Genomic DNA, 230,686 nt, shown 5'->3' with positions numbered 1-230,686 from the left:
GGTCTTTGCCCCAATGTTCATCAGGCTGCTCAGTGGGGCAGCGGTGAGCTTCGTTTTGAGCGAACTCATGCCATAGCCCCTTCTGCCACCTCCAATGGCGGCAAATCGATCTCGTAACGGGCGAAGATACGGCGGTAATCGGGCGAACGGCGCAAAAGTTCCTCATGGCTGCCCTGTGCCACCACACGCCCCGCCTCAATGACGACGATCCGATCCGCCCAACGAATTTGGGAAAGGCGGTGTGTGATGAGGAGCGTCGTCCGCCCCACGCCCGCCCGCTGGATCGCTTTTTGAATATCGTCTTCGGTGGCGCTATCAATAGCGCTGGTCGAGTCGTCTAGGATCAAAATGCGCGGGTTGCTCAGAAAGGCGCGTGCTAACGCCACACGCTGCCGCTGCCCGCCGGAAAGCGTTACGCCGCGCTCACCGATCATCGTTTTATAGCCGTCCTTGAAGCCCATGATAAAGTCATGTGCCTGTGCCTCTTTTGCCGCCTGCTCAATCTGCTCTTGGGTGGCGCTGGGCATTCCATAGGCGATGTTCTCGGCAACTGTCCGGCTAAACAGAAACACGTCTTGTTCAATCTTGGAAATTTGGGAGCGCAGCGAGTCCAAGTTCCATGCTTTGACGTTGATTCCGTCAATGAGGACTTCCCCATAGGTGGTGTCATAGGTGCGGTTGATCAGGCTCGTCAGGGTGCTTTTGCCTGATCCCGTTGCCCCCACAATGGCAACCGTCTGCCCCGCCGCAAGCGAGAGGTTCACCTTTTCAAGGGCGCGGGTGTTGTCGTGGAGGAAGGTGACATTGCGAAACTCAATTGCGCCCTCGATAGTCGCTGTATGACCGCCCTGATTCTCATCAAGTTCTGTCTCGGTGGTGATGATCTCAATGATACGCCGCGCTCCAGCAACCCCGCTGCGAACAAGCGTGATCGTGAAGATTGAGGCAAAGGTGGGCCAACGCAAGACGCCAACGATCCCCATAAAGGAAATAATCTCAGGGATGGTCATTTGCCCGCGCTGGTAGAAACTGAGCGCGTGGAGGAAGCACAAGGCAAAGGTAATCGAAAAGAGCAAAACAGGCAGGTAACGCGCTTCCATATAGCCCTGCCGCACAAACAAATCGCGGAACAGCCGCGTCCCTTTGCGGAACTTGCGCAGTTCGTAACCCTCTTGCGCAGATGCCTTGACCACCTCAATCCCAGAGATCACTTCCTCTAGATCGGTGTTGATTTTGCCGTACTGTTCACGCTGGCGGCGAAGGACAGGATCAAGGCGTTCGGTATAGCGGTAGACCGAAATAACATAGACGACGACAAAGAGCAACGGAATTGCCAAGAGCGCCGGCTTCATGGAGGCAATGAAGATCAAGGGAATCACAACGCCGAGGACAGTTTCCATGGCAATGGAGACACCGGGGTTCATCATCCCGTTAAGTTGTACGACATCGTCCGTTGCCCGCGCCATGATGTCTCCCACCCGCTGACGGTTGTGGAAGGTTTGGCTTTTGCCCAGCAAACTCCGGTAAAGTTCTTCGCGGGCGTCTACCTCCAAACGTTGGGCAATCGTTTCTACCGAAAGCGACGAAAAGAGGGCGCAGAGTCCATCCGCCACCAACAAAATGAGGATCAACAAGGCAATTTGCCCAATTGCCTCTAAGGGGTTGGGTTCATAGGCGGCAGCCACCGCATACCCAATGAGAGATTGCGCCCCAGTATAGAGGGTGTACGAGCCAATCATTAAACAAATGGTCAGGGCAAAAAAGAGTCTATAGCGGGCTACATGAGATGCAATCCAGCGTGTAGCGCTGCGCGTGTCGTAACGGTATGCCCCCTTGACGGTGAACTCGCTGCGAGCCAACGAACACCTCCCTCTTGACGAACGAACGTTCGGAACACTTAATCATACCACGCCTGTTTTTCACGGGCAATGGGGAATTATGCAAAAAATTGAATAATATGGGGAAAGGTCGCCAGTTGTCGGGAAGTGACAGGTAAATCGAGAAAGCTAAAAGACTTGTCTGCAACTAGAAAAGGAACATCTGCCAAGAAGGGAAACCCTCAACCGTGACCAACTTGCTGTGGTGAAGGTTTTAGGTCAGAACCCCTATCCCCTCCGGTTACTGCGCAGCAGGCGACTTTCCCCGTCCACAGGGAAAGGGGGAGAGATTCCCTGTCGCTGTTTACGAGGTGGGGGCAAGCCGCAAAAGGGTGGTTACTCCTAGATCGCTGCATTAGCGGCGGGCGCTCACGCCCCTACGAGAATTACACTGCCAATAGAGCCTAGATACCTCGGGGCTTTGGCGACTCTCTTAGGCTCACCTAGTTACGGACAAGCCTTAAAAGATGGTGGGCTAGGGAGACCCGCTGTGGCACGTCCTTACAAGGACGTATGACCTTACCCTAGCGCATCATCCCATTTAGTCGGTATGCCAACGCGCTGTACCGTTTTGCCACCTTGTCATTCTGAATTGCCGTCCAAACCGATTTTTTTGCCCCCACCAACACCACCAGCTTTTTTGCCCGTGTCACCGCTGTGTAGAGCAAGTTCCGCTGCAACATGATGAAATGCTGCGGCATGATCGGCATCACTACGACAGGGTATTCCGACCCCTGACTGCGGTGGACGCTGACGGCAAAGGCGTGCAACAGTTCATCCGTCTCGCTGACGTGGTATTCGACAGGGCGCCCATCAAAGACGACGGTCAGCATCTCGCGGGGGGGATCGATGCTGTATAAACGCCCAATATCCCCGTTATAGACATCCTTCTCATAGTTGTTTTTCGTTTGCATCACCTTATCCCCCACGCGGAAGATCGCCCCGCCGATCTTTTTCTCGGCGTTCCGTCCGGGAGGGTTCAGCGCCGCTTGCAGCCGTTCGTTCAGAACTTGAATCCCCACACTCCCTCGGTACATGGGGGCAAGCACTTGTATATCCTCTATAGGATCAAAATCAAAGCGGTTGGGAATCCGTTGGGTGACGACATCGACAACGAGATCACCAGCAGCATCGGGCGTTTCTGCCCCAAACATGAAGAAATCCGCCGCCTGATTATCGAGATTCGGCATTCTCCCGTGATTGATGCTGTGGGCGTTAGCGATGATCAGGCTGTCATCGGCTTGGCGGAAGATCGTATCAAGGCGCGTCAGATGGGCGATCCCACCCTTAATCAGATCGCGCAGAACATCGCCCGCCCCAACGCTTGGTAACTGATCGACATCCCCCACTAACATAAGGTGCGTATCGGGAGAAAGCGCCTTCAGGACGTTGTAAAACAGGACGAGATCAAGCATCGACGCCTCGTCAATGATCAGCATGTCCGTGTTCAGCGGTTCGCCATCCATCTCGAACGTCTCGCCGGGGGTGAATCCCAACAGGCGGTGAATCGTTCGCGCCGGGCGTCCAGTTGCCTCGCTCAGGCGCTTTGAGGCACGCCCCGTTGGGCTGGCAAGCTCGTAGTTTGCCTTCATCGTCTCAAGGGCGCGGATCACCGCCCGCAGAGTCGTTGTTTTGCCCGTGCCGGGACCGCCCGTCAGAATACTGATCTTATTCGTCAGCGCGGCTTCCACTGCCCCTTGCTGCTGAAGAGTAAGGGTAATTTTGTCTTGGCGCTCCAAAATGCTGAAAAACTTCGTCCAGCCAAATGTTTTTACTTTGGGCAGGCGCGTTGTTTTCCACTGCACCATCTCGTGTAGACGCTTCGCCGTGTTCCGCTCGCTGATCAACATTCCCCGCAAATAGAGTGCCTCTACCGTGCCGCCGTTGGCTTCATCTGGCACATGTTGAATGACAATATCGGTGCGGTCTTTCAGCGATTCAATCGCCGTCTCAATCCGGGCGGCAATCGCTTTGGACGGCTCAAGGATATGGACATCAGGATCAAAGGCATCGCCATCCAGCGGCTCGTAACTGAGATCATCATCTTCAGGGGCGGTGCTGCTGGTGGCGCGGGCAACGGCAGGAAGTTCCAAAAGGTCAATCACTTTTTCGCTGACAACGGGACGCGGAGCATAGACATGCCCATCGCCCATGAGTGTTTCAAGGGCATAGACAATCCCCGCCTCAATCCGTTCGGGGGAATCGATGCTCATGCCCATGCTGCGGGCAATCCTATCGGCAATTTTGAAGCCAATCCCTTGCACATCACGGGCGAGTTGATAGGGGTTATGTTTCACCTGCGCGGGCGTCTGGTCACCATAGGTTTCAAAGATTTTCTTCGCCAGCCGCGCCCCGATTCCATAGCCCTGTAAAAAGAGCATAATATCGCGCTGTTGGAAATTTTCTGACCACGCTTGGGCAATCAATGTCGCCCGTGCTTCCCCAATGGATGGCACTTCAAAGATGCGCTGCGGGTTCGCGTTGAGGATATTCAGCGCGTCCATCCCGAAATGATCAATGATCGCCTGCGCCGTCCGCGAGCCAACCCCGCGAATCGCCCCGCTGCCCAAGTAGCGCCGCAGCCCTTCGATAGAGGTGGGCAAAATCGGGTCAGCCCGTTCCGCCTTGAACTGTTTACCATATTGGGAGTGCATTGCCCAAACGCCCGTAAAGCGGACGACCTCGCCTTCGTTCAACGGGGCAAACACGCCTACGACAGTTGCCAGCCCCTCGCGGTTTGTGCTTCCCGGCAGCGGCGTGTTTGGTTTCAGACGGAGGACGGTATAACCTGACTCCTCGCTGTAATAGGTGATCCGTTCAATGACCCCTTCGAGGGTTTCTGCACTCATGCCTGCTGTCCTAAGTTTGGTCTAGTGTTCTGTAATTGGTACGACAAGCGCCGAGGGGTGGTCGGCGTCATGGTAGATACACTGTTCGGAGGATCGCAAGGCGACCCCAAAAAGTTCGCCTGTGCCCGGGTTCCGCGCCCAATGTGGGTGCGCCCCGCTGCTGACGTGCAAACGCAGCGCGTGACCGGCGGCGAAGCGGTACGCCGTCGCCCACAGATCAATGGTGATCCGCGCTACACCATCCTCGCCACGCTGCACATTATCCGGTGTCAGACGGAACAACCCCTCACAGATATTCACCACCCGCCCGTTCGGGTGGACATCACAGACACGCCCATGAAAATCCGTATACGGGTTAGAGGACTCTACGTAGAGTTCCAAGCGAAGGTAGCCGATCATTGTGACCGCTTGCCGAAAGACGGCTGCGGTGTAACACAGGACATCCCGCCGCCGCTCCAAAGGGCGGCAATCCCGCGCCCCACCACGAAAATCAAAAGCCGCCCCGCCCCGAATTGGCGTGGGATCATTCGGATCATAGGTGTACCGTTTGGGGTCGCACGTGCCGTCTTCAGGGGATTCAGCTAGGGAGCCATCCCCACGTAGATAGTAACGACGCTCTGTGCTTGGCGGGGGAAAATCGGGCAAATCGCGCCAGCCCGCCCCTAGCACATAAATACGCACAGGGAGTTGGCGTAATCCGCTGCGTTCGCCTTTGAGATGTGCCTCTAACCAAAGAATTCCTTCCCGAAAGCCGTCAATCATGCCCATCGGGTTCGTCGGTTGAAGGTGATACCATGGACCCACTGTCAGGTATGGATGCCGCCCCGCCGCTTTCAACGCCTCGTAATCCTTCAACTGTCCCCGAAGGAAAAAATCGTACCATCCGGCGACGAGGTGAACGGGGGCGCTCACCTCAGCAAGGCGCACATCCTCGTTCATGGTCACCCATTCCGGGTCGTGTGGGTCGGCGTGGTCGATCCAATAGCGGTAGAAGTCTACCGCCGCGCCGGTACTCACGGCGTCTGCCTCGCCAATAGGGAGGTGGGCAAAGGCGCGTTTCGTAGAGCGCTCTAGGCGCGGAATAAAGCCAATCTGCATAGGGAGGGGCTTCCCCCGATAGGCATCTAAGAGGGCAAAAATCGTCAGCCAGCGCATAGCCAAGCCGAGATCAAAGGCATCGTCGGGAAAGATCGTCCCGCGCATATCCGTGCTAGTGACGATAGGAACAAGCGCGTGAATGGCGGGATCGTGGGCGGCAACCGCCCATTGGACAATCCCTAAATAGCTGGGACCCCACAAGCCGATCTTGCCGTTGTACCATCCCTGCTGCTTGATCCACGCGATGGTATCCAAGCCATCTTGTTTCTCGTGAAAATAGGGGAAAAACTCCCCCTCAGAATCAAAGCGCCCGCGTGTGTCTTGGACGATCACATGGTAGCCCCGTTCGGCAAAGCGCTGCGCAAACAAAGCAAGAAAAATGCCGAACGCGCCCGCCTTTGCCATGCGTCCATAGGGCGAACGGATCAGTATGGTCGGGTGGTTTCCGCCTGTGGCGGGGGCGTAATGATCGGTGGCGAGCGTCACCCCATCTTCCATTGCCACCCGCAGCCCGATCTCCACAGTGATCTGGTTGTGCGGCGGCGTCCACTTTAGCACGCGGGCAAAGATGCGCCAGCGACGCCGATAGCCCATGATGCCAAGCGCGATCAAACTGATGAGACTGAATAAAGAGATAGGGCGTAGTCGGCGCATAACCATACAACAAGTGTTCTCTAGAAGCGTCTATTGTAACGCAGAAGTGGGCTGCTAGGTTGTGTTGACATTGTAATCCCAGTGATCCCGCCGCTTTAGCAGCGGGCTGAAAGCAACCACCCCTTTGGGGCTTGGAAACCCTAACCTTCGCCCCGTAAACACAGAGAGAATCTCTCCCCCTTTCCCTGTGTACGGGGAAAGGCGACTGCTAAGTAGTAACCGGAGGGGATAGGGATTCTGAACAGAACACCTAGATAAAGCCTAATTGCGGTGGTTTTGCGTTGGCAAAAATTCACGTCCCTCTGATAATCCTGTGCTATCCTTCCCGTTATGCACCAACCACCTACCCTGAACACCCTTTACCGCCTTTGGGCTGCGCTGATTCCTGTTCAACTTGCCGTGATTGTGGGGGCGATTGGCTTGCTTGTTGGGGCGACGGGCGCGATCACTATCCTGCTTTTGCGCGGCGATATTCCCCTTGTGCCGCTCTCTGGGGAAGAACCCTACGACCCTTCAAAGGGGGGGATTGCCCCAACCTTCACCCCCGAAGTCCAGTTTTGGTCGCCTTACATCCTGCGTTGGTCAGCCACCTATGGAGTTGACCCCAACATCTTGGCGACGGTGATCCAGATTGAAAGCTGTGGGCATTACCTTGTCAGTTCGCCAGTTGGCGCACAGGGTTTGTTTCAGGTGATGCCCTTTCACTTTGCGGCGGGGGAAGACATGCTTGACCCAGAGACGAACGCCCGACGCGGCATTGCTTACCTCATCGGCGGCTTGGAGCGTGCCGATGGGCATATTGGTTTGGCAATGGCGGGCTACAATGGCGGGTGGGGGATGATCCCCAAAGGGTGGGGGGCGTGGGCGCAAGAGACGCGCAACTACTATGTATGGGGATCCAGCATTTACCGTGATGCCCTTGCCGGAAAACGCTTGGAGGAAAGTGAAGGACTCCAAAGCTGGCTTAACGCCGGAGGAAACCGTCTGTGTCGATGGGCGGCATCGGTGCTGCCGCTGGCAACGCCCAACGCCAACTTAACCCCGCTCCCCCCACCAACGCCTACCCCCCTCCCTACCCCAGGTTAAGGTGGGCGAGTCCCTCCCTCGCATTTGGACGAATTCACGAGAGGGATGAGCCGTTCATCCCTTCACATCCTTGTTCGTGGTGCTATAATGCCGCGAATCAAACCATCTGATCGTGCATCATTAGAGACGCCCAAAGGGTTCATCCTTGGCAACGAACACACGCTGGACAAGTTTCGATCAAATTTTCTTCGATTGTGACAGCACACTTTCCGCCATTGAGGGGGTGGATGAGCTTGCCCGCCTCAAAGGGAAGGAACTTCGCGTAGGACTGCTGACTCAAAAGGCGATGGATGGCGATCTTGACCTTGCTGAGGTCTACGGGAAGCGCCTGCGGGCGATCCGCCCCACACGCGGGCAGTTGGTCGCTATTGAGCAGTTGTATTGGGATCGCCTTGTCCCCGACGCCCAAGCGGTGATTGGCGCGCTGCTTACTTTGGGAAAACAGGTTTTCGTCATCAGCGGTGGGCTGGCAGACCCCGTGCGCGGGTTTGCCGCACGGTTGGGTGTTCCGGCAGAGCGCGTTCGGGCGGTGGAATTGGAATTCAACGAACTCTCCGGCGAGTGGTGGAAATATTATGATCCCACTGCTGACACCACGGCCTCATACCTTGCTTATGAGGAAAGTCCCTTGACAATTTCCGCCGGAAAACCGCAGATTGTCCGTGAACTTTCCGGTGGGCGCTGGGGGCGCAAACTGTTCATTGGCGATGGGGTCAGCGACATGCATACAAAGCCTGTTGTTGATCTTTTTGTCGGCTTTGGCGGTGTTGCCCGCCGCGAAAAGGTCGAACGCGGCTCGGATGTCTTTGTCATTGAGAACAGCCTTGCCGCAATCCTCCCCATAGCAGCGGGCGAGTCGGGGATCATGGCGCTGCGCGGGACACCTCACGAAGTAATCTTGGCGCAAGGAGTGGCTGCTTGCAGCGATCCGGCACGGGTTGCTTTTTACAACCCCGCCTTAAAAAGTGCCTTTGAGTCCACGATTGTTCCTGCCCTTTCCCACCCATGACCGATTCACAGGGGCGCTTTTGGGATACCGTGAGCGCCGTCGCTGCCCCCTTGAGCGAGGCGCAGACGCTCATTGAGTCGATCCTTCCCTCGCACACCATTAGAGGCGGAACGGTCTTGGATGCGGGCTGTGGGGCGGGGGATTATGCCGCCGCTTTCGTGGGGATGGGGGCGGGGCATGTCTCCGGTTGTGATGTGAGTGCCGGTAGTTTGGCAGCAGCAGGGGCGAAAAGCCCAACGGCGGCGTTCGCCCTTGCCAGCCTGACGGCGCTCCCCTACCCAGATGACTCCTTTGATGTCCTGTGGGTGTGGGGGGCGCTCCATTACGTCCCTGATCCAGCGCGTGCGCTTGAGGAAATCCGCCGCGTCCTTCGCCCTCAGGGGGTGGCGGTCATTCATACCCTTCGGCGCAGTGTTTGGGTGGGCATTGAAAACGGGGCGTCCGCCGTCCTCAGCCGTGCGCCGCGCCCGCTGCAAGAAGGGCTGATTAGGCTTGGCGCGGGGATCATCCCCCTTGTGGCGCGGCTCGTCGCCCCCCGTTCACCAAAAACCTCAAAAGCAATCCAGCAAAAGCTCCGCGAACGGTTTTTCGTCCCCGCGCGGTTGACAACCTTCACCCTTGAGACGCTCCGAGAGATGGCGGGGGTGGGGTTCACCGTTCAGGAAACACACCCGCCGGTGAGCGATCTCTTGGGGCGCAACATATCGATCACAGCTGTCATGAGGGGGACAGAAAGAGACTAAGAACCTGCCCGTGAATTCTGGTTTGGCGTGTAATCAGGGCAGTGCTGAAAACCATACCTTTGGCAAGTATGGAACGTTTCCCTCAATACGATCCATTAGGGCTTACGCAGTTGAACGTGTTTCCCCTGTATTCATCGAAAGGGGAAGTTTGAGGGGCTCCCCCTCAAAGGATGAATTCCCCCTCTCCTGCACAACGGGGGAGAGGGCAGGGGACTGCCGCAAGGTCTATTCAATAATTTACGGATAGACACTAAACAAGCTAGCGGTCTCACTGGTCAACCACTCGCCTTAAAAAGGCGCTACAACAAACCCCAGTCCCTCTGCTACAATTAGAATCTCTCACAACATCACATAGGGAGGATGACTGCATGGCATTGCGCATTTTTAACGTGCTGCACCGCGAAAAAGAAGACTTCACGCCCATTACCCCCGGACGGGTGGCGATGTATGTCTGCGGTCCCACCGTGCAAGATTACTCCCATATTGGTCACGCCAAGACCTATGCCTCATTCGATCTTGTCGTCCGTTACCTTCGTTACAGCGGCTATGATGTCCTTTACATCCAAAACCTGACTGACGTTGGGCATTTGCTCGATTCCGGGGAGGATCGAGTCATCAAAAAGGCGCGGCAGAGTTCAGCACTCCCCATGCAAATTGTGGAAACCTACACGCGCAGCTATTTTGAGGATATGGATGCGCTTGGCATTGTCCGCCCTGATATTAGCCCTCGCGCCAGCGGGCATATCCCTGAACAGATCGCCATGACGGAGACTCTCATTCAGAAGGGGTACGCTTATGTTGCTGAAGACGGTGTGTACTTCGATGTTGGCAGTTACCCAGAGTATGGGAAGCTCTCCAATCGGAAGGTGGAAGAAGGCGAGGCGGGAAGCCGCGCCCTGAAGGGCAAAGGGAAACGCAACCCAGAAGATTTTGCCCTTTGGATTCTCGCTGGCGAGGAACACATCCTTCAATGGGAATCCCCCTGGGGACGCGGCTATCCAGGTTGGCACATTGAATGCTCGGCAATGGCGACGAAATACCTCGGCGCAACCTTTGATATTCATGGCGGCGGGATCGATAACATCTTCCCCCATAACGAGTGTGAGATCGCCCAATCCGAGGCGGCAAACGGCGTCCCCTTTGCCAATTATTGGATGCTTGTAGGAAGCCTGACGAAAGACGGGCAGAAGATGTCCAAGAGCATCGGTAATGTTCTGAACATCAAAGACGCTCTGCGTGATTTCCGCCCAGAGGTAATCCGCTATTTCATCTATCAATCGCACTACAGCAACCCGATTGATTACAGTCGCGAGGCGCTGAACGCGAGCGAAAAAGGGTGGGAACGCCTGATGAGCGCGGTACGGCTCACCCGCGAAAAGCTGCGCTTCAACGAGAGCGCTGATGCCGACGCCGGAAACGGCTTTCTCAGTGTCTTAGCCGATCACAAGGTTGATTTCAATACGGCGTTGGACGACGATTTCAATGCCCCTAGCGCATTGGCAGCGCTGCAAAACCTGACGGGCGAGGTGAACAAGCTGCTCAACAGTGGGCAAAGCGTTGGCGTCAACACGCTCAGCGCGATCAATGCGTTTTACACCGAGATCGGGTGGGATGTGCTGCGCATCATTCCGCCAGTGGAAACCTCACACAGCGCTGATGCAGGGCGGGTGGACGGTCTTGTGCGGCTCTTAATCGAGATGCGCAAGCAAGCCCGCCAAGAAAGGCAGTTCGCCCGCGCCGATGGGATTCGGGATCAACTGAAAACGTTGGGGATCGCCCTTGAAGACCGTCCAGAGGGGACGATCTATCGGCTCGAATAGAGGAAGTTCCTCGCCTAGTCGTCGCTCAAGAAGGTAAGGATAGAAGCCCTCATCCCCCTAACCCCCTTCTTCCCGTGGGAGAAGGGGGAATCACGTTTTTGAGGGGGCTTTCCCCTCACCCCCTTGCCCACAGAATTTCTCCCCTTTCCCCGTACACAGGGAAAGGGGGTGGGAGATAGGGGTTCTTTTAGAAATTTTCTTGACGAACTACTAAGTACCACCACAGTGAAAAGGCGGGCTGACGTATGATCCCGCCGCTAAAGCAGCGGGCTGAAAACAGCCACCCCTTCGGGGCTTAAAAGGCATATCCGTATGGGCTTTTCCGTCGTCCCCACCCCAAAGGGCTTTTTTGTTTGTACTTAGGGGAGATGCCTACAAGCCATGCACTGCTTTCACGCGGGTGAGCAAGGGGCGAATATCTGGGTCGTTTTTTGCCTCTGCCCCTAAGGGATCAACGCCAAGCGGCAACCCAAGCAGCGCCTCCACAACGGCTAAGGCGCAGAAACTAAGCGCCTCAAGGTTATAGCCCCCCTCTTGGACAAACAGAATACGTCCCCCGCACAGTTCGTCCGCCATGCGGATCAACTCCCGCGAGAGATGCGCGTAGCCATTGACGGTGAGCTTTAGCCCGCCTAAGGGGTCGCGCCAATGAGCGTCAAATCCGGCGGAGACGAGGATCAATTCGGGCTGAAAGCGCCGCGCTGCCCCCCAGACAATCTCCTCATAGATCATGCGAAAGCCCTGATCACCGACGCCTGCCGGAAGGGGGATGTTGATCGTTTGCCCTGCCCCTGCCCCTTCGCCCGTCTCGTTGATTCCGCCGGTACCGGGGTACCATGGCGATTGGTGCGTCGAGAGGAACAACACGGAGGGATCGTCGTAAAAGATCGCTTGTGTTCCGTTGCCGTGATGAACATCGTAATCGACAATCAGAACCCGCTTTAATCCATAGACGGCTTGGGCGTGCCGAGCGGCAAGGCTGATATTCGCCAACAGGCAGAAGCCCATCGCCATATCGGGTACAGCGTGGTGTCCGGGTGGGCGGGCAGCAGCGTAGCCATTGTGCGCCTCCCCACTAAGAATAGCATCCACCCCGCGCAGTGCCGCCCCCGCTGAAAGCCGCGCAAGCTCTAGCGAGTGGGGGAGCAGATAGGTATCCGAGCCAAGCATGATTCCCCCCCGCGTGACGCCCCATTTCAAGACGGTCTCCAGATAGTCCTCCGTGTGAACGGTCAAAATCTGGGCGTCGCTGATCGGTTCGGGGCTGAACGCCTTCATCTGTGTGTCCCGCCCGTGTTCGGCAATTCGGGCGCGGATCGCTTGCAAGCGTTCGGCACATTCGGGGTGACCGGGAAGTGTGTGGGCATCGTAGCGCGTATCGGTAAGGTAAGCGGTGGTCATGAATGTCCTATGGGTTATCCTAGCAGTGCATAGGTGGCTGTGAACACCTTATTGGGCTAGGTAGATTACTACAGGTCATTTCAAAACCCCACCCCTTGTTCCTCCCCGTAAACGGATAGGGGTTTTTGAAATAAGTTCTACTCTTTCTTTCGTTGGCGGCGCTGATCAGCAAGCCGTGCGGCTAAGGCAGAGCCGCTCTTGGGTTCGTCGGGGGCTGTTTTTTCTGGTTTTGCCGCCTTTTCTGCCCTCGCTGCTTTCGGCGGAGTACGTTCTGCTGTGTCGGCGGTTGGTATCGGAGTGGGAATGGACGGCGATTCGCGCAGACTTTCTACCTCAGCCTCGCTGACGACGGGGAGTGTGCTTGTGGCACGATTTTTGGCATCCTTCAGGTTGGCAAGGCGGCTGGCGCCCGGCACGGCGAGGGCGACTTCTCGTATGCCCAATTTCGTCCGCGCCCACGCCCGCAGTTTAGCCAGATCGCTTTGGGTCACGATTAGGCGGCGAACGGCAATATCAAAGGGCAGTAAGAGCGCCGTCAAAAGCAGCAGCAGCGGGAACAGATTGGCGGCAGCGCGTTCCTCACGGATGTCGTGGCGGAAAGTCAGCGTCGGATCGTCGCCCAAGCGCTGCCCGCCCGTGAGTGCTGCCAATTCATCCAAAAGGCGCGTATTCGTCTGGCGGAGGCGGTATTCTGGGGAATAGCTCAGCACCCACCCCGTCGTTTGCGCCACACCCAACCCATCGCCCCCTGCACCAGCGACTCGGATGAAATAAGCCCCCTCCGACCCGGGTGCGAATTCTGCCTCATAACGCCCGGGTGCAACCTGCCTCAACGTAACCTCCTGACCCTGTAAGCGGGGATCGACCACAACAGCATCCAAACGCAAGCCGTTGATGAACGCGCCGTTTTCATCCCGCGCCTCGACAACGAGGATCGAACGCCCATCGCGGCGCTCCACCCGCGATTCCAATGCCTGATCAATCCCCTCCACCATCGTTGAACGGATCACTTGACTCCAAAAACGCTGAAAGCCCGTCCATCCCGTCCAATTTTGCGCCCAACGGGTGGTGGCATCGCTGGTGAAGGCAACCGCCCGCCCCAAGCCATATTGCCACGTTGCCAAAAGCGGATCATCAAAGCCGCCCACCTGCGCTGTCAGAATGACCGTCGCTGTCGGCTTTGCCGAGGTCGCCACATAGCCTAACAGGGAGGGGAGCGCGTCAATGCCACGCATGGCGGGGCTGTTTGCCGTTAGAACAGGGGTGAAGGTTTCTTCCACAATATAGGAACGGGTGGCAAGCACCGTTTCTGCGGCAAAAATCTGAGGGATTGTGGAAAGATCCGTCAGATTGTAATACTGCCCCCCCCCAACAGTGGCAATATCGCGCATGAAGCGCGGAACGCCCACGCCAATGCCAATCGAGGTCACGGTGATCCCATGTTGGTCATGCATCCGTTTGACGGTTTCAACAATGCCTGTCTCGTCTGCCCCACCGTCGGTCAGCAAGATAACGTGTTTCAGGCTGGAAGGATCGCTTGGCAAGGTGCGGGCAATCTCCACAACCGCAGAGTAAATATCCGTCCCACCGCCGGGGCGCAGCGCCCCAATTTGCTCAATAATGGGGCGGCGGTTCGCCACAAATTGTATAGGGACAAGCCATTCCGGGTTGGTATCGAACGACAAGACGCCGGCGCGATCCCGCTCAAAGAGGAAATTCACCGAACGCCGTGCGGCTTCTTTCCCTAGCTCAAGGTTGGTTACCCCACTCGTGCCGATCATCTCCATAGACCCAGAGCGATCAATGACATAGATCATCGTCAGACGCGGGATGCGTTTTTGGTCTTTGATCTGCATTTCAACAGGAAGGACTTCTTCCAAAGGTGTTTGGAAATAGCCCCCCACCCCATAGCTGTTCGGACCGCCAATGACGACCAGCCCGCCCCCAAGATCGCGGACGTAAATTTGGAGCGCCCGCATTTTTGCGTCCGTTAGCTCCGTTGCCGAGACGTTGGCAAGGATGACGGCTTTGTAGCCTGCCAACGGTGCTAAGCCAACGGGGAGTTCGGAGGGAGAGGCAACCTCAACGGTGAGTCCGGCGGTTTCCAAAACGCCCTTTAATGCCGCGCTCTCACTCTCGTTGGAGCGAATGAGAAGGATGCGCGGCGGACCGGTAACCTCTGTAAAGCCCGCCAATTCGTTGTTTTGGTAATAGGTGTCGGTGCTTGCTGCCGAGAGGGGATCGATCCGCACGCGGAAATCGGTGAACCCCTGACGGGGCGCACGCAGGGTAATCACAAAATTATTGACTCCCTCGGTCAGATTCACCGTTTGGGATTGCACTACCGCCCCCGCAGAAAGAATAGACAGGTTGGCAGTGGTGGGGATTTGGCTTTCGACGGTGACGCCCAAATCGAAAATTTCACCCTGATTTACGTTTGTGGGCAGGCGCACATCGGTGACGAGGACTTCCGGTCCCTCGGCGCGGCGCAGGGGAACGACATCAATCTGAACATTCGTCGCCGCCGCCAACCGTGCCGCATCAATGGCATTCCCCACCGTCTCCAAGCCATCCGAGAGAATCACCAAACGGCGGGCGGCGTCAGGCGGGAAAAGCGCCAACCCAAGCCGAATCGCGCTGCTAATATCGGTGTCCAATTGGACGGGCGCAGAGGTGATTCCCAAAAAATCGCCAGTGGGGGCAATGGGACGCTCGACAAGGGCGTTTTTGCCAAAGACAATGATTCCGGCGCGGTCATCAACGGTCATCCGTCCCAACGAATCGCGGATGAAGGACTCGGCATAGGCGCGGGCGTCGGCGTCGATGCTGTCCGAGGCATCGATGAGGAATACAACGGCAAGTTTGTCTGAGGCCTCAACGGTTTGCAGCCCACTGAGGGCGAAGATCAGGCAGGTGACAATGAGCAGACGTAAGGCAAGGCTGATCGTGTCGCGGTGGCGGCGGTGGGCAATGCGTGGCAGCCCCAACCAAACCACGAAGGGGATCACAACGGCGAATAAGATTAATGCCGCAGGTGTGGCAAAACGCATGATGAATAACCCTAACTTAGCACATGTCCCCTTCAGCCGATTTTACACTGAAACAGCCGCACATGAATACCCTATTGGTGAACTGTTCGTGAACATCCTGTGAGAGGGTGCTACAAGAGTATCCCAAAATGCGCTCGGTTCGCTGTAGGATGAGGGGGGTATTCCTATATCAAGCGGTTCAACCATCAAGCCGTAACATAACAGCTCGTAAGTTTTAATCCCCCACCCCCTCCGCACACAGCAAGGCGTATAGGGGGCGATCTCACCGCTGTAACGCTAGACTGCCGCGTTACTCGTTTCCCCCCAAAACCTCCAGCGGTTTCGCATTGCCAAAAACGACCTGCGGTGTGGACGGCTGTGCTGCCCACCGCACCCCATTGGCAATGACCTTTTGAACCATCGGATGATAATAGGTGGGGTACGTTTCATGACCGGGGCGGAAGTAAAAAATCCGTCCCTTGCCCCGCGTGTAACAGCATCCGCTGCGAAAAACCTCGCCCCCCTGAAACCAACTGAGCAAAACCGTCGTTTCTGGCTGCGGAATATCAAAACGTTCGCCGTACATTTCTTCCTGTTCAATGAGAAACTGTTCGGGAATCCCCGCTGCGATGGGATGCCCGGGCTCAATGACCCAAATCCGCTCACGCTCGCCCGCCTCACGCCATTTCAGGTCACAGCTTGTCCCCATCAGTACTTTGAAAATCTTAGAGAAATGCCCAGAGTGGAGGACGATCAAGCCCATCCCTTCAAGGACGCGCTTTTGAACACGGGCGACAACCTCATCTTTCACCTCGCCGTGTGCTACATGCCCCCACCACGTCAACACATCGGTGCTATCTAGCACCTCCTGAGTCAGCCCGTGTTCAGGATCATCCAGGACCACTGTACGCACGCTGAAGTCGCCCTCTGTACGCAAGCCAGCAGCAATCGCCTCGTGCATTCCCTCAGGGTACACTTCGGCAACCTTCGGATTTTTCTTCTCGTGGCGATATTCCCCCCAAACAGTGACGCGAATGGTGTTCATCGGATGTATGCTGTCCTTTTCTGTTGCCTGTAGGTGCTTTGTGAGATAAGCCTGATGTGACATTGATTTTATAGGGGCGTGCCCACTGTGTGCGCCCACCATCTTTCGATGGTCTTAACTAGGGTCTATTGCCGTTGTAATCCCCGTAGGTGCGCCATGCATTGCGCCCATCGCCGCCCGTGAGCGCCCCAGGTTAAAACGTCGGGCTATGAATAGCTACCCCTTTGGGGCTTGGAAACCCTAACCCCCACCCTGTACACAGAGAGAGGGAATCTCTCTCCTTTCCCCGTACACAGGGAAAGGGGGCGGGGGGATAGGGATTACCCTTACCCCAACGTCGCCGTAATTTCCATGGGGATTGCCGCCAGCGCTTTTGAGACGATGCAGGTCTTTTTCGTTTCCTCGGCGGCAGCGGCAAAGGCAGCCGCATCGATTCCCTCAACCTTGCCCGTCGTCGTCAGGATGATCTTGGTGATTTGCCACCCTGTACCTTCTGGTTGGGTCAATTCAATCGTCGCTTTCGTGTCGATGTGATGCACGGTGAACCCTTGCTTCCCCAACCGGGACCCCAACGCCATGCTGAAACACCCCGCATGGGCGGCGGCGATCAATTCTTCGGGGTTGGTTGCCTCGCCTTTTTCAAAGCGCGAGATGAACGTGTAGGCAAGGTCGTTCAGCTTTCCACTGTCGCTGCTCAGGCTGCCGCTTCCCTCGCGGAGTGTTCCCGTCCAAACGGCGTTGGCGCTGCGGTGCAATGAACTCATGAGGTAATCGCTCCTATAGTCTTATCGTCTTGGTTGGTTTTGAATACATGACACCGCAAGAATGTAGCGAAAAGAGGGGCATTACGGCAAGAGGATCAGCCGTCTGCCGAAGAATTCTCTCCGGCAGACACAGATTACATCGAATTTAAGGGACGTTCACCCACGCTGGCGGCGTTGTGTTTTGCACTACGTTGGTGACAACCCAATACGCATACTGCGGCGAGTAGTCTATCGTATAGGTCATGTCTACCGTATACGCTCCGCGTTCAGCAATCTTTGTCCCGTCGAAGTCCATTCCCTTTTCGCTGGCGGCGTAGAGTTCGCCAAACCACGTTTCGCGGGTGGTGACAATCATCGTCGTCTCGTTGACGAGATCGACATCCCGAAAACTGATGCTGATCAAGGTGCGTCCCTCATACTGATTTGCCTCGGCAAGCGGGGCAAGTTCCTTTAAGAGGTAGTCTCGGACGCCTTTCTCCACATACGGATCGTTCGGCAATGCCGTGTATTTTTCGACTGGATTCCACCACAGAGCAGAAATTAACGTATTCTCGTGGAACATCTTCACCGCCCACTCAGCATCGGCGGTAATTGGTTTGGAACTGATGAACGATGCCGTCCATGTGGGCAGCGCCGGGACGTTGCCTTCATCCAACATCGTCCACCATTGTCTATCCGTCAGCCGGTCTCCTATCGGGTGGGTGAATTCATAGAAGCTGTAGACAGCCCCTTTCGCCGCCCAGAGTTGATCGCCAATCGGGACAACGGCGTTCATGCTGAAGATATTCCCCGTCCCAATTTGCAAAACCACGCCGTCACGCGGATCGGTAGCAATATCGGTGATCACTGCCGAACGCGGTTCTTCTTCGGCGTAGTATGCCCCGTTCCCCTGGTTATCATCGCGGGTGTTGTTGTAGATTGACTCCAGCCAGCCGCCATAAAAGCGCAGTTCATCTTGTTCGGCGTCGGTCAGCAGTTCGCCGCGCAGTTCGCGCTCGGCGTAGCCCTGCATTTGCCGTGCTTTAGTGGCAATATCAGTCAGCAGCCGTGCCGGGCGTCCGGGGTCGCTAAGGGCTTCGTCCAGTGCCTCAAACATACCGAGGCGCTCCATGCCCGCTTGGGTCATCTCTGCCAGCGCTGCCAACCGCGCCCAGAAAAGCGGCAGCGGCTCAACATAGTTCGGCGGGAGGATCGGGTCAGGTGGGGGTGCTTTTTCGATTCCACCGCCACCGCCCATTTCGGCATATGCTTGCGCTGCATAGAGAACGGTGTTGTGCTTCAATTCGGCAAAACTACCCAAGCCAGCGTTCAACAGTCGGTCTGTATAGGCGGGGGTGAGCATGAACGAGGGATAGCCAGCGGCGATCCCGTCATTGAAGGTGTCCAGCGTGTAAAGCCACGTGTTGTAAAGTGTTGCCGTCCATTCGTCATCGTCCACACCGCCGATCTCGGTGCGCAGTTTTGTCATTTGTGCATCAAAGTTCTTGTACTTCCGATCCCCTTCGCCATCAAGGATCGCCAGCGCCCGCTCTGAACCCAACACAGCGAAAACATCGAGCGCCTTTGGCAAGCGTCGCCCATCCTCAACTGTCCCCACATTGCGGAAGATCAATTGACGGAAGGCATAGGCATCCCACACAAAGCGCTGCCCCATAAAGCGCAAGCCGAGCGTTTCGGTGCGTTCGTCATCCCGAAAATCAATGACAACGTTCAGGATTTTTGGGGAGGGAAGGCTTTGCGCAGCGGCAACAAACGGATCGATCCCTTGTGCTGTCAGGGTGTTTAGATCAAACCCCACCCCATAAACCTGTTCGGCAAGGGCGAGGTACTGATCGGGCGTTGGCGAGTCGGAATCGCCCACAAAAAACGTCGTCAGATCGTAAATGGCATTCCATATCGGGCGGATGTCTGCGTCGCGGAAGGCAAGAGTCACTAAGAGCGCCGTTTGCGTCTCGCGGGCGTCTTTCACGCGCAAGGTCAGCCGCCCATACCACATCACCGCCCGAAAATAATTCGAGAGATTGGGATCATCGGCGTAGTGACCGCGTGGCTTGTACTGTGACCAATCTTCCCCAAACGCCATGTCGGGGAAGATGGCGCTAGGAGCGATCCCTGCCGCTGCTAGCGCCGCCGCATAGTCTGCCTCCACTGCATCCTTCACATAGCTAGGGAGCGCCACATCGGGAAAGGTAAATTTCGTTGCCAAGCCAAAGTAGCCTACTGCTTGGGTGGCAGCGGCTTCCCATGCCGTCCCTTTGAGCGCCTGATAGTAGGAGTCGGCTTTTGCCAACAGCGCGGCGTTCATCGTCGTCAATTTGGGGATGAAAATGCGCTCTGAGGCACGCAAAAGGTATTTAAAACTGAGATGGAAACTATGGAGCATTGAATCGACGGTGATCAAGAGCGGCTGCCGCGCATAGCGTGCCTTTTCGTACACGGTGTAGAACAGTTTCTCGTTCGTCGGGCTGACCACGAACAAATTCTTCGCTAGGTAGGCTTTTTCGTCTGCGGAGAGGGCATCACCGAGGATAACGTTGCTGAAATCGGGCGCCGCGCTGTAGGGGGCAAGGCTGCCCGCCGTCTGCACCTGACCGAGTGTATAAGGGGCGATTCGCCGCCGCCCGCCGCCATCTTGTGCGGCTGCGGGGAACGCCGAAAGGGCGATCATCACCGTGAGTATAATCATGAACCGACGCCGGATACGCATAGGGAAAACCCTCCTCTGAAAAATGTAAAAAGGGATGCGCTCACTATACACCCATTCAGGCACAGCACCCCGCCTCGGCTAGGACTCGGCGGTCAGTCGTAGGCTGAGTGCTACGTATCTGTAGAGTCGGTCATTGTGATAATCCCATCTCAAGATTAGGTGTTTTGGGGAGTTTCGCCACACAGTAGATAAATATGTGTTATTCTATATAAGGGCGCTAGACAAATCACAGCAAAAACGAACGATCTCCCTCAGAGGTAATACGGTCTATGCCACCAGCAAATGGTCTGCCACCTGAATTTATCCGCAAAGCAAAAAAAGCCCTTAACGGCATTGTAAAAAAAGAAAATTACAAAACCCTTTTGATCAACGCCTTTGGTACTCCCCACACGATCATCGATCATGCCCCTACACCCGATCCTGAAGTGGGTATGCCTGATTTGTTAACCCAGTTGTTGGCGCATTTGCATACCCATAAGCCCACCACTCCGGGTAGTTCAGACCAATATGCCATTCTTACCTATCTGGAGGCATTGATCACCGATCAGACTGTCCCCAGTGAGAAAATCCCCGAAATAGAAAACTTAATTCGTGACTACAAGACGATTGTTGGCGTTCAAGACCCACACGAGGACGATGAGAAGATGCCCAATATCATTTTGGCAAAACTCCAAGAGAGCAAAGTCACCCACGACTTTGACACCCAAATGTACTTACGCCGAAGCGTTATTTTTCCGCTCTATGCCTATTTGCTTGCCGAGGCTCAGGGGTTTGTGGAGCGTCCCAAATTAAAAACGATGATCGGGGTTGAAGCGGGGGTGTTCAACCAGTTCCTTGCCGATTACAACCGCTATTTTGCCCCCTACCCGAACGATCGGGATAAATTCACCCTCAACGACGATGGCAAGCGCGATGTATTAGAAGCCTTTGACTGTGAGGAGTACGATTATCTGATCTCGAAAGACATTCCCGGCTTTGAACCACCCATGAGCGGGATTCGCTTTCTACAAATGATTAACGACATTCATAGTCCAAAATTAGATTTTGCCAGCGCGATTTTTGCTGCCTTCAAGCGTGTCCTTAGCGATGGAACTACCCTTCAGGTTGACTACGCACCCAACCAGACCTACCCCATCTTAGGGAAGGTGCGCTATGGCGAGGACCCCCTGTTTACAATTATGATTGCCCCCACCGCCGTTGCTCTTGATGAAACGATGTTTCAACAGTTGTTTTACAGGCTCCCTTTTGAGGTTAAAAACAACGCCCCTCTCCCCGCCCTCATCCTCGGTACATCGCTGCACGATCCTGATCTAGAGCGCAAACTGCATGCCGAGAAAAAATGGGTGAGCCATTTATGGGGGTTATCCACCATCAGTTTGTTTCGCCAGTTGGACGGACTGGTTTCCGCAAACAGCACAAAACGCGACGCGATCTGCAAAAACCTTGATGCCCTGCTTGAGACGCAAGGCGTCTTATCCATCTCCGCCACGCAAGCGGTCAAAAATCTCAAAAAGAAGACGGGAATCAGAATCTAGACCCCCCGCACCTCTGTAGGGACGCGCTACAGCGCGTCCGCCCTTTAAGGTTAGAAACCTGCCCTGCCATACTCCCTTTCCTTCTGCTATGATTGATCCCCTTGTTTCCGACCCGGAGAACACCCATGCGTGTAGGAATGGATTTCGGTACGACGAATTCGGGGATCGCCGTTTATGACGGGCAGACCGTTCGCGTCCTAACCCTCGATGAACACGCCCAGACAGAGGTCATGCGCAGCGTGATCTACATCACCCGCGATCATGCGATTCACATCGGCGGCGAAGCCATTCACCTCTACAACAGCCAAAACATCAACCGCGAACGACGCATGGGCAAACGCAAGGTGGGGCGCGTGGAGATGCTCTTTGCCGAAATTGGCGCGGTGGCAACGGATGTTCACATCCTCGTAGACGAATTTGAGCCGGGGCGCTTGCTCCGCTCTCTAAAAAGCGCCCTCGCCACAAACTACAGCGGCACGCATCTCTTTGGGCGGGAGTACACCCTTGAAGACCTGATTGCCCTGTTCCTTCGTGCCGCCCGCGAAAGGGCGGAAGGGGAACTGGGCGAACCGATCACGGCGGTTACTTTAGGGCGTCCGGTGCATTTCGTTTCCGCCGCCACCGCCGAGGACGACGCCCGCGCCGAAGCACGCCTTCGGGATGCCGCCCACCGCGCCGGATTCAGCACCATTGATTTTGAATTTGAGCCAATCGCCGCCGCTAAACATTATGCCCTCAGCGTCACTACCCCCCAAACGATCCTCGTCTATGATTTTGGCGGCGGGACACTCGATCTTACGGTGATGCGCCTTATGCCGGGCGAATCCCCTCACGTTCTTGCCATTGGCGGGGTGGGCATTGCCGGAGATCGTTTTGACCAACGGCTGGTCGAAGGGGCGCTCACCCCCCATTTTGGACGTGATGTGACCTGGGGGGATAAAGGGCTTCCCGTCCCCCGCACGATGATTGACCAGATCACCTCATGGGAAACCTTGCCCGCATTGGCAACGCTGGAAATGCGTACCTTCCTTCACCGGATGCAGGCGGCGTGCAGCGCCCCGGCACAACTCTACGCCCTTGAGTCGCTCATCTTCAATTTCTACGGCTTTGCCCTCTTTGAGGCGGTGGAAAGCACCAAGCGGAATCTCTCCGAGGCGTACTTTGCCCCCTTTCGCTTTGTGGGGAGGGATATTGATATTTGGCAGATGATCACCCGTGATCAATTTGAATCGTTGACACGGGGGGAGTGGCGTCGCATTCGCGCCGAAGTCCTAGAGACGCTGGTGCGGGCGGGGCTTCAGCCAGAGCAGATTCAGGCGGTTGTCCGCACCGGCGGATCGTCAAGCATTCCAGCAAGTTTGGCGCTTCTTGCCGAGTTGTTCGGGGCGGAAAAACTCGTTGAAGAAGATGTCTTCACGGGTGTCACCGCTGGATTAGGCATCACCGCATGGGAGCGGCGCTAACCGGAATACCCCTCTTGCCCACTTGGGGATGGAAAAAACACCACTGCCTGGCGCACCGTCTCAAAATGAATATCAACGGCATCAAGGATGTTTTTGGCGTACCCACCCGCCATGCTCACGGCGACAGGCAGCCTCGCCTCTTTGCACAAACTGAAAACGATCTGATCGCGCAGGCGCAGCCCGTGCTTGCTGACCTTCATCTTCCCAAAGCGATCCTCAGCGAAGGGGTCTGCCCCGGCAAGGTAAATGGCAAGTTCCGCCCCCGCCAAGGAGAGCGCCCGCCGAACGCCGTTTTCCAGCGCCTCTAGAAAAAAAGCGTCGTCCGCGCCGTCGGGGAGCGGTATATCAAGATCGCTGATCTGTTTGTGAAAGGGGTAATTCGTTGCCCCGTGAATGGAAAAGGTGAATACGGTGGGATCGTCTTGGAAGATTGCCGCCGTCCCATCCCCCTGATGGACATCGCAATCCAAAATGACAATGCGCTTGGCGCGGTGTTCTGCTTGCATGGCACGGGCGGCAATGGCGCTGTCGTTGAACACACAGTAGCCACCGCCGCTGTCGGCAAAGGCGTGGTGTGTTCCGCCCGCAAGGTTGATTCCCACTCCCTCGGCAAGCGCGGCGCGACAGGCTTCAATCGTTGCCCCCGAAGAACGGCGCGAACGTTCGACCATTGCCGGCGACCATGGAAAGCCTATTTTGCGCAGTTCTTTCGCGCTCAGTTCCCCTTTCACCACGCGGGTGAGGTAGTCCGGCGTGTGAACCCGAAGGATTTCCTCATCGGTGGCGGCGTGGGGAATCCACATATCGGCAAAGGGGACAATTTGCGAATCGATCACCCGCGCCCGCAGCAGGGCATATTTGGACATGGGGAAACGGTGTCCCTCTGGAAGGGGCAGCACATAGCTATCGGTGAAGAAGATTTTTGCCATACGACAACTCTAAAATTCCTGCCTCTACAGCATTTTTCAAAGAGATCGACCCGTTAATGGTTGACAGCCCCACTGATCACAATATACTTACCGATGATCTAACGATTCGATTAGGCTTATACGATGGTCAGGCTCACCCGTAAACAGCGGCGCTATCTTCTTTTCCTTGTCTGTCTTGCCCTAACCCGCTGGCTGCTGATCGCCCTCAACGAGCATCTGACGGTGACTCCACCCCGTGACAGCCTAGAGGCGTTGCTGGAAAATGCTCCGCCCATCTCTGTTTTTGAATCCCTAGTAGTGGGCGAAACAGCCGACCTTCAAGGGCGCTTGATCGTTGTTGAGCAGAGGGCGCATCCTCATTATCGGATTGCCGAACTCGCCTTTGCAACAGGGGACATCCGCACCCTGTTTGCTATCCCATCGGGGGCGCTTGTCTATCAGGTAGCGGCGGGAGGACACCGCAATACGCTCTTGCTCACCTATTCCGCTCCTACCGCAGAGGGGCAAGCATTATATGACCGCAATGGGATTTATGAGTTTGACGAAACAACCGGCGCTCTCACCCGCTTGCTTGGTGAGGACATCCCCAATGTCTATTACGCCTATCCGCAGCGAAGCGCCAACACCCTTTATTATGCGATCTACGAACGCGGTGTAGAGGCGCAGCGCATCGAAGCCTATGATCTAAACACGCGCACCGTGCGTCGCATTGCGGAAAATGCCACCCGTCCCGTTTTTGCTCTGTTTATGGCACGACAAACCGCCATCCACGCCCAGGACGACACCGCCCTGGCGGAGGCGAAACGTATTGCTACCGAGGCGGGATGGGGTAAGACCGTCACCCTTGAATTTGACGACAAGACAGGGACGATGTTTGTCAAAAGCAAAGGGCTGCCCGATCACGAGATTTTGCCTGCCTATCAAGCGTTGAGCATCATCGACAACAAAACAACCTACGTCATTACCGCTCAAGAACAATACATGAAGGTTATCATTCCGCTTTCCCAAAAAGAGTGGGTGATCGACGGAATCCCCTTCCTAGACGCCTGCAATGGTCACCCTAACCCCCTCGCTGTGCAATACCACTATCACTACCATACAACAGAAGCGCCACCCTATATTGTCTCTTGCTATGCTGGCGAGATCGACTTGGGCGAGTCGCCTTTGGAGTTGTTCACACGCGGCGTTGATCTCAGCTATCCGCCGCCGCCCGTCCCGCCCGGGGCGCTCTTGCCGCCGCGCCCAGCGCTGCCCCAGCCGCAAACAACGCCTACCGCTGGAAAATAAACCTATCTCACGTTACGAAGGGTGGTCTTGTCGGGGCGACCCCAAGGGGTTGCCCCGGAACCTCCGCGCTAAAACACACAGGCGGAGATCAGCCCCCCGCTAGGGAGTGAGGGTGTCTGTAAAATGGCTCTCATTTTGCCGCGCCCTTCTTTCCCCGCCCAAAACGCCGCCGCACGAACGCCCAACGCGCCTTCCCCCATGCCTCAGCAACCCGATCTTCTTCCTCTGGGATGGGTGGTTCGCCCGTTGGCTGCCCGTAGCGTTCCCCGATGTAGGCATCGGTAATATCAATCACGGCGCGTCCTTCATCGGGGAATTCTCGCGCCAACTGCCGACCACGCTCCAGCGGGGTGCTGCCCGGGCGAAAGGTCAGCCCTAGCCACTTGGCGTACAGCCCCAAGCGAGCATAAGCACGCCCAAAGGGGCTGAGCTTGTCCAAGCCTCGGTATTCCACCCACCACAACGCCCCCACTCCGGCAAAAGACAATCCAGCAAGCAGCAAGGCAAAGGGCAGCAGCCGACTCAGAAAATCCTGTACAGGTGGCGGAATCTGCAACAGAGAGGGTGGCGGTGGCGGCGTTGCCGAAGGGGTGGGCGTCTCACTAGGGATGGGCGAAGGTGAGGGCGGCAAGATCGCTTGTGGCGTTGGCGTCGCCGGCGGATTCTCAATCGTCCCCGCCGCGTTTGGGGTGTTCGTTGGCGGCGGCGGCGTGAAGGTTGCTGTTGGGGTGGGTGTGGGGGTGACGGTTGGCAGCGCGGCTACAGGCTCTTCGCGGACAAAGCGATCCCGTGCCGAGGTTGGCTCAAACTCCACCCAACCCGCGTTCGGAAAATAGACCTCAACCCATGTGTGGGCGTCTCGTTCCCGCACCAGATAAGCCCCGCTGGAGGGGTCATAAATCCCTTGCGAAAAGCCCGCCGCCATCCGCGCTGGAATCCCCAAGGAGCGCAGCATCATGATCATTGCCGAGGCGTAATAGGTGCAGTAGGCTTCGCGCCGCTCGAACAGCACCCAATCAACCAAATCCCGATCACGGGGCGGGACGGGGATTGTCTCTGAATAGGCGATGTTCTGTCGCAGCCACTGCTCAATTGCCCGCGCCTGATCGTAAGGGGTGACCGCCCCTGCCGCCGCCACAATCTGGCTGGCAAGGGTAATCGTGCGGGGGGTCAGGGTCGGCGGGGTTTGAAGGTAACGCGCCCGCACCCAACTAGGGTAAACTGTCCCCGCTTGGCGCAAAAATGCCCCATCCGCCGTGCTGATCGAGGACACCACCGCATAGGACTCGCCGCGCTGGATGGGCGTCAGCGGGCGAATCACACCCACATCAACCAGCCCCGATCCCGGCTCTACATAATCGACATCCACGCGCACCGGCAAACGCAGCCGCGAAGCCTGTGGTGCGCCATAGATCAAGCGGGCAGAGGGTATTACCATCGTGATCCGCTGCTCCATCTCGCGGCGCGTTGAGGGGATCACCCCCGCATCAGTGAGGATCAGCGTCCCACTGCGGCTCTCAAGAACCTCCCGACGGCTGCTCGTCCATTCGTTATTTTGGAAGGCGTCAAAGACGCGCGATTTCCAATAATATTTCCCTCCGGGCGGGGCGCTCACCGTCATGACGACGGTATCGCCCAAACGCACCGCCCCTCCTAACTGAAGCTTGTCGCCGCTGTAATAATCCGTTGAGGGCGCCGTTTGCCCCTCAAACGCGCCAAACAAGCGGTTCAAAAGTTCTGCTACGCGAGTGAACGCATCTTCGTTGAGAAACTGCTGGAAGCGTTTCGCGTTTTCCTCTGCCGATCCCGTCGGGAGCGCCCATGCCAAGAGCAAGAGCGCCACCCCCAACAAGCCCCCCAAGCGGAAGAACCAACGCCGCACACCCGCCTGAAAGCTGATCCGGTTCGTATACCAATCGAACTCCCGTGCCTCAATGTGGGAGCGGATAATCAGCAGCAGAGAGAGAAACACATAAGCGATCAGGTACGTATCAATCGGGTAGTTCGGTTCGGTGTTATAGACGGCGTTCAGGACGAGGACTATTCCCGGCGGCATGATCGCCCGCCAAACGCGATCCAGTCGGAAGGTATGCCATGCTGTGTTATGCCCCAAAAACCACACGAGGATCGACAAAAACAACACTAAGATGAACGGATCGAATCCCGATCCGGGCGCAACACCAATTTGGAGCGCCCGCGCAAACCGCCGCAAGACCGACCCCACCCGTCCGATCAAATCCCCCGGCGCCGCCACATACTGCACCAAGAGAATGCTCCCTAGAGCATAGACCGTGCTGAGGACAAGGGCGGTAAATTCCGAATAATGGCTGCGGGAGAGCAGAAAGCCAAAAATCACCGAGAGCAGCGCCACCGGCACAACCTGATGCAAGGTCACTTGCCATTCGCCGCTTTGCGTGGCGAAATCATCGGCAAAGGTCAGCGCGTGCGTCATGGCAACAACGGGGATCACCATCAGCGCACAGGTGATCAGCAGGGTGGAGACATCTCCCCGCGCAAAGAATCCGCGTAAGCCGATCTGAAAGCGCCGCCACATACGGGCGGGAAATGGTAGGGGTGTCAGTGTTGAGGGTCGATTCATGAGTTCCTGTAGATAGCCGATCAGCCATTCATCTTGGCAAGTGTAGGGCAAGGCGCGGCGCGTTGCAACTACGAATGTCCTACGAAGGGAGGACGTTCACTAAGGACTCATCCAAATGGCGCAGTGGCTAAGCAGGGATGCTGAGCAGGGAGCGCTTTGCGTTATAATGTCCCCCATACACTCCATCCCAGTGTAGAGGAGTCACGCCCATGCCCGCCGAGAAAGTCACGATCAAACCGACGAACACCGCCTTTGACCGCTACTACAGGGAGATGGACAGACTCCATGCCCAGAACGTGCGCCACGAAACCGCCCTACGCACGCCCTTCACAGCGCTCCTGACAGATTTCGGCAAAAGCGTTGGCTGGACGCTGATCACCGAAGAAAACGGCGGCAGCGATGGAAATGGCATCCGCTACGACGGCATGTTCAAAGACGCCAACACGCTCCGGCGCGGCTATTGGGAATCGAAAGACCCCAATGACAAATTGGACGCCGAAATCCTCAAAAAGACGGCGAAGGGCTACTCCCGTTCCAACATCCTCTACGAAGACAGCCTCCAAATCGTCCTCATTCAGGGCGGGGTGGAGATCATGCGGGCGAACATGCGCCAAGCGAAAGACCTCGCCGCCGTCCTCAGCCGGTTTTTCAGCTACACCGAGCCGGACATTGAGAATTTTAAGGACGCGGTGGCGGGCTTCAAGGAAGCCGTCCCCGACCTCGCCACCGATCTGATGAAGACGATCACTGACGCCCACCGCACGAACAAGGCGTTTCAGACGGAATTCGAGGCGTTCTTCACGCTCTGCCAAACCTCGCTGAACAAAGACATCACGTGGGCGGCGGTAGACGAAATGCTGATCCAACACTTGCTCACGGAGCGGCTGATTCGGGTCATTTTCAACACCCCTGAATTCGTCCTGCGCAACGTGATCGCCGGGAAAATTGAGGAGGTGATCACTGCCCTCACCAGCCAAAGTTTCAGCCGGGATGGATTCCTGAGCGGGTTAAGCCGTTATTTTGCCAGTGTGGAGGCGGCGGCGCGGACGATCACCGATTTTCAGGAGAAACAAGACCTCCTGAACACCGTCTATGAGCAGTTTTTTCAGGGCTACAGCACGAAGATCGCCGATACACATGGCATTGTTTACACCCCGCAGCCGATTGTCGATTTCATGTGCGCCAGCGTGATCGAGGTCTTGGGGACGGAATTCGGGAAGACCCTCGGCGATCCCGATGTGGTGATTCTTGACCCCTGCACGGGGACGGGGAACTTCATCGTGAATTTGATCCGCCGCGCCAACGCCCAAGACCTCCCCGGACTCTACCAAGATCGCCTTTTTGCCAACGAGATCATGCTGCTCCCCTATTACGTGGCGGCGCTGAACATCGAACACGCCTACTATGAGCGGGTGGGGCATTACGAGCCGTTTGCGGGGCTGTGCTTTGTGGACACCCTCGACATTGCCCAAGCACAGCAAATGTCGATGTTCAGCGAGCCGAACACGGCGCGGGTGGAACGGCAGAAAAAGGCGGCGATCACCGTGATCATCGGCAACCCGCCCTACAATGTGGGGCAAGCGAGCGAAAATGATAACAACAAAAACCGGAAATACCCCCTTGTGGACAGGCGGATCAAAGAAACCTATGCAAAGGACAGCAAGGCGACGAACAAGAACGCGCTAGGGGATGCCTACGTGAAGTTTTTCCGGTGGGCGGCGGATCGCTTGGGGAAACGGAATGGAATCGTCTGTTATGTGACGAACAATAGTTTTGTCGATCAGATCGCCTTTGATGGGATGCGCAAACACCTCCTGAGTGATTTTACCCAAGTCTATCACCTTGATTTGCATGGGAATGTTCGGCAAAACCCCAAACTGAGCGGCACAACGCACAATGTTTTTGGGATTCAGGTGGGGGCGGGCATTACAGTAGCGATACGGAAAGGGAGCGATACCGCGCCGCGTCTGTTTTACCACCGCGTTCCCGAAGATTGGCGAAAAGAGGAAAAATACGCCTTACTGACGAACACTGGCACAATAGGGCGTGTGACGTGGCAAGCGCTCACCCCCAATGCCAAACACACATGGCGTATTCCCACGAATGCCGACGAATTCGCGTCCTTCTTTCCCATCGGCGGCAAGGAATCGAAGGCGGGCAAGGCAGGGGCAGAGGCAACGATCTTCCAGACCTATTCTGGCGGGGTGAAATCAAATCGTGACGATGTTGTCTATGATTTCAATCGTGATCAATTGATGGTTCGGATGGGGACGTTCGTTGAAGATTACAACGCCGAGGTGGATCGCTATAAGCGTGCAGGCAAACTTAAAGATATTGATAGCTTTGTGAACTACGGGCGGATTAAGTGGGATAGTACCCTTAAAAGGCACTTGAAAGATAAAAAAGATGGTCACTTTGACACAAGCGCTTTGCGTACTGCCTTATACCGCCCGTTTACCAAACGGCATCTCTATTTTGATCGACTGTTTATCAACAGTGTTCATCGCCAGCCCTCTTTCTTTCCCACCCCCGCCACTGAACAGGAAAATCGGGTGATTCTCAGCCCCGGTTTGGGCAATCGAAAAACGTTTGGCGTGTTCATGACCAACGCTATTGTTGGCTTGGATTTCGCTTTTGAAAAAGTGCAATGCTTCCCCTTTTACACCTACGACGAGGACGGCACAAACCGCCGCGAAAACATCACCGATGGGGCGTTGGGGCGTTTCCGTGACCATTACGGCGATTCGACGATCACGAAATGGGATGTCTTCTATTATGTCTATGCGCTATTGCATCACCCCGGCTATCGTGAGAAATTCGCCGGGAATTTGAAACGGGAATTGCCGAGGATTCCGTTTGCCCCGGCGTTTCGCCCCTTTGCCGATGCCGGACGCGCCCTCGCCGATCTTCACCTCGGCTATGAATCGATCACCCCCCACGCCCTCTACCGCGTCGTGAAGAACAACGCCCCCGCCAATCCAGAGAAACTCTACCGCATCGAAAAAATGCGGCTGAACAAGGATAAAACGGCGCTCACCGTGAACGACCACCTCATGCTGACGCTGATTCCCCCGGCGGCGTTCGAGTACACATTGGGGTCACGTTCGGCGTTGGAGTGGGTGATCGATCAATATCAGGTGGGGCGGGATAAGGCGGGGAACATCACCAGCGACCCCAACCGCCCCGACGATCCCGAATACATCGTGAATCTCGTGGGGCGGGTGGTCGCTGTCTCGTTGGCAACGGTGAAGATTGTGGCGGGGTTGCCACTTTTATAAAACGGGAAGGGGAATACAGGTTCATACAACAACCTTCCTGATCAACGATTAAGGATCAAGGGGGTGTTTCTCGCGCCCCACTGGTACAATCTTATACCCTTAGCTTTACCGAGAGGGCAAAAGAAAACCCCGCATGGCGACGATACAACGTGTGGCGATCCTGACCAGTGGGGGGACGCCCCCGGCATGAACGCGGCAATCCGCGCCCTAAGGCGAGTCTCTCTGGCGCAAGGGCGAGAGGTGTTCGGCGTTCAGGAAGGCTATCGTGGTTTGGTCGAGCAGGAAGCGCGTTGCGTTATAATGTCCCTCACTTAACTGGGGAGTGTGTCCTACAGCATTTTTCAGACAGATTGACCCCTTAATGGTTGACAGCCCCACGTATCACGATATACTTGCTGATGGGCTAGGCAGTGGTGATCATGGAGTAAACGAACGACGCCCGCCCTTCTTGTAAGAAGGCTGGTTGCAGACCAACCAGTGAGGGTACTGCAATCAATCATGAGCGCCTATGACACCTACCTTGCCCGTTACCCCGTCCCTGTAGACTCCCACTATGTGGAGTCGCGTTTTGGGCGGACACATATCCTAAGCAGCGGCAACGCTGATGCGCCGCCGCTTGTCCTCATTCATGGCATGGGCGTTAACGCCCTGATGTGGGCGCGGCACATGCCCGAACTGAGCGCCCACTTTCGCGTTCATGCTATCGATATCCCCGGTCAGCCGGGGAAAAGTCATGCTGTGCGTCCAGATCGACGCGGCTCAGCCATCGCTGATTGGCTTTGCGAGGTGATCTCCGCCCTAAGCGATAGTCCAATCTACCTCGGCGCGATTTCGCTTGGTGGCTGGTTTGCGCTCAGCTATGCCAGTCATTATCCAGAACGGGTGTCCAAATTAGCGCTGCTTGCTCCGGCGGGGGTGGTGCGGGCGCGGTATTGGCACATGATCAAGCATTATGTGCCGGTCTTGCTGGAAGGCTCTCCTGCTTACAAGCGGATGATTCAGCGCATGGCGTATACAGCCCTTGACGCGGAGGCACAAGAATATCTTCTCGCTTGTTACCAAGCCTATCGCTCACATCTGACGGTTCTTCCCAAACGTTTGCGGGATGGGCAGATGCGGCGGATCACGGCGGAGGTCTTGGCGTTGGTGGGGACAACCGATTTCTTCTTTGATCCCGGACGTACACAGCGCCGATTGAAGTGCCTTCTGCCAGCAGCACACCTGAAGCAACTTCCAAACTGTGATCACTACATCCCGCTCGATCAGGGCGAACGGATGATGGCGTCTTTGTTGACCTTTTTTCTGGGAACAAAACCATGACCCTTTTTGTTGACGACTCCGCGATTCGCGCTGCGCTTTTGACGCTTGACCGCCCCTGCCATGTGGTGCGCGTTGGCACGTCGGAAGGGACGAAGATGGGCGTGATGCACGAAACGCCAACTGCGGGGCTGATCGCCTCTGCGCCAGCCATCCCGCCGGAAAACCTCGGCAGCGCTGATTTTCGCGCTGCCTACAAAACCCGTTACGCCTATGCCGCTGGCGCCATGGCGGGGGGCATTGCCTCCGAAACACTGGTGATTGCCTTAGGCAAGGCGGGCATCCTCAGCAGCTTTGGCGCTGCCGGACTTCTGCCAGCGCGGATTGAGGCGGCGATTCAAACTATCCAAGCGGCGCTGCCCACCGGGTTGTATGCCTTCAACCTGATCCACAGCCCGAACGAGGAAGCACTGGAGCGCCGTGCCGTCGATCTCTACCTGAAGCATGGGGTCACAACAGTGGAGGCATCGGCATTTCTTGACCTAACCCCCCATATTGTTCGTTATCGGGCGGCGGGGCTGCGCCCCGATGGGCAGGGCGGCGTCCACATTGGGCATCGGGTGATTGCCAAGCTCTCGCGGCGGGAAGTGGCGGCAAAGTTTATGCAGCCCCCTTCGGAACGCTTGCTGGGGGAGATGGTGACGGCGGGGCTGATCAGCGCGGAGCAGGCGGCGTTGGCGGCACGGGTCGGCGTTGCCGATGATGTCACAGCGGAAGCGGATTCCGGCGGGCATACAGATAACCGCCCACTCGTCACGCTTTTTCCCTCGATTCTCGCCTTGCGTGATGAGTTGCAGGCAAAATGGGCGTTCCCCACGCCGATTCGGGTGGGGGCGGCGGGGGGTATTGGGACGCCGGGGGCAGTCTTAGCAGCGTTCGCGATGGGCGCCGATTACGTCGTCACTGGCTCGGTGAACCAAGCGACGGTGGAAGCGGGGACATCGGCACAGGCGAAGAAAGTTCTTGCTCAAGCGGATATGGCGGATGTGATCATGGCACCGGCTGCCGATATGTTCGAGATGGGCGTGAAGGTGCAGCTTTTGAAGCGCGGAACGCTCTTCCCAATGCGGGCGCAAAAGCTCTATGATCTCTACCGCGAGTATGACTCGTGGGAAGCCGTTCCTGCGGCGGAACGGGATAAACTGGAAAAACAGGTTTTTAAACGGACATTTGAAGATATTTGGGGGGGGACAGTCGCCTACTTCACCGAACGCGATCCCGACCAGATCGCCCGTGCCGAGGGCAATCCCAAGCGCAAGATGGCGCTCGTGTTTCGTTGGTATTTAGGGCTGTCGTCACGATGGGCAAGCAGCGGGGAAAGCGGGCGGGAGATGGATTATCAGATTTGGTGTGGGGCGGCGATGGGTGCTTTCAATGATTGGGTGCGCGGCTCCTACCTTGAATCACCCGAAAACCGCCATGCGGTTGACGTTGCCTACCATCTGATGACCGGCGCCGCCTATTTCCAGCGCATCGCCACCCTGCGGATGCAGGGTGTGGCGCTGCCCGCCGCCTATGGGCGTTATGTCCCCATGCCGTTGGGGTAAGTGGGGTGAGCCATGCGGGTAATCACAACCATTGAGGAACTGCACGCCATGCGCACCGCCCTTATGGGGACGCTTGGCTTTGTACCAACAATGGGCTTTCTGCACGAGGGGCATCTAGACCTTGTGCGGCGGGCGGTGGGGGAAAATGATCAGGCGGGGGTGTCGATCTTCGTGAACCCCACCCAATTTGGCAAAAACGAAGATTTCGCCGCCTATCCGCGCAATCTGGAAAACGATCTCGCCCTCTTAGAGAAGGCGGGGGTTGGCTTCGTCTTTGCCCCCTCGGTAGAGGTGATGTACCCCACAGGCTTTCAAACCTATGTGGAGGTGATGGGCGTTTCGCAGGGGTTGGAAGGGGCAAGCCGTCCGGGGCATTTCCGGGGGGTGGCAACCGTTGTGGCGAAACTGTTTAACCTTGTCCGGCCAAGCCGCGCCTATTTTGGGCAAAAAGACGCCCAGCAGGTCGCCGTGATCCGGCGGATGGTGAGCGATCTCGCCATGCCCGTCACGATTATCATCGTGCCAACGGTGCGTGAGCCGGATGGCTTGGCAAAAAGTTCGCGGAATGTTTACCTAGCACCCACCGAACGCGCCGCCGCGCCTGTGCTTTATCAGGCGTTGAGCGCCGCCCGTCGCCGTTACGAGGAAGGGGAGCGCCACCCGGATGCCCTCCGCACTGTGATGGGTGCGGTCTTAGCTACCGAGCCGAGGGCGGAGGTGGTGTACCTAAGCGCCGCTGACGCCGAAACGCTGAGCGAACTCAGTACGCCGACGGAGCGCCCAATCTTACTCTCCCTGGCGGTGCGCATCGGACGGACGCGACTGATTGATAATCTGACGTTGGAGACAGCCGGGGGGTGACCCTGCGTGATCGCCATTCCCTGGATATGGCTGAGGGGGCGACAATCGAACCATCGCCCTGATAGAGTTACTCCCCCTGCACCTCTATTATCCCAAGAGTGACCATATCTCCCCCTCCGACAGCAGGTAGACGGGCATAGGGTGGCTCTAAATCATAGACGGCGACGATCAGCCTATACTCGTTGGGTGGGGTCCCCGGCGGGATAATCAGCCCGTGTGAGTCGGCAACCTCCACACCCGCTTGCCAAAGCGTCGTCAGCGCCATGTTGTTGCCCGGTTCGCCGTCCCGCTGCGCCAAAATGGTGCCGTCGGGGCGCAAGAGTTGTACCGTCACCCGATAGCGTTTCGTGAGAGGACTATCGGTAGTCCAGGTTAACCCCACGCCGAGGACACTTCCTCCCCGCACGGTGCGTTCACTCACCCCCGCCCGAAGCAGCCGGATCGACTCGCCAAAGCGAGCATCGACAGGCGCTTGTTCAAGGATCGTCGGCAGCGCGGCATAGCGCACAAAGCGGACATCCCCGTACCATGCCGAATCGATCTCAAAGGTTAGCGACCCAAGCATTTTTTCAACCACGCGGTTCGGATCACGCTCCCCCTCGCCCCAATAGAGGACAAACAAGCGCTGATGGGCGGCAATCACCGCCCGAACCTCACGTTCTGTCGCCGCGTCGTCCCCCCCTAACCCCACAGGGAGAGGGTAGAGCGGGAGGTCGCCCCGATAGTAGTAGGTGAACACTTCCGTTTGATTCGGCGCATCGAGAATCACCGCATCGCCGGGGCGACCTTCCGCCGCGATTAGCGCTGCCATACGGCGATAATCATCACGGGCATAGGCGGGATTCGTATACAGGTTCGTCAAGCCCACGCCATAGGCATTGGCAAGAGCCAACAGCCCGAACCCCGCCATCAGGCGTGGGATCATCTCTAAAGGGAGCGCTGGTGAGGGCGAACCGATCTCCCACAAGAGCCAAATTCCCCGCCCGATGAGCAGCGCGAAGGCAAGCTGTGCTGGCAGCAGAAACTTCAGATTTGCCTCTCGAAAAAGCCCTAACGCAAAAAAAACACTCAGGATCACGATAAGGGTCATTATCGGAAACAGACGTCGCCACCAGTGGGGCAAATGCGGGCGACGCAGCCAGTCGGGCAGCGCTCCGGCAAGGGCAAAGACGACGACCCACCCATACACCGAGGGCGTCTCACGGGGTGGGTAGGTGCTGCCAAGCGTCAGCCATTGGAGCGCCATGCCAAGCCCTCCGCCGGTATCGACGCTCCGCCCTACCTGATTCCAACCCGTGATTTGTTGAATGGCGGCGGGTGCTTGTGGGGCAAAAAGAGCAAGCGTCAGCACATTTGCCCCAATAAACATCATCAGTGGAGTAAACGCGGATACAGACCGTGCGTCCTTCCTGTTTCCCCTGCCGCTGATCCACCCCACCCACCACAGGACGAACAACATTCCTTCTGCCAGCATGACGAAAGGGTAGCTGTAATGGGTGTAAAGTCCCGCCGCATTGAGGATAGCAAAGCCAACTAGCCAGCGATCAAAGCGTCCGCCGCGCCCCACCCACACAACAAACAGCCAGAGCGCAAGCGCTGCCACTCCTTGTAAGAGCGCATACATTCGCGTCTCTTGGCTGTAATAGACGCCAAACCCGTTCAGAGCGACGATCAAACCAGCGAGAACGCCCACCCCCGGCGCATGAAGACGATGCCCAAGGGCGATCATCGCCGCGACGCTTAGGATGCCAGCGAATACCGAGAACGCCCGCAGCGCAAACTCCGTCTCTCCAGTGAAGGCGCTCCACCCCTTCAAGAGAAGATAGTACCCCGGCGGGTGAATGTCGCGGTTTGCCGCCGCGATCAGATTGGGGAGCGAGCGCTGAATCAGGCGAAGCGTGTTTCCCTCATCATTCCATAACGACTGCGCGTCAAGATGGTAAAACCGCACGACAGCGGCGACGAGCAGAACCACCAGAGGGAACAAGCGATAGCCGCGCCGCCGCAGCCATTCCCGCCATAGGAGGTTGGCGATCATCCGAGGTATGCCTCGATAATACGGGGATCGCGCTGGAGTTCGGCAGCACCTCCGCTGTGGGCGATCATCCCCCGTTCTAGAACATAGCCGCGATCCGCAAGGGCAAGCGCTTTACGGGCGTTTTGTTCCACCAGCAGAATGGGTGTCCCGCTGGCTTTGATGGCGGCGATAATCCGAAAAATCTCATTGACCAGAAGGGGCGCTAAGCCCATGCTTGGCTCATCCAACATGAGCAGTTTGGGGCGCATCATGAGCGCCCGCCCCACCGCCAACATCTGCTGTTCACCGCCGGAGAGCGACCCCGCCTTTTGGGTTCGGCGTTCCTTCAAGCGTGGAAACCGCTCGAACACCCCCTCTAGATCGTCCCGCACCGCACGCGAATCCCGCCGACGGTATGCCCCCAGAAGGAGGTTTTCGGCAACGCTCATGGGGGCGATCACCTGTCGCCCTTCAGGGACTTGGACAAGTCCTTCTGCGGCAATCTGGTCAGGACGCCATCCGGTAATATCCTGTCCATCAAAGGTGATTCGCCCTCGGCGGGGTTTCACGATCCCGCTGAGGGCGTTTAGCGTTGTGCTTTTCCCTGCGCCGTTCGCCCCAATCAGGGTTACCACCTCCCCGCGATCTACGGTCAGGGAAATGCCGTGCAGCGCCTCGATTGCCCCGTAATTGGCTGTGATCGAATCAACCTTTAAAAGCATATACTGTATATTTACACCTTAAGCGGCTCAACCGCACTCATAAGGGATCAAGGTGGGCAAGAACCCACGCCTCATAAGCTGACCGGAGGGCTAGGGTCACGGCACCGGGCTGCCCCGTGCCAATAATCTGGCTGTTGATCTGCGTGATCGGGATCACCCCCCGCGAGGCGCTGGTCAGAAAAGCCTCCTCAATTGCCCAGAGTTGATCGGCGCGGACGGGCGTCTTTTCCAGAGGGATAATTCCCGGCGCAACCTGATAGACAATCTTCTGTGCCATCCCCGGAAGAACACCCTCCCCGGCGGTATGCAAAACACCCATCGCAACGGCATAGAAATTACTGGTTGCCCCTTCCAAAAGAAAACCATCCGCGCTGGTCAGGATCATTTCATAAGGGGGGAGCGCCTCCCCGCTGCTATCCCCGCTGCTATCCCCGCTGCTAGAGAGCGCCTCGCGGCGTGCCTTCATCCATCCGGTGTGTTTGGCACGAGGGTTGTGTCGCTGAATGGCTGTTGTGGTGACGCGCACCCCCATCGCTATCACCTCTGGGGAGACGGGCAAAAGCGGCTCAACACTCAGGTAGAGATGATCGGGCATGGCGCGGGGGACGGTCAGCCGAAATCGGGATTCGCTGAACCCGCCGCGTTCGATCAATCCCAACAAGGCAGCCCGAATCGCCGCCCGATCTAAGGCGACAGTGATTCCTTCCAGCGCGGCGGATTCGCTCAGACGGGCTAAGTGATCGTCAAACAACACCGTTTGGGTGCGCTGATAGGTTCGCCCAACGGTGTACACGCCATCCGGTTCATAGATAATGGCATCGGCAAGCGAGTGGGCGGTATAAGGCGTGGGGATAACCCCCGTAGGGGTCAAAATGGCGGTGGGAATGGCGGTGGTTTTGTCCATCATAGGGTTTCCCTCAGCGAGGGTAGACGGCAACCACCGCCGGAATACCCCGTGCGCCGGTAATGTAATCCAACGTTCCCCCCGTTGAAAGGTAAAGATTCGTACTCCCACCGCCATCCAGATTGAGGGCATATTGCAAGCCAAACCCAGAGGTGCGTCCCAGCCAATTCCCCAAATCCGAGAGGAGCGTTCCCGACCCCCCCGTGATGATGAGGTACACCCGTCCGAGGGAATCTTGGGCAATGACCGAACGGGCAGCCACCACCGTCGCCACATCGGAGTTGATGGGTGCCACTTGTCCACGTGCCATGAGGATCGGATACGTCTGTACCGCCTGCTCAATCTGTTCCCCGCTGACAATTGGTTCAAGCCACAGCGAACGCACTTTCGGCAGCCCTGTTTTCACCTGAAACAAGCCGGAGTCAGAGCGCTGTGTATAGCCCGCCAAGACCCGCCCATCGCTGATGATCAAGCCAAGCGAGAGGTTTTGCGGGGTAAAAAATGTGGTGTTGATGATGGCAACGGCGTTAGGAAGGAGTTGTTTCCATTGTTGGATGGTCAGCGCTTGTCCGGGAAAGTAGTGAACACGCATCGTAAAGGTGTTGGCGTCGAAGCGGGCGGCAAGGACATTGACGGTTGCCCCCGTGCTGTTTCGGTAGGCAAAGGTACGCCAATAAGCGCCGGGGCGTGTGGCATTGATGGCTGCCCACCCCACCGTGTCAGAGGTGGCAACACCCCCGGCTGTCGGTGGGATCAACGATGTTGGTGAGGCAATCACCGCCCCGCCACCACCGCTATCAAATGTAGGCAGGGCGGTTCCCGAAATACGGGTCGGAAAGACGACCACTGGTGTCACGTTTGGATCGACGGGTCCACACGCGGCAAGGAGCAATGCAGCAAGCACAATCAAAGCATTACGACGGGGCATGGGCAATACGTCCTGCTGAACGTTTAGAAACGAATGTTATCATTATAACGTTCGTTCCATCCCTTTGGGGGAGCGCTTTTATGCCTACCCAATGCTTTGTTGGGCAACCTGTAAACATTGCCCTCTCTCACCATAGTCGGTTAAAGGCGAAGGTATCTTTTGCACGAACGCTCAGGATTTTTCGCCTGATTTCTTTACGGGCTGGGGGGCTTTTACCCCTGAAACGAGGATGAACCGTGTGGGAATTTTACCCATCTCAATAAATTCTTTGTACAACACCTTTTTTAGGGTGTTATAGATTCTTGAACGGACAGGAAGGGACTCAGCAGGTGTGGTATCCATGATGCTTCCTTTATGGTTGTTCGCTGTTCTAATGCGGACAGTTTTCATTATGCCTTAAAAAGCGATCAATGGGAGCGCGTTATCGGAATTTTTTGTGAATTTTGAGGGATAGCCGCTACTCACACATCGCCCTTGAACGACCACACCTGATCGTAAAGAACTTGCCAAATTTTGACCTCCACACCAACCATCCCCTGTTGGTTCAGCCTCGCGGCAAGGGCAGCCGCCGATTGTGTTTTGCCCGGCAGCAGGCGGGCGCTGCGCCCTTTCCGATTCGTCACTAACAAAACGCCTCCCGGACGCAGTACGCGCACCAATTCAGCGATCACGGCGTGCTGATCGGTGAGGAATTCCAATACTTCCAAACAACTGACCGCATCAAAGAGATCATCAGGAAAAGGCAGGCGCTCCGCCGGGGCGTAAATCAATTGAACAGAGGGGGGATTGCCTTCAGCGGTAAGGCGCTCTGTGGCGGCTTTGAGCATGTTCCAGCTTAAATCAACGCCAACAACTAGCCCGCTGAAATGGCTCTCTCGCAGCAGCGCAAGGGGCAGCCGCCCCGACCCCGTACCCACATCCAAAATGAGCGGCTCAAAAATATCCTCTAAAACCTCGCAAAGTGGCTCACCGAGGCGTTTCGATTCCCATTCGGGATCAAAACCTTTGATCCGGTCATAACGCTTGGCATAGCGATCATACAGCCAAATGACGACGCGCCGTCCCAAATACACACCTTCGGTGGTGATCAGCAAATACCACAGGAGTCCGGCAGAAAGGGCTAAACCAACGACAGCATAAAGAAGGGGTGAAAGCATCCGCAGAGGGTAACTTGCTCTACCCGTAAAGGGCAAGACAACGGCAAAAAAATACCAGAGAGGACGAATCCTCTCTGGTACGCAGTACCAATGAGATTATGGATGTCTGAGGGGGCTGTTACAAGCCCAACTTCCCGGCATTATCGGCAATTTCACCAGCAGCGCCGGAGATACCCCCAACGGTATCAAAAGCGGCGCCCACTGTGCCAACCATCTGCCCAATCGCACCGCCGAGCATACTGCCGAGGTTGCCCGCCAGCAGACCGCCCAAGCCAGCGCCAAGTTGTGCCGGGTTCATTCCCGTCAGTTTGGCAACGCCATCGCGGATCGCATCGCGGATTTTGCCCATCTGATCAAGGCGATTCAAGACTTCGGCGGCGGCGCCAGTCTGACCTTCGCCGCCTTTGCCGGTCAAGCCGCTGAAACCGCTACCGGACGAACCGCCGCCGCCGGACGAGCCACCCCCACTGGGTCCACCACCGCCACCTGACGAGCCGCCACCGCTGGGACCACCACCACCGGATGAGCCGCCGCCACTGGGACCACCACCACCGGATGAACCGCCACCACTAGAGCCACCACCGTTCAACTGCCCAATGATTTGGTCTGCCAGTTGGTTGAAGGGTCCCGCCCCTGCTCCGGTGGACTCACGCAGGGAGCCGATGATCCCGTTGGCAATGTCGTTGAAGCTCCCACCGGCTGAGCCGCGCAGCGAATTGATGATGTTATCCGCCATACCATTGAAGCTGTCGAAATTGCCACCCTTGAGGCTGTTCACAATGCTATCGGCAATCGAGTTGAAGTTGGCGTTGGCACCGCCCGTCCCCTTGAGAATTGCGTTGGCAATATCGTTGAAACTCGGTGCGCCACCGCCGCTCCCGCCCATCCCCAAACTGCGGAGGACGCTGTTTGCCATATCCCCGAACGAACCGCCGCCACCAGCGCCGGGTCCGCCGCCAGCAAAGTCGCTTCCAGAGCCACCCTGCCGTCCGGCGTTACCGCCAGCGCCAGCGCCGCCGCCACCGCCACTTTGGTTGCTGACCACCCCTCCGGCTTCATCTTCCGCCCCTTTAAAGGCGTCGGCAATTTTCTTCGTCGCCGAGGATGCATCCCGAAGGACTTCCATCAGTTTTTTCAGCTTTGGCATAACCAAATCATGAAATTCACGGAAAAAGGCTTCCGCGCCCTCACCCACCCAACCACCACCTTCTAAACTGTCGATGATGCGTTGAATTTGGGCGTTCATTTGCTGGGTCTGATCTGCCTCTTGTTGAAACACTTGGGCAATTTTCCCCAGACTGTCGTAATCTGCCTGAATCTTATTCGCCATAGAATTCAATTCCTTTCCCACCTGTCCGTCCTCGCCTTATGGTATCATGGTTTGGAAATCGTAGGTGCATTTTTGCTCTTAAGGTATCGGAAATGGCGTCAGTTTTGTAGCATTTTTACAGGTCTTTCATTGTCGTGACTCAACCCGCACAGGTGTTTCACGGTGTCACATAAATGGAGAGCCACCCAATGATCTATACCTTCACGCCAGTTAGCGCCCTTCTGTTTTTGACCTCTCTATTCAGTGCCTTGATTGGTACTGTTGTCTGGCGGCGAGGCGAAACGCCCGGCGCACGCCCCTTTGCTTTGGCGCTTTTTGCCGGGGCATTGTGGTCGTTTTTCGTCCCTTTCGAGAACGTTGCTCCAACCTTAGGCGAAAAGCTCACTTTTTCTAAGATTGAATACATTGGGATTCTGAGCATCACCCCCCTGTGGTTCTTGTTCTGCCTTGAATATACCGGACACGGGGCGATCCTCACGCAGCGGGTGCGGGCGCTTTTGTGGGTGATCCCCGCCCTGACCCTGACCTTCGCCTTCAGCAACGATCTGCATGGCTTAATCTGGCGGGAGGTAACCCTAGAAACTACTGCCGCCGGGCTGCCTGATGCTGTCTATCGACATGGCGGATGGTTTTGGGTCTCCGCTTTCTATAACTACCTCATGCTTTTGTTGGGATCGGTCACCCTAATCAGATCGGTGGTGCGTTTTTCATCGCTCTATCGTCAGCAAATTGTCGCTATTTTTGTGGGGACGGCGCTGCCATGGTTAGCAAATATCCTTTACCTTACCGGCGCAAGTCCGCTTCCCAATGTCGATCCGACCCCCTTTGCCCTCACCCTCACCGGGGCAATCTTTGCCTGGTCGATCTTCCGGCGGCACTTGTTCGACCTTGCCCCCGTTGCCCACGAATCGTTGTTTCAAAGCCTCTCCGATGGCGTCGTCGTCACCGATAACGACGGGCGGGTGATCGAGGCAAACCGCCGCGCCCTGACGATCTTCAACCACCCCCAACCGCCCATTGGAAGTGCCTTCAAAAGCGCTTTTCCCAGTGTTGATATAGAGCAAATACCCGCCTCTGGGCGAGCAGAAGTCCCTTTACCTAATGGTATCTATGAGGTCATCTTAAAACGCTTCTATACCCTTCAAGAGGTTGCTCAGGGGCAAATCATCACCTTCCGCGATATTTCTGAGCGAAAGTACCTAGAGCGGATGCGCGACGATCTGATGCACATGATCGTCCATGACCTGCGCAACCCCTTAGCGGCAATTGGCGGGGCGCTTGAACTACTGGAGGAAGAAACCGACCCAGAGACGAAAGAGGCGGTGGATATTGCCAACACAGGGCTGCGCCGCATGACGAATATGGTGAATACCATTCTCGATATGCAGCGCCTTGAGCAAGGGGTTATGCCGCTGGAAAAACAGATTGTTCACCTAAAGCAGATCGTCAACGACTTGGTGTCATGGGAAGTATCCGTCGCTCGGCGGAAAAACATCCGCCTTGTCGAGAGTATTCCCGATGCCCTTCCCCCGCTCAACCTTGATCCCCGCCTGATCAGCCGCGTCCTTCAAAACCTGATCGACAATGCGCTAAAGTTCACCCCAACGGGCGGTCAGGTGACCATCTCTGCTGCCCCTGATCCCGCCAAATCCGCCGTCGCTATTTCTGTGCGCGACACAGGGCGCGGCATTGCCCCTGATGTGCAAGCACGCATCTTTGATAAATTCAATACAGGGGCGGCACAAGAGGGACGCGGGAGCGGCTTGGGCTTAGCTTTTTGCCGCCTTGTCGCAGAGGCGCACAACGGTGTGATTGCCGTCGAAAGTACACTTGGCGAAGGGTCTACCTTTACGCTGCGACTGCCCGCCTAATTTTCAAAGGGGAAAGCTAAAGGCGCATGGTAAGCACCCCCTCTCTTGTGTAAGAGTTGGGGGGGCGACAGCAGCATCTACCGTCACCCCCTGCACTTACTCCTCTTTATCCCGCAGGTGGGGATAAAGCAGCACTTCACGGATCGTTCGCCGATTGGTCAGCAGCATGACGAGCCGATCAATCCCAATCCCAACCCCGCTGTTGGGGGGCATCCCATACCGCATGGCGCGAAGGTAATCTTCATCAAGAAGGGTTTCGTCATCGTCCCCGCTGGTGAAGGTCTTTGCCATATCAAGGAAACGCTGCTCCTGATCAAGCGGATCGTTCAACTCGGTAAAGCAGTTGCCAAACTCCATGCCTGCGATGTAAAACTCAAAACGCTGAACATGGAGCGGGTCACCCGGAACGCCCTTTGCAAACGGCGAAATATCGCGGGGGTAATCGCAGATGAACGTTGGTTGGATCAAGGTTGGCTCAACAAATTCACTAAGCAGATGCTCCACCAGTTTTCCCCAGGGCAGCCCTTCTTTAAACGTCATGCCCTTTGCCCGCATTGCTGCCGAGAGGGACTCCGCGTCGGGGTAATCGACATAATCGATCCCCGCCATCTCGCGGATCGCGTCGCGCATTGCCCACCGCCGCCAAGGGGGGGCAAATTGAATCAGATGATCCGCATAGGTAATTTCGGTTGTCCCCGTCACAGCTTGGGCAGCCGAGGCAAGAAGCTGCTCGACAAGGGTCATCGTATGGGTGTAATCGACATATGCTTGATACCATTCAAGCATGGTGAATTCTGTGTTGTGCTTGAAACTGATTCCCTCATTGCGAAAATCACGCCCGATTTCGTAGACCGCATCGTACATCCCCACCAAAAGACGCTTGAGGTAAAGCTCAAAGCTGATGCGTAAGAAAAGGTCTTGCTTCAACTGGTTGTGATGGGTCTTGAAGGGGCGTGCCGCTGCGCCGCCGTAAATGGGCTGAAGGACGGGCGTTTCTACTTCAAGAAAGCCCTGATCATCCAAAAAATTACGGATGGTGCGGATCACCTTTGAGCGCACCTTAAAAACCTCGCGCACCTCTGGATTCACGGCGAGATCGGCGTAGCGCTGCCGATAGCGTTCTTCGACATTGGTGAACCCGCCGTGCGAGACGCTTTGCCCATCAACCTCACTTGTTTTGACCACCGGCAAAGGGCTGATCGTTTTGACAATGATGCTCAGACGGCGCACCTCAACGCTGATCTCTCCGGCACGGGTGCGCATCATGACGCCTTCCACATTCAAAAAGTCAAACAGATCGACATCGTGGAGGAACATCTGGTAGGTGTCCTCACCAACGTAATCAATCCGAATAAAAAGCTGAACGCGCCCAGTGCCATCTTCAATATGGGCAAAGCAAACCTTGCCCCCCGTGCGGATCGACCTCAAGCGCCCGCATACCGCCACTTGAATGGGCGCAGCCAGCGATTCGGGTGTGGCGGCATGTTCGGCAGCGGTAAACGCCTTTACCGCTGCTTGAATCGTGTGGGTGCGCGTGACTGTGCCGGGGAAGGGATCAATGCCAGCCTTCCGCAGCCGTTCCAGCTTATCAAGCCGTTCTTGTTCCAGCTTGTTTGGTTCAAAAAGCATAGGATGTGCCTACTCAATCCCCTTAATCGTGTACACAATATCGCCAGCCGGAGCTTTGACAGTGATCTTCTCGCCCACTTTTTTGCCTAAAAGCGCCCGCCCCATGGGGCTTTCGTTGGAAATACGCCCTTTGCGGGGGTCTGCCTCTGCCGCGCCCACAAGGTGAAAGGTCTCCGTCTCTTTACTCCCTTTTTCGCTAACGACCACTTTATCCCCCAGGCGGACTTCGGGCTTTTTCCCCTTTTTGGGGGAGGTGTCTTTCTCAATCAATTCAGCGCGGCTAAGAATTGTCTCTAGCCGCATGATCTCCCCTTCGAGGAAAGCTTGCTCTGTTTTGGCGTCCTCGTATTCGGCGTTTTCGACCAGTTCACCGCCTTCGTCAAGGGCAAGATGGAGACGCTCGGCAACCTCTGCGCGGCGCACCGTGCGCAGGTATTCAAGACGCGCCTCAAGTTCGGCATAACCTTCTTTGGTCAGATAATTGATTGGGTCGGACATGGTGATTCTCCGTTTCGGATGGTGAAACATCCCACGACGTGGGCGGCATCGGAGGGGAAAAACAAATGACCGCCTCAACGGGCGATCTCTCTGTTTCGTATCGTCTGCGCGATGCGCCGACATATGTTGGGGCAATCCGTAAAAGCGCACCCCATAATCGTATTGTACACACAGGCGCGGGAGCGTCAAGCCCATCCGGGCAAGATCACGACAAAACCACTTGCCTTAATGCCATGCTCACCCTGTGTTTTCAGGGATTGCCTCGGCAATCGCCGCCGCCATATCAAGCGACTCCCCTTCGCCCCATACCAACCACGCGAGGAATTCTTTATTTCCGGCGGGACCGATCAGCGGGCTAGGAATCAGCCCGCGCACGGCAAACCCTTCCCCTTGCGCCGCACTCAGAATCTCAGCGACCACCCGCCGGTGGATCGCCGCATCTTTCACCACCCCATTCTTGCCCACATCCTGACGCCCCGCCTCAAATTGTGGTTTGATCAGGGTGACAATCCCCGCCCGTGCTGGCAGCCAACCGCGAATCACCGGGAGAAGCAAGCGGAGGGAGATGAACGAGGCATCGACGCAAACGAAGGTTGGGCGTTCGGGAAGCGCCTCTACATAACGAGCGTTCGTGCGCTCCATGACGACGATGCGCTCATCCGTGCGGAGGCGGTAATCCAACTGCCCATAGCCGACATCAAGGGCATAGATTTTTGCTGCCCCACGCTGAAGCAAGCAATCGGTGAATCCCCCTGTACTCGCCCCGACATCGGCGCAGATAGCCCCCTCGACAGCAATCTTGAAAGTGTCCAGCGCCGCCGCCAATTTCTCTCCTCCGCGGCTAACAAAGCGTGGCGCAGCCCGAAGGGTAATATGCGCATCGGCAGGGACTCGTGTGCCGGGTTTGTCAATCACCTGCCCATTCACGCTGACCTCACCCGCCATAATGTAACGGCGGGCAAGTTCGCGGGTGAGCGCCGCCCCGCGCTCCACCAGAAGGATATCAATCCGCTGCTTTTCGCTGGACATGAAACGATCATCCTACGTTCATCATCACTGCCCACTCTCTAGGATACACTATGCGCCGCCCTTTTGTGGATACCCTCGCTAGACTGGAGTTTATTAATGATATATCCTAAGACACGCCGCTTGATAGTCGTGTTAATCGCCCTCACTTTCGTAGCGCTCTCTCACCATCGATCACACCATGTGGCATCCGCGCAGACAACGACGCCCGACACAATTGGTTTGTACAATCCCACCGAGGCAAATTTCTACCTTCGCACCGAAAGTTCGGAAGGGGTTGCCGATATAACCGTCACGTTTGGCAGCCCACAGAGCAACTGGCTGCCCCTTGTGGGCGATTGGGATGGCGATGGGGTAGACACGCCCGGTCTTTATGACCCAGAAACGTCCGTCTTTTTTCTGCGCAACAGCAACACCACAGGCATTGCCGATCTGACGGTGGTCTTTGGATCGCCCAAGTCTGGTTGGCTGCCTATTGTGGGCGATTGGGATGGCGATGGGATGATCACAATAGGGTTAGTCGATCCAACCACTGCCACATGGTATTTGCGCAACACGAATACCGAAGGAACTGCCGATATTCAGTTTGTGCTAGGCGAAGTGGGAATGCTGCCTGTGACGGGGGATTGGGATGGTGATGGCGAGACAACCGTCGGTTGGTATAACCCACAAACCACCCTATTTTCCTTGCGAAACAGCAACACGACGGGAAAAACGTTCAATGTGCTTTATGGCAACCCAAAGTCTGGTTGGCTACCTGTAGTGGGCGATTGGGATTTGGATGGAATCACGACGGTGGGGCTTTACGATCCAGCACTCTCTCAGTTTTTCTTGCGCAACAGCAACACCACTGGCGAGGCGGACATCACCTTCGTCTATGGTCAGGGAGGTGCTGGTTGGCTGCCCGTTACTGGACAGTGGAAATAAAAAATAATGCTGCCCTGAAGATGGTCTAACTTACCAAAATGTGCTCTAGGTAGAGGGGATACCTCCCTACCAAGAGCACATGGCTACTTCCCCGCCGGAATCACGGGCAGCACAATCCGCGAGGGGTGCGCTCCACCGTCAAAAACAAGCGAGAGCAGCGGCGGCGGGCTAACCTCCGGTGTGAGATGATTATCTTTATCCGCCCCTGTGATCCGCAGCCGAATCCGGTGTCCGGCATCGATGATGTTGGAAGTCGGCAGCAAGCCGATCACCAATTCCACTGGATCGCCGCCCGCTACTAAGGGTTGAATGTCCTCGGCAAAACTGCGCTGGTAGGGCAAGCCCATCATCGTGTAGGGGGCGTCGGACATCTTCCGATGTGAGGCGCGAAGCATCCCTTCCACAAGTGGGTAAGCATGACCATTCTCATCGACCTCCTCAAGGTAGACAAAGACATCCACATCATCGGTGGAGGAACTCACCCATAGATGGGCAACCGGAAAGCCGGTGATCTCCATCGCCTCGCTTAAGGGGTCAGTGGTGAAGGTGAGCGATTTTTCCGCTTGGGCGCTCATATCAGGGTAGCCAAAGGCGCCGCCATGTCCGTTGTGCCAGCGCGTCGTCGTCCCCATCGTCGTGCTGTAATCCACCCTATACGACGCCCCAAAGGGTTCGCCCACTTGCTCGGTCAGCGATCCACCTAGCCCCAGATAAAATGGGGTGCGCACTTCGTTGGGAAGCGGAAACGCCTCTGCCGAACGCCACCCCTCACCCGCCGGAGCGCCCATCGTGTAATACCACACGGGCGGCTCATCCATGATTCCATTGTCGATTCCCTTCAGATGGTAATCGAAAAAGCGCAGGTGTTCGTTCAGTTGGAAATTGAGGGCAAAGAGATCATCAAACGTATCGTTCACCAGCGGTTTAATGAAGGCTTGCCAGCCCTTCACAAAACCTGCCCCATGCGAATAGGGCGTGAATACAATCCTCTGAGGAACGGTCAAATTGTTGTACCAAAACGCCTGCGCCCCCGCCCACATATCGTACCATCCGGCAATCTGATAGACAGCCACTGTATTTGCCGCGTTGATCCGCGCCGCCATCCGGTGGGCTGACCAATCGGCATAGGCGGGGTGGGGCGGTTCACCCCATTGGCTGTCGCGGTAGGGCTGCCCTTTGGACGATTCGTAGACGTTCAGGTTTTTGCTGTGTTCTTCCTGTGCGGCGACGTACGCCTCGCTCTCATCAACAGGGACAGGCATTTCCTCAATGTCCAAGCGGTGAACGTTCCGCGCCCATGCCTGCAAGAACTCATAGCGGTAAATCCCCCCCGGATAGACAAAATCATAGAGATCGAAAATCGTCATTTGGGGGACGATTGCCTTCAACGCCGGATGTCCCGACCCCGCCGCTAACCATTGGCTGATCCCGTTTGCCGAGACGCCCATCATCCCGACCTTGCCGCTTGACCACGACTGCCCTACCAGCCAGTCGATCAAATCGTAGGCGTCTTGCGAATCGGTGTCGGTGTGTTCGCCTGTGCGGTAGCCAAACGATGCTCCCCCTCCGCGCACATCGGCAACGACCAACACATAGCCATGCCGCACCCACACCGCCCAAAAAGGAAGGTAGTTTGCCAGCGTTACCGCTTGTCCGTTTACGATGTCTGCCCGTCCGTAACGCTCGTGGACAAACAGGATGGGAAACTGCCCCTGGGCGATCTTGCCCCCCTCTGCCGGATAGACAATATCAACGGCGAGGCGTGTCCCATCGCGCACAGGCACATACTGTGAGGTACGCACCCACGAATCGTAGATCGACTCACCGTAGCCTCGGTATTCCCCCAAACGGGAAATTTTCGTTGGGTCATCCTGAGCGCGGATGAATGACGTGGTGATGCCCATCAGGAGGGCGCTCACAATGAGGAGGATCAGAAGGCGGAAACGGGTCGTCATGCGGTGTCTTTCCTAATGAAGAACGTTCATAGGAGGATTGTAAACCGATCCGAATGATTTCGTCTCGCCTCAACGACGATTGATCGTATAATTAGAGAGATAGCCGATGTAGTTTGGTGACGAAAGTACCCTTGTTATGGAAATGCAGCCAACCCGAAAGAGCATTTTAGAAATCTTGCGCAGCCAGGGGGAGGCGACGGTTGAGGAAATTGTCACCGCACTGCGCCAGCGGATGCAGCACACCATCACCGCTGTGACCGTGCGCCATCATCTCGATATTCTGCGCGAGGAAGACCTGCTCTCCCCGCCTGTTTTGCGCCGCAGTGGGGCGCCGGGGCGACCCCAATACGTCTACAAACTGACAGAAAAAGCGCTCAGCACCTTCCCCAACAATTACCAAAACATCATGGCAGCCCTCTTAGAACAGCTTAAAACACAACTTGGCAGCCCCCATGTGAATGTGATTCTTGAAGGGGTTGCCGACCAGATGGTTACCAATTCGCGCCTCGCTCACCTGGCTGGCGTTCCCCTCCCCGAACGGCTCAATCACGTTGTCACCTACCTGAACGAGCAAGGCTACGAGGCAACATGGGAACGGTGTCCAGAGGGCTATCTATTAAAAACGCAGAACTGCCCTTACCACCAGCTTTCTTCGGCACAAAGCGACTTGTGTGTCATGGATATGCGCCTCATCTCTGGATTGGTAGGCGTTGTCCCCCGCAGCATGGGACGGATTGCCGACGATGCGGAGTCCTGTGTATACCTCATCCCCGCCTAACCCTCTCATGACTTGGTTGACAAACTGTTTCACGTTGGTTTATAGTCTCTCATAGGTTACTTAAACGTTTAATTAGCTCTATACCCAAAGTCATTTTGCCCTATGCCAACACCAACCTTGCGTGATATTGCCGAACAATGCAATGTCTCTGTGATTACCGCCTACCGTATTCTGAGCCGTCAGGATGAGGCGGATGCCGCCACCCAAAACGCCGTGTTCACGGCGGCAGAGACGCTTGGCTACCGTCTGAATGTGACCATTCATGATGTGGCTCATGCGGCGGGTGTCTCCATTGCGACGGTTTCTTACGTTCTTAATAACAGTTCGCCGGTGAGCGCCGAAACCCGTGAGCGGGTGCTGCGTGCCGCCAAACAACTGGGCTATCGCCCGAACAGCACCGCCCGTAACCTTCAAGCCAGTCGAACCCGTCTGATTGGCTATCCCTGGCACACCGTTGCCCCCGATGATACCAACCCCGTCTTGGATCGCTTTACCTATGCGATGGCGCAAACGGCTGAGGCGTATGGCTACCACGTGCTGACCTTTGTTCAGCCCGCCGATCAAGTGACCCGCCCCTTTTTAGAACTTGTCCAGACAAATCGGGTCGATGGCTTCATCATTGCCGATACCAACCGTGATGATCCGCGTGTGCGTTGGCTTATGGATATGAATGTTCCCTTTGTCGCCTTTGGACGGGCAAATGATGATTGGCAGTTTCCCTATGTCGATGTCGATGGGCGACAGGGCGTTAAGGCGGTGGTCAATCACCTTCTTGAACTAGGGCATAAACGCATTGGGGCAATGGGCTGGCCCCCCGGTTCGTTGAGTGGCGATGAGCGACTGGAAGGCTACCACCTTGCCCTTGCGGGGGCGCAGATCAGCCCCCACCCGGATTGGATTGTCCACAGTGAGAACTACACCGCAGATGCCTTTGCTGCCACACAGCACCTGCTTCGGCTTCCGCCCCCACTGCGCCCAACGGCAATTGTATGCATCAGTGACACCCTTGCCATTGGGGTGATGAAGGCAATTCAGGCAGCGGGGCTATCGGTTGGGGGCGATATTGCCGTCACAGGCTTTGACGATGATCCCAGCGGACAGCACCTCACCCCCACTTTGACGACGCTTAGCCAGCCCGTATTGGAGATTGCCTCGCTCATTGTGGAACGGCTTATCGATCACATCGAAGGGCGAACGTCCTCTCTTGTGGATGGCTTGCTCTTGCCCCCTAATCTCATTATCAGGGAATCAAGTGGGCGTCAGATTCAGAATTCATTGGTTTAGGAGGCTTTCAGCATGGCGATTTATTCGGCAGAAGAGCGGACATGGCGGATAGGGGATGCCCCTTTTAATCCCTTTAAGTTGGCGCATACGGAGACGATCTACACCATTGGCAATGGCTATATGGGGCTGCGCGGGACTTTTGAGGAAGATTACCCCGGATCCATGGTTTCCACGCTGGTGCATGGGATTTTCAACCATGCTGATGGCGATCTTGTTCCCGATCTGGTCAACTGCCCCAATCCGCTCCCCCTGCGGGTGGTCGTTGATGGCGAGGAATTCAGCCAGAAAACGAGCAAAGTTCTCGGCTACGAGCGAGCCTTGAATCTCAAGACGGCAACGCTTACGCGGGGGGTTTTGTGGCAAACGACGAAGGGGACAGTGGTGCAGCTTCTTTTTGAGCGCTTCGCTAGTTTGGAAAATCAACACCTTCTTGTGCAGCGGGTGAGCGTTCGCCCCCTGACAGGAAACGCCTTGGTGCGCGTCTGTGGCTATGTCGATCACAGCACAACGAAGGAGGGCGTCAACCACTGGGCATCCCTGACGAATACGGCTGTTAAGGGGCGCGTCGCGGCAAAGGGCATCACCACCCAAAGCGCCTACGAGGTTGCCGTCATGTCGGCGCTGCTGGGGAGCGAGGGTCAAATCACTCTGGTGGGGGGAGATCGTCCAACCCTTCAGGCGGAAGGCGACATGACGAAAAACGAGGCATTCGTTATCGTCAAATTGAGTGCCATTCATACCAGCCGTGATGCTGCCGACCCCATTGTCGCCTGCCAGACCACTCTCGCTGCGGCTGAGGGAGAGGGTTACGACGCCCTGAAAGCCGCACACGAGGCGCAGTGGGCGGCATATTGGCACGCCTCTGATATTGAGATTGAAGGCGACGAACCGCTTCAACGGGCGCTGCGCTTCACCACTTACCATATCCTCATTGCCGCCCCCCGCCACGAAGAACGCGCCAGCATCGGGGCGAAAACGCTCTCTGGTCCGGGCTACAAGGGGCATGTTTTTTGGGATACCGAACTGTTCATCATCCCACCGCTTATTTTGACCCAACCAGAACTTGCCCGAAACCTGCTCATGTACCGCTATCACAATCTGCCCGGAGCGCGAAATAAGGCAAAAAAAGCAGGCTATGCAGGGGCGATGTTCCCCTGGGAAAGTACCGATACGGGCGAGGAAACCACGCCGCAGTGGACGCACCCCCTCCCCGATGGATCGCGCATCCGCATTTGGACGGGCGATAACGAACAGCATATCAGCGCTGATGTTGCCTACGCCGTCATGATGTTCTGGGAGTGGACAGGCGATCATGCGTGGTTTGCCCGCTATGGGGCAGAGATCGTCCTTGACACGGCGGTATTCTGGGGCAGCCGCGTCGAATACAAGGCAGATAAAGACCGCTACGAACTCTCCATGCAAATCGGACCCGATGAATATCACGACAATGTGAACAACAGCGCTTTCACAAACAGCATGGTGCGGTGGCATTTACAAACGGCGATCCGCGTTGCCCGGTGGGTGCAAAGCAACTACACCAAAGCGGGTGAGGCGCTTTTAACACGGTTGAGCATTACCCCGGCACAGCTTGAAACATGGGCAACCATTGCCGAAAAGATGTATATTCCCACCCGTGCTGATGGGCTGATCGAGCAGTACGACGGCTTCTTCAATCTTGAACCGGTTGATCTCAGCCTTTGGACGCCAAAGGTGGCGAACTACGATGCAATCGTTGGGCATCACGCCATCCAAAACCAAATGGTGATCAAACAGGCAGACCTTGTTATGCTTATAGCGCTTCTTGGGGATGCTATCATGACCCCCGAAGAACAAGCCAAGCATTGGGCGTTTTACTACCCGCTTGCCGATCATGGTTCGTCGTTGAGTCCAGCCACCCATGCCCAAGTTGCCGCACGTCTGCGGAACATGGATGACGCCTACCACATGCTCAGTTATGCGGCGGCAATCGACCTTGACGACCTCAAAGGGAATGTCCATGATGGCATTCACGCGGCGGCGGCGGGTGGGCTGTGGCAAGCAGTGGTTTTTGGCTTCTGTGGCTTAAAATTGGCGGATAAAGGGGTTACTACTACCCCTCATTTTCCTCCCCATTGGCGCAAGGTTCGCTTTCGCATTCAGCACGGAGGGCGGGAGCATGAGGTTGTGTTAACCCCCTAGCGGGAACAACCCCGCTAGGACGCTGTAGATGAGGGAGGGAGTGTGATGAGTCCTGCCTTTAGCGGGGTGCTGACCCTTGTAAGTTATCTGATTTTGCTTTCGCTGATCTTAGCCGCATATCGTCTGGTGCGTGGACCCTCGCTCCCAGATCGCGCTGTCGCTGCCGATCAGGTTTCCCTCCATGTGATTGCTTTCGTGGTTGTCTTTGCCTTGCGAAGCAACCAACGGGCGCTGATTGATCTCGTCATTGTGACTGCCATTGTTGGGTTTCTCAGTGTGGTGGTGATCGGTATCTATTTGGAACGGGGGGTGAAGGGCAAAACGACCCTTGAACGCCACGATCTACGCCGAAAAACACTGGAGATTCCAAGAAGGGGGTTATTCAAATGACGTTAGGCGAATGGTTAGCGTCAGGGATGCTTTTGTTTGGCGTCAGTGTTATGCTTTTGGGAACGTGGGGATTGATCCGCTTTGGCGATGTCTACCTGAGGATGCACGCAGCGACAAAAGCAAGCACACTAGGCAGTGGATTGCTTTTGTTGGGAGTTGCCCTTGCCTTTGGTGATGGGTTACTTGCCATCAAGTTGATTACTTTAGGGGGGTTGTTTTTACTGACCTCCCCTATTGGGGCGCAAACGCTTGCCCGTGCCGCACACGCCGCAAAAATTGAAACGGTAGAAGAGATGTGGCTCGATGAAATGACAAGCGATGCATTGGAACGTTCTCAACAAGCTCCGACCCCTTCCGAAACCTACAGCATTTTTCAAGGAGATTGACCCCTTAGTGGCTGACAGCCCTGCTTATCACGATATACTTACCGATGGGCTAGGGGCTGGTGATCAAGGGGTAAACGAACGACGCCCGCTCTTCTTGTAAGAAGGCTGGTTGCAGCCCAACCAGTGAGGGTACTGCAATAACATTCCTCCCCTTTAGGGCGTGTCCGCAACTAGGCTGTGTTGGCATTTTGGTTCAGAACCCCTATCCCCCCGGTTACTGCGGAGCAGTCGCCTTTCCCTGTCTACGGCTGAGGAGAGGACATGTTTTCAAGTAAACCTTATGTCTGGGATAAAGGGTAATCCTAAACACAAGGTTTGGCGTTGAACAACTTGCACGAAGTAGCGCAAGCCTTCCCGAAACAAGCTCCAGAGCCGCCGGAACGACCCGTCGGGACGACGAACGAGCGGTTGGGCGATGCCAGCAGCAACGGCTTGGCTGCCGAGGGCGACCACCCACGTGTAGGCAATGGTCAACAGAACCAGCCGGTTGGCGAGATGCTGCTTCCAGCAGGGCGCGAATCATCTCCACCTGTCCTTCGGCAAAAAAGGCTGTTAGGTCGAGCGCTTTATTAGCGAGCCAGCGGCGAAAGCGCCGCGCCGTACTCTCTACCTGCTCCCCGCAACTCACCGCCCGCGCAATCGCTCCTTGCTGACAGCTCTCCGCTTGAATCACCCCATAGCTAAACAGGCTTACATTTTGCGGCTGCCAACTATTGAAACACGGTAGATGGGCTGACAAGTGCTGCTCTAATTGGTACAGTAGTTTGTAGTTCATCGTTCCTCACTGGGTTTCTTGATCGATTTCCAGTTTGAACGATGAACTCCCTATTTTTCAACCCGCCTTCCAAATATGTCCTCTCCTCAGAGTTGGGGGGACGAGGGGCAAAGACGACAGCCCTCGCCCCACGTGGCAGATTGCGCCGCTCTATTCTTCCTCGTCGGCGTGGGGTTTGTGGGCGTTGATGATCGGCTGCGCCACATTTGTGGGGACACTTTCGTAGCGGAGGAAGGCTGCCGTATAAATCCCCCGTCCGCCAGTCATCGAGCGCAGATCGTTGCTGTAGCGTTGAATTTCCGCCAGCGGCACTTCGGCGGTGACGATGCTCCGTCCTTTTTCAGTGTCCATCCCCTGCACCCGTCCGCGTCGGGTGCTGAGGTCGCCAATGACATCTCCCATCGATTCCTCTGGGACAATCACCCGCAGTTCCATAATCGGTTCAAGCAAAACGGGCGAGGCTTGCATAAAGGCTTCCTTAAACGCTCCCCGTCCGGCAATTTGGAAGGCAACGTCTTTGGAATCGACGGGGTGCATTTTGCCATCGGTCACGGCGACGGCAACATCGACAATCGGGTAGCCGCCGAGCAAGCCCGTCTCTAACACCTGCCGAATACCCTTTTCGATAGAGGGGATGAAACTATGAGCAATCGACCCCCCCACCGTTTCATTTTCATAGCTGAACCCTGCGCCGCTCTCTTGCGGCTGAACACGGAGAAAAACCTCGCCAAACTGCCCCGCCCCGCCCGTTTGCTTCTTGTGACGATAATGCCCATTCCCCGTTTTCATGACCGTTTCGCGGTAAGGAACTTTCGGGATGGAGGCACTCAGGTTACATCCCAAACGCTCAGCACGGCTGAGCGTGACTGCAATGTGAATATCACCCATGCCGCTGAGGACAACTTGGCGCGTATCGGCTGCCTGCCGCCATTGGAGCGTTGGATCAGCGTGCGTTAGCTGGGTGAGGATTGCTCCCATTTTCGTTCCGTCTTGCTGTGTTTTGGGTTCAAGGGCAACCGAGTAAACCGGAGCAGGGTAAATTGGCTTGCGAATACGATAGGGTTTTTCCCGCCGACAGATAGTGTCGCTGGTTTGAGTCTCAGAAAGTTTTGCCACTGCCCCAATATCACCGGCGTGCAGGACAGAAACAGGAATTTGTTCCTTGCCACGAAGAACGAGAAGCTGTGTAAAGCGTTCTTCCCGTCCGCGTTCGGCGTTGAAATAGGTTACCCCGCTCTCCATTTTCCCGCTGAAGATTCGGAAGTAGCTCAATGTCCCCACAAATTTATCATAGGCGGTTTTAAAGACAAACGCTGCCAACGGACCGTCGTCGCCCTGCGGAGGCATGAGAAAATCAACAGGATTTTCGCCCTCTTTGGTCAGGCTTACACGGCGTTGGGAGGGCGGGGAAACGTAGACGAGCATTGCCTCCAAAAGCGGGTATGTGCCACTATTTGCCGCCCCTGCCGCCACAAAGACAGGAACCGTCTTGAGATTTGCATCGCGGGCAGCAAGGCGCATCCCATCGCGGATTTCCTCAAAGGTGAGTTCTTGTGTCTCGAAATATTTGTTGATAAGTTCGTCGGTGGCTTCTGCCGCCGCCTCAACCAAATTCTTATGGGCTTCTTCAATCCCCGCAACCATGTCAGCCGGCGGATCGGTGCGATCTTTTCCGATCCCGTAATACGCCTTCTGGGTGAGGACGTTGATCACCCCCTGAAACTCTGGACCTTCGCCTATGGGGAGAATCACAGGGATAAACTTGTAGTCGGGAAAACGCACACGGAGCGCCTCGACGGTGCGTTCATAACTGGCATTTTCTCTGTTGATTTTGTTGATCACGACGATTAGCGGTTGGTTGAATTCATCGGCAAACTGCCATGCCAGTTCCGTACCCACTTGCGGACCCGATACGGCATCAACGGCAACAACCACACAGTCACAGACGCGGATAGCGTTTTTCATCTCCCCTTGAAAATCGGTGTAGCCGGGGGTGTCCATCAGATTTATTTTGTGGTTGTCAAATTCGATGGGGATAATCGAGGTGTTAAGCGATAGCTGCCGCGCTTTTTCATCATCGTCATAATCGGAAACGGTGTTTCCCTCGGTGATGCTGCCCATTCTTGTGGCTGCGCCGGTGGTGAACAACAGGGCTTCGATCAGGCTCGTCTTGCCTGATCCCTGATGTCCTGCCAGCGCAACATTCCGAATAAACTCTGTGGTGTACTCTTTCATGGTGAAAATGACCCCTTAAAGCGAGTTTTAGAACGGTCTGCGCATAGGGCGCATTAACGGGATTTTAAGTCCGCCTAGCAAGGCTGTCAAAATCCCGCCGGAGAGGGTTCTTGCGGCGCTATCCAAAATGGATAGGCTGTGTAGATGCACCCTTTTCCTACTCAAAGAATCAGGTAAGATCAGTCGCGCATGATCCTTCAGGGGATCACCCAAGATAAACCCACCAGCAAAAGGACACTAGCAGACGATGGCAACAATCAAGATTCCGACGCCTCTCCGCGTCTATACGGGCGGCAACGCTGAGGTGAATGTGAATGGCGAGACCGTCGGGGCGCTTCTGAGCGACTTAACCGCACAGTACCCCGATCTGCGCCCCCATCTTTACAACGGGAACGACCTACGCAATTTTGTGAATGTGTTTCTGGGTGAAGAAGACATTCGTTACCGTGATGGCGTGGAAACCCCCGTTGAGCCGGGCGACAAACTGCGCATCATTCCGAGCATCGCCGGAGGGCGGTAAATCCCCACCCAACAGGACAGAGCGGCTAGAGCCAGCGCTGAAACCACCCCACAATCCGCGCCGCGTAGTCGTCGGGATATTTTGTGGCGGTTTCACCGTGACGGGCATCAGGGACAATCCAAAATTCATGGGGGGCGGGGGTTTGTGCCACCAAAAGACTTGCCTCGGCGGTAGTCGTCAGCCAATCCAGCCCGCCATGAATATACAAAACTGGGATGTAGATGTGCTTTGACCAGAGGATGGGATCGACCTGATCCATGCGCCCGTGTGTTCTTACCCCTGCCACAACTAGCATCCACGCCGCAATATGCCAACCAAGCCAGTGGGGAATGCCCCAAAAGTGGATGCGCCGGGCGATTGTCCGTTTGAGGTAGACAAAACTTCCATCAGCAATAAGAGCGGCGATGGAGGATGGTTTTCCCATTTGTGCGGCAGTCAGCAGCGCCGTCGCCGCGCCCATGCTGACCCCCCAAACGCCTACCCGTGTGATACCCCGTTCAGCCAAAACATCTATCGCGCCCAATAAATCATCGCGTTCGTACATGCCAAAGGTGGTGTGCCGCCCGCCAGAGCGTCCGTGCGCCCGAAAGTCAAAGAGAAACACATTGAACCCCGCCTGATGAAGGACCCTGGCAAGGGGCAGCCAATGATCCATACTCCCTTCTGAGCCGTGACAGAGGATCACTGTGCTTGCTGTGCTTGGCATTTCATCCTGTGTGGATGGCGGGGCAAGAATCCACCACCCCACGAGGGGGGTACCATCCCGTGCGGAAAAAGTGATTGTCTCATACCCCATGCCGTGTGCGTTGGGGGTTGTCGCTTGGCGCAGCCGCCGACGCCGCAGTAGGCGCATTGCCCCGAAAGAGACAATCCCTCCCCAAACAAGAAGAAAAATCACCAACCCCAAAAGGAATGTTTCGGTTGTGGTGGTCACTCGCCCAACGCACTTTCGGTGATGATAACGCGCAGCAAGGCATCGCCGGGGGGAGGGTTGGGAAAGCGAAGGAGATCAAAGGGATTCCGTTCGCGCAGCAAACGCAGAACATCCATCCCCTTTGTGACTTGCCCAAAAATGGCGAACTCCCCGTTGTAGCCTTCGGGGGGCATAATGCCTAAGGTGATGAAGAATTGCGAACTCCCGCTGTTGCGCACCCCGCGTTGGCTTGCCATCGCCACGAGTCCCGCTCGATCAAAGGTCAAGCCATTGTCCGCTTCATCAAAAATGGTGTACCCGGCTGTCCCCTCGCCCGTCCCACTGGGATCACCCGTCTGGACGAGTTCCGGCGTCACAAGATGAAAGGTGATTCCATCGTACCAACCTTGCCGAGCAAGATAAACGAAGTTATTCACCGTCACTGGCGCGGTTTGGGTAAAGAGTTCTATCTCGACCTCCCCTTTGGCGGTGATGAGTGTCGCCCGGTAGCGCTTGTTGGGGTCAATCTCAAAAGGGGGTTGTTTCGAGAATTGGTGCTCTTTGAGAAGAATCAACTGAACGGCACTGTCCAAGCCAAATTCATCGATGCGCCCGCCATAAGGGCGATTTTGCAGCATGAGCGCCGGGCTGGAACGAAAGCCCCGCGCCCCTGCCGCCCGAATCGCTTGTTCTAAGGGCGCATCGTAGGTTTTCTTATCCAGTGCGGCGTTAAAGGCTGCCAAATCGGGGACATCGCTTTGCGCTGCATACTGCGTCAATAGTTCCCGAAAGAGTGTAGGTGTGGCGTTGAACCACTCCCCCCGTGTGGCGAGAAGGGTATCGTGCATCTCCCAAAACTTTCCCTGTGCGCCCGCCGCCTCTGCCCCGCTTGCGGCTAATAGGGAGAGCGCATCGCCCCGCGTTGGGTAATGCCGCCACACAAGGCGCACCTGATCGGGGTAGCGCTCAATGAGAATCAAGAGGTTGCGGGCAAGGGTAACCGACGCCTCGGCACGAAAATTGCCGTAGAGAGTCCATGTAATAGGCGCATCTACCTTGCCGCGCACTTTGTCCAGCACCTCCACAGAGGTGGTGGTTGGGCGCGGCGGCATGGTGACGACGATCCGTGCCGGGGTTGGGGGAAGCGGCGTTGGCGTTGGCGCGGCAGGACGACATCCGGTGATGGTCATTAGAGCAGCTAGGGTAATCAGCGCCGCAAGGATCACTCGTTTACGCCCGTCCATAAACTGGAATCGAAGCTCCGCTAATATCCCGCGCTGCCGCCGAAACGAGAAATGCGATCACATCCGCTAGGGAATCAGGGGAAACCCACTTGCTGTAGTCCTCATCGGGATTTGCCGCACGGTTTTGGGGGGTATCAATAACGCTAGGCAAGACGGCATTCACCGTGATCTGATGCCCCATAAGCTCGCCTGCCATGCTCTCGGTCAGGCGCAAGACGGCGCTCTTGCTGGCGCTGTAGGCAGCGATGCCGGGAATTCCGGTCAACCCGCCCCGTGCCGCAATATTCACAATGCGCCCGCCACGCCCACCAGCAATCATCGCCCGCGCTCCGGCGGCACTCAGGAGTACCGCCGTCTTTAGGTTCAACGTGATTAGTGAGTCCCAAACCGCCTCAGGCATATCGTGAACGGGTCCATCCGCCTTAAATCCACCGGCGATGTTGATCAGAACGTCGATCCGTCCGCGTGCTGCCATGATCTGATCGACAGCAGAGTCGGCATCGGCTTTTTTACCCAAATCCACCCCGCCGATAATTGTCATGGGGGCGGGATCGAGATTGTTTTCGGCAAGACGTTTTTCTAGCCCGGCGGCGTTCATATCAATGAGGGCGAGCACTGCGCCTTCAGCGACCAAACGGCGGACGACGGCGATCCCTAGATTGCCGCCTGCGCCGCTGATCACGGCGGTTTTCCCGTGAAGATCAGGGTAAGTGGTCATGGGTGTATCCTTGTGAATAGATAATGCTAGTCGCTTGATTGTGCTACGGACTCATCAAGGAAAACAAGACATTCGTCAGGATCGGCTCGAAGGTTGCCGTGAAGGTGTTATTGGGTGCGGCATACCACAGCAAACTGGTTGTGCTGCTTCCGGTCAACCCGCCGCCAATAATGACCAGCGCACCGGTGAACCCTTCCTCTGCTGTGCTGAAGGCATACTGGGCAATGGTCACCCCAAACGAGTTTAAGGATGCCTGCAAGGTGAGCGTCGCATTGTATTCAGTCCCGATGAGCGCCTCGAATTCGGGTAGGCGTTCGGTAGTCACCGCACCCTCTACGCGGGCAAAACCAATGGATTGCAAGTCATCTTGACTGATAAAGTAGGCAAAGGGCGATGTTGGAGTCTCTGCTTGACGGTAGCGCCAGCCTTCCGGCAGTGTGTAGCGACGCCCACTGATGGGATCGGCAAGTTCAGTAAACTTGACCAAGTACGCCCCATTGAAAATGGGTTTCACATCACGCCCCGCACAAGATGTATCCAGCGTTTTCACCTCGCTAGGGTTGGCAAGGAACACCGCTGTCAGGTTTTGGGCGCATTTACTGAACGGCAACACCCCGTGACCCTGATAGGGGAAACTGATCAGTTGGCTGTTCGTCAGTCGTTTGGCGGCATTTTCGGCAAACTGCGGCGGTGTCTGCGAATCGAACGCCCCACTGAACATGAGGATCGGAATATCTGTTTCAAGAGCAGGGATTGGCTCTAATTCGGCGCTGCGCCACGTTTGGCAGCTTTGGACGAGCAAATCAATCACCCCATCTGACGTACCGTAAAAGGCATTTTGTTTCCCTTCGGCAATTTCTGCCGGCGTGAGGAACGCCACCGTCTCGGCACAGACGATGCTGAAATACATACCATAGGAAAGTTCCGTCTCCGCGCTGGCGATTAAGATGGAGGCGGGCAGCGTATAGATACCGCTTCCGGCTTGGGTAATCACTTGAGGAATATAGCCAAGAATCGGTCCTTGGTTGATCATGGCTATCAGCGATTCGAGGAAACGCTCTTTCGTCATCGTGATTGGGTAGGATTTTCCGGTGTAGGAACTTGTCCCACTGGTGCGGATAGGCTCACCAGCAAAACGGCTGAGCGCCTTGTCCATCTTCGCCGGAAGGTCAGGGAAAATATCATTGCAAGCGGCATCTGCCTGACAGAGGGTGAATACCTTTTGGAGCGCCGTATCTCGGTAATTCGCCACCGTGATCCAAGGTTTATCCGAAGGGGCAACAACACCCTCTAAAACCGCTCCGGCGACGGTTTCCGGGTGGCGGCTTAGGTAAACCTGCGCCAGCCATGTTCCATAGGACGATCCGTAGAGGAAGATTTTCTCGTAGCCAAGCGCAGCGCGGACGGCGTTCGTGTCATCGGCAAGGGCGGCACTGGTCACTTTCGCCGGATCCATAATCGCTGAGACACGTTCTAAACAGGCGGCAAGACGTTCCCGATTGGTCGTTATATCGATGTCGGGGGTTGTTGCTTTTTCTAAATCTGCTAATGCCTGATCGCTGATTTCCTTACAATCAATCGATGTTGAGCCGCCCGTCCCGCGTTGGTCAATCAAGACAATCGCATGATCCTGATTGAGCCTTTCATAGGCGGCAAACCAGGTTTCCTGAAATTGTTTGATCGCCCCTGCACCGGGTCCGCCTTCCAAATGGAAAATGGGTGGGGCATTTGAGCCTTCCCTCTTTGCCGGAATCACAACGATTTTTAGGGTGATGTGCTTGCCCGCTGCATTTTCCCAATCTTCAGGGGCGCTAAATGTCCCACATTGGGCATCCGCATCCCGCGCCGCCTCACCAATCCCAAATTTTAGAGTACACGCCTCAAGGGGGAGCGATGGTTGGGCATGGATAGGCGCATTTTCAGAAAGAAAGAAGGTGAGGCTAAGGGCAAGTACGGCGACCAGCACGACAATCCGAATGGTGCGGAACATAGCGAAATATTCCTTCTTGGTAATATCAACGAGTGAAACGGCGAGGTGGAACGGTGATTTTGTGAATTATGAGTCCATTATCCGACACCGTTCGGGCTGCCGCCAATGACAGCCCGACGAAAACCCAAAGCATCGTAGCCGCCCCTTGAAACTCCAGATTGAAGTAGTAGTGATCCACGACACCGCTGATGAGCGCTCCGACAATGCCCGCCGTCGCCCCGAGCCAAATGGGGAGCAGATCAGGATCGGCGCGAATGGCACGCCAACGCCGCAGCCCATAGCGGAAAACCTCCGCCATCGTCAGCAAAAACAAACCGAGTCCGGTTAATCCTGTTGCGCCAGCAATCTTCAAATAGGTACTGGAGACGCCGAGATAAATATCTCGATCTGGCGAACCAGCAAAACCAACCCCGATCAGCGGATAGCGCCCGATGAGCGTAAGGGCATCTTTATATTCGCCAAAACGCATTTGGGTGGCGAGGTCTTCCCCCGCAAACCCCTCCGAGAGCCGCTCTAGGTAGCGCTGCATAAAGGGTAAGGAAAGCACGATAAGTCCGCCGATGACTCCCGCTACCAAAAGCCAGCGATAGCGCAGCACGGCGACGAAAAGTACGGCGACCCCAAGCGCCAAGAGCGCCCCGCGTGATCCGGTGAGTAAGACCGCCCCACCAACGAGAATGCATATTCCCCACGCAGCGCCCCGCCCTAGCCGACTACTTCCAGTGACGGGACGTGTGGAGAGCGCCTGTACTCCGGCGAGCGCCCCGATCATGAGCAAAAAACCACCATAGGCATTCGGGTCAACCCATGTCCCAATGGCGCGTTCCCCTTGCGAGGGGTCGTCTTCTACGTAGCGGATCACCCCTCCCTGCGGGTAGCCGAACCGTCCAAGGGCGTTGAGCGCACGCTCGGCAGTGGTGTCATTCAATGCGTAGAGTCCAACGCCAATCAGGGCTTGTGCCGCACCCATGAGGACAAGCACAAGGGTGGCACGGCGAAGGACTTGGGCATCACGCAAGACATCGATCAAGACAATCGGTAGGCAAACGGTGACGACCATTTCGGCAAATTTGCGTAAGATGTTCGCTGTGAGGGCGGCGTGACCCAACCCAGCAACAAAACTAAAGAGCATGAATCCGGCGAAAAGAAGGATCAACGCCCCCGCTGGGACGAGCCGAAAGCGTGGGCGTTTGGCGGTCATCCATTGGAATAGGTAAACAAGAAGAAACCCGGCAAGGGCAAGGTCAAGGATGGTTGGCGTCAGCGCCACACGGACGGGAAGTGTGGCAAAGGGCAAAAGCGCCACAACAGCAAAAACGGCGTATAGTCCGGCAGTCAAGTTTGTTAGGATGTACAGCCCTGCGCCCATCCCCAAGACCGCCCCGAAAGCAATCACCGGACCAGCGATCACAAGAAGCAGAGCGAGACTCACCGCGATAGCACCAATGAAGATGCCAATAGTCAGCGATTGGGCGGACTGTCCGCGCAAGGTTGTTTTTAAGAGAGAGGACAACGTATACACCACTTTAATAAGGCTAAGCTCATCCCTCAAGCGTATCGTGAATGGGTGAGTCGATCAAAGAGAACAGCAGAGAGAATACTCATTTTGGCGACTGCCCCTCTGCAACAGCGACACTTTCCACTAAAATACAGTCCCTAGTGAAGCAGGATTGTACTCTTATGCGGAAACCCTTTGTCGCCCTTGTGGGGCGTCCGAATGTTGGCAAATCAACGCTGTTCAATCGCCTTGTTGAGGAACGGAAATCCGTCACCTCGGATATTCCCGGCACGACACGGGATCGTCTTTTGGCTGATGCGAATTGGCGCGGTGTGGAATTCACCCTCATCGATACGGGCGGGATTGAAGTTTACGAGCCGCGTACAGGAAAACCGCGTCCCACCCTTCTGGAAGGGAGCGTCGATTTCGTCAAGGAGATTCGCATACAGGCGCTGATCGCCATTGAGGAAGCGGATGTCGTCGTCATGCTTGTTGATGCCATTGATGGGATCACCGGGGCGGATGAGGAGGTGGCGGAGATGCTGCGGCGGACGAACAAACCAATTCTGATCGCCGCCAACAAAGCGGATAACGAGGAACGCCGTCTTGCGGCGAACGAGTTTTATGCCCTCGGCTTGGGCGAGGAAGTGTTTCCCATCAGCGCCTTGCATGGGACGGGAACGGGTGATTTGCTGGATGCGGTTGTCGATCATCTGAAACAAGCGCCGCCCGAAACGCTGGAGGAGATGGACGAAAGTCTGAAGATCGCCATTGTGGGGCGCCCGAATGTGGGGAAATCGAGTTTGCTCAACCGCTTGCTTGGCGAGGAACGCGCCATTGTTAGTCCGATTGCGGGGACAACCCGTGATTCGATTGACACCCGCCTAACATGGGAAGGGATGCCCGTCACCTTGATCGATACAGCAGGGATTCGACGGCGGGGGAGCATTGAGCCGGGGATTGAGCAGTTCAGCGTTATTCGTGCCTTTAAAGCCCTTGAGCGGGCGGATGTTGCTTTGCTGTTGATTGATGCGGTGGAGGGCGTGACTGCCCAAGATTTGCACATTGCGGGGATGATTAAAGAGGCAAACCGAAGTGTGGTGATCATCGTCAACAAATGGGATGCATTGGAAAAAGACGACCACACCCTGAACGAATTCACAAAAACGATCCAGCAGCGCTTTGATTTCATCGCCTATGCGCCGATTCTTTTCCTTAGCGCCAAGACGGGGCAGCGTATTCACACTGTCTTGCCGATGGCGGCGCGGGTGCAAGAAGAACGCCTTGTACGCATCCCAACGGGGGCATTGAACCAACTGGTGAGGCGGGCAGTAGAACGCCACTCCCCAACGAGCAGCCCGCAGGGACGGTTGAAAATTTACTATGTCTCCCAAGTGCGTGTAGACCCCCCGACGTTCCTTTTCCATGTAAACGATAAGGAACTTCTGCACTTTACCTATGAACGTTATCTGGAAAACCAAATTCGGGAGGACTATACCTTCCTCGGCACGCCTATCCGGTTAAGTTTTCGCAACCGTCGGCGGGAGTAGCCTCTAAGAGCCTATCCGTACATTCGGGGTTGGCTTATCATCAGAACAGCAGTGATAAAAACGCCTTGCTTGGCAACGACGCCTTTTCCTGAGGGTTGCCCATAAGGGGGGAGGGGCAGCGCCCCTCAAGGTGATTATCCCCCCTCTCCCACAAGGGGAGAGGGGGCTAGGGGGTGAGGGCTTGCGTCCACCATTCATCTTTTTAATTTATGGATAGATACTAAGCTCATGAGTCAATCGAAACGAAAATTTGGATTTGAAACACGGATGCTCCATGCCGGGTATATTCCTGAACCCGTTACCGGGGCGCGTGCCGTACCTATTTTCCAGACGACATCGTATGTCTTTGAAGACAGCGACAAAGCCGCTCAGTTGTTTGAACTGAAGCAATATGGGAACATCTACACACGGATCAACAACCCCACCACCGCCGCCTTCGAGGAACGTATCGCTTCTTTGGAAAATGCGACGGGGGCGGTTGCCACCGCCAGCGGTATGGCGGCGCAGTTTGCGGTTTTTATGACATTGCTCAACCCGGGGGATGAGATCGTCGCCTCGGCACATCTTTATGGGGGGACGGTCACGCAGTTCACCCATACCTTCAAAAAGTTGGGCATCAAAACCCATTTTGTCGATCCAACGAATCTGGATCGGTGGGCAAAGGCGATCACCCCACAGACAAAAGCGCTTTACGGGGAAACGATTGGCAATCCCAAAGGGAGTATCCTTGATATTGCGCCACTGGCAGACCTTGCCCATGCCCATAACATCCCGCTCATTGTCGATAGCACGTTTGCCACACCCTACCTGTGCCGCCCGATGGATTGGGGGGCGGATTTAGTCGTTCACTCCGCGACAAAATTTATCGGCGGGCATGGAAATTCCATAGCCGGTGTGCTGCTGGACTCAGGGCGGTTCGATTTCAGCCGCTTTCCGACCATTGCCGATCCCGACCCCGCCTATCATGAGCTACGTTTCTATGAAACGTTTGGGCATTATGGATTCCTTATGAAAGCGCGTGCTGTGACGCTGCGGGATACAGGTGCGGCGCTTTCCCCGTTCAATTCATTTCTCTTGATTCAGGGTTTGGAGACGCTCTCCGTGCGGATGGATCGGCACGTTCAAAATGCGCACGCCGTCGCCGCTTTTCTGAACGATCATCCAAAGGTGGCGTGGGTTGCCTATGCCGGGCTACCGGATAGCCCCTATCACGCCCTTGCCCAAAAATACACGCCGAAAGGACCCGGCGCGGTGTTCACTTTTGGAATTAAAGGGGAGAACCCCCGACAGGCAGGCAAAACGTTTATTGAGGGGCTGCACCTCTTTTCGCACCTCGCCAATGTGGGCGACGCCCGCAGTTTGGTCATTCACCCCGCTTCGACAACACATCAACAGCTTTCTGACGCCGAATTAGAGGCGGGCGGGGTTAGTCCAGCGATGATTCGACTCTCGATTGGCTTAGAAACAACAGAGGATTTGTTATGGGACTTGGATCAGGCATTGCAGGCGACGTAAGCATGAACACAGTCTTATCTGAAGAAGACCGTGAGCGTTATCAAGACCCAGGAATCATCCGCACCATTCTGAGTACGGCTAAGACCATTGCGATGGTTGGGCTTTCGCCAAAAAGTGAACGCCCTAGCCATTTTGTGGCATCCTACCTGAAATCGGAAGGGTATCGCGTGATTCCGGTGAACCCCAAAGCAACCGAGATTTTGGGCGAGAAGGCGTATCCCGATTTGCAAAGCATCTCCTTCCCTATCGATCTGGTGAATGTCTTTCGGCAGCCAGAGGAGTGTTTCGAGATTGCCCAAGATGCCATACGGATGGGGGCAAAGGGATTGTGGCTGCAACTGCGGGTGGTGAACGTAGATGCCGCCCGTCTTGCCTATGATGCTGGACTGCGCGTTGTGATGGATCGTTGTGTGAAGATTGAGCATGGGCGTTACGGTGGCTCTCTCCATTGGGTGGGGATGAACACCGAATTGATCAGCGCCCGACGCGCTCAACGCTATTTTTAACGGACATTACGCAGGTAGGGTTGTTTTCCCTGTGTTGGGGGGAAGGGGAAGTGTGAGGGGGAAGCCCCCCAAAAGTGAATGTCCCCTTCTCTCGACGGGAGAAGGGGGATGAGGTCACTTGCGCAAGGTGAGTTGCTAACGAACGGGGAAACAGGAGTGGTCTTACGATGGGAATCATTCATAAGCGCTTTGAGGAAGGGCAAACATGGCGGTGGGAAGGGGTGGAAGTTGAACAGTACACCTCCAACCAAGCGACGAAAGAGGTTTTGGTTGGACCGAAAGACGGGGCGACTAACTTCGTCATTCGGTATTTCACCATTCCGCCGCATGGCTTTTCCAGCCTAGATAACCATGCCCATGATCATGGCGTTGTCGTCATGCGCGGACGCGCCCGCCTTCAGTTAGGGGAGCGTTTCGAGGAAGTTCGTGAGGGGGATGCCATCTACATTCCGGGTTTAGAAACCCACCAGTTCGAGAATCTGACTGACGAACCGTTTACGTTTCTGTGTGTTGTGCCACCCAAACCCTCCAGACCAGAAGAACGCTAGAGGCTGTTCAACAAAGGAAAACGGCGATCCGCAAGACATGGATCGCCGTTTTCCTTGATGTTTTTCTGTGTTTGTCGCTGAGGGAGCGACGGGGAAACGCACAGAGGTGGGTTAGGATTGACGCATCACTGAGACAGCGCTTAAACCGGATGGTTTCTGCTCAATTTCGAGTGAGACACGCTCACCGGGGCGCAAGGCACGTTCGCCTTCTCCCCGAATGACGGCGTAACGAACGGCAACCTGTTCACCCATATCAGTGACGATGATGCCGCGTCCGCTCAGTTTGTCGAAATCCTTCACCGTTCCCCATTGACGTTCCATAACCTGTGCCATTGTTTCTCCTGATGTCTGATGACCGCTATGATGATGATTCGATTGTAAATCTTTTTGGAATCGCAAGAATCTCACAATGAATTCCGATAATTTTGATAGACAATATAATAAACAATCCCATCATCACCAAAAGGGAGTGAGAGTGTAGTGCCTCGTTAATAAAACGTCAAATTCCAGCGAAGGTTACGCAAGAAATCAGCCGTCCCCGACAAGCCCACCCTTGACCGTCCTTTACACATCCTTTATAATCCCTCTCGCTGAACGACGGACGCCATCCTTGCACCAAGTCAAGGCAATAGCCTCCGAATTGATGTAGACGACTCCGGTGAGGACACAAAAGCCCTAAATGGGCATCCTGTGTCCTCCCGTCGTGCAAGGAGACGGGCGTCAGCGGCAAAGCAAGACGCCCGTCAGCATGTCTGAGAAAAGAGCGAGATAGTACGGAGAACGTATGCCGACCATCAACCAACTTGTTCGCAAGGGTCGCCGCGCTAAGAAAAGCAAAAGCAAATCGCCAGCGCTGCAATATACCTTTAACGCCTACAAGCAAACGCGCACACGCCAACCGAAGGGTGCGCCCCAAAAGCGCGGCGTCTGCACGAATGTGCGTACCATGACGCCCAAGAAGCCAAATTCGGCGCTGCGCAAGATTGCCCGTATTCGCCTGACAAACACGCTCGAAGTCACTGCTTATATCCCCGGCGAGGGTCACAGCTTGCAGGAACACAGCGTTGTCATGATTCGCGGTGGTCGTGTGAAGGATTTGCCTGGCGTTCGCTATCACATTGTTCGTGGCAAGCTCGACTGTGACGGGGTGAAAAACCGTCAGCAGGGGCGCAGCAAATACGGCGCGAAAATGCCGAAGGCTGCCCCAGCAGGCAAGGGCGGCGCTGCACCGGCGAAGAAAAAGTAATTGAGGTTTCGCAATGCCTAGACGATATACACCCCAACGCCGCCCCACGCTCCCCGATATTCGGTACAACAGCGTTCTTGTGGGGATGATCATTAACCGAATGATGCGCAACGGCAAGAAAAGTACTGCCCGCGCCGTCCTGTATGATGCGCTTGACCTCGTGGCGGATCGCACCAAGCGAGAGGCGCTCGAAGTGTTGCAAGTGGCGATGACGAATGCTGCGCCTACCGTAGAAGTAAAGCCCAAGCGCGTTGGTGGGTCTACCTACCAAGTTCCGATTGAAGTCAGTCGGGATCGTGGCGAATCGCTCGCCATGCGCTGGATTTTGATGGCGGCACGCTCGCGCAGTGGTAAGAGCATGGCGGAAAAATTAGCGTCTGAAATCTTAGACGCGGCGAACAATCAAGGCGCTGCCGTAAAGCGCAAGGACGAGACGCACCGCATGGCGGAAGCGAACCGTGCCTTTGCTCATTACCGCTGGTAGGCAGCCGATCCCAGAGGAATTCTGAACGACTATGGCGAAAACAGCACAACTCTCCCTCAATCTCGAAAAAGTCCGCAATATCGGCGTGATTGCTCATATTGACGCGGGCAAGACGACGACGACGGAGCGTATTCTCTACTACACCGGGCTTGTCCATAAGATCGGTGAGGTGCATGAGGGCGCGGCGACGACGGACTACATGGATCAAGAACGCGAACGCGGGATTACGATCACGGCGGCAGCGGTCACGTCCTCTTGGAATGGGCACCAAATCAACCTGATCGACACCCCCGGACATATCGATTTCACCGCTGAGGTGCAGCGTTCGCTGCGCGTTTTGGATGGTGGCGTCGTCGTCTTTGATGGTGTGGCGGGTGTTGAGCCGCAATCGGAAACGGTGTGGCGGCAAGCAGATCGCTACGAAGTGCCGCGCATTTGCTTTGTCAATAAAATGGATCGCACCGGCGCTAGTTTCCGTCGCTGCGTCGATATGATTGTGGATCGGTTGGCGGGCAAGCCTGTCATTCTCTACTTCCCCTACGGGGAGGGAGATCGCTTCGCCGGATTGGTGGACGTGCTGAACCAAGAACTGATCGTTTACGCTGACGACACTGGGATGAACTTGTCTCACCAGCCGCTGCCGGAAGACATCCGCGAAGAAGCGGAAGCACAACGGGCAGAGACAGTTGAGGCGATTGTCGAAAACGATGAAACCCTCATGGAGCGCTATCTGGTCGAAGAGCCAATCAGCACCGAAGAACTGAAGGTCGCTCTACGGAAGGCGTGCATTGAAGGCAAAGCACACCCCGTCCTGTGCGGGTCGGCGTTGAAGAACAAAGGCGTGCAGTTGCTCTTGGATGCGGTGATCGATTACCTCCCCTCGCCGCTGGATATTCCTCCGGTGCGTGGGACGAACCCCGATACGGGCGAGCCAATTGAACGCGCTGCCACCGACGAAGAACCGCTGGCTGCTCTTGTGTTCAAGATTCTGACTGACCCCTACGTTGGGCGGTTAGCGTTTGTGCGCGTCTATGCGGGCGTTCTGCGCTCTGGGACAACGCTGCTGAACAGCACGAAGGGAAAACGCGAACGCATTGGGCGCATGGTGCGCATGTTCGCTGACAAACGCGAGGACATCGAAGAAGTCCACGCGGGTGATATTGGTGCGATCTTGGGTTTGAAGGACTCCTTCACAGGCGAGACACTCACCGAACAGGATAAGCCAATCCTCTTGGAGAAGATCAGCTTCCCCGCACCGGTGATCAGTGTTGCCATTGAGCCGAAAACAAAGGGCGACCAAGACAAAATGGGTGAGGCGCTCCGCAAATTGTCGGAAGAAGACCCCACCTTCCATGTCCAAACAGACGATCAATTGGGGCAGACCCTCATCTACGGGATGGGTGAACTGCACCTTGAGGTTTTGGTGGAGCGGATGCGCCGTGAACACCATGTGGATGCCATTGTTGGGCGTCCGCGTGTCGCCTATCGTGAGACGATTACTCGTCCGGTGCGCATCGACTCGATCTTTAAGCGGCAATCCGGTGGGCGCGGTCAATATGCCCGTGCTGTGCTGGAACTTGAGCCTTTGCCCGACGACGCCAAAGAACCTTATGAGTTCGTCAATGAGATCGTTGGTGGCTCGATCCCGCGTGAGTACATCAAACCTGTGGATGAGGGCATTCGTGAGGCAATGGCAGGCGGTGTCTTAGCGGGCTACCCTGTCGTGGGTCTCCGTGTCAAGCTCGTTGATGGCGCGTTCCATGAGGTGGACTCATCGGAAATGGCGTTCCATATTGCCGGATCCATGGGCTTGAAGGAAGGCGTCCAAAAGGGCGGTCCTGTTCTTCTTGAACCGATGATGCGCGTGGAAGTTGTCGTTCCTGATGATTACACGGGCGGTGTTGTGGGCGATCTCTCGGCGCGGCGGGCATTGATCGAAGGGATGGAGCCACGTGCTGGCGGGGCATCCTCGATCAAGGCGATTGTGCCACTAGGCGAGATGTTCGGCTATGCCACGAACCTGCGTAATATGTCGCAAGGGCGCGGTGCGTTCACGATGGAATTCTACCGTTACAACCCCGCGCCAACGAACGTCGCGGAAACGATTATCAAGGGCAAGTAACCCGTACTCGGAGGAAAAGCAATGGCGAAGTTTGAGCGGAATAAGCCCCATGCCAATATCGGCACGATTGGGCATGTCGATCATGGGAAAACGTCGCTGACGGCGGCGATCACGAAGGTGTTGGCGATGAAGGGTCAGGCAGAATTCCGCGCCTACGACTCGATTGACAACGCGCCGGAAGAAAAGGCACGGGGGATCACGATCTCAATCACCCATGTGGAGTACGAGACGCCGAACCGCCACTATGCTCATGTGGACTGTCCTGGACACCGCGACTACATCAAGAACATGATCACGGGCGCGGCGCAGATGGACGGGGCGATCTTGGTGGTGAGTGCGCCGGATGGTCCGATGCCGCAGACGCGGGAACACGTGCTATTGGCGCGTCAGGTAGAAGTGCCAGCGATGGTCGTTTTCCTGAACAAGGTTGACCAAATGGACGACCCAGAACTGCTGGAATTGGTGGAGTTGGAACTTTCTGACCTGCTGAGCGGGTACGGCTTTCCGGCGGATACGCCGATCATTCGCGGCTCGGCGTTGAAGGCGTTGGAGCAGACCAGCACAGATGTGAACCACCCCGATTACGCGCCGATTTTGCAACTGATGGAGACGGTGGACACCTACATTCCGCAGCCGACGCGGGAGATGGACAAGCCGTTCTTGATGCCGATTGAAGACGTGTTCAGCATCAAGGGGCGCGGGACGGTGGTGACGGGGCGCGTGGAGCGCGGGCAGTTGAAGAAGGGCGAGGAAGTGGAAATCCTCGGTCTGCGCGAGGAGAAGATGAAGACGACGGTGACAGGCATTGAGATGTTCCACAAGGAACTGGATGCCGCCGTCGCCGGCGATAACGCCGGTATCCTTCTGCGCGGGACGCAGCGTGAGGAAGTCGAACGCGGGATGGTCATTGCCAAACCCGGCTCGATCACGCCGCACACAAAGTTCAAGTGCCAAGTGTACGTGCTGAAGAAGGAAGAAGGCGGGCGTCACAAGGCGTTCTTCACCGGCTACCGCCCACAGTTCTACCTGCGCACGGTGGACGTGACCGGCACGGTGGCGCTTCCCGATGGTGTTGAGATGGTCATGCCCGGCGATAACATCGTCATGACAGTGGAATTGATCATGCCCATCGCCCTCGAAAAGGGGTCGAAGTTCGCCATCCGTGAAGGCGGCTTGACCGTCGGCGCGGGCGTTATTGTCGAGATCATCGAATAACAAGGCACAGCGTGGCTTGGCGATGAGGGGGCAGCCGGTGGGTTGCCCTCTCACTGTCTAAACCGCCTGAAGACACAGAGCGAAACTATGGCAAAAAACAAAATTCGTATTCGTCTGAAAGCCTATGACCACCGCGTGATTGACCAATCGGCGCGGCGGATCGTTGAGACCGCCGAACGCACCGGGGCGCGTGTTGTAGGACCTGTTCCGCTTCCCACGCGGATCGAACGGTTTACAGTGCGTCGTTCACCGTTCATTGACAAGGAATCGCAAGAGCATTTCGAGATTCGCACACACAAGCGGCTGATTGATGTTCTTGACCCAGACAGCAAGACAATCGACGCCCTAACCCGCCTTAACCTTCCGGCGGGCGTGGACATTGAAATTAAGATTTAAGGCGGCACACACCAGATGGGCGCATTGTATGCGCCCCTACAGGCTGCCGTGTAGGGGCGCGTCATATGCGCCCGCCTAAGCAGTCCTTCGGGAGGACGACGTAATGATGAAGGGTATCATCGGCAAGAAGATCGGTATGAGCCAGATCATTGACCCAGAAAGCGGCAAAACCGTCGGGGTCACGGTCATTCAAGCCGGTCCATGCTTTGTCACACAGGTGCGTACCGCTGAGAACGATGGCTACTTAGCGGTTCAGCTTGGTTATGAAGAAATCAATCCAGAGCGTCTGAGCAATGGGGAACGTCAGCATTTGCTGAAGCGCAACCTGCCTACGCTCCGTTACCTGCGGGAATTCCGCGTGAAAGACATCACCCTCCAAGAGGGTGAGCGCCTGACCGTAGAAGTCTTTAGCAAGGGCGATCACGTGGACGTGGTTGGCACAAGCAAAGGTCACGGTACGGCAGGGACGATCAAACGTCATGGCTTTAACCGCCAGCCCACAACACATGGGGCATCTGACCGTACCCGCAGCCCTGGCTCTAGCAGTTCCGGGACAACGCCCGGACGTGTCAAGAAAGGCACGCGCCGCTCTGGGCAAATGGGTGTGGATCGCGTCACCAGCCAAAACTTGGAAGTTATGGCGATTGACACCGAACACAACCTGTTAGCAGTCAAAGGCTCTGTGCCGGGGGCAAAAGGCGGCTTGGTCATCATCAAAGAATCGGTGAAGGCACGGAAGTAGCCCGACGCACGGCGGAGAATACATGCAATGAAAGTTCCAGTACTCAACATGGCAGGCAAGGAAGTCGGTTCTACCGAGTTGCCCGCCGATATTTTCGAGGCAAAGATCAACATTGGGCTGATGCATCAGTATGTGGTGATGCAAAACGCCAATGCGCGTCTTGGCACGCACAAGACGAAACGGCGCGGTGAAATCAACCGCACTCATGCTAAATGGTACCGGCAAAAAGGGACGGGACGCGCCCGTCATGGCAGCCGCTCTGCGCCGTTGTTTGTCGGTGGTGGTCGGGCGCATGGTCCAATCCCGCACAAATACACGTTGGATATGCCGCGTAAGATGCGCCATACCGCGCTGCGTAGTGCGCTTTCGGCGCTTCTGCGGGATGGACAGATTATCGTCGTGGACTCGATCACCGTAGACGAGCCAAAGACGAAACTCATGGCAAACATCCTGAAGGCGTTGGTCGGGGATCAAAGCTCCCTGCTCCTTTTGGCTGGGCGCGATGACATCGTGGAGCGCTGCGTCCGCAACCTAGACGATGCGGCTTACCTACGGGCAAGCTATATGAACGTTCGTGACTTGCTCCAGTATGACCGGCTGATCATCCCGCTAAATGCGCTGGATGTGATCAAAGGTCTGCTCAGCCGGCAGCGCGTTCAGGAATAACCGGAGATCAGGTCATGGCAATCAGTTTGAATCTCTATAACGTGATCATCCGCCCCATCATCACCGAAGCCTCTAGCCAAGACGCGGCGACGCTTAATCAGTTCGCCTTTGAGGTTGACCTACGGGCGAATAAAATTCAGATCAAAGAAGCCGTCGAAGTTATCTTTAACGTAGACGTGCTGAGGGTGAACACAATCATCCTCCCGAAGAAGCGCGGGACACGCGGGCGTAAATCTTACGTGCGCAAGCCAGCGATGAAAAAGGCGATTGTCACGCTCCCAGAGGGGCAGACAATTCCGCTGTTCAACCTGTAGAAGCACACCCACTAACGGGATAACGCGAACGAGAGGCGTTTGACACACAATGGCTGTGAAAGTTTATAAGCCCACTTCGCCCGGGCGCCGGGGCATGACGGGCTATTCCTTCGAGGAAATCACCACCTCCCGCCCCCAAAAGGCGCTCGTCCGCGAAAAGCGGGGAAAATCGGGGCGTAACAATCAAGGGCGGGTGACGGTACGGCATCGGGGTGGCGGTCATAAGCGGGCATACCGCATCATTGACTTCAAGCGGGACAAAGTTGGCGTCCCCGCACGTGTTGCCACCATTGAATATGACCCCAACCGGACAGCACGTATCGCCCTATTGGTGTATGCCGATGGGGAAAAGCGCTACATCATCGCCCCCAACACACTCAACGTTGGCGATACGCTGATTAGCGGACCCGACGCGCCGCTGCGGGATGGAAACGCCCTCCCCCTGAACAAGATTCCGGTTGGTTCGGTCATTCACAATATCGAACTGGAAGTTGGGCGGGGCGGGCAGATGGTGCGTTCGGCGGGAACATCTGCCCAACTCATTGGGCGTGAGGAACGCTATGCCCAAATTCGCCTGCCTAGCGGCGAAATGCGCACCGTGCGCGAGGAGTGCATGGCGACGCTTGGACAAGTGGGCAACCTTGAACACACCAACATCAAGATTGGGAAGGCTGGACGTAAGCGATGGATGGGTTGGCGTCCAACGGTGCGCGGCAGTGCGATGGATCCCGATAGCCACCCACATGGCGGGGGCGAGGGGCGTTCACCCATCGGTATGCCCGGACCCAAGACGCCTTGGGGTAAGCCTGCGCTTGGCTACAAAACGCGGCGCAACAAACGCACGAATAAGTTCATCATCCGCCGTCGGGCATCCGGGCGCGGGTAAATAAAGGAGAGGTCAAATGTCTCGGTCACTCAAAAAGGGACCATTCATTGAACCGAAACTGCTGCGGCGGATCGAGACGATGAACGGGCGCAACGAGAAAAAGGTCATCAAGACTTGGAGTCGCGCTTCTACCATCTTCCCGCAGATGGTCGGTCATACAATTGCCGTCCACGACGGACGGCGCCATGTTCCGATTTATATCACAGAGAACATGGTTGGTCACAAATTGGGCGAATTCGCCCCCACCCGTACCTTCCGCGGTCATATCACCGAGAAGAAGACGAAGAAAACGGGGACGACAGGAGCGTAAATGATGGAAGTGAAAGCCTTTGCCCAGAGCCTGCCGATCAGCCCCCAAAAGATTCGTCTGGTCATCGATCAGGTACGTGGGAAAAATGCGGAACAGGCGTTGGTTATTCTCCAACACATGCCCCAAAAGGGCGCCGAGTTGGTGCGTAAGGTCATTGCCTCAGCGTTGGCGAACGCTGAGAATAACTTTGAACTGAACCGTCTCGACCTGTATGTAAAGACCATTTTCGCCGGGGATAGTTTCCGCCTAAAGCGCGTGAAGGCGGGGGCACGGGGGCGTTATAAGCCCCGTGTCAAGCGCTACGCACACCTGACCGTGATTTTGGACGAGCGGGAGGACGCATAACCTATGGGGCGTAAAATTCATCCGATTGGCTTCCGCCTCGGCATCAACCGAACATGGGAAGGGCGCTGGTACGCCGAAGGGCGTCGTTACGTGGAGATGCTCCACGAAGATTTTGAAATCCGTAAGGCGCTGATGAAAGAGGCTGCTAACGCCGCCGTCTCGAAGATCGAGATTGAGCGTTCGCCAAGCCAAGTGGAAGTGACCATCTTCACGGCGAAACCGGGCTTCATCATCGGCAAAAAAGGCGAGCAGATCAAAAAACTGAAGACAATGCTCTCCACCCTCACCGGCAAGCAAATCAAGCTGGAAGTCAGCGAGATTGACAAGCCCGACCTTGATGCCCGCCTGATTGCCGATAATATCGCACGGCAGTTGGAACGGCGTATTGGTCACAGCCGCGCCATGAAACGCGCTGTCCAACAGGCGCTTCGTCAGGGGGCATTGGGAATTAAGATCGTCGTTGCCGGGCGCTTGGCGGGGTCGGAAATGGCACGCCGCGAACAGCAGATGGAAGGGCGCGTCCCGCGTAGTACGCTGCGCTCCCTGATCGATTACGGCACGGCGGAGTCCCTCACGGGCTACGGACGGATCGGGGTCAAGGTGTGGGTTTACCTCGGCGAGAAAAAGCGCGAGGAAAAACCCGAACCCACCGATGTCTACGTGAGTCAGTAAGCGGCATACGCACCAGAGTACGCGAGAATACGAAGGATTTAGAGCTATGTTGATCCCGAAGCGGGTCAAATACCGCAAGCAAATGCGCGGACGCCGAACCGGTAAGGAAACACGCGGCATTGATGTGCAGTTCGGCGACTACGGTCTCCAAGCACTGGAACCCGCGTGGATCACCCAGCGCCAGATTGAGGCGGCACGCCGGGCGGTGGTGCGCTACATCAAGCGCCGAGGGCGTTTGTGGATTCGGATTTTCCCCGATAAGCCAGTGACGGCAAAACCTGCCGAAACGCGCATGGGGAAGGGTAAAGGGGCGGTTGACCACTACGTTGCCGTCGTCAAGCCGGGGCGCGTCCTGTTTGAGATGGGCGATGTGGACGAAGCCACCGCACGGGAGGCGCTGCGCCTCGCCGGATTCAAAATGCCGATCAAGACGAAATTTGTTGTCCGCACCGACCCCGTTACGGGGAACGCGCTGGTCAGCGGGGAGATGGGGTAGTCATGGCGAAAGCAGCAGAATTGCGGGCGCTGGAGACCTCCGACCTGCAAGAACAACTAGGAAAGAAGCGCGAAGAACTCTTTCGGGTGCGCTTAAATTGGTACGCGGGGTCGCTGGAAAACGCGAATCAGATGCGCCTTATTCGTAAGGACATCGCCCGGATTCTGATGATCCTCCGCGAGCGTGATTTGGCAGTGGCGGCAGTGCAAGCCACCGCCTCTACGGGTAAGGGAGAAAACAGCGATGTCCAATAACCGCCGTCGTTTGGTGGGGCGTGTTAGCAGCGCCAAGATGGAAAAGACGGTGGTCGTTGCTGTGGATGTTTCCAAGCGCCACCCCGTCTATGACAAAGTGATCCACGAGACGCGCAAATTCTACGCCCACGACGAAAGTGGTGCGGCGCAAGAAGGCGATCTCGTTCAGATTGTGGAAAGCCGCCCCCTCAGCAAGTTGAAGCGGTGGGTGGTCGAGACCGTCCTTGAGAAGCGTTCCTAACAAACGCTGAAAGACCTAAAGAGGCGATAGACCATGATCCAGCAAGAGACTAGGCTGAAGGTTGCCGATAACACCGGGGCGCGGGAACTTCTCGTCATCCGTGTTATGGGCGGCAGCCGCCGTCGTTATGGGTATGTCGGCGATGTTGTCATCGCCACCGTGAAAAACGCCGCGCCGCAAGGCATGGTGAAAAAGAGCGAGGTCGTGCGGGCGGTGATCGTCCGCGTGAACAAAGAATATCGTCGTGACGATGGCTCGTACATTCGTTTTGACGATAATGCTGCGGTCATTTTAGAAGCGGAGGGTGAGAACCCGCGAGGCACCCGCGTGTTCGGGCCCGTTGCGCGTGAAATCCGCGCCAAAGGCTTCACAAAGATCGCTGCGCTAGCACCGGAAACACTCTAGTATAGGACGCAAATCGTCCGGGAGTATGTGTGCCAATGCAGGGGATCAAAAAGGGCGACACCGTGAAGGTTATCGCCGGAAAAGACAAAGGGCAGCAGGGACAAGTTTTGGACGTGCTGACCAAAGACAATCGGGTCGTGGTTGAACGGGTGAATATCGTCAAGAAGGCACAACGTCGGCAGCAGGTTGGGCGGAATCAGGTTGGAGGGATCATCGAATTTGAAGCCCCGATTGACCGTTCCAATGTCATGCTGATTTGCACCAAATGTGCTGAGGCAACCCGTGTCAACTTCCGGTTCAATGAAGAAGGACAAAAAGTGCGCGTCTGCAAAAAGTGCGGACAGGATATTGACTAGAGATGGCAACCCTGAACCTGAAACAGCACTATAAAGACACCGTTGTGGCGGAACTGATGAAAGAGTTTCGCTATAGCAATGTGATGCAGGTCCCGCGCATCTTGAAAGTCTCCCTTAATATTGGTGTTGGGGAGGCGATTGATAACGCCAAGGCGCTTGATGGCGCGGTGGAAGACCTGACCAAGATCGCCGGACAAAAACCGGTGATTACGAAGGCAAAAACCAGCATTGCCACCTTCAAACTGCGCGAAGGGAAGGCAATCGGCGTCAAAGTCACCCTCCGTGGGGAGCGGATGTGGGCGTTCTTAGACCGCCTGATCAACATCGCCCTCCCCCGTACTCGTGACTTTCGTGGGATTAGTGGGAACGCCTTCGACGGGCGCGGAAACTACACCCTCGGTCTGCGGGAACAACTGATCTTCCCAGAGATCGAATATGACAAGATCGACAAGGTGCGCGGCATGGAAGTATCCATCGTCACCACCGCGACGACAGATGAAGAAGGGCGGCGGCTGCTCAAGCTGCTTGGTATGCCCTTCCGCGAGAACTAAGGGAGCGTAACCGTTATGGCAAAGAAGTCCATTGTCACGCGGGAGACACGCCGCAAATTCAAAGTGCGTGTGCGCAACCGCTGCCAACACATTGATCCGCGCTCCGGCAAGGTTTGCGGGCGTCCTCGCGGGTATATTAGCCGCTTTGGTCTGTGCCGTATCCACTTCCGGGAACTCGCTCTAGAGGGCAAGCTCCCCGGTGTGGTGAAATCAAGCTGGTAGACGGAACGGGAGCAGGAGTAACTTTTCAATGATTTCCGATCCGATTGCCGATATGTTCACGCGCATTCGTAATGCGCTTATGGTAAAGCACGCTCAGGTGTCTATGCCCACCAGCAAGCTCAAGGTGGCAATTTCCGCCATTTTGCTGCGCGAAGGCTACATCGAAGGCTTTACCGTTTCCGAAGACGCCAAGCCCGTCCTGACGATTGATTTGAAGTATGCCGGGGTGCGCCGTGAGCGCCGTCCGGTTATCTCCAGCATCAAGCGCGTTAGCACGCCGGGTCGCCGCGTTTACACCAGCAAGGGCGACATCCCCTGGGTTCTCAGCGGGATGGGCATTGCCCTCGTCAGCACCTCCAAAGGCTTAATGACGGGCGAAGAAGCCCGCCGTGCGGGGGTTGGTGGCGAAGTGATCGGCTACGTTTGGTAACCCTGATAAGAGAGGAGTAAACCCACATGTCTCGTATCGGGAAACAGCCGATCAGCCTCCCGGCAAAGGTGCAAGTCACCATCGAGGGGCAGCACATCAAGGTGAAAGGTCCGAAGGGCGAACTGAGCCGTACCATTCACGCCAATATGAAAATCGCCCAAGAGGACGGCACACTGACCGTCACGCGCCCCAATGATGAGCGCGAAAACCGCGCCCTTCATGGGCTGACGCGGGCGCTCGTCAACAATATGGTGGTGGGCGTCACCACTGGCTTCAAAAAGATGCTCAATATCGAGGGTGTTGGGTATCGTGCCGAAATGAAGGGGTCAACCCTTGTTCTCTATTTAGGCTATTCTCACCCTATTGAAGTGAAACCCATTGAGGGAATCACCTTTAGCGTTGGGGAGCGCGGTGTTGTCCTCACCATTGAGGGGATGGATAAGCAGCTTGTTGGGCAGGTTGCCTCAGACATACGCGAAATCCGTCCGCCTGAGCCGTACCTCGGCAAGGGTGTTCGTTACAGTGATGAAACCATCCGTCGCAAGGCGGGTAAGGCGGGCAAGGGTAAATAAGCTATGGATAAGGCACAAGCAAGACGGGAAGCGAAAATCCGCCGCCATATCCGCCTTCGCAAAAAGGTGAAGGGTACGGGGGAGCGCCCACGTTTGGCGGTCTTTCGCAGCCTTGAACACATCTATGCGCAGGTGATCGACGACGTGCAGGGGCATACCCTCGTTTCAGCGTCTACCGTTGACCCGGAAGTGCGCAAGCAGATTACGGGGACGAAGACCGACGAAGCGAAATTGGTTGGCAAGATTGTTGCCGAACGGGCGAAAAATGCCGGTGTGACACAAGTCGTCTTTGATCGCGGCGGGACACAATATACGGGGCGGGTGAAGGCGTTGGCAGAGGCGGCGCGTGAAGCCGGTCTCGATTTCTAAATCACGGTGTGAGTAGCGGAGCATAACAACTATGGCGAAACGGGAGCGCGAATCGCGCCGTGAACGGGAGCGCGAGGAAGACCGCGAAGAACTAGATGAGCGCGTTGTAGATATCAGCCGCGTGGCGAAGGTGGTGAAGGGTGGGCGACGCTTTGCCTTCCGCACCGTCGTGATCGTTGGCGATAACAAAGGGCGCGTTGGGATCGGCGTTGGCAAGTCACGTGGCGTGCCAGATTCGATCCGCAAAGGGACAGACTCTGCCCGCAAGAAGATGCTGCGCGTCTCCCTTGTAGGGACGACCATCCCCCATGCGGTAACGGCGAAGTTTGGCGGGGCAATCGTTATGCTCCGCCCGGCAACGCCCGGTACGGGGGTTATTGCTGGCGGGGGCGTTCGTGCCGTCCTAGAGGCGGTGGGCGTCCGCGATATTCTGAGCAAAAGTCAGGGCAGCAACAACACACTCAATGTCGCCTATGCGACCTTCATGGCGCTTCAGCAATTGCGCAGTGCCGAGGAGATCGCCCGGATGCGCGGCAAGAGTGTGGAAGAGACGAAGCCGTTTTTCCTGCGGCGCAGTAAAGACTAGAATCCAACAGCATACGGAGCGAACGCGATGGCTGAGAAGAAACTCCGCGTGACGCTGGTCAAAAGTCCTATCGGCAACCCGATGCGCCAGAAACAAACTGTGAAGGCGCTCGGTTTCCGCAAGATTAACGAGACCATCGTCCAACCGGATAACGCCTCGGTGCGAGGCATGATCTTCAAGGTGAGCCACCTGCTCAAAGTCGAGGAGATCACCGAATGAAACTCACTGATTTGAAACCCGATCCCGGGTCGCGCAAGCGCCGCCGCCGCGTTGGACGCGGGATTTCGGCGGGGCAAGGCAAGACTGCCGGACGTGGGACAAAAGGGCAAGCAGCCCGTACTGGTGGGGTGAAAGCCCCATACTTTGAAGGGGGGCAACTGCCCCTTGTGCGCCGCTTGCCCTTCAAGCGCGGCTTCACAAACATCTTCAAGATTTACTATCAGGTTGTCAATGTGGGCATCTTGAACGAGGCGTTCAGCGCTGGCGAGACGGTGACCCCTGACACCCTTGTGACGAAGGGGCTGATCAAAGATACCGACAAGCCCATTGTCATTTTGGGTGAAGGCGATCTAACGCTGAAACTTGCGGTCAGCGCCCACCGCTTCAGCGGCAGCGCTAAGGAAAAGATCGAGAAGGCGGGGGGCTCTGTGGCGGTGATTGACCTCGCCGTGCGCGGGGCGTTCGCTACGGTCAAAAAGCAGCGCAAGCCCAAGCCGACCCAAAAATCCTAAAGAAACTCACTGGGTGGGAACAGCCAACACCCCCTTTCTCCAACGTGAAAAAGGGGGTGTTTCTCCCTTCTCCATGTGGGACAAGGGGTAAATAGGTTGAGAAGGATTTTCCCCCTCACCTCTGCTCCCGCCTTACGGTAAAATAAGGTCGTTTTGACAAACTCTGACGTTAACTCGTTATCGAAAGCACGAGGATAAAACTCATGCAATTGTTGGACGCCGTGCGCAACGCGGTTCGCTTGCCCCAACTGCGGCGGAAGATTTTGTTCACCGCCTTCATCCTGCTGATCTATCAGTTCGCTACGCATATCCCCGTGCCGGGGGTCAGCCGTGCCGCGCTGAACAGCATCACCTCGGAAGGTGCGGGTGCGGGCTTTATTCAGGTATTGAACCTGCTTTCTGGCGGTGCGGTCACTTCGTTCAGCGTCTTGGCGAACGGTGTTTACCCGTTCATCACCGCCCAGATCATCCTGCAACTGCTGACGGGGGTCATTCCTCGCTTGGAGCAAATTTCCAAAGAACCGGGCGGTCAGGAAAAGTTGAATCAGCTTACCTACTATTTGGCAATCCCTATGGGGCTGCTGCAAGCGGTAGGGCAGATCAACATCATGCAGAGTTTTACCACCTCCCCGATCATCCCCGGCTACAGTACGGATTTCCTGCTGACGGTACAAGTCTTGGCAACGATGACCGCCGGGACGATGTTTGCCATTTGGATGGGCAACCTGATCACCGACGACGGCATTGGAAATGGGATTTCGATGATCATCTTCGGCGGCATCGTCGCCCAAGTGCCGCGTAGTTTCGGCATCCTTCTGAGCGACCCCGAATGGTGGCTGTTCAATATTGCTGCCTTCATTGGCATCACCCTTTTCACAGTGATTGCTATCGTCATTATTCAGGAAGGCACTCGGCGCATCCCTGTCCAGTATGGGAAGCGTGTCCGGGGAAACAAACAGTATGGCGGCGGCTCAACGCATATCCCGCTCAAAGTGAACGCCGTCGGGATGATCCCGCTCATTTTCGCCCAAGCGATTGTGACGTTTCCGGCCGTGCTGGCAGGGATTTTCATCCCGAACACCCCCTTTGGGAATTGGGTACGCGATACCTTTGGGACACGGCAAGGCGGCTGGTATTGGGTCTTGGAGTTCTTGCTGGTCGTTGCCTTCACCTACTTCTATACCGATGTGATGATCCAGCAGCAAAACCTCTCGGAGAACTTGCAGCGGCAAGGTGGCTTTATCCCCGGTATTCGTCCGGGCAAGACGACGCAGGCGTATATCAACCGCGTCACTCGACGGATCACCTTCGCCGGAGCGCTTTTCTTGGGGATTGCAGCTATCACACCGGGCATTTGGCAAGTCGTTGATCAGATTCTTACCGGACGAAGCGGCTTGGGAAGTACAAACAACCCTGCCCTCGTCATTAGCTCTGCCGGATTGATCATCGTGGTGGGGGTTGTCATTGACACCATGCGCCAACTCGAATCGCAGCTTGTCATGCGTAATTACGACAGCTTCATGAAGTAGGCACTCTATGGCGACGTATATTGCCTTCATGGGGGTACAAGGGGCGGGAAAAGGCACACAAGCGCCGCTTCTCTCGGAAAAATATGGGCTGCCCCATGTGACCACAGGCGGTTTGTTTCGGGCGATGAAAGCCCTTGATACGCCGCTTGCTCGTCAGATTCAAGACACGATGAACGCTGGACAATTGGTGTCCGATGAAATCACCATCCAAGTGGTTCGGGATCGCCTGAAACAGCCAGACGCAGCCAATGGGGTGATCTTTGATGGGTTTCCACGTACCTTGCCCCAAGCAGAGGCACTGGATAGCCTTTTGGCAGAGATGGGGGGCAAGGTCAACTTTGCTCCTTTCCTCTCGCTGGATCGGACGGAGGCAATTGAGCGGATTGCCTCGCGGTGGGAATGTACAAAAGACTCGTCGCATGTTTACAATGTTCGTACCAACCCCCCAAAGGTTGCCGGTATCTGTGACACAGACGGCGCAGCGCTGCGCCAGCGCCCCGACGACACACCGGAAGCCGCCGCAAAGCGGATCGATACCTTCTACAAAGATACCATGCCTCTGATCGATTTTTATCGAGCAAAGGGTGTCCTTGTGGAGATTGACGGCGGGCAATCGATTGAGGCAGTGACGGCAGCGCTGATTGCTGCTCTGGACAAAGTGAAGTAGTCGCCATGATCCACCTGAAAACACCGGAAGAACTCGTGACGATGCGTGAGGCGGGGCGCATTGTCGCCCGCACCCACGCCGCCCTCAAAGAGGCAATCAAGCCCGGTGTGACAACAGCTGCACTGAACAAGATTGCCGATGATCTGATCCGCCGGTATGGGGCAGTTCCCACCTTCCTCGGCTACCCGCCGGGGGGCGACCATCCTTTCCCGGGGGCAATCTGCGCCAGCATCAACAACGAGTTGGTGCATGGTATCCCTAGCGAGACTCGCATTCTGGAGGAGGGCGATCTTCTCAGTGTGGATGTGGGAGCAACCTACAAAGGGTTTGTTGGGGATGCCGCCTTCACCGTTGGGGTGGGGAAGATCAGCCCAGAGGCACAGCGCTTGATCGATGTTGCCGAAGAAGCGTTGTGGACGGGCATTCGGAAATCGCGGGTGGGGGTGGAAACCCGTGATGTCTCCATGGCAATTCAGGCAGTTGCCGAAAAACATGGGGTGGGGATTGTTCGCGAATACACAGGGCATGGTGTGGGGCATACCATGCACGAAGACCCCCAAGTCCCAAACTGGTGGCCCAGAGGGCGTAAACAGCGAAAATGGCAGAGTTACGCCCTGCGTCCCGGTATGACCTTTGCCCTAGAGCCGATGTTTTGCTTGGGCAGCCCCATAACCCGCCTTTTGAATGACCACTGGACGGTGATCATCGCTGATAAGACCTTAGCGGTGCATGTGGAGCATACGATTGCCGTCACCGAGGACGAACCGCTTGTTTTAACCTTGCCCTGACGCTTGTTTGGCACTCTGTTGTAGAATAGAGCAAAGGCAAAAGGGAACTGCATAACGACGATGGTAGGGTGTGGCTGTGATCCACACCCCTGATTGTAGGAGACTGTGAGAACGTATGGCTCGTATTGAGGGTGTTGACCTCCCCCGTGACAAGCGGATCGAAGTGGCGCTGACCTACATTTATGGGGTTGGTCGTCCGCGCAGCCGCGAAATTTTGGAAGCGACCCGCGTTGACGCCAACAAGCGCGTCCGCGAATTGTCTGAGCAGGAAGTATCCTTGCTCCGTGATGCGATCAGCAACTACCGCGTTGAAGGGGAACTTCGCCGCGAGGTGGAGCTAAACCGCAAGCGTCTGATCGACATCGGCAGCTATCGCGGTCTGCGCCACCGCCGGAATCTTCCGGTGCGTGGGCAGCGCACCAAGACGAATTCACGCACCCGCAAGGGCATCAAAAAGACCGTTGCTGGGCGTGGGCGTCGTCGTGGGGCGAAGAAGAAGTAATTTGCTGGTTGTTGTGGGGGCGTTTCCGCCTGTTTAACAACAGAGGCGACGTTCCCCTAAACAGCACTTCGGGGCAGCGGCGAGGGCGGCACAGACTCCGGTCTGTACAGTCACCTTAACCTCTGCTATCATAATTTGTCGCATTGGCGGCTGAATTCAGCCGTCTCTTTTTGCTCATAGAAACGGTTGCGAAGGAGTTATCGTAATGGGGAGACCCCAACAGCCGCAGCAGGGTGGGCGCCGTGCCTCACGCCGCGCTGCGCCGAAAAAGGTCAGGAAGAATATCCCTTACGGGCAGGCGCATATCCATGCCACCTTCAATAACACGATTGTCTCAATCACCGACCAACAGGGGAATGTGATTGCTTGGGCAAGCGCTGGCACATCGGGCTTTAAGGGCAGCCGTAAAAGCACGCCCTATGCCGCTCGTGTCGCTGCTCAACAGGCATCTGAGTCCGCTCGTGATCAGGGGATGCAAGAGATTGATGTGTTTGTGAAGGGTCCCGGACCCGGGCGGGAAGCCGCTATTCGTGCCATTCAAGCGAGTGGCGTTCGCGTTCGCTCCATCATGGATGTGACGCCCGTCCCTCATAACGGCGTGCGCCCTCCGAAGAAGCGCCGCGTCTGATTTATTCGGTTCGCTTTGGGAACGGTTTTTGCTCTGTTCCCGCATTTTAACTATAACCGCATACCAGAAATGGTGTAAACACACACTGTAACGTGTGGAGGAAGCCTTGGCTCGACAAACCGGTCCAGTCTGTAAACTTTGCCGCCGTGAAGGCGAAAAATTGTTCCTAAAGGGCGCACGCTGCATGTCCCCCAAGTGCGCTGTGGATAAGCGTGGATTCCCCCCCGGTCAGCACGGCAAGGAAACCCAATTCAAGCGCGGGCGCAGCAGTGACTACAACGCCCAACTGCGCGAAAAACAAAAAGCGCGGCGCATTTATGGCATTCTAGAACGCCAATTCCGCCGCTACTTTGCCGAGGCATCACGCCGTCCGGGTCCAACGGGCGCCAATCTTCTGATTCAATTGGAAGCCCGCCTCGACAATGTGATCTACCGCTTGGGGTTGGCTGATTCTCGCGCTCACGCCCGCCAATTGGTGCTGCACCGCCACTTCGATGTAAACGGTATTCCGGTCAATATCGCCAGCTACAGCCTGCGCTCTGGAGATGTGATCAGCGTTCACGGTAAGAGCAAAAACCTCGCCTATTTCCGCGAGATTCGCAATTATATGGAAAACCGCCCCCGCGCCCCTGAATGGCTCTCCGTGCGGACAAGTTCAGAGGGCTTCGAGGGAACAGTCATTCGCCTGCCAGAACGGGGTGATATTGAACTGCCGTTGAATGAGCAATTGATCGTTGAGTATTACTCGCGCTAAGCAATCACCCGTCGCGCAAGACAAAGGAAAAATACCCCTCAGGGGGTAAGGAAAGAGGGACTGTGACGAACAACAATCTGGTGCTGCCCAAGATCGAAAGCGACGCGATGTCGCGCAATTACGGGCGCTTCATCATCAGTCCATTGGAGAGCGGCTACGGGGTAACGCTGGGCAATGCACTGCGGCGCGTATTGCTGTCTTCGTTGACCGGTGCGGCGATCACCTCGGTGCGCGTCTCCGATGTACAGCATGAGTTTTCCGCCATTCCGCACGTCAAAGAAGACATGACCCAACTGATTCTACACATCAAAAAGCTGCGGCTTAATGTGCAGGGCGAGTCAGCACGGTTACGCTTGGAAGTGCATGGCGAGGGGACAGTCACGGCGGCAGATATTGTCTGCCCGCCAGAGGTAGAGATCGTCAATTCCGATCTCTACCTGTTTACGACGGACTCCGAGGATGCCAATCTCCAAATTGAGATGACGGTGAGTGCCGGGCGCGGCTTTAGCCCCGCCGAGGAACGTGGACGTTTGCCCATTGGCGAACTGCCCGTAGACGCTATCTTCAGCCCGATCAGCCGCGTTCACTATGATGTGGAACGGGCGCGGGTTGGGCAGCGGACAAACTATGACCGCCTGATTCTAGAAATCTGGACAGATGGCACCCTTCGCCCGGGCGAAGCGATGCGTGCTGCCTCAAAAATCCTGATCAGCCACTTAGGAATCATTGCTGGTGTCGAAGGCGAAGTGACCATTCCGGCGATCTCTGAGAGCAGCGCAGAGGATAGGTCGGCAGCTAAGCCGTGGGACGAAGAAAAATACCAGACACCCATTGAGACGCTTGATCTCAGTGTTCGTGTCTTCAACTCGCTAAAACGGACGGGTATCACCACCGTTGGCGAGGTCTTGGAAATGTTGGATCGCGGTCACGATGCGATGCTTGCCATTCGCAATTTTGGCGAGAAATCGTTGGAAGAACTGCTTGGTCGTTTGCGTGAGAAGAACTTCCTCACCGCCGAGCAAGAGGCAAGCTATGCCGCATCCTCGCACAGCAGCGAATCACAGGGATAACCACCTCCCCCCTTTTGTCAGAACAGAGGGGGAGGGAGATCGAAAGAGAGAACTATCATGCGTCATCGTGTACGTGGGAAGTTGTTAGGGCGCAGTATTGGGCAGCGCAATGCGCTCCGCCGGACATTGATCACCCAACTTCTGACACACGAACGGATCAAGACCACCCGCACCAAAGCGGATGCCATTCGTGGCGCTGCCGAGCGGATGATCACCCAGGCGAAGCGCAGTCTGAAGAAAGACGCCGCCAACCAAATCCATATTCGCCGCTTGTTGAAAGCGCGGTTGGATGATCCGAACGTCGTCAGCAAGATTTTTGATGAACTCGCACCCCGCTATGCAGAGCGTCCGGGCGGTTACACCCGCATTTCCAAACTCGGACCCCGCAAGGGCGATGGGGCGGAAATGGTGATCCTCGAATTCGTGGATCGTCCAACGGCAGGCACCGGCAGCGACCAAGCAGGGACAAATTTGGTGCGGCGGGCGGGCGGTCTTTTCAGCCGTATTCGTGGGCGGGGCGGGAATACGCCCTCCGACGGCGAGGCGAACGCCTCTTAACCCTAAACCATATCGGGGTTTATAGGGCGTAAGGGTCAGATCGTATGCCACGCTACCGGGCGCGGGTTGCCTATGATGGGCAGGGCTATCATGGCTACCAGCGTACCCCCGGCGGAAAACAGACGGTGCAAGAGGCATTGGAAACGGCGCTTAGGCAGTTGAGTGGTGAACCCATCCCAACGATTGCTGCCGGGCGAACCGATGCGGGTGTTCATGCGACAGGGCAAGTGGTTGCCTTTGACCTTTCGGAAAAGGTTTGGCGGGAAACGCCAGAGGTCTTGACCAACGCCCTGAATGCCCACCTGCCGAAAGACATTAGGGTGAAGGGGTGCGCCCTTGCTGCGCCAACCTTTCATCCGCGTTACGATGCGTTGAGCCGCATCTACGAATATCGGGTCTATGTTGATAAAACGCCCCTCCCCCTTCTGGATCAGTTAGCGTGGTGGGTGCGTCATGACCCTGACCTTGCGGCGATGAACCTTGCGGCGGCGGACTTGGTGGGGAGGCATGATTTCCTCACCTTTGGGACGCCCCCCCTCGGCAAGCGCGGCACGACGACGCGGACGGTCTTTCGGGCAGAATGGGCGGAAGAACAACCCCTCTTTGGGGCGAGACGAATTGTTTTTACCATCGAAGCAGACGCTTTTCTTTACCACATGGTACGTTCGGTGACGGCTGCTCTGGTGAAGGTGGGCGATGGGCGTTTAGGCGTGGGGGATATTGCCCACCTGCTGAATGCCAAACAACGCGGCGCGATAAAAGCGCTTGCCCCCGCACAGGGCTTAACCCTTGTGGGGGTGACATATCCGCCGGGGGATGATACTATACAGGGAACAGACGCACGGGAAGACGCCCGTAGCGAATAAGGGAAGTTTTGACCATGCATTTCAAGACCTACACACCAACCGCTGACAGCATTGAAGCTGGACGCAAGTGGTATGTGGTGGACGCGACAGATATGATTTTGGGGCGTCTTGCCTCCCGTATTGCCCATATCCTGCGCGGCAAACACAAAACCACATTCGTCCCCAATATGGATGTTGGGGATTATGTGATCGTCCTTAACGCGGGTAAAATCCGCGTCACGGGGGATCGCCTTGACACAAAGTTCTACTATCGCCATTCCCAATACCCGGGCGGTTTCCGCGAGGTGCCCCTACGGACGATGCTCGAAAAGCACCCAGAGCGCGTCATTGAAGCCGCAGTGAAGGGGATGGTGCCCCACAACCGTTTGGGGCGGAAGATGATCAAGAAATTGAAGGTCTACGCGGGCGATACACACCCTCACGGGGCGCACAAGCCTGAGAAGATCGAATTCCCGGAGGCTAAGAAGGCGTAATGGCAGAGATCGGTCAATATTTCGAGGGCATCGGGCGGCGCAAAGAAGCGTCGGCACGGGTTCGCCTTTACCCGGGCGGCACCGGTTCGGTGGTCATCAACGATAAACCAGGGGCAGAGTTTCTCCCCCGCGAAGGCGATCTGGATAAGGCGCTCTCCCCCTTGCGGTTGGTTGGCGCGGACGGTCAATACAACGTCAGCGTTCATGTCATGGGCGGCGGCATTACTGGACAAACCTCAGCGATCCTTTTGGGCATTGCACGGGCCCTCGTCAAGGTGAACCCCGAACTCCGTCCGCAACTGCGGAAGGCGGGGCTGCTCACCCGTGACCCCCGTGTGAAAGAGCGGAAAAAGCCCGGTTTGCGCCGTGCGCGTAAGGCACCTACCTATACGAAGCGTTAACCGCGTCAAGATTCACACGCCGTAGGCGTAGGACTCAGTATAGACAGGGCGCGGACAACCGCGCCCTTTTTGTTTTCTGTTTTCGTTCCTGTTTAAAGGGGATGTTCCTTCAAAGACTCGGCAATGTAGTGTAGGACGATGCTCATGCTCAACCTTGAGACGATCACTGAGGCGATTCGCGCTGCACTTGAAGCAAAACACCGCGCCCGCGAAGCCGCCCTAAATGACTCCCGCACACTCGCCCGTGCCTGTGCCAATGGTATTCGTGCCATGCACCGCCAGCAGTGGGCAGAGGCGGATAGGCTGCTCAGCGAGGCGCGAACGATCTTTGATGGCTTGCGGGAATCGCTCCAACCACATCCCGACCTTTACCACGCGGGCTATACACAAGACGCGGCGAAGGAATTTGTGGAGGCACGGCTGACCTATGCCCTGATTAGGGGGGGTGATCTGCCCACACTAGAGGCACTCCGCGCCGAACCCGCCACCTACCTCAACGGACTGTGCGAAGCCGCCAGCGAACTGCGCCGCTATGTATTGGATCGGCTGCGGGAAAACGATTATGAACAGGCAGAGGCGCTCCTCACAAAGATGGATCAGGTTTACGATGTGATTGTCACGGTGGACTACCCCGACGCGGTGAGCGGTGGGTTGCGCCATCGGACGGATGCTTTCCGCGCTGTGTTGGAGCGGACACGAGGGGATGTGACGTTGAGTGTACGGCAGCAGCGACTTATTGATGCATTGGCTAAGGCAGAAACACGGGAGGAGAAGGCATGACGACGATAGACAAACCAATTGAGGGGTATACAGAGGCAACGGGTGTTTTGCGGAACGCCCACGAAGGGGATATTCAAGCGATTCAAGGGTTAATCAAGAACAACCTCGATAAACTGCTACCGCGCACCGATGAGGAAATCCGCGAACTGCTCTCCACATGGTGGGTTGTTGAAGAAGCGGGGGTCATTGTAGGCTGCTGCTGTTTAGAAATCTATAGCCCGAAGATCGCTGAACTGCGCACGGTTGCTGTCCGTGAGGATTGTCGCGGGAAAGGCTATGGGGCGCTCTTGATCAAGCGGGCAACCCACGAGGCAGACCAGCGCAAGATTCCACAGGTGTTGGTGGTTACCTCGTCGCCAGAATACTTTCAGGCGCTGGATTTTGGGCAATGCCTGAATGAGAAATATGCGCTCTTTTGGCAGCGGACAACGAAATAAGATAGAGGTTAGGCAGTTGCCCTCATCCCCCTACCCCCCTTCTCCCATTGGGAGAAGGGGGAATCCATTTTTTGAGGGGGAAGCTCCCTCAAACGTCCCCTTTCGATGAATGATGAATACAGAGTAAACACGTTCAACTGCGTAAGTTCTATAAGAAATCGGCTCAACAACCATATAGATCACGCTATAAGTCTGATCGGGAATCATGATCATTCCCGATCAGCAACACTCACCTAGATCGTTAGGCTTTTTTGAAGAACTGCTGCAAACAGGCTAACCCCACCAAGAGCATCGCCACCGTCAAGAGAATGTTCACCAACCCCCGTGAAAGGTTTTCGGTCAGAATTCCGTAGACAGCCACCCCGAAGAAGATGATGAACCCACCGCCGGCTAAGAGCAAGCCGATTTTCTGTCCAATGAGCATCAAAACACCGCCAACAATGGCTGCCCCGCATGTGACATATGCCACCAAAGGAAACCAGCTATAGAAAGGCAAAATTGCGGCGATTAAGGAAAAATCGCCCATTGATTGGTTCGCTTCTGTGGGGATGGTCACAACGCGAAAGAGTGTGAGCGCCCCCAATAGAATCGACAAAATACCAGCTTGACGTGTATTAAAGTTACGCATGATAGAGCTTCCCTTTTGGGATAAAGTAGATGACCATCTACCATTTTAGGAAAAATTAGAGCGGGCGCAACTTTCAATCGCCTCCCTCAAATGTCTCAACTCCCCAAAGTTGGATCAGGATAAAGATGGATTCGCTTGCTACAATGATAGGGGAAAAACAATTCGTAGGATGACCCGCTTGAGGAAGGCGATAGCCCTCAGGTGGGCAAGAATTCATCAAGAGAAGGACAGAGAATGGCAGAGAATATTGTTGTGTTTACCCGCTCCACGCCGGATACTGCGGCAAAAGTGGAAGTGGACGGCGGGGGCAAAGTATCTTGGGGTGGGGCGCAGCTTGTGCTGAACCCCTGGGATGAATATTCGGTGACAGAGGTGGTGCTGCTGCGTGATGCGCATAAAACAACCAGCACCGCCATAGCCATTGGCGACGAAACCCATAACGACGCCCTCAAGCAAGCGCTGGCAATCGGCGTTGATAACGCAATCCGCCTTTGGGATGGTGGCATGGAGGGACAAGACTCCCTCGGCTATGCCAAAGCCGCCGCTGCTGCGCTCAAGAAACTGGGCGATGTCTCGTTGGTCATTTTTGGTAAGGAATTGGTTGATCTGGCGACGGATGCCCATGTCTACCAACTTGCCCGCTTGCTCGGCTGGACGGCAATCGGCGCGGTGAGCAAGGTTGTCGCCGTCGATTTTGCGGCAAAGACGATCCAAGTGGAACGAATGGTGGAAGAAGGCAAGCAGACGATCACCGCTAAACTCCCTGCTGTGATCAGCGTTTTGAAGGACATTAACGATCCGAAATCTCCCTCGTTCATTGGAATTCGGAAAGCATCGAAGGCAGTGATCCCCGTATGGGGCAGCGCCGATCTCGGTGTGACCGATGCGTCGGGCGACTCGGCAAAGGTCGTCACCACCGCGTACCGAAACCTTCCCGCCCGAACGGGTAATGTGGAGATTATCAGCGGGGCAACAGAACGTGAACGCGCCGAAAAACTTGTGGCGAAACTCTTGGAGGAAAAGGTTATATGAGCGGCGTTTTCGTCTGGATTGATCAATTCAAAGGGAAGGCGCTGCCCATCTCGTGGGAGGCGCTTGGCGCGGGGCGTGTGGTGGCGGATGCCCTCGGCGTGCCGCTGACCGCCGTTGTTTTTGGACAAGGCATTGAAAACATCGTCACCTTGGCGTTCCACTATGGCGCGGATAAGGTTGTCAAAGGGGACGATGCCACTCTTGCCGATTACCGCCTCGATCCCTATGCGGCGCTTTTGGGAAAGGTCGTTCAGGGGGCAAAGGTCGTCCTCGGTGGCGCGTCTACACGGGGGCGTGAACTGATCGCCGCCCTCAGTGCTGATTTAAACGCTGGACTGCTCTCCGATGTGATCGAGTTGACGGTAGAGGGTGGGACGATCAGCGCCACACGTCCGGTCTACGCCGGAAAAGTGCTGAGCGACGCCGCTCCGAAAGGCGAGGGGACGGTGTGCATCACGACGCGCTCGCGTGCCTTTGCCCAACCCGCCCCCGATTCAGCCCGAACGGGCGAGGTTAGCAGCGTTAGCCCTGTCCTCAGCGAAGACCAAATCACCACAAAGGTAACTGGTTTTGAGGAGACAAAGGGGACGGTAAACCTCACCGATGCAGCGATCATCGTCAGTGGGGGGCGCGGCGTTGGCGGACCGGAAGGCTTTGCCCCTGTTCGTGACCTTGCCGAAGTCCTCAATGGAGCGGTGGGCGCAAGCCGAGCAGCGGTGGATGCGGGGTGGATTCCCTATGCGCATCAGGTTGGGCAAACGGGGAAGGTTGTTGCCCCTAATCTCTACATCGCAACGGGCTTGTCGGGATCGATTCAACACCAAGCAGGGATGCGCAGTTCAAAAGTGATTGTCGCCATCAACAAAGATGCTGATGCGCCCATCTTCAAACTGGCACGCTATGGCATTGTTGGCGATTTGTTCAAGGAACTCCCCGCCATTGCTGAAGTGTTTCGCGAAAAGTTGGGGAAATAACTGGGGAACTAAGTACAAACAAAAAAGCCCTTTGGGGTGGGGACGACGGAAAAGCCCATACAGATATGCCTTTTAAGCCCCGAAGGGGTGGCTGTTTTCAGCCCGCTGCTTTAGCGGCGGGATCATACGTCAGCCCGCCTTTTCACTGTGGTGGTACTTAGTAGTCCACCACAGTGATTTCTAAAGAACCCGAATCCCCCTCTCCGTTTATGGGGAGCGGGTACACGCTGAAGGCGGGTCGCAGGGGGTGAGGGTGTTGGGTCAGTCTATCTTCTACGTATCTGTGTGGTGGACTACTCGTCCCACATCGGCGTGAATGGGCATCACTTTCTCATGCCGTAGGGTTCACCTTAGCGCAGCAAGCGTTTGAGTGAACCCTCAAGCGCACACCTCTATCCCAAGCGCCGTACAATCGCTTCAGCAAAGCGATCCGCCGCCTCTGGATGGGTGCGCAAAAAGAGCCATGGCTCAAAAAGTTCCAATTCCATCAGTTGGAACTGCTGCCCCACGAACACCCCATCGACCCGCGCATAGAGCGGTGTATCGTCCACTGCTTGAACAACGGCGGCGGCTTGTGCCACCAACCCCGTTGGCGCGTCAATTCCCTCATAGTCCCCGCCCTGTACACGGTAATCCCCTTGTTTTGCCTTTTTCAGGACAGCGTGACTGTACACACCATCAAAGAAAACGAACGACCATTCACCCTCGCTGATAATCTCAGGGCGAAATTGCTGGATGATCACATTGCGTTCGGCAATCAATGCCTCCACATCCGGCGAGAGCGGCTCATCAGCCCTCACCCGGAAGGTGCGCCATGCGCCGGCGGAAACGGTTGGCTTGATAACCGCCTCCGTCCAATTTTGCTGTCTCATTACCTCGGCAATGCTCACTGGCTGCCCCCGTTCCACCCACACGGACGGGATGATGGTGACACCTTGCTTGGCAAGGTCGCGGAGGTAATGCTTATCCATGTTCCAGCGGATCAACTGAGCGGGGTTGAAAAAACGTATCCTTTGTGCAGTACGGGCATCCAAAAAAGCGCTGAAGGTGTCCGGTGCAAGGTGGTAATCCCACACAGAGCGGACAATCACCGCATCAAAACTATCCCATGTGACACGGGAATCATTCCACACCATAGGGACAACCTCTACCCCGCGCCGCCGAAGGGCTTCCATCGCCGGCTGATCATCAACACTGCCTTCGGGATAGTCGTTATTCGTCAAAAATGCCACGATGTTCATTTAAAGGCTCGCTTGATGCCAATTCCATTCCATCTCGCCCCGCACAAGGGCTACGGCGTCTTTTCCACATAAGGATTCGACAAGGTGCAGCGCCATATCAATCCCGGCTGAAATGCCCCCAGAGGTGATGATCTTCCCACTCTGGACGTAGCGCTGATCAGTGATGATCCTTGTCGTGGGGGAAAGTGCGGCAAGGCGATCAAAGGCAGTGTGGTGGGTTGTGGCTGGTTGGTTGGTGATAAGCCCGGCGTCTGCCAAAAGCAGCGCCCCTGTACAAACAGATAGTGTCCATTCGGCGCGGGTATGTTGTGCTTGAATCCACGCTTTTAGTGGCTTATGCCCAACAAGGCGGCGCGTCCCAAACCCGCCGGGGATAATGACCAAATCGGGGGTGGGACAGGTTGCCAAACTGTGCGTTGGGGTGATGATCATCCCGCCTCGTGTGCGAATAGGCGCATCGGTGATGCCCACCGTAGACACCTGAAACGGTGAGGGAGCGATCAGTTCAGCAGCGACATTAAAAACTTCGTAGGGTCCGCAGAAATCCAATACCTCAACATCATCAAAGATCACAATGGCGACATGACGCATCATCAAAATCTCTTGTGCAAATGGGCGGGAGTCATTGTACACTAGAATACGCTCGCCAAACTGTCAAATGGGACAAACCTATTCCTATGGAAACATTTGAGTTTGGAATCACCCGCGATTTCCTTGATGAGGGGCGTATTGTTGTGTTCACCAGTGCGGGCGATATGCGACGGGCGGCGGTGGATGTGTGGTTTGAGGTTGTCAAACAAACCTACGCCTCATGGCTGCCGGGAAAACCACTCTTTGTCCTCCATGATCTCTCTGCGCCGGGCAACGCGATGACACCTTATCTCCGTCAAAAAGCCTATGCCCTTTATGAGATTGATCTTGCCCATATCCCCGCCGGACGCATTGCTGTCGCTGCGCCGGATACCCTTCTCATGCGCTTGATGGCAATCCTCTTACGCGAACGTGACAAACGCTTTAGGCGTAATGCGCAGCGCATATTCGCCAGCCGAGGGGATGCCCTTCGCTGGCTGCGCGAACAGCGCACCATTGTGGAACGCGAATTTGTTCCGGTCAACCCCTTTGCCACACTGTCTGAGGCACAGCGATGACCCTTGAGGTCTTTGATCATGGAATCAGCCGTGAGTTTCTTGCCGAGGGACGCATTGTCGTCATCGCCAGCCAGGGCGATATGCGGCGGATTGCGGTGGATCAGTGGGCAAATATCGTCACCGAGACCTATCGGGCGTGGACGCCCGGGCAGCCCATCCTTGCCCTGCTTGATCTCTCTGCACCGAGCCAAACGCTAACTCCCTATGCCCGCCAACGTGCGGATGAAGCCTATGATGCGGCTGATCCCGACACACCGGCGCGGGTTGCCCTCCTTCTGAAAGACGGATTCGCCATGCGCATCATCTCGATGTTTGTGCGAGAGCGGAAGGGACGCCATAAACAGAGCGAGGTACGGATTTTTGTGCAGCGCACAGAGGCACTGCGTTGGCTGCATGAACAAGCCGCACTCTTCAAAACGACCCCAAACAAGAGCGATCCCTTTGCCGAGATGCGTTGAATCTCCAGCAGGTTGGGCTTCGAGATCTGATAGGGGCATGGCATCATGCCTACCCCCATCAGACACACATCTACGGGTGGTTAACGCACTTACATTCCGCGTTTGTCTAGTTCCTTTACCCAGAATTTGATTCCATCCACTTGCCCGGCAAGGGGGTTTGTTGTGTCAAGGATTTGCCACGTCCCCGGCACATAGTGGTAGCCCGGTCCAACATCATGGTAGTTCTTCAGATAGCCGCCAGCATCATGCACCGCGCCATGCACATTGACCGCCATGCTGTTTTCCCCAACAAGGTAGATGGGCGTGTCACCGGGACCCGCCAATCCGCCCGTTGGATTCAAGAGCGATCCAAAGGCGGGATCAATCCCGAAGGTGTCGCCTAGAATCTTCCCATGCCGCAGTTGATCGGTTGTTCCCCAGAAACTCTCGCCTTTTTTGGCAAAGTCAAATGTTCCCTTGCCATCAGCAAGCTGAGAGATAGGTTCAAGACCTTTTCGGGCGCGGGTTGCTTCTGCCTGATTGCGTACTTCAACAAACTTGTTGTAATCAGCTTTGATCTTATCGACTGGAACACCACGAATTTCTGCCAGTTTCGTCAATGCCGCATCCAATTCCGCCCCTTTCGGGTTGCCGTTTAGGGTTTTCATCACATCGGCAAGTTCTTTGGTGTTTTGCCCTCGGATGTTTGGCTTAATGATCGCGTCTAATTGGCTGGAATTCTTGAGGTCAACAGGCCACGTTGGTTTGGGATAGGTGAATGTTTGGGCAGGTTTTTCGCCCCCGCCGGGCTTGCCCGCACCGCCCCCGCCACCTGTGCTGCCATTCCCGGCGTTTGTCCCCGCACCGCCACCCCCTCCGGGTTTGCCATTCACCCCGCCACCGCCCCCACCAAAGAGCGCTCCGGCTTCTTCTTCTGCGCCACGCAATGCCTGTGCAATTTTCTGCGAGGCTTGCCCCGCGTCTTGGAGGACGTTCACGAGCTTATTCATCGACTTCCGAATGATGTCTTCAAACTCACGTTGAAAGCGATCATTCCCTTCGCCAACCCACCCACCATTCTGTAAATCGCCCGCAATACGGTTTAATTGAGAAAAACATTGTAGGGTTTGCTGGGCTTCTTTGGCAAACGTTTGAGCTATTTTTGCCATACGGTCATAATCGCATTGAATTTTCCCCGCCATAGGTTATCCCCTCCGGTGATCCCCACACACATAGATAATTGAGTTATTGTATGATGATTTATACTTTCTTCATATCTACGCCTTCTTTCTCACCCAAAATCGAATCGGGTCTTTGCAACATTTTCACACCGTTTATAGAGGATATTAATCATGATCCTTCCAGATGTTCTCGCTGCTGATCTAAAGGTTGTTTTCTGTGGAACGGCGGCGGGCAACCATTCTGCTTCGGCGGGCGCTTACTATGCCAACCCCCGGAATCGCTTTTGGACAACACTCTACAAGGTGGGCTTGACGCCGCATCTGATCAAGCCCGCCGATTTTCGGGCGGTTTTAACCTATGGTATTGGCTTGACGGACTTGGCTAAGGAAACCTATGGTGGGGATGCCGACCTGGAAACAGGGGATTTTGATGTCGATGGCTTGCGCCAGAAGATAGCTGATCATGCTCCACACATTTTGGCGTTCAACGGAAAAACTGCCGCAAAAGTCTTTTTGCAAGCAGCACGTCTGAACTATGGTGTGGTTGCGGGGGAAACTGTTGGAGAGACAGTGATTTGGGTGCTGCCGTCAACCTCGCTGGCAGCACTGAGAATGTGGGATGAGGCGGTTTGGGCGCTTTTGGCGCGGACGATTCGAGAGGGGCAAAAGGCGGAAGGAGATAGAAACCCCTGAGCGTCTATCCCAATAAGGCATCAATACACCCATCTGGATAGGGACTACGCTGTATGTACCGCAATCCCGTTCGGTTTCAAGATGTAGTCCTCAAATGCCGCTGATGCCACTGGAGCAAGCGGCTTGACGAACTCGTAATACATTGCCTCGGCATAGGCGCGAATTTCGTATTGGGCATCGCCCGCCATGCGCAGCCGAAGAAACCCAAACAAATTGTGAAGATCAACCTTCACAATCCATGTGTAGTAGACAGCAAATGCGGGCAAAAATAGCCGCGCCATCTCCCGCGAGACGCCCGCCGCCAGCGCTTTTTCATAAAGCGAAAAGCCTTCCTTATAAAAGGCGATCAGGTCACGGGTCAGTTCCTCCCCTTCCGCCGTTTCCACCTCACCGAGGCTGGCTTGTTTGTTGCTAGGGGACTGCCGCCGCCACACAGCGGGGATGTAAAATTCATCTTCGTCAAACTCGGTATAACGCCCTGATTGGCTGTTCACGCTTTGATAGGCAAAGGTGCGGTGACGAATCCACTGCCAGTACGTAATTAAAGGGGCTTTTACGCGAAATTTGAATTCCACCATCTCGAAAGGCGAGGTGTGCGCATGTTTCATGAGGTAATGGATCAGCTTGGCGTCTTTTTCATCCCCTTTGCTCTCACCCATAAAGGACACCCGTGCCGCTGATGCGATTGCCGTATCGGGAGAAACACCCGCCGCCGGATGGGGCATGACATCTTGCAGCTCGAGGAAACCTTGATCCAGGACGGCGATACGTTTACCGATCAATGTCTCGGACACGAGGTTGATTCCTTTCTTTAATCCCTAGTTCAAAAACCCCAAGACCCTAAATTTCTGTGTACAAAGGGTGTAGGGGTGGGGTTTTAATCGGTTGCTGAAAGGGCAATGAGGTTGCCCCTTCACACATAGCGATGCAGCTTTCGCCCTATTTCACCGCTGTGCCGTTGTACCCGCGCCCAACGCCACGATAATGAAAGCCATAATCCTTCATTCGGAGTGGATCGTAGAGATTGCGCCCATCGACAAGGTTTGGCTGGCGCATGACCTCACGCAGACGCACCATATCCAACCCCTTGAACTCGTTCCAGGGGGTTGCCACAACGAGTGCATCGCACCCCTTTGCCAGATCGTAGGCATCTTCGGCAAGCTGGATGTATTTGTAGCTGTGAGCAACATTCTCATTCGCCACCGGATCATAGCCGCGCACCGTCGCCCCCAGGTTATGGAGCATATCCGCGATCTCTAAGGCAGGGGAAACGCGAATATCATCGGTGTTTTCCTTGAACGCCAGACCAAGCAGCCCGATCACCTTCCCCTGCACATCGCCAAGCATATCCTCCAGTTTGAGGACGATCTGCTTGCGCTGAATTTCGTTGATTCCCATGACCGCTTGCAACAACTGTGGGGCTGTGCCGTGAACTTGCGCCATGTAGGACAACGCTTTTACGTCTTTGGGAAAACAGTTGTGCAAGACAAGGGCGCTGTTTCCAATGAATGTGTGTGTGGTTGTCTCTAGGCTATAGACGGCGAGGGAGTCTGTGTGGCGTTCAACACGCATCACGTCAAGTGCAGCATAAGCACCTTGAGGTTTGAAGCCATGCGGTTGAATGTGGCGTTTATAGGCATTAAGAATTGACTCAATCTGTTCTCGGCGCGTTTCGCCAAACACATGAGTGAGTTTTCTCAGCTGATTATAGCCACTGACACGCAGAATATAGGCGGGGCGCTTGGATTTGTTCATCAATCGCGCACGAACTGTTGGCACAATGCCAAGGGATTGGAGGACTAATGCCAATCCATCAGCAAACTGCTTGCTGGTTGTGGCATATTCAAGCATGAGATTCTTGCCATTTTGCACAGGGGTGACAGCCCCATCACCGCTAAATGCGCCACGCAAAAGCTCATAACTTAAGGCAGGGGGCAGCCCAAAGGCAAACATAGGAAGGCGTTTGTCATTTGAGTGTGTTCCACAGCCAAGAACATCGCGAATTAGCCACGCGAAAACACGCGAAGAGACAATCGTGCTGATAGCGTTTGTGCTGGCTCTTTCGATGTATTTCAAACCATAACGATCTAAAATACGCCGTAGATCAGCGATGTATTCGTTTTCATGCGCCCCAAAGGTGAAGCCGGTTCGCTCACGCTGTGCGCCGCCACGCCCTATATCCTCACTGATAAATCCCTCGGCAAGGTAATAGCCACACAAACGGGCGAGATCAGCATCAACCTCGATGATCGCCTTGATTTTGGTTGCTGCGCCCTTTGCCGTATAGAGCAGCAATTTTTCGGCTGAAACATTCAAAACGCCTTGCGCCGTTAACTGCCGGTATATCGTGAGAGCCATGCGGTTGTGCTGTTTAATTTCATGAGGATGTTTAAGCATCTCAGGTGAAATGTGTTCCGCAAAGTCTGCATAGTGCGCTGTGAATGAGTCATCAATGGGCGAGACATACACAGCGTTTTCTAGCGCTGTTCCCTCCAATAACTCAATCAGGTTTAGCCTCTGGAGAGTAGGTATCTTAGGTAACATGGTCAAGGCGGCAAGGTGTTCGTCCGCCGTCACCTCTGAAGCGGGGATCGTTTCCAACCCATAAGGACGTGCGACAAGAATAGGGTGATCGGCTGTGACTGTGAGCGCCCGTCCCATACTCGTTGTGATTGTGACCATCTCTCCGGCATAATCACGGCGGGTCAGGGCGCTCACAGCGGCAATATCAGGACATCCCGTGTTCAGATCAAATGCCAACACGTGCATGTTTTCTGGGATGATTACCTCAGTGTGATCTCCTTTTTGTGGCGTGCCACCTTCAGCGAAAAGGGACTCAAACGTGCGAGCCGTCACTTGTCCATCGTGGATGGTAAAGACTGTTTCGCTGCCGGGAAAACAACTCCCCCCATACCCCACGCCGGGTTCTAAGAAGTGATGCCCAATACGCTTGTCATAGCCCATCCCCTGTGCCACCTCTTTCACATCTGCGCCAAGCGCCTCGCAAATGTTGGCGATCTCATTGATGAAGCTGATTCGTGTGGCAAGGAAGGCGTTCGAGGCGTATTTGATCATCTCCGCCGTGCGCAGATCGGTGATCACGATTGGGGCGCGAAGTTGGAGGTGCAGTTGGGCAACGCGGTTTGCCGCCTCGCGGTCTGTTGAGCCTAAAACCGTTCGATCTGGGCTGAAGAAATCACGCACGGCAGACCCTTCACGAAGGAATTCGGGGCAGCTTACTACCGAGACCGGAATCGGGGTGGGCTGGTGTTCGCGAATAATGGTTGCCACCCAGTCCCCCGTGCCGACGGGGACGGTGGATTTATTGATCACAATCAGCGGGTGTATGGCGTGTTTGGCAATTGATTCCGCCGCCATACGGACATATTGTAAATCCGCCTCGCCGTCTACGCCCTCTGGTGTTCCCACACAGATGAAGACGAACTCAGCATCCTTGAGCGCTGTCTGATAGTCGGTGGTGAACCGAAGGCGGTTTGCCTTGATGTTTCGCTCGACAACCTCTTTCAACCCAGGTTCATAAATGGGCATAATGCCCTGACGTAGGTTTTCGATGCGTTTTTCATTGATGTCTAGCGCCGTGATCGTGTTTCCGAGGTCAGCAAAACAAGCGCCCGTCACGAGACCGACGTAGCCCACGCCAATGACACAGATGTTGTTCATATGTTGGTGAGTAACTCCTTATACAGCCGGACTATTCTACCAAAGGAGATGCCGTGCGTTATACTCAGTTTTCCATTTTTTGAGACGATGGTTGCTTTGAATACACCGGCATCGGCTGAAATCCCCACTACCCCATTACCTACTGAAGCAGAAACCCGCCGCGTGGTACGCAACACCGCCGCCATTACTGCGGCAACCATGCTGGCGCGGGGGTTGCAATTTCTCTGGTCGATTCTCTTAGCACGTCTGCTTGGGGAGAGCGCCTACGGCACATGGGGCGTGATCGGCGGCATGATCACCATTGCCGCCACACTCCCCGAATTTGGGATGGGCTTGATTGTCCTGCGTGATGCCGCACGGGAACGAGCGCGGGCGGGGCGCTACCTGACGGCGACTCTGGCGGCACAGCCGCCCCTTGCGCTGATCGCCTATGTGGGGATGCTGCTTGCCGGGGTTGCCCTGAATTACGATTTAACCGTGCGTGGACTCCTCGCCCTCGCTGGGATCAGCGTGATCGTTGACGTGTTTGGGAATATGGCACACAACCAACTTCTTGCCGCCGAAAAAATGATCACCACCAGCGCCATTCTGATCGCCCATATCGTCGTCCTCATCGGTTTAGCTTTTCCGATCTTAGCGGCGGGCGGTGGGCTGCCCGGACTGTATATGGCAACGATCACCGCGGGGGTCTTTCGTTCCGGCATCTATTGGATCGCCTTGCGCCGAGCGGGAATAATCCCCCTGTTTCCGTTGGAACGGCACATTGTCACGCTTTTGTTTCGGGAGGGAGCGCCCCTTGCCGCAGCATCCTTCATCACCCTTGTTTATCAGCAGGTGGATCGCGTCCTCGTCTATACGCGGCTTTCTCCGGCGGCGGCGGGCAACCTGATGACCGCCTTCGTGATCGTTTTTGGCGTTGTAGAACTGCTGAACACGGCTGTTCTCACCGCGCTGTTTCCCCTTATGGCACGCCTGTCGGGGGATCGCCTTGCCTTGCAAGGGATCACAGACCGCTTAGCACACCTGACCTTAATCGTCACCCTTCCTGTTGGGGTGGGGGTGACTGTCTTAGCCTCCACGTTGGCGGGGCTGCTCTTTCCTGGGTTTCTCAACACCTCCCAAATTTTGGAAGTGCTGATCTGGTATGCTGTTGTCATGATGGTCGGCAATGCCTATGGACAACAGTTGATCATCGAAAACCGCCAACGAACGACCCTATTCGTACGTATAGGGGGCTTACTTTTGAACATTACCCTCAATTTGCTATTGCTCCCCGTTTTAGGGGTGGCGGGGGCGGCAGTCTCCATCCTCATTGCCCAATCGGCAATTTTCGCCGCTTTTTTGTGGATGCGGCGGGATCGCCCTATGTCACGCACGGTGTTCTGGGGGATGCTGCGGACAGGTGCTGCGGGCGGCATTATGCTGGCGGGGATGCTGGCGCTGCGGGAGAGCAGCCCAATTTTGGCGGGACTTGTTGGCGGGCTGCTTTATGGTGGGGGGGTGATCTTATTGCGAGCAATCACCCCTGCTGACTGGGCATTGATACGGCGGATTCTCCCCTGAGGGAGGTAAAAATTATCCTTTTACCCCCGTCGCCGCAATGCCACTGGTGATATAGCGCTGCAAGAAGGCAAAGACAAAAGTGATCGGCAGCATACTTAGCACCGTGAGCGCAATGACGAGATGCCAACGGCTGTTCAGGTCACCCTGAAAGTTATTCAAAGCAAGTTGCAGTGTGGCAAGGTCTTGCCGTCCACCGAGGACAATGAGGGGCCACAAAAAGTCGTTCCAGCGCCACATAATGGAGAAAATTGCCAGCACAGCCAGCGCCGGGGCTGTCAGCGGGAGGATGATCCGCCAATAAATCCGCCACTCGGTTGCCCCGTCCATCCGCGCCGCTTCCAGCAGTTCATCGGGAATGGTCAACATATATTGGCGGAGCAAGAACACGCCCGTTGGCGTGGCGGCGGGGGGAATGATGACCCCCAACAAGTTTTGCGACCAACCGAGGCGATCAATGACAAAAAAGACGGGGATGATGATCACCGCCAGCGGCACCATAAGCGTGGAGAGAATCACAAAGAGCATCGCCGTCCGCCCGCGAAAACGGTATTTGCTGAGGGCGAAGGCTGCCATACTGTTCACTAATAGGGTGACGAGCGTCGCCGTGAGTGTGATCACCACACTGTTGCGAAGAGCGTTGAAGAAGGGGAAATTACGAATCGCCTCGGTATAGTTGGCAAGGCTGAAATTTATGGTGCGCACAAAGGTGACAAAACGTTCCCGCCCCCGCGCCATAATCACTTTGACCGGCGGCAAATCCGGTTGGGCAGGGTCGATCACTGGCATTTCGATCCCAATTGGCGCACCTGCTTGCGCCATCCGTTTCACGGTCCCATCCGCAAAGCGCACATCCACCAAGTTCAAAGGTTTTTCATAGCCCGGGACAACAATCGTTTCGTTCCAATAAGGTAGCAGCGAGGGTGGGCGTTCAGAGAGCGCATCCACTGGCTTGAAGGAGGACATCACTAACCATAACACGGGAATAAACATGATCAACGAACCGATAATGAGAAAGAGGTAGGTGATCACATCGGTTGTCGTAAAGCGCGCTCTACCGCCTTGCCGCCGAATGAGGAAATTGAGAACACCAGCGCCAAAACCCCGGAACGTCTCCTGTGGGGTGGTCATGTAACGATTGCTCCGTTTAGATCGCTTCGGTTAAATTGCTTCGGTTTGTCGTCGGTTGAGGAACAATTGAATCAGGGTCAGAACCGCCAAAATAATCGCCAAAATTAGGGAGGCGGCGGCAGCCAAGCCATAGTTAAATTTGCTGAATAAGTTGTAGATATACTGCACCATTGTCGTTGTTGCCGTGCCGGGTCCGCCCCCCGTTAAAACATAAATCATGTCAAAGACCTGTACCGAGCGGATCATTGCCAAGACAAACACAACAAGCAGCGTTGGGCGCAACATGGGGAGTGTGACCCCGGTGAACTGCTGCCATTCGTTCGCCCCGTCCATCCGTGCCGCCTCGTAGAGTGTGGGGGGAATGGATTGCAGCCCGGCGAGCAGAATCAGCATGTAAAAGCCAACCATCGCCCACACACTGACGACAACCACCCACAAAAATGACCATTCTGAACTGATCTTAAAATCAACCGCACGCCCCCCAAGCGTAATAATCAGGTTGTTCAACAAGCCCTTGTCTTTTTCCAATACCCATTTCCAGATGATACCGACCACCACAGGGGAGAGCAGCACGGGATAGAAAAAGATTGCCCGGAACATCCCCCGAAAAATAATCTCTCGATTCAAGGCGACGGCTATGGCGAGGGCGCAGAAGATCATTAGGGGGACTTCAAACCCTGTGTAGACAATACTTGTGCGCAGCGCCCGCCAGAAAAATTCTTCTTGGCAGGTGGTGGCTATCGTAACGTTTTCACAGGTGAATAAACGGTTGAAGTTTTCCAGCCCGGCGGCGGGGCGTTGGTCAAAGCGAATCGACTCCCCTTTGGTGAATCCGTAAGCAAAATTGAGCATCATCGGCAAGAGGATGAAGATGCCAAAAATTGCCAGATTGGGCAGCAAGAAGAAATAGGGCATTCGCTTCGCACTGATTCGCCGCTCTAGACGGGTGATCAGCCAATCAACGGCGTACACTAGGGCGAGGATAGGCAGAAAAAGAATCCGCAGCACGTCTTGAATAAACCCTCGAAGCGGAGCAAACACGGCAACGCTCCTAAAAAATCATTAAAAAAAATTAGATGGTGAGGGGCGTGCTTTTCACACGCCCCGTAAACAGATTCCACGTCACATCAGGATCCCCTCACCTTGATAAGTGAGGGGGGTAAAAGCTGATCCCTAATTGAATGGCGGGCATTTCGCCGGTTCAGCAGCACAGGCGTCATCGGCAACCTTCTGGACGGCTTTAACTGCCTCGTCCATCGTGATCTCGCCCACCAATGCTTGCCCAATCCGAATCCGCAGTTCTTCGTTCATCGGACCCGTCAGGGACGATTGTTGGAACAAATAGCCCTGCTCAGAGAGTTTGGGGATGCTGGAGGCGAACACATTCAGGTTGTCTTTTTGCGTGGGGTAGTCAACACCCTTCGCAATCAACCCCAAGTGACCAGGGAGGAACAACGTTTTAGCGGCGAATTCGCCATAGACAGCTTCGCTGGAGAGGTATTCCATGACCATTGCCACGGCTTCAGGGTGTTTCGTCCCACCAAATGCCATGACCGATGCGCCTCCGGGCATTCCCGTGCAGCCGCCGGGTCCGCAAGGCATGGGGACGGCACGCCAATCGAACTTGTCGCCAATGTCGTTGGCAAACCCACCAACCTGCCAACTGCCAGAGTAGTAGAAAACGAGTTCGCCGTTCACGAAGTAATCCCGTCCGGCGGCATATTTATCGTTCTCTGCGATCCAAATGTTCTTAGGGGTGATGTCCTCATCGTGCCAACTCTTGAGCATGTCGAGGAATTCGCGAGTGGCGGGGTTATCAAAGGTGATCTTCCCCGTCTCTTTATCAACCCACTGCCCCCCAAGCGAGAGGGACGGTCCGGTGATCCGGTGCAGCGAACGATCAATGGCAACGGCATAGGGAACGCCTGTCGCTTCTTTGACCTGTTTCGCCAGTTCAACCCATTCGGCAAGGGTCGTATCGCCCGTTGGAATGTCTACTCCTGCTTGGGCAAAGAGTGTCGCATTGATCAGCGGACCGGTCACCGTAAATTGGGTCGGGTAACCATACAAGCCCTTATCCTCGCTGCCGCTACGGTAGGTTGCCAACACCTCTGCCGGGAAGCTGGACTCGAACAACTCGGCATCCTTCAACAAGGGACGCAGATCAAGGTATTTCCCACGATAACGCGGAACGTCCGTCAACCGCGCCATGTCTGGCGGGTTGTTCGATTCCAATTGCGTTTGCATCACGGTGGGGAGGTCTTTAAAGGGGACTGTTTCGATCACGACTTTGATACCGCTGTGATCTGCCTCGAATTTATCAAGCAGTCCACGCAGCACCTCGCCTTCATTACCGTCGTTGTACCAAATCATCCGCAGTTCAACCGTCTGGGCTCTAGCATGACCCATACTGGCAAAACCGAGAATAAGGGCGGCGACCAACAGAAGGAGGCTAAACTTACGCATATGGTAAACTCCTACTAAACTACTTTTAATAGTTCGCATGTTATGTATTTCCCTCCTAAAAATAAAGAGAAATCCACAAACGCTTAATCGATTGTACTGCCACACAGGTAGAGCAGCAAATATGACACTCACTCAAAAGAATCTCAAAACGTGCAGCAGCGCATGACAACCGGAAAACAGAACGCTAAAATAGGACGATATGGTTTGTATGGTTTGGAGTAAATACTGGTATGACATCTCAAGGGTTTGTGAAGCCTCTGCCCACCATTGCCACGATGGAACAGGTTGAAACCCTTCACGGCTGCCAAGTCGGATTCCTGTGGGAAGGGCGCATCTTCGTTGTCAAAATGACGGACTCTGCCCGCACAACGGTGGATGCGTGGGCGCAGCGTGCCACCGACCTTCGCGCCGCGTGGGCGCATCCTGTGGTTCTCACCCTTCTTGATATGACCGCCGAAAAAGCCGGACCGACCCCGTACATCAAGACTCGCTCGCAAGAAATTTTGAAAGTACGTCCAGACCTCCGATCCTTTTTTGCCTTCAACTTATCCAAATCGGTAGTTGGGCGCGTCGTCAGCTTAGCCCTTCGCTCAGCAAGCACCCCTACCCATACCTACCGCGCCTTCTTCAACGAACGGGAAGCCATTGATTGGTTGATGGAACACGTCAACGGCTAATCCCACCTGTATAAGGAACACTCTCGTTTATGCCGAACCTCTATGCTTTGATCATGGCGGGCGGTGGTGGCACGCGCCTGTGGCCACTCAGCCGCAAAGGTCGCCCCAAACAAATGCTCCCCCTGACCGAAGAACGCACCATGTTCCAGATCACTGTCGAGCGCTTGACAGACTTGCTTCCCCCGGAGCGGATTTTTGTGATTACCGGAACAGGCATGGCGGAGGCGCTGCGCGAAAGCACACCCTATATCCCCGCCACAAATGTTATCTGTGAACCCTTCGGGCGGGATAGTGGTCCCGCAGCGGGGTTAGGGCTGTATACCATTGCTGGACGCGACCCAGACGCCATTGTTGCCGTCCTTTCTGCCGATCATCACATTGCCAACGAAGAACGCTTCCGCGAGGCACTGCGCACAGCGGCGGAGGTTGCCGAACGGGGCTATATCGTCACCTTAGGGATTCCCCCTTCCTATCCGGCAACGGGGTTCGGCTACATCCAGCGTGGGACGTCTATCGGCACAATGCGAGGTTTTGAAGTCTTTCACAGTCAGCGTTTTGTCGAAAAGCCCGATGCTGCCACCGCACAGGTTTTTCTCCAAACGGGGTTGTATAGTTGGAACGCCGGGATGTTTATCATGACTGTGAAGCGGGCGAAGGAAGAATTTGCCCGCCAACAGCCGTCGATGGATGCCTTGCTCAATCAGGTGGTAACTCACCCCGAATGGCTAACCGACCTGTGGGGAAAGATGAAAAAACAACCTATTGACTATGCCATTATGGAAGGGGCGCACGATGTGGCGGTCATTCCAGTGGATATTGGCTGGAGCGATGTTGGCTCGTGGGCGACTCTCTTTGAAATCCTCTCCGAAAACGCTGAGGATAACATCTCGCGGGGGGATTATCACGCCCATGTTCAGATTGACACACGGGGGACGCTTATCGTCAGCAACCGGATGGTGGTCACCATTGGCGTCAATGATTTGGTGATTGTTGATACGGATGATGTGTTGATGATCTGCCACCGAGATCGCGCCCAAGACGTGCGCGAGGCGGTCAAGATTATCGAAGCACGCGGGAGTAAAACGCACCTCTAGCCCATGATGGGCTTGTTTGCAAAGTACCCCCGGCGCTAAAAGGCTTGTCCGGTAACTAGGGTGTATTGAGGGTGTAATCCCTGTAGGAGCGCAATGCTTGCGCCCATTGCCGTCCGTGAACGCCCGCTGCTAAAGCAGCGGGCTAGGAGTAACCACTCCTTCGGGGCTTGTCCCCTCCCCATAAACATCTGAGGAGAGGACATGTTTGGAAGGCGGGTTGAAAAATAGGGAGTTCATCGTTCAAACTGGAAATCGACCAAGAAACCCAGTGAGGAACGATGAACTACAAACTACTGTACCAATTAGAGCAGCACTTGTCAGCCCATCTACCGTGTTTCAATGGTTGGCAGCAGCAAAATGTAAGCCTGTTTAGCTATGGGGTGATTCAAGCGGAGAGCTGTCAGCAAGGAGCGATTGCGCGGGCGGTGAGTTGCGGGGAGCAGGTAGAGAGTACAGCGCGGCGCTTTCGCCGCTGGCTCGCTAATAAAGCGCTCGACCTGACAGCCTTTTTTGCCGAAGGACAAGTGGAGATGATTCGCGCCCTGCTGGAAGCAGCATCTCGCCAACCGGCTGGTTCTGTTGACCATTGCCTACACGTGGGTGGTCGCCCTCGGCAGCCAAGCCGTTGCTGCTGGCATCGCCCAACCGCTCGTTCGTCGTCCCGACGGTTCGTTCCGGCGGCTCTGGAGCTTGTTTCGGGAAGGCTTGCGCTACTTCGTGCAAGTTGTTCAACGCCAAACCTTGTGTTTAGGATTACCCTTTATCCCAGACATAAGGTTCACTTGAAAATATGTCCTCTCCTTTTCCCACAGGGGGAAGGGGGGTAGGGGGGATGAGGGTCTCTTTCTATGGTTACCTTCTTGATGGTCTACTAGCCGCTTGCGCACAAGGGGGTGATCGGCTATCGTTATCGCATTACGGGAGAGAGGGAATACCTATGCCTAGAATTCGTTTGACGATTGTCTCTGATCTCTTTGATGTCTCACCTCAGGAAGTTTCGATTCGGGAAAACCTACCTGTGCGCACCTTCCTTACCGAAACACGCAAAGAGTTCATGTTCCCTGAAGAAGATATCTACTCCCTGCGCGTCGAAAGCACGGGGAAAGCGCTTGAGCCAGACAAGACCCTAGAGCAGCAGAACGTCCAGACCGGGGCGCAGCTTGTCCTCGTCCGGGAGCAGCGTGCGCGTGGTATACGCGAAGCGGTTGCCGTTCGCCCTGAAGAACGCCGCGTGATTGGTAATGGTGTGATTCAGCCCTATTTCCGTGAACAAGGGACGGGGAAGATTTTTGAACTCCGTTTCCAGCCTGCCCTCATCGGGCGACCTGACCCCCAAAACCCACAAACTGCTGAGGCATTGGCAGTGAATTTGGGAAATTTTGAAGGGGCAAAGAGCGTCTCTCGCTACCACGCCCGCATTACCGAAGACAATGGGCAGTTTTACCTTGAGAGCCTTGCCGACCATAACCCCGCCTACCTGAACCGGAGCATCGTCCGTGTGGGGGAGCGGCGCTTGGTTTTGCCCAATGACATTGTGACGGTGGGAAAGTTTGATCTGCTCTTTGGCGCACGCAGTGGCAGCACGCGCATGGCAGCCAACCCCAATGCGCCCAATTAACGACGAGAACTGTGATCGGTCTGCTAACGTTCATGCGCTGGTAGACCCCTTGCTGATTCTATGACACCCGACACAACGAAACAGCGTATCGCCCATTGGGTACGCCAATCGCCCTTACTCTGGGCGGTCTTGCAGATTGCCTACCGTGCGACCCAACCCCGTTTTACATTGGGTGTTTTGGGGGTGGTGTTCAGTCCAGTGGGGCGCATCCTTGTGGTGGAGCATGTCTATCACCCTAAAACCCCTTGGGGTTTCCCCGGGGGCTGGCTTGGACGGCGCGAACACCCCCACGAAGGGGTGATCCGCGAAGTCCGCGAGGAGACGAGTCTGTCCATCACCATAATCAACCCCATCCTCGTCATGATTTCCCCCTACCATCGCCGCCACCTTGATACCGCCTTTCTTTGCCGTGCGGAGACGGAAACCGTCCACTTGAGCGAGGAACTGCTCGATCACCGCTGGCTTCCCCCCGCCGAGGCGCTCAATGTCCCTATGACGATCTTTCATAAGGCATCGCTGCGGGCTGCCCTTGCCGCAGCACCAACAGCAGCGCCAACAACGGAGGAAACAACGCACCTTTCCCCTTGACCGGACGACGCGCCACCAGTACAATACGCCTCGGTTCGCACCGCAGAAAGCAAGCGCCATCCTTAACCCAAAGGGGCTTAATCGGGGAACACTCCCCACCTTGCCGAGGTGTTCCAAGCAGCCATCATCAGGGTGTTGCCTTTGGGCAACCCTCTTTGGAACTCCCCTGCGGTCTTTCGTGGGCGCCAGAACGCCCACGAAAGACCGTTTTTTGTGCCTCGCCCCTGCGCAGAACCACATTACTACGGAAAGGAGGATGAGTCACTTGCCAATTACAAAAGAAAAGAAGAACACGATGTACGCCGATTACCTCCAGTTGATGGACGGCGTGCCGGGCTTGATCATCACCGAATATCGCGGGATGCAGATGAAGAACATCACTGCGGTGCGGGCGCTGCTGCGTCCGGTTGGTGCATCATACAACGTCGTCAAGACGAGCATTTTCAAGAAGATTCTTGCCCACTATGGCTTTCCCGTACCAGACGATTTGCTGGCTGGTCCCGTCGCCGTCGCCGTCCCCAAGACGGATTTGGCGAAGACAGCTAAGGTACTCTTGGACATCAAAGATCAACCACTTCTCGTGCTGAAGGGCGCGATTATGGGCGAAACGGTGTTCAAAGCAGAGCAGATCGAAGCGCTCTCGAAAATGCCCACCCTTGACGAAGCACGGGCAGCGCTGCTGGCGACCCTCGCCACACCCGCAACGGGCTTGGTCACAGTCTTGGCGCAGCCCGCCATTGATCTGGCGCTTGTGTTGCAAGCATACAGCGATAAACAACGTGATGGGGAAGGCAGCGCCGCCTAAAGGCAGCCCTCTCCATCTCCACCTTAGACGAACTCTCGGAAGAACAAAAGCGAAAGACGAAAAGGATACCAAACTCATGGCAGACATGAATGCATTGATTGAAGCATTGAGCAGCCTGACGGTGATGGAAGCTGTTGAACTCAAGAAGGCACTCGAAGACAAGTGGGGCGTTCAGGCTGCGGCAGCCATGCCCATGATGGCGATGGGTGCTATGGCTGGTGGGGCGGCTGTCGCTGTCGAGGAAAAAGAAGAGCAGACCGAATTCACGCTCATCCTCAAGGACATTGGTCCCAAGAAGATTGACGTGATCAAGGTTGTGCGTCAGTTGACAAACCTCGGTTTGAAGGAAGCGAAAGACCTCGTTGAAGGTGCGCCCAAGCCCGTCCTCGAAGCGGTTACAAAAGACGCCGCTGAAGATGGCAAGAAGAAGCTGGAAGAAGTTGGCGCAGTGGTCGAAGTTAAGTAGGCGACTCGCGTAGGTGTCAGCCTTCGCGCTGAGCAGAAGGGTGAGTCGGCAGCGGCTCACCCTTTTTTTGCGCCTCGCACCCTCTTGCTATATCCCCACACAGCACATCTCTGTTGGCACGGCATGAGAATCCCTAGCGCCACGCCGTTTTTGCGATACTCTTTTCACCATGAGTAACGCACCACGCCGCTTGATTGTTTTTGGGATTGCCATGTTCCTCTCGTTGGGGGTGTTGGTTGTCGGGGTGGCGGGGCTGCTCTCCCCGGCGCAAAACGTCGCCTCGTTGCCGATCACCCTTCTTCAGCAGTGGAGCAGCGGACTCTCCCGCCGTATTTCGGATGTCTTTGATACCCTGCGCGATCTGAATTCGCTCCGCCAGCGAAATGCCGAATTGGAACGGGCGTTGGTCAACTTTCAGGCGGAGATCGTTGAACTGCGTGAGATTCGCGCCGACTACGCCCGTCTTGCCGCTTTACTCAATTACAAAGGGGTTGAAACAACCCGCCAATACACCGCCGCGACGGTGATCAGCCGTGAGACAAGCGGCTTGATCCGCAGCGTGACCATTGATCGCGGCTCGCGGGATGGGCTTTCAGCGGGGATGCCCGTCGTCACCGAGTTGGGCTTGGTCGGGCGCATTTTGCGGGTGAGCGCCACCAGCGCCCAAGTGCAGTTAATCTCCGACGTGAACAGTTTCGTCAATGCGCGGTTGCAGACCACCCGCGCCGAAGGCTCTGTACAAGGGACGGCAGCCGGCGGCTTATCGATGATCTATATTCCCCTCACCGATAAAATCAACAACGGCGATTCTGTCGTCACCTCTGGGATTGGGGGGAAGTTTCCACGCGGAATTGTCATTGGGCAGGTCACCAGTTCCCGCCTGGACGACTCCAAGTTGTTTCAGGAGGCGGTGATCCGCAGCCTGATCGACTTCACCCGCTTAGAGATCGTCCTTGTCATCACCAACTTTGAGCCGGTAGACCTCTCTGCCTTCCCCACGCCCACCCCCTCACGCTAAATCACCGTCTCAAAAAAAACCGCTCATCGAGCGGGTTCAGAACATACCTTACAAATCATTTCAAAACCCCGCTCTTTGCCCCTCTCCATAATCTCCATAAACGAGGAGGGGTTGTTTACCCCTTTCCTTGCAAGCGGGGAAAAGGGGTAGGGGGATAGGGATTTTTGAAATACGTTCTAAGCAATAGGGGCAGGTTTACGCCTCGTCGTCGGCTTCCTTCTTCCCGCGCTCCACCACTTCTGGTTCAAGCAGGGTCAATTCCCCATCAGCACCCTCGGTCAGTTCAACAAGGGCGTTGATAATGGCGACAATCTCCGTTGGCTCGGCAATGTACTTCACATTGGGCAGTGCGGGCAGATCGGCAACGATGATCCGCGCATCGACACGAGTCAGTTTGCTGGCATCGGCTTGGACAACCGTCGGGATGTTCGTGGGCAAGCACTCCACCTCAATAGTGAGCATGGATTGGCTTAGGCTCATATCAGCGCTGAGCTTGGGAATGCCCACCAAAACAACCTGCACATCGGTGCGCAGCGTCTTGGTCAGGTCAACGCGAAGGAAGTCGATATGGCGGATGGTGCGCTTGATCGAATCGCGCTGCACCTCGCGGACGAGTGTGTTATAGGTTTCCCCGCCCACATTGACCAAGACCAAATGGGTTGTCCCTGCTTTTTGGAGGACAATCTCCAGCGGACGGCGAGGGATGGTGATGCTGATGGGTGTCATGTCATAGCCATAGATCACGCCGGGGATCATGTTTTCACGGCGCAGCGCACCAACCTTTTTGCCGATGACAGTGCGCGTTTGAACATCAAGGGTATAGGATTCACTCACAGGAAAAGTCCTCTTTTCGCTTTTTTCCCCGGTTTTCGCGGGGCGAATATCTGTCTCTGAGGGGAGCATACTGCGCCCGCAAAACCGCCATTGTAGTGGAAGGGGAACGGATCGTCAAGGTAGGGACAGTTAGGCGCGGCAAGTTCAGCACTGGGGGCTGTTTTCCTTAAGGTGTGCGTTCCCCCTAAATTCCTCATAGAATCCTTCCCTACACCGCGCTATACTCACTGGCGTAATACAGTGAGAATCGGGCTAAGGACGGGCATGATGACGTATATCTTAACGGTGGATGATGATGATGAAGTCTTAGGGACGGTGGGACGTGCGCTAGGGCGTGAAGGCTATGAAGTTGGGCAGGCATCGTCCGGGCAAGAGGCGTGGTACAAAATCATCATCCGTCGTCCCGATTTGGTGATCTTAGATATCAACATGCCCATCATGGATGGGTTGACGCTCTGCCGCCAAATTCGCGCCGATGCACGGTTTACGAGTTTGCCCGTCCTTTTCCTAACAGCACACACCAGCACCGATGAAGTGATTGCCGGCTTAGACGCTGGCGGCGATGATTATGTAACAAAACCCTTTGAAGTGACTGAACTTAAGGCGCGGGTGCGGGCGCTCTTGCGCCGTATTCGGCGTGATGAAGGTTCGGCGGCAGTCATCGAATTGGGGAACGTTCGCCTTGATTCAGACACCTATAAAGTGATGACCAGCGATCAGGAAATTCAACTCACGGCGACAGAACACCGCTTGTTGCGTTATCTGATGGAACACCCTAATATCGCCATTTCCCCACAGAAACTTTTAGAAATGGTGTGGGATTATCCCCCCAACACAGGCGATCCTGATCTGGTGCGGGCGCACATACGCAATCTGCGGGCAAAGATCGAGGAAAGTTCGGAATCCCTACGGTTTATCCGCACCATTCATGGCGTTGGCTATATGGTCTCAGGCTGAAGAAGAAACTCTATGATTGATTGGTTGGCAACCTACCAAATCGCCCACACTGCACTAGAAACTGCCCCCACTGTAAACACCCTTGCCGAGACCCTCACGAACGCCCTTCACTGGCTTATGGGGGATCAGAGCGAGGTGCGTCTTTGGCTTGGCGAGGAAGTACGGGATGGCGAGGGGGATATGCCCGCCGCTGCCCATGAAGCCCATCTCACACTACACCCACAAGTTGCGGCTGAAGGGCGGGAGGTGGCATTCCCCTTGAACGTGGATCGCGTTGTGCATGGGCTGGTGTTTCTCCTCAACCCCTCCCCCCTCTCCGAGGCAATTATTGGCTTGGCTTACGCCCTCAGTCGCGCTGCTGCCGCTGCCTTAGAGCGGCTCTCTTATCCGGCAAGCCCTGAAGTCTTTCGTCAACTGGTGGAAAACGCCAATGTCGCCATTGATGTTGCTGGCTTGGATGGGCGAATTACCTATGCAAATCAGGCGGCAGCGCTCTTGTATGGCTACGATGAGCCGTCCGAATTGATTGGCAAAACCGTGATCGAACTCTACTTTGGCGATGACGAGCAGCGCGTTGCCCGTGAGATCGTCCTCGGATCGCGTTCTCAGGCGGGGTGGGCGGGCGATGTCTTGCAGAAAGACGCCGCCGGAAACGCGCTCCCGGTGCGTTTGGCTGTCTTTTCCATTGGCGAGCCTGGGCAGGGTCTAACAGGTTATGGGGGGATTGCCCAGAGTCTTGGCGAGCAGCAGCGTCTTCTACTTTCGCTCCGGCAGCAAACACAACGTCTGAGGGCAGCCGCACAGGTAGCACAAGCAGCCGTCTCCAAACTTGATCTTGATTCGCTGCTCCTGGAAGCTGCCTCGGTTGCCCAACAGTTGTTTCACTACAACCTCGTCAGCGTCATGCTCATTGAAGAAGATGCCCTCCATATCAAAATATCCTATACGGAGAAAGGTGTCCTTCTCCCCCGCAACGGGGTGTTGGCGCTGGATGAAACGAGTCTAAACGGGTGGGTTGGCACTCACGGACGCTCCATCCTCATCACCGATGTCAGTCAGGATGCCCGCTGCCTGACCCTTGAGGGGATGCCCGAAGCGGGCTGCGAATTGGTTGTCCCCTTGCGCATGGGGGATCGCGTCATTGGGACGCTGGATGTCCAAAATGCGAAACCAAATTCGCTCCATGCTGAAGACTTGGAGACGATGGAAAGCATTGCCACCCACCTGAGCCTTGCCATAGAGAATGCCCGTCTTTACCGTGATGCGCTGGAAGCAAACGAGATGAAAAGCCAGTTCTTGGCGACGATGAGCCACGAACTGCGAACACCGCTGAACGCCATTCTTGGCTATACCGAGATGGTTCTCAGCGGAATGTACGGGGCGCTCAGCGATAAACAAGCGGATCGCTTGCGCCGCGTCTATGTGAACGCTCAGCACCTTCTGGAGTTGATCAACGATGTCCTCGATCTGGCACGGATCGAATCGGGGCGGTTGAATCTCCATTTCGATGCCATTGATGTTCCCCTGCTCATGTCCCGTGTCCTCTCCAACATCACCCCCCTTGCCGAAGCGAAGCGTCTTGCCCTCGAAGCGATCATCCCCGACACCCTACCCCTCGTCCGTGCCGATGAAGTCCGCCTGCGCCAGATCGTCATCAACCTGATGAGCAACGCTGTAAAGTTCACCCGCGAGGGGCGTATTAGCTTGCGGATCGCCATTGTGCGCACACTCGGCGGCGATGTGATGGGCGATTCCGTGCCAGGGGTGGATTTCAGCACAGCCGAACTGCCCGACGGGGAACACATGGTGTTTGTGGTTGAAGATACAGGGATTGGCATTGCCAGTGAATATCAGGCGATGATCTTTGATGCCTTTCGGCAGGTCGATAACTCGCCTATTCGCGAATATCAGGGGACGGGCTTAGGCTTGGCAATCTCCCGTCAATTGGTGGAACTGCACGGTGGCAGCCTGTGGGTGCATAGCCAGCTAGGGGAAGGGGCTACCTTTGTCTTTGCCCTACCCCTTACAACAACAGAGGAAGCGGAGTGATGAACCAATGCCCAGTATCATTCTTTGTCGGGCTGAAACAGTAGAACGCACTGCCAAAATCGCCCATCACGTTTTCAGCGCGGCGGGCTTTGCCCCCTATGATCCCTTCCCCGGTGGGACGGGAACGCCAATTCAGATGAAGGAGTTTGTGCGGCTGTTCGCTGCCCCCCCTCTCGCTGGCTGGGTGCGCCTCATCGGGGAGATCACAGCGGAACTCGCTACCCCTCTTTTAGTGGCACTCAGTGAGCAGGGAGACCCACGCGATGCGCTCTGGCTGCGCTTTAACGGCGAACACGCCGCATTGGATGCCTATCAGGGTGGCAAACCCGCCTCGCTAACGGCTTTTTTGAAGGCGGGTGTTGGCGAAGATGCCCTCGCGGCATCCTTAGCCCAAGCGCCAGAGGGCGGACGAAAACGGCGCGGACGAGAAACACCGCCCGCCGATCTCCCCGATGATCTTGCCGATTTTGCCAAAACGCATCAGGTAAACCCTAGCCAAGCGGCGGGCTTTATCGAACGTTTTGCTGGCGGCGTCTTTGGACGGTTGGACAAACAAAGCGGCGGCGCGGCGGGCGGGATGCGCGGGGAGGCGGCGGCGATGCTTGGCGGTGGGGGATGGTCAGGGTTGGGGGGGGGGCGACTCCTTGCGGCGGCGGCGCTCTTAATGATTCCGGCGGGGTGGGAAACGCCCACCTTTGAAGTGCTGCGCGATGCCTATCAGGTGGGGCGGCGTCTGCGGCGCTCCCCCAATGCCGATCTGATGCCCGATGAGCGTGCTGCGCTCAACGCACTCCCCGACGCGCTCAGTTTTCTGCCCCTCTATGTCGGGCGCTAAGGGGGGTCAGCGCCCGACATAACTTGCCCTAAAATTCCCCTTCTTTCACGTAGGGGTAGCTCCATAGAATAACGTGTAAGACAACCGCCTTGAACCATGCCCCATACATCTTCTCAACATCCTCTGCCCTGTGTCCCTTTTTGGCAAAAAAGGGTTTTATCGTCACAGTGATCGGGACAATGAAGGCAAGCAAATAGCGCACGGGAATGAGAGGCACAGCGGCAACCTGATCGGTTTGATTCTTTTTTGTCGAATGATGTCGCAGCCCAATTTCATGCTGATAGTTTAGCCAATCGCGCTCGTAAGGGCGATTGCATGTATCCAGAATCCATTGGGCAAAGCGCTGCCGAACGCGCCCCAAGTAATTGCCAATGGGCTGCCCATCCATGCCCGTAAAATAGTGGAGCAGATGGGCGTGGCTTCCCACGAATCCATACCACACATCTAAAACATGGTCAATCTGATCGCGTAGCACTTCACCAGCTTGCCGAAGGTATCCAGCATCTTCCTCTGTGAAAAGCACCGTTTGCTTAAGCAGATCGAATACCTCGGCGGAAATGGGTGAGACGGTTGTATTCGCTTGTCCATAGGTATAACCGGGAATCGTCGTCTGTGGCGCTTGGGTTTGGGTCATCGGTACACTCACCTTTTTACCTACATCTCTTGCGTTTGATCTCGAAATCAGCTTACAATAGCCCCAATGATAAGTCCAATTCATGGAATTAATTGAATGAATAAGGGTTTCTAATGGAGGAAGCATGGAACTTCGCCAGCTGCGCTATCTTGCTCTGATTGCCGACGAAGCAAATTTCACACGGGCAGCAGAGAAACTGTTCGTAACACAATCCGCCTTATCTCAACAGATCCAGAAACTTGAGGAAGAGGTAGGAATTCCCCTATTGGATCGCACATCACGGCAGGTTCGCCTTACAGCAGCGGGAGAAATCTTACTGGGACGGGCGCGGAATGTATTCGATGAATTGGATGCCGCCCATCTCGCCTTGCGGGAGATGCAAGGGATACAGCGCGGGTCGATACGTTTGGGGGCGGTGCAGACGGTAAACGCTTACTTTGTCCCGCAAGCCATCTCACTGTTCATGGAGTCCTACCCAAACATCGAAATGGTTGTTGAAGAACTTCCCGCCAATGAGATTGAACAGGGGTTGCACTCAGGGAGATTACAACTGGGGATAGGCTTTGTTCCGGTAACCTCCCCCAATATCGACGGGGAAGCGCTTTTTGCCGAACGGTTAGTGATCATTGTCTCAGCCAATCATCCCCTTGCGGGATGTCACTATGTCACGCCAGCCGATATTGAGGGGTTGCCGATGGCGCTGTTGCCCAAGACGTATTGCACGCGCCGTTTGTGGGATAGCTATGCTGCGCAGTCGGGGCTTGCCAGCAATATCCGCCTTGAAATGAATACGATTAGCTCTCTGCTCGCCACCGTTTCGCGGACTTCGTTGGCAACGATTTTGCCGCAATCGGTGATCCAACAGCACACAGGCAGCCCTCTATCCTGCCTACGTTTTGATCACCCCTCACTGCGACGAACGGTAGGGATGCTCTGGCATCGTCACCGATACCGCTGTGCGGCATCGCTATCCTTTGCTCAGGTTGTGCGCGACATCATCGAATTAGAATCAACCCACTTCGACTTAGAGATACCTACCCCTTCGGCGGAAATTCCGACGGGGTAGGCGTCAACAGATAGGCGTTGCAGCGCCCAACCTCATCGCGCACAAAATCAACGACGGCGTACCCTTTGGCAAAGAGGGTGGTAAAGAGTTTCGCCGTCTCCCCGCGCCATGCTTTCGCCGCCGTCATCGATGCCAGTTTCACTGTCTGAAAACTGCTTGGAATCTCAACGATTAGCCCTTTGCCCTCTACCATAATCGTATCCGTCTCTGGATGAACAATGCCTGCTTTATCCGGCACAGCCCGTAAAATGGTTTGATACCCGCGCCCCTGTGCCTCTGCCAGCGTTCCAAAGGCAACCTGTCCGCGGCGTTCCACCCGCGATTCGACGCGCTCTGAGCGAATCCACCACTCCACCTCAAAACGATCCGTCGCCAACCCCTGATTAATTCCATCCGCCCAATCGCCATAGAAATTATAGTGATAGGTTCGGGCAAGGCAGCCCAATTTCCCAATGTTTAGGCGGGCGTTCATCCCTTCCAGCGGGTCATACGTCCAGGTGATCAAGTCCAAACCCTGTTTGAGGACATAACTGCGCTGAAATGCCTTTAGCCGATAGCCCACATTGCTTTTCTGGGCGGTGGGAATCACGCCAAGCATATGGGAACAGTGTTTGATCGCGCCGCCGCTGGTGAACCCCAAAAAACCGAGGACGAATCCGATCATGGGCTGTTCTGGCTGCGATTCGTCAAACGCGCCGGCAGCCAACCCGCCATATTTTTGAATGGCAAGCAAGATGTTGAGAGGAACAATGCTCCGTTCACCGGTCATGTGCCACGCACTGCGCTGCACATCTTCCGCTTGGTGAAATTCCTCTGGGCGGGCGAGGGGACGAATGGTGATCAGGCTGTCGGTGGTCATGTTGCAGTACCCCCACTGGTTGGACGGCACCCAGCCTTCTTACAAAAAGGACGGGCGTCGTTTGTTTCCCTCGTGATCACCACCGCCTAGCCCATCAGTAAGTTTATTGTGATATGCGGCGCTGTCAACCACTAAGGGGTCAATCTCTTTGAAAAATACTGTAGGGGAATTATAGCGCGGACGGTTTACTTTACAGGATTAACTTAACACTGTAAAGCAATGCCAAACGTTAACACTGTTAAGTTAACGGTGTTAACTTAACATCATGAAGCGAAGTGTCCTACGTGCCATCGCGCCGCCGCGCCCGCCGCCCCATCGGGCTAGGGATGGTCATATCCTCGCTGCCAATGACGCGGTGGTAGGCATCGGCAAGGAGGGCAGCGCTACGCCGCCATGAGTGGCGTTCGTTCACCCAGTTCCGCCCGTAGCGTCCGAGGCGCATTGCCTCATCGGGGTATTTCAACAGGCGGATCACGGCACTGGCGAAGGCATCGGGGGTATCGGCAATGATCATATGGCGGTCATTCGTGGCGTCTAGACCCTCCGCGCCCAATGTTGTGCTGACGACAGGCAGCCCGCACGCCAGCGATTCCAAAAGTTTAAAGCGCGTCCCACTGCCGCTGCGCAGGGGGCAAACGAACAGCGCTGCCCGCAGCAGATAGGGACGGGTATCTTCAACCAGCCCCTCAACCTTCACGCCCGATCCGGCTGTCGTGCCAATTTCAAGCAGTTCGGGAGTGGGATCTTTGCCAAGCAGCGTAAGCGTGAAATTGGGACGCTCAGCGCGGATACGCGGCATGATTTCGCGGATGAAATAGAGGGCGGCATCGGTATTGGGGAAGTACTTGTAATCGCCCATAAACACAGCGTTATCGGGGTCGCGGGGGGTGCTGGTTTGGGGGGTGAAGTAATCGACATCTACACCGTTGGGGGTGATCGCAATCGGTTTTTCGGGGACGCGCTGGCGGATGATCTTGGCGTCCACCTCGGACATTGCCCCAATGAGCGTCGCCCGCCGCCACCACTGCGGTTCAAAATAACGCATTTTGAGCGCTTCTAGGGCAACTGCCGGACGCTGCAAGATGGGCTGTGCCACCCGCGCATGGCGTCCCCAGGCAATGTATTCAATAGCGGGTTCAGAAAGCAGCACAGGGGGCAGGTTTAACTCCCAGGGGAGATTCTGCATCATGTAGAAGGATTCAATGTGAATGGCGTCAAACAGGCGTTTGCGCAGCAGTTGGCGGAGGGTCTCCCGAAATTCAGGCGATCCGTAGAGTTTCATCGTGATCGGCTGAATGTTCGTCAGGCTGAGGAAGGCGGCTTTCAGTGTACTGGGGCTGCTGGCACGGGGCAGGACAATCACATCGGCAAATTCACGCAGGGAGGAGAGATCAAAAACCTGTTCTTCGGGGCGTCCAAAACACAGCAGGGTGAATTTGAACTCGCCAGCGAGGTGTTTGATGAGGTTGAAGGTGCGCGAACGCCCGCCGCTGACTGGTGGGTAGGGAAGGTAGGGCGTAAGCATTAGAACATTTTGCATAGTGGCACAACCTTAGACCAGAATCAAACTGCCCGCTGTGGTTACGGGCAGTTGGAGAAAATAGCTCCGGAGGTAGGACTCGAACCTACAACCCATCGGTTAACAGCCGATTGCTCTGCCATTGAGCTACTCCGGAAGGTACGTTAAATCGTAACAGGGGGAAGGACTTGTGTCAAGAGAAACTTTTGGCGCTTGTTCAGCCTCACCAACCCCTTAATAACCAGTGGACAACGCTCACCCGCAGCATTCTCCTTTCCTTGCTGAGAGGGGCAATGATTTTATCTTTTGGTATCGTGCTGACGAACGAGTCAGCCCTTTATGGCACCATACCCTTTTCCTTATACCAAGCATAGGTATCGGTGAGGCTTTGGCGAAGTGTGATCTGCGGAGTGCCCAACACCTGCCGCGCTTTTGCGCTGTTAAAACAGACATTCTGCGCACTCAACCACACTTGATTACCATCAATGGGAAAGGCTGCGCCAAGCGCTTTTAGGGCGTTCACCCCCCGACTGAGCAGCGGAGCGACCACACGCGGCAAGGGGAGCATTGGCGGACGCTTGCCGACGATCTCGGCAATGAGGGCAAATAGCGCCTTGTAGGTGATATCCTCCGTGCCGAGGATGTAGCGCTCACCCGGTGTCCCGCGTTCGGCGGCGGCAAGGTGCGCCCGCGCCACATCACGGACATCTATGGCGGTGATTGCCCCCGGCGGGTAAAAGGGGGGGATCACCCCTCGGGCAAATTCAGCAACCATGCTGCCGGAAATCAGGTTGAGGTCGCCGGGTCCAAAGACCACTGTGGGGTTGACGAGGACGACGGGCAGCCCCTCTGCTACTGCCCGCTGTGCGTCGCCCTCACTGATCGCCTTGCTATGTCCATAGGGAAAGCGGGCGACGGGGAGGTTGAAGGGGTCGCTTTCGTCGGCGGGCGTACCATCCGCTCGCAAGCCCACTGCCGCCGCACTGCTGGTGACGACGACACGTTCTACGCCAGCGGCTTTCGCTGTTTTAAAGACAAGGCGCGTCCCTTCCACATTGACAAGGTACATCGTCACACGTGGGGAGCGCCAATAATCGGCAACGGCGGCGCTGTGAAAGACCCACTGGCAGCCCTCCATCGCCCGCCGAAGGGAGTCTTCATCAAGGACATCACCGAGAGCATGATCAAGGGATAAATCCTCAATCAGATCGAGGCGAGAGGACGCCCGCCGAAGGATGCGCACGCTGTGTCCAGCGGCAACCAACGTCCGCGCCAGATGCGACCCAATAAACCCTGTGCCGCCTGTGATCAACGCCCGTGCCATAACGCCCCTCCCGAAACAAAAACACCCCCACAATATGAGGGTGTTATTCTCAGAAAAAACCCGCTATGCCGTGTGACGCGCTGTTTTGCACCTGCTTTCGCAGGTGGGTCATCTTTCTGGAGTAAGCGTCTTGACCGAGGTCTATCACGTTTTCCCCAGAAGGGGATGCCCTTCAGATGGGTGTTGGCGCAAAACCGGGTGCGACATCACGCACACAGCAGGCAGGGGAAAGGTTACCATGAGTAAAGAATCCTGTCTAGGGCAAGAGTGTTAAGGTTTCGTAGATTATTGCAGTACCCTCACTGGTTGGGCGGCAACCAGCCTTCTTACAAGAAGGGCGGGCATCGTTCGTTTACCCCTTGATCACCACCCCCTAGCCCATCGGCAAGTATATGGTGATAAGCGGGGCTGTCAACCACTAAGGGGTCAATCTCCTTGAAAAATGCTGTAGGCAGCGGGAGACGGGGGAGCAGCCTCAACGCCGCCGCACCCCGCCGAGGATCAACCCGCCAAGAATTAAAATCTGAACGAAGATCAAGATTGGGATCAGATCGCGCAGCCCTCCCCCCGTTGATTGGATGAGCGGCGGCTCACTCTTGCCTCGGCGTTCGTCCTCATAGGGCGCAGCGGGTGAGGAATAGCCACTGACCGCTGCGGTGGGCGGTGTCGTGGGTGTTTCGCTGGCAACGAGGGGCATTTCGGTGGCTGTGACGATAACCCCAACAAAGGCTGCCTGTGGGGAGAGTTCTAAGATAATTGCCGTACTCGTTGGCGGGGGCGGCGTTCCCGTCTCTGTTGGGGTGAAGGTCGGACGGGAGGTGAAGGTCATCGACGGAGTGAGCGTGTAGGTGGGGGTAAAGGTGGGCGGTGGTGGTTGTGTGGGGCGCGGGCGCTGTGTTGGCGCCGGCGCAGAGTCGCCACCTGTTCCACCGCCGCCACTCCCCCCGCCTAAACTGGGGTTGCTGATTGGCTGCGAGGGCGGTTGGTACGGTGCGGCGGGAGCAAGTTTCCCAAAGACCGCCGTAAACCAGCGCCCCGTTGCACCTTCGGCATAGCCGATCCCGACCTCGGTGAAATTGCCCAAAAGGTTGTTGCGATGGACGGGGGAGTTCAGCCACCACGTGAACCCCCATTCTATCGTGGCGCTTGTTCCCCCCACCACATTTTCGCTGACATACCCGCCATAGCCGTTGCGAGCAGCGCGATCTTGCGGCGTAGAGCCATCCGCTTCGGTGTGGGCGTCGCCAAAGGGGTTGTTGGAGAGGTAAGCGCTGTGCTGCTGCGCCGCCGCCGCCAACGCCGCGTTCGTTTGGAGGGGGGCAAGCCCATTCTGAGCGCGGAGGGCGTTGATCTTCGCCAGCATCTCGCTTGCCGGGTCTTGGGCGCGAGCGGGCGGGAGTATCCCAATGAATAAGAGGGCGAGGACGCTTAAGGCAAACAGCGAGAGCGCCGTTCGCAGAGCGCCTGTGCGGAGGAACTGTGTCATCTTAGCATCCATAAGGAATGGCGATGCTGTACGCCGTATCAACCTCCACAAGGGTATAGACGACTGTGAGCGTGCCGCTCAGTTGACGGTCTCCCTGAAAGATCGGCAAAATCACGTTGCGCAGCGTGAGCGTGAGGGCGTAATCGCGGACAACACCCAGTGAGGGAGCAATCCATAATTCACCAGAGGCAATGGTGACACTTCCACCTTGTGCTACCTGCATCACGGGCGGGTCAACGTCGCCCGGGAGGAAGGCATATTGAAAGACGGTGATTCCGTCTGCCTCACGGCGGGTGGGCATGTGCGTCCCCACCTTGATTCCCCCGATCAATTCGCCAGCCGTCAGCGCCGCCACCCGCCGCCGATTCGGATCATCGGTGGCGCGGCTGCACGTCTTGTTTTGATCGACAAAATAATACTCGTTCCCCAAGCGCACACCTTCCACATTGCGTTCAGCCGTTTCGCCAAAGGCATCCCCTGAGGCACGAAGGACAACGCGCCGCGTCCCGGCGAGTTCGTTGCTGAAAAGCTCGGCGCTAATCGTGCCAGTGGTCGGGTCTTTCGTGTCGGCAAATGTCCCCTCAAAGGAAAGAGATACAAGGTAGTGCCAATGGGGAAGGCGCTCTAGGTTTTTATCGATGGGGGCGAAATTGACCACCCCAAAGCCCGGTGGGGGTGCATTTTGGGTCAGGTAGGCAGCCGTTTGCCCCATCGGAATGTTGGCAACTGTTGGCAGCGGGTCATTGCGCGGAAGGCAGCCAGCGGCGATCAATGCCACCATGACGATGAGCCACAGCCCAACACAGAAACGCCGCGCCAGGTGGGGATTTTGTTGCGCCATACTAATCTTTGCCGTCTGTTCGCGCCTGTTCGTGGCGGATGATTTGGTCAATCGTTTCGTCTAAGCCAATGGTGGGTTGCCAACCAATTGCCGCCTGAATTTTGGCAATATCGGGAATACGGCGGCGCATATCTTCAAAGCCCTCGCCATAGGCTTGCTCGTAGGAAATCCTCTGAATGGTAGATGAACTCCCCGTGCGGGCAATGACCCGTTGGGCAAGGGCGTGGATGGTAATTTCCTCGTTAGAGCCGATATTGAACACCTCCCCTACAGCGTGCGGAGTTTCCGCCAAGCCGGTGATCGCAGTGACGACATCGCGCACATTGCAGAAACAGCGCTGCTGCTGCCCATCGCCATACAGTTGGAGCGGCTCACCGCGCAGTGCCCATTGGACAAAGCGAGGCAGCACCATCCCATAATGCCCGCGCTGCCGCGCTCCAACCGTGTTGAACAAGCGGAAGATGGTCACTGGAAGATTTGCCGCTTTGTGGTACGCCAAACCGAGGAATTCATCCAATTCTTTGGATGCGGCGTAGCTCCAGCGTGCTTTTGTCGTTGCCCCTAAGGTGCGATCATCGTCCTCGCTGAAAGGGATTTTTTCGTTCTTTCCGTAGACCTCCGAGGTGGAGGCGATCAAGACTTTTCGGCGGTAGCGGCGTGCCGTCTGAAGGACGATCTCCGTCCCCCCGACGTTCACTTCAATTGTATCGATGGGCGAACTGACGATGGAGAAAACACCCACTGCTGCCGCCAGATGAAAAATCACGTCGCATTCGCTGACCAAGCGATCCATGATGGGCGCGGTGCGAATATCCTCTATGGCATAGCGGAAGTTTGGGTTGCGCTCAAGGTGGGCAATGTTTTCAAACAGCCCAGAGAGCAAGTTATCAATGATGGTGACGTGGTAACCCCGCGCCAAGAGATATTCAGCGAGATGTGAGCCAATAAACCCCGCCCCGCCAGTGATCAGCGCCCGTGTCGGCATAAGGCTAAACGGTACTCCCTCCATGCTGTGATCATTTTGCCTTCGCATTGTACCGCGCCGGATAGGGGAGGGGCTAGGGAAGGGATGATGAGAAGGTGAGAGCGAAGGGCAATGGCGCGGAGGTGCTGTAGCATGCTCCTACGAGGGGGTAACGGAGATGAAGAACTATAGAGAGGATGTGCGGAATGAAGGCACAATGCCTCATGTTGCATCAGATGTATCTATACTTTATCGCTGTGGTAGACAACAAGGAAGGAAAGACACTCCCACAGCCCAAGCCGAATATCCCCCTACCCAAAAAACAGCCTTCCTGTATGATAGACGGCTGTTTTAGAAGGAAGGAAGGAATCAAAGACAATTATGGAAGCCCTTGTCAGCCGCTTGAACGAACTTCGCCAGACACTCGAAATGCTTATGGAGCGTCTTTGACTTTCCAGCCAAAGAACACGATGCCGCCGAATTAGAGGAGCAATCCGCCACACCCACCTTCTGGGATGATCCGCGTGCTGCCCAAGCTGTTATGCAGCGCCTTAGCCGCCTGCGTGCGGAAATTGAAACATGGACTACGGTTCAGACACGCATTAGCGATGCCCTTGAGCTTGCCTCTATGGATGATTCCTCTCTTGAAGATGATTTGCTGAAAGAAACAAACGCGCTGGCAAAACTTGTGAACACATTCGCCTTTGAATCGATGATGAGCGGAAAGTATGACCATGAGAATGCGATTCTCTCCATCCATGCTGGTGCGGGTGGGACGGAATCTCAAGATTGGGCGGCAATGCTCTTGCGGATGTTCCTTCGTTGGGCAGAGCAGCATAACATGAGTGTTGAGATCATCGATCAAATGGAGGGTGAAGAAGCGGGCATCAAGAGTGCCACCCTAGAGATCAAGGGCAATTACGCTTACGGGTATTTGCAATCGGAACGTGGGGTTCACCGCCTTGTGCGCATCAGCCCCTTTGACGCGAACAAACGCCGCCATACCTCGTTCGCCCTTGTGGAGGTCGTCCCCGACGTGCAAGGCGACATCACCATTGAGATCAACGACACCGATTTAGAGATCGGCTACTATCGCTCCAGCGGGGCGGGTGGGCAGCACGTCCAAAAGAATGAGACCGCAGTGCGCATTGTCCACAAGCCGACGGGACTCGTTGTTACCTGCCAAAACGAACGCAGCCAACTACAAAATCGTGAACGGGCAATGCAAGTTCTGCGGGCGCGGTTGTTCGACCTTGAGCGGCGCAAACAAGAAGAAGAATTCAGCCAGTTGAAGGGCGATCATGTCGCTGTGAATTTTGGCAGCCAAATTCGCTCGTATGTGCTGCATCCCTACCAAATGGTGAAGGATCACCGCACCGATTTCGAGATGGGGAACACCAGCGCGGTGTTGGATGGCTACCTTGACGAGTTCATGGAGGCATACCTCAAGTCCCGCGTGGGAAAGGTGGGATAACTCGAATTTATTTCAAAAACCCCTACCCCCTTTCCCCGCTTGCAAGGAAAGGGGGTGAACAACCCCTCAGCCGTTTACGAGGAGGGGCAAGGGGTGGGGTTTTGAAATGACTTGTCTACTAGGGTCTTATGCTAGGTTGTGTTGACATTGTAATTCCCGTAGGGCGACATGCCTTGCGCTCAGCGCCGCCCGTGAGCGCCCGCCGCTAAAGCAGCGGGCTAGGAGCAGCCGCCCCTTCGGGGCTTGGAAACCCTAATCCCCACCCCGTAAACACAGAGAGAATCTCACCCCCTCGCCCGCAGAATTTCTTTCCCCGTCTACAGGGAAAGGGGGCGGAGGGATAGTGGTTCTAAACCAAAACGTCAACACAACTTAGGAAACCTAAGCCGAACCCCCTTTCCAGAAGAAAGACCAAACGCCACGATAAACATATCGTGGCGCTTTTGTTTGTGAGACGCTGGGGATAGGATAGTGTCCACTAAGTACAACTACAATGAACCGGCGGCATAGTGCATGATCCCGCCGCTAAAACAGCGGGTTGAAAAGGGCTTTTGTGGCGGTACTTAGTCCATACGGTGCGACCCTCCCTCTCCTTGCTGCGTATAGGTATCCATACGGAGTGCAAAGACGGAGATGCCATGTCTGAGCAAGACCTCGATCAGTTCGCCCTGCGTGAGAATGTCGAAATCGCTGTCCAGAAGCAAAAACGGCTCTATCGAATGATCTTTTTTGCCGTCCATGCCGTTTTTTACTTCGTATCCATGTTCGTTGTTTGGCGAACGGTTAGTATGAGTTCGATAGTGGCTGATGTTTTCTCTAGGGAGTCGTCAGAGGCATCCCTGATTGTTCTCGTCCCAACACTTATGTGGTCTGTGGTGATTCTCTTTCATATTGCCTCGCTCTACTTTGAATCAAAAGTGGGCGAAAAGAAACTACGAGAGCAGCTGCTTATCCGCGAATTGGGAAAAACTTTCCTTTACAAGGGGACAACCGATCTAGTCCGGCGGGAAAAGGTAAAACGGGAATTGGCACATGGGGAATTTAGTGTGCGAATCTCTGATGATGGGGAGTTGATCACCGAGGAGACGTCGGGGCTTAAGGCACGCCATTACACGAACTAAGTGTCTATCGGTAAATTATAGGTAACGTTTAGGGCAAACCCTCACCCCCTAGCCCCTCTCCCGCGTAGCGGGAGAGGGGGAATCATTCCGGCGAAGGGCAGCGCCCCTCACCACCCTTTTGGTGATGGCATTCAGGGAAAGATGCGGTACTTGCCAAAGGTATCTTTCTTAGCACCACCCTGATTACAAGCCAAACTCGAATTTACGGATAGGTTCTAAGTACAACCTCAGTGAACAGGCAGCATGGCATATGATCCCGCTGCTTTAGCAGCGGGCGGAAAGCAGCCACCCCTTCGGGGCTTGAAAGGCATTGTCGCACAGGGTTTTCTACCTTCTTCTCCCCAAAGGGTTTATGTTGTGGTACTGAGGGTATATCCGTCATGAAGGTGTGCGTCGTTTTCGTCGGAGCAGACCTTATAGGGTTGCCCCCCTCAGTCCTCATATCTTCAGAGCGCGTTCTGCGCTAATTTTTCCCCCAATTGGCGGATGGTCAACCCTTGCATAAGTGTCATCACCGAAAATTCAACGCCGCTCTCATGGCGGATCACATTGTTCAACTCAACGCCCATGAGCGAATCAATGCCTAATTGATCAAGCCGCCCCCCGCCATCCAAACGTGCCAGCGGAAGGCGTGTCACGGCGGCGATCTTCTCCCGCAGAAAATCGGTGGCAAGGGTTACGCGCTCTCCTTCGGGGGCGCTGCGCAAAGCAGCCACAAAAGGAAGTTCTCCATCGCCGCTGCCGCTCTCATAGCGCCGCACAAGGTCAACATAAAGAGGGGCATCTGTCACATTCAATGGGTTTGACGCCCACCGCGCCCAATCCATTGCCACAATCGCCACCTGTGGTGGGCAGTGTGGGTCACGAAGCATCGCCGCCATCCCCTCGGCAGCGGCGACGGGATCAAGGGGCATCACCCCAACGGAGCTTAGGTACTGCTCGATCTTTGGGTTTCGTGCCACCACCCCCACCTTTCCGATACTCCCCCAATTCACGCTGAGCGCGTTCAGCCCCCGCCGACGAAGGTACGCCGCAAAACCATCCAAAAAGGCGTTTGCCGCCACATAGTTTGCCTGACGCGGATTACCGATGAAGGCTGATACGGAGGAAAAGAAAACAATGTGATCCGGTGTGACCTGTGCCGCCCGAAGCGCCTCATAGAGATTCCACGCGCCCACTGCTTTCGGTGCTGTGACGGACTCAAACCGCGCCCGATTCAGATGGATCAACACCTCATCATCCAACACCATCGCCGCATGGTAGACCCCCCGCAGCGGCGGGAGTTCCCCTTGAATCATGGCGATCAGCGCCTTCACTGCCGCCGCATCAGAGACATCACAAGCTTCAACGCGGACAGTAACGCCCTGCGCCTGCAACGCTGACAAGGTCTCGCCCAGTTCCTCGGACGCCGCCCCGCGCCGCCCCACAAGGACGATTGTCCCCGCGCCCTGCTCGGCAAGCCAGCGCCCAACCGCTAGCCCAAAGCCCCCCACTCCCCCCGTGACGAGGTATGTCCCCTCTGCCTGAACAATCGGCTGCGGCTGTGGGGTGATTAGCACGGCTGGATCGTCAAAGGTGACGAACAATTTCCCGATGTGCTGCGCCGCTGCCATCTGCCGAAACGCCTCATGGACGGCCGTTGCGGGATAGTGCGTTGCGGGGAGGGGCGTGAGCGTTCCCGCCTCAAAAAGAGCGCACACGATGCGGAGCGCTTGTTGAAAGCGCTGCGGATGATCCACCATCATCGTATCAAGATCAATGGCGCTGAAGGTCGCTCCTCGGTTAAATACTCCCATCGCTAAGTTTGCGTTGGCACTAATGTCTCGTTTGCCAATTTCAACAAACCGTCCATAAGGGGCAAGCAGATCAACACTCTGGCTGAGCATCTCGCCCCATAGAGAATTCAAAATCACATCCACGCCACGCCCGTCTGTCCAGCGGCGCACATCATCGACAAAACGGAGCGAACGTGAATCGCTCACATAGGAAATGCCCAACCTGTTCAGATAGTCGCGCTTTTCCTTATTTCCGGCGGTGGCGTAGATCACTGCCCCGATAGACTGCGCCACCTGAATCGCCGCCAAGCCAACACCACCCGCTGCGGCGTGGATCAGGACCGTCTCGCCCGCTTGTAACCCCCCCACCGTGACAAGGGCATAATAGGCGGTCACAAAATTGGTCAGGGTTGGCGCTTGGGCAAGGGGGAGCGTAGCAGGGCGAGGGACGGCATGGGCGGCGGGGAGCGTCACATAGCGCTGCATCCCCCCGCCGGGCGGAAAGACAATCACTCGATCCCCCACCCGTATATCGGTGACGCCATCCCCGACGGCGATGACTTCTCCGGCGCTTTCCAACCCAAGCGTATCGGTGAAAAACGTCCCCTCAAGATAATCGTCGCTGAGGACGTTCATCACCTTCATCACATCCTTGAAGTTGAGTCCGGCGCTGGCGATGATCACCTCAATCTCACCCGTTTTCGGGGCTCGGCGGGGGACAGCTTCAAAGAACAAACTATCGATGATGCCCGGCGTCCCCACGCGAAGGGCGTAATTTTCCTCTGGCAGCGGTGGGCGGGGAACATGCGCTGAGGGGTGATAGGGGGCGAGGCGGTGGTGAAAGATGATCCCGCCCCGTAGGGCGATCTCGGGTTCGCTGGCGGGGTCGTTAATCACCTGTGCCGCCAACTCTGCGGCGTGCAGCATTGCCAATGGGTCGGTGAGCGCAGCACTTGGGAGGTCAATCATCTGGGCGCGAAGGGCGCTGTGTTCGTTGGCAATCACCCGCCCCATTCCCCACAGCGCCGCCGCCCCGGGTGCGGGGAGGTCATCCTCCTCATCAACGGCACATGCCCCCGCCGTCAGAATGACAAGGCGCTTCATACGCGAGTCTGGATCAGCCCCGTGTAGGGCTTGAATGAGATGGAGCAAGCCAACACACTCGGTAGACCCCACACGGCACGGATCGTCCTCGGCAAGCGTGTTCAAATCAATGCCCCACGCATAGAATTCGTTCAAAACGGGTGGGTGGGTGGGCAAATAACGCCGCCCACCCCTCAGGATCGTTCGGATTCAGAGTTACTCCGGCGGCATCGGCACGAAACGTTTGACCCCGCAGGACATACACCGCGTCATGTGTCCCTGCCCCACCAATCACCCTCGCCATGCCGACGGAATCAGCAAAGATAAGCGTGACCGATGGTGGGTGTGAGTCGTTCGTTTCGTGAATCGCGCTGATCGCCGCCGGATGCCCCTGTATGGGTGCTTGCGCCACCCATGCTAAATGATACAAAACCTCTGGCGTCTCGTGTTTCCATCCGGCAAGGCGTGTCAGACGCACCCCCTCTAATTCAGCGATCACGCCGCCCGCTTCGTCGTAGAGCCGCACATCCCCCTCGACAAACCGTACCGCTCGCCGGGTGAGCCGCGCCACGCTCCAAACCCTCCCGCGTGGCGCTTGGCGGTGAAGGCGCACCCGCTGAATGCCCGTTGGGATGAACAAGCCCTCCGCCGCCTCATCCAAAAAGGCAAAAAAGGTTTGCAGCGCCCCATCGAGAAGCACCGGATGAAGGTGGTAACGCTCATAATCCTCGGCAAGCCCATCAGGAAGGGCGAGGGCGGCGGTCACCTTTTGTTCAGCACGCCATAAGGCGCGAATCGGGCGGAAAGACTCACCATAGGGCAAGCCGCGCTCGGCAAGGGCGGGGTAGATCGATTCAAGCGCCGCGCCGGAAAGATGGGGGCGCTGTCCATCGCCAATGGGCAGCGCCTTTGTCAAGATGGTCCCTGTGGCGTGAGTTGTCCAGTGGTCATCCACCGTCCGGCTGCTGATCGTCACCGCACCCGCCCGCTCCGTGAGGCAGATGGAGGCGGCGCTCTCCAACGACAAGGCTTGGCTAAAGCGCAGCCGCTCCAACGTCACCGGGAGCGTTCCGGCGGCTGCCAACAGCGCCTCTACATAACCCGCCGCTGGAAAAATCGGCGTACCCTGAACGCGGTGATCGCGCAGGTAGTCCAAGAAATATGCGCCGAGATCGCCTTCCCATGTCGGCTCAGGGGTGGGTAAGCGCCGTTGTAAAAGGGGGTGTTCGTCGGGGGTGAGCCGATCCGCCGAGGCGCGGGGTGTCTCTGCCCAAAGTGTATCGCGCTGCCAGGCGTAGGTGGGGAGCGACACGATCCGTCCGCTTGGCGACCAACACGCCCAATCCACCGCCACACCGCCCGCCCACAACCCGCCTAGCGCGACATGGAGGGTTTCTCGCTCTGGTTTCCCCCGCCGCAGCGAGGGGAAGGTGATTCCCTCGCGCCCCTCTGCCCGCAGCGTTTCGAGAATCGCTGTCCCCAACACAGGATGGGGTCCAATTTCGAGGAAGGCATCGCCCCCCTCGCCGCTGATCGCCTGAATTGCGGGGGCAAGCTGCACGGGTTGTTGGGCGTTTTGCCACCAATAATCGGTAGTATGGTCGCCCGCACCCACCCGCCCACCCGTGACGGTGCTGTAAAGGGGTATCATTGGTGCGGCGGGATGAACGTCCCCCAGTCCGGCGCGAAAATCCCCTTCTAAGGGAGACATTTGGTAGCTGTGGTAAGCAACCGCCACCTTCAGAAAGGCATTGAATATCCCTCGTTCGGTCAGGTGCGCGGCGACTTTCTCCAATGCCTCCGGCGCACCGGCAAGGGTGACGGAGGTGGGGCTGTTGAGCGCGGCAATACTGACCCACTGCGCCTCGCCATTCAGCGCCGCCGCAAGCATGGCATTCGCTTCGGTAGGGGGAATGCTCGCCGCCAACATTGCCCCCTGCCCTACCGTCCGCTGCATGAGTGACGCCCGCCAATAGGTCACCCAAAGCGCATCATAGAGCGTCAGCGTCCCGGCGGCATAAGCAGCGGCAATCTCCCCGGCGCTATGCCCAACAATGGCGGCGGGTATTACGCCCATCTCCCGCCAAAGGGCGGTCAGCCCTGCTTGAAGGGCAAAATTTCCCGGTTGGGCGTGGATTGGGTCGCTCATCACCGCCCCCTGACGATCTCCCGCCACGAACAAAGCATGGATCGAGACATCCGGCGGGGCTATCTGACGGAAAAGAGCTTCACACTCATCAATCACAGCGCGGAAGGTGGGCGACTCGCGGTAGAGCTCCACCCCCATTCCCCACCACTGGGGACCCATCCCCGTATAAACAAACACGAGCCGCCGCGCCGTCTGCCCTACCCCGTTGATCCCGCTCCCTTCGGCAATCTCCCCTAAACGCGCCAAAAGGGAGGGGCGATCCGAGGCAAACGCCACCGCCCGCAAGGGGTGTGCTGTCCGCCGCCGCGAGACGGTGTAGGCGTAATCAGCAAGGGGGAGGCGAGGGTATGCCGTCAGATGGGCGGCATGGGCGGCGGCGGTTTGGTGCAGTGCCTCGCTAGAGCGGGCGGAGAGCGGAACAGCATACACACTGGACGATAGCGCGGGATCGTCCTCTGCCTCTGTGGGAGGTGGAGCGTTCGATAAAATGGCGTGGGCGTTCGTCCCCCCATAGCCAAAGGAATTGATCCCCACATAGGATTCGCCTGCCACAGCGGGGAGAGGCTCAACCTTCAAAGGGATGCGCAGACGGAGGGCATCGAGATCGATCTCAGGATTCGCCGTCCGAAAATGAAGGTGCGGCGGAATCTGCTTGTGGTAGAGGATGAGCGCCGCCTTGATCACCCCCGCCACGCCCGCCGCCGCCTCCAAATGCCCGATGTTTGTCTTGACCGAGCCGATCCAGAGTGGGGTTGTCCGTTCGGCTTGGAGCGCCGCGCTTAGTGACCGCGCCTCAATCGGGTCGCCAGCGGCTGTCCCCGTGCCGTGCGCCTCGACATAAGCCACCTGCCCTCCGGCGATTCCGGCGGCGGCGCAGACCGTTTGCACGAGGGATTCTTGGGCGGCTTCATTGGGAAGCGTGATTCCGGCGGTGCGCCCATCTTGGTTGCTGCCCGTCCCACGAACAAGGGCATAGATGCGATCCCCATCCGCCAGCGCCTGACTGAGCGGCTTCAGAAGGACAACTCCCGCCCCCTCCCCGCGCACATAGCCATTGGCGGCGGCGTCAAACGCCTTGCAGCGGGCATCCGGCGAGAGGAAATGACCCTTGCACATGGCGATCACAAATTCGGGGCGGAACATGATGTTCACCCCCCCCGCCAACGCTGCCTCACATTCCCCGTTCCACACCGCCTGACAAGCGAGGTGAAACGCCACCAACGAGGACGAACACGCCGTATCCAGCGAGAGGCTTGTTCCGCGCAGATCAAAGGTGTAGGAAAGACGGTTGGAGAGCATGGTCATCGTCGTGGCAACGGCAGTGTGTGTGGTGATCGCCTCGCGGCTTAGGACGCCAAGCTGCTGGCTCAGGTTGTCCATGGTGAACGCCCCGATGTAAACGCCGATGTTTGCGCCGCGCACGGCATCTAGGCTAAGACCGGCGTCTTCAAATGCCTCATAGGTCACTTCCAGCAAGACGCGCTGTTGGGGATCAAGCGCCGCTGCCTCGCGGGGGGTGATCCCGAAAAAGGCTGGCTCAAAACTGCTGATTGCCCCGCGTAAAAACCCGCCTTGCCGCACATATGCCTTGCCCGGAGCGTCCGGGTTGGGGTGGTAAAAACGGCGCAGACTCCAGCGATCCACTGGCACATCGGTGATCGCATCTTCGCCATTCCGAAGAAGTTCCCAAAAGGCGGTGGGTGAATCGGCATTACCGGGGAAGCGGCAGCCAATGCCAACCAGAGCAAGCGGTTCGCGGATGGGGGGCATCGTTTTTCCTTCTGATCAGCCGACACATGAACACCAAGAGACATTGGATCATCTTGAATCATAACGCGGAGGGGGGGTGAGGGCGATCACGAAGTTGGTACGAAGGGAGATTATGTATCTATCCGTAAATTAAATATGTGAAGGGTAGGTGCAGCCCCTCACCCCCTAGCCCCTTCAGTAGAAGACAGTGAGGAAAACATCTTTTGAGAAGGCGACTTGCCTTTTGCCAAGAGGGTACGCTCACACGTCACAGCCCAATTTAGAGATAGGCACTAAGGTGGACTTTACACATCAGGATGTATAAGCTAACAAGCCATTGAAACGGACTAAAAGATCACACCGGATTTTTACCTTTATTCTTGTTCTCCCGCACGTTGAGGGGGATTCCCCCCCAACGTACCCCTTTGGTGGGAGCGCCCACTGCACTCCCCCTGCTAGATCACTCTCCCAAGCGCTTCTTTCCGCCGCCTCCGGCGTTTAAGCGGGGTTTCGCCTCCTCACCATGCTCATCGCCATTGAGCGATTTGTAGAACTCGGCATCGTAGGCGCGGGACTTGACGACAACAGGCATGGGGACGGCATGACCCATCACGATTGCTTGCTGTTTTGTATCCAAGCGGGCGAGAACTTCCCGCAGCCCCCCCGCGCCGCTGATCCCCGTGAGAACGGCGGTGATGTCCCGCTCGTTGTCTAGCAGCGCGGTGATGCGTGTCCCGATCTGGCTCATCACTTCTTCATCGATTCCGCTAGGACGCTGGTCAACGATCAGCAGAGTGACGTTGTACTTGCGCAGTTCGCGGGCAATCGTGCCAAAGATCGTCTGGCGGGCGATCAACGGATCAAGGAACTTATGGGCTTCCTCAATCGTGATCAAAAGCTGCGGCGGTTCAAGGTGTTTATCACCGAGGGATTGCTCAACGCGCTTGACATATTCCTCGTGAATCCGGCGCGTGAGGTAATTGGCGACAAGGATGTACGCCTCCAACGCTGAGCCGTAGCGCCCGAATTCCAAGACAACGCTCCGCTGCTGTTCGGTGATGTAGCTGAGAATCGTTTTCACGCTGTCGGAGATTGCCCCCTCTTTACGGAGGAACTCAAAGCGCTCAAAGCGTTCCAAGCGCCGCGCCAATGCCGTAAGCGAGGCGCTGCTGATGTTGGAGTTTTCCACAACCTGATCTATCTGATCGGCGGTGGCATCCAGCAGCTTGCTGATCCATTCCTTCCCCCATTTTTTGCGGAGCGTATAGGCGGCGTCGATCATCCCATCGGAAAGGTTCATCGTCACTTTGAGCATGGCGAGGTCTTCCGGCTCGATTTCGTCATAGCCAAGCGTCACAACGTAATCGTAGCGGGCGTTCCGGCGGCGGCTTGATTCTTCATCCAGCGTGAAGATGCTCACCTTGCTAGGAAAGAGCTGGCGAAGCCCCTTCGCTTTCGGTCCGCGTTCGTCGGCAACCTCCCACCCGTAATCATTGTGCATGTCAAAGATCAGGTTTACGGCAACATCGCGCTGCAAAATACCGGAGAGGATGATCCGCGTTAGGAAGGATTTTCCCGTCCCGCTTTTGCCAAAAACCCCACTGGAGCGCTCGACAAGGCGGCGCAGGTCGAGGTTGACTTGGGTGTTATCCAATTCCAGCGGCGTCCCGATATTGAAGTGGGTCGCATCTTCCTGCCCAAAGACATCGTTTACATCTGTCGCTTCGGCAATCTCAACGGGTGTAAAGTGACCGGGAATCGTCTTGACCGGTTTTGGCTCACCCACCTCGGCATCAATGGAGAGCATCGGGGCGACGTGAATCGTCCCGAAAGCTGCCGTCCCCACGTAAATTTCACGGAGGAAAGGATCGCTGAGGTCGGGGGGATCGGCACGTATAGCAGAATTCGTCGTGTCGAGCAGCACATCGGTGATCATGCAGAAAAAACGCTTCTGTTTTCCCCGCACCACCACATAGCGCCCCACTGCCAAATCTTCAATTTCCGTCTCGCGGTCTAGCTTGACATCCAAGCCCTTGCTGAGCGAGCCGCCGACCACAACCCCCAGGCGTCGTGCTGGGGAAGGGGGGAGGGCGGGTTCATCTTTAGGGGCGGAGCGTGCCCCTGCCTTGCCCTTTTTTGCCTCAGCGCGTGGGGCGGGCTTATCCTCCTCAGAGGGAAACCAGTCATCAAGATTGTTGGGGTCAGGGACGCGGCGGATGGTCATTGTTTCACCGGAAGAAGGTCTAAGGTCGTCAAGACACCCTCCAACGCTTGCAGGGTGAGCAGGTTGTGAACATTATGTCCGGCGTTTAGGTCGGCTTCGGCAAAGGACATGACCTTGCCGCTTTCCGGGGCAGTCATGTGGGTGGGGTTTGCCGGATCAATGCCTTGATTGGGGAGCGTGTCAAACGCCAACCACAAGTTAATCAGAGGGAGTTGGTATTCGGCTGCCACCTTCGCCACAATCTGATTGAAAAATTCCGACTGCTCAAGGAGTCCGGGCTGGTTGGGAAAGGTGCTGAGGATCGGCACAACGCCGCTGTTCACCGTCTCCACCACAACACGCCGGAAATAGTAATCGAACTGCGCCGGCGTGAGCGATTTTAGGTCGTTTGTGCCAAAGAGGATCACGGCAATGGCGGGTTTCGTTTGGCGCAGTTCACAGGCAAGCGGTGATTCCTCTGCGCCGCAGGCTGTTGGGTCACTCCATGTCGAATCCAAGACGGATGCGGCGTTAAAGCCGCTCTCTGCGCCAAAACTAGGATTGGCAAAGGAGTCGAGAGGATTGCCCTCGCGGATGGGAACGCCTTTGTAATAGGCGATCACCGACTCCAACGAAGTATACGTGGCAAGATCGTATGTCCCAGAGGCAATCGGGCGCAGGAAGGATTCTGAAGCGGTCATGCAATCGCCCAATTTTGTGAAGGCGTTGGCGTTCAGTCCGTTTTCAACGCCTTTTCTAGCGATGATTGAGAGCCACTGTTTGTAATCCAAAAAATTAGGAAGGATCGGCAAACTGCGCAGGTCGATGGCTTTAACCGCTGTCTCATCGAACGTCCCTTCTTCCGGTTCGGGAAGGGGAAACGGCGGTGGGGGGGTGAAAGTGGTTGCGGCATGGGTGCGCATGGGCGGTGTGATACCCAAGGCAAGCGTGCTGAGGGCAATCAGACACAGGGACAGGCTGATAATGAGCAGGGGGCGAGTACGCATGACACCTCTACATCAACTCAACGAGATGGGCTAGATTTGGGGACTATTTTACCTCACCCCGCCAGCATGGTTTCTATCGGTTAAGCTAGGGGGAGGTTTTGCCGCGAACAGGCTGTGTTGTCGTGCCATTTCAGAATGGGTTCGATCTCTGGATGGACACTGCCCGGACCGAGGTGGACAAGGTAGTGACAAGCGGCATATTGTTGGCTGCTTTGCTGATAGGTTTTTTCCCACCCGCGAAAGGTCGTTTCGGCACTCGGCGTTTCCCAGGGGTAGACGCAGCCAAAAGGCGGTGGCTTAATGCCCATCCGCCAGGGTTTTGCCGTCAGACGGGCGCGGAAACACGCCTGTGCCTGACATAAGCGAATGTAGAGTGGGTCGCTCTCCAACGCCTGCAAAATAGCCAATGCGTCCCGATCTGCCGGATGAAAGAGGTGGGACGTGACCAAACAGCGCAGCCCGCCGAAGGTGCGGTAAACGCGAATCCCCAGATCGGGTCGCCCCGCCGCCCATAATCTCACCTTTTGCACTGCTGCTTCTTCATGACTTACGACGGGCGAGGGCTTACGGAACAACCCTCGACGCGGCGTGGTATTCGCGCTGTCGGGAAAATCAATATCAATGAACATCGCATTCGCTGCATTCAAGACTTGTGCGCCGTAGGCATTGCGAGTAATTAGGGCGATCTCTTTGCCAGCGCCATTGACGATCCGATCCAGAATTTCTTCACGCGGCGGGCGTTCGCCATAAAAGTAACGATTCAGGGCTTGCCCGCTGAGCAGCTTTTGAGCAAGCTGTCGGGCGCGGCTTTCTGCCTTGTAGCGGGCGTCCTCAGGGCTGGTGTCTGACCACTGCCACGCCGTGAACTGGACGGTTTTCCCTTGTATCGTTTGGGCTGATTGGACGCTCTTTGCCCAATATTTTGGGATGTTCATCAAATACCTCCCTAAGACCTCTCGGACCAGTCACTCTGTGTATATTACACTTAGTTTACATCTAGGGAACAAACAAGACATGAATTTGCCTTACCTTAGCGTATAGGTGAATCTGAGATTGAGGATAGAAGGGAAAGAGAGGCGCGATCATGGGATTTTTCTTTCGCCGCTTACGCCGTCGGGCAATTCGTCGGGGGGTGGTGCGCCGTGTAGTACGCCGCCGCTTGTTTCGACGTGGGCTGTAGTGCAGTTCGCTCTACAGTCAACCTCGTTTGTCTGAGGTGGAAGGCAACACAAGGACAATCAAGAGGCACGTGCCAGCGCCTTCAGCGGTCAATGATTCGGACGTTTGTACTCAACGTCCCTGGGCGTGCCTCACGATATGGCAACATTCACAACAACTGATGCTCAAGAGCATTTGGAGATAAATTATTTCTGTGGTACTATTAATTCGATTCTTATTTCTTTTTGGGGGCGTCCTATGTCTAATACTAGGGATGATAGTTCCTCTCTATCGCCTCGCCATTTTCTAAGCCTGCTGACGGCAAGCACCGCCGCTGCGATGCTTTCGGGTACCCCCCAGTATTCTTCGAGCCTCTGATAGACCTTTGCCCTATCAAGGATTGATTCCTGGTAAAGATTCTGCCCTTACGCCTGAAGAAGCCTTGATCAAATTGATGGAAGGCAACGCACGCTATGTGGCATCGAAACTGGAACACCCCGATCAGACGGAAGAACGGCGGATCGAAGTCGCCAAAGGGCAATCGCCCTTCGCAATAATCCTGACATGTTCCGATTCCCGTATTGCGCCGGAGATTCTCTTTGATCAGGGGTTGGGAGATTTGTTTGTGCTGCGCACCGCTGGCAACGTGCTTGCCGATGTCGTCATTGGGAGCATCGAATACGCGGTAGAATATCTCGGTGCGCCGCTGATTATGGTACTAGGACATGAACGCTGCGGGGCGGTTTCGGCTGCCGTAGACATGGTGACGAAAAATGCCACCTTCCCCGGCAAGATCAGCAGCTTGGCAGAGGCAATCAAGCCCGCAGTTGAGAGTGTTCATGACAAGGGAGGCGATTTGATCGAAGCGACAGTGACCGCCAACGCAGTCATGGTCGCAGAATCACTGGGGGAGAGCGAACCGATTATTTCCGAGGCACTGCACGAACAGCACATCATGATTGTGGCAGCGCGTTATGATCTGGACGATGGGATCGTTAAACTGCTCTAAGTACATCCTCTAAACGCCTTTGGGATGAAGAACGCAGCCCTTCCTAGGCAGCCATCCTAATTCAATCCCCGAAAGGGTGGCTGCTTTTGTCCCCTGTTTTCGGCGGGATCGATCCTGATCCCGCCTTTTCATTATAGTTGACCGTTAGGCGGGGGTTTGATCGCCCCGAAACTGGGTTTCGTACAAGGTGGCGTATAAGCCGCCTTGCGCCACAAGTTCCCCATGTGAACCCTGTTCAACAATCTGCCCACGATCCAGCACCAAAATATGATCAGCGGCAAGGATCGTGCTAAGGCGATGGGCAATCACCAAACTCGTCCGCCCCGTCATAACGCGCTCTAATGCCGTTTGGATCAACGCCTCTGACTGCGAATCAAGGTGGGAGGTTGCCTCGTCCAAAACGAGGATGCGTGGGTTTTTCAGGATCACACGGGCAATGGCGATGCGCTGTTTCTCCCCACCACTCAGGCGATAACCGCGCTCTCCGACCATCGTATCATAGCCATTGGGCAAGCCCATGATGAAATCATGGATGTTCGCCGCTCGGCACGCCTCATGAAGATCGTGATCGGTCGCCCCCGGACGGGCATAGAGCAAGTTTGTGCGGATGGTGTCATGGAACAGGTAGTTTTCCTGTGTAACCATTCCAATGGAATCGGTGATTGTGCTGAGTTTCAAATCACGCAGATCATGCCCATCCAAAAGGACGCGCCCAGAGGTAGGATCGTAAAGGCGCGGCAAAAGGTAGGTGATGGTCGTCTTGCCCGCCCCACTGGGACCAACCAGCGCGATCAATTGTCCAGCTTTGGCAGTGAAAGATACATTCTCTAGGGCGACGGTACGTGCTTGGGTATGTGGCAGTGAGGAATCGGACTCTGTGCCGTTGGTGGGGCGCTCGCCAAGCGAAAAGACACCGCGCACTTCCGCCCCACGCCGTACCTCACTGAGCGTTCCCCCTTCTTCGTCTAAGTATTTGAACGTCACCTGATCAAAAGTGATCTCCCCGCGCACCTCGCTCAGCGTGAGCGCGTCTGGCTTCTCGGCAATTTCGATGGGGAGATCGATGATCTCAAACACGCGCTCAAAGCTGACCATCGAGGTGGCAAACTCCACCGGCGCATTTGCCAGCGCTTGCAGGGGACCGTAAACCTGAGTGAGGTACAACACGAAGGCGACAATCAAGCCGACGGTGAAAACGCCCTCTACGACGAGATGCCCCCCCACCCAATAGGTGATGCCCACCCCCACCGTGCTGATCAGCCCCAAACTCACGAACATCAGGCTGCCCGTCACCGCCCGCTGAACGCCAATATCGCGGACGCCCGCCGCCCGTGAGCCAAAGCGATCCACTTCCTCTGGCAGACGCCCAAACAATTTCACCAACAGCGCCCCGCTGATGTTGAGCGTCTCATTGATCATGGCGTTCATTTGGGCGTTTAGTTCGCTCTGCGTCCGCATGAGGGTGCGCAGTTTTTGCCCCACCCGCCACGCCGGAAGGATGAATAAGGGGACGACAATCAAGCCTAAGATCGTCAGCCGCCATTCCAACGAGAGCATCGCCGCCAACGTCCCCACAACGGCAAGCAGATTCGTGATCGTGCTGATGATCGTGTTATTGATCGCGCTTTGCGCCCCAACCACATCGTTGTTTAGGCGGCTGATGAGTTCGCCCGGTTTGGCGTGCGTAAAAAAGCGCAGCGACATCTTTTGCAGATGGGTATAGAGCGCCACCCGCAGTTCGTAGATCACGCCCTCACCAATGCCGGCAGTTAGGCGGCGCTGGAGGATGGCGATCACCCCGCTGAAGATGGGAATCGCCACAATGCCCACCGCCAAGAGATTCAGCATTGCCGTGTTGCCGTTCGGCAGGGCAACGTCGATCAACTGGCGAAAGAGCGCTGGCGAAAGCAGCCCCAAAAAGGTTGTTAGGGTGATCGACAGTAAGACGAGGATAATCCGCCCCCGATAGGGACGGGCATAAGCAAAGACGCGCCGTACCAGCGCAATATCAATCTTCGGACGCTTTGTGGAGTCCGCCGTTAGAAAAGAAAACCAACCGCCGCCATGAAACATACGTCATTCCCCATAACGTTTGCTAGAATGCGTCCCGCCTTGTTTGCTGCGATGACTCATCCACTGATCATGGCATAAATCATGCTTCACGCACAATCTGCTTTGTTGGCAAGACGCGGAAGTAGCGGCGGTAGGCGTTCATCTCCTCGAACGCCATAACAAGCCGCTCATAGGGACGCTTCAGCACCTCCCGTCCGGCGGATGTGCCGTCCCCTTCACCGATTGTCAGCGTGTTTTCATCCACCCACGAGAGAGTGATCTGCCCATCAAGGGCGAGAAAGTCCAAACCAGCGCGGAGCGCCGCCCGCGATCCCGCTATCGCCCCGCTGAGGATGTCCAGTGTGGTACGCCCGCCGAAGTGGGCAATCACGTTGCGGGTAGCAGTCTGAAGCAGACGCAAGAACGCCGGAAGGTCGGCAATGGGTGGGTCAATGCCAAACAAGTGAATCGTTTGGGGCTGGACGCGGGCAATCACCGCCGCCAATGTTTTGGGGTCGGGCGGGGCGCTGTAAATAATCAGTGTCTCGCCTTCGGAGAGGTCGGCACGACGTTTGAAGTGAGGGTACGTTTGGCGCGAGAAGCCCTCTGCCCAAACCTGTGCCTCTGTTCCATCCTCAAGCAGTATGGCGAGACGGTGGGCAGGGGCGGGGTCGCGCCGCCAATCAAGGATGGTAATGGCGGAGGTGTCCACATCCTCTAGCCATACCTCACCCGTCTCGCGGTAATCCACGAATTCCAATTGCAACTCGCCGCGCCGCATCTTCGGGAGAAAGGCAATGTCAAAAACGCCTTCGGGAATCCGTCGTTCTGCCCCGCCCCACCACAAAACGGGCAGGGATGCCCCCGAATCATCTTCAATGGTCAATTTCAGATGGCGCTCATCCCGTCCCAAAATTGCCGCGTGGCTGAGATGAACACCCTTCGTGGCAGCCACGACGGGGGGATTTCCTTCCCCAAAGGGCGAGAGTTTTTCAAGGCGGTAGGCAAGCCCATCGGTGATCTCTGAAAGGGGCAATAGGCAGTCAATCTGGAGGGGGGGGATTTCCTGCTTGCCGCCCATCGCCACAAGGGTGCGCGACAAACGCCGCCGGAATTGATCCAACCGTTCGCGCTGGAGGCTTAACCCCGCTGCGCCGAAATGACCGCCATAGCGTTCTAACATCTCGCCGTGCTGAGCAATTGCCCCGCCAATATCGTAGCCGCCCGCCGTGCGTGCTGACCCACTGAGGCTATCACCGTCTCCGGTGAGCAGCACAACAGGGCGACCATACCGCCCGGCTAAGGTGTTGGCGGCAATACCCAAAATGCCCGCCTGCCACTCTGGGTTGTACATGACAAGGGCAGCATGGTCAAGGAGTGTCCGATCCCGTTCGAGCATTGCCTCGGCAGATTCTTCCACCTGTCGGGAGAGCAATTTTCGCTCATTGTTCAGCCCTTCGAGGGTCTGGGCAAGGGTGGCAGCACGGTGCGCGTCACGAGTCACCAGCAGTTCCACAGCAAGGGCTGCATCCCCCAACCGTCCCACAGCGTTCAAGCGCGGTCCAAGTTGGAAGCCGAGGTCTTCGGCAGTGAGCGCCTCTGGCTGAATCTTTGCCACCGCCATGAGTGCGGCTAAGCCAACCCGTTCCGCCCGCCGCAGTTGGCTTAGACCAATCTGCAACAGAAAGCGGGTATCGTTCACCTGTTCAGCAACATCCGAGACAATCCCCAACGCCACGAGATCGAGCAAGCGCCCCACCTCCCGCGCCCGATCTAGGGTGATGTAGAGGTGCTGCATCAGTTTATAGGCAACACCCACACCGGGGAGCGTGATCAGCGGGTGATGGGGGGTTGTTTCGGCAAGCCGCTTCGGGTTGATCACGGCGTCAGCGGGTGGGAGGTGATCACCTAAGTTATGGTGATCAGTGATGATCACCGTAAGTCCTAGCCGCTTTGCCTCTTGGATAGACTCATATTCAGTGATTCCTGTGTCGCAGGTGATCAGCACGGCGGGCGCGTGGCGGGCGATTTGCTCGCGCAGCCGTTCGATCCCAATCCCGTGCGACTCACTTTGACGATTGGGGACGTAATAGGCAGCCTCCCCGCCGAGGCGCGTCAGCCCTTCATAGAGCAGCGCCGTTGCCGTTTGTCCGTCGGCGTCAAAATCGCCCCAGATCAGGATTTTCTTCTCAGCGCGGAGCGCTTCTGCCAGCAGTGTCGAGGCACTGACTAGATCGGGAAGTGTTTCGGGTGGTGTTGGCTCGTAAGAATCTGGATCAAGGAACGCCCGAATGTGTTCGGGATCGGTGAATCCGCGCTGAGTGAGGATCGTCGCAATGAGCGCATCGCCTCCGCAGGCGGCGAGGACAACCTCGCTTGGTGTGACGGGGGATGGTTCTACCCAGGGGCGTTGAATCAGGGACATAACTTACCCTTGTAGTGGGGATACTTTTGAGACGCGCCCGCGTTTATGCATGATCATCGACATCGTTTTGTAAACCAACTTCGCCGCCGCAAACGCTGACCCATGCGCCCCGGGCATAGGACACAACTCCACACAATCAAAGGCGACCACATCTCCCGCCTCCACCACCGCCTGAATCAACGCCAAGCCATCGTACCAACTGATTCCCCCCGGCTCAGGCGTCCCTACGGCGGGAAAAACCGACGGATCGAAGCCGTCTAAATCGATACTTAGGTAAATCGGACGCCCGCTGAGGGCAGCGCGAATGTCCTTCAGATAGAGCCGTTCCCGATCCGCGTGCATGGCGTCGGCATACCACACATGGACACGGCTTGTTTCGGCAAGGAAATCAACTTCCTCTTGGCATATGGAGCGAATCCCAAACTGGTAGACGCGCTCGACATAGCCTAATGAGCGGCGAGTGGCGCTGGCATGGCTGTAGGGCGTCCCATCAAAGGATTCGCGCAGATCGCAATGGGCGTCAAGTTGCACCATGACCAGACCCGGAAAACGCGGGGCAAGAGCGCGAATAACACCGGGGGTCAGGCTGTGTTCCCCGCCAAGCGTCACCAACAGGCGATCATAAAGATGGAGATCGGACACCGCTGCCGTGATCGCTGCCACGGCCCCTTCTGCCGAGGCGAGTGGTGGGTGAAAATGGGGCAAGGTATGGACGCCATAACTCAGCGCCGCCTCGCTGCCTAGCACCGGATCATAGAGTTCGACTTGGTTGCTGGCGTCAATGATCGCCGCCGCGCCGTGCCGCGTTCCGCCGAGGTAGGAGGTGGTCATATCCAATGGGATGGGCAAGACCCATACAGCGCTGCGGTCTCGATCCGCTGCTTCATCATCCACACCCAAAAAACGCTCTGGTGTGCGGTAATGCAAATCACTCATAGCTCATAGCTCCCCCTTGCTAAGGTATGGTCGGCGCGAGAGGTCAGGTTGCCTCTGATGGAAATTTCACAATGTAGACTTTTTTATCCGCCTTGCGCGGTTCGTCCACCTCATAGACCTTTTTCTGTGCTTGTGCGGGAAAATCAACTACATAGATTTTCTCATCCGCTTGGGAGGGAAGTTCAACAATGTACACGTTATAATCAGCGGCTTCGGGTAAATCGACAAAAATAACTTTTGGCATAAGAGTGTACCCTTCTCTCCTGATGGGTGCATACAAACGCAGATTCTGTTGGCATGGTAACTCCGGCGCTTTAAGTGCCGGAGTCAGTGTTGCAACAAACCCCACAACTCGATAGAGACAGCCTACAGTGGATGACTATCCGGCACGTTTGACTGCCAGTGTCACGCTTTCGCCGTCAAAGTCAAAGGTCTCAACGCGATCTCCACTGGGGGCAGTGCTTTCTGTCAGGGCTGTCGCCTGCACTTCGTCGGAAATATACGTCCCAAACTGGGCTAAGGCTTGGCGCACCTTCGCGCTTGCCGTGTAGCTGACGGTGATTGTATCGCTCAAGCCATAGTCGGCATCACGGCGCATCGTATTCACCCGCCGCACAACCTCCCGCGCCAACCCTTCGAGGATCAATGCCTCGGTGAGCGCCGTTTGAAGTGCCGCCACATAGCCGTTTTCCTCAGCAACGGTAAAGCCCTCTGCCGCCCGCCGCAGCACTTCCACTTCATCGGGGGTCACCTCCACCGAGGCGCCATTCACGGCGAGGGTGACATTTTGCCCCTTAAGCAGCGCGGTTGCCCATGCTGTGACGCTGGCAGCGTCCCCCTCGCGGAGTGTCTTTTGCACCGCCGGAAAGTGCTTGCCCAACCGTTTCCCTAGTTTCACTGGGAGCGGGTTCAGGACATAGCTGACCATCATTCCCGTAGCAGAGTCGTCCAAGACATGGACTGCTTTCACGTTCAGTTCTTCGCCCACTGTGTGCGCCATGCGACGCAGCGCGGCTGCTTCTGCCGCCGTGCGCACGCCAAACGAGGCTTCGGCAAGCGGTTGGCGCACCTTCAGATTGACGCTGTTTCGGGCTGCGTGTCCGAGGCTGACAAGACGTTTGATCAGCCGCATCTCGTCCAGCAGCGTCTGATCGATCACCGATTCGTTGGGCGTCAGCCATGCCGTCAGATGAACGCTGTCCGCCGCCGTTGGATCCAGATCGGTGACCAAGCCGCGATAGAGCGCCTCGGCAAGGAAAGGCATTGCCGGAGCAAGCAGCCGCGCCACTCCCACCAGGCATTCATAGAGCGTCTGATAGGCGGCACGTTTCGCCGTATGTTGCGCGTCGCTGGAATCTTGCCAGAAACGGCGGCGGGAACGGCGCAGCCACCAATTCGAGAGGTCATCCACGAATGTTTCGATGGGGCGCGTGCAGCCCGTCACATCGTAGGTCTCATACGCCTGTGTGACGGTTCTGATGAGCGTGTTCAACTCCCCTAAAATCCAACGATCCAGTTCATCACGGGCGCGGAGGGGGACAGTTTCCCGCAGCATATCGCGCACATCGGCGAAATCAAGGTTGGCATAGGTGACGAAGAAACTATAGGTGTTCCACAGCGTCAGGTAAAAGCCGCTGATCACCTCATCGACAAGTTTCCCCGAAAAGCGGCGGCTATCCCCCGGCGGGGCGCTTGTGTACATATACCAGCGGGCGGTGTCCGCCCCCTGCTTATTGAGGATCGACCAAGGATCAACCACGTTGCCCTTGCTCTTGGACATTTTCTTCCCGTGTTCGTCCAAAAGATGCCCCAAACAGATCACATTTTTGTAAGCGACACTGCCCATCAGCAGTGTTGAGATGGCGTGCAGACTGTAGAACCAGCCGCGTGTCTGATCGATTGCCTCGCAGATGTAATCTGCCGGGAACTGTTCTTCAAAGAGTTTGTTCGCCGCCTCGCCGCCGTGTGGGTAGCCCCACTGGGCAAAGGGCATCGCCCCTGAATCGAACCAGACATCGATCAGTTCTGGGACGCGGCGCATCGTCCCCGTACTGCACGCCGCACATGTCCATGTCACCTCATCAACATAGGGGCGGTGAAGGTCAAGATCGCTCAGGTCGCGCCCAACCTTCGCGCTGAGTTCCTTTGCCCCGCCAACACATTCCTTGTGCTTGCACTCAGGGTTATCACACACCCAGACGGGAAGCGGCGTCCCCCAATAGCGTTCGCGCCCCAATGCCCAATCGCGGTTGTTTGCCAGCCACATCCCAAAACGCCCATCGCGGATGTGGTCAGGCGTCCAGTGGATTGTATCGTTCAAGCCGACCAGTTCATCGCGGAACTGGGTCGTGCGAATATACCACGTCTCACGGGCATAGTAGAGTAGGGGCGATTTGCACCGCCAACAGAACGGGTAGGGGTGGCGGTACGTCTCTGCCCGAAACAACAGTTTTCGCCCGCGCAGTTCTTTGATGATCTGTGGATCGGCATCCTTCACCCAGACGCCCGCCCAGGGCGTTACCGCATCCACAAACGCCCCATCCGCTTTCACCGTGAGCAGCGTCGGCAGCCGGTTTGCCTTGCCCATTTCCATATCGTCCTGACCAAAAGCGGGGGCAATATGGACAATGCCCGACCCATCCTCGGTGCTGACGAAGTGCGATCCATCCACCACATAGGCGTAATCCGCCGTGACGGGGAGGAAGGTATACAGCGGCTCGTAGTGCTTGCCTAGAAGGTCTGCACCCTTCATTTCCCGAACAACCGTGTACAACTCTGGCTTTTTGAGCGCCTTCCCCATGAGCGCCTTTGCCAAGATCAGGCGTTCTGTCTCGCCTTCTGCGCCATACTGCGCCGGTCCCTCAACAAGGACATAATCAACCTCCCGCCCGACGGCAAGGGCGACATTGCCGGGGAGCGTCCAGGGGGTCGTCGTCCAGACAAGGAAGGCAGTGTTCGGCTCATCTTTCAGCCGAAAGCGGACGAACACCGAGGGATCGTCTACATCTTCATAGGCGTCCGAGATTTCGTGGCTGCTCAGCGGAGTCCCGCAGCGGGCGCAGTAGGGGACGGTTTTGTAATCCTGAAAGAGCAAGTCCTTATCAAAGAACTGCTTCAGAATCCACCACACGGATTCGATGTACTCGTTCTTGAAGGTGACGTAAGCATCCTCCAAAGAGACCCAGAATCCCATCCGTTCCGTCAGGCGTTCCCAATCCTCAAGGTAGCGCAGAACGCTTTCGCGGCACTTTTTGTTGAATTCGGCAATGCCATACGCCTCGATCTCGCGCTTGTGGTTGATGCCGAGTTCTTTCTCTACCTCGATCTCAACGGGCAGCCCGTGCGTATCCCAACCACCCTTGCGCAGAACGTATTCGCCCTTCATGATGTGGTAGCGAGGGAATAAATCTTTGAAAGACCGCGCCATAACGTGATGGATGCCCGGGCGTCCGTTCGCCGTTGGCGGTCCTTCATAAAAGACATAGCGTTTGCCGCTTTCGCGCTCGGTACGGGTGCGCTCAAAGACTTTCTTCTCGCGCCAGAAGGCGAGTTGTTCACCCTCTAGGGCTTGGATGTCCACACGGGACGAGACCGGTTTGAACTTCATTGCTGAAAAACCCTTGCTGTTGTTCCTACTCGAATAGCGTTTTGACACTCACCCAAAGCAGACTGAGTACAACCACAATGAACCAAGCGGCATGGCGCATGATCCCGCCGCTAAAGCAGCGGGCTGAAAGCAGCCACCCCTTCGGGGCTTGAAAGGCATCCTCGCACTGGTTGTTCTACCCTCTTCACCCTCTTCACCCCAAAGAACGTTTGTGGCGGTACATAGAGGGCGCTGCCGATCTGATTCAACCACCTTACACACAGACCCTCACCCCCTAGCCCCCTCTCCCGCGGGAGAGGGGGAATGCATTTTTTGAGGGGGCTTCTCCCTCAATCTGCCCCTTTGGATGAATACGGGGTGAACAAACCCAATTGCGTAAGGTGGGTGATTCAATCTGTGACCTCATCGCTGCCAATGCTTAATCACCGACATCGCGGGTGATGCGGATATGGGTATTCCCATCTTCGGTATAGCCAGCGGCAATACGAACCGTCCAGCGGACACTGTAAAAGGGACCGTAACGCTGCACGCCCTGACAGGCTGCCACCGGAAATGCCTGTCCATCGCGGGGGAGCAGCCCCCAATCGGGGCTGCGTCCACACCCCGAGTCAATATCGAAGCCGCAGTCGCCCACCCGATCTTGATAGTACGCGACGACCTCACAGGGCTTGATGTCTGTCCCGTAGAGCCATTCGCCGTAATCGATGCCGCCCGATGGGAACTCTGTGATCAGCTTAACATCCCCCGGCGGCAGCGGCGGTGCGGGCGGAAAAAGCAGGATGCTCAGGACAGGACAGACCCGCACCCCGACGATCACTGCGAGGGCAAAGGCGGCAAGCATTACCAGAAGGGGCAGCCATGCCGGAAGCCCCCTCCCTCCCTTGCCTGTCCCTACCCCAAGTGGAGAAGAAGGTAGTTCAGCTCCCACGGCTGCCCCATTCGCGCACCACTTCAATCAAGGTGCGCTCATTGGTAAGGTCGTATGTAATGCTGATCATGAGCGTCTGGGCGATCTCATCCTGCGAATTATCGATCACACAGCGGGCAAAGGATTTTCCGGGCGTCTCGGCATCGGGCGGGTCGGTGGTGTAAATCTTCTTACATCCGCTGGTCTGCTCTTTCCCTAGCCGCGTCCCATAGAATTCAAAGACTTGATTGACCGTTGCCTTTGTCTCGTAGATGGTGCGGTCTTCGCCTTGCGCCTTGAATTCTTCCAACTTGACTGCGCCGGGGAATTCCTCATAAGAAAGAGGTGAATTCCGAGCGCCTCGCTGCCCATTCAGAATCAAATTGGCGAGGATAGCAACAACCACTCCCGCTGCCAGCAGGATGAGCAATGTCCGTAAAAAGCGATTCGGGCGTACCGCACTTGGTGCGGCTGCTTCTGGTGAATTTCCAACGGCTTCCGTCATGATTAGTTTCCTCCTGTGCTGCCCTCGGTTTCCTTAAGGGCATCTGGCGAGAGTTTACCCTCTGCCAGCCCTCCGGCTAATTCAACGTCCACTGCTAAAACGTCTCGCAGAATGGCGGCATCGGCGCTCTCGAAGATTGTTTGCCATTCACGCAGCCCCGCACGTTCTGCCTTCAGCTTGAGCAGCGCCTTTTCTACACCCTCTCTGTCATCCTGTTGTAAGCGTGCGCGGAGCATCCAAAAATGCGCCAACAAGCGGTGACGGCTGTCGGGGATCACGGCGTCTAACGCTTGTTGAAGGTGATGTTCCGCCTCACGCCACATCCCCAAGCGATCTTCGATCATCCCTGTGTTGTAGGCTGCCACCCATTGGTTTGGCTCACGCGAGAGCGCCTCGTGAGCAAAGGTGAGCGCTTCGGAATAATTGCCTACTTGCAGCAGTAATTCGGCAACGCCGTTGTAGCCTACCCCAGAATCAGGCGTCAGAGCAATCACCCGTTCATAATCTGTCCGTGCCTTTTTCACCTTTCCCGTCAAGCGATACAGTTCTGCCCGAAAACGGTAGTGATCGGCAGCCGCTCCTTCCGCCTTGATCAACCCCGTCATCACCTTGATCGCTTCCTCGTACTCCCCTTTGCGGAGCAGCTTGATCGCTGCTTGATACTCTTGGCGGACTTGAGAACGGAGCGTCACTGCGGCAATCACCAACCAGCCCACCGCCAGCACCACCATGACGACGGACAAAGAAGGGATGAGCAGCGCGACGACCAGCGCTCCCACTGCTGGAACGATCACATAAAGCGCCTGTCGCCGCTCGGCGCTTGGGTAATTCGTCACGATAATCAGCGCTGCCCCAACCAGCGCTCCGGCTGCCAGTAGCGATTGGAGGGGGGCAACCCACGCCGGAGCGGGGCGGACGGCGTTCAGAATCAGACTGGCAAGCCCTGTTCCGCCGAATAAGGCAAAAAGAAACTGCGCTCGCCCTACTCCTAACCATGCGGCAAAGCGGGTCAGGCTGACTGAGATTCGATGAACCACTGGTTTTCCTCACTCCCCTACCGATGATCCCACAGGCAGCCACATTTGATCGTACACCTTACCCGCCCCAAGCGCTCGCCAAAAGGCTTGGGCAATGGGCTGAGCCAGCGGGACACGCGCCTCTAAATGGGCGATTCCTTGTTCCGCCAGCCACCCCTTGAACGCCTTCAAAAGCGCTCGCCCCATGCCGCCCTGTTTCGTGTGAAAATCAACGGCAAGCTCACTGACATAGCCGTACCGCTCTGGTAAAAAGCCCGGACGTCCATGTTCTACCATCCCCACCAAATAGCCGAGGGGTTTTCCCTCGATAACACCGACCAAGACCGCTGTATCCGCCCGCACAAGCCAACTGCGGAGGGCGGTTTCCCACTGCGCCTCGCCATCGGGGGCGACTTTGTAACGCGGGTCAAGGGTGGCATACTGATCGGCTGCCTCACGCCATATGGCACGCATCCGTTCCAGATCGCCCTCTGAGGCACGGCGAACGATGATTTCTGGCATAAGCGGAGTCTTTAATCCTTTTCCTTCACTAGGAGCAGGTCGAACATGTCTGGTCTTGTTTCGGTGGGCAAGGGACACTGCCATACGAACAAAACACACAACAATCCCCCTCTTTGGGGCGCAAGCGTGTCCCGCAAGCGCTGCACACATAGAAAAACTGGCAAACATCAGTGGGCATCGTTTCTGTTTTGGAAAACCCACATGCCGGACAGGTGATCACCGATTCCAATTGAATTCCTTGAGCGCTTTGACCCTCGTGAATAGGCACAGTACGCCTCCTCAAAAAAAATGCCCCCGTCCCAAAAGGGACGAGAGCATCCGTATCAACTCCCGTGGTGCCACCCTAATTCCTGATCAGGCATGAGCAATCATGCGCCAAGACAGGCACTCGCGCCGTATAACGGACGGCATAACCCCGGCACTATCTTACTTAAAAAGAGACCACAAGGATTCTCTCGTTGTTCAGATCGCGGCTCAGGAAGGATATTCGGCGGCGCTTCCGATCCGGCTCTCACCATTCCCGGATTCGCTGATCGCTGCACACCACCTACTGGTTTCCATCACAGCCATTGGTCTATGTGATTGTCGTCTCAGGATAACACAGGGCAATGATCAAGGTCAAGTTAGGAAATTGTCTATTGCCGTACCCTTGCCGGTTGGACTGCAACCAACTTTCTTACAAGAAGGACGAGCGTAGTTCGTTTACCCCTTGATCACCGCAGCATAACCCATCGGTAAGTCTATTGTGATGAGTAAGGCTGTTAACCAATAGGGGGTCAACCGCCTTGAACTATAGTGTAGGGCTGACGGTGATCCGTCAGCACATAGGCAGCGAGGATAAAGACAAACGGATCAGCCGGAGCGCGGTAGCGCGTGGAGGGGTGAAACACCAAATAGGCGAGGGTGATCGCCGCAATGACCATCAGGATCGGGGCTATTCGCGCCGCTCGCCGTGCCGCCTGCCACCAACCGATCCCACCCAAGAGCAGCAGCGGCGTGAAATAGAGCAGATGGACAATCCGTGCCGCCCGAAAGAGGGGCTGCTCGTATTGCAATGCGGCTGTATCCCCTAGCCGCGCATCGGGCGGCACGGCGCGAGGGAGAATTTCTGGACTCCACAATGTCCACAATTTCACTGCGAACAGGCGCGGCATTGCCCCTAGATGTTCCTGTATATAGCGAAGCGCCTGATCCCGATGCCACGCCGAAAGGGCAAGCTCGTTCAAGCCCTCCGGGGGGGAGGGGAGGCAGTTCACCCATTGGGCGTCCCACCCGTTGAGAAGGTAATCGGCAACGCACGGATTATTCCCCTGATGGAGATTGCTCCCATCGTTTGTGCTAATCAGGGTAAACCCGCCCTGTACGGCGATGTTGCGGGCAACCCAGGGGGTAAGGACGGCAAGCGTCACCCCGCCCACCACCAGCGAAAGACGCAGCGCCTGCCGCCATCCAAGCACGCGCCACCACCACACAGCGGCAAAGGGCAACAGCGCCAAACAAAGCGTTTTCGTCAGCGCCGCCCCCCCTAATACCACACCCACCAGTGCAGCGCGGGCAAGGGTCGGGCGTTCGGTGGTGCGGTAAAGCGCCAAAACCGCCAACGCAAGGAGGGTGAGGAAAATTGCCGTGTCGTTGAGGGTGAGGTTTTGAAATAACAGGTAGGGATAAAAGGCGGTGAAGGCAGCGGCAACGATCCCCGTCCATGCCCCGCCAACACGCCGCCCAATGGCGTATATTGTGGTGATCGTGACCACTTCAAGGGCGATCTGGGCAAGGGCAACACTCGCCGCACTGCGCCCTAAAACGGTATATACACCGACGAGGAAGGCGGGGTAAAGCGGCGGGAGATCACTATCAGGGCGAAAATCGGGAAAGCGTGTATAACCATTTCCCGCCATAAGATTCACAGCGTAAATGTCATAGCCGCTCGTCTGGAGGTTGAGCGTTCCCCCGAAAGCGAGAATGTAACCGAGACGTACCGCCACAGCCGAAATGACTATGACGGCGAGCCAACGGCGGGCGGGCGAAAGAGCGGGCATGGAAAGGCTATTGGGGCGCGGGATACGCCGCCCGTTAACTCGTCCCAAATTGACGGTCTCCGGCATCGCCTAGACCGGGGACGATATAGCCAATGTCATTCAGCCGCTCATCTTGGGCGGCAAGGTATATGTCTACATCGGGGTGTGCCTCGCTGAGCGCCTTGATTCCTTCCGGTGCGCCGATCAAGCCAACAAATTTGATCCGTTTGACGCCCCACCGTTTCAAGACATTCGCCGTCGCCACCGCCGAGCCGCCCGTTGCCAGCATCGGATCGAGGATGAGGCACAGGCTGACCGCCGGTTCAACGGGAAGTTTGTTGTAGTATTCCACTGGACGGAGTGTCTTCTCGTCACGGTAAATGCCAATATGCCAGACCTGCGCATTCGGGATCAGTTCCCACACACCCTCCACCATTCCCAAGCCAGCACGGAGGATGGGGACAAGCCCCACTGCCTGTGCCAAGGTCGCCCCTTGTGTCGCCCCCATGGGCGTTTGGATGGGTGTTGGCGCAATGATCAGATCGCGGGTTGCCTCGTAACAGAGCAGTGTCCCTAGCTCTTTGACCAGTTGACGGAATTTCACTGTGTCTGTCTGAACATCGCGTAGGATGGTCAGTTTGTGTTGGATTAGCGGATGACCGGAAATATTCAGCATAAAAAATCTCGAAGGGGTAAGGGGAAACGTGTTCTATCTTGTTGACTCGTTGAAGTCTCTATCGGGCGATCACCGCCTTATTCGGGGGAACGCCCTTTCGGTAACGTCCCCCCAAAGAGGCGCAGGCGTGTGGGATTACTGCCCCAACCGCGCCCGACCTCGGAAGTTCTTCTCAACAATCACGTTCCAGACCGGACGTGCCTGATAATCTGGACCCAAGATCGACCACAAAACATTGTCGCCTGTCGCATCGCCCAGCTGCCAGCCGGCTTGTGCGCCATAGTTCAGATTCCACAGGAAGGCGAGGCGAACAATGCCCGATGCCTCCATCATATCAATCGCTTGGCGGGTGAAATCGGCTTGGTCGGCAAGGGTGTTATCAAAGGCAAAGCCGAACCCATCGCGGGGATTTCCACGTCCCTTTAGGTCTTCCATGGTGGGCCAGCCAAATTCCGTCACGCACAATTTTAGGGAACTGCCAGCGTTCACAATCCGCTGTCCATAGCCTTCAAGGGTGCTTTTAAATGACCAACTATGGTGTGGGTTTTGCCATGGTCCACGGTAAGAGGCGGGCGGGACGCGCTCTGGAATGTTGTTGTAATCGGCGGTGGGCGGAACGTTCAGCCCGTTGTGATGCGCCCCGACACAATCGGCAAATTGGAGCATTCCGGCGGCGATCAATTGATCCATGTAAACGAAATCGTCTGTCACCGCGCCCGGAATGTTCGCTCCGGTAGGGGCAAGCCCGCTGCTCAGCACGACAATCGAGGGATCAATGCTTTTGATTGTTTGGTAAGCGCTTTGGAGCAGCGTCACATAGCGACGAGCATCAATGGCAGGGGGGTTTGTAGACCATTCCCGATCAATGTTGATCTCGTTCCACACTTCAATGCCATGCACCTTGCCCTTGTAGCGGTTGAGCAGCGCTGTCAGGAAATCAGCAAAATCCTGCGGGTTGGCGGGGGGACCGTCAAAGACGCCCGGCTGAAGTTTCGCCCCCGGATCACGCGCCCAATCCGGCGCTTTCGTGATGCTCAGAAGGACTTTCACGTTTGCCGCCGAGAGAAGGTTGATCGCTGTATCCAGTTCTCCCCACTCGTACTGCCCTTTTGCCAATTCCGTATCGCGCCAGACGACCTGTGATTTCACCCAATTCAGTTTTAGTTGGTCGCCCGCCATTTGTACCCAAAGCGCATAAACCGCCGGATCGGGGTTCTTTTGGATGGCGATGCCTAAATCAAAGGCGGTATCTAAAATGGGCTGGATGGTTGGCGTGGGTGGGGCATTTGTAGGCTGAAGGGGAAGGTTCGGTGTTTCGCTAGGCGCAGCTTGGACAGGGGCGACAGATTCAGTGGTGGGCTGTATCTCGACCACTGGGGGGGGCGTTGCCGTAATTTGAATGACCGCCGCCAGATTTGTGTTGTTTTGCGGCGGGGGAGGCTGAACGCGGTTTGTGTTTGCCCCAATGTTGTTGCGAGCGGCAAGCCCTGTCGCGGCAAAAAGGGCGGCAAAGGTGATCGCCCCAATGATCAAGGTGATCCCCATCCAAACGAGGGCAAAGGTCGTCATTTGGCGGCGACGTTTTGCAGTATCGGCGGGCTGTACTGCCGTAAAGGTCATGGTGTTGCGTGCGGTCATGTTGTCTCTTTCTTCCTACATAGCATAGCTCAGATGAAGCGCTGTTTTTGGCGCGAAACCAACCTTCTATCCCCCCGGCGGCAGCGGTGTGCTGTCTGGAGTGGGGGAAGGCGGTGGGGTAGCGGTGGGTGGGGGCGGCGCGGGCAACACAACGTTCACCGTCACCGCTTCTAAGCCCAAGCCTAAGCCCACGAATTCCGCGCTAATGGTCAGCGTTCCCGGCGCCCCCATGACGGTCATGCTAAAACTGGGGACGCTTTCTTGCATTGCTACCACTTTACCTGTCCCATCCCGAACTGTCCAGAGTAAGCGTGGCGACTCCGGCACAGGGACAAGGAATTTTGCCCCCGCCGCACTCCAGCGATAATCGTTTAGGGCGGCGATGATCCATGTCGGTGTTCCGCCCAACCCCACATCAGAAATCAAAACTCCCCCCAAAGTATACGGGAAAAGACGGGCGATTCGTGTGCGGAAGGCGGCATCGGTGGTGATCCAACGGGTGATAACCCCTTCGGCGGTGGTCAGCCGTAGGTATGGGGCGCCGGCGCTGGCATCCACCCCGAATTCAGGTGTTCCTCCTGTTAAACCAACGGTGATCGTGCTGCCTGGGTTGACGACTGTCCCGGGCGAGATACTGATTTTCCCCAAAAGGTCACTGCTTTGGCGGTAGGGTATGGTACGAACAGAGCCGCTTGTCTCCACCGTTTGGGCGCTGAGGACGATGCTAAGTTTACGTCTATCTACCGCCTCTAACACCCACCGAAAGGCGGCGTCAACGGTATTCCTTTGCCCCCACAGAGAGGGTGTGAGGGGCAGCACCCACCCCACACCATCCGCCGCCGCACCAAGCGCCGCCCAATCATAGGCATCGCTCTGTCCAGAGGGATCAACCGTTGGCGGGGCAATGACGATGGTGAGCGTTGCTCCAATGGCGTGCAGTTCACGGCTGAGTCCCTTCACAAAGGCGGTAAACTTATCGCGGCGATCCTGAATTAGCCCCCGATAGTCCAAAACAACACCGGTGAAGCCATTCGTCTGGACAAGTTCGACAATGCGCCGTGTGTGTTCAAGAACAAACGCCGGATTCGTCAGGCGGTCTGCTATAAGCGGGTCAATCTTTCCCGTCGCATCGTAATTGCGCAGGACCGGCGCGACGGCATAGCCCGCCCCAACCGCCACGCCAGCGGGAAGCGCCCCGCCTAAGCCACCTGAACTGATAGGCGTTAAACCAGCAGGGTAGATCACCGTTGCAGCAGCGGCAATCTGTGGGGTAAGCGACTGACCGGGTTCAATCATCACCGCCACAGTGGGAATCGGCGGCGGCAAACGAACAAGGGCGAGGGCGGCGGGCATCTCGGCTGAAGGGCGGGTGGCGACAACAACCCCATCATGCTGCTGCGCGGGAATGAAGCGCCAAGCCTTTGCCGCCGCGTCATACCCATACAGATCGCGGGTGGCGGAGTCGCCAGCATCAGGCGGCACGGCGAGCGTGATCGTCAGGGTATCTGAGCTAAATTCGGTAAAAGCTATCCGGTAAACGCTGCTGAGCAGTGTAAAGGTAGGGGGGAATGCTGTTCGCGCCTGCCGCAGAAGGGTATCCGCCGGAAGCGGCTCACCGAGGAACTCTGCCCGTGTCAATGCCAATAGACGGGCGTCAAACGTCCCGCCACCTTCGATCCGTAGCCCATCAAGGGCGGCGATACCATCGGGAATGGGAATGTTTGGGATAATCCGATTCAAGATTGAAAAAGGCGGCAAAAGCAGGGCGATTCCGACCAACACAAGGGCAATCAGAACGGCAGCAGCGGCGGTCAATTTTCCCAAAGGGGTGAAGTGCCTTCGGGGGCGGTTGTTCGCGGGGTTGGGGGAATCGGAGAATGCGAATTCGGCACGCTGTTGGGCGCGTTGAAGCGTGCGTTCGTCGCTGCGTTTTGCCGCCATAGGTCTATGTGTTCAGCCTTCGTTTTACGAGTGTGCCATTGTAGCGTATTGGGCGTGGTTGGCAAGCAAGGGTTCATGCCAATAGCCGAATGGGGTGGCGGCGACCATCTGTTACAATTCCCCACTGCACCTCAGCAGCACTCATAAGAAGGTGTTTTATGGAAACAGTCTTTACCGGATGGCGCATTGGCGAAACCGCCGCGCCGCTGCCCACGCTTGCGCCGGGGATGCCCATCCTCGGCAATGCCATTCAAATGGGCGGCGATACCGTCGCTTTTCTCACCCAACTCTATCACAAACTTGGGGCTATCTTCCGCGTTCGCGCCCTCACCCGCGAATTGACCATCCTCGGTGGGCTTGCCGCCAACGAGTTTATGGCGAAAGAGGGCGATAATGTCCTCTCTGGACGGGAATTCTTTGGTGGGTTGAACAAAGAAATGGGCAGTTCGCTGGTCTTTCCAGCCCTGGATGGGGCTGTTCATAACCACTATCGAAGGCTGTTCCGCCCCGCCTATTCACGGGAGATGATCGCCCCACGCTTTGAGGCGCTCACCGCCCTTACCCGCCAACGGATTCGGGCGTGGCAAGGCGATGAGGTGATCCGTGTTGTCCCCACCATGCAGAAAGTGATCACCGACCAACTGGGGACGGCACTGGTGGGAGCAGCTTCTGGCGACTATTTCGAGGCGCTGCGCGATACCCTGCGCTACATGATTATGGTCAAAATCATGCGCAGTGCGCCGGAGTTCATCTTAAAACTGCCCATGTACACACGGCAAAAAGCACGCGCTGCGGCGTTTATGCGCGAACTTCTTGAGCGCCACCGCAGCGATGACGCCGAAACAAACGATCTGATCGATACGGCATTGAACGCCGTTGGGCATGACGGCAAGCCCCTTTCGGATGGCGATCTGAACGCGATTGGTTTTGGGGCGTTCTTCGCCGGAATGGATACCGCTGCCCATACGACGAGTTTCACGCTCTACACCCTTCTAAAACATCCTGAAGTGCTGCAACAGGTTGTTGCCGAGGTAGACGATCTGTTCGGGCGGGCATCGTTCACCCTGCACGATCTGCGAGCGCTCAAAGCATTGCATGGCGCGGTGGTGGAAACGATGCGCCTCTACCCCGTCGCCCCGATCATGCCTCGCCATGCGATAAAGACCTTTGAATTTGGCGGGCGATCTATCCCCGAAGGGGCAAGCGTCATGATGGTCACTGCGCTGACGCACTACCTCCCAGAGCATTTCCCCGATCCATTCACCTTCAAACTGGATCGTCCCCTTCCCGCACCATACACCTATGCCCCCTTTGGGTTGGGAGCGCACACTTGCATGGGTGCTGGCTTGGCAGATGTCTTGATCACCCTCTCGCTGGCGACGATTTTCCACACGGTGGAACTCGCCCTTGAACCGGCTGATTTCCAGATGAAAGTGATCGGCGTTCCCGTCCCCAATCCGGGTCAGAAATTTCATGTGCGCGTCGTGCGACTGCGGCATAACGAGTAACTCACCTTATGCACAGACCCTCACCCCCCAGTCCCCTCAATCTGTCCCTTTCCATGAATACGGGGTGAATAAACCCAACTCCGTAAGGTGAGCGAGTAACTGCTGCGGTTCATCGTGCCTCACCCTTGCTGTGATGATCTATAATCGGTAGAGATAGGTGCATACACCCTATCTCTACCGCAAACTATCCTGTTTCGTGCGCCGAGGACGAGGCTTTACCCATGACCGATACCCTGCTCACCACAACCACCGCCGAACGTCCCCCCCTTGTGCCGGGGCTGCCCCTTCTGGGCAACGCCCTCAAACTGCGTGGAGATATGACGCGCTTTTTGGTGGAAAACTACCACCGCTTCGGGGCAATCTACCGGATACGCATTCTCAGCCGCGATTACACCATCCTTGCGGGCATTGAGGCAAACCGTCTCTTAGCAAAACAGGGCAATGATCTCTTTACAGGGGAGCGCTTTTTCGGCGGTTTTGCCCGCGAGATGGGCAATGGCGCATTCTTGCCAGCAATGGAAGATGATCCGCACCGCCACTTACGGAAAGTCTTGCGTCCGGGCTATGCAAAAGAGGCAATTACCCCCCATATTGAACGCTTGATCAGCATCGCCCGTGAGCATGTTGAGGGCTGGACAACGCGAGGGCGCGTGCCGGTTGTGGCGGCAATCCAACACCTGATCACCGATCAGTTGGGGATCGTCCTCGGCGGGCGGGCGTTGGGCGCGTATTTCCCTTATGTCCGTGATTTTCTACGGATCATCGTCAACGTGACAATGCTTGGCACATCGCCCCGTTGGACGCTTCGCTCCAAGCGCTATCTGACGGCACGGGCAAAAACGCGGGAATTCCTCCAACACCTGATCGATGATCATCGAATAACCCCACAGGGCGGCGATCTCGTTGACCTCTCGCTGGATGCCCGTGATCGGGAGGGCAACCCTTACACAAATGACGACCTGATCTTGATCGGCATTGGCGCGTATGTGGCGGGCATGGATACGCTGGCGAACACACTCAGTTTTATGCTCTATGCCTTGCTGAAGCACCCCGCCGCCCTTGCCGCCGTGCGCTCTGAGGCAGAGGCGCTGCTGCAACAAGGGACGCCAACACTGGGCGATTTACGCTCGCTGAAGGCGCTGCACGGCGCAGCATTGGAAACGCTCCGCATGTATATGATCGCCCCGATCACCATGCGCACCGCACGGCAGGCTTTTCAGTTTGGTGGTTACGATATTCCTATTGGGACGGATGTCATGGTGGCGAACGGTGTTACCCACTTTTTGCCAGAGTATTTCTATGCCCCCAATGAATTTCGCCATGAGCGGACGTTTAGCGGGCTGCCGGCAAATGTCTACACGCCCTTCAGTTTGGGAGCGCATACCTGCCTCGGCGCGGGGATGGCGGAATCCTTGCTGATGCTCTCGGCGGCGGTAATCGTCACCCGCGCTGATCTGAGCATCGACCCACCGAACCACACCGCGCAGATTGTGTCCACCCCCGCCCCGAATCCCGGGGATCGTTTTGCCATGCGGGTGAGCGCAAAACAATAGAGAGAATTAATGCTTACGCTGTTGAAGCTGTCAGCCCAGCATGTATCAAATCTATCAAAAGGGGCAGTCTGAGAGACCTTCCCCCTCAAAGAACGATCCCCCTCTCCCACGAGTGGGCTGAGAGGGCTACGGGGTGAGGGTTCGCCCTATAAATTATGACGAGGACGAGACCCTAACGCCTAACGGCAACAACAAACACATGGCAGAACATGGCATAAACGCGGGGAAAGCGATACACTTTCCCCACACCTGAACGAATTTCTGAGAACACATCCCGGAGACAAGGGCATGACGACGAATTCCCGCACATGGTTTTACAACGAGCCAGAACACCGCCCCTATTACATTGAGGAGCGGGTGAACCAAAACCTTTGGGCAATGCGCTTTGGGTCGATCTACCTTGATTGCGTCCGCGCTGAACCGCCCTTCCTTATGGAAGGGGTATGGAACGGCATGACGATTGGGCTTGAATGGCAGCCAAATGTGTGGCTGAAGGTTTCCGCCGATAAGGAAAACCAAACCCTGATTGCCGGTTTTGCCCAAATGCTCCAATTTTTGCCCACCTTTGGCTACACGAACACCGAAGGCGTCTATGTAGTGGAATGGTGGCGCGAAGAGGGCGAAAAGCGCTACGAGGCGATCAAAGGCAACCCCACTTTCACCAATGTCAAACGCTACAAAGCGCGATAAACGGCGAGAGAACTAGCCAGAGGTATACTTATGGGCGCACCCGCCAAGCCCCTATTTGATGTCGATCTCACCCGTGATTTACGAGCGGTGGAGGCAATGACCGAGCCTGAGACGCTTAAACATTACCTCTACGGGACGGAACTCTACGGGGAATTGGGCAACAACACAATGCCCAAACTGACGATGGGCAGTCTGCTCATGCGGCTGCACCGGCTGAACGCCCTTCGGGAGCGCCTTGCGCCCGCCCAAGCCCTTGCTTTAGAGAAAGCAGTGCAGGTCTTTGAAGGGCAACGCAAGGAATGGGCATTTCATTACGAGGGAAAACTGCTGCACGAGGTGAAATCTCGCCTAACGGCATTGGGGCAGTTCCTTGCCGAGGCAGAGGAAAACCCTCGCCTTGCCCGCGAAAATTACCCTTCGGCAATGGAAAAGCGGGTCATGATTGAATGGCTAAAGGATGACCTAGAGCGGCTTGGGAAATGGGACGAGGAGTTAACCGGAACGCTGGCGAACGTTGATAACCGCATTCGCCGCGCTGCCGATCAGGTTGATTGGTTCATCTGGGATGAGCGGGTTGTGGGGGCATATCCCCCTGAGCCGTTCTGGTTTCTCTATCGTCTCCCCCCGCAAAAGCGGTAGAGGGTGGGCGGATGTCGCCCCTCACCCCCTACACACCTTACTTTTTCGGGCGATTCCGTGTGAAGGGAAGGATGATGCCGCCCTTGCTGGTTTCCTCACCCTGATCCCCACTAAGCGGCATCGCAGACGCACCGCCCGTCCCGCCGTTTAAGGCGCTCACCGCCGCCGCCTTCAGCGCCCGTAGACGCTCCAAGACGGGCGTCTCCCCTTGTGGCATCAGTTCAGCGATCAGCACCTCAAAGAGATCGGGCAGTTCTGTGCCGAATTCTGCCGCCCGCGCCCGAATAATTCCCTCGGCGGTGGGGAGGTCTGGCGCACGCATCGCCTCGTTGATCAACCGCAGCGGGGGTGGGGCGTTTTCTTGCATCATGTCCATGATCCGCCCATAGATCGCTTCCAGCTTTGCCAATGCTGCTTGGTTACCCCGTTGGGCAGCGTTATCCATGTTTGCTGTCAGGACGGCGAGAAATGTATCATCAATGACTTCAGCATACTGCTCCAACGCCGCGTCCAGATCGTCGCTATCGACAATTGCCTGCAAGACCTGAACCGCCTGCCCCGCCACCTGCTGACTCTGCTGGTCAATCTCTTGGGTGATGCGCACAGCGAGATCGCGTATTTCGGTGAGTGCTGCCTTCTCTGCGTCGGGGGCTTCTTCAATCCGCCGCGCAAGGAGCATGAACACGTTGTAATCAAGGGCGGGGCGCATCATGCTGATAGCAATGGGGAGCGCCTCTAAGCCTTTCTCTTGCCCAACCCGAATCAAGACATTCACAATGTCGTCACGGGTTGGTGTCCCCCCTAAGGTATCTAGAATCGCCCCAACTTCGGCAATTACCTGCTCCTGCTGTTTGGCATTGGCAAGCAGCGTCTGCCCGATGGTCGCCCGTTCCAGAAGTTTCTGGCGCAGCCCCAAAATTTGTCCGGCTACATCCTGCCGCCCGCCCGCCAACGCCGCCTCGCCCGATGCGGTGAGCATCATGAAGAATTCTTCATCAAGGGCATCGTCGTGTTCTTGGACAAGCGCATCAAAATTATCCTCCGGTGCTTGGAGGAACTGCTCTGCCAGCGCCAGCTTTGCCCGCCGCGCTTCAAGGACTTCTTTCGTGATTCCATCCGCTTCAAGGATGGTATCAAGCATCCCCTGAAGGGTGAGCGCATTTTTGGGCATGAGCAAATAGCCCTTGCGCTGCTCTTGGGGAAGGCTCTGCGTGATCGCCTGCTGCATCTGCCCGATGAGCCGTTCTTGCTCGTCGCGGGGCATTCCCAATTCCATCGGGATGTAGGTGATCAGCAGTTCCTTGCGGGCATCATGATAGAGCAGCGGCGTTGACAAGCGAAAATCAACCCCGCACGCCGGACATTGGGCGACATTCACCCGCCCAGAAAGCAGCCGCGCCTTGCCGTTGGGGTCGCGCCCGCCATCAATCACTTGCTCTAGGGAGGTAGCGAAGGGCTGCCCACAGTTGGGGCATTTCACTTGTACTTGCGGCACGCCACGAGGATTCATAGGGAGTGTATCTCTTTCCTTAGCTTTCGGTAACTTCGCGGGGGAGGCGGATGGTGAAGGTTGACCCGCGCTCCGGTTTGCTCTCGACGCTGATTGTGCCGCCGTGTGCCTTCACCACTGCTTGGGCAAGGTAAAGCCCTAAGCCAGTCCCTTGCGTTTGGCGGGTAAGGGTATCGTCTACGCGATAAAACGGCTCGAAAATATGGTCTCGCTCATCGGCAGGGATGCCCACACCCTGATCGCTGATGGCGAGAGTGACCATATCTCCCTCAACCTTCCCCGTCAGGCGAATCTCACCCCCCTTAGGGGAATACTTGATCGCATTGCTAACAAGGTTATCAATGACCTGCCGCAAGCGCCCTTCATCCCCCGGCACAGAGGGGTAGTGTGGGGGAAAGTCCAAAATCAGGGTGTGGTGATGTGTTTGGGTGCGAAAGCGTTCTACGCTGCGTGCCGCCACTGCGGGGAGATTCACGCTGTCAATATGCGTCAGGCGCATCCCCTCTGCCTGCAACTTTGACGCGGTGAGCAGATTCTCAATTAACTCGGTCAGGCGATCTGTCTCATCTTCGATGACCGCCAACCCCTCGCGGATGGTCGCTTTGTCCCATGTAGCGTCGTCGCGGCGCAGCGTGTTGGCGTAGCCTTTGATCAGGGCGACGGGGGTTTTCAATTCGTGGGAGATGATCGAGATGAAGGTATTTTTCGCCTCTTGCGCCCGCCGCCAATGGGTAATATCACGGACGTTTGCCACCAGATTGAGCAGCCCGCCATCCTCGCCATACAAGGCGGCATAGGTGACACCGAGGCTGATCCGCGATCCGTCTGGGCGGAGAATATCGCCCTCGACATAGAGGGTGTCATCGCCGTGTTTGAAATACCCTGTCTGCAATGCCTCGCTGAGGGGTAGCCCGTGTTCGATGCGCTCCCAGGCAATGACCGTCTCATGCAAGCGCCCTAAGGCATCCGCCATCTGCCAACCGGTGATCCGTTCCAACGCACGGTTGAAGCGGACAATCCGTTCATCAGGGGCGAGGATCAGCACGCCATCCGCGCCGTGATCCAAGATTGCCGCCAAACGCCGCCGTTCTTCATTCACCGTTTGGTAGAGACGGGCGTTGACGACGGCGATTGCCGCTTGGTCGGCAAAACTTTGGAGGACGATCAGATCGTTGGGGTTGGGCTGCCCGCCATAGGTGCGAAAGACAAAAATCACCCCTAATATCTCGTTGCGGATGAGCAGCGGCAGCGCCGCCACTTGGCGCAGACGAATATCCAGCTTGCGGGCGATGCGGCGCATTTTTAGTTCCAGATCGGGGTAGTTCAGCCCCGTCCCCGTCGCATCGTCAATATCTTCCAAAAGGGGATCAAAGAGTGACAGTTGGTCGGCAGGGATGCCGATGCTGGCGCGGGCGCGAAAGCGACGATCTGGCTCACGGAGGGCAATCAACCCCACCTCACCGCCAAGCATGGCGAGCGAGGCAGTTAAGATCACCCGCAGCACCTCTTCCAGATCAAGCTGGGCGGTGATGGCGCGGGTGATTTCCAAAAGGTAATCGCGCTGGCGAACGCGAAAATCGCTGAGCATGAGCATAGCCTAAATTGTACCACGCACGAAGGTTCGTTCAGTCAGAGGGGTGGAAATTTCTGATAGGATTCTTGTGAGGATGCAATAGAGAGCGCCCCAGATCGGCGCATTGGAGCGGTCTATCCGTGAGATGTCTCGATTCTCCCACCTTTGCCCATGTGTGGAAGAAGCGGGTATACGCCGAAGGCGGGTCGCAGGGGGGTGAGGGTAAACGCTATTGTCGCCCCCTTCCCCTGTCTATGCTGAGGGGTCGGGAGTGAGGGGAGCCAAACGACAAACCCAAATGTTGAAATGACGCCTACGCATAGCCTGAGGTGAAAACGTTGAGCGCTCACACAGGGCGATGGGCGCAATGCATTGCACCCCTACGAGAATTACAACGTTAACAGAACCTAGCCTCCCTACGCCACTTGGGTGGTACAATCCGCACCATTCGCAAGCTGCCCAGACCGTTGAGGATTCCCATTGAGCGAGCCGATAACAACCTATACGGTGGAGGTACAGCCCCGCCGCGCCCCGTTGGACGATCATTCGCCAAGTACGCTTTATTTTCTACGTGGAGCGCTGACCCCACAGGATATCGATCAGGTGGCGCGGACGCTGTTGTGCGATCCTGTCTCGGAGACGTTCACCATAAATACTGCGCCAACGCGGGCATTTATTGATGTAACCTACCTTCCCGGTGTCACCGACCCAGCCGCCGAAAACCTGATGCGGGCGGCGGGCTGGCTTGGGTACACCCTTTCCGAGGCGGCAACCGGACGCCGCTACCGAATTGCCGGCACACTCCAAACGTCCGATGCCCTTCACGCCCTTGCCGAGCGGTTCAGCAATGGGACTGTCCAACGCTACAGCCTGAACACGCCGATTACGCCCCCCTTCCTCGCCGTCCACGCAGCCGATGGTACGGTAGAGGTGGTCGCCCTGCGTGACGCGGATGATGAGGCGCTGGCGGTAATCAGCACAGAGCGCCGTCTGGCGCTGAACCTCCCTGAGATGGCGGCAATCCGAACCTATTTTCAGAGCGAGGGGCGCGATCCGACGGATGTTGAATTGGAGATGATCGCCCAAACGTGGAGCGAACACTGCGTTCACAAAACCTTTCGCGCCTTGATTGACTATGACGCCCCTCTACCAGCGGCGACAGAAGGCAGCACCCCGCAGCACATTGACGGCTTACTGAAAACCTACATCCGCGCCGCCACCGAAACCGTGAACCGCGACTGGGTGCGTTCGGCATTTGTCGATAACGCCGGAATCATTGCCTTTGACGAGCGGTTTGATCTCGCCTTCAAAGTGGAGACGCACAACCACCCTTCCGCCCTCGAACCGTTCGGCGGGGCAAACACGGGAGTCGGCGGCGTGATCCGCGATATTTTGGGTGTTAGCGCCCGCCCCATTGCCAATACGGATGTCCTGTGTTTTGGCGAATTGGATACTCAAACACTCCCGAAGGGTGTCCTTCACCCGCAGCGCATCCGCGAGGGTGTTGTGCGGGGGATCGAGGATTACGGCAACAAGATGGGGATTCCGACGGTCAACGGGGCAATGTTTTACCACCCGGGCTATACCAGCAACCCGCTTGTCTTTTGTGGATGTTTAGGCATTTTGCCACATGGCTCACATGTGACTGCCCCACAAGCGGGCGATTGGATCGTTGTTATTGGCGGGCGGACGGGGCGCGATGGTCTGCGCGGGGCGACTTTTTCCAGTATGGAGATGGATCAGACCACAGGACAGATCGCTGGCAGCGCCGTCCAGATTGGACACCCCATTCACGAAAAACAAGTTCAAGAGGTTGTCCTTCGCGCCCGTGATGCCAAGCTCTACCATGCGATCACCGATTGCGGGGCGGGTGGTTTATCCTCGGCGGTGGGTGAGATGGCGAAGGACATTGGAGCGCACGTCTTTCTGGAGCGCGTCCCTCTGAAGTATCCGGGCTTGCGTCCCTGGGAAATCTGGCTGAGCGAAGCGCAAGAGCGGATTGTATTGGCGATTCCGCCCGAACATTGGGCGGCGTTTCAGGCAATTTGCGCCGAACACGATGTGGAGGGGGTGGCAATTGGCAACTTGGTGGCGACAGGGCGGCTGCGCCTTGATTACGAGGGGAAAACGGTTGGCGATATATCGATGACCTTCCTCCACGAGGGAATTCCGCAGCGCCGCCTAACCGCCGTGTGGCGTCCCACCCCACCCCCTGCGCCGGTTGTAACGAACGAACCGCCCGTCCTCCCCACACTGTTGGCGCTTTTGGCACACCCGAACATTCGCAGCCGCGCCGACGTAATCCAGCGCTATGATCATGAGGTACAGGGCGGCGGCGCGGTAAAACCAATCCGGGCGGGCGGCGAACCGAACGATGGCGCTGTGCTTGTCCCCTTAGATACCTTGTTAGGTCAGCAGCCATCCGATGCGGAGGCGCTGCGCGGCGTCGCCCTCAGCGCGGGTCTCGCCCCCCTGATCGGGGAGCGCGATCCCTATATCATGGCATTTGCGGCAGTGGACGAGGCATTCCGCAATCTGGTTGCCATTGGCGCAGACCCCGATCAGGTTGCCCTCTTGGATAACTTCTGTTGGGGAAATCCCAACCTTCCAGACCGCTTGGGGTCTCTCGTCCGCTGTGCGCAGGGCTGCCATGATGCGGCAGTTGCCTACAACGCACCCTATATTTCCGGCAAAGACAGCCTGAACAACGAATATGCCGACGAGACAGGGACGCGCCACGCCATTCCCGCCACGCTGCTTATTTCCGCCGTTGGGCTTGTGCCGGATGCGCGAAAAACGGTCACCAGCGACCTCAAAGCGGCGGGCAATGCCCTTTATCTGGTGGGGACAACCCGCGACGAACGGGCGGGAAGTCATTACGAACGGCTGACAGGTGCCGTTGGTGAGGTGCTTCCCCAACCCGTGTCGGGTGCGCTTGATCTTCTGCGGGCGCTCCACAAGGCAGTGAAGGCAGGACATATTGCCGCTTGTCACGACCCGTCCGAAGGTGGGATAGGCGTGGCGCTGGCGGAAATGTGTCTGAATACAGGCTTAGCCGCCGTGATTGATCTCTCCGTCGCCCCCGGTGCGGCAGAAATGCCCAACTTGGCATCGGTCTTGTTCAGCGAGTCCCTAACGCGCTTTATTGTTGAAGTTCCCTTCGCTCAGATTGCCCCCTTCGAGGCACTTATGGCGGGTATTCCTCATGCGCGGATCGGGACGGTGACGGCAGACGAACGGTTGATCCTCCAGCGCGGCAAAGAGACAGTTTCCCTGAGCATTGCCGAGGCAGAGAAGGCGTTTGGCACACCATCGCGCCCCCCTGCCTATGGCGATAACGCCCCAACCCCCATCGCCATTACCCGCCGTGAGCGCCAGCCGCTCACCGTGCAACAGGGTAAAAAGAGGGTGATCATCCTCCACGCCAACGGCTCAAACCGAGATCGGGATGCGGCGCTTGCCGTTCACTATGCGGGCGGTGAGCCGGAGATCGTCCATATGAACGCGCTGCTGAAGGGTGAGCGCAGCCTGATGGGTTACCACATGCTCATTGTGCCGGGCGGATTCTCACATGGGGATGATCTCGGTGCGGGGAAACTCTGGGCGCTGGCGTTGGAACACCAGATCGGGGATGCCATGCGGCGCTTTGTGGCTGAGGGACGCCCCGTATTGGGGATTTGCAATGGCTTTCAGACGCTCGTTAAGGCGGGTATTCTGCCGGGCATTGAGGGGGAAAAAGGAGAACGCCTGGTGACGCTCACCTTCAATGAATCCCATCAGTTTGAATGTCGTTGGGTCACACTCCAAGCGAATCCCTTCAGCCCGTGCCTATTTACAGATGGAATCACCGAACGGATTGCCTGTCCGGTGGCGCATGGAGAAGGGCGCTTGCTGGCGGTGAAGGGCAGAACGCTAGACCGCCTCTGGCAGGCGGGGGTGATTGCCCTGACCTATGCGGGCGAGGGCTACCCGGATAACCCCAACGGCTCTCAGGGGGCAATTGCTGGCTTAACGAACCCGGCGGGGAATGTCCTCGGACTCATGCCCCACCCGGAAAATCATATTTTCCCCTGGCAGCATCCCGATTGGCGGCGCGAGGAGAGAGGGCAGGTTGGTCTGGGCTTGACGATCTTTCAGAACGGGGTGAATTTCGCATGAACCTGAGCCGTGATGATCTTTTGGACGGTATCCGGCACGCGCTGGATGAGGTAGATATAGTGGGGTTGGGTGCGAAAACAAGCGGAAAAGTGCGTGCCATGTACCGCCTCTCTGGGGGGCGGCGCGTGCTGATCACGACGGATCGCATTTCAGCCTTTGATCATATTTTGGGGCTGATCCCGTACAAGGGGCAGGTGTTGAACGAACTGAGCGCCTGGTGGTTTGCCCAGACAAGCGATATTGTCGGCAACCACCACATCGCCACGCCCGATCCGAATGTGATGATCGTTCACGAGGCGCAGCCGCTTCCGGTAGAGGTCATTGTGCGCGGCTACATTACGGGCGTCACCAGCACCAGCCTGTGGACGCTCTATAACGCGGGGGAACGCCACCCCTATGGCGTGGCGCTTCCAGACGGGCTGCGGAAAAACGATCCGCTGCCCACCCCCATCCTCACCCCCACAACGAAAGCCGCCCATGGGGCGCATGACGAGCCGCTGACGCCGAAGGCAATTTTGGAGCGCGGGCTTGTTTCTCCCGCGCTTTGGGCGCAGGTTGAAGCGGCAGCCTTAGGGTTGTTTCGGCGGGGGCAGTCGGTGGCAGCGGAGGCGGGCTTGATTCTGGTCGATACCAAGTATGAGTTCGGGCTAATCGATGGGCAGTTAGCGCTGATCGATGAAGTTCACACGCCAGACAGCAGCCGTTATTGGATCGCCAGCACCTATGGCGGCGCAAGCGACCCAGAACACTATGACAAAGAATATCTGCGCAAATGGTATGTGGCGCACGGCTACCGAGGGGAAGGCGAACCGCCGCCCATGTCCCCAGCGCTGATTGTCGAAGTTGCCTCCCGTTACATCGGGGCGTATGAGAAACTAACGGGACAACCATTCGCCCCCGCCGCCTACCCCGCCGAAGGGCGGATTGCGGCGGCGCTGCGTGCCTATCAGGATGTGTAGGGATTGCAGGGGAACGAGGCTACTCTTTCGCCTCGTTTTTGAGGGCGGTGAACGCCGGACGTGGGTTGCCATTCGCATCCAGCAGCGAGAATCCCGCTTGTTCACCACCCGCATCAACCAGACCCGGGATCATCGTGTAATTCAAGTTCCACAGGATCATCCCCGCCACGTAATCGTAGTAGGGGGGCTGCTGTGCCAAACGGAAAGCGCGGACGATGTAATCTGCCTGCTGGGTCTGGTTGATGAGCGCTTGCCAGCCCACATTCGGATCGGCACGGGCAGGTTTTCCATCGCTGCGGGCTAAGCCGTCATAGGAAGCCCAGCCGAATTCCGTCACCCACACTTTTGCCCGTGTATGCCCATGTGTGCGCATAATATCACGGTAGGCATCGAGCGTTTCCCGAAAATAAAAACTAGGATGCTCATACCAACCGGTGACCCCCGGTGCCGGATCGCAACAGCGCCCCTCGGGGGGGTTTCCCCATCCGTAAGGGTGCGCCCCTAGCGCCACATCCTCACCAAAGGTTGCCAAGCCCGCATCGTAAAGCTGCCCAATAAATTCCCGATCACCCACCGTACTCCCCGTAAAAGTGATCGTCGGGGCGGGTCCAGCGGTGATGACCATAATACGATGATCCGGTTTCGTCGCTGAAGGGGCGGCGATTTGTTCAGCGAGGATCGCCTCATAACCAGCCCGAAAATAGGTCATGTAGATGCCGCCGCTGATCGCTTTTCCCCGCCATTCACGGCTCAGGTTTGGCTCGTTCCAGAGTTCAATGGCATCAATAAACTCCGGTTTGACATCGCGCACCAAACGCCCCACAAAAACGGCGAACTCGGCGGGATCGTCGGGAGGACCATCTTCTATGCCGCGCACCGCCGCCGGACGCGCCCAATCCGGCGCTTGGGCAATGCTCAGCATGACCTTGAACCCACGGATACTCGCCCGTTGAAGGTTCAAGACCTGCCCTCGGTACGCCTCGGTCAGAATACCGCGCTCCGGTTCGTAGAGTTTCCAACTGATCTGCACCTTGATCCAGCGCACACCCAATGCCTCGGCAAAATCCAGCATTCGGGCAAACTGTTCATCGGTCAGGTTGTTGTGAAGGTGAATCCCCATCCGGTTTCGGCGCAAGAATCCGCCCGCTGTGGGGGAGGGTCCCGGTGTTACAACAGGGGGCAGCGCCCCTGCCCCCAAGGTTGCCGTCACTTTCGGTGTGGGGCTTGCCTGCGGCGTGTAATTGGGCGGAACGATGGGACCGAACTCAGTTGTCCCCCCTTGCAGCGTGGGAAGGGCGGGCATGGTGGGCAGTGGGGTGGTTGTCTCGGTGGGGCTGGCGGTTGGTGTTGCCGTAGGGGGGACGGGGGTTGTCACCTGAAAGGCTGCCCCAAAGGTCGCCGTTGCCCCTGCTGCTACAGTCAGAGAACGGGGGGTAGGGGTGGGAGCAATCCGCGTTCCAGCGGGGAGGTGTGTCGGGTTTGTCACCGGACCAAAGATGATCCCCGGCGTTGCTTCTGCGGTGCGGGTGGCATCGAGGGCGCTCAGCCCGTCGCTCGTGCGCCGTGTTTGCTCTGGTGGTGGGGTTGGGTTGGGGAGATACCCCGTCGTACAGCCGCTCAGAAACAGCCCGCATAGAACCATGAGAGCGAACAATCGCTGAATCGCGTGGATCGGGTACAATCCGCGCAGACTGTTCCCTATCACAAAGCAAATCGTCACCAACAGAGGATTCTCATTTCAATGCGTGTTGTTACCAACGAACGTCAAGTGAAGCGCGGACGCCAACGCGGAACTGTGATGTTTTTTGTCAGTCTGGCTGTCTTGACGGGTGGACTCTTGATCACGAATTTTATTCCGGTCAGTCCAGTTGCCCTGCTCATTGTACCATGTGCAGTGATGCCGCTTGGTATTCTTTTCACCGTACTTTCCATACGTTTAACCAACGAATACCTGCGCACCCCTCGCCCAGAAGAAGCGATTCGTGAGGGATTGGAGGGGATCAAGAATGCTGTCCTCTACAATTACTTTACACCACGCCATGTGTTGATCACCCCCTATGGCGTCTACGCCATTGTCACGCGCTTTCAGATCACAAAGGTGAAATTTAGCGGGGAGACGGTTCATAACTACCGCAATAAAGGACCCCTCGCCCCTGTTTTCCTCTTTCTTCGCCAGGAAGGGATGGGGAATCCTTACGAAGAAGTACAAACCGATACCGCCACGCTCCAAGTGATCGTCGATGAGACGCTGCCTGATTTGCACCTCACCGTCCAACCGTTGATCGTCTTCATTAGCCCTAAAGCGGTTCTTGAACTGGAAGACCCGATTGTTCCTGTCGTCTATGCCTCGCCAGAGAAAAAACCATCTTTGCGAAATGCCTTGAAGGGCGACCAAAAAGACAAACTGCGTGACCAAGCGGAAAAACTCACGGAGGATCAGATCACCCTTTTGGAGGCAGCGCTCCAAGCCCAACTGAGCGAGCGCGAGTTTGAGGATGCCTCTGAAGAAGAATATGCCTAAGTACAAATAGAGTGAAAAGGGGGGATGGCTCATGATCCTGTCACTAAAGCAGCGGGCTAGGAGCAGCCACCCCTTCGGGGCTTGGAAACCCTAATCCCCACCCCGTAAACAAAGAGAGGGCATCTCTCCCCCTTTCCCCATAGACAGGGAAAGGGGGCAGGGGGGATAGGGGTTCTTTAGGAATTTTCTTGACGAACGGCTAGTGATCCTGTCCGATTTTACACCCCCTGAGTAAAAAAAGCCCCACACACTCAGCTTTTTCCCCGCCTAATTCCCTCGGCGGGGCGTTCGATGGTAGAATTCCTTGTGAAATTGCGAACACAGTAGGCTTAGGCTAGGGGTGGGCAATGTTGGCAGAACTGGGGATCATCACGACGGGATTAGCGCTCTTGTGCGCCATCTTCGCCATGTTGGTTGGTTGTTACGGGGCATATACCCACCGCGAACGGTGGATTCTGAGCGCCCGCAACGCCGCCTTGCTCACCGTCCCCCTGCTGACGGCGGCGTGCCTCGCGCTGATTGCCGCACAACTGACAGGACATTTCGAGATTCAATACGTTTGGTCAGTGACGCAGACGAACGAGCCGACCTTTTTCAAAATCACCGCCCTCTGGGGTGGGCAGCCTGGGTCGCTCATGTTTTGGGCGTGGATGATGAGCGCCTTCAGCGGGGCAGCCATCCTGCTCAACTGGCGCACAGAACGGCGGCTCATGCCCTGGATGATCGTCTTTGCCATGGCGACGCTGACCTTTTTCATGATTCTCGTCGTCCTCTATGAAAACCCCTTCACGCGCTTCTGGGAAAATCCAGCGACAGGCGCGATTTTGCCAGCGGTTTTTCAACCCGCCGGACACACCGTCTTTTTCCCCCGCGATGGGCAAGGCTTAAACCCCCTGCTGCGCCATGTGGGGATGGTCATTCACCCGCCGATGCTCTACGCGGGCTATGTGGGGCTAACCATCCCCTGGGCATTCGCTATGGCGGCGCTTGCCTCTGGGCAGTTGAACACAAATTGGATTCGGGCGACGCGCCGTTGGACGTTGGTGGCGTGGCTGTTCCTCGGCTTGGGCTTGATCCTCGGCGGGCGGTGGGCATATGACGTGCTAGGGTGGGGCGGCTATTGGGGTTGGGACCCGGTAGAAAATGCCGCGCTGCTGCCCTGGCTCACGGCGACGGCATTCCTCCACAGCATCATGATCCAGCAGCGGCGGGGGATGTTGAAAACGTGGAACATGTTCCTGATCATCCTCAGCTTTACCCTCGTCATCTTGGGAACGTTCGCCACCCGCAGCGGGATCGTCGCCAGTGTTCACAGTTTTGCCCAAAGCCCGATTGGCGTCCCCATGCTGCTCTTTTTGGGGCTAATCACCATTGGCTGTGTGGCGCTTTGGCTATGGCGCTGGCGGCGTGGCGAACTGGCGAGTGACCACCGCTTGGAATCGATCCTCAGCCGTGAGGCAATGTTCATCCTCAATAATTGGCTCTTTGTGGGGATCACGGTGATGGTTTTGTGGGGGACATATGCGCCTGTCTTTACGGAATTATTCCGAGGGCAGGCGATCACCTTAGGGGCGGAATACTACCGCGCCGTTGTGATCCCGCTTTTTGGGGCGCTCTATGTCCTGATGGGTGTTGCCCCGCTGGTGGCGTGGAAACGAGCATCGGCAAAGGTCTTGGGGCGTTCGCTGTTCGTCCCCCTTGCCGCCACCGCCCTGACGGTGATCGTCCTCTTTGCCGCCGACCCGCCAGAGATTGGGGCGTGGTTCAGCTACGGTCTGATCGTCTTTGCCGGATACACAACGTTGTGGGAATTCTATCGCGGGGTTCGGGCGCGGATGGGCAAGGGTGAGCCGTTTTTTACCGCCCTTTCGCGCCTTTTTGCCCGCAGCCGGAGTCGTTATGGCGGCTATCTTGTCCACTTGGGCGTGGTCGTCATTGGCATTGGCGTCATTGGCAGCACGGTCTACCAACAAGAGACGCAAGAGACGATCAATCCGGGTGAGGCGATCACCATTGGGAACATGAGTATGATCTACAAGAGCGCCTTCCAAGCCCGTGCCGACGATGGGCGCGAGATGGTCGTTGCCGATGTTGCCGTTTATCGCAACGGCGCTTATGTGGGGGATATTCGCCCTCGTCAAGATTTCTTCGGGGAGCGCGGCAACCCGATGAGCATCGCCGGACAGTATTCCACGCTAGAGAGCGATTTCTACGTCCTTTTGGCGAATTGGTCGGGGGATCGGCTGACCTTCAAAGTCTACCTGAATCCGCTCGTAAACCTCGTCTGGTGGGGCGGGATTCTGCTCATGATCGGGACGATCATTGCGGCGTACCCCCAACCGGAACGGGAAATGGCGGCGAAAGTTGCCGAAGCACGCCAGCCCGGTCAGCTGCAGATTGCCGGCGATTGAGGGACGCATCGTCTTGTGGAGGGGCGCATCCGATGCGCCCGACTCCCCCCCTACCGCGAGAGAACTCGTTGATATACAGCCCGCACTACCCGCGCCGTCTCCGCCCATGTGAATTCCTTTGCCCGCGCCAGTCCCGCCGCCCGCGCCGCCGCCCGCCATGCCGAATCAGTCAGTGCCCGCGCCAACGCCGCCGCAATTTCCTCTGGAGCATCGGGGTTCACCGCCAAGCCAACTTCTCCCGCCACCTCTGGCAGCGATCCGCGATCCGAGGCAACGAATGGCACACCACACGCCATCCCCTCCAAAATCGGGAAGCCAAACCCTTCATAGTGAGAGACAAGCGCCACCACCGACGCCCCATTGTAGAGCGCGGGCATCGCGGCAAAGGGGACATCCTCCCGCCACAGGATCAATTCCCCCACCCCAAGCGCCGCCGCCTGCTGAAAAATCGTCTCGTAAAGCCAGCCCCGCCGTCCAGCAATGACCAGCGGGGGGACATCTGGCAGCCTGTCCAGAAGGTGCTTGTAGGCGCTCAGCAAGCCAGCGAGGTTTTTACGTGGCTCAAACGTCCCCACAAAAAGGATGTACGCCGAGGGGAGGTTCAAGCGGCGGCGAACAGCGTCCACCTCAGCGGGGGGTAGTGGACGGTAGGACTCATCAACACCAAGCTTGTGGACGGTAATTTTTTCTGGCGGGACCCCGATCATGTTCACCAAATCGCCCTTCGTCGCCTCTGAATCGGCAAGGATGTGCGCCGCCTGCCGCGCCGCGTGGGCAATGTTCCCCGCATAGTAGCGAAGGCTGTCTGCCGTTTGGAATTGGGGGTAATGGAGGAAATTCAGATCGTGAACGGTGATCACGTAGCGCCGTGCGCCAAAGCGCGGGGGAATAAAATCCGGGCTGTGCAAAAGATCGAGCCGCAAGGGGGCGATCTCCGCCCCGAACGCCCACCGCTCCAGCCGATGGTGCGGTGGGGTGAATGCCCGCATCCCTGCGGGCGCAAGGGGTGTTTGTGCCTTGCGATGATCAATGACCATCAGGCGATCCTCGCCCATGAGCGGGGGGAGATGTTCCGCCAAACGGCGGGTATATTCGGCAATCCCCCCCTCACGGTAGGCATTCAGACGGGCGTCAAGGGCAAGGCGTCGGGCGGACATGCCGAGGGATTGTACCCCATTGTGCTGCTCTCATCCCCATTGGCAGAATGCCCCCCTTTTGTGTACAATTTTTTCCTGTGTACAATGATCGACAATCTACAATACCCCCCACGCGCACCCCATCCGCCGCGCCCATCTCCCCGCCGCCGGATCGCCCACCTCAGACTGCGCACCACCGCCACCTCAAGGAAATCACTATCAGGAGTCGTGATGTTCAACGATACAAAATCTGTGATCAGCGCTCTTGCCGAGCAAAAGTACATTGCCTCGGATGAGATCGCCACCGTCTTGTTCCTTGCCGAAAAGTTGGGAAAACCCGTCCTTTCCGAAGGACCCGCCGGAGTCGGCAAGACCGAATTGGGCAAAGTGTGGGCAAGCGCCACCGGACGCCAGTTGATCCGCCTTCAGTGTTACGAAGGTCTGGACGAGAGCAAGGCGCTTTACGAGTGGGAATATGCCAAGCAGATGCTCTATACACAGCTTCTGCGTGATAAGCTGCAAGATATTTTGAAGGATGTCGGCAGTTTAGGCGAGGCGGCGAACCGTTTGGCGCTGGAAGAAGATGTCTTTTTCTCGGAGCGTTTTTTGCTGGCACGTCCGCTCTTGCAGGCGATCATCTCGCCAGAGCCAGCGCTCTTGCTCATTGATGAAATAGACCGCTCCGATACCGAGTTTGAGGCGTTTCTGTTGGAAGTCCTCAGCGATTTTCAGGTGAGTGTCCCAGAGCTAGGGACGCTGAAGGCAAAACACCAGCCGATGGTGATCCTCACCAGCAACAACACACGCGAACTCTCCGAAGCGCTTAAGCGGCGTTGTTTGTACCTTTCGATCAACTACCCTTCCCACGAGGAAGAACTGAACATCGTGCGGATGCGCATCCCCGACCTGAACGGACGGATTGCCACCCAAGTAGTCGATGTCGTCCAAAACTTGCGGGCGATGGATTTGAAAAAGCACCCCAGTGTTGCCGAGACGCTGGATTGGGCGAAGGCGCTCGTCATGCTCAACGCCGATAACCTTGACGAACGCACCCTAGAGACGACACTTACCGTCTTGCTCAAACATGAGTCCGATGTGCAGCGGGCAAAGCGCGAACTGAACAACGGAAACCTAACGCGGCGCGGGGCAACCGGACGCGGCGGCAGCCAGACCCCCGGCTTTCCCACCCGTCGCCCGCGAGGGTAAGCCTGTATGCCTATCAAATTTCAACCACAGGCGGGGCGATGGGAAACTGTCGCCAGCCGTCTTGTCTTGGATCGCTCGCCCTTTGCCCGTCTCTATGATGAGGATGTGGCGCTCCCCGATGGGACGGTCATCGAGGGTTTCGCTCGCTGTGTGATTACCCCCTTTGTGATCACCTTTGCCTTGCTAGAGGATGGGCGCGTGCCGTTCGTCCGCCAATATCGTCGCGCCCTGAACGATTTCCCTCTGGAACTCCCCGCCGGTTTCATCGAGTTTGGCGCGGGAGAGAACTCCGACCCGCTTCACACCGCCCAACGCGAACTTTTGGAGGAGACGGGTGCTGAGGCGGCGGAATGGTTTCCTCTGGGGCAGTATATGATGGATTCCACCAAAGACTGCGGGACAGCGCATTGTTTCGCGGCGCGGGGGGCGCGGCTGATCACCGCCCCTAATCCGGGCGATTTGGGGGAGCTTTCCCTCCACCTGCTCACCCTTGAGGAGGTGCGCCAGCGGTGGCTTGCCGGGGGCTTTCCCTCCGCGCCCACCGCCCTCACGGTGGGCTTAGCGTTGGCGCGGTTGGGGGTCTAGTCGCGGCGCATCCTATGCGCCCACCCAAGCATTGCCTGCCGCTAAAGCAGCAAGCTAGGAGTAGACACCCCTTCGGGGCTTGCCCCCACCTCGTAAACAGAGACAGGGACTCTCTCCCCCTTTCCCCGTAGACAGGGAAAGGGGGCGGGGGGGTTAGGGGTTCTGACCTAAAAACCTCACCACAGCCTTGGTTGATCACGTTTGAGGGTTCCCCTTCTTGGCAGATGTTCCTTTTTCTAGTTACGGATAAGCCGTTCAGCTCCGCGCCGACTTCTGCACCACGAATTACCAGTTGCTCCCCTCATCCCTTTGCACTATCCTTCTCATATGTTCACTCATCGTCGGCTTAGCCATACCCTTTGGGCAATGGCGCTCGATGCGCTGCTCACCGTAGGGGCGCTCCACCTTGCGGTAATACTGCGCCTCAGCGTGCCTGCTGGCGAATACATTGCCCCCACCTACCACCTCCCTTTGGCAGTGACGCTCATTGCTTGCCTCGTTTGGGTGGGGACATTCCTCTTGTTTGCTGTCTATGACCCGCGCCGCACCTACCGCTTTGTCGATGAACTTCAGCAGGTGATCACCGGAAGCCTGTTCGCGCTGCTTGTCCTTGCCGGGGCGCTCTATTTTTCCGAACGGCTCACCTCGCGGCTGCTTGTGGGGTACTTTTTCGTCCTCGACCTGACAGCGCTCATCGGCTGGCGTGTGGTGTGGCGGATCATGCGCCGCCTTGCTCAAAGGCACCCCGTCCAGCGCGTGATCATCATTGGGGCAAATCCCTTTGGGGCGCACATCGCCAAGATGCTCACCGAACTCAGCCACGATCAGGCATTGATCGTTGGCTTTTTGGATGATGCCCCCGCTGCCGAGGATATGGCGGAGGGGATGACCGTGATCGGGCGGATCGATCAGGTGGCGGCGATTGTCGTGGCAGAACGGATTGACGAAGTGATCGTCACTCTCCCTTACAGCGCCTATGATCGCCTTCATACGATCATCCCTGCCTTGCAGACGCAGTCCGTCCAAATCCGCATTGCGCCGAATTATGTCAATCTCGCCCTTCACCGCGCCCGTGTGGAGGAATTTGGCGGGTTGGCGTTTGTCAACCTGCGCGACCCTGCCCTGACGCCCTCGCAGCGGCTGGCGAAACGCGCCTTTGATCTCGCCCTGTGCCTCCTTCTCCTGCCCATCCTTATCCCCATCATGGCGTTCATTGCCGCCCTCATTCGGCTGGACTCACGCGGGGCAGCCTTTTACCATCAGGAACGGGTAGGGGAAAACGGGCGCTTGTTCAAGATGATCAAATTTCGGACGATGATCGTCGGCGCAGATCGCCAAAAAATAGTGGGGAAAACACCCGACGATCCGCGCATCACACGCATCGGGCGGTTTTTGCGACGGACAAGCCTTGATGAGTTACCACAAATGATGAACGTCCTGCGCGGCGAGATGAGCCTTGTTGGTCCCCGCCCGGAGATGCCCTGGCTGGTCGAACAGTACGAACCCTGGCAGCGAAAACGCTTCGCCGTACCACAGGGAATGACCGGCTGGTGGCAGGTGAATGGGCGTGCCAGTCGCCCGATGCACCAGCACACCGAGGATGATCTGTATTACATCCAAAATTATTCGATTCTTTTGGACGTGATCATTTTGTGGAAAACCATTTTTGCCGTGATCAGCCGCCGAGGGGCGTTTTAACCCTCCCTGTTCGCGGTAGAGGGAATGTTTGCTCCGCTTGTGCAACCTTCCTGTCCCCCTTTTCCCTATTTTCGGCTATCATTCAAACCTCTGATAAAAATCAACAAATAGGGAGTTTTTTTCTGTTGACCACTCAAACCCTCCACCCTGTTCTTGGCTATTACAGCGATCATGTTGCCGAGATTGTCGCCCTCACGACGACTCTGGCGAACTACGAAACGCCAACGGGCAGCAAAGCACATGTTGATAAACTTGCCGATTACCTCGAAGAGCTGCTGAAGAATGATCTTGGCGCAGCGGTGGAGCGCCTTCCCCAAGCGGTGGTGGGCGATATGCTCTTTGCCCGCTGGAACACTGACGCGCCGGGTAAACCGATCCTGTTTTTGATGCATATGGATACCGTCTGGGGTCTGGGAACGGTTCCCGCCCGCCCTGTTCATGTTGAAGGGGATCGCCTGATCGGACCCGGCACATGGGACATGAAGGGGAGCATCGCCACTGTCCTCAGCGTGATCAAAGGGCTGCGCGAACGCGGTGAATTTCCCAACCGCCCCGTTTGGGCGCTGTTTACCAGCGACGAGGAAACGGGCAGCGTTCACTCGTGGACAACGATTGAGAAAATTGCCGCCGACGCCGGACTGTGCCTTGTCATGGAGTTTGCCGGGGCAAAGGGCGGCTTGAAAACATGGCGTAAGGGAATCACCGGCTACACAGTCAGCGTCAAGGGGCGCTCCTCCCACGCCGGAAACGCTCCCGAAAAGGGGATTAACGCCGTTGTCGAACTCGCCCATCAAACACTGCGCATCACCGAACTGAACCGCCTCGATCTGGGGACATCCGTCTCCGTCACCGTCGTCAATGGCGGCACGGCGAGCAATGTGATTCCCGATCTGGCGACAGCGAAGGTGGACGTGCGCTTTCTGACACAGGCGGAGGCGGATCGCATCGAAAGCGCGATGAACAGCCTGACCCCTGTCCTCCCCGGCGCGGTGATCGAGATCACGAACACGGGCAGCCGTCCGCCGATGGAACACAACGAAACGATGATCGCCGTCTTTGCCCAAGCAAAGGGAATTGGCGAACAGATGGGGCTGACGATCACCGAAGAAGGCAGCGGCGGCGGCAGCGATGGAAACATCACCTCCGCCCTCGGCATCCCCACCCTTGATGGGCTAGGGGCAATGGGCGAGGGGGCGCACGCCCTCCATGAGCAGGTGGTGATCAGCAGCTTTCCGCGCAGCGCCGCGCTGCTTGATGGAATTCTGCGTGAGTGGCAGTTTGCTTAAGCGCCGCCGCAGCCGCTAGGGTTTAGCCTATGGATCGTTCCCTTCTGGTGCGTCTCATGGGCTTTCCGGCGACGCTCCTGCACGGCGATACACTTGTGTTGGATCGCTGGCTGTGGCTGCGGCGGCGTCTGCCCTATGTGGGGGCGGGGGAGCGCCTGATCGACCTCGGCTGTGGGTCGGGCGCGTTCACCATTGGCGCGGCAAAACGCGGCTATCACGCTCTCGGCGTCAGTTGGGACGAGCGGAATCAGCAGGTGGCGGCAGAACGGGCGGCGCTCTGCCATGCTCCCACCGCCACCTTCACCCTCGGTGATCTGCGCGAGCTTGACCAGCGAACGGAATGGCATGCCGCCTTTGAGGTCGCCCTCTGCTCAGAGGTGATTGAGCATCTGGGCGATGATCGCCGTCTGATGACCGCCGTTGCCGCCTGCCTGAAACCGGGCGGGCGCTTGCTGCTGACGACGCCTAACTACGCCTTTCGCTACATCACACGCGGCGATCTGCACCCCTATCCGGTGGTGGAGGATGGCGGGCATATGCGGCGCGGCTACACGCCGGAAATGCTCCGCGAACTGTGCGATCATGCCGGACTGCGCCTTGAGTCCGTCGGCTATTGCAGCGGGATTCTCAGCCAGCAGATCACACGGGGGTTTCGCCATCTCAGCCGCCGCCACGAACTGATCGGATGGGGGGCAACCTTTCCCTTGCGGGCGCTCCCCCCCCTTGCAGATCGCGCCCTCACTTGGCTTAGCGGCTACCCTTACCACACAATCTGCCTCATTGCCTACAAACCCCGCTTTTAGGAATTCCCTTTACGGCGTTAAGTTAACGCCGTTAACAAAAAGATAAAGTGAACGGTGTTAAGTTAACGCCGTTCACCGAACGGTGTACCCCATAACCATATTCACTTAACACTGTAAAATGAATGTGGTTCACCCTAGTAGTCCGTCAAGAAGGTAATTCGTGTAATTCCCGTAGGGGCGCAATGCCTTGCGCCCATCGCCGTGCGTGAGCGCCCGCTGCCTTCGCAGCGGGATCACTGGGATTACAATGTCAACACAACCTAGCGCCGCTTGTAGAGCAGCATCCCCGTCCCGTAGAAGGTGGTCGGAATCTCGCGGATCAGTTCGTAATCGCGCTGAAAGGTGGGGTCTTGCGCCACCCCCAAGCGGATGAACGCTTCCATCGTCAGCAGGTAATCGGGCTGCGTGTCGCGGATCAGTTGGGGCGGAATGGCGTAGACCTGTCCGGGGGGAATCAACGCCGGATCAACGGGGTAGTAGGCGCTCATGGCGGGCGTCACCAACCCGACAGTATCCACGATGATCGCCCCGCTGAAGTAGCCCACCGCCCCAATATCGCCCGCGGCGAGGCGCGTCGTCTCGCTGATGCCGTAGGTTGCCCGCAGGTATTCGACCATCTCGCGGTAGTAGCGTTCGATCTGATGCCACGCCATGATCGGCGCGGGGCGGTCTGCGCCGTGATCGGGATGGAGCGTCCAGCCGCGTAGGGAGGTGAACAGCCACAGACAGGCAGCCCCCACAAAGACGAACCGCCGCGCTTGCCCAACAAAGGTAGGACGCTTCCCCCACCCGCCCACCAACGCCCACACCCCGCACAGGATCAAGATCATGTAGGCGGGCATCGGCGGGGCGAGATACCAGCGAAAGATCAGCGGGTTGGCAAGGCTAAAGACCAGCACATAGAGGAAGGGGTACAGGAAAAACGGCAGCAGGCGCGGCTGGCGGCGCACCCCGTACAGCACGCCGATTAGGGCGAGCGTGAAGTAAACCACCGCCCCCACCATCGCCCCCAGTGAGCCGAAGGTTTCAAACTCGAAAAAGGGTTCGCTAAACGCCTGAATGAAGGTGATCAACGCCGATCCCGGGGCGACGACATAGGCGACAGACTTTGCCGCCAACGAGCGCGGCACAGGCGAACCGAAATAGGCAAGGCTAAAAACAACCCAGGGGGCAATCGTGAGCGCCGTCACCAGCCACGTGCGGAGGGCGAGGCGAAGCGGGGGGCGCTCTCGCAGGGAGAGCAGCGCTTGATGGGCGAATAAGGGAGCGATCCACAGGGCGGCATCAATCCGTGTGAACAGCCCTAAGCCAGCGAAAAAACCCAGCCACAGCGGGCGCTCTGTAAGGTAAGTATAGACGGCGGCAACCATCCAAAGAATGGCAAAACTCGTCTCCATCCCCCCAACGGCAAAGGTCACGCTGCGCGGGGCAACCGCCCACAAGACGCCGATCAGGAGGGAGGGGAGGGGGTGTCCCGTCAGACGGCGGACGATGTGGATGAGCAGAACGGCGGTGAGCGCATCGGCAAGGGCGCTGAGGACGAGGGCATAGGTGGGGAAATCCCGCCCATTGAGGACTGCCCCCACGCCCGCCACAAGCAGGGTGAAGAAGGGCGTCGTCGTCCCCAAAACGGGCGTCCCCGGATTGTAGGTGAAGCCCTTCCCCTCAAGGATGTTTCGGCTGTAGCGGAAGGTGATGAAGGCGTCGTCAATCGTGCGTGGGGAGGGTATTACCCGTGCGGCGAAGGCAAGACAAGCGACGAGGATCACCACCCCTAGCATCAGGCGGCGCGGGTGGGCAGTGAGAACGGTCACGAATCCCCCTCGATGGTGATTACGACATTGACCACATCCGCTTCACTTTCGGCAAAGGCAGTGGCAAACGCCCCCGCACTTTGGTAGCGATCTTCTGGCGCTTTCGCCAGCGCCCGCATGACCACCCGCGCCACGCGATGACTGAGGTTCGGCTTATAGAGGCGGGGGTTGGGGGGAGGCTGTCCGAGGTGGGCAAATAAGACTTGCCCAGAGTTCCCCGAAAAGGGCAAGCGCCCGGTGAGCATTTCAAAGACGACGACGCCTAGCGCGTAAATATCGGCACGATGATCCACCTCCCGTGCGGCAATGATCTGTTCGGGGGCAAGGTATTCTACCGTGCCGATCATCCCCGTTCCCGTGTAACGGGTGGCTGCCCCGCCTACTTTGGCGATTCCGAAATCCATGAGGACAGGGGAGGGCGTGGGGGTATCGAACCCACCGCGCAGCATGATGTTAGAGACTTTAATATCACGGTGAACAATGCCTTGCGCATGGGCATAATCGAGCGCCTCGGCAATCGGTTTCAGAATGGCACAGGTGGTTTCTAGGGTGAGTGCGCCAATCCGGTCTAGATAATCGGCAAGAGTGACGCCATCGACAAATTCGAGGGCAAGGTAACGCACCCCACCGCTGTCGCCCGCATCGTACAGTTTGACGATATGGGGGTGATCAAGGGAACGCATCGTCTCCGCTTCGCGCTCAAAACGGGCGCGGAATTCCTCTTGGCGGGCATTTTCGAGCGGGAGAATCTTCAAGGCGACGAGTTGATCGGTGGTGATTCCTTTATAGACTTCGCCCATGCCGCCTTTGCCAATGACATCAAGAGTCTGGTAAATGCCCAGTTTGCGTCCGCTGAGCGCCCCCGGATTTTTGACTTCTGGGAGGTGTTGGGCGTGGGCAACATCGGAGAGATCGAAGCGCAGCCCGTACAAACGACGATCTACGAAATGCTGCGCCGCTTGGCGGACGGGGGTGAACAGGACGGCGGCGCCCACCGCCGCAAGGATGAGCGCCAATTCGGACTGCCCCTCACCGAGGATGATGCGGATGAGCAGCGCCCCACCGATAAATGCCAGAAGGACGATCACCGTCACCGCGCCGTAGACAAGCGAGCGGTTGATCACAAAGTCCACATCCCACAGGCGGTAGCGGAACAAGGCAATGGCAACAGAAATGGGAAGCGTCACAAGGGTCAGGTGGCAGGCGGCGACAATCAGGTTGAAGCCCAAGCCAAGCGGGGTTGGCTCTAGAACAGCAGGGAAAAAGATGGTGATCAACAAACAGGGCGCATTGGCGAGTAGGGCGATCATCAGAGCGAGGACAACCCACTTTGTCTGTTGACGCTGTGTGGGTGTGAAAATTACCCGATAGCGATGGATTTGAACAGCGAGGGTGAGCGACCACAAGCTGATGAACAACCCCGGAACAAGATAAGTGAGTGAGCCACCTTGCTGAAGGAACATCTCTGGGAAAGCATCTTGAGCAACTGCCCACGCCCCAAAACACAGCACACTGAAAGCGGCAGCATACGCCGTCCAGCGGGGGGCAAAGCGCCCGGTGGGGTACATCATGCCCATCGGGATACTAGTACACCAACCGACAACTTTTACAAAGGTGAGAAAGGGGCTTGCCACCGCCGCCGGATCAATCATGAGCAGGATTTGGAAGCGGACGATGCTCACAATACCAAAGGTGACAAAATTAAGTGCCACCAGCAGACCCATCCGATCATGCGAACGGACGCGGAAGATGATCACCCCCACAAGGAAAAACCCCCCCGAAACGATGATCATCATGGCGACAAATATCCCGCCATAAACCTGTGGGGTGAGGCGGAGCGCCGCCAGCGCCTCCCGTACAGCGGGCGAGGACGTCTCAAAATGGGCGAAGATCGCCTGATAAAGCTGGATAGAGACACCGAGGCTGATCACCGCGAGGATGCCCCACAGGACTCGTCCGAAGGTCAGAAAAGCGGGGCTGGTAATGTGGGTGGTTGTTGTCGTCTCAACGCTGGCGGTCATGAGAACTCCCCTTCCGGCACGCTTTCCACTGAATAATTGCCCACTGAGTATAGCCCTCGGCGCGATTCTTGTTTAGGGTGTTACGGTTTTTGTCTGCGAAAAAGTGGGGGTGGGGAGGTGGGCGCATACAATGCGCCCCTACGCAGATGCGGGCGGGCTTATTTCAGGCTGAGGCGGTAGACCGCGCCCTTGTAATCGACAAGGTAGAGTTCGCCGCTTTCATCCTCGCCAAAGCTGGTGATCTGCTTGCCCGTCTCCATAAAGAGGGTGTTTACCCACACCCCGTCTGGGTTTTGGTAAAGCGTCCAGAGTCGCCCGTTGCAGTAATCCCCGTAAAGGTAGACCCCCCACAGGGCGGGCAGCGAGCGCCCCCGATAAACATAACCGCCCGTCACCGAGCAGCCGAAGCTGTGATCGTAGACAGCAACCGGCGCGGTGAAGGTGGCAAGCAAGGCGGGATCGGGCGCATCGGGGAGGGCATTTTCGCCGTCGTAGCGTTGATCGCCTTCTTGGACGTTCCACCCATAATTTTCCCCGCCAGTGCTGCTTGCCGCTTGGTAGTTGATCTCCTCTTTTTGCCACTGCCCCACATCGGCAATGTAAAGATCACCCGTGTAACGATCCATGCTGTAGCGCCAGGGGTTGCGCAAGCCAAGCGCCCAAATTTCGGGGGCGTAAGCAGGATTGCCGACGAAGGGGTTTGTTGGCGGAATGGCATAGGCGGTGGCGCTTAGGTCGCTGACATCAAGGCGGAGCAGTTTGCCATGAAGGGTGTCAGTCTTTTGCCCGTTTCGCTCAGGGTCGCCCATGCCACCGCCATCGCCCGTCGCCATGTAAAGGTAGCCATCGCGCCCAAAGGCGAGGTGTCCGCCGTTGTGATTATCGTGGGGTTGGGGAATCCTGAGCAGGATTGTGGCGCTGGCGGGGTCTGCCTGATTGGGGTCATCGCGGCGGACGGTGTAGCGGGCGAGGATGGTTTCCCCCCCATTGTTCAGAGTGTAATTGACGAAGAAAACCCCTGTTTTAGAAAAATCAGGGGAAAAGGCAAGCCCTAGCAAGCCGCGTTCGGTATAGCCACCGCGCATCGCTTCATCGCCTGTTGTGGCGGAGAGATCAAGAAAGGGGATGGGAAGCATCGCACCGCCCTTAAGGATCATGATTGTGCCGCCCTGTTCGGCAACAAACAAACGTTTTGAGCCATCGCCCGCGTGGGTTAGCAAGATCGGGCGGTCAAGGTTAGTGGCGATCTGCTCCCAAAAATAGGACATGGCGTCGGGCGGGACGCGGGTGACGGCGGGGGTGAGCTGGGAAGGCGGTGTTTGGGCAGCCGATGAGGGGGTAAGAAACAACAGCATACCGAAGGCGATGATTGTGAACAGGCTTAACCGGAGCAGCGTGATCGGACTCAGGGTCATTGGTTTCCTTGAAAGATGCGCATGGCGAGTGTGAGGGATTTTACCGCGCCGCAAGACACAACAAAACGGGCGGACACATTGCCCGCCCGTTCATGATGTGCGATGGTGAGGTTTACGGTACACACGGCGAGGGGAAACAGCCGTGCGTGGTGGTTACTTCATCCGCGTATCGATATAGGTGATTGCTTCGCCAACCGTGGTGATTTTCTGTGCCTCTTCGTCAGAGATTTCGCCGCCAAATTCTTCTTCGATCTTCATGATCAATTCCACGAGATCAAGCGAATCGGCTTCAAGGTCTTCCTTAAATTTTGCCGCTGGCACAATTTTGGCAGCATCCACACCGAGCAATTCAACGATAATATCCCGCACACGATCTTCCGTAGTCGCCATGACAGGCACTCCCTCTCTGTGAGTGTGATTGAATTCAATGTCTCTTATGACGGGGCAATTATATATCCCCCGTCTTCACCTGAAAAGGAAACACTCGTTTTGGTGATCCGATACGAGTATGTTGAGGATTACGCTGCTGTCCTCATCTGAAAACGATCCCATCTCTCCCAGCCAATCAGTGCGATCATCCTTTGGCGGCGGCTGTCCGTTTGAATAAAATATCAACTTCCCACAATTCACCGTTCGTTTGGTTTGCCGTCCCCGCCCGCACAAAAGCGATCTCGAAGGCGCGGTCACGCATCATCTGGCAGATATCACCTACGACGGGTTGCCCTTCATATAAGGGGCGAAATGCTGCTTCTAAAATGATATAGGTTGACCGTGCCAAAACGTTCGTCCCCCCTTGAATGACGTGCGCTTCGTAGCCTTGTGTATCGATCTTGATCAGGTCAAAGGCAGCCGGCGGGTTTACCAGCGACTCATACCATGAATCGAGGGTGATCACTGGAACATCAAGATGGAGGTCGGGGGCAACATGCTTCGACAATGCCTGCCTGCCATAGGCGCTTGGTGGCAGAAACGAGGATGTAGAATGAGTCTTAGCGATGGTGAAGGGGAGCGTCCCTGACTGGCTGCCAACGCCCATCGAAAAGATATGGACGTGGGGATTTGCACCAAAGCGGGCGTGCAGCGCTTCGCTGAGCGCGGGCTGTGGCTCAAAGGCATAGATTTCGGCATCGGGGGCGGCGGCAAGGGTGTAAGCGACGGTCGTCCCGACAGACGCACCAATATCGATCACCTGTGGGGCGCGTTTGCCCGCCAGCGCTTGGGCAAAGATGGAGGGGTTGTCGACATAGCGATGTCGGAGTCTTGTGATCTCTGAGATGCGTTCGAGGCGAAAATCCATCGGCGCTAAGAGACGGTTAAGGGTGGCACGGACTGTCTGTAAAAGGGTCGGCATCTTTATTATCCTAATTAGGCAAGGGATATTCAACGTATCAAGACGGAGAGGGATGGGGCTGCTTCTGGCAGTGCCGCTACCGCATTGCACGATTTGGGAACTGTTGAGGGATCAAAGGGGCTGAGTGTGCCGTCCTCGTGAAGGTGATAGAGCCTGTAACCCGCGCCTTGAAACAATGCCAGAAGGTCGCCTGCAGAGACTCCGGCATTCGTCAGGCAGGGTTGGTTGATCTCAAAGAGCCAAACGGCGACAGCCCTTGTTTTTAAGAGGCGGCTTGCCCCCCGCAGGACGCCAACCTCTGCGCCTTCCACATCCATCTTGGCAAAGCTGATCTGGGTGATTCCCTTTTGGACGGTGTAATCATCAAGGGTGAGACAAGGGACATCCATGTAGCCGCTTGAGACGCCTTCGGCATAGGGTTTCCCGATGCTGCTGAACGCCTCTGCGCCCGGGATAGTGCGGGCAAGGCGCAGTGTACCGGGGGTTTCGCCAAGCGCGGCGGCGTTCACGGTGACTTGCACCAAGCCGTTCATCGTCACGTTGCGCTGCAAGTAGGCAGCGGCGGCTGAGGGTTCAAAGGCGTGAACTTGTCCGCGTTCCCCCACCGCCCGCGCCAAGCGCAGCGTGTGCGCCCCGATGTTCGCCCCAATATCCAAGACGGTCATTCCGGCTGTGACGACCTGCGCCATGACGCGCCCTTCATCGGGCGCCCAATCATGGCTCAGAAAAACGATGCGCCCAACGGATTCATCGTTGGGATGGGCAACAAACGAGAAGTTATCGTAGATGGTCGTCTGAAGGTCTTTTCCGGCGGCAAGGGCGCTGAAATGCGCCATATACCACGCCCACGACTGGCGATAGCGGCGGTTTTGCTGGCGTCCGCTGGGGCTGAACAGGTTGCGGGCATAGCGAAGGTAAAACCGCGTCCGCAGGCTGAGGCGATCCCGAAAGGGAGTCATAAGGGTAAGAGACATCCTATGGTGAAAGAAGGTACTCAGATAGGTTGGGCAGATGGTTCAGAGAGTGCTTGCTGAGCAGCGGTGACCGTCACACGCGGTTTCAGGGCGATATAGCCCGACCAAGTGTCCAGTTTGCGCCCGCCATAAATGGGCGTGTCAACAACCTCAAAGCTGATGTACTGTGGTACGCGCTCAAATTTATGTTGAACACGATCTTTGAGTTTTATCTCCAGTTGGTAGCTGCCCGGAAGGAGTAGGTTTTCGGGGATGGAAAAGCCAATGGTGACGCTCTCCTCTTCCTTGATAGGGGGGATGGTTTGGAAATCTTCCAAATCCAAGCCAAAGAGACGAAAGCCATCGGGGGTGCGCACCCCCACGTAGCAGCCCAGTTGAAGAACCTCAGTTTTGGCGGTGAGTGTGATCTGAATGTCCAACGGGGCAAACGTCTTCAAGAGCGGCTCGCCCCCAGAAGTGATCGCCACACGGGGGATAAGGAACGACGGCGTAGAGAGGGTGGTGAATTGGTCTACCGATGGTGTGACACCAGCAATGTAGCCATCAACGACCTCGTCTATCTTGCCTATCGCCAGAACTTCGCCACGCCCTAAGAGAATCCCCTCGGTACAGATGTTGCGCATTGCCGACATGTTATGACTGACAAAGAGGATCGTCCGCCCGCCGCGCCCGATCTCGGACATTTTATCCAAGCACTTTTTCTGGAATTGGGCGTCGCCTACCGCCAAGACCTCATCAACGACAAGGATTTCTGGCTCAAGATGAACGGCGACGGCAAAGCCCAAGCGCAAGCCCATCCCCGTTGAATAATGTTTGACGGGGGTATCAATGAATTTCTCAACCTCGGCAAAGGCGACGATCTCATCGAACTTGCGTTGAATTTCGGCGCGGGACATGCCCAGAATTGCACCGTTGAGGTAGATGTTTTCCCGTCCGGTCAGTTCGGGATGAAAACCCGTCCCCACTTCTAGCAGCGCCCCAATGCGCCCATAAAGCTCAACCTGTCCCTCGGTGGGTTCGGTGATGCTCGAAAGAATCTTCAATAGAGTGCTTTTCCCCGCGCCGTTGTGTCCGATGACGCCGACGATTTCCCCTTGCTTGATATCAAAAGAGACATGGCGGAGTGCCCACATCGTCTCGGTGAAGTTATCGACGGCAGCATTGCCGCGCAGCAAGCTCCCCATCCGCCGAAAGGGGGCGGTGAATGTGCGGGTTAAGACCTCCCGAAAGCTGCCATAGGACTCGGCTTTACCAATCCGATATTGTTTGCCCAAATCCCGAACGCGAACAGCTAGATCGGTCATAGATTACACCACATCTGCAAAGTTTTTTTCCATTCGTCGAAAGTAGAATGCGCCGCTCACCAGCAAGATGAGCGCCGTCAGTGTAGAGACGATGATGATCCCGCCCGGTGCGGTGTTCGTTCCCAAAAGCGCCCACCGAAAGCCTTCCACGACACCGGTCATGGGGTTGAGTCCGTAGATTGCCCGCAGTAGGTCGTTTTTGATCAGCGTGCTAGGGTAGGCAATGGGGGTGGCAAAAAGCCAAAACTGGGTGAGGAAGGGGACGATATAGCGCACATCCCGAAATTGAACGTTCATTGCCGAGAGCCACAGCCCCACGCCTAAAGAGGTGATCAGTGCCAAGAGGAGAAACACCGGCAGCCAAATGACATTCCCTGTGGGGATTATCCCAAAGCCGAGCATCATGAGGAGTAAGACGGCGAAGGCGAGGAAAAAATCGACAAAGCCGGCAAAGACCGTCGAAAGCGGGATGATAAGGCGTGGAAAGTAAATTTTCTTGATCAGGTTGGCGCTCCCCACAAGGCTGTTCGATGCGCCGGTCAAGCCTGTGGCGAAAAACGTCCAGGGGACGAGGGCGGCAAAGCTGAAAACAGGGTAAGGAACGCCATCAGAAGGGATTTGTGCCAACTGCCCAAAAAATAGACTAAAGACGACCATCGTCATGAAAGGCTGGATGATCGCCCATGCTGCGCCGATCACGGTCTGCTTATAGCGGACTTTGACATCGCGCCAGATCAGGAAATAGAGCAGTTCACGGTACTGCCACAATTCAGCCAGTTTAAGGGACACCCATCCTGTTGAAGGGCGGATAATTGTTGTTGGTAAGGGTGGTTGTTTGGCAAGGGTGATGGGAGTTTCGGTCATGCGTTGTTAGAGTATTCAATTCCTCGTATGGAGAGGAAGTATACCGTAAAAAGTCTAGGGGGAGGGATAATACCCCTCTCCTCCCTTTTATGCCGCTAAGTACAAATAAAAAAGCCCTTTGGGGTGGGGACGACGGAAAAGCCCATACGGATATGCCTTTTAAGCCCCGAAGAGGTGGCTGTTTTCAGCCCGCTGCTTTAGCGGCGGGATCATACATCAGCCCGCCTTTTCAATGTGGTGGTACTTAGTAGTCCACCAAGAAGGTAAGCATAGAATGAGGTAGCCCTCATCCCCCCTAACCCCCTTCTCCCAGTGGGAGAAGGGGGAATCCATTTTTTGAGGGGACTTCCCCTTCTCCGTTCACGGGGAGGGACAAGAGGTGGGGTTTTGAAATGACTTGTACTTATCTGTGTGGCGGACTACTTATCTCACGAAAAATCACACCACTTGCCTAAGAGGAGTGCTTACCCCCGATTTCCTCGCCGCCGTAGGACAACCCCTACAAGCCGCTGCATCTCTGGCGCACCCAAGAGGAACATGCCCGCCCCATAGACAACGCTCCCCACACCCCCACCGATGAGGAGAGTCACCGTGTAGCGCTCCGTCGTGGGGAGGGTGTTCCGCACGGCGTAAACGATCCCGCCCATGACCGCCGCCGCCACAGACGCCCGCAGCACGCCGCTCCACATATTCCCGCCGCCCACCACCCCGATTCGCCGTCGGAGGAACAGCCAGAGGGCAGCCGTTTCAAGGTAGGTGGCGATTACGTTTGCCAATGCCAACCCAACGAAGGGCTTTGGCGCGGCGATACCCCCCAAACCGCTGCTCGGCATGGTTTGAATGAACGCCACCAACGTTAGACTGAGGGCAACGTTGATCAGCATCCCCACGACGGCGACAATCACGGGAGTCAGCGTGTCACGGAGGGCAAAAAAGGCGCGGGCGAGGATTTCTTGCAAGGCAAAGGCAGGCAGCCCTATGGCAAAAATCGCCAACGCCGCCGCCGTTTGCTCAGAATCAAAGGAGGACCACTCCCCTCGCTGGTAAATGGTTGCCACCAGTGGATACGCCATGAGGAACACCCCTACGCCCGCTGGAATCGCCGTGAACAGGACATTTTGGAGCGCCCCGCTGAGCGCCGCCCGAAAGTCGCTGAGGTCGTCTTTCGCCCCCAAGCGCGAAAGGGTGGGAAAGATTGCCGTCCCCACGCTTTGCCCAATCACACCGAGGGTGACGAACATCAAACTGAAGGCAACCGTGATCCACGTCAGGCTGCCCGTTTCCAACCCAGAGGCGAGGGCAGTGTTCACCACAAAATTGATCTGCACCGCCGCTGACCCAATGAGGCGGGGGATCATCAGGATCAAGACCTCACGCAGACCGGGGGCGTGCCAATCAAAGGAGACAAACGGACGCATGGCGCTGGCAACACGGCTGAGCGCTGGAAGTTGAACGCCAAAATGAAGAAGCGCCCCTAAGACCGCCCCCCACGCCAAGCCATAGACGCCCATCGCCCGTGTCAAAAAGACCGCCCCCACAATCATCCCGATGTTGTTCAGGCTAGGGGCAAGCGCCGGCGCAACGAAATGGTGATTCGCATTCAGAATCCCCATCATCAATCCGCTTAGGCTGAAGATGACCACCGTCAGCAAAATGATGCGCATCAGATCGCTGGTCAGTGCTTGCTGTGCGGCGGGAGCTTGGGGAATCAGGATCGTCGCTGTGATCAGGGGGGCAATCAGAATGGCAAGCCCTGCCACTACGGTAGCCACGAGGGTGACGTAGGTTAGCACCGCCCGCGCCAAGCGCCAAGCGCTTGTCTGATCATCCTGCCCCCAAAAGCGGCTAAAGACGGGGATGAACGCTGACCCCAACGCCCCACCCACGACGAGGGTAAACAGCATTTCAGGGATGCGGTAAGCGGCGTAAAAAGCGTCTAGGTCTGCCCCTGCGCCAAAGGCTGCCCCAATGATTGCCTGACGCACCATCCCCAACAAGGCGCTTAGGAGAAACGAGGCGGCAAGGATGAGCGAGGCGATCCGAACGTTCCGAGAAAGTGCCATAAATTTTTGGTGATCTTTGTCACTAGGGTGTGGGCTGAACCCGCCGTATTATACGGGTAGAAACGACGGATAAAAAGAGGTGATACAAGCCTAAAAGACTTAACGAACTAAAGTTACAGGCTTCCCACCGTGTTCTTGTAACCACCGATCTCCCCTCGGCAGAGCAAGAACAGCCATCCTCAATTGTCGCTGCGCCCGCCCTGTCCCCCCAGACAGGCGGGCGGTTTCATGTTCTATCAATTTCGAGGGGGAAGCCCCCTCAACCGTCCCCTTTCGATGAATACAGGGTAAACACATTCAGCGGCATGGCGCATGATCCCGCCGCTAAAGCAGCGGGCTGAAAGCAGCCGCCCCTGCGGGGCTTGGAAACCCTAACCCCCACCTCGTAAACAAAGACAGGGACTCTCTCCCCCTTTCTCCGTGTGCGGGGAAAGGGGGAAAGGGGTTCTTTAGAAATCACTGTGGTGAGGTACTTAGCGCTTCGTCTTTAGATGATCGTGTAGGGCAGACCAGAACAACACAGAAACGTCCGAGCGCAGGGTTTTCGGGGTTAGCACGACAATATTACTCACCGCCGTTGGGTGCCACGTTTTGAAGGCGTCCGCACGCTTCACGGTGAACTCATCATCATAGGCAGCTTCGGATGAATCATAGCCCATAACGATCACCTCATAGGTTTTGCCGCCTTCGGTAAAAAGCCCCTTTCGGGCGGTTTTGGGCTTCAAGCCATTCACTGTGTGGGGTTGGAGGTTCGTCAATTTTAGCCCCACCCGCTGATAGTAGCCGATCACCTCATCGACTGTTGTCAGGGGAAAGGGGCGCAGCCCCGCTGGTGGCGGCGTTGTTTCTTTTCCGCCAAAAACGAGCATGAGAACGCCAATTAGAATGATCCCAACCCCTACGGCACTCAGGATGAGAATCGCCGGTGGCTGAGCGAGGGCTGCCTGAAGAAAAGGCGGCAAATTCGCTGTTGCACTCGTGTTTTTTGCTGAATAGGAGGGGCGTCGATTGCTCATTGGTTGGTTACTCCGTCCAGTGTCTTAATTGAACAGGGCTTGCCATGAGCGCATTCCCGTCGGGGCTGGATTGAACGACCACTGAATGGGGACATACGGCGAAGTCTTTGGTGTCTGCTGCCACCGTGATCATCACACTGAACACGCCGGGACCATCTTCGCTGATTGTGCCGCTCAGCGGAATATCAAAACTCACCGCCAGATCGCTAACGGCTGCATTGGTAAACCCTTTCATGTAAAAAACCATATCAGAGCCAAAATAGCCGCAGCGGGGAAGCTGTCCGGGGTCGAAGATAATTTGAGAAGCATTCGTCTCTACGCGGCTGCCTAACCCACCAACAACAACGCCAAACACGCGCTGAACCGCCGCCCCTACAAGGGCAAGCACAACAATTGCCCCTAAGGATACAAGCGCCAGAGTCAGCGCATATTCAGCCATCCCTTGCCCTTTTACCTGACGCCGAATCCGCATAAGGCACCTCTTTCCCAGCCATAAACCGTATCGGTAAGGAATTACAGCCGCTCCTGCTCCACAGGGGCGGCTCCACAGAGGCGCGGGGGTTCCAAGTCCCCGCACCGTTAACCATCTCGTAATTACCGCAAGCCAGCGTCAATGGCGCTCATCAGCGTGCCGTCGTCGCCGTCAAGTTCCCAAGCCATAGCACCACCCAACCCCCGCGCCTTGATGTAGTCCATTTTTTCTTGCATGGCGGTGGGGTCATCGTAGCTCCAGAAGGTGGTCCCGTTGTAAATCCAGAAGGACTTCGTGATCGGATCGCGGAAGGATGGATAGCCGAGAGTCTTCAGCCGTTTGTAGTCCTCAATGCCATCTTCGCCAAAGGGGAAAATCTTCGGCGCAGCCCTCATGCTTGGGCTGCTTTGGAACAAGCCGTTGTTCACATTCGGGACATTCGTCCAGCCCCGCCCATAAAACGGCACACCAACGACGATCTTCTTTGCCGGGATTCCCGCCGCCAGATAGTCGGTGACGGATTTATCGGTGCTGTAGAACTTCGCTGGAGGTGCGGAGGGATCGCTTGGGTGCCCGTACAACCGCGCATGGAAGTTTGTCGGACCGGTTGCCGCCCACGCGCCGAAATAGTCGTAGTTCATCAGATTCATGAAGTCGAGGTACTGGTGAATCTGACCGAGCTGAATCTTGCTGTACTTATCTTCGCCAGCGGGCGCGGCAATGGTCAGCAAGTAGGGTTTGCCCGTTTGCTGCGTCAATTCGTTTAACTGGCGGCGGAACTCTGCCAGCAGCAAGGTGAAATTCACTGTGTCCTCTGGACGGTAGATGTTTCCATCGTTGCCCGGAGCGGCAGGGTATTCCCAGTCAATATCGATGCCATCAAACACGCCCGCCGCCGCGCCGGGTCCTCCGGCGGGTTCACCGCCATAAATGGGGAGATTGCCCTTGATGTACAGGTCGATACAGGACTGGACAAAGCGCGTCCGGCGTTCGGGGGTCAGCGCGGCATCGGAGAAATTCTTGCTCCACGTCCAGCCGCCAAGGGAGATCAAGATTTTCAGATGAGGGTGCTTTGCCTTCAACTTCTTCAGTTGGTTGAAGTTCCCCTTCAGTTTGTCGTCCCATTTATCGGCAACACCATCAACGCTCTGATCGGCGGTGAAGCCTTTTTGGAAGTCGGCATAGCCATCGCCATAGCCCGCCCGTGTCTCAATGTAGCAGACAAATTCGCCGTCTTTCACGTTGCCAAAGGCATAGTTGATGTGGGTCAGTTTTGCCGCTGAGCCGCTGGTGTCAATGTCTTTCACAAAATAGTTCCGGCTGTAAATACCCCACTGGGCAAAGTAGCCGATCTTATGGTACGTCCCGCCGGGAGGATTCGTGGGGGTGTGGCTCGGTGTATAGGTCGCCGTGATTGTCCCTGTCGCCGTTGGGGGAACGGGGGTGTTCGTTGGTGTGCGGGTAAAGGTCGGGGTAAAGGTGACCGTTACAGGTGGATTTGTTGAGGTGTGGGTGGGGGTGTTTGTTGGCGGCGGTGGTGTTGGGGAATTCCCGCCACCGGAATACACCTGCCAGAGCGCGGGAACATTAGGCGGCTCCCACCCGACGAGGGATGTATGCGGCTGAATACAACGGTAGGTCACCCCCTGATAGATCACCAGCGCCCCAACTGCATAGGTTGTATTGGGCTGCCAAGCGGCAATGCTCGGTGTGTTGGTGGGGGGGACGTTGGGGGTGTTTGTCCGCGTGGGCGTGTTGGTCGGAGGGACATTCGGGGTATTCGTGCGCGTCGGTGTGTTGGTGGGGGGGACGTTCGGGGTATTCGTGCGCGTCGGTGTGTTGGTGGCTACGGTGCCACTTTGGAACTGCCACAGGGCGGGGACGTTGGGCGGCTCCCAACCGGTGAGCGAGGTATGTGCTTGTAAACAGCGGTAGGTTGCGCCTTGATAAGTGACCAGTGCGCCAACACTATAGGGGGTATTCGGCTGCCAGGGAGAGGGCGACCCCTGCCCTAAGGCAGCGCCGCCGCCAAACAGACTGATAACGACACAGGTCAGGATGATAAAGCGGACAAACTTTTGCATTGAAGCAGCCCTCCAGGAACGCCAAAAATTGGTGTGGTGGGTGAGCCGCAGCCTATCGGCGTTCGCTGGCGATGAAGAATTATAAAAAGAAACGAACCGCGACAGCTACGAATTCTCTTCCGGCAAAGGGAGACATTTGGTCTCGAAAAAAGGAAAAAAAAGGTGGACACCAATCAGTTCTTTGCTGCCCTCCACTTAGTTAGTAAACATTACTTACTAACTATATCAAGCAAAAAAAAGATGTCAAGTTCGCCGTGAAAGGCATTGTGCGAACTGCACGAAAGGAATGGGGCATCCCTAGGCATTTCTGATCTTCGGCAGGCAGAGAGGTGACCTTTGGAAGGCGTTCACCCATCTAAAAGACTGTACAATGGAGAGAAAGGAGATTTTCTAATGATGCTTGTTGGTCAACATATGACTCAGCCCGTTCAGACGATCACCCCCCATACAAATTTTCGGGAGGTGCGCGATCTGATGCACAATAAGGGGATTCGCCGTTTACCCGTCGTTGATCACGGTAAGCTCGTGGGAATCGTCACTGAAACGGATGTGATGTCCACCGCCCCTTCACCGGCAACAACCCTCAGTGTCTATGAGATTTACACTCTTTTGGATCGCCTTGAAGCACGCCAATTTATGAAACATCCGGTGCTTGCGGTTGCCCCCGATTGCCCCCTTCAAGATGCGGCACAAATCATGATCACCCATAAGATTGGTTGTCTGCCTGTTGTGCGGGCAACGGATGTTGTGGGGATCATCACCGAGACGGATGTGATGCGCGTCATTGTGGAGATGCTTGGCGGCGGCACACAGGGGTGTCATTTCACGGTGCGGATCAAAGACGAACCTGGAACTTTGGCGGCGCTCTGTGCGGCGGTGGCAAATGCCGGAGGGAACATCATCAGCCTTGCCGCCCGCGCTGGCAGCAACGAGGTGACAGTGAAAGAACAAGGGGCGAACTTAGAGCAGTTGAAGAAAAATCTCAGCGAGGCAAAAGCCGATTTAATCGTTCTACAAGATGGGAAGCCCTATACCGCCTTGCACTTTGGTGCATAGCCCCACGCCGCACGGCTTGAGCGCTAAACGAAAGGGTACGTCTTAATACCCTTAACCCCTTTCTCCCTATAACAGAAGGGGGCAACAGCCCTCTCATCCCCCTACCCTCTTTTCTCTCACGATGTGAGAGAGAAGGGGGATTGTTTTGTGGGTGGGTGTCTCTCACACCCCCAGATTCGGGGCATTGGAGCGGTCTACCCGTCCGAGGCGCGATTCCCCCTTCGCCTGTGCGTGGGAGGAGTAGGTATACACTACACACCGAAGGCGGGTCACCGAAGGGCGTGGGTAAAGGCGGCTGCGCCCCCCTCAACCCCACCGCAGAAGGGGAACTATAGGTTGTGAGGGGGGTTCTCCTCACCCCTAACCCTCTTAAGAATCGCAAGGAAAACAAGAATAGAACTTACGCAGTTGAACGTGTTTACCCTGTAGTCATCGAAAGGGGACGGTTGAGGAGGCTTCCCCCTCAAAAAATGGATTCCCCCTTCTCCCACTGGGAGAAGGGGGGCAGGGGATGAGGGCAAGTGCGTAACGCCTAAAGAATACATCGTAATTTCTGTTGTGATCCGCCGTCCCCGTGTTAGAATTGTATTCAAGTGAAACTCAGAACAAACGGGTGTTAAAATCCCGATGGGCGATGGACACCTCAGCCCGCTGTGTTGGGACGCCACCTATGAAATTGTGCAGGCGTTGATCGCCCACCATCCTACGGCTGATCTCGAATCGATGGGATTGGCGGCGTTGGCGGCGATGATTCTCGCTCTGCCCGATTTTGAGGATGATCCGACACTCGTCCATGAGGGGCTGTTAACCAACATTCTCCGTGAGTGGTATGAAGAAAGAAAGGGTTCGGAATGACCAACGGCGAACTCAACCTACATGACCTGCACAACCCGGATATTCCTGTCCCAGAGGAGATGCAGACGAACATCGCCGTCACCAGCCTGAGCAGCTTGTACAACTGGGCGCGGAGCCGCTCGATGTGGCCCATGCTCTTTGGCTTGGCGTGCTGTGCGATTGAAATGATCGCCACCGCCGCCAGCCGTTATGACTTTTCCCGCTTTGGGATGGAAGTCATGCGGGCGACGCCCCGCCAAGCTGACCTGATGATTGTCAGCGGCACGGTGACGAAGAAAATGGTAGTCCCTATCGTCCGGCTCTACAACCAGATGCCAGAACCGAAATATGTGCTGGCGATGGGTGCTTGTGCCTCAGGCGGGGGACCTTTCAAAGAGGGCTACAATGTTGTCTCTGGCATTGATAAATACCTTCCGGTGGATGTCTATGTCCCGGGTTGCCCGCCCACCCCGCAGGCGTTGATTCATGGCTTTATTGCCCTTCACAAGAAGATCGAAAAACAAAATCTCGGCGTTGGGGCAAGTGTCCCCTGGTATGGCGCTGGTCCGAACGAGCCAGTTCCCATGCCCATCCTCGGACCTGACCTGATCGACCCCCGCCATGCCGAACTTATTCGCCGTGAGGCGCTTTTGCAACGCCAAACGCCCACCGTTGCCGAGGCTGTTGGTATCGGACAGCCCGCTGAAGAAAATGCTTCTTAACCTCGGAGTCGCACAACATGACTGATCAGGTGCAGGCACAACCCACAACCGCCAACGCCGCCTCAACCTACGAGGCGCTGCTGGCACGTTTTCCCGGCGCGGTGACGCGAGATTCCCGCAAGGGCTATCAGGGTGTCATCATCAGCAACGATAAGCTTGTTGAGGTGGCTACGGCAATCCGCGATGAGTTTGGTTTTAACTACCTCTCCAGCCTAACCGCCGTCGATTATCTCGGTGCGGGCGATCATCTGGAGGTCGTCTATCACGCCTTCAGCGTCCCCCAGGGGGGCGATCCCGTTGTTTTCAAAGCGCAAACGCAGCGCGATGACGCCGTGATCCCCAGTTTGGTCAAGGTCTACCCCGGCGCCGATTTTCAAGAGCGGGAAGCCTATGATCTCTACGGGATTCACTTCCCCGGACACCCCAACCTGAAACGCATTCTGCTCTGGGATGGCTTTGAGGGCTACCCCATGCGCAAGGATTGGCGCGAAGCCTATTACGAGGAAGACCATAAGCCCTTTGGCACGCGGTGGCCCGGCGGCAATGTCTTTCGTGGCGAGGAACACAACCCCTTTGGGCATAACGTCCGCTACCCCTCTGGGTTCACCCTGGATAACTATCACGAGCAATCGGAAAGCGAATTCCAAGCGGGGATGACGCTTGGTGTGGACATTATGGGCGATCCGGCGTTCAACAATGACCGCCTCTTGGTCAATCTCGGACCCCATCACCCCTCCACGCATGGCGTGTTCCGCATGATGGTGCAGCTTAGCGGCGAGACGATTGAAGAGCTTGAACCGGTGATGGGCTACCTCCACCGCAACCATGAAAAAATTGGCGAGCGGAACACCTGGTTCGGGAACATGCCCTTTACAGACCGCCTCGATTACATTTCCAGCATGGGGAACAACCTCGGCTATGCCCTTGCGGTGGAACAACTTCTTGGCATCCAGGCAAACATCCCCCGCCGTGCCGAAGTTTTGCGCGTCCTGATGACCGAACTGACGCGGATCACCAATCACCTGTGGGCGATTGGCTTCCTTCTGAACGACCTCGGCGCGTTCTTCACCCCCGCCCTGTATGCCATCCAAATCCGCGAATACATCCTCGACTTTTTTGAGGCGGCGGCGGGCAGCCGGATGATGTGCAACTACATGCGCTTCGGCGGCGTCTCCAAAGACATCCCCGAAAGCATCCGCAGCGAGGCAAACCTGATCAACGACAGAATCCGCGATATGAACACGCAGGACTACCTTCAGCAGTTGATCACCGAACGCCTTCCCCGCTCCATTGACGAATTGGACGAATACCTTTCCGAAAACGAGATCATCGCCAGCCGCTGCATCGGTGTGGGCGTCCTTCCGGCAGAGATCGCCATTGCCAATTCGTGCTGTGGTCCGCTGCTGCGTGCCAGCGGCGTCGCTTACGACGTGCGGCGGGCGCAGCCGTACAGCATCTACCCCGAATTGGAATTCGATATCTGCACGCGCCCCAATGGTGATCTGATGGATCGCTATTTCGTGCGCTTGGATGAAATGCGCGAAAGTGTGCGCATCCTCAAGCAACTTTTGCCCATGTTGGACGACACGAAAGGGCAGTCCATCTTCGGCGGCAAGACCAGCTATTCGATTAAAGTTCCGGCGGGCGAAAGCTACCGTGCGGTGGAAAACCCGAAAGGCGAGTTGGGCTACTATGTCGTCTCCGACGGCGGCGGCAACCCCTGGCGCTACCATGTCCGCGCCCCCAGTTTCATCAACCTAACCGTGTTGGGCTTGCTGGCAAAGGGACATAAGGTGGCGGATGTGGTCGCCATTTTGGGCGGGATCGACATTGTGTTGGGCGAGACAGATCGCTAAGTAGAGCGCCACAAAGAAGGATTACTATGTTCGGAACAGGCATTTTGAAAGGTCTGGGCGTGACCTTCCGTCACTTCGTCACGACCTTTGTCGAAGATATACAGTGGTTGGGCAAAAAGCGAGATCTGGACGTTTTCCAGCAAAAGCAGAGCCTTGCCAACCGCGGCATGGTCACAGTGGAATACCCCGATGAAAAGATCGCCGTGCCAGAGCGGTTTCGTTTCGTCCCCTTCCTTGTCACCTACAATCAGGATGACCCTGAGTATGCTGGTAAGGATTGGTGTACGTCGTGCGGCATTTGCGCCAAAGTTTGCCCGCCGCAGTGTATTTGGATTGTGCGCGGCACAGACCCCGTGACAAAGCGCCCTAAACCAGAGCCGGAAAACTTCTTCATCGACATCGATATCTGCATGAACTGCGGCTACTGCGCCGAATACTGCCCGTTCGATGCGATCAAGATGGATCACGACTACGAGCTTGCCTCGTATGACCGCACGAGCGCTCATATCTTTGATAAGGCGAAGCTCTCCAAAGAACTGCGCTATTGGGAGTCAATTGCCCCGACGACTGCCGCCGAGGAACGGGAAGGGCGCAAGGGGTACGATCACACCGACGTTCAGAAGGCACGGAAAAAGGCGGGGCTTGAGCCTTCCCGTGTTGGACCCGTCAGCGAGAAAGCGGCTGAACCCGAACCCGTCGTTCCGGCTGCCTCGGCTGCTGCTGTGGCGGCGGGTGAGACACCCGCGCCCGCTGCGTCGGTGGCTGCTGCGCCTGCTGCTGCTGCTGCGGTGGCGGACGCTGATAAACCAACGACGCCCGGCAATTGGGTGAAACGTGGAAAACGGTGGGTGAACCTTGATGCACCTGTCGCCGTGACGAAGCGCTCCCGCGAGCCTGGGTCGGAGTAGGACACTGCCTACGTTAACTCGGCGCTAAAAAGGTTTGTCTGGTGATCCTAGATAAGCCTTGCCCTAGCCCCTTACCCCTCAGCCCCCTAGATGAGGGGAAGGGGGGAGGGCGCGGACGCCCAGGGGTCGTGGGTTAGAATGTCAACACACCCTAGTAATTCGTCAGGAAGATAGGGAAAGTATTCTCTATCCGCCACAGGGTCGCCCGCCGCTAAAGCAGCAGGCTGAAAGCAACCGCTCCTTCGGGGCTTGAAAACCCTGACTACACCTTGTACACAGGGGAAGGGGAGAAAGTCTGCGGGCGAGGGGGTGAGGGGGAAAGCCCCCTCAAAGATGTGATTCCCCCTCTCCCAGAGAGAGAAGGGGGTTAGGGGGATGAGGGCTATCTCTTTCTGTGGTTACCTTCCTGATGAACTACTAGGCTAGTTGATGATGATTGCTTTTCTGCCCATCGCCCGCACCACCTTTGATATTCCCTTTGCCGAAGCAAAAACAGACGATGCCCGCCGCACGCTCCGCGCCCTTATCGGAGACGGCATTACGATGCTTGACCCCGGCGCCCTGATCACCGATATGGATGGGGCGCGTGCTGCTGCCAGCTTACTGAGCGAACAACCGCTCGATCTCGTCATTGTCTTTCAGGCAACCTTTGCCGATTCGACCCTCATCACGGCGATCACCGACGCCACCGATGCGCCGATCCTGCTGTGGGCGGTGTGTGAACCGCAGGTGGGTGGACGACTTCGGTTGAATTCCTTTTGTGGGATCAACCTCGCCGCGTATGCCTTGAAGCGGCGCGGCATTCGTTACGCCCATCTTTATGCCGATCCCGATGACGCTGGCGCTGCGGCTACCCTTCAGGAGCTTTTCGCCGCAGGGAGGGCGGTGCGCCTTTTGCGTGGGGCGCGGGTTGGCGTTGTGGGGACGCGCCCCGATGGATTCGAGCCGTGCGATTACGACCCCGCATGGCTGGAGGGTGCCCTGGGGGTAAAGGTATATCCTTACGATCTGCAAACGATGTTTGACCGTGCCGACGCGCTGAAGGCGAACGATTCCGCCCGTCTTGATGCCCGTTACACGGCAGTGGCAGGCGACTTGCCCAACCTTGCTGAGATGAACAACGATCAGGTGCGGGGGACGCTCAGTTTCTACGAGGCGATGGGCGATACTATCCATGCCGACCAGTTGAAGGGCGTTGCGGTGCGCTGTTGGCCCGAAACCTTCCTCAAGCGCGACTGCGCCATTTGCGCCGCCTCATCTATGCTGACAGACCGAGGTATTCCAGCAAGCTGCGAGGCGGATGTAAACGGGGCGGTCAGCCAGCTGATCCTCCAAAGCCTGAGTGAGTCCCCCGCCTTCAGCGCTGATCTTGTCGCTGCTGACGCGCAGACGAACACAGGGGTCTTTTGGCACTGCGGCTTAGCCCCGCTCAGTTTTTGCGATCCTGAAGCAGTTCCTCGCGCCGCGCTGCACTCCAACCGCCAACGCCCCCTGCTGATGGAATTCCCGCTCAAACCCGGGCGGGTCACGCTGGCACGGCTCACCCACGCGGGCGACTCCGGGGCGCACCGCCTCGTCATTGGCTCAGGAGAGATGATCCGCGCCCCAATGCAGTTCACTGGCACAAGCGGCGTCTGCCGCTTTGATACGCCTGTCAGCACGGTGCTGGATACAATCCTAGACAAGGGGCTAGATCACCACTTCACCCTAACTTACGGCGATCACAGCGCGGCGCTGCGGCGCTTTGCCGCCTTTGCCGGGTTAGAGGCGATTCCGCTGTAGAGCCGCCTAAAAAACACTTCAGAGGTTAGGTTCTGTTGATATTTTGGGTCCAGAACCCCTAACCCCCCCGGTTACTGCGCAGCAGTCGCCTTTCCCCGTACACAGGGAAAGGGAGAGAGTCCCTCTCTTTGTTTACGAGGTGGGAATTAGGGTTTCCAAGCCCCGAAGGGGTGGCTACTTCCTAGAGCGCTGCTTTAGCGGCGGGCGCTCACGGGCGGCGATGGGCGCAATACATTGCGCCCCTACGGGAATTACACTGTCAACAGAACCTAAAAACCACTTCAGAGATTAGGCAAGAAAAAAGGCGGTTAAACCGCCTTTTTTTGACAATCTCCACCGACAAAGAAATGTTCCCGGGGGGAATCGAACCCTCGCCTTTGGCTCCGGAGGCCAACGCTCTATCCGCTGAGCTACGGGAACAGATGACGCTTAGTGTAGCCCATCTCCCCCTCAACGTCAACCCCCCGCAAAGAACGCTGCATACCGCCGCACCACCGGACGGTAGCCGTAATCTTCCGCCAAACACCGCTCCCGCGCCGCTGCCGCCATTCGCTCTCGCGCCGCCTCTTGGTCGTCCCGCAGCCAAAAATTCAGCTTGTCCCGTAACTCCTCCACCCCCTCGAAAAACACCGCCTCTACATCTTCCCGAAAAAACGCTTGATGTTCTTCCGTCCGCTGCGCGACGAGGATTGCCCCCCCACAGGCGGCGATCTGGAAGGTGCGCGGGTTGTGCTGGTCGCCCACCTTCACCCATTGGATTGCCGCCTTTGCTCCCCCGTACACATAACGCAGTTCCCCATCGTGAATCTCGCGCCCGCGCCAGCACGCCCGCAGTGGCGATCCTGTCGGAAGCAGTCCCCACCGCCCGCCCCACAACGTCAGACGGTGGGCAAAGTCCCGCCCAATCAATGCCGCGAATGCCTCGGCACGGGGCAGCCAATGCGACCCCACAAACACAATATCTGCACTGTAGATCGCCCGTTCCCGCTCTCCCAACCGCACTGGTTGGTGTGCCTCTGGATCATACCCATAGCGCACCTGCATCACCGCCTGTGCGCCCACTTCCTCAAAGCGTTCTTTATGCCACCAGCAGGGTGACGCCACCAGATCGAACTCTGACACACAGGCTAAGAAACGACTATGCGCATAAAGTTCCGCATCGTGGTAAAAACACATCACCCGCCGCCCATCCGTCCGCAGCGCCCGCACTGTCTGTGGGGCGCATTCATGGGCGTTGGCAATGAACACCACATCGGGCTGAAACAACCGCGCTTCTGCCAAAAGGCGGGCGTTCCATGCCCGCCGCAGCGCCGGACGCAGCACCCGCCGCACCCCTCGCAGCGCTCGCCCGCGCCAATCGGGGAACAGGGTTTCATCCGGCACGCGCCGCACGATTGCCCCTTCTGCTTCCCAAGCGCGGGCTATATGGAGGCAGTCTGACCCATGCCAAAATTGACCTGTTTGTAGGATGCGCATCCTTCCCCTACACTGACCCTAGAAAAAATAGAACCTTTGCGCTGCGCTCTGTTGGTACGCTGCGCAGCGTCGTCCCGTTTTTGGCGCATTTTTCAAAGAGGGTGACCTTTATTGATTGACCATTTGAGAGATCACACTATAGTTATGAATTAGCATAAGTTATGGTGATCAAGGAATAAAATAACTCTGTCCACCCTTCTTGTAAAGAAGGCTGATTGCCGTCCAATCAGCGAGGGTACTGCACGTTCAGGGGCACCCACCACACCATCTCAGACAGAACTAGCCCTCATAAGTAGCCCCTCGCCGTCATACCCTCCGCCTAAAAGGGAGGGGGATACGCGGTGCGGGAGGTGGAACGGCGGCAAGACCGCCTTCGTCCAGAGGTGAATGTCTGTTTGTCAGGGGCGGAAAATGAGACACCCGCAAACAGCCCACCCTTTGTAAAAGATGGGCTGTTTGTGCTGCCCCTAGACCAAGCCCAACGTGCTGTTATCCGCCAGTGTCAGTTTTAGCGTTTGTGGGCGTGCCACATTGTGCATCAGTGTCACGTTGCGCCCGATCAGGCTGAACTGAATTCGCGTGGGGATGTCCTTCAAGGTGCTGTTTTCAAGGATCATGCTCTGCTCAATCTCGCAGTTTTCCACCACGACATGATGGTAGATGCTGGTGAACGGTCCGATGTAGCTGTTGATGATCCGCGTCCCCTCTCCGATGATCGCCGGACCGCGAATGATGCTGTTGATGATCGCCGCCCCTTTTTCCACCGTCACCCGCCCATCCACGCTGGATGTCGCGTCTACCGTCCCATTGATCGTTGGCGTCAGTTCCTCCAACACAAGGCTGTTGGCATGGAGCATATCATCGGGGCGTCCGGTGTCGATCCACCATCCCTCATGAATATGCGGGAACACTGTGTAACCGCTGTTGATCAACCATTGAATGGCGTCGGTGATCTCATATTCCCCCCGTTTGGAGGGCTGGATCGCGTCCGTCGCCTCAAAAATGTGATGATCGAACATGTAAATGCCCACCAGTGCCAAATCCGAGGGTGGCACGGCTGGTTTTTCTACGAGTTGTTCGATGCTCCCATCGGCGTGAAGTTTCGCCACGCCATACTGCTGCGGCTTTTCCACACGGGTTAGCACAATCTGGCTGTTCCATTCGGGGTGATGGGCAAAATCCCTGATCAGCGTCTCGATGCCCCCCTCAATGACGTTATCACCAAGGAACATGACAAACCGTTCCTCGCCAAGGAAGCCCTGCGCCGTTTTGACGGCGTGCGCCAAACCAAGCGGGGCGCTTTGGGGGATGTAGGTGACGCGCACCCCAAACTGCGACCCATCCCCCACTGCCTCCATGATTTCGGCAGCGGTGTCTCCCGTGATAATCCCGATCTCGGTGATTTCGGCGGCGCGGATCGCCTCAATCACCCGAGACAGGACGGGCTTGTTCGCCACCGGAATCAACTGCTTAGCGCGGGTATAGGTCAGGGGGTAAAGCCGCGTCCCCTTTCCCCCGCTCAGGATTAAACCCTTCATTGTGTCGTCTAGAACCCCTCGTTCTTCTTTTTCTTCTCGCCATAGGTATCATAATTGTCCATACTTAGGATCGGCTTGCGCGGACGCAGAAGCAGCCCTAGCGCAATCAGCACCACCGAGACAATCACCCCGATCACGCCGTAGTTCAGGAAGCCTTCGCCTACTTTCGTGCCAGCGGTTGTCCCAATCGTGGCAAGCATTTGCTGTGTGGTTGCCGAAAGGCTGCTGTTGGTTGTGGCGAACGTCGTTTCGATAGCGTTTTTGATATTTCCTCCCAACGCCCCGCCCATCAGTGCCACCAACCCCGCCGGGATAAAGAGCGACACGCCCAACCACAAGAAAAATTCCCGCGTTGTGATTCCCCCCAATATCCCGATCAGCAGCCACAGGGCGACCATCGGGGCGAGGATCGTCACCAAACTTCCGGTCAGCGCCGGAAGCACCTCACGCAGTTCCGTGAATGGATTATTACGCCCTGCCGTGATTTGGTCACTGAAATCAATCGAATTGGGCATCCCCGCCACGACAGTGGTCATTCCCTGCTCAATATCAGCCGTTAGCGTCTCAGCCGTCATGTTCGCCGGAAGGCACACGGGCAGGTCGCTGGTCGTCGTTGTGCCGGTGCAGGGCTTTAGCGCCCCCACATAGGCTGACGCAAAGGCTGCCTTTTTCTCATCGACTAAGGCGCTTTTGATCGGGCGCAAATCAAGGCTGAAGGTGACGCTTTCCGCTTTGCCTTCCAAAAGGTCAAAAAAGCTCCCTACGTTGCGCGTCACTTCCCCACGCAAATAGGCGGGCGTCAGGACGGTTCGCAAACCCGCAAGGACAGCTTCCGGCGGCAAGGCGCTTGCCCCCCCCGATGTTGTTAGCTTCAAGTCGGCGCTTAGTTCATCGCTGAGGAATGCTTCGTAAATGGCGTCATTATCGAGGAGATTCAAGTAGAATCCCCGATCCAAAATCCATGTGCTGACCGAGGCAAAGGCAATAGAACAAAACGCCAGCGGGATGAAAAGAATTAAAAGCGCCAAAGCGCCGGTTCGTCGGCACATAAACCCACCTCTTTCATGATTGACTCGTGATTAGTCTCTTAGTCTACCCTGAATAGCCCCGCGTGCCATGCCCTCCACCTTCCCAAGCGCGTCCAGATGGGGGAAAACCCGTCGCAAAAGGCGTATTCCGGCAAGACTCAGGCGGTTCGCGAACGGAGCAAGGACGGGATGAAACATAATCACTTCTCTCACCGGAAGGGCGTCAAAGCCCATCCGCCGTTTGAAGTCATCCAGGCTCGGCGGGGCATCCAGACCGGCAAGCCCATAGTGGACGGCACGCACCCCCGCCCGACCAAGTACCTCACGGGTGAAGGCGAAGGTCAGCGCGTTGTTGGGCATCTGCGGGAGCAAATCCGTCCGGCTCTGCTGGTAGAGGATCAAGCAGTGATCCCCCATTTGGCAGGCGACTAAGCTGGCGGCGAGTTCGCCCTTTACGAACGCCCCCCACGCCTCGAATGTGGGCAGATCAGCCGCCGCCTGATTTAGCCGTTCCCACACCGTTTGGTTCAGCCCGCGCCGCCCTTGCCGCGCCGCCGTCTCCGCCGCCAAACGCCGCCCTGTTTCGGCATGTGTTGCCCAATCAAGCGGCTGAACAATGGAGAGCGCAAGCGCCCGCCGGGTGTGTTTTTGCGCTTTGTCGCTCAGCGTCGCCAGATCGTAGGGTGCGTGGGCAACGCGGTGATGGGTGAGGACGCCCCCCCCCGCCGCCGCCGGAGCAGTGTAGCGCAGCGCCAACGCCCCTTCCTCTCGAAAGAGCGTTCGTTGTTCCGCCGCCGATGGGGTGATTGGCTCGTGATAGGGGAAGGCAAGGTAAGCGCGAGGGGCGGCATCATACCACCACGCCGAGTCCGTCTGTAGAACGCGGTGTCCGCGCCGCCGCAACCATTCGGCAAAGACCGCCGCCTCAGCGTTCATGGTGATCTCTATCCTCCGCCCTCACCCGCCCACATAGGCAAGGATCACCACTTTAGGCGCAAGGCGAACCATCCGCGGCAAATGGGCAAGGGCGGTATAGCTATTCAGCACCAAGCGAAGCGCCGTTTTCGGGTGACGGATGCCCACCTCTGGGTAGACTTCCCAACGAGTGAACCCCGCTCCCCGCAGCAGATGATCAACCCCTCGCATGGTGGGGTAGTAAGGATACGCCTGAAAAAGCCGCGTTCGCCGCCACCCGCCCACCCCGCCCACCGCCGCCCGCAGACGCAGGTAAGCGATCCCGGGGACATCAAAGAGGAACACCGCACCGGGGCGCAGCCACCCCCGAATCTGGCGCACGCTCTCAACAAGATTAGGCAAGAGATACAACACATCGTTGGCGGTGATCGCCGCAAACGCTTCTGGGGCGTAATCCGCCCCGTTGAGCGGCACATGAATCACCCGCGCCCCACCATACTCATGTCCCATCCACGCCGCGTCGGGTTCAATGCCGTGCAGTTCCCACCCCGCGCCGCCTTCCGCTCGCAGCGCGTCAAAGAACGATCCATCGGCACAGCCAATATCCAACAGGCGTGGAGGGCTGCCCGCCGCGCCACGAACTGTTGTGTGGATTCGCCGTGCTGCCTGCCGCAGCGCCGCCTGCCGATCTCCGTGCGCAATCTCACCCGCGCGGGCGATGCTACCCTGTACTGCCAGCCCCGCCGCCTCATTTGCTATCCAAAGCGGAAGGCGAAAGACCGAGGCGCACCGCCCGCAGCGATGCATCACCCCCCCAAGCGGCGAGGGCGTCAGGGGGCGCGTGTGCGGACACGCACAAAACGGGCATCCCCCCACCATCCCATCAGACTCTACAAGTGCCAAAAGCTTTCAACCCGATCATCATCATGATGAAACAAAGGATTGTCAGCGCCCATCCCACGCGGGAAAAATCGCCAAAACGGTAGCCTCCAGGCGCGAAAATCAAGACATTGATCGCGTGCGAAAAGGGCGTCAGAAAGATGGTGGAACAGGCGGTTGCTACCGTCACGGCGATTGCCGCCGGACTGATCCCCATCTGAAGGGCGGCGCTGATCGCCGCTGGTCCCGTCACCAAGCCGGCAACCTGCCCTCCCATGACCTGCGCCAGCAAGCCCGTTAACATATAAACGCCCGCCGCCAAGCCAAGCCCCCATAGGGGCGAACGAGAGTCAACACCAACGCGCCAGCGCGTTTCGCCAGCCCCGTTTCAACAAGGGCGAAGCTTACCGCGCACATCGTCGCCACAAGGAACACCGAACGCCACTCCACCGCTCGGTAGGCTTTCTCCGCCTTCATCATCCCCGAACGCAAAAATGAGCGCCGCCCCGCTGAACATTGCCAAATAGGTTAGCACACCGACCACCGAAGCGAAGATTGCCTCCCCCTGTAATTGCCACCGCCCGCAGCGCGAAGCGCCGCCTGTGTGCTGCTTTTTCGGCGTTTTCGCCTGTCTCATTAGGGCTTTCGCTCAGCGCTGCGCCGAAGACGGTACCTTCCTCCCTGTTGGGGAGCAAGCGCGAGGCGAAGATCGCCATATAGATCAAGCCCGCGATCAGGATCAGGCTGCCTGTGCCAGCGAAATCCAAGACATGGAGGGATGGTTGAGGCGGTTTGGCAAGGGGCAGCAGCCCACTGATGATGACCGAGAGGGCGATTAGGATGAAGACGGCGCTTCGGGAAAATCCGGCAAAGGCGCGGATGGCGTTATTCGGTGTGTTCGCCTCCCCCAAAATTCCCAACCCACCAAAGTGGGCAATCCCTAGCAGCACGGCGATGCTGAAGGCAGCGGTATCAATGGCGATGCATTCTGTTAACGCAAGCAGCAGCGGGAGCGCGATGATGACGATGGTGACAACTTGCGCGGTGGACATGGTAGGCTATTTCTTATACCCTCCCAAGCCCTTCACCCCCTTCAATGCCGCCTGATTCAGCAGCGGTGAGCGGTAATCGTAGATTGTCCGGCGCTTTTCGGCGTGCGCCTCCAACGCCAGTTGAATCAGCGCATCGCATAGGGCGGGGGGAGACATTCCCTCCGCTTGCCAGAGGTAAAACGCCAGCGAGCCGGGCATGGTGTTCACCTCGTTCAGATAGACCTCGCCCGCCTGCACAAGGAAATCGATGCGGGCTGTCCCCCGCCCATCAATGGCGCGGAACGCCGCCACTGCCATATCCTTGATCCGCGCTGTTAGTTCCTCGCTGATCGGGGCGGGGATGTGCCGTTCCGCACCCTTCATCCCTTTACCCGCCCCACCGCGCAAGTATTTATCCTCATAGCTGAGGAATTCTTGGAAGGAGATCGGCTGCTCCAATACCGAGGGGCGCGGATCGTCGTTCCCCAACAGGGCGCAGTTCACCTCGATTGCGCCCTCCAACGCCTGTTCAACGACGACGCGCCGATCCAGCCCAAAGGCAACATCGAGCGCCGCCGCCGCCGCCGCCCGATCTTCGGGGCGTCCAATGCCGATGGACGATCCAAGCGTGGCGGGCTTGACAAACAGCGGGTAGCCAATGCCATTCAGTACGTCCAGCACCGCCTCGCGGTTTGTCCGCCATTGGGGACGGCTTAACCCGACATAGGGCAGGACGGGAATCCCATGTTCTTTCAGCACAGCTTTCGTCGTGATTTTGTCATTGGCGACTGCCGATGCCATGACGCCGCAGCCCACATAGGGAATATCTGCCAGTTCAAACAGCCCTTGCAGCGTCCCATCTTCCCCGTGTGTACCGTGAATCGTCGGAAAGAGAACATCAATCTTTTTCAACGTGCTGCGCTTTAAATAGCCAGCAAAGGGGGGTGTGATTGTCCCCTGTGGGTTTGTCCCACTGGAAAGAGTCGTCTCGTTGACCCCCATCAGTTCGGCAACATTGGCATTTTGGAAGGTCTTTATATCGGTGAGCGGAGCGCCCGTCAGCCAGACGCCCGTGCGGGTGATATAAAGGGGGACCACTTCATAGCGTGACGGGTTCAGGGCGCGGATCACCTGCTGCCCCGTGACGACGGAGACATCATGTTCAACCGAGCGTCCCCCAAAAATAACCCCGACGGTCAACTTTTTTGCGTTGGTGGCGGTCATGCGTTCCTCGTGTGTGCGTTCTTTCAGCACAAATCCTAGTTATTACAGCGGCGGGTCATTGTACCGCGTTTCTAGGGTGGGATGTAGGGGCGACCCTGTGTGAGTGACCCTATGTGAGCGCCAGCCCCACCGCACTCATCCTAACGTTGTCTCTAGCGCCCGCAGCAGCCCATCGATGACGGCGTTCCGTCCGGGGCGCGGGTCCCACAACACAACGCGGTGCGTTTCCCCTTCAAGCGCCGCCAGCCACAGCGCAGCGGGCGGATCGTCTTTGCAATAGTTGATCAGCAGCGACCCTTCGAGGGCAAAAAAGCCCGATTCGCGCACCGCTTTTTTGAGGCTGTTCAGGTCTGTCTCAGAAAGCTGCCGCGCTGCCACCCATGGCACCTCCCGCCCCCGATCCAAGCGTTCTGTTGGGGCGGGCGGGGGCGCGTCCGGCGCGGGGCGTTCCACCCGTCCATCCTCATAGACGCGGATGCCCTTTGGGGACACGTCCCGTTCGTTCACATAATATTCCAAGATCACCGAGGTCATAAGCACCCTCCACAGGCTCAGTTTCTGACCGCCCACATAGATAGACGTTACGTCGTTGCCCTCATCCCCCTGCGACCCGCCTTCGGCGTGTACCCGCTTTTCCCAGTCGAAGAAGGGGGAATCTATGGTTTGAGGGGGAAGCCCCCTCAAACGTCCCCTTTCGATGAATACAGGGTGAACACGTTCAACGGCATACCTCCTAATATAGTATGTCTGATGTGGAATGAAGTTGACGAAAAGGGGAATGGGTCGCAAGATTGAAGGTACGCCTACAGTCAATCGGATCCATTCCCATGGTAAGTATAGACTTGGAAAGGCTTTTTACTACGATTTATGTGCTGGTGAACGATTGGTATCAACGGGAAGGACGGGTGTTGTTGAAGGGCAAACCAAGCCCACCAAAATCATCCCCTGCTGGATGCGCTCCTCGCTAGCGCACGCGAGCGTATCGAAGGTGTCTTTCACCAACTCCAGAACACCGGACGCAACCTTGAGCGCTTACATGCCAATACCGTGCGTGGCTTGACCGCCCGCCTTACCCTCAAAGTCACTCGTTTAGTTCTCAAGTATCTGCTCGCCCGTCACTTTGGTTTTGATCTACAAGCCTTTTCCCTTTCACATTAGACGTCTATACTTATCTATGTGGTTGATGGGATAGCGGACAAAAGACATCGAGGGGCGTTCACTCCCCACAGGGAATCCATGAAAAGACTTGAAAATCAATCGGGGGAGTAAACTTCTGAATAAGCGCTCCATCACGGCGGTAAATCATCAACATAGCGGGTTCACCTGCCCGCGCACGGCGGACGGCAAGATAGTCCCCACCGGGCGACCAAGCTGGACGGAGCATCTGCCGCTCAGCCGCAAGAATGGGCGTCCCTTCTGAGCCATCCGAGGGGACAATCCGAAAGCGAACCTCGGCGCTATCAGCACCATACATATTCACCGCTGCCATACGTCCATCTGGCGAGGGAAAGATCGCTTGGACGCGCCCACCCGCCTTATAGTGGTAGCGTGGTGTTCCATCGGGACGGAATGCCATTGCGCCGCCATCACCACCGCCGGGGGTGTACCAGTTGAAGGCAATCAGATCGCTGTGTACCTCGAACAGTTCAAGGGCGGGCAAATCCCCCCCAAGCTGAATAACCGCCCCCGCAACAGTACCTGACCAGACACGATACACCCCGCCTTGTGAGGTGATGAAGGCAACGCGCTCTGGATCAGCGCTTCCGCTGTTGGAAGGGATTAGCTGGACATCGCGGACGGAATCCACACCATCGATCAATGTCAGCAGGTTTTTGCCATTCGCATCGAGGATGGTGAGCGCCGTCCCCACTGTGCTGCGATGAGTCACGGCGAGTCGCCCAGACTCAAGACGGAGTATATCGCCAACAACTTGTGCGATGAGGATCGTTGAGTTGCCCGTTGCCGGGGCGATCTCAGTAAGTGTGCGTGAACCATCCGCTCGGATACGGGTCATCAGCAAGTGATGTGCATCCGCCGACCAAACAAGCAAGGGGGCATCCGTTCGTTGGTTTGGCTGGTCGCTTGGTTGAACACCGCCTACATCATGCAGCGGGGGATGGAGTTCGTCGGCGTCATAGAGATCAACCCGCCACACCGGAGGTTGGAAGTAACGCAAGGCAAGGTAGCGACCATCTGGCGACCAGTATATATCCCATTCTATGCCATCAGAGAGCGGGAATTCGCGGGCGGTGTTCGCCTTAGGGTTGACAATTGTCAGGGTTTGGGTTTCCCCGTTTACGCGGTTTGTCACGTAGGCGAGACGCTCCCCCCCCCACGCAAGGGCAAGGTAGGGTGGGTTGCGGGCGGGGAGCGGAAAGCGGCTGACCTGATCGCCCTCCGGCGACCAAAAATAGAGCGCCGCTTCTTCCCCACTAGCAAAAAGGCTAAATGCGATAAAAGCATCCGTCGGCGTCCACCCATGGAAGTAAATCGTCGCGGTGGCAGGAAGGACGGGCGAGGCAATTTCCCGACTGTGAAGGATTGTCCCTTCAGGGGTGGCAACGGCTGCCCGTAGAACACCCTTGCCATCCCCCCATACATAAGCAACACGATCTCCCCTGTGCGACCAACCAATGCCAATGCTGTCCAGAATTGCCCGCTCCACCAAGACCGATCCACTATCACGGATGCTGCGCCAACAGGTGGCGCGGTCTGAACATAATGGCGCCCCCTGTAGGGAACGTCCACGCGGCGCCGGGTCAATGTAAAGATTGACCGGTTGTGCTTGTTGGCTGGTGATATAGGCGACAAAGTTTCCAGTGGGAGAGATTGCCCCCCGATAATTCGTTACAGGAAAAGCATTGGGACGTTGGGGCATCATCTGGATAACGGCACTCACCCGATCAAAGATGAGTGTGGGACGACGGGGCGCCGTCCCAATCAGGCAGACATCAGGGGCGGAATCACTGCGGGCGAGGGTGATCATCCCGCTGAGGATGAGGGTGCAGACGATCCATACACCAACGATCCGACCAAGCCAGTTCATCCTGCGCAGTACCCTCTAGCCCTATCCCTCTGCTCTGTGCGACGAGGGATAAGGTGACACCTTTTGTCTTTATTGGAATACGACGGGCAAATTTGCCACCTGAATATTCGTCAGGCGTAGGTAGCCGGCTGCCACCCACCCAAACTGAATACCGTATTGCACCTTATACCAGGTGGCGTTGTCGTTACGCCCATACACGGCAACAATTGTGTTTTTCGGGATGGTCGCCAAACGAAGTCCGCTGATAGCCGGCGCGGTACGCATCCGCAGATTCACACGGGTGACCCCCGCTGCCAGCGTTCCATCAGGGAGCAAAACAGGCGGCGAAGGTGGCACAATGACCGTCACCGGACCGCCCGGCGTTGGTACGACGACCACTGAACTCCCCGGACGGGAGGGGTCTGCGCCATCAATCCGTGCGGGGGGCGTGCCAAGTTTCGTCAGATCAACGCTGAGAACGCCCACAGGTACCCAGACCAATTCATTGCCACCAACATCAATCATCACCCACCCATTATCGGCTGAGCGATAGAGGGCGACATGTTCTTTGCCAGCAGCGATGGTCAAGCCCGGCACCGTTGCCCCGGCAGGGCTTGTGTAGAGTGCCGAGGGCGCACTAAAGACCACCTTCAAAAAGGTAGGCGGACGAAAATCGGCAGAAAAGGTTGCCGTTCCCGATGGGGGGAGGCATTGGGCGTCATAGGAGCCGGTTTGCAAGATGCCAATCTCGAATCCATTCACATCAAGTTCAATCACATCGAAGCGAATGGGGTTCTTTCCGGGGGGACCATCGGCACCATCGGCATCAAAGGACATGTTCACGACGAGTGATCCCGTCGTCACACCAACAGTGCGTTGGGCGTCTTCTTGATAAAGTTTCTTCCCGTTGCCGTCGGTAATCCGGTAGCGAAAGCGGTCGGTATTGTTGCTATCATTGATTGTGCCGTTGACAGCCGTATCCACCGAGAATATGCCGCAGTTTGCCCAAAAGCGCCCCAATGCTGCGGAAATGGCATGTGCAGGTGAGGCTTGCGGCACAAGCGTAATTGCCAGCACAGCGACGAGGACGAGTGTACTGATTTTGGATGATCGAGACATATCAACGTATTCCTTGAGTCGTTTCCCTTTACCTTCTTCACCGACTCACCGAGAAAAAAGTGTCCCTCGCCAACCTGACGGCTCACCTACGACTAATCAACGCCGCGCATACGGGGGTCAAGGGCATCACGCAGACCGTCCCCCAAGAAGTTGAAGGCAATCATCGTCAGCGCCAATGCCAGCGCGGGAAAGATCGCCTGATTAGGATAAGATTTGATCGCCTGTGCGCCAGATTGAATCATTGATCCCCAACTTGGTGTTGGCGGGTTCACACCCAATCCAATAAAACTCAAAAATGCCTCGGTAGAGATGTAGGCAGGGATCGCCAACGTCTCAGCGACGATCAGTGGACCCAAAATATTAGGCATCACATGGCGAAACATGATTTGGCGATGGGTCATCCCGATAGAGCGTGCCGCTTGGACATATTCACGCTGTTTGATGCTGAGAACTTGCCCCCGTGCTAAGCGTGCCATCCCCTCCCATGAGGTGAGACCAATGCCAATGAAAATGAACAACATGCCGCCAAAGGCACGATCCAACTTGTTCATCTCGTAGGCAAAGGTACCCGGCTGTGTATCGGCAAACGAAGAGCGAAAAACCGCCATCATAAGGATAATCAACAAGAGTGCGGGGAAGGCATACATGAGATCGACAAAGCGCATCAAGAGCGAATCGACCCACCCGCCGACATAACCGGAAAGGCTGCCAATAAGCAAGCCCAACAACAAGCTCACCAAGGGACCCACAATGGCAACCCCTAGTGAAATGCGCGTCCCATACATCAGCCGGCTGAGTAGATCGCGCCCATTTGAATCCGCGCCAAGAGGGTAGCTGTCGTTCAGTTTGGCGTAGCCCCCCTCTGTTCCAACAGGCTTGACTGTTGGAAAAATAAAAGGCAGCCACGAGGGAACGGCATTATTTTGAGCAAGGTTATCAGCGGCATAGTGTCGTGGGGCAAGCCGATCCGCAAAGAGCGCGGTAATCACAATCATGGCAATGATGATCAAACCAACCATCGCCATACGGTTACGGCGGAGGCGTTTCCACGCATCTGCCCACAAACTTTGCCCTTTTACATACGTTGTTGGTTCATTATTTCCCAATTGAATCGGCGTTGCACTGCCACGCGCTAGTGTATTGGCTTGTTCGGTCATGATCTAACCTTCCTAGGTATAGCGAATACGTGGGTCAAGCGCGGCATAAGCAAGATCGACCAATAAATTGGCGACGACCAAAAATGAGGCGTACAGCAGCACCGTTCCCATAATGACCGGGTAATCGCGGTTGGTGATGCTGTTGACAAAATAGCGCCCCAAGCCGGGGATGCCAAAGGTGGTCTCGGCAACGAATGTCCCCGTCACCAGCGCGGCAAACAACGGACCAATAACCGTGATCACGGGAATCATGGCATTTTTTAAGGCATGAAGGCGGATAACCCGACGCTCTGCCAAGCCTTTTGAGCGAGCCGTGCGCACGTAATCCTCATGGAGGACTTCGAGCAAGCTGGCACGGGTCAGGCGGGCGATCAGAGCGGAACTGGCGAATCCCAGCGCTATTGCTGGCATAATCACATGAGCGGGTGTTCCCCAACCACTCACAGGGAGAACTTTCCAGTTCACGGCAAAAACCCAAACCATGATCGGACCCAACACAATCGCTGGTACAGAAACGCCAAAGATCGCGACGCTCATCGCCAGATAATCGGGCATTCGGTTGCGGTTGAGCGCGGCAATTGTCCCTAGCGGAATACCGATGCTCAGGGCGATGATGAGCGCCCATGTCCCCAATTGGGCAGAGACGGGCAGTTGCTCACGGAAAATATCGCTCACCGAGCGCGATTTTGATTTATAGGAGGGACCAAAATCCATCCAGAGCAAGTGACTTTCCTTGTTGAAAGACACCGCAACAAGGTAGGTGCTTTTGTCTGAGGATCTCAATTTGCCTTGTTGGATACGGGGGATAACAATGCCGCTGATGTAATCGAAGTATTGCTCAACAAGGGATTTATTGAGGTTGTATTTTGCCTCAATAAGTTTTTTTACGTCGGGCGGGACGCTCTTTTCCCCGTCAAAGGGACCTCCCGGCACAGCGTGCATCAGGATAAAAGTGACCACCGAGACGCAAAACAAAACGGCAAACATACCGAGGACACGGCGGAAGATATAAGCAGTCACAGGTAAACCCTTCAACGCCCTCAAAAAGGGAGTTCAAAAAACTTTAAAACGAGACACAACCTCTTTCCCCAAAAGCGTTTTGATGACAAGCAGTGACTCGACATAATGCCGAGTCACCGCTCATCCCTCAACACATCACCACGGAAAGGGTGAGGTGCGAGGAAGATTACTTGTTAATATCCCATTTCTCATAGCGCTCATCACCTGCGCCAACGGCGAAGGTACGAGTCACATACGGTTTGGTCACCCCGACACGGGTGTACCAATAGATCGGAATAACTGCGGCATCTTCCAGCACCAAGATGTTTTCCGCCTGACGGTAGAGATCAAGGCGCTTGGCGAGATCGGTTTCGAGGGCGGCTTCATCCACTAATTTATCAAACGCTTCGCTGCCCCAACGGGTGTCGTTCTGGCTGCTGGTGGAGCGGAACACATCACGGGCGAAGTTGTTCGCATCGGGATAGTCTTGGCACCAGCCGAAACGCCAAATCTGAGGCGGGTCGGTCTTGCGGGTCTGAAGGAAGACCTGCCATTCCTGCGCGGTGATTTCAATGCTGACGCCGAGTGTTTCCTTCCACATGGATTGGATCGCTTCGGCAATGCGGATGTGCCCTTCGCTCTGGTTCGTCATGAAGGTGATCGGCGGGATAGCATCTGCCGTTAACCCCGTATCCTTCAGGTACAACTCAAGTTCAGCCTTCGCCTTATCGACATCATAGCCGATGCCCGTCTCGGCTGAATCAGCCATGGTGGGAGCAGCAACCAAGCCCGGACGCGAGAACCAGCGGGCAGGTTCTTGTCCACCCTTCAGGACGTTATCGACAATCGACTGACGGTTAACCGCATAGGACAAAGCGCGGCGCATGTGGACGTTATCCAGCGGCGCTTTCGTCACGTTAAAACCATAGACATAGGTGCAGAACAGCGGCGCGATGAGCAGTTCTTTGCTCAACACGGGGTCTGCCTTCACGCGATCCAATTCGGTGGAGGGGACACCGGTGGCATCCAACGTCCCTGCTTCATAGTTGTTGAAGGCAGGCGTCTCATCCAACATCAGGAAGGTGATCTGGGTGATCGTGGGCTTGGGGGAATTTTCAATGCCGGGCCAGAATGGGTTTGCGACCATCGTCAAGCTCTCGTCGTGTTTCCACTCGGAGGCAACATATGGACCGTAGCTCATCATATTACCCGGTTCTGTCCACTTATCGCCATGTTCCTCAATGGCGGCTTGTGGCACAGCGGCAAGATTCCACATACTAAAGATGCTCTCGGCGTAGCTCAGTTCTTGGGCAATTTTGACTTCGAGCGTGTATTCATCAAGTGCCTTCACTGCCACTGCATCGCTGAGCTTGGCAAGTTCCTCAGCAACCGCTGGATCGCTGAAATCTTTGCCTTCGGGGGCGGTGAAGCTGTTGAATTCGCCACTGCCCACAATCCCTAGCGAGTCAATAAAGACATAGGCATAGGGGGACGCGGTGCGGGGGTCGAGCAGGCGCTTGATCGAGTATTCGAGGTCGTTCGCCGTGACATATTTCACCGCGCCAGCATCGTCTTTCACTTCCACAACGGCGCTGCCATCCCACATAACCCAGGGCAAGCCTTGACGAACGGTGAACGTCCAGGTCAAGCCGTCCTCGGAAGCGCCCCTTTTTTCCGCCACACCGGGCATGATGTTGCCGGGGTTGTCTTCGGTGTCACGGATGATCGGGAAATGCTGCATAGTCGTAATTTGGATCGAGGTGGAGTCTTCAGCAAGAGCGGGGTCTAGGGTAGGAATGTCGCCCGCGCCAAGATTCAGCGTCAAGACTTTGGCATCTTGCGCCATCGCTACATTGCCAACGGCAGGTGCAATCAGTGCCGCCAAAAGGGCAAGGATACACACCACATAAAACCGACGTTTAAGAGACATAGTTTATTCTCCTCAACACATCATAAAGAAACGTAGAGATTATGTCGTGGAGAAGTCAATTGTGCAAATTGTAAAAGAGAGAATTTTCTGTTCTCAACTTTGGTTGATTCCCACCTTGCAATAGGCTATAGTGACCCCTAAGTCAACTTAATCGCCAACAACATGTAAAACTTATGGCTACACCACCTATGACCATCCCTGATCTCATTCGCCATGCGGCGGAGAAGACACCTGATAAACAAGCGCTGCTTGCCCCCAACCGTGCGCCGCTCACCTTTGCTGCCTTTGTCAATCACCTTACAACATCTGTCCAGCGCTTGAACGAACTCGGAATTGGGCGTGGGATGCGGGTGGCTATCGTTGTCTCAGATGGTGTTGATCTCGGATCAGCCTTTCTTGCGGTATGCGCGGCAGCCATACCGCTGACCCTAAACCCCCATGGGTCGCTTGCCGAATGGGAGGCTGCTTGCCAGCGGGTGGGTGTTCAAGCGCTTATCTACGAGCCAACAGCAGCGATCACACCGAACGCCACAACGCTTGCCAAAACATGCCACCTTCGTGCCGTGACCCTCACTCCCCATCCGGCGGCAGGGACATTCATCCTTGAGCCAACGCCTTTTCTTGGCTCAAATACGCCTTTCACGCCCGGCTTTGCCGCCCCGGACGACTGGGCTATGTTAGCGCTGACCTCTGGGACGACCAGCACAGCGAAGATTGTCCCTATTCGTCAGGCGTTGTATGCCAAACGCCTTGTACTTCCGTCGGCGGGGCTTTTCGTCACAGCGGAAGACCGCCTTTTGAATGTGATGCCCCTTTTTCATGCCGCAGGGCTGAATCATATGATTCGCACGCTTTGCGTTGGGGGGAGTGTTGCTTTTCTCCCGGGCTTTGAAGTCCCCCGCTTTTATGAGGCGTTGATGACCTACCGCCCCACCTGGTTTACCGCTGTGGCAACGATGTATCAAGCGATCCTTGACCGCGCCGCCGATTTCCCCGATAGTATTCGCAACCATAGTTTGCGCTACCTCCGTGCGGGATCGATGGCTCTCCCCCCATCATTGATGGATGCCTTAGAGAAAACCTTTGGCGTTCCGGTGATCCAAGCGTATTCCAGCACAGAGGCGAATAACATTTCCACAACAGGTTTAACGCCCGATACGCGCCGGCTTGGTTCGGTGGGCAAACCCTTTTTCGCCGTGCGGATTATCAACAGCAGAGGGGAATCTCTTCCCAGTGGTGAAGTGGGCGAGATTGTGGTGAAAAGCGAGATGAACTTTGAGGGTTACGAGGACGATCCAGAGGCAACCCGCGACGCGTTTCTTGATGGGTGGCTTCGTATGGGCGATGTTGGGTACATCGACGACGATGGCTTTTTATTCATCACCGGGCGAGTGAAAGAAGAGATCAATCGTGGGGGGCAGAAGATAGCCCCACTAGAGGTGGAGAGAGTGCTAGAGACACACCCCGCCGTAAAACAAGCCGTCGTGGTTGGCGTTCCCAACGCGGCTTTAGGGGAGGAAATCGGGGCGGGGGTCGTCCTTCGGAAAGGCATGGCAGCAACAGCGGTTGAACTGCAAACCCACCTTGCCCAGACGCTCCATGTTTCTAAAATTCCCCGCCACCTTGCCTTTTATGAAACACTCCCGCTTAACGCGACGGGAAAAATCCAGCGGAGGGCAATCAGCGAACGCCTCGAAACCGAACATGATACACCCCAACCACAAACGAGAACACCGTTCAGCACAGAGACGGAAAAGCGCTTAGCCGCACTTTGGGGCGATATTTTGGAGATTTCTCCCGATAGGCTAACTGGAGCGACGCGCTTCACCGATCTAGGGGGAACATCACTTAGCGCTGCCCGCCTCGTTTTCAGGGTGCGGGAGGTGTTCCAACTCCCGGTGACCATCCTCGATTTTTTTCATGCGGGGACAATTCCTGAACAGGCGGCAATCCTTGATGGGCTGCGCCGCACACCACGCCGAACCCAGACGACGGTGATTCCCATTCGCGCAGCCCATTCCTCACCCGTCCGCCCACCTCTTTTCGTCTTCCATGCCCTCAAAGGGAATGTCTACCTCTATCGTGATTTGGTCGATAGGCTGCACCCCGATCAACCGGTTTATGGCTTGCAAGCGGTGGGGGTTGATGATGACCGTCCACCGCTAGGAACGGTAGACGAGATGGCAATTCACCACGCCGGACAACTTCTTAGCGTGCAGCCCCAGCCGCCTTTCTTGCTCTGTGGCTTTTCCTTTGGGGGGCGGTTGGCGGTGGAAACAGGGCGTGTGTTGTGGAACGCCGGACACCGCGAGGTCTATCTGTGCATTATTGACGAACATTTCCATATGAATCGTCACCGAAAACACGGCGGAACGCCCCACCGCCTAAACCGCATCCGGCTCTTTCGGCGGCTTTACAGCCTGTGGTTGGGGCGCGTCCTTCTAAAGCCGGAACAACGGGCGCAATACCTCACGGTGAAGCGTCAAGAAGGGCGCATCCCCCCCACGCCCCTTGAAGTGAAACGCGCCTATGACATGTTTGAGAAGGCAGAGGCAGAGGGCTTACCGGAATCTATTCGGCGCGTACAACGTGCCGCCTATGATGCCGCCATGAAGCAATCACCCAAGCCCTATCCGGGTCCAATGCTTTATATTCGCGCCCGTGATACCGCCTTTGATCTTGAGTTGTTCAAAGCCTTACGCTACATTGGAGGGGCAAAGCTACCTATTGTGGATGTCCCCGGCACACACCGAACAGTGCTAACCCCACCCTATGTAGATGCGGCAGCAGAGGTTGTCCGAAATTGGCTAGAGTCTATCCCTTATTCCTCATCGAAAGAAAAAGTCGCACTATGACAAAACAAAGCCGTCGTTTTCTGCTTATTTTGTGCTTGATTGCCGTCTTAGGGTTGCCCCTTGCTGCACTAAACGCTCAAGGGTTCGAGCCGATCCGTCTATCGATTGCCGCCGCACCCTCCCCACAAACCATTTTTGCCCTCTATGGGAGCGTGGAACATGGGGCGGATTTTGGGCTAACCCAAAGCCTAGATGACATCATTCAATTTGAGTCGACCACCGTCGCCACTCAAGCAGTCTTGGCGGGGCAGGCGGACGTATTGTATGCCTCGTTCACCTCAACCCTGTTGGTGCGCCAAGCCGGGCAGGATATGAAGATGTTTTGCCCCGGCAACAACAAGATTGATCATGTCCTTGTGGGGCGGAATGGGATCACGACCATCGAGCAAGTGTTTGACCCCGCCACACGGGTGGGCATAGATGCCGTTGGTGGCGGAAGCAGCACCCTTTTTGAGGCGGCGTTCCTTGCCAAAGGAATTTCCCAAACGACCAAAGACCTTTCCAATATCAAGATTCTTGAATCGGTGAATCTCCGTCATGCAGCATTTGTTGCCAATGATGTTGATGTGACGACGATCCGTCTGAGCCAGTTCCGCCAATCCCAAAAAGATGTCCCCGATGGCGTCGTGATCACCGAGACCTACAAAGACTTCAACTCGTTCATCTTCGCTGGATTCACAGCCCCTGCTGAGTGGTTGGCGGCAAACCGCGAACGGGCGGCTGCCTATTGCGCTGCCATGTTGAAAGGCATTGCCGACCTCAGCCGCTCCTCAGAAGTTTACATTGCTGCCAGCAAAACCTATCTTGAGAAGCCACCCACCGATGCTGTTTTGCAAGAGAGCTACGAGTTGATCACCGGCTATGGGTTTTGGGCGCCCAGCCTGAGCATGAACCCCGATTCAGTGGCATTTATGGCAGAAATCGGCGCACGCACAGGGGCGCTGACGATGACGATAAACCCCAATGATGTGCTGGATTTGACAACCTATGAGGCAGCTTTGGCGCTGCTCTCTGAAGAAGATCGGGCGCAGTTGTTGGCGCTTGTACCTGCCGCTGCCAACCCCGAACCCGCAGCCACCAGCGAGGCGACCAAAGCCCCCTAATAGATGATTTGATCGCCAACAGAGGCGCATTAAGATGCGTCTCTATTTGTGTTTCCCTAGCTGAAGTGCTATCCCAAAACACCCTTATTCACTGAGGGTTACGGCGCAAGCGCCCCAAAATGCGTTCCGGTATTTGGGTCGGGATTTGCTACGAGTACCCAAATGCGCCCATCAATGCCCGTGAGCATGAACCCTCGTTCAAAGGGTTGGAGGGTGGCATCGTAGGGCTGTTCCCCCCCAAGCGCCCACCCCAAGCGATCTCGCACGCCTTGATTGTTCCGCCAGACAAAGCCAAATCCACGCACTGGTTGCACCAGCCCCGCCGGAGGGATAAAGGCAGGATCGTCAGCGGGCATGCCCTCATTCCACGTATCATTTAGCCGCCAGTAGATATCAATGCCTTGTCCCGCCACCGCCGCTGTGGAAAGCGCGTAAATCTCTCGTGTATCCCGCCAAAACATAACTCCCCCCTGAAAGGGTTGGGTCACAAGGCGCGTCGTAAACGCGCCGCCCGCCGGACATCCAATGCGGGATTGTACAGTGGCATTGTTCGCTGCATTAACGAAGGGCGGGGCAGGGGGCTGCAAACAGCCCGCTGCGGCTGACCCACCGCCGGAGACTCCTGCTGCAAAGGTGGGAAGTGCCGCGCCCGGGGTGGTGACCACCGGCACACCCACACCGGGGTTCCCCGAATTGAAGGGGATGACCCCAACGCTCACGCCGCTCGTCCCCGGATGGCGATAAACGCCAGGGGGGTAATAGACAACACCCGGTTCAGGGGTCAGGTTGCCCATAAAGACCCCTACGTAGGGTGTCGGGGTTGGCGTGAAGGTGGGTGGGAGGGGGATTGTTGTCGGCAGCGCCGCACTCGTCGCTGTCTGGGCAATGCCCGGATCAGGCGTCTCGGTCAAAACAACAGTTGCCAGCGATTTGGGCAGTGCCTCAAAACCGATCAATACCGCCCCATCAGGATCGGGCGCTGGTGGGGTGGCACACCCGGCAAGGCATAATAAAGCGGCAAAAAGGAAAGGGAATCGAGTTATCATGCCCCGATTGTACTCAAAAAAAGCGAGGCAAAAAAAGAGAGCGACAGAGATCGTCGCTCCCGTTTAGTCTTCGTGATGTGTGGGGGGATCGTTCCGTTGTATCTCGATGTAATGCCGCCATGCTTCTGGTCCACTGCCCACCGCAATCACAAGGTAGCTTGTGCGCGGTGTTTTTGGCTCCCACAGCAGTTTCATTCCCACTTCACCGGGAAGGTGGTTGCCTTTGCGATGATTGCAGTGATAGCAGGCACACGCCGTGTTTGACCAGTTATCACGCCCACCACGCGAACGCGGGAGAATGTGATCGACGGTGAAATCTGCTTTCGCCAGCGTCTTGCCCCGCACGACATCACCCACCTTCACCGAACAATAGATGCAGGTGTAGGAGTCACGTACAAGGACCCCTTTTCTGCTCCAGTGCGCCCGGCGACGAGGGACATTAATGAAACGGCGCAGAGCGATAACCGAAGGGACAGGGAAGGTGCTGTTCACGGTGCGCAGCACACTGCCAGACTCTTCGATCACCACCGCCTTTCCAGACAGTAGGAGACTGATGGCGCGTGCAGTGGAGATGACCGCTAAGGGCTCCCAACTGCTGCCGTTGAGGAGAAGTACACGACCTTGCAACGCAAGAACTCCTCTTCTTCCCCGGCGTTCCCTCGCCGAACTGTGGAAATAGCCCGGCTCTGTACGGAATTCCGGCGGGTTAACTTCGGGCGTCCGCTCCAAATTATAGGAGATAACGCCTAGAAACGCCATACCCAAAGCCGTTAAAGTGTCGTTAACAAGGGGTTCGCAAGGCGTTTCAAACCCGGATAAAAAACTGGCGAAAAAACTCATGGGGATACAGGACTAGGA

200 protein-coding genes, 2 tRNA genes, 1 other RNA gene and 1 pseudogene (1 of these 204 cut by a window edge) are annotated in these 230,686 nt (G+C 56.5%); 104 read left to right on the top strand and 100 right to left on the bottom strand.

Annotation, left to right across the window (positions count from 1 at the left end):
- The 4 genes from HS103_09690 to HS103_09675 all read right to left on the bottom strand — a co-directional run.
- Nucleotides 1–69, bottom strand: the beginning of a protein-coding gene (locus tag HS103_09690) for a TfoX/Sxy family protein (GenBank protein ID MBE7513072.1). Its footprint begins 249 nt before the window's first position; the window shows 69 of its 318 coding nt (coding positions 1–69); the start codon lies at nt 67–69; the stop codon falls past the left edge of the window.
- Nucleotides 66–1,859 (bottom strand): ABC transporter ATP-binding protein, encoded by a 1,794-nt coding sequence (locus tag HS103_09685; protein ID MBE7513071.1) that lies wholly within the window; start codon nt 1,857–1,859, stop codon nt 66–68. Before HS103_09685 ends, HS103_09690 begins: the two co-directional genes overlap by 4 nt.
- 542 nt (nt 1,860–2,401) lie before the next feature.
- On the bottom strand, nt 2,402–4,726 hold the full coding sequence (locus HS103_09680) for an ATP-dependent RecD-like DNA helicase (protein MBE7513070.1): 2,325 nt from the start codon (nt 4,724–4,726) through the stop codon (nt 2,402–2,404).
- A gap of 21 nt (nt 4,727–4,747) precedes the next feature.
- Nucleotides 4,748–6,484: a CocE/NonD family hydrolase gene (locus HS103_09675; protein MBE7513069.1), complete on the bottom strand. Its 1,737-nt coding sequence runs from the start codon at nt 6,482–6,484 to the stop codon at nt 4,748–4,750.
- 324 nt (nt 6,485–6,808) lie between these two features.
- Here HS103_09675 and HS103_09670 point away from each other — a divergent pair, with 324 nt between their 5' ends.
- The 4 genes from HS103_09670 (at nt 6,809) to HS103_09655 (ending at nt 11,136) form a co-directional block, all read left to right on the top strand.
- A complete protein-coding gene (locus HS103_09670; GenBank protein ID MBE7513068.1) occupies nt 6,809–7,564 on the top strand; it encodes a transglycosylase SLT domain-containing protein in 756 nt (251 codons plus the stop codon).
- A 145-nt stretch (nt 7,565–7,709) separates the two neighbouring features.
- Nucleotides 7,710–8,573: a haloacid dehalogenase-like hydrolase gene (locus HS103_09665; GenBank protein MBE7513067.1), complete on the top strand. Its 864-nt coding sequence runs from the start codon at nt 7,710–7,712 to the stop codon at nt 8,571–8,573.
- On the top strand, nt 8,570–9,316 hold the full coding sequence (locus HS103_09660) for a methyltransferase domain-containing protein (protein ID MBE7513066.1): 747 nt from the start codon (nt 8,570–8,572) through the stop codon (nt 9,314–9,316). Before HS103_09665 ends, HS103_09660 begins: the two co-directional genes overlap by 4 nt.
- Nucleotides 9,317–9,684: 368 nt before the next feature.
- Nucleotides 9,685–11,136 (top strand): cysteine--tRNA ligase, encoded by a 1,452-nt coding sequence (locus HS103_09655; protein MBE7513065.1) that lies wholly within the window; start codon nt 9,685–9,687, stop codon nt 11,134–11,136.
- Nucleotides 11,137–11,508: 372 nt separating this feature from the next.
- Here HS103_09655 and HS103_09650 read toward each other — a convergent pair whose 3' ends face one another.
- The 5 genes from HS103_09650 to HS103_09630 all read right to left on the bottom strand — a co-directional run bounded on the left by HS103_09650 (nt 11,509) and on the right by HS103_09630 (nt 20,082).
- The gene (locus HS103_09650; protein MBE7513064.1) at nt 11,509–12,537 is read right to left on the bottom strand and encodes a histone deacetylase; all 1,029 of its coding nucleotides are present in this window, start codon (nt 12,535–12,537) and stop codon (nt 11,509–11,511) included.
- Between the two features lie 137 nt (nt 12,538–12,674).
- Nucleotides 12,675–15,587, bottom strand: a complete 2,913-nt coding sequence (locus tag HS103_09645; protein MBE7513063.1) for a VWA domain-containing protein — start codon at nt 15,585–15,587, stop codon at nt 12,675–12,677.
- Between the two features lie 289 nt (nt 15,588–15,876).
- Nucleotides 15,877–16,611: a ThuA domain-containing protein gene (locus HS103_09640; GenBank protein ID MBE7513062.1), complete on the bottom strand. Its 735-nt coding sequence runs from the start codon at nt 16,609–16,611 to the stop codon at nt 15,877–15,879.
- A gap of 326 nt (nt 16,612–16,937) precedes the next feature.
- Nucleotides 16,938–17,375 (bottom strand): OsmC family peroxiredoxin, encoded by a 438-nt coding sequence (locus tag HS103_09635; protein MBE7513061.1) that lies wholly within the window; start codon nt 17,373–17,375, stop codon nt 16,938–16,940.
- A gap of 145 nt (nt 17,376–17,520) precedes the next feature.
- Complete coding sequence (locus HS103_09630) at nt 17,521–20,082, bottom strand: DUF3160 domain-containing protein (protein ID MBE7513060.1); 2,562 nt, start codon at nt 20,080–20,082, stop codon at nt 17,521–17,523.
- Between the two features lie 269 nt (nt 20,083–20,351).
- Between HS103_09630 and HS103_09625 the strand changes: the two genes are divergently transcribed.
- Both HS103_09625 and HS103_09620 read left to right on the top strand, forming a co-directional pair.
- Nucleotides 20,352–21,617, top strand: coding sequence for a hypothetical protein (locus tag HS103_09625; GenBank protein MBE7513059.1), 1,266 nt, complete (start codon nt 20,352–20,354; stop codon nt 21,615–21,617).
- A 125-nt stretch (nt 21,618–21,742) separates the two neighbouring features.
- Complete coding sequence (locus HS103_09620; GenBank protein MBE7513058.1) at nt 21,743–23,080, top strand: Hsp70 family protein; 1,338 nt, start codon at nt 21,743–21,745, stop codon at nt 23,078–23,080.
- On the opposite strand, the gene HS103_09615 is transcribed toward HS103_09620, so the two are convergent.
- Complete coding sequence (locus HS103_09615; protein MBE7513057.1) at nt 23,077–24,009, bottom strand: histone deacetylase; 933 nt, start codon at nt 24,007–24,009, stop codon at nt 23,077–23,079. The genes HS103_09620 and HS103_09615 overlap by 4 nt on opposite strands.
- Before the next feature lie 123 nt (nt 24,010–24,132).
- Here HS103_09615 and HS103_09610 point away from each other — a divergent pair, with 123 nt between their 5' ends.
- On the top strand, nt 24,133–25,296 hold the full coding sequence (locus tag HS103_09610) for a hypothetical protein (GenBank protein ID MBE7513056.1): 1,164 nt from the start codon (nt 24,133–24,135) through the stop codon (nt 25,294–25,296).
- A gap of 130 nt (nt 25,297–25,426) precedes the next feature.
- Here HS103_09610 and HS103_09605 read toward each other — a convergent pair whose 3' ends face one another.
- On the bottom strand, nt 25,427–27,895 hold the full coding sequence (locus HS103_09605) for a transglutaminase domain-containing protein (protein ID MBE7513055.1): 2,469 nt from the start codon (nt 27,893–27,895) through the stop codon (nt 25,427–25,429).
- Between the two features lie 209 nt (nt 27,896–28,104).
- Here HS103_09605 and HS103_09600 point away from each other — a divergent pair, with 209 nt between their 5' ends.
- The 5 genes from HS103_09600 (at nt 28,105) to HS103_09580 (ending at nt 34,898) form a co-directional block, all read left to right on the top strand.
- On the top strand, nt 28,105–31,173 hold the full coding sequence (locus tag HS103_09600) for an N-6 DNA methylase (protein ID MBE7513054.1): 3,069 nt from the start codon (nt 28,105–28,107) through the stop codon (nt 31,171–31,173).
- 186 nt (nt 31,174–31,359) lie between these two features.
- A complete protein-coding gene (locus tag HS103_09595; protein ID MBE7513053.1) occupies nt 31,360–31,488 on the top strand; it encodes a hypothetical protein in 129 nt (42 codons plus the stop codon).
- Nucleotides 31,489–31,671: 183 nt separating this feature from the next.
- Nucleotides 31,672–32,493: an alpha/beta hydrolase gene (locus HS103_09590; GenBank protein ID MBE7513052.1), complete on the top strand. Its 822-nt coding sequence runs from the start codon at nt 31,672–31,674 to the stop codon at nt 32,491–32,493.
- Nucleotides 32,490–34,037 carry a PfaD family polyunsaturated fatty acid/polyketide biosynthesis protein gene (locus HS103_09585; GenBank protein ID MBE7513051.1) on the top strand — a complete coding sequence of 516 codons (1,548 nt, stop codon included), beginning with the start codon at nt 32,490–32,492 and terminating at the stop codon, nt 34,035–34,037. The genes HS103_09590 and HS103_09585 overlap by 4 nt, the downstream gene beginning before the upstream one ends.
- Before the next feature lie 12 nt (nt 34,038–34,049).
- Nucleotides 34,050–34,898 (top strand): pantoate--beta-alanine ligase, encoded by an 849-nt coding sequence (locus tag HS103_09580; GenBank protein ID MBE7513050.1) that lies wholly within the window; start codon nt 34,050–34,052, stop codon nt 34,896–34,898.
- 67 nt (nt 34,899–34,965) lie between these two features.
- Here HS103_09580 and HS103_09575 read toward each other — a convergent pair whose 3' ends face one another.
- The 6 genes from HS103_09575 to HS103_09550 form a co-directional block, all read right to left on the bottom strand.
- Entirely contained in the window at nt 34,966–36,936 is a 1,971-nt protein-coding gene (locus tag HS103_09575; protein MBE7513049.1) for a glycosyltransferase family 39 protein, read from the bottom strand.
- Nucleotides 36,933–37,637, bottom strand: coding sequence for an ABC transporter ATP-binding protein (locus HS103_09570; GenBank protein MBE7513048.1), 705 nt, complete (start codon nt 37,635–37,637; stop codon nt 36,933–36,935). Before HS103_09570 ends, HS103_09575 begins: the two co-directional genes overlap by 4 nt.
- Nucleotides 37,638–37,674: 37 nt before the next feature.
- Entirely contained in the window at nt 37,675–38,544 is an 870-nt protein-coding gene (locus HS103_09565; protein ID MBE7513047.1) for an aminotransferase class IV, read from the bottom strand.
- Nucleotides 38,545–38,554: 10 nt separating this feature from the next.
- Nucleotides 38,555–39,469 carry a phosphodiester glycosidase family protein gene (locus tag HS103_09560; protein MBE7513046.1) on the bottom strand — a complete coding sequence of 305 codons (915 nt, stop codon included), beginning with the start codon at nt 39,467–39,469 and terminating at the stop codon, nt 38,555–38,557.
- A gap of 461 nt (nt 39,470–39,930) precedes the next feature.
- Nucleotides 39,931–40,626: a methyltransferase domain-containing protein gene (locus HS103_09555; GenBank protein MBE7513045.1), complete on the bottom strand. Its 696-nt coding sequence runs from the start codon at nt 40,624–40,626 to the stop codon at nt 39,931–39,933.
- Between the two features lie 118 nt (nt 40,627–40,744).
- The gene (locus HS103_09550) at nt 40,745–41,956 is read right to left on the bottom strand and encodes a WXG100 family type VII secretion target (GenBank protein MBE7513044.1); all 1,212 of its coding nucleotides are present in this window, start codon (nt 41,954–41,956) and stop codon (nt 40,745–40,747) included.
- Between the two features lie 188 nt (nt 41,957–42,144).
- Here HS103_09550 and HS103_09545 point away from each other — a divergent pair, with 188 nt between their 5' ends.
- The gene (locus HS103_09545) at nt 42,145–43,827 is read left to right on the top strand and encodes a PAS domain-containing protein (protein MBE7513043.1); all 1,683 of its coding nucleotides are present in this window, start codon (nt 42,145–42,147) and stop codon (nt 43,825–43,827) included.
- A gap of 96 nt (nt 43,828–43,923) precedes the next feature.
- Here the strand turns inward: HS103_09545 and lysS are convergent, their stop codons facing one another.
- From lysS to HS103_09530, 3 genes are all read right to left on the bottom strand, one after another.
- Nucleotides 43,924–45,456, bottom strand: coding sequence for a lysine--tRNA ligase (gene lysS / locus HS103_09540; protein MBE7513042.1), 1,533 nt, complete (start codon nt 45,454–45,456; stop codon nt 43,924–43,926).
- A 9-nt stretch (nt 45,457–45,465) separates the two neighbouring features.
- Entirely contained in the window at nt 45,466–45,954 is a 489-nt protein-coding gene (gene greA, locus HS103_09535; GenBank protein MBE7513041.1) for a transcription elongation factor GreA, read from the bottom strand.
- Nucleotides 45,955–46,191: 237 nt separating this feature from the next.
- Entirely contained in the window at nt 46,192–46,983 is a 792-nt protein-coding gene (locus tag HS103_09530; protein ID MBE7513040.1) for a TlyA family RNA methyltransferase, read from the bottom strand.
- 180 nt (nt 46,984–47,163) lie between these two features.
- On the opposite strand from HS103_09530, the gene HS103_09525 reads away from it, so the two are divergent.
- Nucleotides 47,164–47,907 (top strand): hypothetical protein, encoded by a 744-nt coding sequence (locus HS103_09525; protein ID MBE7513039.1) that lies wholly within the window; start codon nt 47,164–47,166, stop codon nt 47,905–47,907.
- 83 nt (nt 47,908–47,990) lie between these two features.
- On the opposite strand, the gene HS103_09520 is transcribed toward HS103_09525, so the two are convergent.
- Entirely contained in the window at nt 47,991–49,862 is a 1,872-nt protein-coding gene (locus HS103_09520) for a CocE/NonD family hydrolase (protein MBE7513038.1), read from the bottom strand.
- A gap of 136 nt (nt 49,863–49,998) precedes the next feature.
- On the opposite strand from HS103_09520, the gene HS103_09515 reads away from it, so the two are divergent.
- The 6 genes from HS103_09515 (at nt 49,999) to HS103_09490 (ending at nt 55,451) form a co-directional block, all read left to right on the top strand.
- On the top strand, nt 49,999–50,640 hold the full coding sequence (locus HS103_09515; protein MBE7513037.1) for an ArsR family transcriptional regulator: 642 nt from the start codon (nt 49,999–50,001) through the stop codon (nt 50,638–50,640).
- 102 nt (nt 50,641–50,742) lie between these two features.
- A complete protein-coding gene (locus HS103_09510; GenBank protein MBE7513036.1) occupies nt 50,743–51,924 on the top strand; it encodes a LacI family DNA-binding transcriptional regulator in 1,182 nt (393 codons plus the stop codon).
- Between the two features lie 12 nt (nt 51,925–51,936).
- On the top strand, nt 51,937–54,102 hold the full coding sequence (locus tag HS103_09505; protein MBE7513035.1) for a glycoside hydrolase family 65 protein: 2,166 nt from the start codon (nt 51,937–51,939) through the stop codon (nt 54,100–54,102).
- Nucleotides 54,103–54,147: 45 nt separating this feature from the next.
- Nucleotides 54,148–54,492, top strand: coding sequence for a hypothetical protein (locus HS103_09500; protein ID MBE7513034.1), 345 nt, complete (start codon nt 54,148–54,150; stop codon nt 54,490–54,492).
- Nucleotides 54,489–54,878 (top strand): monovalent cation/H(+) antiporter subunit G, encoded by a 390-nt coding sequence (locus HS103_09495; protein ID MBE7513033.1) that lies wholly within the window; start codon nt 54,489–54,491, stop codon nt 54,876–54,878. The genes HS103_09500 and HS103_09495 overlap by 4 nt, the downstream gene beginning before the upstream one ends.
- Before the next feature lie 321 nt (nt 54,879–55,199).
- Entirely contained in the window at nt 55,200–55,451 is a 252-nt protein-coding gene (locus HS103_09490; protein ID MBE7513032.1) for a hypothetical protein, read from the top strand.
- Between the two features lie 352 nt (nt 55,452–55,803).
- Here the strand turns inward: HS103_09490 and HS103_09485 are convergent, their stop codons facing one another.
- Nucleotides 55,804–57,888: an elongation factor G gene (locus HS103_09485; protein MBE7513031.1), complete on the bottom strand. Its 2,085-nt coding sequence runs from the start codon at nt 57,886–57,888 to the stop codon at nt 55,804–55,806.
- 247 nt (nt 57,889–58,135) lie between these two features.
- Here HS103_09485 and HS103_09480 point away from each other — a divergent pair, with 247 nt between their 5' ends.
- Entirely contained in the window at nt 58,136–58,408 is a 273-nt protein-coding gene (locus tag HS103_09480; GenBank protein MBE7513030.1) for a MoaD/ThiS family protein, read from the top strand.
- A 25-nt stretch (nt 58,409–58,433) separates the two neighbouring features.
- On the opposite strand, the gene HS103_09475 is transcribed toward HS103_09480, so the two are convergent.
- From HS103_09475 to HS103_09455, 5 genes are read right to left on the bottom strand one after another with little or no spacing between them, the layout of a single operon-like run.
- The gene (locus HS103_09475) at nt 58,434–59,342 is read right to left on the bottom strand and encodes an alpha/beta hydrolase (protein MBE7513029.1); all 909 of its coding nucleotides are present in this window, start codon (nt 59,340–59,342) and stop codon (nt 58,434–58,436) included.
- Complete coding sequence (locus HS103_09470; protein ID MBE7513028.1) at nt 59,339–60,565, bottom strand: peptidylprolyl isomerase; 1,227 nt, start codon at nt 60,563–60,565, stop codon at nt 59,339–59,341. Before HS103_09470 ends, HS103_09475 begins: the two co-directional genes overlap by 4 nt.
- Nucleotides 60,552–61,283, bottom strand: a complete 732-nt coding sequence (locus tag HS103_09465; GenBank protein ID MBE7513027.1) for an SDR family oxidoreductase — start codon at nt 61,281–61,283, stop codon at nt 60,552–60,554. The genes HS103_09470 and HS103_09465 overlap by 14 nt, the downstream gene beginning before the upstream one ends.
- A 43-nt stretch (nt 61,284–61,326) precedes the next feature.
- Entirely contained in the window at nt 61,327–63,273 is a 1,947-nt protein-coding gene (locus tag HS103_09460; protein ID MBE7513026.1) for an alpha/beta hydrolase, read from the bottom strand.
- 25 nt (nt 63,274–63,298) lie between these two features.
- Nucleotides 63,299–64,786 carry an O-antigen ligase family protein gene (locus HS103_09455; GenBank protein MBE7513025.1) on the bottom strand — a complete coding sequence of 496 codons (1,488 nt, stop codon included), beginning with the start codon at nt 64,784–64,786 and terminating at the stop codon, nt 63,299–63,301.
- Nucleotides 64,787–64,953: 167 nt separating this feature from the next.
- Here HS103_09455 and der point away from each other — a divergent pair, with 167 nt between their 5' ends.
- The 4 genes from der (at nt 64,954) to HS103_09435 (ending at nt 68,890) form a co-directional block, all read left to right on the top strand.
- Nucleotides 64,954–66,321, top strand: a complete 1,368-nt coding sequence (der, locus tag HS103_09450; protein ID MBE7513024.1) for a ribosome biogenesis GTPase Der — start codon at nt 64,954–64,956, stop codon at nt 66,319–66,321.
- 228 nt (nt 66,322–66,549) lie between these two features.
- Nucleotides 66,550–67,836 (top strand): O-acetylhomoserine aminocarboxypropyltransferase/cysteine synthase, encoded by a 1,287-nt coding sequence (locus tag HS103_09445; protein MBE7513023.1) that lies wholly within the window; start codon nt 66,550–66,552, stop codon nt 67,834–67,836.
- On the top strand, nt 67,803–68,342 hold the full coding sequence (locus tag HS103_09440; GenBank protein ID MBE7513022.1) for a CoA-binding protein: 540 nt from the start codon (nt 67,803–67,805) through the stop codon (nt 68,340–68,342). The genes HS103_09445 and HS103_09440 overlap by 34 nt, the downstream gene beginning before the upstream one ends.
- Nucleotides 68,343–68,509: 167 nt before the next feature.
- Nucleotides 68,510–68,890, top strand: a complete 381-nt coding sequence (locus HS103_09435; protein MBE7513021.1) for a cupin domain-containing protein — start codon at nt 68,510–68,512, stop codon at nt 68,888–68,890.
- Between the two features lie 111 nt (nt 68,891–69,001).
- Here HS103_09435 and HS103_09430 read toward each other — a convergent pair whose 3' ends face one another.
- Nucleotides 69,002–69,211: a cold-shock protein gene (locus HS103_09430; protein ID MBE7513020.1), complete on the bottom strand. Its 210-nt coding sequence runs from the start codon at nt 69,209–69,211 to the stop codon at nt 69,002–69,004.
- A 463-nt stretch (nt 69,212–69,674) separates the two neighbouring features.
- Here HS103_09430 and rpsL point away from each other — a divergent pair, with 463 nt between their 5' ends.
- The 38 genes from rpsL to HS103_09240 all read left to right on the top strand — a co-directional run bounded on the left by rpsL (nt 69,675) and on the right by HS103_09240 (nt 92,954).
- Nucleotides 69,675–70,136 (top strand): 30S ribosomal protein S12, encoded by a 462-nt coding sequence (rpsL, locus tag HS103_09425; GenBank protein MBE7513019.1) that lies wholly within the window; start codon nt 69,675–69,677, stop codon nt 70,134–70,136.
- A 13-nt stretch (nt 70,137–70,149) separates the two neighbouring features.
- Nucleotides 70,150–70,620, top strand: coding sequence for a 30S ribosomal protein S7 (gene rpsG / locus HS103_09420; GenBank protein MBE7513018.1), 471 nt, complete (start codon nt 70,150–70,152; stop codon nt 70,618–70,620).
- Between the two features lie 31 nt (nt 70,621–70,651).
- On the top strand, nt 70,652–72,742 hold the full coding sequence (gene fusA, locus HS103_09415) for an elongation factor G (protein ID MBE7513017.1): 2,091 nt from the start codon (nt 70,652–70,654) through the stop codon (nt 72,740–72,742).
- 21 nt (nt 72,743–72,763) lie between these two features.
- On the top strand, nt 72,764–73,957 hold the full coding sequence (tuf, locus tag HS103_09410; protein MBE7513016.1) for an elongation factor Tu: 1,194 nt from the start codon (nt 72,764–72,766) through the stop codon (nt 73,955–73,957).
- Nucleotides 73,958–74,044: 87 nt separating this feature from the next.
- Entirely contained in the window at nt 74,045–74,353 is a 309-nt protein-coding gene (gene rpsJ / locus HS103_09405) for a 30S ribosomal protein S10 (GenBank protein ID MBE7513015.1), read from the top strand.
- A gap of 103 nt (nt 74,354–74,456) precedes the next feature.
- Entirely contained in the window at nt 74,457–75,095 is a 639-nt protein-coding gene (gene rplC, locus HS103_09400; protein ID MBE7513014.1) for a 50S ribosomal protein L3, read from the top strand.
- Nucleotides 75,096–75,122: 27 nt separating this feature from the next.
- A complete protein-coding gene (rplD, locus tag HS103_09395) occupies nt 75,123–75,761 on the top strand; it encodes a 50S ribosomal protein L4 (GenBank protein MBE7513013.1) in 639 nt (212 codons plus the stop codon).
- A 26-nt stretch (nt 75,762–75,787) separates the two neighbouring features.
- The gene (gene rplW / locus HS103_09390; protein ID MBE7513012.1) at nt 75,788–76,075 is read left to right on the top strand and encodes a 50S ribosomal protein L23; all 288 of its coding nucleotides are present in this window, start codon (nt 75,788–75,790) and stop codon (nt 76,073–76,075) included.
- A 49-nt stretch (nt 76,076–76,124) separates the two neighbouring features.
- On the top strand, nt 76,125–76,961 hold the full coding sequence (gene rplB, locus HS103_09385; GenBank protein ID MBE7513011.1) for a 50S ribosomal protein L2: 837 nt from the start codon (nt 76,125–76,127) through the stop codon (nt 76,959–76,961).
- A gap of 16 nt (nt 76,962–76,977) precedes the next feature.
- The gene (gene rpsS, locus HS103_09380) at nt 76,978–77,271 is read left to right on the top strand and encodes a 30S ribosomal protein S19 (GenBank protein ID MBE7513010.1); all 294 of its coding nucleotides are present in this window, start codon (nt 76,978–76,980) and stop codon (nt 77,269–77,271) included.
- A 3-nt stretch (nt 77,272–77,274) separates the two neighbouring features.
- Nucleotides 77,275–77,616 (top strand): 50S ribosomal protein L22, encoded by a 342-nt coding sequence (rplV, locus tag HS103_09375; GenBank protein ID MBE7513009.1) that lies wholly within the window; start codon nt 77,275–77,277, stop codon nt 77,614–77,616.
- Nucleotides 77,617–77,619: 3 nt separating this feature from the next.
- Nucleotides 77,620–78,288, top strand: coding sequence for a 30S ribosomal protein S3 (gene rpsC, locus HS103_09370; GenBank protein MBE7513008.1), 669 nt, complete (start codon nt 77,620–77,622; stop codon nt 78,286–78,288).
- Between the two features lie 46 nt (nt 78,289–78,334).
- Nucleotides 78,335–78,784, top strand: coding sequence for a 50S ribosomal protein L16 (rplP, locus tag HS103_09365; protein MBE7513007.1), 450 nt, complete (start codon nt 78,335–78,337; stop codon nt 78,782–78,784).
- A 2-nt stretch (nt 78,785–78,786) separates the two neighbouring features.
- A complete protein-coding gene (gene rpmC / locus HS103_09360) occupies nt 78,787–79,038 on the top strand; it encodes a 50S ribosomal protein L29 (GenBank protein ID MBE7513006.1) in 252 nt (83 codons plus the stop codon).
- On the top strand, nt 79,028–79,279 hold the full coding sequence (gene rpsQ / locus HS103_09355) for a 30S ribosomal protein S17 (protein MBE7513005.1): 252 nt from the start codon (nt 79,028–79,030) through the stop codon (nt 79,277–79,279). The genes rpmC and rpsQ overlap by 11 nt, the downstream gene beginning before the upstream one ends.
- A gap of 33 nt (nt 79,280–79,312) precedes the next feature.
- Nucleotides 79,313–79,684, top strand: coding sequence for a 50S ribosomal protein L14 (rplN, locus tag HS103_09350; GenBank protein ID MBE7513004.1), 372 nt, complete (start codon nt 79,313–79,315; stop codon nt 79,682–79,684).
- A gap of 35 nt (nt 79,685–79,719) precedes the next feature.
- A complete protein-coding gene (locus tag HS103_09345) occupies nt 79,720–80,040 on the top strand; it encodes a 50S ribosomal protein L24 (GenBank protein ID MBE7513003.1) in 321 nt (106 codons plus the stop codon).
- 2 nt (nt 80,041–80,042) lie between these two features.
- A complete protein-coding gene (rplE, locus tag HS103_09340) occupies nt 80,043–80,591 on the top strand; it encodes a 50S ribosomal protein L5 (protein MBE7513002.1) in 549 nt (182 codons plus the stop codon).
- 15 nt (nt 80,592–80,606) lie between these two features.
- Nucleotides 80,607–80,813: a type Z 30S ribosomal protein S14 gene (locus HS103_09335; protein MBE7513001.1), complete on the top strand. Its 207-nt coding sequence runs from the start codon at nt 80,607–80,609 to the stop codon at nt 80,811–80,813.
- Between the two features lie 28 nt (nt 80,814–80,841).
- Nucleotides 80,842–81,243, top strand: a complete 402-nt coding sequence (gene rpsH / locus HS103_09330; protein MBE7513000.1) for a 30S ribosomal protein S8 — start codon at nt 80,842–80,844, stop codon at nt 81,241–81,243.
- A gap of 26 nt (nt 81,244–81,269) precedes the next feature.
- Nucleotides 81,270–81,815: a 50S ribosomal protein L6 gene (rplF, locus tag HS103_09325; protein MBE7512999.1), complete on the top strand. Its 546-nt coding sequence runs from the start codon at nt 81,270–81,272 to the stop codon at nt 81,813–81,815.
- 3 nt (nt 81,816–81,818) lie between these two features.
- A complete protein-coding gene (locus HS103_09320; GenBank protein MBE7512998.1) occupies nt 81,819–82,184 on the top strand; it encodes a 50S ribosomal protein L18 in 366 nt (121 codons plus the stop codon).
- A 31-nt stretch (nt 82,185–82,215) separates the two neighbouring features.
- Nucleotides 82,216–82,770: a 30S ribosomal protein S5 gene (rpsE, locus tag HS103_09315; protein ID MBE7512997.1), complete on the top strand. Its 555-nt coding sequence runs from the start codon at nt 82,216–82,218 to the stop codon at nt 82,768–82,770.
- Between the two features lie 27 nt (nt 82,771–82,797).
- Nucleotides 82,798–82,989 (top strand): 50S ribosomal protein L30, encoded by a 192-nt coding sequence (gene rpmD, locus HS103_09310; protein ID MBE7512996.1) that lies wholly within the window; start codon nt 82,798–82,800, stop codon nt 82,987–82,989.
- On the top strand, nt 82,986–83,501 hold the full coding sequence (gene rplO, locus HS103_09305; protein ID MBE7512995.1) for a 50S ribosomal protein L15: 516 nt from the start codon (nt 82,986–82,988) through the stop codon (nt 83,499–83,501). The genes rpmD and rplO overlap by 4 nt, the downstream gene beginning before the upstream one ends.
- A 209-nt stretch (nt 83,502–83,710) precedes the next feature.
- On the top strand, nt 83,711–85,030 hold the full coding sequence (gene secY / locus HS103_09300; GenBank protein ID MBE7512994.1) for a preprotein translocase subunit SecY: 1,320 nt from the start codon (nt 83,711–83,713) through the stop codon (nt 85,028–85,030).
- A 7-nt stretch (nt 85,031–85,037) separates the two neighbouring features.
- Nucleotides 85,038–85,697 carry an adenylate kinase gene (locus tag HS103_09295; GenBank protein MBE7512993.1) on the top strand — a complete coding sequence of 220 codons (660 nt, stop codon included), beginning with the start codon at nt 85,038–85,040 and terminating at the stop codon, nt 85,695–85,697.
- Between the two features lie 5 nt (nt 85,698–85,702).
- On the top strand, nt 85,703–86,485 hold the full coding sequence (gene map / locus HS103_09290; protein ID MBE7512992.1) for a type I methionyl aminopeptidase: 783 nt from the start codon (nt 85,703–85,705) through the stop codon (nt 86,483–86,485).
- Between the two features lie 115 nt (nt 86,486–86,600).
- The gene (gene rpsM / locus HS103_09285) at nt 86,601–86,987 is read left to right on the top strand and encodes a 30S ribosomal protein S13 (GenBank protein MBE7512991.1); all 387 of its coding nucleotides are present in this window, start codon (nt 86,601–86,603) and stop codon (nt 86,985–86,987) included.
- Nucleotides 86,988–87,192: 205 nt separating this feature from the next.
- Nucleotides 87,193–87,615, top strand: coding sequence for a 30S ribosomal protein S11 (rpsK, locus tag HS103_09280; protein ID MBE7512990.1), 423 nt, complete (start codon nt 87,193–87,195; stop codon nt 87,613–87,615).
- A 106-nt stretch (nt 87,616–87,721) separates the two neighbouring features.
- Nucleotides 87,722–88,369: a 30S ribosomal protein S4 gene (gene rpsD, locus HS103_09275; GenBank protein MBE7512989.1), complete on the top strand. Its 648-nt coding sequence runs from the start codon at nt 87,722–87,724 to the stop codon at nt 88,367–88,369.
- Between the two features lie 77 nt (nt 88,370–88,446).
- On the top strand, nt 88,447–89,439 hold the full coding sequence (locus HS103_09270; protein ID MBE7512988.1) for a DNA-directed RNA polymerase subunit alpha: 993 nt from the start codon (nt 88,447–88,449) through the stop codon (nt 89,437–89,439).
- 57 nt (nt 89,440–89,496) lie between these two features.
- Nucleotides 89,497–89,997 carry a 50S ribosomal protein L17 gene (gene rplQ / locus HS103_09265; protein MBE7512987.1) on the top strand — a complete coding sequence of 167 codons (501 nt, stop codon included), beginning with the start codon at nt 89,497–89,499 and terminating at the stop codon, nt 89,995–89,997.
- 44 nt (nt 89,998–90,041) lie between these two features.
- A complete protein-coding gene (truA, locus tag HS103_09260; protein MBE7512986.1) occupies nt 90,042–90,863 on the top strand; it encodes a tRNA pseudouridine(38-40) synthase TruA in 822 nt (273 codons plus the stop codon).
- Nucleotides 90,864–90,877: 14 nt separating this feature from the next.
- The gene (rplM, locus tag HS103_09255) at nt 90,878–91,336 is read left to right on the top strand and encodes a 50S ribosomal protein L13 (GenBank protein ID MBE7512985.1); all 459 of its coding nucleotides are present in this window, start codon (nt 90,878–90,880) and stop codon (nt 91,334–91,336) included.
- Nucleotides 91,336–91,737: a 30S ribosomal protein S9 gene (rpsI, locus tag HS103_09250; protein ID MBE7512984.1), complete on the top strand. Its 402-nt coding sequence runs from the start codon at nt 91,336–91,338 to the stop codon at nt 91,735–91,737. Before rplM ends, rpsI begins: the two co-directional genes overlap by 1 nt.
- A 144-nt stretch (nt 91,738–91,881) precedes the next feature.
- A complete protein-coding gene (locus HS103_09245; GenBank protein ID MBE7512983.1) occupies nt 91,882–92,517 on the top strand; it encodes a haloacid dehalogenase in 636 nt (211 codons plus the stop codon).
- Complete coding sequence (locus tag HS103_09240; protein MBE7512982.1) at nt 92,514–92,954, top strand: GNAT family N-acetyltransferase; 441 nt, start codon at nt 92,514–92,516, stop codon at nt 92,952–92,954. The genes HS103_09245 and HS103_09240 overlap by 4 nt, the downstream gene beginning before the upstream one ends.
- Nucleotides 92,955–93,195: 241 nt before the next feature.
- Here the strand turns inward: HS103_09240 and HS103_09235 are convergent, their stop codons facing one another.
- Nucleotides 93,196–93,582: a hypothetical protein gene (locus HS103_09235; GenBank protein ID MBE7512981.1), complete on the bottom strand. Its 387-nt coding sequence runs from the start codon at nt 93,580–93,582 to the stop codon at nt 93,196–93,198.
- Between the two features lie 234 nt (nt 93,583–93,816).
- On the opposite strand from HS103_09235, the gene HS103_09230 reads away from it, so the two are divergent.
- Both HS103_09230 and HS103_09225 read left to right on the top strand, forming a co-directional pair.
- Nucleotides 93,817–94,614: a hypothetical protein gene (locus tag HS103_09230; GenBank protein MBE7512980.1), complete on the top strand. Its 798-nt coding sequence runs from the start codon at nt 93,817–93,819 to the stop codon at nt 94,612–94,614.
- Entirely contained in the window at nt 94,611–95,588 is a 978-nt protein-coding gene (locus HS103_09225; protein MBE7512979.1) for an electron transfer flavoprotein subunit alpha/FixB family protein, read from the top strand. Before HS103_09230 ends, HS103_09225 begins: the two co-directional genes overlap by 4 nt.
- Nucleotides 95,589–95,980: 392 nt before the next feature.
- Here the strand turns inward: HS103_09225 and HS103_09220 are convergent, their stop codons facing one another.
- Together HS103_09220 and HS103_09215 are read right to left on the bottom strand one after the other, a co-directional pair.
- Nucleotides 95,981–96,829, bottom strand: a complete 849-nt coding sequence (locus HS103_09220) for a hypothetical protein (protein ID MBE7512978.1) — start codon at nt 96,827–96,829, stop codon at nt 95,981–95,983.
- Nucleotides 96,830–97,423 carry a DJ-1/PfpI family protein gene (locus HS103_09215; protein ID MBE7512977.1) on the bottom strand — a complete coding sequence of 198 codons (594 nt, stop codon included), beginning with the start codon at nt 97,421–97,423 and terminating at the stop codon, nt 96,830–96,832. It lies immediately after the preceding gene.
- 83 nt (nt 97,424–97,506) lie between these two features.
- On the opposite strand from HS103_09215, the gene HS103_09210 reads away from it, so the two are divergent.
- Nucleotides 97,507–97,977: a hypothetical protein gene (locus HS103_09210; GenBank protein MBE7512976.1), complete on the top strand. Its 471-nt coding sequence runs from the start codon at nt 97,507–97,509 to the stop codon at nt 97,975–97,977.
- On the top strand, nt 97,974–98,435 hold the full coding sequence (locus tag HS103_09205; GenBank protein MBE7512975.1) for a hypothetical protein: 462 nt from the start codon (nt 97,974–97,976) through the stop codon (nt 98,433–98,435). Before HS103_09210 ends, HS103_09205 begins: the two co-directional genes overlap by 4 nt.
- A gap of 89 nt (nt 98,436–98,524) precedes the next feature.
- Here HS103_09205 and HS103_09200 read toward each other — a convergent pair whose 3' ends face one another.
- Entirely contained in the window at nt 98,525–99,616 is a 1,092-nt protein-coding gene (locus tag HS103_09200; protein ID MBE7512974.1) for a WXG100 family type VII secretion target, read from the bottom strand.
- Nucleotides 99,617–99,766: 150 nt separating this feature from the next.
- Between HS103_09200 and HS103_09195 the strand changes: the two genes are divergently transcribed.
- Complete coding sequence (locus HS103_09195) at nt 99,767–100,288, top strand: mismatch-specific DNA-glycosylase (protein ID MBE7512973.1); 522 nt, start codon at nt 99,767–99,769, stop codon at nt 100,286–100,288.
- Between the two features lie 44 nt (nt 100,289–100,332).
- On the opposite strand, the gene thyX is transcribed toward HS103_09195, so the two are convergent.
- A complete protein-coding gene (gene thyX / locus HS103_09190; protein MBE7512972.1) occupies nt 100,333–101,082 on the bottom strand; it encodes an FAD-dependent thymidylate synthase in 750 nt (249 codons plus the stop codon).
- A gap of 145 nt (nt 101,083–101,227) precedes the next feature.
- Nucleotides 101,228–103,969, bottom strand: a complete 2,742-nt coding sequence (locus HS103_09185) for a nucleotide sugar dehydrogenase (GenBank protein ID MBE7512971.1) — start codon at nt 103,967–103,969, stop codon at nt 101,228–101,230.
- Between the two features lie 48 nt (nt 103,970–104,017).
- Between HS103_09185 and HS103_09180 the strand changes: the two genes are divergently transcribed.
- Entirely contained in the window at nt 104,018–105,532 is a 1,515-nt protein-coding gene (locus HS103_09180) for an oligosaccharide flippase family protein (protein ID MBE7512970.1), read from the top strand.
- 12 nt (nt 105,533–105,544) lie between these two features.
- On the opposite strand, the gene HS103_09175 is transcribed toward HS103_09180, so the two are convergent.
- The 3 genes from HS103_09175 to HS103_09165 form a co-directional block, all read right to left on the bottom strand.
- Nucleotides 105,545–106,660 carry a carbohydrate ABC transporter permease gene (locus tag HS103_09175; GenBank protein MBE7512969.1) on the bottom strand — a complete coding sequence of 372 codons (1,116 nt, stop codon included), beginning with the start codon at nt 106,658–106,660 and terminating at the stop codon, nt 105,545–105,547.
- Between the two features lie 30 nt (nt 106,661–106,690).
- A complete protein-coding gene (locus HS103_09170) occupies nt 106,691–107,701 on the bottom strand; it encodes a sugar ABC transporter permease (protein ID MBE7512968.1) in 1,011 nt (336 codons plus the stop codon).
- 132 nt (nt 107,702–107,833) lie between these two features.
- Nucleotides 107,834–109,126 (bottom strand): sugar ABC transporter substrate-binding protein, encoded by a 1,293-nt coding sequence (locus tag HS103_09165; GenBank protein ID MBE7512967.1) that lies wholly within the window; start codon nt 109,124–109,126, stop codon nt 107,834–107,836.
- Between the two features lie 230 nt (nt 109,127–109,356).
- On the opposite strand from HS103_09165, the gene HS103_09160 reads away from it, so the two are divergent.
- Nucleotides 109,357–109,803, top strand: a complete 447-nt coding sequence (locus HS103_09160) for a hypothetical protein (GenBank protein MBE7512966.1) — start codon at nt 109,357–109,359, stop codon at nt 109,801–109,803.
- Between the two features lie 29 nt (nt 109,804–109,832).
- Nucleotides 109,833–110,897, top strand: coding sequence for an NTP transferase domain-containing protein (locus tag HS103_09155; protein MBE7512965.1), 1,065 nt, complete (start codon nt 109,833–109,835; stop codon nt 110,895–110,897).
- Nucleotides 110,898–111,377: 480 nt separating this feature from the next.
- On the opposite strand, the gene HS103_09150 is transcribed toward HS103_09155, so the two are convergent.
- Nucleotides 111,378–111,629: a hypothetical protein gene (locus HS103_09150; protein MBE7512964.1), complete on the bottom strand. Its 252-nt coding sequence runs from the start codon at nt 111,627–111,629 to the stop codon at nt 111,378–111,380.
- A 205-nt stretch (nt 111,630–111,834) separates the two neighbouring features.
- On the opposite strand from HS103_09150, the gene HS103_09145 reads away from it, so the two are divergent.
- The 5 genes from HS103_09145 to mreC all read left to right on the top strand — a co-directional run bounded on the left by HS103_09145 (nt 111,835) and on the right by mreC (nt 115,392).
- Nucleotides 111,835–112,515, top strand: coding sequence for an FHA domain-containing protein (locus HS103_09145; GenBank protein ID MBE7512963.1), 681 nt, complete (start codon nt 111,835–111,837; stop codon nt 112,513–112,515).
- 60 nt (nt 112,516–112,575) lie between these two features.
- Complete coding sequence (locus HS103_09140; protein ID MBE7512962.1) at nt 112,576–113,103, top strand: NUDIX hydrolase; 528 nt, start codon at nt 112,576–112,578, stop codon at nt 113,101–113,103.
- A 265-nt stretch (nt 113,104–113,368) separates the two neighbouring features.
- Nucleotides 113,369–113,908 (top strand): 50S ribosomal protein L10, encoded by a 540-nt coding sequence (locus HS103_09135; GenBank protein MBE7512961.1) that lies wholly within the window; start codon nt 113,369–113,371, stop codon nt 113,906–113,908.
- A 76-nt stretch (nt 113,909–113,984) separates the two neighbouring features.
- Entirely contained in the window at nt 113,985–114,374 is a 390-nt protein-coding gene (gene rplL / locus HS103_09130; protein MBE7512960.1) for a 50S ribosomal protein L7/L12, read from the top strand.
- Between the two features lie 169 nt (nt 114,375–114,543).
- On the top strand, nt 114,544–115,392 hold the full coding sequence (gene mreC / locus HS103_09125; GenBank protein ID MBE7512959.1) for a rod shape-determining protein MreC: 849 nt from the start codon (nt 114,544–114,546) through the stop codon (nt 115,390–115,392).
- 195 nt (nt 115,393–115,587) lie between these two features.
- On the opposite strand, the gene HS103_09120 is transcribed toward mreC, so the two are convergent.
- Nucleotides 115,588–116,226 (bottom strand): 50S ribosomal protein L25, encoded by a 639-nt coding sequence (locus HS103_09120; protein ID MBE7512958.1) that lies wholly within the window; start codon nt 116,224–116,226, stop codon nt 115,588–115,590.
- A gap of 264 nt (nt 116,227–116,490) precedes the next feature.
- Here HS103_09120 and HS103_09115 point away from each other — a divergent pair, with 264 nt between their 5' ends.
- Genes HS103_09115 through HS103_09105 form a run of 3 tightly spaced genes read left to right on the top strand, consistent with a single transcriptional unit; the run spans nt 116,491 to nt 120,067 of the window.
- Complete coding sequence (locus HS103_09115; GenBank protein MBE7512957.1) at nt 116,491–117,183, top strand: response regulator transcription factor; 693 nt, start codon at nt 116,491–116,493, stop codon at nt 117,181–117,183.
- A gap of 12 nt (nt 117,184–117,195) precedes the next feature.
- Complete coding sequence (locus HS103_09110) at nt 117,196–119,232, top strand: GAF domain-containing protein (GenBank protein ID MBE7512956.1); 2,037 nt, start codon at nt 117,196–117,198, stop codon at nt 119,230–119,232.
- A gap of 7 nt (nt 119,233–119,239) precedes the next feature.
- A complete protein-coding gene (locus HS103_09105; protein ID MBE7512955.1) occupies nt 119,240–120,067 on the top strand; it encodes a hypothetical protein in 828 nt (275 codons plus the stop codon).
- 28 nt (nt 120,068–120,095) lie between these two features.
- On the opposite strand, the gene HS103_09100 is transcribed toward HS103_09105, so the two are convergent.
- Nucleotides 120,096–120,701 carry a protogloblin ApPgb gene (locus HS103_09100; protein MBE7512954.1) on the bottom strand — a complete coding sequence of 202 codons (606 nt, stop codon included), beginning with the start codon at nt 120,699–120,701 and terminating at the stop codon, nt 120,096–120,098.
- 124 nt (nt 120,702–120,825) lie between these two features.
- Here HS103_09100 and cynR point away from each other — a divergent pair, with 124 nt between their 5' ends.
- The gene (gene cynR / locus HS103_09095) at nt 120,826–121,767 is read left to right on the top strand and encodes a transcriptional regulator CynR (protein ID MBE7512953.1); all 942 of its coding nucleotides are present in this window, start codon (nt 120,826–120,828) and stop codon (nt 121,765–121,767) included.
- On the opposite strand, the gene HS103_09090 is transcribed toward cynR, so the two are convergent.
- From HS103_09090 to HS103_09055, 8 genes are all read right to left on the bottom strand, one after another.
- Nucleotides 121,736–122,626, bottom strand: coding sequence for a hypothetical protein (locus tag HS103_09090; GenBank protein ID MBE7512952.1), 891 nt, complete (start codon nt 122,624–122,626; stop codon nt 121,736–121,738). The two genes, cynR and HS103_09090, sit on opposite strands and share 32 nt — an antisense overlap.
- A gap of 280 nt (nt 122,627–122,906) precedes the next feature.
- Nucleotides 122,907–124,166: a glycosyltransferase gene (locus HS103_09085; protein MBE7512951.1), complete on the bottom strand. Its 1,260-nt coding sequence runs from the start codon at nt 124,164–124,166 to the stop codon at nt 122,907–122,909.
- Nucleotides 124,167–124,230: 64 nt separating this feature from the next.
- A tRNA-Asn gene (locus HS103_09080) sits at nt 124,231–124,302 on the bottom strand.
- Nucleotides 124,303–124,482: 180 nt separating this feature from the next.
- Nucleotides 124,483–125,469, bottom strand: coding sequence for an NAD-dependent epimerase/dehydratase family protein (locus HS103_09075; GenBank protein ID MBE7512950.1), 987 nt, complete (start codon nt 125,467–125,469; stop codon nt 124,483–124,485).
- 53 nt (nt 125,470–125,522) lie between these two features.
- Nucleotides 125,523–125,696: non-coding RNA, 6S RNA (ssrS, locus tag HS103_09070), on the bottom strand.
- Between the two features lie 248 nt (nt 125,697–125,944).
- On the bottom strand, nt 125,945–126,955 hold the full coding sequence (locus HS103_09065) for a CAP domain-containing protein (GenBank protein MBE7512949.1): 1,011 nt from the start codon (nt 126,953–126,955) through the stop codon (nt 125,945–125,947).
- A 1-nt stretch (nt 126,956) separates the two neighbouring features.
- Nucleotides 126,957–127,796 carry a hypothetical protein gene (locus tag HS103_09060; protein MBE7512948.1) on the bottom strand — a complete coding sequence of 280 codons (840 nt, stop codon included), beginning with the start codon at nt 127,794–127,796 and terminating at the stop codon, nt 126,957–126,959.
- 1 nt (nt 127,797) lies between these two features.
- Nucleotides 127,798–128,781 carry a GDP-mannose 4,6-dehydratase gene (locus HS103_09055; GenBank protein MBE7512947.1) on the bottom strand — a complete coding sequence of 328 codons (984 nt, stop codon included), beginning with the start codon at nt 128,779–128,781 and terminating at the stop codon, nt 127,798–127,800.
- Between the two features lie 360 nt (nt 128,782–129,141).
- Between HS103_09055 and HS103_09050 the strand changes: the two are divergent.
- Nucleotides 129,142–130,234 (top strand): annotated as a pseudogene (locus tag HS103_09050) (peptide chain release factor 2).
- A 638-nt stretch (nt 130,235–130,872) separates the two neighbouring features.
- Nucleotides 130,873–131,355 carry a hypothetical protein gene (locus tag HS103_09045; GenBank protein MBE7512946.1) on the top strand — a complete coding sequence of 161 codons (483 nt, stop codon included), beginning with the start codon at nt 130,873–130,875 and terminating at the stop codon, nt 131,353–131,355.
- A gap of 446 nt (nt 131,356–131,801) precedes the next feature.
- On the opposite strand, the gene HS103_09040 is transcribed toward HS103_09045, so the two are convergent.
- The 5 genes from HS103_09040 to HS103_09020 form a co-directional block, all read right to left on the bottom strand.
- Complete coding sequence (locus tag HS103_09040) at nt 131,802–134,390, bottom strand: SDR family NAD(P)-dependent oxidoreductase (GenBank protein MBE7512945.1); 2,589 nt, start codon at nt 134,388–134,390, stop codon at nt 131,802–131,804.
- Nucleotides 134,341–138,132: a type I polyketide synthase gene (locus tag HS103_09035; GenBank protein ID MBE7512944.1), complete on the bottom strand. Its 3,792-nt coding sequence runs from the start codon at nt 138,130–138,132 to the stop codon at nt 134,341–134,343. Before HS103_09035 ends, HS103_09040 begins: the two co-directional genes overlap by 50 nt.
- 439 nt (nt 138,133–138,571) lie before the next feature.
- Nucleotides 138,572–140,335 carry an ATP-binding protein gene (locus tag HS103_09030; GenBank protein ID MBE7512943.1) on the bottom strand — a complete coding sequence of 588 codons (1,764 nt, stop codon included), beginning with the start codon at nt 140,333–140,335 and terminating at the stop codon, nt 138,572–138,574.
- Nucleotides 140,332–141,321, bottom strand: a complete 990-nt coding sequence (locus HS103_09025; protein ID MBE7512942.1) for an SGNH/GDSL hydrolase family protein — start codon at nt 141,319–141,321, stop codon at nt 140,332–140,334. The genes HS103_09030 and HS103_09025 overlap by 4 nt, the downstream gene beginning before the upstream one ends.
- Nucleotides 141,322–141,401: 80 nt before the next feature.
- Nucleotides 141,402–142,256, bottom strand: coding sequence for a hypothetical protein (locus HS103_09020; protein MBE7512941.1), 855 nt, complete (start codon nt 142,254–142,256; stop codon nt 141,402–141,404).
- Between the two features lie 677 nt (nt 142,257–142,933).
- Here HS103_09020 and HS103_09015 point away from each other — a divergent pair.
- Entirely contained in the window at nt 142,934–143,488 is a 555-nt protein-coding gene (locus HS103_09015; protein MBE7512940.1) for a carbonic anhydrase, read from the top strand.
- Nucleotides 143,489–143,632: 144 nt separating this feature from the next.
- Here HS103_09015 and HS103_09010 read toward each other — a convergent pair whose 3' ends face one another.
- From HS103_09010 to HS103_08950, 13 genes are all read right to left on the bottom strand, one after another.
- Nucleotides 143,633–145,561 (bottom strand): ABC transporter ATP-binding protein, encoded by a 1,929-nt coding sequence (locus tag HS103_09010; GenBank protein ID MBE7512939.1) that lies wholly within the window; start codon nt 145,559–145,561, stop codon nt 143,633–143,635.
- A gap of 79 nt (nt 145,562–145,640) precedes the next feature.
- The gene (gene recJ, locus HS103_09005) at nt 145,641–147,965 is read right to left on the bottom strand and encodes a single-stranded-DNA-specific exonuclease RecJ (protein ID MBE7512938.1); all 2,325 of its coding nucleotides are present in this window, start codon (nt 147,963–147,965) and stop codon (nt 145,641–145,643) included.
- A 3-nt stretch (nt 147,966–147,968) separates the two neighbouring features.
- The gene (gene speB, locus HS103_09000) at nt 147,969–148,901 is read right to left on the bottom strand and encodes an agmatinase (GenBank protein MBE7512937.1); all 933 of its coding nucleotides are present in this window, start codon (nt 148,899–148,901) and stop codon (nt 147,969–147,971) included.
- A 43-nt stretch (nt 148,902–148,944) separates the two neighbouring features.
- Nucleotides 148,945–149,145 carry a hypothetical protein gene (locus tag HS103_08995; GenBank protein MBE7512936.1) on the bottom strand — a complete coding sequence of 67 codons (201 nt, stop codon included), beginning with the start codon at nt 149,143–149,145 and terminating at the stop codon, nt 148,945–148,947.
- Between the two features lie 135 nt (nt 149,146–149,280).
- On the bottom strand, nt 149,281–152,508 hold the full coding sequence (locus tag HS103_08990; protein MBE7512935.1) for an isoleucine--tRNA ligase: 3,228 nt from the start codon (nt 152,506–152,508) through the stop codon (nt 149,281–149,283).
- A 418-nt stretch (nt 152,509–152,926) separates the two neighbouring features.
- The gene (locus HS103_08985) at nt 152,927–153,436 is read right to left on the bottom strand and encodes a hypothetical protein (GenBank protein MBE7512934.1); all 510 of its coding nucleotides are present in this window, start codon (nt 153,434–153,436) and stop codon (nt 152,927–152,929) included.
- Complete coding sequence (locus HS103_08980) at nt 153,426–153,920, bottom strand: hypothetical protein (GenBank protein ID MBE7512933.1); 495 nt, start codon at nt 153,918–153,920, stop codon at nt 153,426–153,428. Before HS103_08980 ends, HS103_08985 begins: the two co-directional genes overlap by 11 nt.
- Nucleotides 153,921–153,922: 2 nt before the next feature.
- A complete protein-coding gene (locus tag HS103_08975) occupies nt 153,923–154,957 on the bottom strand; it encodes a tetratricopeptide repeat protein (protein MBE7512932.1) in 1,035 nt (344 codons plus the stop codon).
- Nucleotides 154,958–154,966: 9 nt separating this feature from the next.
- A complete protein-coding gene (locus HS103_08970; protein ID MBE7512931.1) occupies nt 154,967–155,458 on the bottom strand; it encodes a GNAT family N-acetyltransferase in 492 nt (163 codons plus the stop codon).
- A 776-nt stretch (nt 155,459–156,234) separates the two neighbouring features.
- Nucleotides 156,235–157,545 (bottom strand): glycosyltransferase family 39 protein, encoded by a 1,311-nt coding sequence (locus HS103_08965; protein ID MBE7512930.1) that lies wholly within the window; start codon nt 157,543–157,545, stop codon nt 156,235–156,237.
- On the bottom strand, nt 157,532–158,152 hold the full coding sequence (gene upp, locus HS103_08960) for a uracil phosphoribosyltransferase (GenBank protein MBE7512929.1): 621 nt from the start codon (nt 158,150–158,152) through the stop codon (nt 157,532–157,534). The genes HS103_08965 and upp overlap by 14 nt, the downstream gene beginning before the upstream one ends.
- A gap of 135 nt (nt 158,153–158,287) precedes the next feature.
- Nucleotides 158,288–159,790, bottom strand: a complete 1,503-nt coding sequence (locus HS103_08955; GenBank protein ID MBE7512928.1) for a hypothetical protein — start codon at nt 159,788–159,790, stop codon at nt 158,288–158,290.
- A 66-nt stretch (nt 159,791–159,856) separates the two neighbouring features.
- Nucleotides 159,857–161,731, bottom strand: coding sequence for a hypothetical protein (locus HS103_08950; protein MBE7512927.1), 1,875 nt, complete (start codon nt 161,729–161,731; stop codon nt 159,857–159,859).
- Between the two features lie 158 nt (nt 161,732–161,889).
- Between HS103_08950 and HS103_08945 the strand changes: the two genes are divergently transcribed.
- The 4 genes from HS103_08945 to HS103_08930 all read left to right on the top strand — a co-directional run bounded on the left by HS103_08945 (nt 161,890) and on the right by HS103_08930 (nt 166,121).
- Nucleotides 161,890–163,239 carry a cytochrome P450 gene (locus HS103_08945; protein MBE7512926.1) on the top strand — a complete coding sequence of 450 codons (1,350 nt, stop codon included), beginning with the start codon at nt 161,890–161,892 and terminating at the stop codon, nt 163,237–163,239.
- A gap of 221 nt (nt 163,240–163,460) precedes the next feature.
- A complete protein-coding gene (locus HS103_08940) occupies nt 163,461–164,792 on the top strand; it encodes a cytochrome P450 (protein MBE7512925.1) in 1,332 nt (443 codons plus the stop codon).
- Nucleotides 164,793–165,080: 288 nt separating this feature from the next.
- Complete coding sequence (locus HS103_08935) at nt 165,081–165,482, top strand: hypothetical protein (GenBank protein ID MBE7512924.1); 402 nt, start codon at nt 165,081–165,083, stop codon at nt 165,480–165,482.
- Between the two features lie 30 nt (nt 165,483–165,512).
- A complete protein-coding gene (locus tag HS103_08930) occupies nt 165,513–166,121 on the top strand; it encodes a hypothetical protein (GenBank protein ID MBE7512923.1) in 609 nt (202 codons plus the stop codon).
- A gap of 37 nt (nt 166,122–166,158) precedes the next feature.
- On the opposite strand, the gene HS103_08925 is transcribed toward HS103_08930, so the two are convergent.
- A complete protein-coding gene (locus HS103_08925) occupies nt 166,159–167,631 on the bottom strand; it encodes a hypothetical protein (protein ID MBE7512922.1) in 1,473 nt (490 codons plus the stop codon).
- A gap of 19 nt (nt 167,632–167,650) precedes the next feature.
- Nucleotides 167,651–169,219 (bottom strand): PAS domain S-box protein, encoded by a 1,569-nt coding sequence (locus tag HS103_08920; GenBank protein MBE7512921.1) that lies wholly within the window; start codon nt 169,217–169,219, stop codon nt 167,651–167,653.
- A gap of 465 nt (nt 169,220–169,684) precedes the next feature.
- Between HS103_08920 and purL the strand changes: the two genes are divergently transcribed.
- Both purL and HS103_08910 read left to right on the top strand, forming a co-directional pair.
- Nucleotides 169,685–173,362 (top strand): phosphoribosylformylglycinamidine synthase subunit PurL, encoded by a 3,678-nt coding sequence (gene purL / locus HS103_08915; protein MBE7512920.1) that lies wholly within the window; start codon nt 169,685–169,687, stop codon nt 173,360–173,362.
- Nucleotides 173,359–174,321 (top strand): phosphoribosylaminoimidazolesuccinocarboxamide synthase, encoded by a 963-nt coding sequence (locus HS103_08910; protein MBE7512919.1) that lies wholly within the window; start codon nt 173,359–173,361, stop codon nt 174,319–174,321. Before purL ends, HS103_08910 begins: the two co-directional genes overlap by 4 nt.
- A gap of 19 nt (nt 174,322–174,340) precedes the next feature.
- Here HS103_08910 and HS103_08905 read toward each other — a convergent pair whose 3' ends face one another.
- On the bottom strand, nt 174,341–176,026 hold the full coding sequence (locus tag HS103_08905) for a hypothetical protein (GenBank protein ID MBE7512918.1): 1,686 nt from the start codon (nt 176,024–176,026) through the stop codon (nt 174,341–174,343).
- A gap of 36 nt (nt 176,027–176,062) precedes the next feature.
- On the opposite strand from HS103_08905, the gene HS103_08900 reads away from it, so the two are divergent.
- Both HS103_08900 and HS103_08895 read left to right on the top strand, forming a co-directional pair.
- Entirely contained in the window at nt 176,063–176,842 is a 780-nt protein-coding gene (locus HS103_08900) for a hypothetical protein (GenBank protein ID MBE7512917.1), read from the top strand.
- Between the two features lie 347 nt (nt 176,843–177,189).
- A complete protein-coding gene (locus HS103_08895) occupies nt 177,190–179,253 on the top strand; it encodes a heme lyase CcmF/NrfE family subunit (protein MBE7512916.1) in 2,064 nt (687 codons plus the stop codon).
- A gap of 50 nt (nt 179,254–179,303) precedes the next feature.
- On the opposite strand, the gene HS103_08890 is transcribed toward HS103_08895, so the two are convergent.
- The gene (locus tag HS103_08890) at nt 179,304–180,410 is read right to left on the bottom strand and encodes a glycosyltransferase family 4 protein (GenBank protein ID MBE7512915.1); all 1,107 of its coding nucleotides are present in this window, start codon (nt 180,408–180,410) and stop codon (nt 179,304–179,306) included.
- 210 nt (nt 180,411–180,620) lie between these two features.
- Here HS103_08890 and HS103_08885 point away from each other — a divergent pair, with 210 nt between their 5' ends.
- The 5 genes from HS103_08885 (at nt 180,621) to HS103_08865 (ending at nt 185,967) form a co-directional block, all read left to right on the top strand.
- Entirely contained in the window at nt 180,621–181,595 is a 975-nt protein-coding gene (locus tag HS103_08885) for a MoxR family ATPase (GenBank protein ID MBE7512914.1), read from the top strand.
- A 6-nt stretch (nt 181,596–181,601) separates the two neighbouring features.
- Nucleotides 181,602–182,180 (top strand): NUDIX hydrolase, encoded by a 579-nt coding sequence (locus HS103_08880; GenBank protein ID MBE7512913.1) that lies wholly within the window; start codon nt 181,602–181,604, stop codon nt 182,178–182,180.
- A 327-nt stretch (nt 182,181–182,507) separates the two neighbouring features.
- The gene (locus HS103_08875) at nt 182,508–183,878 is read left to right on the top strand and encodes a sugar transferase (protein ID MBE7512912.1); all 1,371 of its coding nucleotides are present in this window, start codon (nt 182,508–182,510) and stop codon (nt 183,876–183,878) included.
- 125 nt (nt 183,879–184,003) lie between these two features.
- Nucleotides 184,004–185,164, top strand: coding sequence for a M20 family metallopeptidase (locus HS103_08870; protein MBE7512911.1), 1,161 nt, complete (start codon nt 184,004–184,006; stop codon nt 185,162–185,164).
- A gap of 29 nt (nt 185,165–185,193) precedes the next feature.
- Complete coding sequence (locus HS103_08865) at nt 185,194–185,967, top strand: class I SAM-dependent methyltransferase (GenBank protein MBE7512910.1); 774 nt, start codon at nt 185,194–185,196, stop codon at nt 185,965–185,967.
- Between the two features lie 260 nt (nt 185,968–186,227).
- On the opposite strand, the gene HS103_08860 is transcribed toward HS103_08865, so the two are convergent.
- From HS103_08860 to HS103_08805, 12 genes are all read right to left on the bottom strand, one after another.
- On the bottom strand, nt 186,228–187,781 hold the full coding sequence (locus HS103_08860; GenBank protein MBE7512909.1) for a hypothetical protein: 1,554 nt from the start codon (nt 187,779–187,781) through the stop codon (nt 186,228–186,230).
- Entirely contained in the window at nt 187,778–189,802 is a 2,025-nt protein-coding gene (locus HS103_08855; protein ID MBE7512908.1) for a serine/threonine protein kinase, read from the bottom strand. The genes HS103_08860 and HS103_08855 overlap by 4 nt, the downstream gene beginning before the upstream one ends.
- Before the next feature lie 158 nt (nt 189,803–189,960).
- On the bottom strand, nt 189,961–191,217 hold the full coding sequence (locus HS103_08850) for a PQQ-dependent sugar dehydrogenase (protein ID MBE7512907.1): 1,257 nt from the start codon (nt 191,215–191,217) through the stop codon (nt 189,961–189,963).
- A 153-nt stretch (nt 191,218–191,370) separates the two neighbouring features.
- Entirely contained in the window at nt 191,371–191,607 is a 237-nt protein-coding gene (gene acpP / locus HS103_08845) for an acyl carrier protein (protein ID MBE7512906.1), read from the bottom strand.
- A gap of 184 nt (nt 191,608–191,791) precedes the next feature.
- Complete coding sequence (locus tag HS103_08840) at nt 191,792–192,568, bottom strand: FkbM family methyltransferase (protein ID MBE7512905.1); 777 nt, start codon at nt 192,566–192,568, stop codon at nt 191,792–191,794.
- A gap of 29 nt (nt 192,569–192,597) precedes the next feature.
- Nucleotides 192,598–193,527 (bottom strand): FkbM family methyltransferase, encoded by a 930-nt coding sequence (locus HS103_08835; protein ID MBE7512904.1) that lies wholly within the window; start codon nt 193,525–193,527, stop codon nt 192,598–192,600.
- 35 nt (nt 193,528–193,562) lie between these two features.
- On the bottom strand, nt 193,563–194,846 hold the full coding sequence (locus HS103_08830) for an ABC transporter ATP-binding protein (GenBank protein MBE7512903.1): 1,284 nt from the start codon (nt 194,844–194,846) through the stop codon (nt 193,563–193,565).
- Nucleotides 194,847–194,849: 3 nt separating this feature from the next.
- Nucleotides 194,850–195,710 (bottom strand): ABC transporter permease, encoded by an 861-nt coding sequence (locus HS103_08825; GenBank protein ID MBE7512902.1) that lies wholly within the window; start codon nt 195,708–195,710, stop codon nt 194,850–194,852.
- 464 nt (nt 195,711–196,174) lie between these two features.
- Nucleotides 196,175–197,773, bottom strand: a complete 1,599-nt coding sequence (murJ, locus tag HS103_08820) for a murein biosynthesis integral membrane protein MurJ (protein MBE7512901.1) — start codon at nt 197,771–197,773, stop codon at nt 196,175–196,177.
- A 473-nt stretch (nt 197,774–198,246) separates the two neighbouring features.
- Nucleotides 198,247–198,789 (bottom strand): hypothetical protein, encoded by a 543-nt coding sequence (locus HS103_08815; protein MBE7512900.1) that lies wholly within the window; start codon nt 198,787–198,789, stop codon nt 198,247–198,249.
- 7 nt (nt 198,790–198,796) lie between these two features.
- Nucleotides 198,797–199,261 carry a hypothetical protein gene (locus tag HS103_08810; GenBank protein MBE7512899.1) on the bottom strand — a complete coding sequence of 155 codons (465 nt, stop codon included), beginning with the start codon at nt 199,259–199,261 and terminating at the stop codon, nt 198,797–198,799.
- Between the two features lie 122 nt (nt 199,262–199,383).
- Complete coding sequence (locus tag HS103_08805; GenBank protein ID MBE7512898.1) at nt 199,384–201,345, bottom strand: chitinase; 1,962 nt, start codon at nt 201,343–201,345, stop codon at nt 199,384–199,386.
- Between the two features lie 393 nt (nt 201,346–201,738).
- Between HS103_08805 and HS103_08800 the strand changes: the two genes are divergently transcribed.
- From HS103_08800 to HS103_08775, 6 genes are all read left to right on the top strand, one after another.
- Nucleotides 201,739–202,401, top strand: a complete 663-nt coding sequence (locus HS103_08800) for a CBS domain-containing protein (protein MBE7512897.1) — start codon at nt 201,739–201,741, stop codon at nt 202,399–202,401.
- Between the two features lie 627 nt (nt 202,402–203,028).
- Nucleotides 203,029–203,256: a Fe-S cluster assembly protein IscX gene (gene iscX, locus HS103_08795; protein MBE7512896.1), complete on the top strand. Its 228-nt coding sequence runs from the start codon at nt 203,029–203,031 to the stop codon at nt 203,254–203,256.
- On the top strand, nt 203,253–203,957 hold the full coding sequence (locus HS103_08790) for an NADH-quinone oxidoreductase subunit B (GenBank protein ID MBE7512895.1): 705 nt from the start codon (nt 203,253–203,255) through the stop codon (nt 203,955–203,957). Before iscX ends, HS103_08790 begins: the two co-directional genes overlap by 4 nt.
- A 17-nt stretch (nt 203,958–203,974) precedes the next feature.
- The gene (locus tag HS103_08785) at nt 203,975–205,813 is read left to right on the top strand and encodes an NADH-quinone oxidoreductase subunit D (GenBank protein ID MBE7512894.1); all 1,839 of its coding nucleotides are present in this window, start codon (nt 203,975–203,977) and stop codon (nt 205,811–205,813) included.
- A 26-nt stretch (nt 205,814–205,839) separates the two neighbouring features.
- Nucleotides 205,840–206,721 (top strand): 4Fe-4S binding protein, encoded by an 882-nt coding sequence (locus HS103_08780; GenBank protein ID MBE7512893.1) that lies wholly within the window; start codon nt 205,840–205,842, stop codon nt 206,719–206,721.
- A 429-nt stretch (nt 206,722–207,150) separates the two neighbouring features.
- Nucleotides 207,151–208,503 carry a hypothetical protein gene (locus HS103_08775; protein ID MBE7512892.1) on the top strand — a complete coding sequence of 451 codons (1,353 nt, stop codon included), beginning with the start codon at nt 207,151–207,153 and terminating at the stop codon, nt 208,501–208,503.
- Nucleotides 208,504–208,851: 348 nt separating this feature from the next.
- Here HS103_08775 and HS103_08770 read toward each other — a convergent pair.
- From HS103_08770 to HS103_08695, 16 genes are all read right to left on the bottom strand, one after another.
- A tRNA-Arg gene (locus HS103_08770) sits at nt 208,852–208,923 on the bottom strand.
- 36 nt (nt 208,924–208,959) lie between these two features.
- Nucleotides 208,960–209,979, bottom strand: a complete 1,020-nt coding sequence (locus HS103_08765) for a glycosyltransferase (GenBank protein MBE7512891.1) — start codon at nt 209,977–209,979, stop codon at nt 208,960–208,962.
- Nucleotides 209,980–210,446: 467 nt separating this feature from the next.
- Nucleotides 210,447–211,517 carry a glucose-1-phosphate thymidylyltransferase gene (locus tag HS103_08760; protein MBE7512890.1) on the bottom strand — a complete coding sequence of 357 codons (1,071 nt, stop codon included), beginning with the start codon at nt 211,515–211,517 and terminating at the stop codon, nt 210,447–210,449.
- 8 nt (nt 211,518–211,525) lie between these two features.
- The gene (locus tag HS103_08755; GenBank protein ID MBE7512889.1) at nt 211,526–212,566 is read right to left on the bottom strand and encodes a hypothetical protein; all 1,041 of its coding nucleotides are present in this window, start codon (nt 212,564–212,566) and stop codon (nt 211,526–211,528) included.
- 30 nt (nt 212,567–212,596) lie between these two features.
- On the bottom strand, nt 212,597–213,481 hold the full coding sequence (locus tag HS103_08750; protein MBE7512888.1) for a hypothetical protein: 885 nt from the start codon (nt 213,479–213,481) through the stop codon (nt 212,597–212,599).
- A gap of 21 nt (nt 213,482–213,502) precedes the next feature.
- On the bottom strand, nt 213,503–214,363 hold the full coding sequence (locus tag HS103_08745; protein ID MBE7512887.1) for a class I SAM-dependent methyltransferase: 861 nt from the start codon (nt 214,361–214,363) through the stop codon (nt 213,503–213,505).
- Entirely contained in the window at nt 214,344–214,661 is a 318-nt protein-coding gene (locus HS103_08740; protein ID MBE7512886.1) for an anion permease, read from the bottom strand. The genes HS103_08745 and HS103_08740 overlap by 20 nt, the downstream gene beginning before the upstream one ends.
- Complete coding sequence (locus HS103_08735; GenBank protein ID MBE7512885.1) at nt 214,637–214,831, bottom strand: hypothetical protein; 195 nt, start codon at nt 214,829–214,831, stop codon at nt 214,637–214,639. The genes HS103_08740 and HS103_08735 overlap by 25 nt, the downstream gene beginning before the upstream one ends.
- Entirely contained in the window at nt 214,816–215,391 is a 576-nt protein-coding gene (locus tag HS103_08730) for a hypothetical protein (GenBank protein MBE7512884.1), read from the bottom strand. Before HS103_08730 ends, HS103_08735 begins: the two co-directional genes overlap by 16 nt.
- A gap of 6 nt (nt 215,392–215,397) precedes the next feature.
- Nucleotides 215,398–216,594 carry a D-alanine--D-alanine ligase gene (locus tag HS103_08725; protein MBE7512883.1) on the bottom strand — a complete coding sequence of 399 codons (1,197 nt, stop codon included), beginning with the start codon at nt 216,592–216,594 and terminating at the stop codon, nt 215,398–215,400.
- 135 nt (nt 216,595–216,729) lie between these two features.
- Nucleotides 216,730–217,128, bottom strand: a complete 399-nt coding sequence (locus tag HS103_08720; GenBank protein ID MBE7512882.1) for a hypothetical protein — start codon at nt 217,126–217,128, stop codon at nt 216,730–216,732.
- A gap of 682 nt (nt 217,129–217,810) precedes the next feature.
- The gene (locus HS103_08715) at nt 217,811–219,640 is read right to left on the bottom strand and encodes a hypothetical protein (protein ID MBE7512881.1); all 1,830 of its coding nucleotides are present in this window, start codon (nt 219,638–219,640) and stop codon (nt 217,811–217,813) included.
- 69 nt (nt 219,641–219,709) lie between these two features.
- A complete protein-coding gene (locus HS103_08710) occupies nt 219,710–220,738 on the bottom strand; it encodes an SH3 domain-containing protein (GenBank protein MBE7512880.1) in 1,029 nt (342 codons plus the stop codon).
- 92 nt (nt 220,739–220,830) lie between these two features.
- Nucleotides 220,831–221,895 carry an ABC transporter permease gene (locus HS103_08705; protein ID MBE7512879.1) on the bottom strand — a complete coding sequence of 355 codons (1,065 nt, stop codon included), beginning with the start codon at nt 221,893–221,895 and terminating at the stop codon, nt 220,831–220,833.
- Between the two features lie 12 nt (nt 221,896–221,907).
- Entirely contained in the window at nt 221,908–222,915 is a 1,008-nt protein-coding gene (locus tag HS103_08700; protein MBE7512878.1) for an ABC transporter permease, read from the bottom strand.
- 166 nt (nt 222,916–223,081) lie between these two features.
- Complete coding sequence (locus HS103_08695; protein MBE7512877.1) at nt 223,082–224,824, bottom strand: peptide ABC transporter substrate-binding protein; 1,743 nt, start codon at nt 224,822–224,824, stop codon at nt 223,082–223,084.
- Nucleotides 224,825–224,997: 173 nt separating this feature from the next.
- Here HS103_08695 and HS103_08690 point away from each other — a divergent pair, with 173 nt between their 5' ends.
- Together HS103_08690 and HS103_08685 are read left to right on the top strand one after the other, a co-directional pair.
- Entirely contained in the window at nt 224,998–227,679 is a 2,682-nt protein-coding gene (locus HS103_08690) for an AMP-binding protein (protein ID MBE7512876.1), read from the top strand.
- The gene (locus HS103_08685) at nt 227,676–228,782 is read left to right on the top strand and encodes a hypothetical protein (GenBank protein ID MBE7512875.1); all 1,107 of its coding nucleotides are present in this window, start codon (nt 227,676–227,678) and stop codon (nt 228,780–228,782) included. Before HS103_08690 ends, HS103_08685 begins: the two co-directional genes overlap by 4 nt.
- A 98-nt stretch (nt 228,783–228,880) precedes the next feature.
- Here the strand turns inward: HS103_08685 and HS103_08680 are convergent, their stop codons facing one another.
- Together HS103_08680 and HS103_08675 are read right to left on the bottom strand one after the other, a co-directional pair.
- The gene (locus HS103_08680) at nt 228,881–229,828 is read right to left on the bottom strand and encodes a hypothetical protein (GenBank protein MBE7512874.1); all 948 of its coding nucleotides are present in this window, start codon (nt 229,826–229,828) and stop codon (nt 228,881–228,883) included.
- A gap of 63 nt (nt 229,829–229,891) precedes the next feature.
- On the bottom strand, nt 229,892–230,455 hold the full coding sequence (locus HS103_08675; GenBank protein ID MBE7512873.1) for an HNH endonuclease: 564 nt from the start codon (nt 230,453–230,455) through the stop codon (nt 229,892–229,894).
- Between the last annotated feature and the right edge of the window lie 231 nt (nt 230,456–230,686).

Source organism: Anaerolineales bacterium, assembly GCA_015075625.1.
Lineage (GTDB): Bacteria > Chloroflexota > Anaerolineae > Aggregatilineales > UBA2796 > UBA2796.
This window is presented reverse-complemented; position numbering and strand designations above follow the sequence as displayed.

Excerpts from the sequence above, each read along its gene's own strand:
- rplQ (MBE7512987.1), top strand. The coding sequence starts at position 89,497 with ATGCGTCATCGTGTACGTGGGAAGTTGTTAGGGCGCAGTATTGGGCAG.
- HS103_09675 (MBE7513069.1), bottom strand. The coding sequence starts at position 6,484 with ATGGTTATGCGCCGACTACGCCCTATCTCTTTATTCAGTCTCATCAGT.
- HS103_08690 (MBE7512876.1), top strand. The coding sequence starts at position 224,998 with ATGGCTACACCACCTATGACCATCCCTGATCTCATTCGCCATGCGGCG.
- rplM (MBE7512985.1), top strand. The coding sequence starts at position 90,878 with ATGCATTTCAAGACCTACACACCAACCGCTGACAGCATTGAAGCTGGA.
- HS103_08705 (MBE7512879.1), bottom strand. The coding sequence starts at position 221,895 with ATGACCGAACAAGCCAATACACTAGCGCGTGGCAGTGCAACGCCGATT.
- rpmD (MBE7512996.1), top strand. The coding sequence starts at position 82,798 with ATGGCTGAGAAGAAACTCCGCGTGACGCTGGTCAAAAGTCCTATCGGC.
- HS103_09180 (MBE7512970.1), top strand. The coding sequence starts at position 104,018 with ATGCCGTGCGTTATACTCAGTTTTCCATTTTTTGAGACGATGGTTGCT.
- HS103_09160 (MBE7512966.1), top strand. The coding sequence starts at position 109,357 with ATGACATCTCAAGGGTTTGTGAAGCCTCTGCCCACCATTGCCACGATG.
- HS103_09655 (MBE7513065.1), top strand. The coding sequence starts at position 9,685 with ATGGCATTGCGCATTTTTAACGTGCTGCACCGCGAAAAAGAAGACTTC.
- HS103_08765 (MBE7512891.1), bottom strand. The coding sequence starts at position 209,979 with ATGCGCATCCTACAAACAGGTCAATTTTGGCATGGGTCAGACTGCCTC.
- HS103_09025 (MBE7512942.1), bottom strand. The coding sequence starts at position 141,321 with ATGCGTACTCGCCCCCTGCTCATTATCAGCCTGTCCCTGTGTCTGATT.
- HS103_09515 (MBE7513037.1), top strand. The coding sequence starts at position 49,999 with ATGGAAATGCAGCCAACCCGAAAGAGCATTTTAGAAATCTTGCGCAGC.
- HS103_08910 (MBE7512919.1), top strand. The coding sequence starts at position 173,359 with ATGAACCTGAGCCGTGATGATCTTTTGGACGGTATCCGGCACGCGCTG.
- HS103_08685 (MBE7512875.1), top strand. The coding sequence starts at position 227,676 with ATGACAAAACAAAGCCGTCGTTTTCTGCTTATTTTGTGCTTGATTGCC.
- HS103_08895 (MBE7512916.1), top strand. The coding sequence starts at position 177,190 with ATGTTGGCAGAACTGGGGATCATCACGACGGGATTAGCGCTCTTGTGC.
- HS103_08830 (MBE7512903.1), bottom strand. The coding sequence starts at position 194,846 with ATGACCGATCTAGCTGTTCGCGTTCGGGATTTGGGCAAACAATATCGG.
- tuf (MBE7513016.1), top strand. The coding sequence starts at position 72,764 with ATGGCGAAGTTTGAGCGGAATAAGCCCCATGCCAATATCGGCACGATT.
- HS103_08750 (MBE7512888.1), bottom strand. The coding sequence starts at position 213,481 with ATGAACGCTGAGGCGGCGGTCTTTGCCGAATGGTTGCGGCGGCGCGGA.
- HS103_08855 (MBE7512908.1), bottom strand. The coding sequence starts at position 189,802 with ATGACCGCCAGCGTTGAGACGACAACAACCACCCACATTACCAGCCCC.
- HS103_08715 (MBE7512881.1), bottom strand. The coding sequence starts at position 219,640 with ATGAACTGGCTTGGTCGGATCGTTGGTGTATGGATCGTCTGCACCCTC.
- rplF (MBE7512999.1), top strand. The coding sequence starts at position 81,270 with ATGTCTCGTATCGGGAAACAGCCGATCAGCCTCCCGGCAAAGGTGCAA.
- HS103_08980 (MBE7512933.1), bottom strand. The coding sequence starts at position 153,920 with ATGACGGAAGCCGTTGGAAATTCACCAGAAGCAGCCGCACCAAGTGCG.
- HS103_09495 (MBE7513033.1), top strand. The coding sequence starts at position 54,489 with ATGACGTTAGGCGAATGGTTAGCGTCAGGGATGCTTTTGTTTGGCGTC.
- HS103_08900 (MBE7512917.1), top strand. The coding sequence starts at position 176,063 with ATGCGTGTTGTTACCAACGAACGTCAAGTGAAGCGCGGACGCCAACGC.
- HS103_09100 (MBE7512954.1), bottom strand. The coding sequence starts at position 120,701 with ATGACCCAAACCCAAGCGCCACAGACGACGATTCCCGGTTATACCTAT.
- HS103_08835 (MBE7512904.1), bottom strand. The coding sequence starts at position 193,527 with ATGACTCCCTTTCGGGATCGCCTCAGCCTGCGGACGCGGTTTTACCTT.
- HS103_09175 (MBE7512969.1), bottom strand. The coding sequence starts at position 106,660 with ATGACCACCCCACAGGAGACGTTCCGGGGTTTTGGCGCTGGTGTTCTC.
- rplE (MBE7513002.1), top strand. The coding sequence starts at position 80,043 with ATGGCAACCCTGAACCTGAAACAGCACTATAAAGACACCGTTGTGGCG.
- HS103_09010 (MBE7512939.1), bottom strand. The coding sequence starts at position 145,561 with ATGTTTCATGGCGGCGGTTGGTTTTCTTTTCTAACGGCGGACTCCACA.
- HS103_09595 (MBE7513053.1), top strand. The coding sequence starts at position 31,360 with ATGAACGCGGCAATCCGCGCCCTAAGGCGAGTCTCTCTGGCGCAAGGG.
- cynR (MBE7512953.1), top strand. The coding sequence starts at position 120,826 with ATGGAACTTCGCCAGCTGCGCTATCTTGCTCTGATTGCCGACGAAGCA.
- HS103_08825 (MBE7512902.1), bottom strand. The coding sequence starts at position 195,710 with ATGACCGAAACTCCCATCACCCTTGCCAAACAACCACCCTTACCAACA.
- HS103_09480 (MBE7513030.1), top strand. The coding sequence starts at position 58,136 with ATGGCAACAATCAAGATTCCGACGCCTCTCCGCGTCTATACGGGCGGC.
- HS103_09520 (MBE7513038.1), bottom strand. The coding sequence starts at position 49,862 with ATGACGACCCGTTTCCGCCTTCTGATCCTCCTCATTGTGAGCGCCCTC.
- HS103_09335 (MBE7513001.1), top strand. The coding sequence starts at position 80,607 with ATGGCAAAGAAGTCCATTGTCACGCGGGAGACACGCCGCAAATTCAAA.
- HS103_08800 (MBE7512897.1), top strand. The coding sequence starts at position 201,739 with ATGATGCTTGTTGGTCAACATATGACTCAGCCCGTTCAGACGATCACC.
- HS103_08760 (MBE7512890.1), bottom strand. The coding sequence starts at position 211,517 with ATGAAGGGTTTAATCCTGAGCGGGGGAAAGGGGACGCGGCTTTACCCC.
- map (MBE7512992.1), top strand. The coding sequence starts at position 85,703 with ATGATCCACCTGAAAACACCGGAAGAACTCGTGACGATGCGTGAGGCG.
- rplL (MBE7512960.1), top strand. The coding sequence starts at position 113,985 with ATGGCAGACATGAATGCATTGATTGAAGCATTGAGCAGCCTGACGGTG.
- HS103_09140 (MBE7512962.1), top strand. The coding sequence starts at position 112,576 with ATGACACCCGACACAACGAAACAGCGTATCGCCCATTGGGTACGCCAA.
- rpsH (MBE7513000.1), top strand. The coding sequence starts at position 80,842 with ATGATTTCCGATCCGATTGCCGATATGTTCACGCGCATTCGTAATGCG.
- iscX (MBE7512896.1), top strand. The coding sequence starts at position 203,029 with ATGGGCGATGGACACCTCAGCCCGCTGTGTTGGGACGCCACCTATGAA.
- HS103_09670 (MBE7513068.1), top strand. The coding sequence starts at position 6,809 with ATGCACCAACCACCTACCCTGAACACCCTTTACCGCCTTTGGGCTGCG.
- recJ (MBE7512938.1), bottom strand. The coding sequence starts at position 147,965 with ATGTCCCTGATTCAACGCCCCTGGGTAGAACCATCCCCCGTCACACCA.
- HS103_08725 (MBE7512883.1), bottom strand. The coding sequence starts at position 216,594 with ATGACCGCCACCAACGCAAAAAAGTTGACCGTCGGGGTTATTTTTGGG.
- HS103_08790 (MBE7512895.1), top strand. The coding sequence starts at position 203,253 with ATGACCAACGGCGAACTCAACCTACATGACCTGCACAACCCGGATATT.
- speB (MBE7512937.1), bottom strand. The coding sequence starts at position 148,901 with ATGAGTGATTTGCATTACCGCACACCAGAGCGTTTTTTGGGTGTGGAT.
- HS103_08920 (MBE7512921.1), bottom strand. The coding sequence starts at position 169,219 with ATGCTCAGCGATTTTCGCGTTCGCCAGCGCGATTACCTTTTGGAAATC.
- HS103_09235 (MBE7512981.1), bottom strand. The coding sequence starts at position 93,582 with ATGCGTAACTTTAATACACGTCAAGCTGGTATTTTGTCGATTCTATTG.
- HS103_09510 (MBE7513036.1), top strand. The coding sequence starts at position 50,743 with ATGCCAACACCAACCTTGCGTGATATTGCCGAACAATGCAATGTCTCT.
- HS103_09065 (MBE7512949.1), bottom strand. The coding sequence starts at position 126,955 with ATGACACAGTTCCTCCGCACAGGCGCTCTGCGAACGGCGCTCTCGCTG.
- HS103_09230 (MBE7512980.1), top strand. The coding sequence starts at position 93,817 with ATGGCAGAGAATATTGTTGTGTTTACCCGCTCCACGCCGGATACTGCG.
- rplO (MBE7512995.1), top strand. The coding sequence starts at position 82,986 with ATGAAACTCACTGATTTGAAACCCGATCCCGGGTCGCGCAAGCGCCGC.
- rpsJ (MBE7513015.1), top strand. The coding sequence starts at position 74,045 with ATGGCAAAAAACAAAATTCGTATTCGTCTGAAAGCCTATGACCACCGC.
- HS103_09650 (MBE7513064.1), bottom strand. The coding sequence starts at position 12,537 with ATGACCACCGCTTACCTTACCGATACGCGCTACGATGCCCACACACTT.
- HS103_08935 (MBE7512924.1), top strand. The coding sequence starts at position 165,081 with ATGACGACGAATTCCCGCACATGGTTTTACAACGAGCCAGAACACCGC.
- HS103_09500 (MBE7513034.1), top strand. The coding sequence starts at position 54,148 with ATGAGTCCTGCCTTTAGCGGGGTGCTGACCCTTGTAAGTTATCTGATT.
- HS103_09570 (MBE7513048.1), bottom strand. The coding sequence starts at position 37,637 with ATGCTTTTAAAGGTTGATTCGATCACAGCCAATTACGGGGCAATCGAG.
- HS103_08775 (MBE7512892.1), top strand. The coding sequence starts at position 207,151 with ATGATGATTGCTTTTCTGCCCATCGCCCGCACCACCTTTGATATTCCC.
- HS103_09105 (MBE7512955.1), top strand. The coding sequence starts at position 119,240 with ATGCCCAGTATCATTCTTTGTCGGGCTGAAACAGTAGAACGCACTGCC.
- HS103_09210 (MBE7512976.1), top strand. The coding sequence starts at position 97,507 with ATGGAAACATTTGAGTTTGGAATCACCCGCGATTTCCTTGATGAGGGG.
- rplD (MBE7513013.1), top strand. The coding sequence starts at position 75,123 with ATGAAAGTTCCAGTACTCAACATGGCAGGCAAGGAAGTCGGTTCTACC.
- HS103_09660 (MBE7513066.1), top strand. The coding sequence starts at position 8,570 with ATGACCGATTCACAGGGGCGCTTTTGGGATACCGTGAGCGCCGTCGCT.
- HS103_09165 (MBE7512967.1), bottom strand. The coding sequence starts at position 109,126 with ATGCGTAAGTTTAGCCTCCTTCTGTTGGTCGCCGCCCTTATTCTCGGT.
- HS103_09600 (MBE7513054.1), top strand. The coding sequence starts at position 28,105 with ATGCCCGCCGAGAAAGTCACGATCAAACCGACGAACACCGCCTTTGAC.
- HS103_08810 (MBE7512899.1), bottom strand. The coding sequence starts at position 199,261 with ATGCGGATTCGGCGTCAGGTAAAAGGGCAAGGGATGGCTGAATATGCG.
- HS103_09485 (MBE7513031.1), bottom strand. The coding sequence starts at position 57,888 with ATGAAAGAGTACACCACAGAGTTTATTCGGAATGTTGCGCTGGCAGGA.
- HS103_09220 (MBE7512978.1), bottom strand. The coding sequence starts at position 96,829 with ATGAACATCGTGGCATTTTTGACGAATAACGACTATCCCGAAGGCAGT.
- HS103_08785 (MBE7512894.1), top strand. The coding sequence starts at position 203,975 with ATGACTGATCAGGTGCAGGCACAACCCACAACCGCCAACGCCGCCTCA.
- HS103_09625 (MBE7513059.1), top strand. The coding sequence starts at position 20,352 with ATGCCACCAGCAAATGGTCTGCCACCTGAATTTATCCGCAAAGCAAAA.
- HS103_09085 (MBE7512951.1), bottom strand. The coding sequence starts at position 124,166 with ATGCAAAATGTTCTAATGCTTACGCCCTACCTTCCCTACCCACCAGTC.
- HS103_09680 (MBE7513070.1), bottom strand. The coding sequence starts at position 4,726 with ATGAGTGCAGAAACCCTCGAAGGGGTCATTGAACGGATCACCTATTAC.
- HS103_08695 (MBE7512877.1), bottom strand. The coding sequence starts at position 224,824 with ATGTCTCTTAAACGTCGGTTTTATGTGGTGTGTATCCTTGCCCTTTTG.
- HS103_09195 (MBE7512973.1), top strand. The coding sequence starts at position 99,767 with ATGATCCTTCCAGATGTTCTCGCTGCTGATCTAAAGGTTGTTTTCTGT.
- HS103_08730 (MBE7512884.1), bottom strand. The coding sequence starts at position 215,391 with ATGTCCACCGCGCAAGTTGTCACCATCGTCATCATCGCGCTCCCGCTG.
- truA (MBE7512986.1), top strand. The coding sequence starts at position 90,042 with ATGCCACGCTACCGGGCGCGGGTTGCCTATGATGGGCAGGGCTATCAT.
- HS103_09545 (MBE7513043.1), top strand. The coding sequence starts at position 42,145 with ATGATCTATACCTTCACGCCAGTTAGCGCCCTTCTGTTTTTGACCTCT.
- HS103_09430 (MBE7513020.1), bottom strand. The coding sequence starts at position 69,211 with ATGGAACGTCAATGGGGAACGGTGAAGGATTTCGACAAACTGAGCGGA.
- HS103_09245 (MBE7512983.1), top strand. The coding sequence starts at position 91,882 with ATGCTCAACCTTGAGACGATCACTGAGGCGATTCGCGCTGCACTTGAA.
- HS103_09550 (MBE7513044.1), bottom strand. The coding sequence starts at position 41,956 with ATGGCGAATAAGATTCAGGCAGATTACGACAGTCTGGGGAAAATTGCC.
- rpsQ (MBE7513005.1), top strand. The coding sequence starts at position 79,028 with ATGTCCAATAACCGCCGTCGTTTGGTGGGGCGTGTTAGCAGCGCCAAG.
- HS103_09640 (MBE7513062.1), bottom strand. The coding sequence starts at position 16,611 with ATGAACACCATTCGCGTCACTGTTTGGGGGGAATATCGCCACGAGAAG.
- rpsC (MBE7513008.1), top strand. The coding sequence starts at position 77,620 with ATGGGGCGTAAAATTCATCCGATTGGCTTCCGCCTCGGCATCAACCGA.
- HS103_09090 (MBE7512952.1), bottom strand. The coding sequence starts at position 122,626 with ATGACCACCGACAGCCTGATCACCATTCGTCCCCTCGCCCGCCCAGAG.
- HS103_09035 (MBE7512944.1), bottom strand. The coding sequence starts at position 138,132 with ATGCCCCCCATCCGCGAACCGCTTGCTCTGGTTGGCATTGGCTGCCGC.
- rpmC (MBE7513006.1), top strand. The coding sequence starts at position 78,787 with ATGGCGAAAGCAGCAGAATTGCGGGCGCTGGAGACCTCCGACCTGCAA.
- HS103_09240 (MBE7512982.1), top strand. The coding sequence starts at position 92,514 with ATGACGACGATAGACAAACCAATTGAGGGGTATACAGAGGCAACGGGT.
- HS103_09620 (MBE7513058.1), top strand. The coding sequence starts at position 21,743 with ATGCGTGTAGGAATGGATTTCGGTACGACGAATTCGGGGATCGCCGTT.
- HS103_08805 (MBE7512898.1), bottom strand. The coding sequence starts at position 201,345 with ATGCAAAAGTTTGTCCGCTTTATCATCCTGACCTGTGTCGTTATCAGT.
- HS103_09215 (MBE7512977.1), bottom strand. The coding sequence starts at position 97,423 with ATGATGCGTCATGTCGCCATTGTGATCTTTGATGATGTTGAGGTATTG.
- HS103_08970 (MBE7512931.1), bottom strand. The coding sequence starts at position 155,458 with ATGCCAGAAATCATCGTTCGCCGTGCCTCAGAGGGCGATCTGGAACGG.
- HS103_08925 (MBE7512922.1), bottom strand. The coding sequence starts at position 167,631 with ATGAATCCTCGTGGCGTGCCGCAAGTACAAGTGAAATGCCCCAACTGT.
- rplV (MBE7513009.1), top strand. The coding sequence starts at position 77,275 with ATGGAAGTGAAAGCCTTTGCCCAGAGCCTGCCGATCAGCCCCCAAAAG.
- upp (MBE7512929.1), bottom strand. The coding sequence starts at position 158,152 with ATGCTGAATATTTCCGGTCATCCGCTAATCCAACACAAACTGACCATC.
- HS103_09440 (MBE7513022.1), top strand. The coding sequence starts at position 67,803 with ATGGGACTTGGATCAGGCATTGCAGGCGACGTAAGCATGAACACAGTC.
- HS103_08710 (MBE7512880.1), bottom strand. The coding sequence starts at position 220,738 with ATGTCTCGATCATCCAAAATCAGTACACTCGTCCTCGTCGCTGTGCTG.
- HS103_08995 (MBE7512936.1), bottom strand. The coding sequence starts at position 149,145 with ATGCCAAAAGTTATTTTTGTCGATTTACCCGAAGCCGCTGATTATAAC.
- HS103_08840 (MBE7512905.1), bottom strand. The coding sequence starts at position 192,568 with ATGCCGACCCTTTTACAGACAGTCCGTGCCACCCTTAACCGTCTCTTA.
- acpP (MBE7512906.1), bottom strand. The coding sequence starts at position 191,607 with ATGGCGACTACGGAAGATCGTGTGCGGGATATTATCGTTGAATTGCTC.
- rplP (MBE7513007.1), top strand. The coding sequence starts at position 78,335 with ATGTTGATCCCGAAGCGGGTCAAATACCGCAAGCAAATGCGCGGACGC.
- HS103_09225 (MBE7512979.1), top strand. The coding sequence starts at position 94,611 with ATGAGCGGCGTTTTCGTCTGGATTGATCAATTCAAAGGGAAGGCGCTG.
- HS103_09590 (MBE7513052.1), top strand. The coding sequence starts at position 31,672 with ATGAGCGCCTATGACACCTACCTTGCCCGTTACCCCGTCCCTGTAGAC.
- lysS (MBE7513042.1), bottom strand. The coding sequence starts at position 45,456 with ATGCTTTTTGAACCAAACAAGCTGGAACAAGAACGGCTTGATAAGCTG.
- HS103_08680 (MBE7512874.1), bottom strand. The coding sequence starts at position 229,828 with ATGATAACTCGATTCCCTTTCCTTTTTGCCGCTTTATTATGCCTTGCC.
- HS103_09200 (MBE7512974.1), bottom strand. The coding sequence starts at position 99,616 with ATGGCGGGGAAAATTCAATGCGATTATGACCGTATGGCAAAAATAGCT.
- HS103_09460 (MBE7513026.1), bottom strand. The coding sequence starts at position 63,273 with ATGTTCCGCACCATTCGGATTGTCGTGCTGGTCGCCGTACTTGCCCTT.
- rplN (MBE7513004.1), top strand. The coding sequence starts at position 79,313 with ATGATCCAGCAAGAGACTAGGCTGAAGGTTGCCGATAACACCGGGGCG.
- HS103_09115 (MBE7512957.1), top strand. The coding sequence starts at position 116,491 with ATGATGACGTATATCTTAACGGTGGATGATGATGATGAAGTCTTAGGG.
- HS103_09465 (MBE7513027.1), bottom strand. The coding sequence starts at position 61,283 with ATGACCACTTACCCTGATCTTCACGGGAAAACCGCCGTGATCAGCGGC.
- HS103_08940 (MBE7512925.1), top strand. The coding sequence starts at position 163,461 with ATGACCGATACCCTGCTCACCACAACCACCGCCGAACGTCCCCCCCTT.
- HS103_09060 (MBE7512948.1), bottom strand. The coding sequence starts at position 127,796 with ATGGCGCAACAAAATCCCCACCTGGCGCGGCGTTTCTGTGTTGGGCTG.
- HS103_08955 (MBE7512928.1), bottom strand. The coding sequence starts at position 159,790 with ATGACCGCACGCAACACCATGACCTTTACGGCAGTACAGCCCGCCGAT.
- HS103_09530 (MBE7513040.1), bottom strand. The coding sequence starts at position 46,983 with ATGTCCAGCGAAAAGCAGCGGATTGATATCCTTCTGGTGGAGCGCGGG.
- der (MBE7513024.1), top strand. The coding sequence starts at position 64,954 with ATGCGGAAACCCTTTGTCGCCCTTGTGGGGCGTCCGAATGTTGGCAAA.
- HS103_08780 (MBE7512893.1), top strand. The coding sequence starts at position 205,840 with ATGTTCGGAACAGGCATTTTGAAAGGTCTGGGCGTGACCTTCCGTCAC.
- rpsM (MBE7512991.1), top strand. The coding sequence starts at position 86,601 with ATGGCTCGTATTGAGGGTGTTGACCTCCCCCGTGACAAGCGGATCGAA.
- HS103_08945 (MBE7512926.1), top strand. The coding sequence starts at position 161,890 with ATGGAAACAGTCTTTACCGGATGGCGCATTGGCGAAACCGCCGCGCCG.
- HS103_09580 (MBE7513050.1), top strand. The coding sequence starts at position 34,050 with ATGCGGGTAATCACAACCATTGAGGAACTGCACGCCATGCGCACCGCC.
- HS103_09015 (MBE7512940.1), top strand. The coding sequence starts at position 142,934 with ATGGAAGGCAACGCACGCTATGTGGCATCGAAACTGGAACACCCCGAT.
- rpsG (MBE7513018.1), top strand. The coding sequence starts at position 70,150 with ATGCCTAGACGATATACACCCCAACGCCGCCCCACGCTCCCCGATATT.
- HS103_09610 (MBE7513056.1), top strand. The coding sequence starts at position 24,133 with ATGGTCAGGCTCACCCGTAAACAGCGGCGCTATCTTCTTTTCCTTGTC.
- HS103_09635 (MBE7513061.1), bottom strand. The coding sequence starts at position 17,375 with ATGAGTTCATTGCACCGCAGCGCCAACGCCGTTTGGACGGGAACACTC.
- HS103_08890 (MBE7512915.1), bottom strand. The coding sequence starts at position 180,410 with ATGTCCGCCCGACGCCTTGCCCTTGACGCCCGTCTGAATGCCTACCGT.
- HS103_09605 (MBE7513055.1), bottom strand. The coding sequence starts at position 27,895 with ATGAATCGACCCTCAACACTGACACCCCTACCATTTCCCGCCCGTATG.
- fusA (MBE7513017.1), top strand. The coding sequence starts at position 70,652 with ATGGCGAAAACAGCACAACTCTCCCTCAATCTCGAAAAAGTCCGCAAT.
- HS103_09645 (MBE7513063.1), bottom strand. The coding sequence starts at position 15,587 with ATGCGTTTTGCCACACCTGCGGCATTAATCTTATTCGCCGTTGTGATC.
- rpsI (MBE7512984.1), top strand. The coding sequence starts at position 91,336 with ATGGCAGAGATCGGTCAATATTTCGAGGGCATCGGGCGGCGCAAAGAA.
- HS103_09155 (MBE7512965.1), top strand. The coding sequence starts at position 109,833 with ATGCCGAACCTCTATGCTTTGATCATGGCGGGCGGTGGTGGCACGCGC.
- HS103_09505 (MBE7513035.1), top strand. The coding sequence starts at position 51,937 with ATGGCGATTTATTCGGCAGAAGAGCGGACATGGCGGATAGGGGATGCC.
- rpsE (MBE7512997.1), top strand. The coding sequence starts at position 82,216 with ATGGCGAAACGGGAGCGCGAATCGCGCCGTGAACGGGAGCGCGAGGAA.
- HS103_09075 (MBE7512950.1), bottom strand. The coding sequence starts at position 125,469 with ATGGCACGGGCGTTGATCACAGGCGGCACAGGGTTTATTGGGTCGCAT.
- mreC (MBE7512959.1), top strand. The coding sequence starts at position 114,544 with ATGAGTAACGCACCACGCCGCTTGATTGTTTTTGGGATTGCCATGTTC.
- murJ (MBE7512901.1), bottom strand. The coding sequence starts at position 197,773 with ATGGCACTTTCTCGGAACGTTCGGATCGCCTCGCTCATCCTTGCCGCC.
- HS103_09435 (MBE7513021.1), top strand. The coding sequence starts at position 68,510 with ATGGGAATCATTCATAAGCGCTTTGAGGAAGGGCAAACATGGCGGTGG.
- HS103_08875 (MBE7512912.1), top strand. The coding sequence starts at position 182,508 with ATGTTCACTCATCGTCGGCTTAGCCATACCCTTTGGGCAATGGCGCTC.
- HS103_09630 (MBE7513060.1), bottom strand. The coding sequence starts at position 20,082 with ATGCGTATCCGGCGTCGGTTCATGATTATACTCACGGTGATGATCGCC.
- HS103_08755 (MBE7512889.1), bottom strand. The coding sequence starts at position 212,566 with ATGTGCCGACGAACCGGCGCTTTGGCGCTTTTAATTCTTTTCATCCCG.
- HS103_09345 (MBE7513003.1), top strand. The coding sequence starts at position 79,720 with ATGCAGGGGATCAAAAAGGGCGACACCGTGAAGGTTATCGCCGGAAAA.
- HS103_09110 (MBE7512956.1), top strand. The coding sequence starts at position 117,196 with ATGATTGATTGGTTGGCAACCTACCAAATCGCCCACACTGCACTAGAA.
- HS103_08850 (MBE7512907.1), bottom strand. The coding sequence starts at position 191,217 with ATGACCCTGAGTCCGATCACGCTGCTCCGGTTAAGCCTGTTCACAATC.
- rplC (MBE7513014.1), top strand. The coding sequence starts at position 74,457 with ATGATGAAGGGTATCATCGGCAAGAAGATCGGTATGAGCCAGATCATT.
- rpsS (MBE7513010.1), top strand. The coding sequence starts at position 76,978 with ATGTCTCGGTCACTCAAAAAGGGACCATTCATTGAACCGAAACTGCTG.
- HS103_08885 (MBE7512914.1), top strand. The coding sequence starts at position 180,621 with ATGTTCAACGATACAAAATCTGTGATCAGCGCTCTTGCCGAGCAAAAG.
- HS103_09560 (MBE7513046.1), bottom strand. The coding sequence starts at position 39,469 with ATGCCCCGTCGTAATGCTTTGATTGTGCTTGCTGCATTGCTCCTTGCC.
- HS103_08865 (MBE7512910.1), top strand. The coding sequence starts at position 185,194 with ATGGATCGTTCCCTTCTGGTGCGTCTCATGGGCTTTCCGGCGACGCTC.
- HS103_09295 (MBE7512993.1), top strand. The coding sequence starts at position 85,038 with ATGGCGACGTATATTGCCTTCATGGGGGTACAAGGGGCGGGAAAAGGC.
- HS103_08950 (MBE7512927.1), bottom strand. The coding sequence starts at position 161,731 with ATGGCGGCAAAACGCAGCGACGAACGCACGCTTCAACGCGCCCAACAG.
- HS103_08720 (MBE7512882.1), bottom strand. The coding sequence starts at position 217,128 with ATGACCTCGGTGATCTTGGAATATTATGTGAACGAACGGGACGTGTCC.
- HS103_08930 (MBE7512923.1), top strand. The coding sequence starts at position 165,513 with ATGGGCGCACCCGCCAAGCCCCTATTTGATGTCGATCTCACCCGTGAT.
- HS103_09020 (MBE7512941.1), bottom strand. The coding sequence starts at position 142,256 with ATGAACATCCCAAAATATTGGGCAAAGAGCGTCCAATCAGCCCAAACG.
- rpsL (MBE7513019.1), top strand. The coding sequence starts at position 69,675 with ATGCCGACCATCAACCAACTTGTTCGCAAGGGTCGCCGCGCTAAGAAA.
- HS103_09145 (MBE7512963.1), top strand. The coding sequence starts at position 111,835 with ATGCCTAGAATTCGTTTGACGATTGTCTCTGATCTCTTTGATGTCTCA.
- greA (MBE7513041.1), bottom strand. The coding sequence starts at position 45,954 with ATGTCCGACCCAATCAATTATCTGACCAAAGAAGGTTATGCCGAACTT.
- HS103_09205 (MBE7512975.1), top strand. The coding sequence starts at position 97,974 with ATGACCCTTGAGGTCTTTGATCATGGAATCAGCCGTGAGTTTCTTGCC.
- HS103_09565 (MBE7513047.1), bottom strand. The coding sequence starts at position 38,544 with ATGATGGACAAAACCACCGCCATTCCCACCGCCATTTTGACCCCTACG.
- HS103_09575 (MBE7513049.1), bottom strand. The coding sequence starts at position 36,936 with ATGATCGCCAACCTCCTATGGCGGGAATGGCTGCGGCGGCGCGGCTAT.
- HS103_09470 (MBE7513028.1), bottom strand. The coding sequence starts at position 60,565 with ATGGACGGGCGTAAACGAGTGATCCTTGCGGCGCTGATTACCCTAGCT.
- HS103_09585 (MBE7513051.1), top strand. The coding sequence starts at position 32,490 with ATGACCCTTTTTGTTGACGACTCCGCGATTCGCGCTGCGCTTTTGACG.
- HS103_08880 (MBE7512913.1), top strand. The coding sequence starts at position 181,602 with ATGCCTATCAAATTTCAACCACAGGCGGGGCGATGGGAAACTGTCGCC.
- HS103_09615 (MBE7513057.1), bottom strand. The coding sequence starts at position 24,009 with ATGGCAAAAATCTTCTTCACCGATAGCTATGTGCTGCCCCTTCCAGAG.
- HS103_09030 (MBE7512943.1), bottom strand. The coding sequence starts at position 140,335 with ATGACCATCCGCCGCGTCCCTGACCCCAACAATCTTGATGACTGGTTT.
- HS103_09045 (MBE7512946.1), top strand. The coding sequence starts at position 130,873 with ATGTCTGAGCAAGACCTCGATCAGTTCGCCCTGCGTGAGAATGTCGAA.
- HS103_08815 (MBE7512900.1), bottom strand. The coding sequence starts at position 198,789 with ATGAGCAATCGACGCCCCTCCTATTCAGCAAAAAACACGAGTGCAACA.
- HS103_09320 (MBE7512998.1), top strand. The coding sequence starts at position 81,819 with ATGGATAAGGCACAAGCAAGACGGGAAGCGAAAATCCGCCGCCATATC.
- HS103_08990 (MBE7512935.1), bottom strand. The coding sequence starts at position 152,508 with ATGAAGTTCAAACCGGTCTCGTCCCGTGTGGACATCCAAGCCCTAGAG.
- HS103_09555 (MBE7513045.1), bottom strand. The coding sequence starts at position 40,626 with ATGCTTTCACCCCTTCTTTATGCTGTCGTTGGTTTAGCCCTTTCTGCC.
- HS103_09185 (MBE7512971.1), bottom strand. The coding sequence starts at position 103,969 with ATGAACAACATCTGTGTCATTGGCGTGGGCTACGTCGGTCTCGTGACG.
- HS103_09055 (MBE7512947.1), bottom strand. The coding sequence starts at position 128,781 with ATGCCGACACGGGCGCTGATCACTGGCGGGGCGGGGTTTATTGGCTCA.
- HS103_09445 (MBE7513023.1), top strand. The coding sequence starts at position 66,550 with ATGAGTCAATCGAAACGAAAATTTGGATTTGAAACACGGATGCTCCAT.
- rpsK (MBE7512990.1), top strand. The coding sequence starts at position 87,193 with ATGGGGAGACCCCAACAGCCGCAGCAGGGTGGGCGCCGTGCCTCACGC.
- rplB (MBE7513011.1), top strand. The coding sequence starts at position 76,125 with ATGGCTGTGAAAGTTTATAAGCCCACTTCGCCCGGGCGCCGGGGCATG.